The 222,454-nt window shown below is 69.8% G+C and carries 208 protein-coding genes, 23 pseudogenes and 1 riboswitch (1 of these 232 cut by a window edge); of the genes and pseudogenes, 111 read left to right on the top strand and 120 right to left on the bottom strand.

Translation table 11 applies throughout. The features are described from left to right. Positions 1–106: 106 nt before the first annotated feature. From ACFY1J_RS20150 to ACFY1J_RS20160, 3 genes and pseudogenes are all read right to left on the bottom strand, one after another. Positions 107–902: pseudogene (locus ACFY1J_RS20150) on the bottom strand (IS5 family transposase). 64 nt (positions 903–966) lie between these two features. Further along, positions 967–1,170, bottom strand: coding sequence for a hypothetical protein (locus ACFY1J_RS20155; RefSeq protein WP_390707741.1), 204 nt, complete (start codon positions 1,168–1,170; stop codon positions 967–969). A gap of 370 nt (positions 1,171–1,540) precedes the next feature. Further along, complete coding sequence (locus ACFY1J_RS20160; RefSeq protein WP_390707742.1) at positions 1,541–2,470, bottom strand: cupin domain-containing protein; 930 nt, start codon at positions 2,468–2,470, stop codon at positions 1,541–1,543. A gap of 130 nt (positions 2,471–2,600) precedes the next feature. Between ACFY1J_RS20160 and ACFY1J_RS20165 the strand changes: the two genes are divergently transcribed. Then, positions 2,601–3,368 carry an MBL fold metallo-hydrolase gene (locus ACFY1J_RS20165; protein WP_390707743.1) on the top strand — a complete coding sequence of 256 codons (768 nt, stop codon included), beginning with the start codon at positions 2,601–2,603 and terminating at the stop codon, positions 3,366–3,368. 79 nt (positions 3,369–3,447) lie between these two features. Here ACFY1J_RS20165 and ACFY1J_RS20170 read toward each other — a convergent pair. The 11 genes and pseudogenes from ACFY1J_RS20170 to rpmB form a co-directional block, all read right to left on the bottom strand. Next, positions 3,448–3,741 (bottom strand): annotated as a pseudogene (locus ACFY1J_RS20170) (transposase); the annotation flags it as partial. A gap of 129 nt (positions 3,742–3,870) precedes the next feature. Next, positions 3,871–4,587: an SMI1/KNR4 family protein gene (locus ACFY1J_RS20175; RefSeq protein WP_390731604.1), complete on the bottom strand. Its 717-nt coding sequence runs from the start codon at positions 4,585–4,587 to the stop codon at positions 3,871–3,873. A gap of 115 nt (positions 4,588–4,702) precedes the next feature. Further along, positions 4,703–4,921 (bottom strand): annotated as a pseudogene (locus ACFY1J_RS20180) (transposase); the annotation flags it as partial. Positions 4,922–5,152: 231 nt separating this feature from the next. Next, a pseudogene (locus ACFY1J_RS20185) lies at positions 5,153–5,346 on the bottom strand (serine/threonine protein kinase); the annotation flags it as partial. Positions 5,347–5,473: 127 nt separating this feature from the next. Next, complete coding sequence (locus ACFY1J_RS20190; RefSeq protein ID WP_390707745.1) at positions 5,474–6,895, bottom strand: DEAD/DEAH box helicase; 1,422 nt, start codon at positions 6,893–6,895, stop codon at positions 5,474–5,476. Between the two features lie 617 nt (positions 6,896–7,512). After that, positions 7,513–7,947, bottom strand: a complete 435-nt coding sequence (locus tag ACFY1J_RS20195) for a hypothetical protein (RefSeq protein ID WP_390707746.1) — start codon at positions 7,945–7,947, stop codon at positions 7,513–7,515. 696 nt (positions 7,948–8,643) lie between these two features. Beyond that, positions 8,644–8,997 (bottom strand): antibiotic biosynthesis monooxygenase family protein, encoded by a 354-nt coding sequence (locus ACFY1J_RS20200; RefSeq protein WP_390731605.1) that lies wholly within the window; start codon positions 8,995–8,997, stop codon positions 8,644–8,646. 331 nt (positions 8,998–9,328) lie between these two features. Next, positions 9,329–9,811: pseudogene (locus ACFY1J_RS20205) on the bottom strand (GTP-binding protein); the annotation flags it as partial. Further along, positions 9,738–9,908: a 50S ribosomal protein L32 gene (gene rpmF / locus ACFY1J_RS20210; protein WP_390707748.1), complete on the bottom strand. Its 171-nt coding sequence runs from the start codon at positions 9,906–9,908 to the stop codon at positions 9,738–9,740. The pseudogene ACFY1J_RS20205 and the gene rpmF, both read right to left, overlap by 74 nt. Positions 9,909–10,078: 170 nt before the next feature. Then, positions 10,079–10,384, bottom strand: a complete 306-nt coding sequence (gene rpsN / locus ACFY1J_RS20215; protein ID WP_390731606.1) for a 30S ribosomal protein S14 — start codon at positions 10,382–10,384, stop codon at positions 10,079–10,081. Further along, complete coding sequence (gene rpmB, locus ACFY1J_RS20220) at positions 10,384–10,623, bottom strand: 50S ribosomal protein L28 (protein ID WP_390707750.1); 240 nt, start codon at positions 10,621–10,623, stop codon at positions 10,384–10,386. The genes rpsN and rpmB overlap by 1 nt, the downstream gene beginning before the upstream one ends. 80 nt (positions 10,624–10,703) lie before the next feature. On the opposite strand from rpmB, the gene rpmG reads away from it, so the two are divergent. The 3 genes and pseudogenes from rpmG to ACFY1J_RS20235 all read left to right on the top strand — a co-directional run. Then, positions 10,704–10,868, top strand: coding sequence for a 50S ribosomal protein L33 (rpmG, locus tag ACFY1J_RS20225; RefSeq protein ID WP_269856678.1), 165 nt, complete (start codon positions 10,704–10,706; stop codon positions 10,866–10,868). 5 nt (positions 10,869–10,873) lie between these two features. Further along, the gene (locus ACFY1J_RS20230) at positions 10,874–11,131 is read left to right on the top strand and encodes a type B 50S ribosomal protein L31 (protein ID WP_390707751.1); all 258 of its coding nucleotides are present in this window, start codon (positions 10,874–10,876) and stop codon (positions 11,129–11,131) included. Next, positions 11,128–12,114, top strand: a pseudogene (locus tag ACFY1J_RS20235) (GTP-binding protein); the annotation flags it as partial. The gene ACFY1J_RS20230 and the pseudogene ACFY1J_RS20235, both read left to right, overlap by 4 nt. Positions 12,115–12,436: 322 nt before the next feature. On the opposite strand, the gene ACFY1J_RS20240 reads toward ACFY1J_RS20235, so the two are convergent. The 3 genes and pseudogenes from ACFY1J_RS20240 to ACFY1J_RS20250 all read right to left on the bottom strand — a co-directional run bounded on the left by ACFY1J_RS20240 (position 12,437) and on the right by ACFY1J_RS20250 (position 13,973). Further along, positions 12,437–12,775, bottom strand: coding sequence for an iron chaperone (locus ACFY1J_RS20240; protein WP_390707752.1), 339 nt, complete (start codon positions 12,773–12,775; stop codon positions 12,437–12,439). Positions 12,776–12,812: 37 nt separating this feature from the next. Continuing rightward, positions 12,813–13,176 (bottom strand): annotated as a pseudogene (locus ACFY1J_RS20245) (transposase family protein); the annotation flags it as partial. Between the two features lie 200 nt (positions 13,177–13,376). Further along, positions 13,377–13,973: a TetR/AcrR family transcriptional regulator gene (locus tag ACFY1J_RS20250; RefSeq protein WP_390707753.1), complete on the bottom strand. Its 597-nt coding sequence runs from the start codon at positions 13,971–13,973 to the stop codon at positions 13,377–13,379. 78 nt (positions 13,974–14,051) lie between these two features. On the opposite strand from ACFY1J_RS20250, the gene ACFY1J_RS20255 reads away from it, so the two are divergent. The 3 genes from ACFY1J_RS20255 (at position 14,052) to ACFY1J_RS20265 (ending at position 17,828) form a co-directional block, all read left to right on the top strand. Then, positions 14,052–14,954: an SDR family oxidoreductase gene (locus tag ACFY1J_RS20255; RefSeq protein WP_390707754.1), complete on the top strand. Its 903-nt coding sequence runs from the start codon at positions 14,052–14,054 to the stop codon at positions 14,952–14,954. Positions 14,955–15,688: 734 nt separating this feature from the next. Then, positions 15,689–16,879 carry an NAD(P)/FAD-dependent oxidoreductase gene (locus tag ACFY1J_RS20260; RefSeq protein ID WP_390731607.1) on the top strand — a complete coding sequence of 397 codons (1,191 nt, stop codon included), beginning with the start codon at positions 15,689–15,691 and terminating at the stop codon, positions 16,877–16,879. A 10-nt stretch (positions 16,880–16,889) separates the two neighbouring features. After that, on the top strand, positions 16,890–17,828 hold the full coding sequence (locus ACFY1J_RS20265; protein WP_390707756.1) for a sigma-70 family RNA polymerase sigma factor: 939 nt from the start codon (positions 16,890–16,892) through the stop codon (positions 17,826–17,828). A 96-nt stretch (positions 17,829–17,924) separates the two neighbouring features. Here ACFY1J_RS20265 and ACFY1J_RS20270 read toward each other — a convergent pair whose 3' ends face one another. Then, a complete protein-coding gene (locus tag ACFY1J_RS20270) occupies positions 17,925–18,362 on the bottom strand; it encodes a hypothetical protein (RefSeq protein WP_390731608.1) in 438 nt (145 codons plus the stop codon). 84 nt (positions 18,363–18,446) lie between these two features. Between ACFY1J_RS20270 and ACFY1J_RS20275 the strand changes: the two genes are divergently transcribed. Together ACFY1J_RS20275 and folE are read left to right on the top strand one after the other, a co-directional pair. Next, positions 18,447–19,151 (top strand): helix-turn-helix transcriptional regulator, encoded by a 705-nt coding sequence (locus ACFY1J_RS20275; protein WP_390707758.1) that lies wholly within the window; start codon positions 18,447–18,449, stop codon positions 19,149–19,151. Positions 19,152–19,202: 51 nt separating this feature from the next. Then, a complete protein-coding gene (gene folE / locus ACFY1J_RS20280; protein ID WP_390707759.1) occupies positions 19,203–19,886 on the top strand; it encodes a GTP cyclohydrolase I FolE in 684 nt (227 codons plus the stop codon). A gap of 81 nt (positions 19,887–19,967) precedes the next feature. Here the strand turns inward: folE and ACFY1J_RS20285 are convergent, their stop codons facing one another. From ACFY1J_RS20285 to ACFY1J_RS20325, 9 genes are all read right to left on the bottom strand, one after another. Further along, positions 19,968–21,410 (bottom strand): aldehyde dehydrogenase, encoded by a 1,443-nt coding sequence (locus ACFY1J_RS20285; RefSeq protein WP_390731609.1) that lies wholly within the window; start codon positions 21,408–21,410, stop codon positions 19,968–19,970. Then, complete coding sequence (locus ACFY1J_RS20290; protein ID WP_390707761.1) at positions 21,403–21,603, bottom strand: 2-hydroxymuconate tautomerase; 201 nt, start codon at positions 21,601–21,603, stop codon at positions 21,403–21,405. The genes ACFY1J_RS20285 and ACFY1J_RS20290 overlap by 8 nt, the downstream gene beginning before the upstream one ends. Further along, positions 21,603–22,403 carry a 2-keto-4-pentenoate hydratase gene (locus tag ACFY1J_RS20295; RefSeq protein WP_390707762.1) on the bottom strand — a complete coding sequence of 267 codons (801 nt, stop codon included), beginning with the start codon at positions 22,401–22,403 and terminating at the stop codon, positions 21,603–21,605. The genes ACFY1J_RS20290 and ACFY1J_RS20295 overlap by 1 nt, the downstream gene beginning before the upstream one ends. Further along, positions 22,403–23,548 carry a 4-hydroxy-2-oxovalerate aldolase gene (gene dmpG, locus ACFY1J_RS20300; protein WP_390707763.1) on the bottom strand — a complete coding sequence of 382 codons (1,146 nt, stop codon included), beginning with the start codon at positions 23,546–23,548 and terminating at the stop codon, positions 22,403–22,405. The genes ACFY1J_RS20295 and dmpG overlap by 1 nt, the downstream gene beginning before the upstream one ends. Then, positions 23,545–24,420 (bottom strand): acetaldehyde dehydrogenase (acetylating), encoded by an 876-nt coding sequence (locus ACFY1J_RS20305; RefSeq protein ID WP_390731729.1) that lies wholly within the window; start codon positions 24,418–24,420, stop codon positions 23,545–23,547. Before ACFY1J_RS20305 ends, dmpG begins: the two co-directional genes overlap by 4 nt. Before the next feature lie 65 nt (positions 24,421–24,485). Next, entirely contained in the window at positions 24,486–25,280 is a 795-nt protein-coding gene (locus ACFY1J_RS20310; protein WP_390707764.1) for a 2-keto-4-pentenoate hydratase, read from the bottom strand. Between the two features lie 194 nt (positions 25,281–25,474). Further along, positions 25,475–26,461, bottom strand: coding sequence for a PEP/pyruvate-binding domain-containing protein (locus ACFY1J_RS20315; protein WP_390731610.1), 987 nt, complete (start codon positions 26,459–26,461; stop codon positions 25,475–25,477). Continuing rightward, the gene (locus tag ACFY1J_RS20320) at positions 26,458–28,206 is read right to left on the bottom strand and encodes a PEP-utilizing enzyme (RefSeq protein WP_390731611.1); all 1,749 of its coding nucleotides are present in this window, start codon (positions 28,204–28,206) and stop codon (positions 26,458–26,460) included. The genes ACFY1J_RS20315 and ACFY1J_RS20320 overlap by 4 nt, the downstream gene beginning before the upstream one ends. Continuing rightward, a complete protein-coding gene (locus tag ACFY1J_RS20325) occupies positions 28,191–29,021 on the bottom strand; it encodes an IclR family transcriptional regulator (protein ID WP_390707767.1) in 831 nt (276 codons plus the stop codon). The genes ACFY1J_RS20320 and ACFY1J_RS20325 overlap by 16 nt, the downstream gene beginning before the upstream one ends. Before the next feature lie 67 nt (positions 29,022–29,088). Between ACFY1J_RS20325 and ACFY1J_RS20330 the strand changes: the two genes are divergently transcribed. Next, positions 29,089–29,889: an IclR family transcriptional regulator gene (locus ACFY1J_RS20330; protein WP_390707768.1), complete on the top strand. Its 801-nt coding sequence runs from the start codon at positions 29,089–29,091 to the stop codon at positions 29,887–29,889. A gap of 40 nt (positions 29,890–29,929) precedes the next feature. Here ACFY1J_RS20330 and ACFY1J_RS20335 read toward each other — a convergent pair whose 3' ends face one another. From ACFY1J_RS20335 to ACFY1J_RS20385, 11 genes are all read right to left on the bottom strand, one after another. Continuing rightward, positions 29,930–30,376 carry a heme-binding protein gene (locus ACFY1J_RS20335; protein ID WP_390731612.1) on the bottom strand — a complete coding sequence of 149 codons (447 nt, stop codon included), beginning with the start codon at positions 30,374–30,376 and terminating at the stop codon, positions 29,930–29,932. Positions 30,377–30,382: 6 nt separating this feature from the next. After that, positions 30,383–31,453: an NADH:ubiquinone reductase (Na(+)-transporting) subunit F gene (locus ACFY1J_RS20340; protein WP_390731613.1), complete on the bottom strand. Its 1,071-nt coding sequence runs from the start codon at positions 31,451–31,453 to the stop codon at positions 30,383–30,385. Positions 31,454–31,548: 95 nt separating this feature from the next. Continuing rightward, on the bottom strand, positions 31,549–32,463 hold the full coding sequence (locus ACFY1J_RS20345) for a catechol 2,3-dioxygenase (protein ID WP_390707771.1): 915 nt from the start codon (positions 32,461–32,463) through the stop codon (positions 31,549–31,551). Further along, positions 32,460–32,816 (bottom strand): 2Fe-2S iron-sulfur cluster-binding protein, encoded by a 357-nt coding sequence (locus tag ACFY1J_RS20350; RefSeq protein WP_390707772.1) that lies wholly within the window; start codon positions 32,814–32,816, stop codon positions 32,460–32,462. Before ACFY1J_RS20350 ends, ACFY1J_RS20345 begins: the two co-directional genes overlap by 4 nt. Positions 32,817–32,835: 19 nt before the next feature. Further along, positions 32,836–33,156 (bottom strand): phenol hydroxylase subunit P4, encoded by a 321-nt coding sequence (locus tag ACFY1J_RS20355; protein ID WP_390707773.1) that lies wholly within the window; start codon positions 33,154–33,156, stop codon positions 32,836–32,838. Positions 33,157–33,159: 3 nt separating this feature from the next. Then, on the bottom strand, positions 33,160–34,677 hold the full coding sequence (locus tag ACFY1J_RS20360; RefSeq protein ID WP_390707774.1) for a YHS domain-containing protein: 1,518 nt from the start codon (positions 34,675–34,677) through the stop codon (positions 33,160–33,162). A 14-nt stretch (positions 34,678–34,691) separates the two neighbouring features. After that, the gene (locus tag ACFY1J_RS20365; RefSeq protein WP_390707775.1) at positions 34,692–34,991 is read right to left on the bottom strand and encodes an MmoB/DmpM family protein; all 300 of its coding nucleotides are present in this window, start codon (positions 34,989–34,991) and stop codon (positions 34,692–34,694) included. Then, positions 34,988–36,013, bottom strand: coding sequence for a hypothetical protein (locus ACFY1J_RS20370; protein ID WP_390731614.1), 1,026 nt, complete (start codon positions 36,011–36,013; stop codon positions 34,988–34,990). Before ACFY1J_RS20370 ends, ACFY1J_RS20365 begins: the two co-directional genes overlap by 4 nt. 85 nt (positions 36,014–36,098) lie before the next feature. Further along, a complete protein-coding gene (locus tag ACFY1J_RS20375) occupies positions 36,099–36,527 on the bottom strand; it encodes a hypothetical protein (protein WP_390707777.1) in 429 nt (142 codons plus the stop codon). 194 nt (positions 36,528–36,721) lie between these two features. Further along, entirely contained in the window at positions 36,722–37,555 is an 834-nt protein-coding gene (locus ACFY1J_RS20380) for an alpha/beta fold hydrolase (RefSeq protein WP_390707778.1), read from the bottom strand. A 56-nt stretch (positions 37,556–37,611) separates the two neighbouring features. After that, positions 37,612–37,788: a hypothetical protein gene (locus ACFY1J_RS20385; protein ID WP_390731615.1), complete on the bottom strand. Its 177-nt coding sequence runs from the start codon at positions 37,786–37,788 to the stop codon at positions 37,612–37,614. A 617-nt stretch (positions 37,789–38,405) separates the two neighbouring features. On the opposite strand from ACFY1J_RS20385, the gene ACFY1J_RS20390 reads away from it, so the two are divergent. Both ACFY1J_RS20390 and ACFY1J_RS20395 read left to right on the top strand, forming a co-directional pair. After that, positions 38,406–40,454, top strand: coding sequence for a spermidine synthase (locus tag ACFY1J_RS20390; RefSeq protein WP_390707779.1), 2,049 nt, complete (start codon positions 38,406–38,408; stop codon positions 40,452–40,454). Between the two features lie 428 nt (positions 40,455–40,882). Further along, a pseudogene (locus ACFY1J_RS20395) lies at positions 40,883–41,200 on the top strand (GNAT family N-acetyltransferase); the annotation flags it as partial. On the opposite strand, the gene ACFY1J_RS20400 reads toward ACFY1J_RS20395, so the two are convergent. Further along, the gene (locus ACFY1J_RS20400; RefSeq protein WP_390708096.1) at positions 41,147–41,587 is read right to left on the bottom strand and encodes a DDE-type integrase/transposase/recombinase; all 441 of its coding nucleotides are present in this window, start codon (positions 41,585–41,587) and stop codon (positions 41,147–41,149) included. The pseudogene ACFY1J_RS20395 and the gene ACFY1J_RS20400 overlap by 54 nt on opposite strands. Positions 41,588–42,049: 462 nt before the next feature. Between ACFY1J_RS20400 and ACFY1J_RS20405 the strand changes: the two genes are divergently transcribed. The 4 genes and pseudogenes from ACFY1J_RS20405 to ACFY1J_RS20420 all read left to right on the top strand — a co-directional run bounded on the left by ACFY1J_RS20405 (position 42,050) and on the right by ACFY1J_RS20420 (position 44,553). Continuing rightward, complete coding sequence (locus ACFY1J_RS20405) at positions 42,050–42,253, top strand: cold-shock protein (RefSeq protein WP_037751662.1); 204 nt, start codon at positions 42,050–42,052, stop codon at positions 42,251–42,253. 398 nt (positions 42,254–42,651) lie between these two features. Further along, positions 42,652–42,776 (top strand): annotated as a pseudogene (locus ACFY1J_RS20410) (IS5/IS1182 family transposase); the annotation flags it as partial. Positions 42,777–42,974: 198 nt separating this feature from the next. Further along, complete coding sequence (locus ACFY1J_RS20415) at positions 42,975–43,511, top strand: hypothetical protein (protein ID WP_390707780.1); 537 nt, start codon at positions 42,975–42,977, stop codon at positions 43,509–43,511. A gap of 208 nt (positions 43,512–43,719) precedes the next feature. Further along, positions 43,720–44,553 carry a PIG-L family deacetylase gene (locus ACFY1J_RS20420; protein ID WP_390708097.1) on the top strand — a complete coding sequence of 278 codons (834 nt, stop codon included), beginning with the start codon at positions 43,720–43,722 and terminating at the stop codon, positions 44,551–44,553. A gap of 299 nt (positions 44,554–44,852) precedes the next feature. Here the strand turns inward: ACFY1J_RS20420 and ACFY1J_RS20425 are convergent, their stop codons facing one another. The 7 genes from ACFY1J_RS20425 to ACFY1J_RS20455 all read right to left on the bottom strand — a co-directional run bounded on the left by ACFY1J_RS20425 (position 44,853) and on the right by ACFY1J_RS20455 (position 50,998). Then, positions 44,853–45,452, bottom strand: coding sequence for a TIGR03086 family metal-binding protein (locus ACFY1J_RS20425; protein ID WP_390707781.1), 600 nt, complete (start codon positions 45,450–45,452; stop codon positions 44,853–44,855). A 4-nt stretch (positions 45,453–45,456) separates the two neighbouring features. Beyond that, entirely contained in the window at positions 45,457–45,990 is a 534-nt protein-coding gene (locus tag ACFY1J_RS20430) for an SRPBCC family protein (protein WP_390707782.1), read from the bottom strand. After that, the gene (locus ACFY1J_RS20435) at positions 45,987–46,361 is read right to left on the bottom strand and encodes an ArsR/SmtB family transcription factor (protein ID WP_390707783.1); all 375 of its coding nucleotides are present in this window, start codon (positions 46,359–46,361) and stop codon (positions 45,987–45,989) included. Before ACFY1J_RS20435 ends, ACFY1J_RS20430 begins: the two co-directional genes overlap by 4 nt. A 211-nt stretch (positions 46,362–46,572) precedes the next feature. Then, entirely contained in the window at positions 46,573–48,684 is a 2,112-nt protein-coding gene (locus ACFY1J_RS20440) for a PQQ-binding-like beta-propeller repeat protein (protein WP_390731616.1), read from the bottom strand. Positions 48,685–49,102: 418 nt separating this feature from the next. Continuing rightward, complete coding sequence (locus ACFY1J_RS20445) at positions 49,103–50,407, bottom strand: NAD(P)/FAD-dependent oxidoreductase (protein ID WP_390707785.1); 1,305 nt, start codon at positions 50,405–50,407, stop codon at positions 49,103–49,105. A 193-nt stretch (positions 50,408–50,600) separates the two neighbouring features. After that, positions 50,601–50,753, bottom strand: a complete 153-nt coding sequence (locus tag ACFY1J_RS20450; protein ID WP_390708098.1) for an RICIN domain-containing protein — start codon at positions 50,751–50,753, stop codon at positions 50,601–50,603. Further along, positions 50,681–50,998, bottom strand: coding sequence for an RICIN domain-containing protein (locus tag ACFY1J_RS20455; RefSeq protein ID WP_390731617.1), 318 nt, complete (start codon positions 50,996–50,998; stop codon positions 50,681–50,683). Before ACFY1J_RS20455 ends, ACFY1J_RS20450 begins: the two co-directional genes overlap by 73 nt. 239 nt (positions 50,999–51,237) lie before the next feature. Between ACFY1J_RS20455 and ACFY1J_RS20460 the strand changes: the two genes are divergently transcribed. Then, on the top strand, positions 51,238–51,531 hold the full coding sequence (locus ACFY1J_RS20460; RefSeq protein ID WP_390731618.1) for a hypothetical protein: 294 nt from the start codon (positions 51,238–51,240) through the stop codon (positions 51,529–51,531). Positions 51,532–51,850: 319 nt separating this feature from the next. Here ACFY1J_RS20460 and ACFY1J_RS20465 read toward each other — a convergent pair whose 3' ends face one another. Next, positions 51,851–53,302 carry a nitronate monooxygenase gene (locus ACFY1J_RS20465; RefSeq protein WP_390731619.1) on the bottom strand — a complete coding sequence of 484 codons (1,452 nt, stop codon included), beginning with the start codon at positions 53,300–53,302 and terminating at the stop codon, positions 51,851–51,853. Between the two features lie 270 nt (positions 53,303–53,572). Continuing rightward, the gene (cobT, locus tag ACFY1J_RS20470; RefSeq protein ID WP_390731620.1) at positions 53,573–54,703 is read right to left on the bottom strand and encodes a nicotinate-nucleotide--dimethylbenzimidazole phosphoribosyltransferase; all 1,131 of its coding nucleotides are present in this window, start codon (positions 54,701–54,703) and stop codon (positions 53,573–53,575) included. 89 nt (positions 54,704–54,792) lie between these two features. Beyond that, positions 54,793–54,975: riboswitch (cobalamin riboswitch) on the bottom strand. A gap of 248 nt (positions 54,976–55,223) precedes the next feature. On the opposite strand from cobT, the gene ACFY1J_RS20475 reads away from it, so the two are divergent. Both ACFY1J_RS20475 and ACFY1J_RS20480 read left to right on the top strand, forming a co-directional pair. After that, positions 55,224–56,597: an FAD-binding oxidoreductase gene (locus ACFY1J_RS20475; protein WP_390707788.1), complete on the top strand. Its 1,374-nt coding sequence runs from the start codon at positions 55,224–55,226 to the stop codon at positions 56,595–56,597. Positions 56,598–56,656: 59 nt separating this feature from the next. Continuing rightward, positions 56,657–58,234: an acetolactate synthase large subunit gene (locus tag ACFY1J_RS20480; protein ID WP_390731621.1), complete on the top strand. Its 1,578-nt coding sequence runs from the start codon at positions 56,657–56,659 to the stop codon at positions 58,232–58,234. A 66-nt stretch (positions 58,235–58,300) separates the two neighbouring features. On the opposite strand, the gene ACFY1J_RS20485 is transcribed toward ACFY1J_RS20480, so the two are convergent. Then, positions 58,301–58,549 carry a hypothetical protein gene (locus tag ACFY1J_RS20485; RefSeq protein ID WP_390707790.1) on the bottom strand — a complete coding sequence of 83 codons (249 nt, stop codon included), beginning with the start codon at positions 58,547–58,549 and terminating at the stop codon, positions 58,301–58,303. Between the two features lie 197 nt (positions 58,550–58,746). Between ACFY1J_RS20485 and ACFY1J_RS20490 the strand changes: the two are divergent. Further along, positions 58,747–59,531, top strand: a pseudogene (locus ACFY1J_RS20490) (M55 family metallopeptidase); the annotation flags it as partial. A gap of 137 nt (positions 59,532–59,668) precedes the next feature. Next, positions 59,669–60,133 carry a hypothetical protein gene (locus ACFY1J_RS20495; protein ID WP_390708111.1) on the top strand — a complete coding sequence of 155 codons (465 nt, stop codon included), beginning with the start codon at positions 59,669–59,671 and terminating at the stop codon, positions 60,131–60,133. A 94-nt stretch (positions 60,134–60,227) separates the two neighbouring features. Here ACFY1J_RS20495 and ACFY1J_RS20500 read toward each other — a convergent pair whose 3' ends face one another. Then, a complete protein-coding gene (locus ACFY1J_RS20500) occupies positions 60,228–63,113 on the bottom strand; it encodes a hypothetical protein (RefSeq protein ID WP_390731622.1) in 2,886 nt (961 codons plus the stop codon). A gap of 69 nt (positions 63,114–63,182) precedes the next feature. Here ACFY1J_RS20500 and ACFY1J_RS20505 point away from each other — a divergent pair, with 69 nt between their 5' ends. Beyond that, positions 63,183–63,782: a hypothetical protein gene (locus ACFY1J_RS20505; protein ID WP_390707792.1), complete on the top strand. Its 600-nt coding sequence runs from the start codon at positions 63,183–63,185 to the stop codon at positions 63,780–63,782. 159 nt (positions 63,783–63,941) lie between these two features. Continuing rightward, a complete protein-coding gene (locus ACFY1J_RS20510) occupies positions 63,942–64,508 on the top strand; it encodes a hypothetical protein (RefSeq protein WP_390707793.1) in 567 nt (188 codons plus the stop codon). A 301-nt stretch (positions 64,509–64,809) separates the two neighbouring features. On the opposite strand, the gene ACFY1J_RS20515 is transcribed toward ACFY1J_RS20510, so the two are convergent. Next, positions 64,810–65,295: an Lrp/AsnC family transcriptional regulator gene (locus ACFY1J_RS20515; protein ID WP_390707794.1), complete on the bottom strand. Its 486-nt coding sequence runs from the start codon at positions 65,293–65,295 to the stop codon at positions 64,810–64,812. Between the two features lie 175 nt (positions 65,296–65,470). On the opposite strand from ACFY1J_RS20515, the gene ACFY1J_RS20520 reads away from it, so the two are divergent. After that, positions 65,471–66,094 (top strand): YitT family protein, encoded by a 624-nt coding sequence (locus ACFY1J_RS20520; RefSeq protein WP_390707795.1) that lies wholly within the window; start codon positions 65,471–65,473, stop codon positions 66,092–66,094. A gap of 26 nt (positions 66,095–66,120) precedes the next feature. Here the strand turns inward: ACFY1J_RS20520 and ACFY1J_RS20525 are convergent. From ACFY1J_RS20525 to ACFY1J_RS20540, 4 genes and pseudogenes are all read right to left on the bottom strand, one after another. Next, a pseudogene (locus ACFY1J_RS20525) lies at positions 66,121–66,210 on the bottom strand (IS5/IS1182 family transposase); the annotation flags it as partial. Positions 66,211–66,223: 13 nt separating this feature from the next. Continuing rightward, positions 66,224–66,736, bottom strand: a pseudogene (locus ACFY1J_RS20530) (DUF488 family protein); the annotation flags it as partial. Between the two features lie 165 nt (positions 66,737–66,901). Continuing rightward, the gene (locus tag ACFY1J_RS20535) at positions 66,902–67,264 is read right to left on the bottom strand and encodes a DUF488 domain-containing protein (RefSeq protein WP_390707796.1); all 363 of its coding nucleotides are present in this window, start codon (positions 67,262–67,264) and stop codon (positions 66,902–66,904) included. Positions 67,265–67,808: 544 nt separating this feature from the next. After that, positions 67,809–68,282 (bottom strand): hemerythrin domain-containing protein, encoded by a 474-nt coding sequence (locus ACFY1J_RS20540; RefSeq protein ID WP_390707797.1) that lies wholly within the window; start codon positions 68,280–68,282, stop codon positions 67,809–67,811. Between the two features lie 280 nt (positions 68,283–68,562). Between ACFY1J_RS20540 and ACFY1J_RS20545 the strand changes: the two genes are divergently transcribed. Further along, entirely contained in the window at positions 68,563–69,021 is a 459-nt protein-coding gene (locus ACFY1J_RS20545) for a DUF2249 domain-containing protein (protein WP_390731623.1), read from the top strand. A gap of 166 nt (positions 69,022–69,187) precedes the next feature. On the opposite strand, the gene ACFY1J_RS20550 is transcribed toward ACFY1J_RS20545, so the two are convergent. From ACFY1J_RS20550 to tal, 3 genes and pseudogenes are all read right to left on the bottom strand, one after another. Then, the gene (locus ACFY1J_RS20550; protein ID WP_390731624.1) at positions 69,188–69,607 is read right to left on the bottom strand and encodes an STAS domain-containing protein; all 420 of its coding nucleotides are present in this window, start codon (positions 69,605–69,607) and stop codon (positions 69,188–69,190) included. 29 nt (positions 69,608–69,636) lie between these two features. Continuing rightward, positions 69,637–70,872: an NAD(P)/FAD-dependent oxidoreductase gene (locus tag ACFY1J_RS20555; protein ID WP_390731625.1), complete on the bottom strand. Its 1,236-nt coding sequence runs from the start codon at positions 70,870–70,872 to the stop codon at positions 69,637–69,639. A 41-nt stretch (positions 70,873–70,913) separates the two neighbouring features. Further along, positions 70,914–71,917: pseudogene (tal, locus tag ACFY1J_RS20560) on the bottom strand (transaldolase). A 376-nt stretch (positions 71,918–72,293) separates the two neighbouring features. On the opposite strand from tal, the gene ACFY1J_RS20565 reads away from it, so the two are divergent. Together ACFY1J_RS20565 and ACFY1J_RS20570 are read left to right on the top strand one after the other, a co-directional pair. Then, on the top strand, positions 72,294–73,226 hold the full coding sequence (locus ACFY1J_RS20565; RefSeq protein ID WP_390731626.1) for an acyl-ACP desaturase: 933 nt from the start codon (positions 72,294–72,296) through the stop codon (positions 73,224–73,226). A 467-nt stretch (positions 73,227–73,693) separates the two neighbouring features. Further along, complete coding sequence (locus tag ACFY1J_RS20570; protein ID WP_390731627.1) at positions 73,694–73,987, top strand: hypothetical protein; 294 nt, start codon at positions 73,694–73,696, stop codon at positions 73,985–73,987. A 75-nt stretch (positions 73,988–74,062) separates the two neighbouring features. On the opposite strand, the gene ACFY1J_RS20575 is transcribed toward ACFY1J_RS20570, so the two are convergent. Both ACFY1J_RS20575 and ctaD read right to left on the bottom strand, forming a co-directional pair. Then, positions 74,063–74,413, bottom strand: coding sequence for a hypothetical protein (locus ACFY1J_RS20575; protein ID WP_363297652.1), 351 nt, complete (start codon positions 74,411–74,413; stop codon positions 74,063–74,065). Next, complete coding sequence (gene ctaD / locus ACFY1J_RS20580; RefSeq protein WP_390707801.1) at positions 74,410–76,143, bottom strand: cytochrome c oxidase subunit I; 1,734 nt, start codon at positions 76,141–76,143, stop codon at positions 74,410–74,412. The genes ACFY1J_RS20575 and ctaD overlap by 4 nt, the downstream gene beginning before the upstream one ends. Before the next feature lie 323 nt (positions 76,144–76,466). Between ctaD and ACFY1J_RS20585 the strand changes: the two genes are divergently transcribed. From ACFY1J_RS20585 to ACFY1J_RS20620, 8 genes are all read left to right on the top strand, one after another. Continuing rightward, positions 76,467–77,171 carry a response regulator transcription factor gene (locus ACFY1J_RS20585; RefSeq protein ID WP_390707802.1) on the top strand — a complete coding sequence of 235 codons (705 nt, stop codon included), beginning with the start codon at positions 76,467–76,469 and terminating at the stop codon, positions 77,169–77,171. Further along, the gene (locus ACFY1J_RS20590) at positions 77,168–78,568 is read left to right on the top strand and encodes a sensor histidine kinase (RefSeq protein ID WP_390707803.1); all 1,401 of its coding nucleotides are present in this window, start codon (positions 77,168–77,170) and stop codon (positions 78,566–78,568) included. The genes ACFY1J_RS20585 and ACFY1J_RS20590 overlap by 4 nt, the downstream gene beginning before the upstream one ends. 81 nt (positions 78,569–78,649) lie before the next feature. After that, entirely contained in the window at positions 78,650–79,048 is a 399-nt protein-coding gene (locus ACFY1J_RS20595; RefSeq protein ID WP_390707804.1) for a hypothetical protein, read from the top strand. Continuing rightward, on the top strand, positions 79,045–80,034 hold the full coding sequence (locus ACFY1J_RS20600; RefSeq protein ID WP_390707805.1) for an FAD:protein FMN transferase: 990 nt from the start codon (positions 79,045–79,047) through the stop codon (positions 80,032–80,034). The genes ACFY1J_RS20595 and ACFY1J_RS20600 overlap by 4 nt, the downstream gene beginning before the upstream one ends. Continuing rightward, positions 80,031–80,717 carry a ferric reductase-like transmembrane domain-containing protein gene (locus tag ACFY1J_RS20605; RefSeq protein WP_390707806.1) on the top strand — a complete coding sequence of 229 codons (687 nt, stop codon included), beginning with the start codon at positions 80,031–80,033 and terminating at the stop codon, positions 80,715–80,717. The genes ACFY1J_RS20600 and ACFY1J_RS20605 overlap by 4 nt, the downstream gene beginning before the upstream one ends. Further along, on the top strand, positions 80,714–82,060 hold the full coding sequence (locus ACFY1J_RS20610; RefSeq protein WP_390707807.1) for an NADH-ubiquinone oxidoreductase-F iron-sulfur binding region domain-containing protein: 1,347 nt from the start codon (positions 80,714–80,716) through the stop codon (positions 82,058–82,060). The genes ACFY1J_RS20605 and ACFY1J_RS20610 overlap by 4 nt, the downstream gene beginning before the upstream one ends. After that, positions 82,057–82,302 carry a ferredoxin gene (locus ACFY1J_RS20615; RefSeq protein WP_390707808.1) on the top strand — a complete coding sequence of 82 codons (246 nt, stop codon included), beginning with the start codon at positions 82,057–82,059 and terminating at the stop codon, positions 82,300–82,302. Before ACFY1J_RS20610 ends, ACFY1J_RS20615 begins: the two co-directional genes overlap by 4 nt. A gap of 40 nt (positions 82,303–82,342) precedes the next feature. Continuing rightward, the gene (locus tag ACFY1J_RS20620) at positions 82,343–82,999 is read left to right on the top strand and encodes a CBS domain-containing protein (protein WP_390731628.1); all 657 of its coding nucleotides are present in this window, start codon (positions 82,343–82,345) and stop codon (positions 82,997–82,999) included. A gap of 122 nt (positions 83,000–83,121) precedes the next feature. Here the strand turns inward: ACFY1J_RS20620 and ACFY1J_RS20625 are convergent, their stop codons facing one another. Further along, positions 83,122–83,994 carry a CBS domain-containing protein gene (locus tag ACFY1J_RS20625; protein ID WP_390707810.1) on the bottom strand — a complete coding sequence of 291 codons (873 nt, stop codon included), beginning with the start codon at positions 83,992–83,994 and terminating at the stop codon, positions 83,122–83,124. Positions 83,995–84,161: 167 nt separating this feature from the next. Here ACFY1J_RS20625 and ACFY1J_RS20630 point away from each other — a divergent pair, with 167 nt between their 5' ends. The 9 genes from ACFY1J_RS20630 to ACFY1J_RS20670 are packed head-to-tail and all read left to right on the top strand — an operon-like array spanning position 84,162 to position 91,880. Further along, the gene (locus ACFY1J_RS20630) at positions 84,162–84,599 is read left to right on the top strand and encodes a hypothetical protein (RefSeq protein WP_390707811.1); all 438 of its coding nucleotides are present in this window, start codon (positions 84,162–84,164) and stop codon (positions 84,597–84,599) included. Further along, positions 84,596–85,525, top strand: coding sequence for a hypothetical protein (locus tag ACFY1J_RS20635; protein WP_390707812.1), 930 nt, complete (start codon positions 84,596–84,598; stop codon positions 85,523–85,525). The genes ACFY1J_RS20630 and ACFY1J_RS20635 overlap by 4 nt, the downstream gene beginning before the upstream one ends. Next, positions 85,512–86,954, top strand: a complete 1,443-nt coding sequence (locus tag ACFY1J_RS20640) for a V-type ATPase 116kDa subunit family protein (protein ID WP_390707813.1) — start codon at positions 85,512–85,514, stop codon at positions 86,952–86,954. Before ACFY1J_RS20635 ends, ACFY1J_RS20640 begins: the two co-directional genes overlap by 14 nt. Beyond that, on the top strand, positions 86,939–87,352 hold the full coding sequence (locus tag ACFY1J_RS20645; RefSeq protein WP_390707814.1) for an ATP synthase subunit C: 414 nt from the start codon (positions 86,939–86,941) through the stop codon (positions 87,350–87,352). The genes ACFY1J_RS20640 and ACFY1J_RS20645 overlap by 16 nt, the downstream gene beginning before the upstream one ends. Beyond that, positions 87,349–87,582 (top strand): V-type ATP synthase subunit F, encoded by a 234-nt coding sequence (locus ACFY1J_RS20650; RefSeq protein WP_390707815.1) that lies wholly within the window; start codon positions 87,349–87,351, stop codon positions 87,580–87,582. The genes ACFY1J_RS20645 and ACFY1J_RS20650 overlap by 4 nt, the downstream gene beginning before the upstream one ends. Continuing rightward, the gene (locus ACFY1J_RS20655; RefSeq protein ID WP_390707816.1) at positions 87,579–88,088 is read left to right on the top strand and encodes a hypothetical protein; all 510 of its coding nucleotides are present in this window, start codon (positions 87,579–87,581) and stop codon (positions 88,086–88,088) included. Before ACFY1J_RS20650 ends, ACFY1J_RS20655 begins: the two co-directional genes overlap by 4 nt. Then, positions 88,085–89,872 carry a V-type ATP synthase subunit A gene (locus ACFY1J_RS20660; RefSeq protein WP_390731629.1) on the top strand — a complete coding sequence of 596 codons (1,788 nt, stop codon included), beginning with the start codon at positions 88,085–88,087 and terminating at the stop codon, positions 89,870–89,872. The genes ACFY1J_RS20655 and ACFY1J_RS20660 overlap by 4 nt, the downstream gene beginning before the upstream one ends. Next, positions 89,869–91,263, top strand: coding sequence for a V-type ATP synthase subunit B (locus ACFY1J_RS20665; protein ID WP_390731630.1), 1,395 nt, complete (start codon positions 89,869–89,871; stop codon positions 91,261–91,263). The genes ACFY1J_RS20660 and ACFY1J_RS20665 overlap by 4 nt, the downstream gene beginning before the upstream one ends. Next, positions 91,260–91,880, top strand: coding sequence for a V-type ATP synthase subunit D (locus ACFY1J_RS20670; RefSeq protein ID WP_390731631.1), 621 nt, complete (start codon positions 91,260–91,262; stop codon positions 91,878–91,880). Before ACFY1J_RS20665 ends, ACFY1J_RS20670 begins: the two co-directional genes overlap by 4 nt. Before the next feature lie 109 nt (positions 91,881–91,989). Here the strand turns inward: ACFY1J_RS20670 and ACFY1J_RS20675 are convergent, their stop codons facing one another. Continuing rightward, positions 91,990–92,412, bottom strand: a complete 423-nt coding sequence (locus tag ACFY1J_RS20675; protein WP_390707820.1) for an Hsp20/alpha crystallin family protein — start codon at positions 92,410–92,412, stop codon at positions 91,990–91,992. Positions 92,413–92,640: 228 nt separating this feature from the next. Here ACFY1J_RS20675 and ACFY1J_RS20680 point away from each other — a divergent pair, with 228 nt between their 5' ends. The 8 genes and pseudogenes from ACFY1J_RS20680 (at position 92,641) to ACFY1J_RS20715 (ending at position 98,522) form a co-directional block, all read left to right on the top strand. Continuing rightward, the gene (locus ACFY1J_RS20680) at positions 92,641–92,988 is read left to right on the top strand and encodes a DUF1918 domain-containing protein (protein WP_390731632.1); all 348 of its coding nucleotides are present in this window, start codon (positions 92,641–92,643) and stop codon (positions 92,986–92,988) included. Then, on the top strand, positions 92,972–93,850 hold the full coding sequence (locus ACFY1J_RS20685; RefSeq protein ID WP_390731633.1) for a universal stress protein: 879 nt from the start codon (positions 92,972–92,974) through the stop codon (positions 93,848–93,850). Before ACFY1J_RS20680 ends, ACFY1J_RS20685 begins: the two co-directional genes overlap by 17 nt. 53 nt (positions 93,851–93,903) lie before the next feature. Further along, a pseudogene (locus ACFY1J_RS20690) lies at positions 93,904–94,032 on the top strand (CBS domain-containing protein); the annotation flags it as partial. Positions 94,033–94,045: 13 nt separating this feature from the next. Then, a pseudogene (locus ACFY1J_RS20695) lies at positions 94,046–94,096 on the top strand (hypothetical protein); the annotation flags it as partial. After that, positions 94,096–94,344, top strand: a pseudogene (locus ACFY1J_RS20700) (CBS domain-containing protein); the annotation flags it as partial. The pseudogenes ACFY1J_RS20695 and ACFY1J_RS20700, both read left to right, overlap by 1 nt. Next, positions 94,334–97,213, top strand: coding sequence for a cation-translocating P-type ATPase (locus ACFY1J_RS20705; RefSeq protein ID WP_390731634.1), 2,880 nt, complete (start codon positions 94,334–94,336; stop codon positions 97,211–97,213). The pseudogene ACFY1J_RS20700 and the gene ACFY1J_RS20705, both read left to right, overlap by 11 nt. Then, positions 97,210–97,869 carry a potassium channel family protein gene (locus tag ACFY1J_RS20710; protein WP_390707824.1) on the top strand — a complete coding sequence of 220 codons (660 nt, stop codon included), beginning with the start codon at positions 97,210–97,212 and terminating at the stop codon, positions 97,867–97,869. The genes ACFY1J_RS20705 and ACFY1J_RS20710 overlap by 4 nt, the downstream gene beginning before the upstream one ends. Next, entirely contained in the window at positions 97,866–98,522 is a 657-nt protein-coding gene (locus tag ACFY1J_RS20715; protein ID WP_390707825.1) for a potassium channel family protein, read from the top strand. The genes ACFY1J_RS20710 and ACFY1J_RS20715 overlap by 4 nt, the downstream gene beginning before the upstream one ends. Positions 98,523–98,554: 32 nt before the next feature. Here ACFY1J_RS20715 and ACFY1J_RS20720 read toward each other — a convergent pair whose 3' ends face one another. Further along, positions 98,555–98,998: a universal stress protein gene (locus tag ACFY1J_RS20720; protein WP_390707826.1), complete on the bottom strand. Its 444-nt coding sequence runs from the start codon at positions 98,996–98,998 to the stop codon at positions 98,555–98,557. 270 nt (positions 98,999–99,268) lie between these two features. Here ACFY1J_RS20720 and ACFY1J_RS20725 point away from each other — a divergent pair, with 270 nt between their 5' ends. Continuing rightward, positions 99,269–101,725: a SpoIIE family protein phosphatase gene (locus tag ACFY1J_RS20725; protein ID WP_390731635.1), complete on the top strand. Its 2,457-nt coding sequence runs from the start codon at positions 99,269–99,271 to the stop codon at positions 101,723–101,725. A 15-nt stretch (positions 101,726–101,740) separates the two neighbouring features. On the opposite strand, the gene ACFY1J_RS20730 is transcribed toward ACFY1J_RS20725, so the two are convergent. Genes ACFY1J_RS20730 through ACFY1J_RS20755 form a run of 6 tightly spaced genes read right to left on the bottom strand, consistent with a single transcriptional unit; the run spans position 101,741 to position 106,915 of the window. After that, the gene (locus ACFY1J_RS20730; protein WP_390707828.1) at positions 101,741–102,247 is read right to left on the bottom strand and encodes a hydrogenase maturation protease; all 507 of its coding nucleotides are present in this window, start codon (positions 102,245–102,247) and stop codon (positions 101,741–101,743) included. Beyond that, positions 102,244–103,590: a Ni/Fe hydrogenase subunit alpha gene (locus ACFY1J_RS20735; protein WP_390731636.1), complete on the bottom strand. Its 1,347-nt coding sequence runs from the start codon at positions 103,588–103,590 to the stop codon at positions 102,244–102,246. The genes ACFY1J_RS20730 and ACFY1J_RS20735 overlap by 4 nt, the downstream gene beginning before the upstream one ends. Then, positions 103,587–104,468 (bottom strand): oxidoreductase, encoded by an 882-nt coding sequence (locus ACFY1J_RS20740; protein WP_390707830.1) that lies wholly within the window; start codon positions 104,466–104,468, stop codon positions 103,587–103,589. The genes ACFY1J_RS20735 and ACFY1J_RS20740 overlap by 4 nt, the downstream gene beginning before the upstream one ends. 1 nt (position 104,469) lies before the next feature. Then, positions 104,470–105,288 carry an FAD/NAD(P)-binding protein gene (locus ACFY1J_RS20745; protein WP_390731637.1) on the bottom strand — a complete coding sequence of 273 codons (819 nt, stop codon included), beginning with the start codon at positions 105,286–105,288 and terminating at the stop codon, positions 104,470–104,472. Beyond that, a complete protein-coding gene (locus tag ACFY1J_RS20750) occupies positions 105,285–105,743 on the bottom strand; it encodes a Crp/Fnr family transcriptional regulator (protein ID WP_390707832.1) in 459 nt (152 codons plus the stop codon). The genes ACFY1J_RS20745 and ACFY1J_RS20750 overlap by 4 nt, the downstream gene beginning before the upstream one ends. Beyond that, entirely contained in the window at positions 105,740–106,915 is a 1,176-nt protein-coding gene (locus ACFY1J_RS20755; RefSeq protein ID WP_390707833.1) for a 4Fe-4S dicluster domain-containing protein, read from the bottom strand. Before ACFY1J_RS20755 ends, ACFY1J_RS20750 begins: the two co-directional genes overlap by 4 nt. Before the next feature lie 281 nt (positions 106,916–107,196). On the opposite strand from ACFY1J_RS20755, the gene acsA reads away from it, so the two are divergent. From acsA to ACFY1J_RS20780, 5 genes are read left to right on the top strand one after another with little or no spacing between them, the layout of a single operon-like run. Next, the gene (gene acsA / locus ACFY1J_RS20760; RefSeq protein ID WP_390731638.1) at positions 107,197–109,020 is read left to right on the top strand and encodes an acetate--CoA ligase; all 1,824 of its coding nucleotides are present in this window, start codon (positions 107,197–107,199) and stop codon (positions 109,018–109,020) included. Then, positions 109,017–110,051, top strand: a complete 1,035-nt coding sequence (pdhA, locus tag ACFY1J_RS20765; RefSeq protein WP_390731639.1) for a pyruvate dehydrogenase (acetyl-transferring) E1 component subunit alpha — start codon at positions 109,017–109,019, stop codon at positions 110,049–110,051. The genes acsA and pdhA overlap by 4 nt, the downstream gene beginning before the upstream one ends. Next, positions 110,048–111,118 (top strand): alpha-ketoacid dehydrogenase subunit beta, encoded by a 1,071-nt coding sequence (locus ACFY1J_RS20770; RefSeq protein ID WP_390707836.1) that lies wholly within the window; start codon positions 110,048–110,050, stop codon positions 111,116–111,118. Before pdhA ends, ACFY1J_RS20770 begins: the two co-directional genes overlap by 4 nt. Before the next feature lies 1 nt (position 111,119). Beyond that, positions 111,120–112,508 carry a 2-oxo acid dehydrogenase subunit E2 gene (locus tag ACFY1J_RS20775; protein ID WP_390731640.1) on the top strand — a complete coding sequence of 463 codons (1,389 nt, stop codon included), beginning with the start codon at positions 111,120–111,122 and terminating at the stop codon, positions 112,506–112,508. A 5-nt stretch (positions 112,509–112,513) separates the two neighbouring features. Then, entirely contained in the window at positions 112,514–112,789 is a 276-nt protein-coding gene (locus tag ACFY1J_RS20780; protein ID WP_390707838.1) for an acyl carrier protein, read from the top strand. A 21-nt stretch (positions 112,790–112,810) separates the two neighbouring features. Here ACFY1J_RS20780 and ACFY1J_RS20785 read toward each other — a convergent pair whose 3' ends face one another. Both ACFY1J_RS20785 and ACFY1J_RS20790 read right to left on the bottom strand, forming a co-directional pair. Next, positions 112,811–114,301, bottom strand: a complete 1,491-nt coding sequence (locus ACFY1J_RS20785) for an AAA family ATPase (protein WP_390731641.1) — start codon at positions 114,299–114,301, stop codon at positions 112,811–112,813. Between the two features lie 88 nt (positions 114,302–114,389). Next, entirely contained in the window at positions 114,390–115,259 is an 870-nt protein-coding gene (locus ACFY1J_RS20790) for a universal stress protein (protein WP_390731642.1), read from the bottom strand. 262 nt (positions 115,260–115,521) lie between these two features. Here ACFY1J_RS20790 and ACFY1J_RS20795 point away from each other — a divergent pair, with 262 nt between their 5' ends. Then, positions 115,522–116,127 carry a hypothetical protein gene (locus ACFY1J_RS20795; protein WP_390707841.1) on the top strand — a complete coding sequence of 202 codons (606 nt, stop codon included), beginning with the start codon at positions 115,522–115,524 and terminating at the stop codon, positions 116,125–116,127. A gap of 28 nt (positions 116,128–116,155) precedes the next feature. Next, positions 116,156–116,443, top strand: coding sequence for a DUF1876 domain-containing protein (locus ACFY1J_RS20800; protein WP_390707842.1), 288 nt, complete (start codon positions 116,156–116,158; stop codon positions 116,441–116,443). Positions 116,444–116,455: 12 nt separating this feature from the next. Here ACFY1J_RS20800 and ACFY1J_RS20805 read toward each other — a convergent pair whose 3' ends face one another. Continuing rightward, a complete protein-coding gene (locus ACFY1J_RS20805; protein ID WP_390707843.1) occupies positions 116,456–117,130 on the bottom strand; it encodes a CBS domain-containing protein in 675 nt (224 codons plus the stop codon). A 117-nt stretch (positions 117,131–117,247) separates the two neighbouring features. On the opposite strand from ACFY1J_RS20805, the gene ACFY1J_RS20810 reads away from it, so the two are divergent. Continuing rightward, positions 117,248–117,397, top strand: a complete 150-nt coding sequence (locus ACFY1J_RS20810) for a hypothetical protein (protein WP_390731643.1) — start codon at positions 117,248–117,250, stop codon at positions 117,395–117,397. On the opposite strand, the gene ACFY1J_RS20815 is transcribed toward ACFY1J_RS20810, so the two are convergent. Continuing rightward, on the bottom strand, positions 117,394–118,074 hold the full coding sequence (locus tag ACFY1J_RS20815; protein ID WP_390707844.1) for a CBS domain-containing protein: 681 nt from the start codon (positions 118,072–118,074) through the stop codon (positions 117,394–117,396). The genes ACFY1J_RS20810 and ACFY1J_RS20815 overlap by 4 nt on opposite strands. Before the next feature lie 77 nt (positions 118,075–118,151). Further along, positions 118,152–118,649 (bottom strand): hypothetical protein, encoded by a 498-nt coding sequence (locus tag ACFY1J_RS20820; protein ID WP_390707845.1) that lies wholly within the window; start codon positions 118,647–118,649, stop codon positions 118,152–118,154. Between the two features lie 418 nt (positions 118,650–119,067). Between ACFY1J_RS20820 and ACFY1J_RS20825 the strand changes: the two genes are divergently transcribed. From ACFY1J_RS20825 to ACFY1J_RS20840, 4 genes are all read left to right on the top strand, one after another. Continuing rightward, positions 119,068–120,660 carry an oleate hydratase gene (locus tag ACFY1J_RS20825; protein WP_390707846.1) on the top strand — a complete coding sequence of 531 codons (1,593 nt, stop codon included), beginning with the start codon at positions 119,068–119,070 and terminating at the stop codon, positions 120,658–120,660. Positions 120,661–120,803: 143 nt separating this feature from the next. Beyond that, positions 120,804–121,724 carry a hypothetical protein gene (locus ACFY1J_RS20830; RefSeq protein ID WP_390707847.1) on the top strand — a complete coding sequence of 307 codons (921 nt, stop codon included), beginning with the start codon at positions 120,804–120,806 and terminating at the stop codon, positions 121,722–121,724. Positions 121,725–121,829: 105 nt separating this feature from the next. Continuing rightward, positions 121,830–122,405 carry a hypothetical protein gene (locus tag ACFY1J_RS20835; RefSeq protein WP_390731644.1) on the top strand — a complete coding sequence of 192 codons (576 nt, stop codon included), beginning with the start codon at positions 121,830–121,832 and terminating at the stop codon, positions 122,403–122,405. Positions 122,406–122,796: 391 nt separating this feature from the next. Then, positions 122,797–123,594: a hypothetical protein gene (locus tag ACFY1J_RS20840; protein WP_390731645.1), complete on the top strand. Its 798-nt coding sequence runs from the start codon at positions 122,797–122,799 to the stop codon at positions 123,592–123,594. Between the two features lie 64 nt (positions 123,595–123,658). Here ACFY1J_RS20840 and ACFY1J_RS20845 read toward each other — a convergent pair whose 3' ends face one another. Next, on the bottom strand, positions 123,659–124,234 hold the full coding sequence (locus ACFY1J_RS20845; RefSeq protein ID WP_390731646.1) for a TIGR03086 family metal-binding protein: 576 nt from the start codon (positions 124,232–124,234) through the stop codon (positions 123,659–123,661). A 73-nt stretch (positions 124,235–124,307) separates the two neighbouring features. On the opposite strand from ACFY1J_RS20845, the gene ACFY1J_RS20850 reads away from it, so the two are divergent. Further along, entirely contained in the window at positions 124,308–124,763 is a 456-nt protein-coding gene (locus tag ACFY1J_RS20850) for a MarR family winged helix-turn-helix transcriptional regulator (protein WP_390707851.1), read from the top strand. Between the two features lie 44 nt (positions 124,764–124,807). On the opposite strand, the gene ACFY1J_RS20855 is transcribed toward ACFY1J_RS20850, so the two are convergent. Next, a complete protein-coding gene (locus tag ACFY1J_RS20855; protein WP_390707852.1) occupies positions 124,808–125,203 on the bottom strand; it encodes a hypothetical protein in 396 nt (131 codons plus the stop codon). A gap of 328 nt (positions 125,204–125,531) precedes the next feature. Here ACFY1J_RS20855 and ACFY1J_RS20860 point away from each other — a divergent pair, with 328 nt between their 5' ends. Beyond that, a complete protein-coding gene (locus ACFY1J_RS20860; protein WP_390707853.1) occupies positions 125,532–126,422 on the top strand; it encodes a glycoside hydrolase family 19 protein in 891 nt (296 codons plus the stop codon). Between the two features lie 165 nt (positions 126,423–126,587). On the opposite strand, the gene ACFY1J_RS20865 is transcribed toward ACFY1J_RS20860, so the two are convergent. Beyond that, positions 126,588–127,583 carry a hypothetical protein gene (locus ACFY1J_RS20865; protein ID WP_390707854.1) on the bottom strand — a complete coding sequence of 332 codons (996 nt, stop codon included), beginning with the start codon at positions 127,581–127,583 and terminating at the stop codon, positions 126,588–126,590. 183 nt (positions 127,584–127,766) lie between these two features. Here ACFY1J_RS20865 and ACFY1J_RS20870 point away from each other — a divergent pair. Both ACFY1J_RS20870 and ACFY1J_RS20875 read left to right on the top strand, forming a co-directional pair. Next, positions 127,767–128,808 (top strand): annotated as a pseudogene (locus tag ACFY1J_RS20870) (vWA domain-containing protein). A 56-nt stretch (positions 128,809–128,864) separates the two neighbouring features. Then, a complete protein-coding gene (locus tag ACFY1J_RS20875) occupies positions 128,865–129,323 on the top strand; it encodes a ricin-type beta-trefoil lectin domain protein (protein WP_390731647.1) in 459 nt (152 codons plus the stop codon). A 221-nt stretch (positions 129,324–129,544) separates the two neighbouring features. On the opposite strand, the gene ACFY1J_RS20880 is transcribed toward ACFY1J_RS20875, so the two are convergent. Beyond that, complete coding sequence (locus tag ACFY1J_RS20880; RefSeq protein ID WP_390731648.1) at positions 129,545–129,943, bottom strand: hypothetical protein; 399 nt, start codon at positions 129,941–129,943, stop codon at positions 129,545–129,547. Positions 129,944–130,202: 259 nt separating this feature from the next. Here ACFY1J_RS20880 and ACFY1J_RS20885 point away from each other — a divergent pair. The 8 genes and pseudogenes from ACFY1J_RS20885 to ACFY1J_RS20920 form a co-directional block, all read left to right on the top strand. Next, positions 130,203–130,796: pseudogene (locus ACFY1J_RS20885) on the top strand (LuxR C-terminal-related transcriptional regulator); the annotation flags it as partial. A gap of 154 nt (positions 130,797–130,950) precedes the next feature. Continuing rightward, positions 130,951–132,030, top strand: coding sequence for a GlxA family transcriptional regulator (locus ACFY1J_RS20890; RefSeq protein ID WP_390707857.1), 1,080 nt, complete (start codon positions 130,951–130,953; stop codon positions 132,028–132,030). Further along, positions 132,027–133,796 carry a thiamine pyrophosphate-binding protein gene (locus ACFY1J_RS20895; protein WP_390707858.1) on the top strand — a complete coding sequence of 590 codons (1,770 nt, stop codon included), beginning with the start codon at positions 132,027–132,029 and terminating at the stop codon, positions 133,794–133,796. Before ACFY1J_RS20890 ends, ACFY1J_RS20895 begins: the two co-directional genes overlap by 4 nt. After that, positions 133,768–134,421, top strand: coding sequence for an SRPBCC family protein (locus ACFY1J_RS20900; protein WP_390707859.1), 654 nt, complete (start codon positions 133,768–133,770; stop codon positions 134,419–134,421). The genes ACFY1J_RS20895 and ACFY1J_RS20900 overlap by 29 nt, the downstream gene beginning before the upstream one ends. Continuing rightward, positions 134,418–135,437, top strand: coding sequence for a 3-oxoacyl-ACP synthase III family protein (locus ACFY1J_RS20905; protein WP_390707860.1), 1,020 nt, complete (start codon positions 134,418–134,420; stop codon positions 135,435–135,437). Before ACFY1J_RS20900 ends, ACFY1J_RS20905 begins: the two co-directional genes overlap by 4 nt. A gap of 3 nt (positions 135,438–135,440) precedes the next feature. After that, positions 135,441–136,463, top strand: a complete 1,023-nt coding sequence (locus ACFY1J_RS20910) for a histidinol-phosphate transaminase (RefSeq protein WP_390707861.1) — start codon at positions 135,441–135,443, stop codon at positions 136,461–136,463. 137 nt (positions 136,464–136,600) lie between these two features. After that, the gene (locus ACFY1J_RS20915) at positions 136,601–137,806 is read left to right on the top strand and encodes a hypothetical protein (RefSeq protein ID WP_390707862.1); all 1,206 of its coding nucleotides are present in this window, start codon (positions 136,601–136,603) and stop codon (positions 137,804–137,806) included. A gap of 342 nt (positions 137,807–138,148) precedes the next feature. Then, complete coding sequence (locus ACFY1J_RS20920; protein ID WP_390731649.1) at positions 138,149–138,508, top strand: hypothetical protein; 360 nt, start codon at positions 138,149–138,151, stop codon at positions 138,506–138,508. A 24-nt stretch (positions 138,509–138,532) separates the two neighbouring features. On the opposite strand, the gene ACFY1J_RS20925 is transcribed toward ACFY1J_RS20920, so the two are convergent. Continuing rightward, positions 138,533–140,089 carry a M4 family metallopeptidase gene (locus ACFY1J_RS20925; RefSeq protein ID WP_390707864.1) on the bottom strand — a complete coding sequence of 519 codons (1,557 nt, stop codon included), beginning with the start codon at positions 140,087–140,089 and terminating at the stop codon, positions 138,533–138,535. A gap of 537 nt (positions 140,090–140,626) precedes the next feature. Between ACFY1J_RS20925 and ACFY1J_RS20930 the strand changes: the two genes are divergently transcribed. Next, positions 140,627–141,811, top strand: a complete 1,185-nt coding sequence (locus ACFY1J_RS20930; protein WP_390707865.1) for a DUF2993 domain-containing protein — start codon at positions 140,627–140,629, stop codon at positions 141,809–141,811. A 46-nt stretch (positions 141,812–141,857) separates the two neighbouring features. Here the strand turns inward: ACFY1J_RS20930 and ACFY1J_RS20935 are convergent. Continuing rightward, positions 141,858–142,028: pseudogene (locus ACFY1J_RS20935) on the bottom strand (helix-turn-helix transcriptional regulator); the annotation flags it as partial. Positions 142,029–142,416: 388 nt separating this feature from the next. On the opposite strand from ACFY1J_RS20935, the gene ACFY1J_RS20940 reads away from it, so the two are divergent. Both ACFY1J_RS20940 and ACFY1J_RS20945 read left to right on the top strand, forming a co-directional pair. Continuing rightward, positions 142,417–143,208: a rhomboid-like protein gene (locus tag ACFY1J_RS20940; protein ID WP_390707866.1), complete on the top strand. Its 792-nt coding sequence runs from the start codon at positions 142,417–142,419 to the stop codon at positions 143,206–143,208. Positions 143,209–143,327: 119 nt separating this feature from the next. After that, a complete protein-coding gene (locus tag ACFY1J_RS20945; RefSeq protein ID WP_390707867.1) occupies positions 143,328–145,649 on the top strand; it encodes a GH92 family glycosyl hydrolase in 2,322 nt (773 codons plus the stop codon). Positions 145,650–145,674: 25 nt separating this feature from the next. On the opposite strand, the gene ACFY1J_RS20950 is transcribed toward ACFY1J_RS20945, so the two are convergent. Then, positions 145,675–146,127 (bottom strand): SRPBCC family protein, encoded by a 453-nt coding sequence (locus ACFY1J_RS20950; protein WP_390707868.1) that lies wholly within the window; start codon positions 146,125–146,127, stop codon positions 145,675–145,677. A 46-nt stretch (positions 146,128–146,173) separates the two neighbouring features. Here ACFY1J_RS20950 and ACFY1J_RS20955 point away from each other — a divergent pair, with 46 nt between their 5' ends. Both ACFY1J_RS20955 and ACFY1J_RS20960 read left to right on the top strand, forming a co-directional pair. Next, on the top strand, positions 146,174–146,788 hold the full coding sequence (locus ACFY1J_RS20955) for a TetR/AcrR family transcriptional regulator (protein ID WP_390707869.1): 615 nt from the start codon (positions 146,174–146,176) through the stop codon (positions 146,786–146,788). A gap of 113 nt (positions 146,789–146,901) precedes the next feature. Next, a pseudogene (locus tag ACFY1J_RS20960) lies at positions 146,902–147,472 on the top strand (GNAT family N-acetyltransferase); the annotation flags it as partial. A gap of 141 nt (positions 147,473–147,613) precedes the next feature. Here the strand turns inward: ACFY1J_RS20960 and ACFY1J_RS20965 are convergent. The 9 genes from ACFY1J_RS20965 to ACFY1J_RS21005 all read right to left on the bottom strand — a co-directional run bounded on the left by ACFY1J_RS20965 (position 147,614) and on the right by ACFY1J_RS21005 (position 156,850). Further along, entirely contained in the window at positions 147,614–149,215 is a 1,602-nt protein-coding gene (locus ACFY1J_RS20965) for a M4 family metallopeptidase (RefSeq protein ID WP_390731650.1), read from the bottom strand. Between the two features lie 145 nt (positions 149,216–149,360). Next, entirely contained in the window at positions 149,361–150,341 is a 981-nt protein-coding gene (locus ACFY1J_RS20970) for a LysR family transcriptional regulator (protein ID WP_390707871.1), read from the bottom strand. 191 nt (positions 150,342–150,532) lie between these two features. After that, on the bottom strand, positions 150,533–151,645 hold the full coding sequence (locus ACFY1J_RS20975; RefSeq protein WP_390707872.1) for a S8 family peptidase: 1,113 nt from the start codon (positions 151,643–151,645) through the stop codon (positions 150,533–150,535). Between the two features lie 157 nt (positions 151,646–151,802). Next, the gene (locus ACFY1J_RS20980; RefSeq protein WP_390731651.1) at positions 151,803–152,648 is read right to left on the bottom strand and encodes an alpha/beta fold hydrolase; all 846 of its coding nucleotides are present in this window, start codon (positions 152,646–152,648) and stop codon (positions 151,803–151,805) included. A gap of 146 nt (positions 152,649–152,794) precedes the next feature. Continuing rightward, positions 152,795–154,360: an alpha/beta fold hydrolase gene (locus tag ACFY1J_RS20985; protein WP_390731652.1), complete on the bottom strand. Its 1,566-nt coding sequence runs from the start codon at positions 154,358–154,360 to the stop codon at positions 152,795–152,797. Between the two features lie 89 nt (positions 154,361–154,449). Continuing rightward, on the bottom strand, positions 154,450–154,788 hold the full coding sequence (locus tag ACFY1J_RS20990) for a hypothetical protein (RefSeq protein ID WP_390731653.1): 339 nt from the start codon (positions 154,786–154,788) through the stop codon (positions 154,450–154,452). Positions 154,789–154,935: 147 nt separating this feature from the next. Continuing rightward, a complete protein-coding gene (locus ACFY1J_RS20995; RefSeq protein ID WP_390707876.1) occupies positions 154,936–155,163 on the bottom strand; it encodes a DUF6434 domain-containing protein in 228 nt (75 codons plus the stop codon). Then, positions 155,160–155,432 (bottom strand): hypothetical protein, encoded by a 273-nt coding sequence (locus ACFY1J_RS21000; protein ID WP_390707877.1) that lies wholly within the window; start codon positions 155,430–155,432, stop codon positions 155,160–155,162. Before ACFY1J_RS21000 ends, ACFY1J_RS20995 begins: the two co-directional genes overlap by 4 nt. Positions 155,433–155,437: 5 nt before the next feature. Beyond that, on the bottom strand, positions 155,438–156,850 hold the full coding sequence (locus ACFY1J_RS21005; RefSeq protein ID WP_390707878.1) for a S28 family serine protease: 1,413 nt from the start codon (positions 156,848–156,850) through the stop codon (positions 155,438–155,440). A 288-nt stretch (positions 156,851–157,138) separates the two neighbouring features. Between ACFY1J_RS21005 and ACFY1J_RS21010 the strand changes: the two are divergent. Further along, positions 157,139–157,399, top strand: a pseudogene (locus tag ACFY1J_RS21010) (HAD family phosphatase); the annotation flags it as partial. 73 nt (positions 157,400–157,472) lie between these two features. Here the strand turns inward: ACFY1J_RS21010 and ACFY1J_RS21015 are convergent. From ACFY1J_RS21015 to ACFY1J_RS21025, 3 genes are read right to left on the bottom strand one after another with little or no spacing between them, the layout of a single operon-like run. Further along, a complete protein-coding gene (locus ACFY1J_RS21015) occupies positions 157,473–158,501 on the bottom strand; it encodes a hypothetical protein (RefSeq protein WP_390707879.1) in 1,029 nt (342 codons plus the stop codon). Further along, positions 158,498–159,769, bottom strand: a complete 1,272-nt coding sequence (locus ACFY1J_RS21020; protein WP_390731654.1) for a CHAT domain-containing protein — start codon at positions 159,767–159,769, stop codon at positions 158,498–158,500. The genes ACFY1J_RS21015 and ACFY1J_RS21020 overlap by 4 nt, the downstream gene beginning before the upstream one ends. Positions 159,770–159,785: 16 nt before the next feature. Beyond that, positions 159,786–160,907: an RNA polymerase sigma factor gene (locus ACFY1J_RS21025; protein WP_390731655.1), complete on the bottom strand. Its 1,122-nt coding sequence runs from the start codon at positions 160,905–160,907 to the stop codon at positions 159,786–159,788. Positions 160,908–161,289: 382 nt separating this feature from the next. Here ACFY1J_RS21025 and ACFY1J_RS21030 point away from each other — a divergent pair, with 382 nt between their 5' ends. Further along, entirely contained in the window at positions 161,290–162,177 is an 888-nt protein-coding gene (locus ACFY1J_RS21030) for a hypothetical protein (protein ID WP_390707882.1), read from the top strand. 84 nt (positions 162,178–162,261) lie between these two features. Here ACFY1J_RS21030 and ACFY1J_RS21035 read toward each other — a convergent pair whose 3' ends face one another. Next, entirely contained in the window at positions 162,262–162,876 is a 615-nt protein-coding gene (locus ACFY1J_RS21035) for a TetR/AcrR family transcriptional regulator (protein ID WP_390707883.1), read from the bottom strand. A gap of 88 nt (positions 162,877–162,964) precedes the next feature. On the opposite strand from ACFY1J_RS21035, the gene ACFY1J_RS21040 reads away from it, so the two are divergent. Then, complete coding sequence (locus ACFY1J_RS21040) at positions 162,965–163,768, top strand: SDR family NAD(P)-dependent oxidoreductase (RefSeq protein WP_390707884.1); 804 nt, start codon at positions 162,965–162,967, stop codon at positions 163,766–163,768. A gap of 166 nt (positions 163,769–163,934) precedes the next feature. Further along, a complete protein-coding gene (locus ACFY1J_RS21045; RefSeq protein WP_390707885.1) occupies positions 163,935–164,228 on the top strand; it encodes a hypothetical protein in 294 nt (97 codons plus the stop codon). Between the two features lie 127 nt (positions 164,229–164,355). Here ACFY1J_RS21045 and ACFY1J_RS21050 read toward each other — a convergent pair whose 3' ends face one another. Both ACFY1J_RS21050 and ACFY1J_RS21055 read right to left on the bottom strand, forming a co-directional pair. Continuing rightward, positions 164,356–164,754, bottom strand: coding sequence for a hypothetical protein (locus ACFY1J_RS21050; RefSeq protein WP_390707886.1), 399 nt, complete (start codon positions 164,752–164,754; stop codon positions 164,356–164,358). Positions 164,755–164,817: 63 nt separating this feature from the next. Further along, a complete protein-coding gene (locus ACFY1J_RS21055) occupies positions 164,818–165,759 on the bottom strand; it encodes an ADP-ribosylglycohydrolase family protein (RefSeq protein ID WP_390707887.1) in 942 nt (313 codons plus the stop codon). 189 nt (positions 165,760–165,948) lie between these two features. Here ACFY1J_RS21055 and ACFY1J_RS21060 point away from each other — a divergent pair, with 189 nt between their 5' ends. After that, on the top strand, positions 165,949–166,521 hold the full coding sequence (locus tag ACFY1J_RS21060) for a dihydrofolate reductase family protein (protein ID WP_390707888.1): 573 nt from the start codon (positions 165,949–165,951) through the stop codon (positions 166,519–166,521). Between the two features lie 46 nt (positions 166,522–166,567). On the opposite strand, the gene ACFY1J_RS21065 is transcribed toward ACFY1J_RS21060, so the two are convergent. The 6 genes from ACFY1J_RS21065 to ACFY1J_RS21090 form a co-directional block, all read right to left on the bottom strand. Continuing rightward, positions 166,568–168,700, bottom strand: a complete 2,133-nt coding sequence (locus tag ACFY1J_RS21065; RefSeq protein ID WP_390731656.1) for a protein kinase — start codon at positions 168,698–168,700, stop codon at positions 166,568–166,570. Between the two features lie 132 nt (positions 168,701–168,832). Next, positions 168,833–169,411, bottom strand: a complete 579-nt coding sequence (locus tag ACFY1J_RS21070; RefSeq protein ID WP_390707890.1) for a hypothetical protein — start codon at positions 169,409–169,411, stop codon at positions 168,833–168,835. Positions 169,412–169,509: 98 nt separating this feature from the next. Next, positions 169,510–169,947 (bottom strand): DUF1153 domain-containing protein, encoded by a 438-nt coding sequence (locus ACFY1J_RS21075; RefSeq protein WP_390707891.1) that lies wholly within the window; start codon positions 169,945–169,947, stop codon positions 169,510–169,512. A gap of 126 nt (positions 169,948–170,073) precedes the next feature. Next, positions 170,074–170,667, bottom strand: coding sequence for a hypothetical protein (locus tag ACFY1J_RS21080; RefSeq protein ID WP_390707892.1), 594 nt, complete (start codon positions 170,665–170,667; stop codon positions 170,074–170,076). Between the two features lie 563 nt (positions 170,668–171,230). After that, on the bottom strand, positions 171,231–171,485 hold the full coding sequence (locus ACFY1J_RS21085; protein WP_390707893.1) for a hypothetical protein: 255 nt from the start codon (positions 171,483–171,485) through the stop codon (positions 171,231–171,233). Between the two features lie 105 nt (positions 171,486–171,590). Next, positions 171,591–172,613, bottom strand: a complete 1,023-nt coding sequence (locus tag ACFY1J_RS21090; protein WP_390707894.1) for a glycoside hydrolase family 3 N-terminal domain-containing protein — start codon at positions 172,611–172,613, stop codon at positions 171,591–171,593. Between the two features lie 965 nt (positions 172,614–173,578). Here ACFY1J_RS21090 and ACFY1J_RS21095 point away from each other — a divergent pair. Beyond that, positions 173,579–173,749, top strand: coding sequence for a hypothetical protein (locus ACFY1J_RS21095; RefSeq protein ID WP_363297705.1), 171 nt, complete (start codon positions 173,579–173,581; stop codon positions 173,747–173,749). A 3-nt stretch (positions 173,750–173,752) separates the two neighbouring features. Here the strand turns inward: ACFY1J_RS21095 and ACFY1J_RS21100 are convergent. Beyond that, positions 173,753–174,218: pseudogene (locus ACFY1J_RS21100) on the bottom strand (SDR family oxidoreductase); the annotation flags it as partial. Between the two features lie 287 nt (positions 174,219–174,505). Between ACFY1J_RS21100 and ACFY1J_RS21105 the strand changes: the two are divergent. The 10 genes and pseudogenes from ACFY1J_RS21105 to ACFY1J_RS21150 all read left to right on the top strand — a co-directional run. Next, positions 174,506–174,598, top strand: a pseudogene (locus tag ACFY1J_RS21105) (sugar phosphate nucleotidyltransferase); the annotation flags it as partial. Positions 174,599–174,643: 45 nt separating this feature from the next. Continuing rightward, a complete protein-coding gene (locus tag ACFY1J_RS21110; protein WP_390708099.1) occupies positions 174,644–175,243 on the top strand; it encodes an acyltransferase in 600 nt (199 codons plus the stop codon). Positions 175,244–175,504: 261 nt separating this feature from the next. Further along, positions 175,505–176,677 (top strand): hypothetical protein, encoded by a 1,173-nt coding sequence (locus ACFY1J_RS21115; protein ID WP_390707895.1) that lies wholly within the window; start codon positions 175,505–175,507, stop codon positions 176,675–176,677. Further along, positions 176,674–177,444, top strand: a complete 771-nt coding sequence (locus tag ACFY1J_RS21120) for a WecB/TagA/CpsF family glycosyltransferase (RefSeq protein WP_390707896.1) — start codon at positions 176,674–176,676, stop codon at positions 177,442–177,444. The genes ACFY1J_RS21115 and ACFY1J_RS21120 overlap by 4 nt, the downstream gene beginning before the upstream one ends. After that, positions 177,444–178,703 carry a nucleotide sugar dehydrogenase gene (locus ACFY1J_RS21125; RefSeq protein ID WP_390707897.1) on the top strand — a complete coding sequence of 420 codons (1,260 nt, stop codon included), beginning with the start codon at positions 177,444–177,446 and terminating at the stop codon, positions 178,701–178,703. The genes ACFY1J_RS21120 and ACFY1J_RS21125 overlap by 1 nt, the downstream gene beginning before the upstream one ends. A gap of 3 nt (positions 178,704–178,706) precedes the next feature. Then, positions 178,707–179,822: a non-hydrolyzing UDP-N-acetylglucosamine 2-epimerase gene (gene wecB / locus ACFY1J_RS21130; RefSeq protein WP_390731657.1), complete on the top strand. Its 1,116-nt coding sequence runs from the start codon at positions 178,707–178,709 to the stop codon at positions 179,820–179,822. A gap of 50 nt (positions 179,823–179,872) precedes the next feature. Beyond that, positions 179,873–180,718, top strand: a complete 846-nt coding sequence (locus ACFY1J_RS21135) for a chain length determinant protein (protein ID WP_390707899.1) — start codon at positions 179,873–179,875, stop codon at positions 180,716–180,718. Then, positions 180,681–182,168: an oligosaccharide flippase family protein gene (locus tag ACFY1J_RS21140; RefSeq protein WP_390707900.1), complete on the top strand. Its 1,488-nt coding sequence runs from the start codon at positions 180,681–180,683 to the stop codon at positions 182,166–182,168. The genes ACFY1J_RS21135 and ACFY1J_RS21140 overlap by 38 nt, the downstream gene beginning before the upstream one ends. Continuing rightward, positions 182,165–183,118, top strand: coding sequence for a hypothetical protein (locus ACFY1J_RS21145; protein WP_390707901.1), 954 nt, complete (start codon positions 182,165–182,167; stop codon positions 183,116–183,118). The genes ACFY1J_RS21140 and ACFY1J_RS21145 overlap by 4 nt, the downstream gene beginning before the upstream one ends. An 11-nt stretch (positions 183,119–183,129) precedes the next feature. Next, complete coding sequence (locus tag ACFY1J_RS21150) at positions 183,130–183,927, top strand: glycosyltransferase family 2 protein (RefSeq protein WP_390731658.1); 798 nt, start codon at positions 183,130–183,132, stop codon at positions 183,925–183,927. 27 nt (positions 183,928–183,954) lie between these two features. Here ACFY1J_RS21150 and ACFY1J_RS21155 read toward each other — a convergent pair whose 3' ends face one another. Together ACFY1J_RS21155 and ACFY1J_RS21160 are read right to left on the bottom strand one after the other, a co-directional pair. Next, positions 183,955–184,866 carry a glycosyltransferase family 2 protein gene (locus ACFY1J_RS21155; protein WP_390707903.1) on the bottom strand — a complete coding sequence of 304 codons (912 nt, stop codon included), beginning with the start codon at positions 184,864–184,866 and terminating at the stop codon, positions 183,955–183,957. Beyond that, the gene (locus tag ACFY1J_RS21160) at positions 184,863–186,887 is read right to left on the bottom strand and encodes an O-antigen ligase family protein (RefSeq protein WP_390707904.1); all 2,025 of its coding nucleotides are present in this window, start codon (positions 186,885–186,887) and stop codon (positions 184,863–184,865) included. The genes ACFY1J_RS21155 and ACFY1J_RS21160 overlap by 4 nt, the downstream gene beginning before the upstream one ends. A gap of 71 nt (positions 186,888–186,958) precedes the next feature. Between ACFY1J_RS21160 and ACFY1J_RS21165 the strand changes: the two genes are divergently transcribed. Next, positions 186,959–187,621: a hypothetical protein gene (locus ACFY1J_RS21165; RefSeq protein ID WP_390707905.1), complete on the top strand. Its 663-nt coding sequence runs from the start codon at positions 186,959–186,961 to the stop codon at positions 187,619–187,621. 17 nt (positions 187,622–187,638) lie between these two features. Here the strand turns inward: ACFY1J_RS21165 and ACFY1J_RS21170 are convergent, their stop codons facing one another. From ACFY1J_RS21170 to ACFY1J_RS21205, 8 genes are all read right to left on the bottom strand, one after another. Then, positions 187,639–188,685, bottom strand: a complete 1,047-nt coding sequence (locus tag ACFY1J_RS21170; RefSeq protein WP_390707906.1) for a glycosyltransferase family 2 protein — start codon at positions 188,683–188,685, stop codon at positions 187,639–187,641. 75 nt (positions 188,686–188,760) lie between these two features. Further along, positions 188,761–192,366, bottom strand: a complete 3,606-nt coding sequence (locus tag ACFY1J_RS21175) for a DUF4082 domain-containing protein (protein WP_390707907.1) — start codon at positions 192,364–192,366, stop codon at positions 188,761–188,763. Between the two features lie 71 nt (positions 192,367–192,437). Next, positions 192,438–193,556, bottom strand: a complete 1,119-nt coding sequence (locus tag ACFY1J_RS21180; protein WP_390707908.1) for a DegT/DnrJ/EryC1/StrS family aminotransferase — start codon at positions 193,554–193,556, stop codon at positions 192,438–192,440. Further along, positions 193,553–194,242: an acetyltransferase gene (locus ACFY1J_RS21185; protein WP_390707909.1), complete on the bottom strand. Its 690-nt coding sequence runs from the start codon at positions 194,240–194,242 to the stop codon at positions 193,553–193,555. The genes ACFY1J_RS21180 and ACFY1J_RS21185 overlap by 4 nt, the downstream gene beginning before the upstream one ends. Beyond that, positions 194,239–195,378: a DegT/DnrJ/EryC1/StrS family aminotransferase gene (locus tag ACFY1J_RS21190; RefSeq protein ID WP_390707910.1), complete on the bottom strand. Its 1,140-nt coding sequence runs from the start codon at positions 195,376–195,378 to the stop codon at positions 194,239–194,241. The genes ACFY1J_RS21185 and ACFY1J_RS21190 overlap by 4 nt, the downstream gene beginning before the upstream one ends. Continuing rightward, positions 195,375–196,367, bottom strand: a complete 993-nt coding sequence (locus ACFY1J_RS21195; protein WP_390707911.1) for an NAD-dependent epimerase/dehydratase family protein — start codon at positions 196,365–196,367, stop codon at positions 195,375–195,377. Before ACFY1J_RS21195 ends, ACFY1J_RS21190 begins: the two co-directional genes overlap by 4 nt. 30 nt (positions 196,368–196,397) lie before the next feature. Beyond that, positions 196,398–197,453, bottom strand: coding sequence for a Gfo/Idh/MocA family oxidoreductase (locus ACFY1J_RS21200; protein ID WP_363297724.1), 1,056 nt, complete (start codon positions 197,451–197,453; stop codon positions 196,398–196,400). 23 nt (positions 197,454–197,476) lie between these two features. Next, positions 197,477–198,916 carry a sugar transferase gene (locus ACFY1J_RS21205; protein WP_390707912.1) on the bottom strand — a complete coding sequence of 480 codons (1,440 nt, stop codon included), beginning with the start codon at positions 198,914–198,916 and terminating at the stop codon, positions 197,477–197,479. 283 nt (positions 198,917–199,199) lie between these two features. On the opposite strand from ACFY1J_RS21205, the gene ACFY1J_RS21210 reads away from it, so the two are divergent. Genes ACFY1J_RS21210 through ACFY1J_RS21220 form a run of 3 tightly spaced genes read left to right on the top strand, consistent with a single transcriptional unit; the run spans position 199,200 to position 202,406 of the window. After that, on the top strand, positions 199,200–200,063 hold the full coding sequence (locus ACFY1J_RS21210; protein ID WP_390731659.1) for a glycosyltransferase: 864 nt from the start codon (positions 199,200–199,202) through the stop codon (positions 200,061–200,063). 25 nt (positions 200,064–200,088) lie between these two features. Then, the gene (locus ACFY1J_RS21215; RefSeq protein WP_390731660.1) at positions 200,089–201,360 is read left to right on the top strand and encodes an MFS transporter; all 1,272 of its coding nucleotides are present in this window, start codon (positions 200,089–200,091) and stop codon (positions 201,358–201,360) included. Beyond that, positions 201,357–202,406, top strand: coding sequence for a TolB-like translocation protein (locus ACFY1J_RS21220; RefSeq protein WP_390707915.1), 1,050 nt, complete (start codon positions 201,357–201,359; stop codon positions 202,404–202,406). Before ACFY1J_RS21215 ends, ACFY1J_RS21220 begins: the two co-directional genes overlap by 4 nt. Before the next feature lie 122 nt (positions 202,407–202,528). Here the strand turns inward: ACFY1J_RS21220 and ACFY1J_RS21225 are convergent, their stop codons facing one another. Beyond that, positions 202,529–203,203, bottom strand: coding sequence for a hypothetical protein (locus ACFY1J_RS21225; protein ID WP_390707916.1), 675 nt, complete (start codon positions 203,201–203,203; stop codon positions 202,529–202,531). Positions 203,204–203,558: 355 nt separating this feature from the next. On the opposite strand from ACFY1J_RS21225, the gene ACFY1J_RS21230 reads away from it, so the two are divergent. Next, on the top strand, positions 203,559–204,017 hold the full coding sequence (locus ACFY1J_RS21230; RefSeq protein ID WP_390707917.1) for an ankyrin repeat domain-containing protein: 459 nt from the start codon (positions 203,559–203,561) through the stop codon (positions 204,015–204,017). A gap of 54 nt (positions 204,018–204,071) precedes the next feature. On the opposite strand, the gene ACFY1J_RS21235 is transcribed toward ACFY1J_RS21230, so the two are convergent. Continuing rightward, the gene (locus ACFY1J_RS21235; RefSeq protein WP_390731661.1) at positions 204,072–204,602 is read right to left on the bottom strand and encodes a hypothetical protein; all 531 of its coding nucleotides are present in this window, start codon (positions 204,600–204,602) and stop codon (positions 204,072–204,074) included. 354 nt (positions 204,603–204,956) lie between these two features. Between ACFY1J_RS21235 and ACFY1J_RS21240 the strand changes: the two genes are divergently transcribed. Both ACFY1J_RS21240 and ACFY1J_RS21245 read left to right on the top strand, forming a co-directional pair. Beyond that, positions 204,957–205,103, top strand: a complete 147-nt coding sequence (locus ACFY1J_RS21240) for a hypothetical protein (RefSeq protein ID WP_390707919.1) — start codon at positions 204,957–204,959, stop codon at positions 205,101–205,103. Between the two features lie 7 nt (positions 205,104–205,110). Then, positions 205,111–206,112 carry a peptidoglycan-binding protein gene (locus ACFY1J_RS21245; RefSeq protein ID WP_390731662.1) on the top strand — a complete coding sequence of 334 codons (1,002 nt, stop codon included), beginning with the start codon at positions 205,111–205,113 and terminating at the stop codon, positions 206,110–206,112. Positions 206,113–206,186: 74 nt separating this feature from the next. Here the strand turns inward: ACFY1J_RS21245 and ACFY1J_RS21250 are convergent, their stop codons facing one another. Both ACFY1J_RS21250 and ACFY1J_RS21255 read right to left on the bottom strand, forming a co-directional pair. After that, positions 206,187–207,305 (bottom strand): hypothetical protein, encoded by a 1,119-nt coding sequence (locus tag ACFY1J_RS21250; protein WP_390707921.1) that lies wholly within the window; start codon positions 207,303–207,305, stop codon positions 206,187–206,189. A gap of 217 nt (positions 207,306–207,522) precedes the next feature. Then, the gene (locus tag ACFY1J_RS21255; protein ID WP_390707922.1) at positions 207,523–207,987 is read right to left on the bottom strand and encodes an ATP-binding protein; all 465 of its coding nucleotides are present in this window, start codon (positions 207,985–207,987) and stop codon (positions 207,523–207,525) included. Between the two features lie 1,090 nt (positions 207,988–209,077). Between ACFY1J_RS21255 and ACFY1J_RS21260 the strand changes: the two genes are divergently transcribed. The 4 genes from ACFY1J_RS21260 (at position 209,078) to ACFY1J_RS21275 (ending at position 218,037) form a co-directional block, all read left to right on the top strand. Then, entirely contained in the window at positions 209,078–209,482 is a 405-nt protein-coding gene (locus ACFY1J_RS21260; protein ID WP_390707923.1) for a hypothetical protein, read from the top strand. Between the two features lie 406 nt (positions 209,483–209,888). Then, the gene (locus tag ACFY1J_RS21265) at positions 209,889–210,149 is read left to right on the top strand and encodes a DUF5988 family protein (protein WP_363299331.1); all 261 of its coding nucleotides are present in this window, start codon (positions 209,889–209,891) and stop codon (positions 210,147–210,149) included. A 97-nt stretch (positions 210,150–210,246) separates the two neighbouring features. Beyond that, complete coding sequence (locus ACFY1J_RS21270) at positions 210,247–211,527, top strand: beta-ketoacyl synthase N-terminal-like domain-containing protein (protein WP_390708100.1); 1,281 nt, start codon at positions 210,247–210,249, stop codon at positions 211,525–211,527. A 180-nt stretch (positions 211,528–211,707) separates the two neighbouring features. Next, positions 211,708–218,037 carry an SDR family NAD(P)-dependent oxidoreductase gene (locus ACFY1J_RS21275; protein ID WP_390731663.1) on the top strand — a complete coding sequence of 2,110 codons (6,330 nt, stop codon included), beginning with the start codon at positions 211,708–211,710 and terminating at the stop codon, positions 218,035–218,037. Between the two features lie 93 nt (positions 218,038–218,130). Here the strand turns inward: ACFY1J_RS21275 and ACFY1J_RS21280 are convergent, their stop codons facing one another. Continuing rightward, positions 218,131–218,796 carry a TetR/AcrR family transcriptional regulator gene (locus tag ACFY1J_RS21280; RefSeq protein ID WP_390731664.1) on the bottom strand — a complete coding sequence of 222 codons (666 nt, stop codon included), beginning with the start codon at positions 218,794–218,796 and terminating at the stop codon, positions 218,131–218,133. A gap of 110 nt (positions 218,797–218,906) precedes the next feature. On the opposite strand from ACFY1J_RS21280, the gene ACFY1J_RS21285 reads away from it, so the two are divergent. Further along, positions 218,907–219,905 carry an NAD(P)-dependent alcohol dehydrogenase gene (locus ACFY1J_RS21285; RefSeq protein ID WP_390707926.1) on the top strand — a complete coding sequence of 333 codons (999 nt, stop codon included), beginning with the start codon at positions 218,907–218,909 and terminating at the stop codon, positions 219,903–219,905. A gap of 33 nt (positions 219,906–219,938) precedes the next feature. On the opposite strand, the gene ACFY1J_RS21290 is transcribed toward ACFY1J_RS21285, so the two are convergent. Then, the gene (locus tag ACFY1J_RS21290) at positions 219,939–220,352 is read right to left on the bottom strand and encodes a VOC family protein (RefSeq protein WP_390707927.1); all 414 of its coding nucleotides are present in this window, start codon (positions 220,350–220,352) and stop codon (positions 219,939–219,941) included. A gap of 270 nt (positions 220,353–220,622) precedes the next feature. Between ACFY1J_RS21290 and ACFY1J_RS21295 the strand changes: the two genes are divergently transcribed. Continuing rightward, on the top strand, positions 220,623–221,615 hold the full coding sequence (locus tag ACFY1J_RS21295; protein WP_390731665.1) for a phospholipase D-like domain-containing protein: 993 nt from the start codon (positions 220,623–220,625) through the stop codon (positions 221,613–221,615). A 58-nt stretch (positions 221,616–221,673) separates the two neighbouring features. Here ACFY1J_RS21295 and htpG read toward each other — a convergent pair whose 3' ends face one another. Beyond that, a protein-coding gene (htpG, locus tag ACFY1J_RS21300; RefSeq protein ID WP_390707929.1) for a molecular chaperone HtpG crosses the window boundary here: on the bottom strand, positions 221,674–222,454 show its end. It continues 1,118 nt past the right edge of the window; the window shows 781 of its 1,899 coding nt (coding positions 1,119–1,899); its start codon lies beyond the right edge, outside the window; it ends in the stop codon at positions 221,674–221,676.

Raw genomic sequence — 222,454 nt, forward strand, 5'->3', positions numbered from 1 at the left:
CCGTCCGCTGCCTGCCCCTACCCCAGGGCGATCATGCCCCGCACACGAAGAAGCCCCTGCTCATCGAACAGGGACTCCCTTTGCCACAACGCACTTACTGATCATTTCAGAATGACATGCGGAGCCGTCGAAGGCAGATGATGCTGCAGGCGAGTTCGAGTAGTCCCTGGTGGAGGTCGGCTCGTTGCTCATAGCGGACACGGAGTCGCTTGAACTGATGGAGCCAGGCGGGACCCAGCGGGTGCGGCCGAGGCCGGAGCCGTGGGCAACGCCGCGTCGGGCGATCAGGGGTCTGACGCCGCGTTTCCGTAGCAGGTGGCGGTACTTGTCGTAGTCGTAGCCCCGGTCGGCGAAGAGCCGTTTGGGTCGGTTGCGGGGACGTCCGCGCACCCCTCGGATGCGGGGTATCGCGTCCAGCAAGGGGATCAACTGTGTGATGTCGTGCCGGTTCCCGCCGGTCAGGGAGACGGCCAGAGGCGTGCCGTGGCGGTCGACGATCACATGGTCCTTGGAGCCGGGGCGGCCGCGGTCGACGGGTGAAGGGCCGACGTGAGCCCCCCTTTGAGGGCCCTGATGTGGGAGCTGTCGATGGCCGCATCGTCCATGTCCAGCAGGCCGGTTGCCCGCAGCTCGGCTAGGAGTGCCTCATGAAGGCGAGGCCAGACGCCAGCCTCGGTCCAGTCCCGCAGCCGACGTCAGGCGGTCACCCCCGAGTAGCCGACGACCTGGACTGGGACGTCGCACCAGGCCACTCCCTTGCGCAGCACGTACACGATGCCCGCCAGCGCAACCCGGTCCGGCACCGGCAGCCGTCCGGGATGACGGTGACGTCGGGGCGGCCGCTCTGGCAGCAGTGGAGCTATTCGCTCCCACAGGTCGTCGGAGACAAGATCGATAGACACCAGCCGGACCCTGCCCAGAAGGACCTTCAACCACCAGCCGACACGCCGATCTCACCTGAAGTGCTCATCGGCCCTCTTCCGGCGCTGACCGCCGGTCGGCGAGGCGATCCTGGTCGGCGGCGTTACCGGCACGAGCCTCGGTGCGGTGACCACGTGACAGGTAGTCCCGGACGATCAACTCGACAGCGTCCTGCGGGCTCCTGGTGCCGGCCAGCAGCATGACCTCGATGGCCAAATCGCTGTCCAGGCTGATGGTGACCTTCGCCATGACACCTCCTGAAGGGTTCCCGCGGAGCCTATCCAAGCGGCTAACGATCGGCGATGGGTAGGTTGCCGCACCCGGGAAAGCAGATCGAACCTGCCGTTGACGATCACATCCAGCGGCATTTCGGCTTCAGGAGCCAAGTCGCGCAATTCGCTCAGGACCGTAGTTCCGGCCTGGCGGTCCGGTGAGTCGAAGACCACGACCTCCGGCGGAGCCTCTCCGAAGTCTGGGTCGAGGTCAATGTGCCCGAATCCTTTGCGCTTCAGTTCGCCGAAGAGTTCAGTGATCTTGCGGTCGCCACACACAGGCGGGCGGGTCCGGCGTGGCGGGCGCTGCGTGGGTGATGTCCGGCGTGGTGGTGGCCGTTGGTTGGTCATGGCAGGTGATGGTCGGTGCGGTGGCGGCTCGGTGGTGTTCCCCATTGACGCGTGAAGGCCCGGGAGAACGCCGATACCGAGGTGTAGCCGACGCTTCTGGCCACGGCCGGCAGCGCGTCGGCGGTGTCACGCAGGCGCCGGCCGGCCAGTTCCAGGCGCCAGCTGGTGAGGTAGGCCAGTGGTGGCTCGCCGACGAGGCCCGTGAAGCGCCGAGAGAGTGTGGCGCGGGAGACACCGACCCGGTGTGCCAGTTCTTCGACGGTCCAGGGCCGGGCCGGGTCCTCGTGCAGGAGTGAGATCGCGGCAGCGACCTCCGGGTCACGCAGGCCCAGGACCCAGGAGGTGCCGTGCTCGCCCTGATCTGCGGTCCACCGGCGCAGGATGTGGACGAACAGCACGTCGGTAAGCCGGTCGATGACCGTCTGGGAACCGGGCCGGGGTTCGGCGAGTTCGGCTGTGAGCATCCGGAGGGTGTCGGCGAGCTCGCTGCGCTCGGGCGCTTCGCCGTCGGCAGTGGGCAGCACCAGCACCGGTGGGAGGGTGAGCAGCGGGCGGGAGACGCGTCCGTCGAAGCGGTAGCCGCCGCAGATGATCCGGGTTCGGGGCCCCGGGCCCGCGATGTGGACCTCCGACTCCTGGTGTCCGGGGCGCGTGGCCACGAGGTCGTCATAGGGGGTCGCCGGGCCGCTTGGGGCGCCGGACATCACGTGGCCGGTGCCGACGGGCAACAGGACCAGGTCGCCGGTGGCGAGCCGGATCGGCTCGGCCCCTGGGCGGCGCAGCCAGCAGGAACCGTTGATGACGGTGTGGAAGACCGCGATCGGCAGCTTCGGGAACTCGATGCCCCAGGGCGCTGCCACGTCGACCCGGGCGAGCACGGTGCCGCCGACCTTGGCTGCGGTGAGGACATCCGCGAGCGCGTCCATGCCGGCAGCGTAGTCGAACGCATGAGACGAGCAGCAATGAATATGCGCGCCACGAGCATGGATCGGCTCAATCGGTGTTCGTAGCGTCGAGGTGTGTGTCCGAACCTGTTCACTCTGAACGGAGTACTCCGTGCCCGGCGCGAAGGTCATCCCCCTCCCGGTCCTCGGGAAGCGAAACGTCAACGCCTATCTGCTCCTCGGCCGCCGACCGGTCGTCATCGACTGCGGTGTCCCCGGCAGCGGCCACAAGATCTATGACCGCGTCGCCGAGCAAGGGGTGGACCCGAACGACATATCCATGATCGTCGTCACCCACGGACACATCGACCACTTCGGTGGTGCCGCCGAACTGAGCCGTCTGACCGGGGCGCCGATCGCCGCGCACGTGGGCGATCTTCGGCAGTACACCAGCGGCCGGGTGCGCGAGCCCTACCTGCCGACCGGGAGGCTGGGCAGGCTTCTGGCCCCGCTGCCGCCTTTCCATGTCCGGGCCGAGCCGTTCACACCGCAGGTCCTCGTCCGCGGGGAGACGCCGCTTGCGGACTACGGCATCGACGCACGCATCGTCCCCACCCCGGGCCACACCGCCGGGTCGGTGTCAGTCCTCACCGAGGCGGGCGACCTCGTCGCGGGAGACCTGATCGCGACACCGCTGCTGGGACTGCTGCCCCGCCGGCCCTGGAACCCACCGTTCCACGACGACCCGCTCGCCAACCTGGCCAGTCTCCGGCGCATGCTCGACCTGGAACCCGAGCGGCTGCACGCAGGCCACGGCGGCATGCTGGACCCCGACCGGGTACGGCGGTGGGTGGTGAAGGAGCAACGACGACTTAAGCGGCTGGAGGCGAAAGGACGGCTGCGGGTACGCGTGGATGACGACGTTTCCAGCGACGCCTGAGAGCCCGTCACCGCCCGCGTCCTCCACCGCACTTGAAGATCTCCGGACCGGCACGGTGCTCTGCGGGTCTGCTGGAGCGTCAGGACCCGTGGCATTCCAGGGCTGCCGCCCCTGCGCTCGGGACCCGTCGAGGCGGGCGGCCGCGGGTGGGCGCAGGGGCGAGTGTCAGCGGCTCGGGTGGCGGGGCAGGTCTGCGACGACATGGCCGACGAGTGCCACGGCCGGTGAGGATCTTGAGGTCGAGCATGGTCTCGTCGTCGGAACGTATGGGCTGCAGGTCCCGTCTGACGCGGGCCTGGTCGGCGATGTCCGCAGCATCTTTGGCATCGGTCTTGCCCTCGCGCGGTAGCTCTCGGAAACGCGGTGGATGGCCCGGCCGGAGATGTAGTGCACGGGCTGGTCGTGGTTGAGGAGGATCGCGATGGCCAGGGCGGCTCCGCCGTCGGCCAGGTCAATGCCCCAGGCCACCCGATCACCCAAGGCCAGGACATCGGCCAGGAGATCAAGCAAGCAGTTCCGTCTCGTCGTTGGCGACGCGTCGTGACAGCAGCCGGCGGCCGCTCCCGAGTGCCTGAGCCCAGACGTCGCCGCCTTCCGCCCAGGTCCACAGCCATTGCCGTAGCGACGCGGTCGCGTGTCGGAGACCGTCATGGGGATCCTCGCCCCAAGTGGGCTCCCATCCGTCCGCATCGAAGAGAAGCACCGAGTTGTCGGCTGCGAGCAACGAGACGTACCACTCCATCGTGCAGCCACCTGGCACGAGGTACAGCCAGGAGGTTGGCAGGCCCGCCGTACGGTTGCGTTCGTGCATGCGGACCGAGGAGGGCCAGTCGGCCAGGTGCCCCCGTGCTCGTTGGCCTGCGGTCAGGGAGGCGATGCCGGCATCAGGTCCGAAGCCGCCGTTGCCAACCTCGGTGTAGATCCGTCGGAGCAGCTCCGGCAGGGTGCGCCCGATGATGCCCTCCGCGGCATCGACCTCCTGCTGCGTGATCGGTGGGAACAGTGGTCCGCGCGGAGCTGCCTCGAAGTAGCCGGCGACTTCCTGGGCCTGGGCGTCGAGAGTGACCTTCCCGGAGCTGCTGGAGGAGATGATCCTGCCCCGGACTTGCTCCAGTCCCTCGTTGCCGAAGTGCTCTTCAATCCAGATGAGTGGGACTTCGGCTCTGTCGAACCGCAGACCCGGATCCCAAGCACGCGCGCGCAGCTTCTCGATCAGCACGTCGTCGGTCCCCTGGTCAGCGCCTGGCCCAGAGTGATCTGCTTCGGGGCGGGCCGGGGGATGGTCCTGCCGAGGGGGTTTCATGTGTCGGGAGCCTACTGCCCGGGTGGGACAGCCTTCGGACAAGCCGCAGGCAGATGATCGAGCAAGCGAGTTCAAGCAATCCCTGGTGGATCTCGGCACGTCGCTCGTACGGGATGCGGAGCCGTTTGAACCGATGCAGCCAGGCAAACGCGCGCTCCACCACCCAACGCACCTTCCCCAGCCCCGAGCCGTGGGCGACGCCACGTCGGGCGATCACCGGTCTGATGCCGCGCTTCCACAGCGACCGGCGAACCTCGACCCGAGCAGTGTGCTGACCCTCCTGGACGTGGCTTTCTCCCACCGGACCTCCCTCGTCGCCAACGCCCTCGGTCCCCCGCCGCCCGAAATCGTCGAACGCGGCGAGAAGGCCGGTGCGGTCGTCGCCTCGCTGGTCAGCAAGCCCGAACACGCCCGACCGGCGTGTGGTGCGGGTAGGTGTGGCTGTCCAGCACGAAGGACGTCGCGATCGACGCGGTCTGCTGGCAGCCTCGACCTCCGCACGGAACCGTTCACGAAAATGCGGGTCGGCCGTCAGATCGGGCCGGGCCACCTTGACCGCCACGGCTCGCCCGCCCGTGACCGGGCGAGACAGACCGTCCCCAGGCCGCCCGCGCCCAGCCTTCGCTCGACGGCGTGGGCACCGATCCGCCGTGGCAGGTCCGCGCCGTTCCCCATCGCCTGCACGCCTCCCCCAGCGCACGGTCACCCGTACAGACGCCGTCCGGCACACCCCGGCCGAGCTCCGGTCCCACGCACCCAGCAACGTAGACGAAGCCACCACCCGGCAGTCCGGGAAGCCGGCTCAGCCGCCGCGCCGTACCCGGGCCGCCTTACGGGCCTCCGCGAGCTTGCCGGCCTCGCTGCTCCTGCGGGACGGCCTGCCACCGGAGCCGCCCTTCGGGTCCTTGGTACTGCCCAGGCCGCGGAACGGGGCGTTGTGGTTCTTGGGGCGCGGTACGGCCGGCCCGCCGTCGACAGGCTTTCCCGAGGGGGCCTTGGCGCCGGTGATCCGGCTCAGCTCCGCCTCGCCGGACCGCACTTTGGTGACCTTGGGGGCGACGTCTGCGTCCGCGATGACCTGGCTCGTCTCGCGACGCTGTCCCGACAGGGCGAGTGTCACGACGGTGCCGGAGCGGCCGGCCCGGGCCGTGCGGCCCGCGCGGTGCAGGTAGTCCTTCGGGTCGGTGGCCGGGTCGACGTTGACCACGAGGTCGAGGTCATCGACGTGCAGGCCGCGTGCGGCGACGTTCGTGGCCACCAGGGCAGTGACCTGCCCGTTCTTGAACTGGGCCAGGGTCCGGGTGCGCTGCGGCTGGGACTTCCCGCTGTGCAGGGCGGCGGCGGCCACGCCGCTGGCCCGCAGATGCCGCGTGAGCTGGTCGACGCCGTGCTTGGTGTCCAGGAACAGCAGGACGCGGCCGTCCCGGGCGGCGATCTCCGTGGTCACGGCGTACCGGTCCGGGCCGTGCACGACGAAGACGTGGTGCTCGATCGCGGAGACCGCGCTGGAGGAGGGGTCCACGGAGTGGACGGCGGGGTCGCGCAGGTAGCGCTGCACCAGCTGGTCGACGTCGCGGTCGAGGGTGGCGGAGAACAACATCCGCTGCCCGTCGGAACGCACCTGGTCCAGGATCTCGGTGACCTGCGGCAGGAACCCCATGTCACACATCTGGTCGGCCTCGTCCAGGACCGTGATGCGCACCCGTCCCAGTCGGCAGCCCTTGCGGTCGATGAGGTCGTGCAGCCGACCGGGCGTGGCGACGACGATCTCGGCGCCGTCCCGCAGCACCGCGGCCTGCTGTCCGATGGACACTCCGCCCACCACGGTCGCGAGCCGCAGCCGCAGCGCCTCGGCATACGGGGTGAGCGCCTCACCAACCTGCTGCGCCAGCTCCCTGGTGGGCACCAGAACGAGCGCCAGCGGCTCCTTGGGCTGTGCGCGCCGCCCGGCCGTCCGGGCGAGCATCCCCAGGCCGAAGGCGAGCGTCTTGCCGGATCCTGTGCGGCCCCGGCCCAGGACGTCCCGTCCCGCGAGCGCGTTGGGCAGTGCCGCCGCCTGGATGGGGAAGGGCACCGTCACATCGTGCTCGCCGAGCACCCGCAGAACCTCGGCCGGCAGCCCCAGTTCGGCGAAGGACGCCACCGTGGGCAGCGCCGCAGTGGCGCCCGACGCCTCGGACACATGGTCCTGCTGCCGGGCATCGGCACGTGCTGATTCGCTCACAGAAAGCCTTCCTCCGAAGGGACCGTACCGAGGAAGGCGCGGCGGGACGCGGCCACCGGCCAGGGACCGCGAACCGGGCACCGACACAGCGACGCTGCAAACGCCCCACGTTAGCACGGGGCACACCGCCCGGGCCTCCCGTGGCCGCGCCGCTCAGCCGAGGAGCGACAGTCGGACCTGCCTGTACGGAGTGTCTCGACGCGCTGAACCGCAAGGCCTCTGTCTGCGAAAGCGGCCCCCGCCCACCAAGATCCGGGCCAGGAGCGGAGCAACTTCGCCTCTCATCCGGCGATTTCACTCATTTCTGCAGGCCAGGAGCGGATGAGGCCGTGTGCCGCAAGCAGACCAAGAAACTGCCGGTAGCCGCCCCTCGGCCCTCGGCTTCGGCAGCCCCTCGGGCGCCTTGGCGTCATGACGTCTGATCATGCGGTTGACCTGCAACAACCCACCCAAAGCGGCGAAAAAGGAGGATTCGCCCCCGGCCCCCTCCCGTCACTGCAACGATCAACCTCGATCGGCAGCTGCGCTCAATCCACGGCCGCAGCCCGTGGAGACGGACGATTTCTGCGGCACGCCCTCTGACCGCCTGCCTCTGACCAATACCAGTCAGCGGGTGGTCAGTACGAGAGATACAGGGTCAGGTCGCCGCCCGCCTGGGCGGTGTGGGCGATGCGGGCAAAGCCACGTGCTGCTGCGTACAGGCCGGTGCCGCCGGTGATGGCGACGCAGAAGTTCTCAGGCGGCGTGCCGACAGGGGTGGTCTGCATGTGCTGCCACGTCAGCTGGCCTTGGGGAAGCGCGAAGGTACCCACACAGTGGGTGGTGTCCGCCGCCACACGCGTGCATACCGCCGCCTCGGTCCCGTATGCAAGACCATCACGGAAGAGGTCCGCAGTGATGATGATCTGATCACCGATGCTCGTGTCGCCACTTCCGACGGCGACCCGACTCATGCCGGTGCTCTTCGAGGTCAGGCTGATGACGTCGGTGAACTCTCTCCCTTGTTCCGAGACGACGGGGTCGTCCTCGGCAGGGGCAGGAATCGAAGGCATGCACCACTACTTCCGTGTCCGGGCTCCTCCACAGGTGAGCCATCCTTGGCATGAAGACTCAGCTCTGACGCTCCCCGCTCACCACCATTGGTCCATTCGGGTCTGTGCATCACTGGGGACGGCACACGTTTCGCTGCGGCCGTCCTTCCCACCACCATCACGCCGCACGAGGCACGATGCCACCCGGCGAACGCACAAGAGGGACGGCCACTCGAGGGTCATTGGTACGGACGGAGCAGGGCCCGCCCGCAGCCGTCCCGGGACACAGCCCTGTCCCGGAACAGCGAGGAGGCCGCAACTGACACCGAACGAGGCAGCCATGGCCGCATCTGACGGTCGAGCTCACCCGCAAACCAGAACCCCGATGCCCAGAACCCGGACGAGACCGTCCAGGCTCCCGACACCAAAACCCCGACCGAGAGCACCGTCCCCCGCAGACCCGCAGCAGGCGCTTGCCCGCGTCGTCATCGATCCCGCGGACGCGGGCTCGTTCTGCCACCCGGACAGCCTGGCGTGACGGCGCTTGCCGGACCACCATCCGAACGGTGGTGTCACGTCACAACAGGACGAAGGTTCTCTGATGCGGCGCTCTATCGGGCTCTCGAGGGGCACGCTGGCCCGTTCGATGCGAGCTTGTGGCGGGACGGTCGCTGAGGTGGCTTCGGTTGGTCAGCCTGCTGTCGGGCTCTGCGGGACCTACGCTCGCATGAACCCGTGGCTCCGCTCCACTTTCGCCACATGCAGCGTGTAGCTCTGGTACCACTCGGCCTGCCCGCGCTTTTGCGCCGCGCGGTGCTCGGCGTTGCACCGCCACTGGGTGAGGGCGTCGGCGTCGCGGAAGTACCCGACGGTGATGCCCAGCCCGCCAGGAGTCTGCGCATGGTCCATCCCCAGGAACCCAGGCACGTCCTCAACCAGCTCTTCCATGCGTGCGTTGGTCTCGCTGTAGCCGCTCTGGTCCTGGGTTCGCACCGTAGTGAAGACAGCCACGTAGTAGGGGGGTTCATACGCCTCGACGGGCGCGACAGGCGCTTCCGAGTGATTGCTCATGGCGCCACCGTAAGGCGGGATGCGCCCAACGATCCAGCGCCTTTGCTGAACGGGATACATAAGGGATCCTGCCCTTGGCCATAGATGTCCGAGCTCTCCTCCAGCTCCCGGAAACGGCCACGAGCCCACCGGCTCACACAACGGCGCGAGGGACGGGGAACACCAGGGCGAACGTTGGCTGATGCGGCACCAGTTCGTCGCGCTGAGGCCCGTTTTACGCAGGTCTCGGGGACCTGGTCGGCTTGAACCGCACGCCAGATGCTGCCGTCGCCCCCGCACTCGTGGTAGGCGGGCCGCGCTCGGTCCGTGCGATGGCGACGACGTAGGACTTCACGTGGTTGGTATTGAGCTCCATGACCCAGCCGGGGCCTGCTGAGCACGCTCAAGGTCGAACAGCCGGGTGGCTGGCACCTTCTCGACCTGCACACGTCCGTGGACGTCGGTGAACTCGGTCTGATCCATCAGCCGGTCGCTGACGGTGCCTTCGTCACCCCCGTACTGGTCAAAGCCGCAGTCGACGACCGTGACCATGGCGTCCAGACGGGCGAGATCGCCGAGGACGGCGTCCGCGGGCCAGCCGGTCCACCTCCACCAGCAGGTCGTCGCGCAGCGTGCAGCGGATGCACCCGTTGGTCATCTCGACCAGGCGCTCTTCGGTACGCGACAGCGCCGCATCGCCGCCACACACGAGCACCGCGTCGATGTCCCCGGCAGCCGGTCGTGCGCCGTCCCCGTGCCTCTCAGTCTGCGGGGCGCAGTAGCCCGCGCTCGTAAGCCCTGACGAGGTGCTGCGGCACGAGGTGGCGTATGCCATCGATCGTGACCGGCACGAGCGTGGGCGTGGTGGCCTTCCACTGGGCGCGACGGTGACGGGTGTTGCTGCGGGATGTCTTCCGCTTGGGGACAGCCATGTTTCTCCTTCTCGGTTGGTCGGCCGCCATATGAGGGTGGATCCCATTACCGATGGCGAGCGTCGCGGATATCCAGGTGCAGGTGCCGGACGTGACGCACGCTCCGGTCGAGGAGCTGACCGGCGTGGTCCTCGTGAGGCTGTAGGCAGGGGACGCGGATCGGGCTCGGGTCACCAACTGCTCTTGGTCACGCCCGGGAGCTCGCCCACGTGGGCCATCTCGCGTACGCGGATGCGGGACAGGCCGAAGGCGCGCAGGTGGCCGCGGGGGCGGCCGTCCACGCAGTCGCGGTTGCGCAGGCGGGTGGCGCTGGCGTCACGGGGCTGTCGGCGCAGTTCCCGCTGGGCGGCGGCGCGGTCCTCGGCGGAGCTTCCGGGGGACGCGATGATCGCTTTCAGCGCGGCACGGCGCGCGGCGTAGAGGGCCACGACGAGGCGCCTCTGTTCGTTCTTCGCGATCTTGCTCTTCTTCGCCATCAGACCTTCCCTCCCCGGGAGCGGACGCGGGCCACGGCGGCCTCGATGCCGATCGTGTCGACCGTCTTGATGCCCTTGGCGGAGAGCGCGAGCCGGACATGACGGCCTTCGCTCGGCAGCCAGTAGCGCTTGCTCTGGATGTTCGGGTCGAAGCGGCGCTTGCTGCGCCGGTGGGAGTGGGAGATGCGATGGCCGAAGCCGGGCTGTCGTCCGGTGAGTTGGCAGTGGGCGGCGGACATGGTTCCTCCTTGGTGGCGGCGACGGCAGCACACTAGCAGCTTCATGAAAATGAAAACCACTCTCATGTATGGTGCTGTGCATGGCCCGTAACGAACTGCGCCCGATCATCAAACTGAGGTCCACCGCCGGCACCGGCTACACCTACGTGACCCGCAAGAACCGCCGGAACAACCCCGACCGGCTGACCCTGCGCAAGTACGACCCCGTCGTCGGCCGCCACGTCGACTTCCGTGAGGAGCGCTGAGCGCCGTGAAGCCCGGAATCCACCCCGCCTATCGCCCGGTCGTCTTCCGTGACCGAGCCGCCGACTTCGCCTTCCTCACCAGGTCCACGGCCACGAGCGCCAAGACCGTCGACTGGGAGGACGGCAACACCTACCCCGTCATCGACGTCGAGATCTCCTCGGCGAGCCACCCGTTCTACACCGGCACCCAGCGGGTCCTGGACACCGCGGGCCGGGTCGAGCGCTTCGAGCGGCGCTACGGACGCGGACGGAGCACACAGTGAGCGACGACCAGGCGCGGCTGCCGGTCGCGATCGTCGCCGGGTTGCACGGCAACGCCCGCCGGGCCGCTGTCGAGGAGATCCTGCGAACGATTCCCGGCTCGGTCGCGCTGCACCACGACCTGCCCTCAGCCGCCGACAGCGCAGTGCACCGGACCGTACGAGACGCCGACGGCCTGCTGAGCAGCGGCGACACACCCCTGGTGAACGACTGCGCCTGCTGCGCGCTGCGCGAGGACCTCGTCCCCGAACTGCAACGGCTCGCGGTGGACGGCACGTACCGGCTGGCCGTTGTGGAACTGTGGGACTCCGTCGAACCCCAGGCAATGGCCCGGGTCATAGCCGCCGCAGGCGCACCGCTGGCACTGACCGGGGTCGCCACCGCGGTCGAGCCGGCGCTCGTCCTGCCTTACCTGTCCAACGGCGACGACCTGGCCGATGCCGGCCTGGCCGCGGCCCCGACCGACCAGCGGACGGTGGCCGACACCTTCGCCCGGCAGTTGGAGTAACCCACGGTGATCGCTCTCGTGGAGAGCGGTTGGTGCGAAGACAGCGGCGAGGCCGCCGATGAAACCGACCATGCGCTGCTCGCCCAGCTCACGCCAGGCGCACGAAAGGTACGCGCGGGCAGTGGCGCGCTGGGGACTGCTCTGCCGGCGGGCTTCGACGTGGCGGCGGCCGCGGCGCGCGTGCATCCTGCCTGCGCGCTGCTGCCGCAGGCGTGCGACTGGCACGGCGTGAGTACCTTCGTCTGGCGACGCGAACGGCCCTTCCATCCGCAGCGCCTGTACGCGGCGCTGGAGGACCTGACGTGCGCGGCCGCCCGCAGCCGTGGGCGGTTCTGGCTTGCGGACCGCCCCGACACGCTGCTGTCCTGGGACGCCGCGGGCGGCGCGCTGCGCGTGGAGTCGGCCGGCCCCTGGCTGGCCGCCCTGCCCGATGCCGCCTGGGAGATGGTGCCTGCCGAGCGCCGCCTCGCCGCCTCCGCTTCACCGCCGAGATCACCCACACCGGACACCGAGGGCCTCGTGCTCTGGCGACTCAACACCGTGACCCCGCACGACGTGGACGGATGCAAGGACGACATCAAGGGGTGCGAGAGCTGGCAGACGCACCATCGGCGCCCTACTGGTTCAGGACTCGCACTCCCTGGGGGGCGCACGTGGACGGCTCTGCGGTGCACAGCATATGGGTCCGTAAAGTTAACGGTGGTTCTGGAGTTGTTAGAGATTGAGCCGTTGCCAACCTGATGGCTTGTCTGGTGCGGAGGGCGGGTGTGTCGGTACGAGCTGCTGAGCGGGCGCTGATTCAGGGTTCAAAGGCGGCTCGCGCCAGGTCACGGAATTCATCATCCGGGATGGAAGCGGCGTCCTCTGGCCGTAGCCGGATGGTCGACTTGCCCGAGATGAGCGCGGGGTGGCGTGAAGCGAAACCGGCGTCGCGACCATGTTGCCCGTAGAGCGACACCCCGTGTTTCCACGCGCCGATGTGGAGCCTGCGTTTACCGACCCGATAGGTCGGCATCTTGTAGGAGATGATCACGACCGCTTCAGGCTGGGCCTCCAGGATCAGCCGGTGCAGCCGGTCGAACAGCGGGCGGTGCTCGGCGGGAATGGCGTCGATGTAGTCCCTGACTTCCTTGTCCACCCTCACAGTGTGGCGCACCACTGTGCTGTTTCCCACTTCACGCTGATGCGCGGTGAAGGGTGAGGACGGCCTTGACGATGTCGGTGATCCGAGTTGTGCTGCAGCGCAGCGCCAGCCTTTGAGCGTGGCCATGGCCTGCTCGCCGACGGCAGGGATGCCTGCTTGCCAGCGGACAGATTCCGGTGCTTGCCGCGGAAGGGGACGACCACGATGCCACCCGCCCCCCTGGTACCCCTTGACTGCAAAGCACTTGATATCCGCCTCCGCCAGAGCGTCGATGGCCTGGTGGGTGCGGGCGGGGGTGATGTCGTGGGTGGCGCCAGCAGGGCGGGCGAGGACCAGATCAGCTTGCCGAAGGGGTCAGTGATCACCTGCACGTTCATGCCATGCTTCTTGTGTTTGAACCCGCGTTGCTCCTGAACCAGGACTACACCGCACTGCACTTGGCCCTGGTCGCCCACACCGACAACCAACTCAGGACAAGGAGAGGGAAAAGGGTTGTGACGACGCCGGGCGCGAGCGGATTCGTTGCGGCCGCGGCGCCGCGCATGTGTGGCCTCGGGGCGGGCATAGCCCCCGCGGCCGGGTTGCTTCACAGCGGCTACGTCGGCGCGCGGTCCGCGAGGACCTCGTGCAGTTGCGCCAGTGACGAGCGGAAGAGCCGCGGCAGATCCTGCTCGCCTGTCCTGCCCGTCTTGCCGGGCTCGGCGGCGACCCAGCGGGCGTAGGCGACCTTGAAGGCGGCGATGCCTGCCTCGGCGGCCAGGCCGGCGGCCGGCTCCGGAGTGCCGCGTTCGCGCAGTGCGCCGGCCATCGCCGAGGTGAAGGCATCCAGCTTGACCAGCTCGCGTTCGCGTAGCTCGATGCTGGCGGAGACGACCGCGTCCCGCCGCCGGACCCGCTCCGGGTCCTCCTGGAAGAAGGCCCCGAAGGAATCCAGCGCTGCGCCCACCGCGTCCATCGGGGACGCCGAGGCCGGTGCCTGCGCGATGGCCTGGGTGAGCATGTCCAACGCCATCTCAGTTCCGTAGAACAGCACTTCGCGCTTGTCGGCGAAGTGCCGGAAGAAGGTCCGCTCGGTCAGTCCCGCCGCTTCGGCGATCTCGGTGACCGTGGTCCGCTCGAAACCCTGCTCTGCATAGAGCTTCAGCGCCGCCTCCGCCAGTCGCCCTCGGGCGTTTGGCTCCCATCTACCCATGGCGCGATCCTACGCGATGACAGCGCCTGTCATCACCGTGCTACGCTGATGACAGTTCCTGACATCAAGGAGGTTTCCATGCGGGTATTCGTCACGGGTGCATCCGGCTGGGTCGGCTCGGCCGTCATCCCCGAGCTCATCGGCGCGGGGCACCAGGTCCTCGGGCTCGCCAGGTCGGACTCCTCGGCCGAGGCCGTCGCCGCCAGGGGGGCGGAGGTGCTCCGGGGCAGCCTCGACAACCTGGACGCCCTGCGCGCCGGCGCAGCCGAGTGCGACGGCGTTGTCCACCTCGCATTCGGCCACGACTTCTCGCGGTTCGACGCCTCGGTGCAGACCGATGCGCGCGCCATCGATGCCTTCGGCGAGGCACTGGAGGGCTCCGGCAAGCCGCTGGTCATCGCCTCCGGTACGCCCGCGATCCCGGGCAAGGTGGCGACCGAGCGCGACCGTCCCGAGTTCCCGCCCGGCTCCCCCATGGCGGGCCGGGCCGCGAACGCCCAGGCGACTCTCGACCTGGCGTCACGCGGCGTCCGCTCGTCCGTCGTGGGACTGCCACGCACCGTGCACGGCGAAGGGGATCAGGGTTTCGTCTCCTGGCTGATCGCCGACGCCCGGGAAAAGGGGGCGGCAGGCTACGTCGGCGACGGCTCCAACCGCTGGCCCGCAGTGCATGTGGCGGACGCCGGCCGACTGTTCCGGCTCGCCGTGGAGCAGGCCCCGGCGGGATCGATGCTGCACGCGGTCGGCGACGAGGGGGTCCCGATCCGCGACATCGCCGAGGTCATCGGCCGTCACCTCGACCTGCCGACAGCTTCCCGCCCGGCCGAGAACTTCGGCTTCCTGGGCATGGTCCTGTCCATCGACCAGTCGGCGTCCAGTGCGCTGACCAGCGAACTGCTCGGCTGGCGCCCGGTCGGCCCCGGCCTCCTGGAGGACCTGGACAAGGGCCACTACTTCAACGCCGACTCCCGCTCCGCCTGACCCCTTATCCGCACGCAGTAGCGTATCCACGAGCTGAAACGAGGCGTCGAGCCCCTCGGTCGCCGAGGGGCTCCCAGCCCCTGGCCGAGCGCGACCAGCTCAGACGTTTGAGAGGCCGTTGTGCGTCGGAGAACTTCGCCAGAAATTCGTGGCATCACAGGAGGACTGACTGGCACTGCGGACTGACCCGTGTCCACCATCAGCGTGCCAGGGCGCGCCCCGGACCACCGCTCGTGCCCTCTCACAGTGCAGGGGTGGTGGCCACTTGACCCCGCGGGTGCATTCGCTCGTACTCGCCCGGGTCGGGTGCGCTCCGGCGGGTGCGCCACTTCGGCTTCTCGATGCCGTCGGTGTCCTTCATCTTCGCTTGTAGAACCGCATGTACTTGTCGGATGTCGCGGCGATGAGGCGGCGTCCTCGGTGCAGTGGTCGGCTTCGATGAACCGCAGCGGCACCCCGGTCGCCGGGAGCGCGACCTCGGTGGCGTAGGGGGTGATGGTGCCGATCCCCTCGGGTGCGTCGACATCGCCCCGGGTACGGCCGCCGTCGACGGACAGGCCGTGCCTGCGCAGATCGTTCACTGCGCCACGGCGGGAGGCGGTGCGTTCTTCCAAGCGCCTGGCGGAGGCTCAGCCGCTCGTCTCAGTTCGGTGACCCGCGTCACACCCGAATCCTGTCAGCAATCGAGGCGCCGTCTCGTTCAAGGGGCACGCGAACGAGACAGGAGCAATGCCATGCAGCACCGCATCGTCGTACTCGGCGCTGGATACGCCGGGGCCTTCGCCGCCGGAAACCTGGCCCGCCGGCTCTCCCCCGCCGACACCGTGATCACCGTCGTCAACGCCGTGCCCGACTTCGTCGAGCGGATGCGGCTCCACCAGCTTGCGATCGGCCAGGACCTCGCGTTCCGCAAGCTCGCCGACATATTCGCGGGCACCGGCGTGCGGCTGCGCCTGGCGCGCGTCACCGGCGTCGACCCCGAGCGCAGGACCGTCGCCGTGACCGGTGAGGACGGCGACGGCGAGCTCGCGTACGACACGCTGCTCTACACGCTCGGCAGCTCCGTGGCCCAGCATGGCGTCCCCGGCGTGGCCGAGTACGCCTTCGACGTGACCGGCCGGTCCTCGGCGCTGCGTCTGCGCGAGCGCCTGGCCGGCCTGGGCGAGGGCGGCACCGTGCTGGTCGTCGGTGAGGGGCTGACCGGCATCGAGACCGCCACCGAGTTCGCCGAGTCCCGGCCCGACCTCTCGGTCGCGCTCGCCGCCCGCGGCGAACTGGGCGCCTGGCTCTCCCCGAAGGCCCGCCGTCACCTGCGCCAGGCCTTCGACCGGCTCGGCATCACCGTCCACGAGCACACCGGCATCGAAGCCGTCGAGCCGACACGGGCGATCGCCGCCGACGGTACGTCCGTCCCGGCCGACGTGACCGTGTGGTCGGCCGGGTTCGCCGTACCCTCCATCGCGGCCGCCGGCGGCCTGGCGGTCGCCGAGACCGGCCAGATCGTCGTCGACGGCACCATGCGCTCCGTCTCGCACCCGGACGTCTACGCCGCCGGCGACTGCGCCTACGCGATCGGCGAGAACGGCCGGCCGCTGCCGATGTCCTGCGCCTCGGCCGGCTACACCAACATGCAGGCGACCGCCGCGATCATCGCGCGCCTGACGGGCGGCGAGGTCCCGACCAGCGGGCTGAAGTACTACGGCAACCACATCAGCCTCGGGCGGCGGGACGCGATCTTCCAGATGGTGGACGGGGACGTCCGGTCGAAGTCCTGGTACCTGGGCGGCCGGACCGCCGCGCGCCTCAAGTCGGGTGTGCTCAAGGGGGCCGGGTGGAGCATCGTCCACCCGACCTTCGGCATGCCGAAGCGCAAGCGCCGCCTGGCCACCGCGCCCGACCCGAGCGGTGTGAGGGCCGCCGCCTAGGCTGCTGCGCATGGACAGTGCAGCCATCGATCGGTTCGAGGCCGGCCGGGACCGGCTGGCCTCGCTCGCGTACCGTCTACTCGGCTCGGCGGCCGACGCCGAGGACGCCGTGCAGGACGCGTTCCTGCGCTGGCAGGCCGCGGACCGGGAACGGATCGAGGTGCCCGAGGCGTGGCTGACCAAGGTCGTCACCAATCTCTGCCTCGACCGGCTCCGCTCGGCGCAGGCGCGCCATGAGCGCGCCGTCGGCGACTGGCTGCCCGAGCCACTCCTCGAGGGTGACCCGATGCTCGGCCCTGCCGATACCTTCGAGCAGCGTGAATCGGTGTCCTTGGCCGTACTGACCCTCATGGAGCGCCTCTCGCCGGTCGAGCGGGCCGCTTATGTCCTGCGCGAGGCCTTCTCGTACCCCCACGCCGAGATCGCCGGGATCCTCGACATCACCGAGTCCGCAAGCCAGCAGCATGTCCACCGGGCCCGACGCCGGGTCGTCGCCGAGCGTCGCGGCGGCGACGAGGTGGACCCCGCGTCCGCGCGCCGGATCGTCGAGGAGTTCCTCGCCGCCGCCACGTCGGGGCGCACCGAACGGCTGGTGGCGATGCTCACCGCCGACGCGACCGCGGTCTCGGACGGCGCCGGACTGGCCAGGCGGCTGCTGCGGTGCACGACGCGCGAGCGCGTCGCCTCCTATGTGCGGGCCGGCTTCAAGCCCACTCCGGCGAAGCGGCGGCTGGCCGGTGGCTCCCCCGCGTTCCACATCGCGCTGGTCAACGGCTCCCCGGCCGTCCTCGCCGTGGTCGACGACCGGGTCGTGGGCACCGTGGCGTTCGAAGTCAGCGACGGCAAGGTCGCGTCCCTGCGCGGCATCGCCGCCGCCGACCGGCTCACGCGCCTCAATGGGACCTGGCGACAGCACGAGCCCGACGCGCCGGTCATCAGCGCATGGTGACCAGAGCCACCGGAATCCAGTGATCTGAGTCGGAGCGAGGACGGCGCTCCTTCGGCCCCCGCGCTGCGCAGCAGCACGGGGGGTTGCTGCCTGCTGTCAGTGAGACTGCCGCTTGCCGGGGTAGGCCTGTGCGAGCCGGGCGAGGGCGAGCGCGCCGAGCAGAAGGCCGAAGTCGCGCAGCGCGACGTCATAGTGGCCGGGGATGGTCAGCAGGTTGACGATGATGCCGGCGAGCCATCCGGCCACCAGCCAGCCCCCGAAGCGCGGGGCGAGCGCGACGGCAAGGCCCGCGACGATCTCGATCACTCCCACCGCGTACATGGCCGCCTGGGCGCTGCCCGGAACGACGTCGTTGATCCACGGCGCGAGGTAGGTGGGCCAGTCCACGAGCAGGTTGGCGAACTTGTCCAGCCCGAACAGGATCGGCGCCACGGTGAAGCCGGTGCGCAGGATGACGAACGCCTGGTAGCCGGGGTCGGTGAGCGCGGCCCGCCGAGAGGCGGCGGATGTGGTGGTTGGGGTTGCGGACGACATGACGCCCTTCCTTCTATCGACAACTCTCACTGACGATAGAAGCGCGCAAAGCTTCTTTAGTCAATCGCTATTGGTTTTACACTGGTGTTCGTGGACCACTCGAAGGAAGCACCCCGCTCCGCCGTCTCCGCCGTCGCCGCGCTCGACGAGCCGACCCGCAGGAGGCTGTACGACCACGTCGTACGCCAGCCGGGACCGGTCAGCCGCGACGAAGCCGCCGAGGCCCTCGGCCTTGCGCGGCAGACCGCGGCCTTCCACCTGGACCGGCTGGCTGAGGAATCACTGCTCGACGTCGTCTACGAACGGCGCAGCGGACGCACCGGCCCGGGAGCGGGCCGGCCCGCCAAGCTCTACAAACGCTCCGGCGCGCAGGTCACCGTCAGCCTGCCCGAGCGGCACTACGAGCTGGCCGGACGGCTCCTCGCCCAGGCGCTGGAGGAATCCGAAGCCACCGGTGAACCGGTCCGTTCGGTCCTGCACCGAAAGGCGCACGAGCTGGGCACACAGCTCGCCGGACCGGGCCAGGCAGATGTCTTCGCCGTGCTCGAAGAAAACGGCTTCGAGCCCCGCCGCGACGGTGACGCCATCGTCCTGGGCAACTGCCCCTTCCACGCGCTCGCCCGCGAACACACCCAGACGGTGTGCGGCATGAACCTCCACCTGCTTCGCGGCGTACTGGAAGGGCTCGCCGAGAGCGGCCTCCAGGCGTGCCTGGCGCCCACCCCCGGTCACTGCTGCGTCCGCCTGGAGCCGGCTTCCTCGGCGCCCACCAACGTGCGCCCGTCCTGAGGCACAACACCATCCGCCGCCCGCAGTTCGACATCCCACGAGGAGTACGTCATGGACGCCACCGCACCGATCACGGCCTCGGCACCGGAAACGGCTGGTATTCCCACCCGCTTCGCGGGCATTCCCGGGCCCCAGACGATGCCGTCCATCACCCCGCTGCGCGTCGTCCACGACACCGGCGGCACAGACCTGCCCGGCGCCGAACGCGCCGCCGCCCAGTTCCTCGAAGCGCTCGGCATCCAAACCGACACCGAGAGCCTGCACGGCACCCCCGGCCGCATGGCCCGCGCCTATGCCGAACTGTTCAGCCCACGCCCCTTCGACCTGACGACCTTCCCCAACGACGAGGGCTACGACGAACTGGTGCTGGCGCGTAACATCCCCGTCCGATCGGTGTGCGAGCACCATATGCTGCCCGTCGTCGGCACCGCCCATGTCGGCTACCTACCCGGCCACCGCATCCTCGGCCTGTCCAAACTGGCCCGGGTCGTCGAGCACTTCGCCTGCCGCCCCCAGGTCCAGGAACGCCTGACCAAGCAGGTCGCCGACTGGCTGCACACCCATCTCGAGCCCAAAGGCGTCGGGGTCGTGATCGAAGCGGAACACACCTGCATGACCCTGCGCGGAGTCCAGGCCACCGGCTCCAGTACCCTCACCTCCACCCTGCTCGGCACACTCCGCGACGACGCCCGCTCACGCGCCGAATTCCTCACTCTCACAGGCCTGCCCACCTGAACCCCCACCCGCCGGTACCGGCCCTGCCAACCTTGCGGCCACCTGGGTCGCGGGGAGGATCCGCAGGAGGTCGTGCGCCGGTCAGGCAGGGGTGATCTGCATGACGACGGCCTTGGGTTCGGTGAAGAACTCACGGCTGAAGTCGCCGCCCTCGCGGCCGACGCCGGAGTCGCCGACGCCGCCGAAGGGGGCGCGCAGATCGCGGATGAAGAAGCAGTTCACCCAGACGGTGCCCGCCGTGAGGGCGGCGGAGACGCGGTGGGCCCGGTGCAGGTTCTCGGTGAAGAGCATGGCGTTGAGGCCGTACGGGGTGTCGTTGGCCAGGCATACCGCTTCCGCCTCGGTGTCGAAGGGCTGGACGACGACGACCGGGCCGAAGATCTCCTCGCAGACGTGGCGGGAGTCCGGCGGCAGGTCGACCAGCACGGTCGGTTTGACCACCCAGCCCTCGCCGAGGCCGCCGGTGAGCGTCTTGCCGCCCTGCTCGTCGACCGACTCGACGTAGCCGCGGACCTTCGTGTAGTGCTCCAGGGAGGCCAGCGGGCCGAACTCGGTCCCCTCGTCCCTCGGGTCGCCGATCACCAACGCCTCGGCCGCTGCCGTGAAGCGGGACAGGAACTCGTCGTAGATCTCCCGCTGTACGTAGAGCCTGCTGCCGGCCAGGCAGACCTGGCCCGCGTTGCGGAAGATGGCCTGGATCGACCAGTTCACCGCGTTGTCCAGGTCGGCGTCGGCGAAGACGATGTTGGCGCCCTTGCCGCCGAGTTCCAGGCTGACCGGGGTCAGATTGGCCGCCGCCGCCCGGGCGATGGCGCGGCCGGTGCCGGACTCTCCGGTGAAGGTGATCCGGTCGACGCGGGGGTCCTCGGTCAGGGCCTGTCCGGCCGAGTCGGGGCCGTAGCCGTGGACCACATTGAGCACACCCGGGGGCATCCCCGCCTCCAGGGCCAGTCGCGCCAGGACGGTGGCCGAGGTCGGGGTGTCCTCGGCGGGCTTGAGAACCACGGTGTTGCCCCAGGCCAGGGCCGGGGCGACCTTCCAGGTCTCCAGCATCAGCGGGAAGTTCCACGGCGCGATGGCCGCGACCACTCCGGCGGCCTCGAACCGGGTGTAGCTGTGGTGGCCGGAGTCCATCGGCAGGGCGTCGCCCGTGGCCAACCGGGCGTGGTCGGCGAAGAAGCGGAAGTTGAGCGCCGAGCGGGCCACGTCGTGCCGCGCCTGGGCCAGCGGCTTGCCCATGTCACGGGTGTCGGCCAGCGCCAGTTCGTCGGTGTGCTCCTCCATCAGGTCCGCCAGCCGGTGCAGGATCCGGCCCCGCTCGGCGAACCCCATCCGCGGCCACGGGCCCTCGTCGAAGGCGCGGCGCGCCGCCGTCACCGCACGGTCCGCCTCCGCCGCGCCACCGAGGGGCACCTCGGCCCAGGCTTCGCGGGTCCATGGATCGACGGTGTCGAAGCGGGCGCCGTCGAGCGACTCCACCTCGGCCCCGTCGATCACGTGCCCGAAGAACTCCTTGTCAGCCATGGGTCGACTCTCTTTCTGCGATCGTCACGTCTCCTGCGGCGAAGTGCGTCTTGGGTACTTCGCGCACCACCACTCGGACGTTCTGCTTCGGTGCGCCCACCGCGCTCACCACAGCGGCGGTCAACTCGCTGATCAGCGCGCGCAGTTGCTCGGGGGTACGGCCCTCGGTGAGGGTGACCTCGACCAGTGGCATCAGGCACCGGCCTCCCCGCCACCGCTCAGGAACACCGAGCCCAAGTGCGTGAAGTGGCAGGCGATCGAGGTACCCGGCGGCGCGAACACCGCATCCGTCATCCCGCCGCTCAGCACCACCCACCCGGGTTCGATGGCCAGGCCGCGGCGGCCGAGGTCGTTGGCCGCCAGCGCCAGCGCCTCGGCGGGGTGGCCCTGCACCGCGGCGCCCGTGGCGGAGTCGACGATCCGGCCGTCCACCTCCACCAGGACGGCCTCCATGGCCAGGTCGAGGGCCTGCGCATCCCGCCCGACCGGCCCGGTGACATAGGCGCCGGAGGAGGCGTTGTCGGCCACCACGTCCGGCAGGGTGAACCGGAAGTCCCGGTAGCGGCTGTCGATCACCTCGGCGCCGCCGTGGACCGTACCGACCGCGGCCAGCGCCTGGGCCGCCGTGACGCCCGGGCCGGCCAGCCGGTCCTTCATCACGAAGACGATCTCCGGCTCCACCCGGGGGTGGATCAGCCGGTCCTGCGGTACCGGTTCACCGGCGGGCAGCACCATGGCGTCGGTCAGCCAGGCGGTCAGGGGCGAGTCGACGCCCATCCGCTTCTGCTTGGCCCGGCTGGTCAGGCCCAGTTTCACGCCGACCAGCCGCTCGCCGCGGTCCAGGCGTCGCCGTAGCGTCTCGTCCTGGATCCGGTAGGCGGTGGCCAGGTCGAGCTCCGGCCACTCGTCGGTGATCGGCGGGCGGTCGCTGCGGGCGTCCTCGCAGCCGAGCAGCACCTCGGCGGCCCGGTCGACGTCCCAGGTCGCGGTCATCAGCGCACCCCTTGGGCGGCGAGGTCGCCGAGGTCGCGTTCCTCGGCGAGTTGGAGCGCGATGTCGATGATCATGTCCTCCTGGCCGCCGACGTACCCGGCCCGTCCGACCCGTTCGAGAATCTCGTGCGCGGGCACCCCGTATCGCTGCGAGGCGCGCTCGGCGTGCAGCAGGAAGGAGGAGTAGACCCCGGCGTGGCCCTGCACGATCGCGGAGCGGTCCATCCACGGCAGCCGGGGGATGACCGGTCTGACCACGTCCTGGGCGGCGGACATCACGCCCGGTACATCGATGCCGGCCCAGATGCCCATCCGGTCGAAGGTGGCGGCGAGCACTTCGGTGGGCGCGTTGCCCGCCCCGGCGCCCAGGGCGCACAGTGCGCCGTCGATCTGCCGCGCGCCCGCCTGGTACGCCAGCACGGAGTTGGCCACGCCGAGAGAGAGGTTCTGGTGGCCGTGGAAGCCGACCTGTGCCTGGTCGCCGATCTCGTCGAGCAGCGCCCGCACGCGGGCCTGGGCGTCGGAGAGCACCAGCGCGCCGGCGGAGTCCACCACGTACACGCACTGAGCGCCCGCGTCGACCATGATCCTGGCCTGCTCGGCGAGCGCCTCGGGGCCGATCCGGTGGGAGAGCATCAGGAAGCCGACGGTCTCCATGCCCAGGTCGCGGGCCGCGCCGAAGTGCTGCACGGAGACGTCCGCCTCGGTGCAGTGGGTGGCGATCCGAGCCACCGACGCACCCACCGACCGGGCCCGCTTGAGGTGCTCGACGGTGCCCAGGCCGGGCAGCATCAGCACCGCGATCCGGGCCCGCTCGGCCTCGTCCACGGCCGCCGCGATCAGGTCGAACTCGTCCTCCAGCGAGAAGCCGTAGTTGAAGCTGGATCCGCCGAGGCCGTCGCCGTGCGCGACCTCGATCACCTCGACTCCGCTGGTGTCCAGGGCGTGCACGATGGCCCGTACCTGCCCCTCGGTGAACTGGTGGCTCATCGCATGGGAGCCGTCCCGCAGCGTGGAGTCGGTGATGCGCAGGTCGCGCGGCTTCGCGGCGCAAGCGCCGGTGTTCTCGGGGAAATCGCCGGTGTTCTCGGGCGAACCACCTGCATTCTCGGGAGAGTTGCTCATGTTCTCGGCGGGGGTGCTCATGCCGACGCTCCTTGCTTGGCGAGGCGGGCGGCGGCCAGCAGATCGCCCACGCGGGCGGCGGAGGCCGTGATGATGTCCAGGTTCCCGGCGTAGTCGGGCAGGTAGTCGCCGCGCCCGCGGACCTCCAGGAACACCGCGACCCGGGCCATCCCGCGCCACTGCGCGCGCGCCGGGTCGTACTGCGGCTCGGCGCGCAGCGTGTAGCCGGGCACGTACTCCTGTACGGCGGTGACCATGGCGTGGATGGACTCGGTCACCTTGTCCTGCAGCGCTCCGGGTTCGGCCGCCTCGGCGGGCACCGAGCAGAACACCGTGTCCCGCATGACCATCGGCGGCTCTACCGGGTTGAGGATGATGATCGCCTTGCCGCGCTCGGCGCCTCCGACCTTCTCGATCGCGGTGGAGGTGGTCTCGGTGAACTCGTCGATGTTGGCCCGGGTGCCCGGTCCGGCCGAGCGCGAGGCGATCGAGGCGACGATCTCGGCGTACTCCACCGGCACCACCGAGGACACCGCCGACACGATCGGTACGGTGGCCTGCCCACCGCAGGTGATCATGTTGACGTTCATCGCGTCGAGGTTGAGGTCGAGGTTGACAGGCGGGCAGACGAACGGCCCGACGGCGGCCGGGGTGAGGTCCACGGCCACGATCCCCGCCTCGGCGTAGCGGTGGGCGTTGGCCTTGTGGGCGTAGGCGCTGGTCGCCTCGAAGACGATGTCCGGCAGCGGGTCCTGGCGCAGCAGCCAGTCCACGCCCTCGTGACTGGTCTCAAGGCCCATCCGCCGGGCGCGGGCGAGGCCGTCGGAGGCCGGATCGACGCCAACCATGAACCGTGGCCGAAGAACCTCGCTGTGCCGAATCAGCTTGAACATCAGGTCGGTGCCGATGTTTCCGGGGCCCACGATGGCGGCGGTGGCGCGCCGCTTTCCGTTGCCGCTCACGAGCTCTCCTTCGCGAAGCACGCGGTCACCGAGCCGAGGCCGGCGAATGTCGCGGTGAACGAGTCGCCCGGCGAGACGGCGACCGCCGCGGTCACCGAGCCGGGCAGGATCACATGGCCGCTCTCCAGCACGACACCCCGTGCGCCGACCGTGTTGGCCAGCCACACCAGCGAGTTCAGCGGCGAGCCGAGTACGGCGCCGCCGGCGCCGGTCGCCACCAGTTCGCCGCCCCGGTGCAGCAGGCAGCCGGACAGCCGCAGGTCCACCTGGTGCAGCGGGGTCGGCCGGCTGCCGAGCACCACGCCGCCGGAGGAGGCGTTGTCGGCGATGGTGTCGAGGATGCCGATCTTCCAGTCCCTGATCCGGCTGTCGATGAGTTCCAGGGCGGGGATCACGAAGTCGACGGCGGCGGCCGCCTCGGCCACCGTGACGCCGGGGCCGCTCAGCGGGCGCTTGAGCACGAACGCGATCTCCGGCTCGACGCGCGGCTGGAGATAGTCCGAGGTACGGATCGGCTGGTGCTCCAGATGGAACATGTCGTCCAGCAGATGACCGTAGTCGGGTTGGTCGACACCCATCTGACGCTGCATCGCAAGGGAGGTGAGGCCCACCTTGTGCCCCTTGATCCGTGCCCCGGCGGCCAGCCTGGCGTGGATCTGGAGCAACTGGATCTCGTAGGAGTCCTCCAGGGTCATGCCGTCGTACGTTGCGCTGAGCGGCTCGACGGGCTTGTGCGAGGTGTACGCGTCTGCCAGGAGACCGGCTGCCTCGGCCCGGGACACCACTTCCACCTGAGACCTTCTTCCAGTTCGGCACTCGGATGCGCACCGACGCGGTTGCGGTCGCCACGGCGGTACGTCTGTGAAGTGACGCTAGGCGGGCGCGGCATCCGGCGCCCTTTTCGTTCCGTGGTCCGGAACGCCCGGGAAGGTGGGCCCGACCACAGTCGTGAAGGAAGACCGTCGTAGGTCCTACGGGATACCCGTCACAGGTCGCCGAGGAAGGCGGTCGGGTCCCAGTCTGTGTCGTCGTCCTCCGGGGCGGCGCCGGTCACCGGGCGGGCCTGCAGCAGCCACACCCGGCCCTCGGGGTCGACCGCCCATTCGACGTCCACCGGATGACCGAGCACGTCTTCGACGCGGTACACGGTGTCGACGACGCGGGTGAGGTCCCGGTCCGACAGCAGGGGGCCGGCGCCGGTGGGGGTGCCGGGGTCGCGCCGGAGCACCCGTCCGCCGGCGCGGGCGATCTCCACCCGCTGCGGTACCGGTCCGCCCGCCACGGCACCACCGACGCCGGGAGCGGCCTCGACCACCGTCCGGTCCCGGCGCCCGGTCACCGGATGCATCGAGAAGGCCACCCCGGAGACCCGCGCGGGCACCATGTTCATGACGCCCACCCCCATCGCCAGGGCGTCGACCGGCAGGCCGGCGTGCATCCGGTAGGCAAGGGCACGATGGGTGAACAGGCTTGCCCAGCAGCCCTGGACCGCGGCCACCACGCCTTCGGGATCACGGACACCGAGGAAGCTCTCGAACATCCCGGCGAAGCTGTGGTCCGAACCGTCCTCGGCGACCGCGGAACTGCGGACGGCGACGGGGCCGTTGCAGTGCAGGGAGAAGGCCCGTGCGATCTCGGCGCGCAGCGCCTCGGCCACCGGAGTCTCACGCAGCAGCAGCCGCAGTCCGGCCGCGGCCTCGGCGAGCGCGGCATGGTCCCGTGGATCGGGTACGGCGGCCAGGCGGGCGGGCAGTACGGCGTCCAGTCCGGAGTCTGCCAGATGGCGCCGGAACGCCTCGGCGGTGACCGCGAAGCCGCCGGGCACCCGCACCCCGGTCCGCGCCAGACGCGCCAGACGCGCAAGCTTGACCCCGGCCACAGCCGCCCCGTCGGGCCCGGCCAGGCAGCCCAGCGATACGACGGAACAGCACTCCGCCGTGAGGGGATGCGCGCACCGGCATGCCGTCGTCATCGCTTCAGTACCCGCACGACACCACTCGTGCCGTCGACCTCGACCTCGTCGCCGTCGCGGATGCAGTGGGTGGCCGAGCCGACCGCGGTGACCGTCGGGACGCCGTACTCGCGCCCGACGATGGCCGCGTGGGAGAGGATGCCGCCCGCGTCGCACACGCAGGCGGCGATCACCGCGAAGGCGGGCGTCCAGTTGGGCGAGGTCGACTCGCAGACCAGGACGTCCCCGGGCCGCAGGCGGTGCAGCCCCTCCGCGTCGGTGAGCACCCGTGCCCTCCCACGGGCGGTCCCCCGCGCCGCCGGTACCCCGCTGAGCCGGGTGACGATCTGCGTGGCCGCGGCCCGGATGTTGCCGAGCAGGGTGCGGTCGATGCCGAAAACCTCGGCCAGCACCGGGTCTTGGGCGTCCGCGTCGGACGCCGTGCCCAGCACCTTCGGCAGCGAGGACCGCCGCCCCCGCCACCGCTCGAAGAAGTCACGCCGCTCCCCCACCAGGCCACGCAGCGGCCCATAGGCGGAGCGGCCCTCGGCAATCGCGATCAGCTCCGGCCAGAACAGGAACACGGCGTCGTCACGGCGGTCCGCCCCGGCTCGCTCGGCGATCTCCAGGCTCGCCCGGCGCAGCGGCAGCGCGATCCGCAGATCGATGGAGACATTGTGGTCGTCCTGCCACTTGGGGAAGTTCGCCGCCCGGCAGGAAGCGAGGGCGGAGTCGAAGAGCCGCTGGTCCCTGCCGGTGAGAGAGCCCCGAACCGCGTCGGCGGCGGCGTCGCGCTCCTTCCGGGCCCGGTCCAGCTCGGCGTCGAAGTCGTGTTCGGCGGGCAGTTCCAGGAAGGAGGCGATCCTGCCCAGGGGCGGGGTGGGGTCTTCCAGCCAGCTGGGCAGCGCGACGTCCGAGGTGCCCTCGGCGCGGTGGCCGTACGCCCAAAGGAAGTCGCCGAACGCGGTGGCCCAGCGCGCCCGCGCTCCCCCGGCCGCGGCCAGCTCGGCCAGGACCCGGTCGCCGGGGCCGACGGTCAGCCGGGCAGCGGCCAGCCCCGCGCGCCGGGCGGCTTTCGCCAGCCCCCAGAGCGCCCGGTCGGTGTCCATCACCCTGGTGTGCTCGCCCTGCAGCAGCACACCGACCAGCGCCGGGTCCACACCCAGCGAGTCGCACAGCCGGCGGAAGGCGAGATGGTTGGCGAGGAGGGGGTACATCACCTCGAAGTGGATCTCGAAGGCGCGGCGGTGGAAGCGCCGTGTCTCCGCGAGGTGGTCGGCGAGTTCCGCCGTGTCCAGCCGGGCCGGGTCGATCGAGAGCAGTCGCTGCCACCACTGCTCGATCTCCGCCTCGCGCGCCGCCCAGATCTCGGGGAACTCGTCCAGGAAGCGGTTCAGTCCGCTGCGCAGCCGGTCCATCCGGGCGCTGTGCTCGTGTTCGGAGGGCACGGGGATCGCCGCGGCGTAGGTGTGGGTGCCGATCAGACGCTGGGTGATCCCGCGGCTGCCGGGCAGGGGAAGGCATTCCGCGGCCAGTTGGGAGCCCCAGCCGTAGCCGTCCTGGTTGACGAGCAGGCCGAGCGGGGTCAGACCCCGCGGCCAGTGGAAGTCCAGGAACCACAGGCGGGACTCGTCCTGCTCTCCGTAGGGCCGGAACGGCTCCACCGCATACGCCGACTCGGTGTACTCCGGGCGGAAGCCCGGATAGCACTCCGCGTCGGCCGTCTCCCCCGACTGGGCCATGTGCGTGCTCAGGCCCCCAGACACCGAGCGACCTTGCGGGCGGCGACCGTCACCAGCTGTGCCCGGCGGCCGAGGTCCCCGGCGATCTCGGCAACCGGTCCCATCAGCGAGATGGCGGCCCGGGACCTGCCGGACCGGTCCAGCACCGGGGCGGCGACCGAGGCGGCGCCGTCCTTGGCCTCGCCGAGGTTGGTGGCGAATCCGGTGCGGCGCACCTGGGCCAGCACCCGGTCGAACTCCTCCGCGGTTCGAATGGTGCGCTCGGTGCACACCGGGAACCCGGCCGCCTTGCGGGCCGCCGCCAGCTCGGGGGCGAAGGCCGCGATCACCTTGCCGGAGCTGGTCACGTGCAGCGGCCAGCGGCGGCGGACGTGGGCCATCAGCGGGATCGCGCGGATGCTCTCCAGGCGCTCGATCTGGAGCGCCTCGATTCCGTCGGGGATCGACAGGTGCACGGTGCACCCGCTGACCTCGCGCAGTTCCTCCAGCATCGGGAAGGCGGTCCGGCGCAGTTCCACCCGGCTGTGCGCGATCTGGCCCAGCTCGACCAGGTGCATGCCGAGCCGGTACTGCCTGGTCGTCGGGTCCTTCTCGGTCAGTCCCCGGGCGCACAGGGCGCTCAGCAGCCGGTGCGCGGTGCTCTTGGCCACGCCCAGGCGGCGGGCGACGTCGCTGACGCCCAGCTGCTCCTCCAGCGCGAAACACTCCAGTACGTCGAGGGCCGCGCCCACCGACCTCAGGCCGCCGTCCTTCAGAGCGCCGTCGGGGCCTTCGGGCGGTTCCCCTTCGGTCCGCACCGGGATTCCGGCGGACGGAGCCGGATCGATGATCGCAACCATGGGGACCTCCGCATCGAGCGCCTCGCGTGCCTGGACTGTGGCCCAAATGTCCCCAACAATGCAACTGATGTTTCCCACTGAGCGGGACGGTCCCGCACCCTCCGTACTGGCCCGTGCCCTGTCGATCCTGGATGCCTTCGCGCCGGACGACACGGCGGTGTCCGCCTCCGAGCTGGGACGCCGCACCGGACTGGCCAAGTCGACCGTGCACCGGCTGGCCGGCGAGCTGTGCCGACTCGGTCTCCTGGAGCAGACGCCCCGAGGGCTGAGGCTGGGGCTGCACCTGTTCGAACTCGGCCAGTTGGTGCCCCGCCAGCGCGATCTGCGCGAGGCTGCGCTCCCGCTGATGGAGGACCTGCGCGAGGTCACCCACGCCACGGTGCATCTCGCGGTGCGGGAGGGGGTGGAGGTGGTCTACATCGAGATCCTGGGCGGCAAGGCCCATCCCGGACTGCCCTCACGGGTCGGCGGCCGGATGCCCGCCCATGCCACCGGGGTCGGCAAGGCGATCCTCGCCTTCTCGCCGCCCGAGGTGGCGGCCGAGCGGATCAGGGCGGGTCTGCCGCCGTGCAGCCCGTTCACCATCGTCGCTCCCGGCGCCCTGTTGCGGGAGTTGGAGAACGTCCGCCGGACCGGGGTCGCCTACGACCGGGAAGAGTCGGGCGTCGGCACGGTCTGTGTCGCGGCGCCCGTGCTGGGCGCCGACGGCCTGCCGATCGCGGCGCTGTCGGTGACCGGCCGGAGCAGCCAGCTGGACATCGAGCGGATGGGCCCCGCCGTACGGACCGCCGCGCTGGCCCTCGGACGACAGCTGACGGCCAGGCGCAGAGCCGAAAGGACGCCCGCCGCACGGAGACAGTCCATGTGACAGACGCCCTGGTACGGGGGGTTCGGCGCCTGCGGGTTCGTCATGGCTTCCGCGACGACCGGCCGGTCACCGCCGCGGCGCCCGCCTCCGCGATCGCCCGGTCCTGGTCCGCGGTGCCTCCGGAGACGCCGATCGCACCGAGCAGTTCACCGCCCGCCCGGACCGGCATCCCGCCACCGAAGATCACCAGGCGGTCGGTGTGCACGATGCCGTGCAGCAGGGCCGGCTCGTCGGCGATCATGTCGTACCAGCGGTGCGTCGGCAGACCGTTGAAGGCCATCACGGTGTACGCCTTGTCCTGGGCGATCTTCGCAGACATCAGCGGCGCGCCATCCATCCGGCCGAAGGCCAGCGGGTTGCCGCCGCTGTCGGCGACCGCCATACAGACGGCCACGCCGAGCCGTTCCGCTTCCTCGGCCGCCGCCGGCAGAATGCGCAGCGCGGCCGCGTAGGTCAGCGAGGCCGTGTTCCTGGCATCCGGCACCATGTCACGTCACCTCTTGATCAGGGGCGAGCGGACGGCACCCGCCGCCTTGTCGCCCTCGCTGAAGAAGTCCTCCCGGTAGATGTCCCGGGGGAAGAGCCTCCTGCTCATCAGGGTCTTCAGGGCGGCCTCCACCATCGGCGGCGGACCGCAGACATAGCCCACGTGGCCACGCAGCGAGTCATGGTCGGCGGCCAGGACATCGGTCACCAGTCCGGTCGCGAAGCCCTCGGCCTCTTCTTCGGACAGGCATGGCCGGTAGCGGAAGCGGTCCGAGTGACGCCGCTCCAGGTCGCGGAAGAAGTCCACGTCGTAGAGCCACTGCCGGGTGCGGGCGCCCTGGTAGAGCGTGAGGTGACCGTCGTGGGCGCCGTTCTCCAGGGCATCCAGGATCATGGCCTTGATCGGCGCCAGGCCGGTGCCGCCGGCGACCATCACCGCGGGTTCGTCCCGCGAGGTGCGCAGCACGAAGCGGCCGTACGGTCCGGACAGTTCGATACGGTCGCCGACCCGTAGGCTGCTGAAGATCCAGCCGTCGGTGGCCACCCCGCCGGGCATGCGCCGGACATGGAACTCCAGGGTGCGCGGCCGGGACGGCGGGGTGGCGATCGAGTAGGTACGGTCCGCTCCGCCGTCGGGCACGGTGAACCTGAGGTACTGCCCGGCGTTGAAGGCGAGGTCGCGGTCGAGTTCGACGACCAGCCGCCGGGTGTCCAGGGCGATCTCCTCCAGCACGACGACCGTGGCGGTGAAGTCGGTCACCGGATGGACGGGGATGTCCTCGTCCCCGTCACCCGTATCGAGGTCTGCCTCGATCACCACGTCGGAGCGTGGACGGGCGCAGCAGGTGAGGGCCTTGCCCTCGTCGCGTTCGAAGTCCATCAGGGCGAAGGCGGAGGCCTCGCCGTGATCCACCTCGCCGTCGAGGACCTCCGACTTGCAGGTGGCGCAGGTGCCGTGGGTGCAGGAGTGGGGCAGCCAGACGCCGGCCCGCAGACAGGCGTCCAGGATGGTCTGGTCCTCGCGGCACTCGACTTCGCGTCCGACAGGTTCCACGGTGATGCGATGGGTCTGGGTCATGCGGCGGCTCCGGGCTGGGGTGGGGGCCGTGCGCCCGCGTGTGCGGCGCGGGCGCACGGCCGTGTTCTTCAGGTGGTTCGCTCGGGGTGCCCGGGTCAGGTGAGCACGCTGGTGAAGCGCTCGTTGAGTTCCCGCCCGACGTAGAAGATCCCCTTGGCCAGCTGGTCGGGGGTCCAGGTCACGCAGGGGCGGTCCGGGTAGGCCCGGTAGCCGCCGGCGAAGACCTCGTTGCGGTTGCCCGAGGGGTCGAAGAAGTAGATCGTCTTGCCCCGGGTGATGCCGTGCTGGGTCGGGCCCGTGTCCACGGAGACGTCGTCCATGGCGAACAGGTCACCGGCGTGCAGCACGTCGGCCCAGTCGCCGAGTTCGAAGGCGAAGTGGTGCAGTTTGCCCTGCGGACCCTTGATCACGGCGATGTCGTGGACCTTCTGGCCCGCGCTCATCCAGGTGCCGATGTACTCGGCGTCGTCGTCGAGCGAGGTGGCCACCCGCTCGGTGGTGTAGAAGTCCAGCACCTCCGCGAAGAAGCGGTCCATCAGGTTGACGTCCTCGGCGGTGATCAGCGCATGGTCGATGTTGGGCACGCCGACACCGACCAGATGGCGCGGGAACACGTCGGGGTTGAGGTTGCCGACCTCGGTGCCGACCAGGGTCATGTCGTGGTACAGCTCCAGGACGTGCTCGGAGGGCGTGAAGATCCGGATGCCGTCGCTGACCTCGGGGTTGTCGCCCTTGCTCATCCGCTCCACCCGGCAGCCGAACTGCTGGGCGCGCTTCTCGAAACCGTCGAGGTCTGCCGGGTCGTGGACCTTGTAGCCGAGCTTGTCGAGGCCGACGCCGCCCTCCTCGAGGACGACCGAGTGGTGGTCCCACTCGTCCCAGGCCTTGAGCAGCAGCCGGCCGGGGTCCTCCTGGACGGGGCGCAGACCCAAGGTGTCCACGTAGTGGCTCCTGGCGTCGGTGAGGTCGGTGACGCGCGCGTGGACGTATCCCAGGCGCATGACTGTCATTGCGGCTCCTGATTCTCGATGCCGGTCCCGCCGGCGGGCGTGCTGCTCGGCCGGAACGCCAGCAGTGGGTGAACGGCGCGCAACCGGTCGTTGCGCAGGGTGATGCAGACATCGCCGATGGGAACGGCGCGGCAGGTCAGGCAGGTGCCCGAGCCGCGCTCGGCCGCGGGGAGGACGGTGTCGGCGACGGCCTTGTGGTATTCGACGTCGCCGGCCACCAGATCCACCTTGCAGATCCCGCATCCGCCGCGTCGGCATCCTGTCCGGTAGGCGTAGCCCGCGCGGTGCAGACCCTCCAGGACGGTCTCCCCCGCACGCAGCTGAACGACCACGCCCTCGGGCTGCACGGTCACTGTGGGCACCGCTGGGCTCTCAGCGGTGGAAGGCCAGCAGGCTCTTGTGGCCTACACCGAGGGCTTCGAGCGTCTGGTCATCGGACGGCTCGACGGGCCTGCCGTCGATGCTCCATCGCCAGGCGGCGTCCGCGTCGTAGTCCGGGTCGGCGGACGCCCAGGGGGTGACCACCGCGGAGCGGAACTCGGCCCAGGTCATCGCCCTGGGTGTACGGACACAGGCGGCGGCACCGAACCACATGTTGTCCCGCCACCACAGGTGGACCAACTGGTCGTCGCCGTACAGCTCCTGACGGGAACTGGACGGGAAGTCGTACGGTGCGATCGCGCGGACCGGCATGGCTCAGCTCCCCACCGGAGCGCCGGAGTGCCAGCGCTCCCAGTTCTCGTTGTCGGCGGACCCGGTGTACTCGCCGCCGTCCCCGTCCTGGAGGCCGTACCAGGCGAGGACATCGGGCACCGTGGGGCCGCCGCAGTTGCCCTGGAAGATCTGGTGCACCGGCAGCCAGGCCTGGACGTATTTCTCGGGTTCGCGTTCGAAGACCCACTGGCAGCCGTCCGAACAGAAGTCGAACCGCTCGCCCTTGTACTCGGTGTGCCGCTGGCAGATCGTCGTGGGATCGCCCGGCTCGGTGAACAGCATCGGGATCTGGCACACCTGGCACAGCTGCGGCAGCCCCGGGTAGAAGAAGCGGCCTCCGCCGTCCACCACCCGCTGGGCCTTGTCCCACAGCGGCTTGTAGAACTTCTCGAAGGTGTCCGGGTAGTTGGCCGTCAGCCACTGCTGGTCCTCGGCGCCGGGGACGGTGGTGGTGAACGCCGCGGCGAAGCTGAACTGGTGGAGCACCCAGTACACCTGGTGGCTGAGGATCTCCTTCTCGTCGATCGCCTGCTGTACGTGCTTCGGCGGCCGGATGCCGTAGAACTCCAGGTCCGGGAAGAGGCCGTTCAGCATCTGTTCCTCGAAGTAGAGCTCGAAGGCCTCCTTCCAGCTCATCACCTTGCGCGGCAGCATGTAGTCGAGCATCTGGGCGATCAGCGCGGTGACGCGATAGCCGCGCCAGAACCACTTGTCGATCCACTCCTGCACGATGGGCACATTGGCCTCGTCCTGCTCCAGCAGGAACTTGATGGCCTCCAGACCGAGGGTCATGTGCCGGCTCTCGTCGCTCTGCGCGGAGAAGCCGAACGTCATGGTGGGCAGGTCGCCGTTGAAGCTGGCGCCGGACATGAACGGCACGAACAGCAGGTTCGTCAGCAGGTACTCGAAGGAGAACCCGATCGCGATCAGGAACTCGAACGGCCCTGCGGACAGGGCGTCGTCGAAGTAGGACTTCGGGACGCTGAGGTACCACACCCGGTCGTGCATGGTGTTCCAGGAGTGGAAGCCGCCGTAGTACTTGTTGTACGCCGACAGCGTGTGGATCTCGGTCTGGGCGTGCCGCAGTTCGTCGACCGACTGGCACAGGGCGGCGAAGCGGGGGCCGGGGCCGTTGAGGTGGCGGGCGAGGAAGGCGAAGTTGCGGTGCGCCTGGTACTCCAGCGGCGTGACGCCCTGGAGGAAGAGCTTCATCGCGTTCAGATATCTGGCGTCCGACAGGGACAGGTGGCCCTGGCTCTGCGCGGCGCCGTCGAGCACCGCGTACAGCCGCTTGTCCTTCTCGGCCTGGTACTTGCAGTAGGCGTCGACGGTCAGCCGGAAGGGGTCCTCCCACTTCGACCAGTCGTGGATCTTGATGCCCTCGAAGGTGGTGTACGGGAAGACCTTCTGAGGGTCGACGTACGAGGGCTCCCAGTCCAGGTCACGGGTGAGCGCCGAATAGCGCTGCTTCATCGACAGTTTGCGCGGGGTGGCGGCCATGTTCGTTGGTCTCCTCAGTGGTCCCAGGCGATGACGATCTCGTCGTCGTCCCACTCGGCGAAGTGGCCGGAGTAGGAGACGATGGCGAGCTGGAACTCGTGGGTCTCCCACGGGCGTCCCAGCCGTTCCTCGACGCTCTCCCGGGTGATCACCAGCCGCCCGGGGGACTGGATCTTCACCAGGCCGGGCAGCCGGAGAACCGTGAGTTCGTCGTTGACGGACTCGATCGCCTCGACGAGTGCGCGGGTGTCCTCGTTCTCCTGCAGGTCGACGCCGACGTTGCGGACGGGGCGACCGGCGCGGGTGCTGGTCATGCGCTGTGCTCCTTGATCGGCGCGCCGAGGGCGCTCAGGGTGGTACGGACCGCTGCGGCGGTCTCCTCGACGGTGGCCCGGCAGCCGGCGCCGACCAGGTCGTCCGCGGCGGCGGCCAGTGCGGTGACCGCCTCGATGGCGGCGGGCAGCCGGCGCTCCACCACTGCGGCCAGTGCGGCACCGTTGGCGCCGCCGTGCTCGGGGTCGGCGAGCCATGCCTTGTACAGCGCTTCGAGCCAGCGGCTCTGGTCGGCGAACCAGGCGTTCAGATGCTGGGCCACCAGGCTGTAGCCGCCCGCACCGCCCAGCAGGGCCGCCTCGTCGAGCGTGCGGTACAGGAGGGCGTAGATCAGCCGGTCGGCCAGGTCCTGGCCGATCATCGCGACCGCCCAGTCCTGCTCGACCAGCAGTTCCTCGACGTACCGGCGCAGCGGCTGCAGCGAGGGCTGATCCAGCCAGGCCTGCTTGGCGTCCTGAAGCGGTCCGGCGGTGCCGCCGCCGAGGGCGATCCCGGCCCGGCTGAGGATCTGGGCGTTGCCCACACGGTCGAAGGCGGCGTAGGCGCAGCACTGGGCGATGGTCGCGCCGTAGCAGAAGCGGGCGGCGGCGGTGCCGACCATCTGGGCGCCGGACTCGTAGTGCCGTAGCGGCAGCACCACCTGGGCGATCAGCCGGCGCCACTGCTCGGGCAGCCGGTCCAGCAGGTCCCTGCTCTCCAGGTACTCCAGGGTCCGGGCGAAGGCGTCGTGCAGCGAGGCGCGGGCGGTGACGTAGGGGGCGTAGTAGTACTGACGGGGGTCGGTGAAGGAGTACGGGTCGGTGAGCCGGAAGGTGCTCCAGCTCTCGTCGTAGAGCTCCTTGTCGGGCGCCCACAGCGGCCGGTAGTGGAAGTGCTCGGTGGGCTGGACGTCGATGGTGCCCTCTTCGTACCGGGATGCCGGACGGTCGCCGTAGCGGTCGATGAGGTACTGGAATGTCTTGCGCCTCGGTTCGATGACCTGGGTACGCAGTTCGTACTGCAATGTCGTCTCCTCGGGTGTGTGCGAGGACTGTGGCCCGGGCCACAAGGGGGTGGCCAGTGTCGTTCCGCAGTAGGGAACGGGCTGGTCAGACGGCGGCCGGACGGCGGGGCGCGCCCGACTCGACCAGCAGCATCAACAGCAGGTCGGTCAGTGCCTCGGGGCCGTCCAGCTCCCGGGGCTCGGTGGCGGTCAGGCCGTCACCGACCAGCCGTCCGTAGGCGGTGCCATCGGCGAAGCGGGTGGACACCCGGGCCGTACGACCCCGGTAGTGCACCGAGAACGCCAGCTCGCCGACCGACAGTTCGTCGGTCAGCGCCAGACGGTCGTCCGCCTCGGCCAGTACGGCGTTGGCCTCGCACACCAACTGCTCGGCCAGAGCCCGAACGGCCACCTGCCGGTCGGCTCCGGTTCCGGTCGAGGTCGGCTCACTGGGTCGGGTCCCCGGGACTGGGGGTGCGCCGGCCGCGGGGTCCTGCCCCAGGACCTCGGCGACGCTGAGCATGAATGGGGTCACGTGGATACTCCTCCTGGCCGGTCCTGCCACGGCCTGGAGATGAGGCTGCGCCGGGGCGGCCGGGGGCGCCACCGGCGTTCCTCACGCCGGAACATGGGCTCGGGCCCAGGGGGCTCGGCCCCGGTCGGGGGCCGCTCGGAAGGCCGCCGGGAGGCCGCCCCGGAAGTCGCTCAGGAGGCCGCTCTGAAGGCCTCTCAGGAGGTCAGGAAGTCGCCGACGAGTTCGTTGAACGTGTCGGCCCACTCGATCTGGGTCCAGTGCCCGCAGCGGCCGAAGACATGGAGCTGCGCGGAGGGAATCAGCTCCAGCAGCCGCAGCGAGTTGGCCAGGGGAATCACCTTGTCCTCCCGTCCGTGGACAATCAGGGTCCGGTGCGGCAGGGCACTGATCTCCTCGTCGGGGGTGACCATGGCGTCGGCCCAGCGCTGCCGGGGCGCCGGGAACATCGCCGAGAACGCCTCCTGGAACCCGGGCTGGACACTGGCCCGATAGCGCACCTCGGCCAGTTCGTCGTTCACCAGCTCCCTGGAGTGGGCGAAGATGTCCAGCAGTCGGCGCATGTTCTCGATGGACGGCTCGTAGCCCCAGACAGCGTCCAGTCCCTCCCCCTCGATGAGCCGGAAGGGCACCCCCACGCTGCCCATCAGCACCAGTCGGTCCACCCGCTCCGGATGCCGGGCCGCGGCCCGCAACGCGATGGCGCCGCCAAAGCTGTTGCCCACGATGGATGCGCAGGGCACCTCCAGGGCGTCCAGGAAGCCCACCAACTGGTCGACCCACAGGTCCAGTCCGTAGCGAACCCCCTCCGGGCGCTCGCTGAACCCGAAGCCGGCCATGTCCAGAGCCAGCACCCGCATCCGCTTGCTGAGCGCCGGAATCGTCAGCCGCCAGTTGGCGTACGCGGTCACTCCGGGGCCGGAACCGTGCACCAACACGACCGGATTCCCCGACCCCTCCTCCAGATAGTTGGTGCGGATCCCGCCCGCGACCACCTCCGCGCCGATCTCCGGCCGCTTCTGACTGCCCATGCCCGCTCCCGTCCGAACTCCTGCAATTGCCAACGATCCCAGCGATCGTCCCGCCACTACTCGGCTCCGGCGGCCGAGTGTTCTTCCCTCGGGAACACCACCTGGTCCTTCGCGAAGCAGAGGGCGTGGACGTAGGCGCGCCAGGTGGAGTCGCGGGCGGAGCGGACGCAGGTGTCGGCCCGGCCGGTGTAGCGAGCCAGGCAGTTTCTGTGGGCCCTCGTGGGGGCTGGCAACGCCCCCGCCGTGTTGACGGGGCGCACACCTGGGGTGTCCCCAGCAGTCGGTCATGTGCGTGATGACGTCGCCCTCGCTGTAGTGCTTGAAGCAGGGCCGGACAGGTGCCCGGGTACGCGGCCCACACCGAGCCACGGGGCAGCGGCACCGCCTTCCTCGCGGTCAGCTTCTGTGCCGGGGTCTGCGCCACGGGCGGATCGTGGGGACAACCGCGCGCGACAGCCGTACGCCACGCCGACACGGTGCGGATGCCGACAGCGCACCGGTGCGATGCGCAGTGCACGATACACCGCACTGAGTTGCCGCCAGCTTGAAGTCGCAGGTCAAAAGGCTGACGTGATCAGTTCTCTGAGTGCTCATGCTGGTCGTGGGCGGGAGCCGGCGGAGAAGATCGTCTGTCAGCACAGGTTGGGGCGACGAGAAACGCGATGCAGCAGCGTCGGCGGATGGGCGAGCCTCCCTTTGCCAGACGCCGACCGAGAAGACTCCGTGTCCCAGGTCGGCGGGGTGCTGCTGGTGGCGATGACGCACAAGGCCGACCTGAATCAGGAAATATCGTCACAAAATCGGCAAGTCGCCTCGACTCGCCGCACCGCAGATGGCACCGTAAATGCGCGTGAAACTGATCAGAACCAGACAAACCGACCGCTCGGTGCGCTGGAGGCTACTGCTGGCCAGCGCCACCATGCTCTTCGTCGAGCTGGCGCTGATCAGATGGGCGGGGGCCAACGTCGTCCACCTCAGCTACTTTTCGAACTTCATCCTGCTGGGGTCGTTCCTGGGCATCGGCATCGGGTTCCTGATCCCCGCCGCGCGCGGGCAGTGGCTCAAACGCTGGGCACCGGTCCCGCTCGCGGTTCTCGTGATCCTGGTACGCGAGTTTCCGGTGCAGGTGCGTCAGAGCAGCGACCAGGTCATTTACTTCACCGCCGTAAAGACCACCGGCTTCCCCGAGTGGGTGACGCTGCCGGCCATCTTCCTGCTCACCGCGGTGATCATGACCGCGATCGGAAAGATCACCGCCGATCTCTTCCGCCGGCTTCCCTCGCTCGATGCCTACCGCTACGACCTGCTCGGCAGCATCACCGGCTCGGTGTCCTTCGCCCTGGTCTCCTGGCTCCGCGCTCCGTCGGTCGTATGGGGCGTACTCGCCGCCGTGGCCCTGCTGATCCTTGGGGGACGGAGCAACACCCTGCGGTACGGCGTCCCTCTGACGGCGATGGTCGCTGTGCTGTTCGTGGAGACGACGACGGCCGGCATCTCCTGGTCGCCCTACTACAAGATCCAGCTCACGGCCTCGACGTCCACCACCCGGGGCTACCACATCTCCGCCAACGGCGTCCCGCACCAGAGCATCGCGCCACTCTGGGCGCTGATGCAGAAGAACTCGCCCTATCGGCAACCGTACGACCGGACGCCCGGCAACCCGCACCGGCGCGTGCTGGTCATCGGGGCCGGCAACGGCAATGACGTCGCGGTCGCGCTGGCGCACGGAGCGTGGCGCGTGGACGCGGTCGAGATCGATCCCCGGCTGCAGCAGATCGGCGCACAACTGCACCCCGCAAAGCCGTACGACGACCCCAGGGTGCACGTCCACATCAACGACGGTCGTGCCTTCCTGGAGCGGACGAAGGCCAAGTACGACCTCATCGTCCTGGCGCTGCCGGACTCGCTGACGCTGGTGGCCGGCGCGAGCAATCTGCGGCTGGAGAGCTACCTGTTCACCCAACAGGCGTTCAAGGCCGCGCGCGATCATCTGGCGCCGCATGGCGCGTTCGCCATGTACAACTACTATCGGAAGAGCTGGCTGGTCGACCGCTTCGCCGGCTCCCTCGATGATCTCTACGGCCACGCCCCCTGTATGACGACGTTCAGCAAGAACGCGGCCGTGCTGGTGGCCGGGATGACGACCGCCGACCAGTCGTGTCAGCAGATCTGGCAGCCCAGCGGCACGGTCCCGGAGGCCGCAACCGACGACCATCCTTTCCCGTATCTGCTCCACCGGGACATTCCCACGCTCTACCTGGGCGCACTGGGCGCCATCCTGCTGGTGACGCTCCTGGCGGTGCGCCTGACCGGGGTTCGCATCCGAAGCACGGTCCGTTACACCGACATGTTCTTGATGGGCGCAGCCTTCATGTTGCTCGAAACGAAGAACGTGATCGGTTTCGCGCTCTACTTCGGCACGACCTGGCTGGTCAACGCCCTGGTCTTCATCGGCGTCCTGCTCGCCGTCCTCGCGGCGGTCGAGGTCCGGCGCCGACTGCGGCGGGTCAGCCAACTGCCGCTTCAGCTCCTGCTCTTCGGCACCCTCGCGGTAGCCTGGCTCGTCCCGGCGCACGCCGTGCTCTCGCTGCCCTTCGCCGGACGGCTCGCCGCCGCCATCGCCTTGGCCTTCGCCCCCATCTTCTGCGCCAACCTCATCTTCTCGGACCGCCTCGCACTCGCCCCGGACCCGACATCCGCGTTCGGCGCGAATCTGCTGGGCGCGCTGACCGGGGGCGCACTCGAATATCTGGCCCTACTGACGGGCTATCAGACGCTCCTGCTGGGCGTCGCCCTGCTGTACCTGGGGGCGTGCATCGCCATGCGGTTCGCCGGGCCCGGGCCCGGCGCGCAGTCGCCATCGGTACCGGACGAGACGGTGGCCCTCAACAGCCCGTAGAGCTCGCAAGGAGGAGACGGACCACAGCCCTGCCGAACGGCACACTCACCGAGTACGCCTGGGGTCATCGACGAGTCCCACGCCACCACCAGCGCCCTGGGTATTGCCTGGGTCGCCATCCCCGGCCAGACCCGCATCCCCGCCAACTTCCGCCTCGACCTGACCGTCCAATTACCCATTTTCGGGGCTCCACAATGGAGCCTCCGGCCTTCGGGTCCGTCATGACTGCCCCTTCTGTTGAGCACCGGCTTCACCCGAGCCGGAAGGGCTCTCCGTAACGTGGATGTGGCAGCTCGATGCCCTGGCAAGGCCGGACGGGAGCGTGAGCGGAGGGGTCTGCACCGGATCGACACCGGCGACATCGACGTCTGCCTCTCGAACCCCAGCCGTCGGCCGCAGTCACCTGACCAGCGGCTCTGCGATGAGGAGCGGCCGGATTGCCGTACGCGGATGCCCGGTGTCTGGTCGCGTACGACGACCAGGGCAACGCGGTGGCGGCGGTGACGGTGTGGTCGGCCGGTCCGGGCAAGCCCGGGCGGCTCGAGCCGATGGGCGTGCACCCGGAGCATCGCGGTCACGGCTACGGCAAGGCGATCACCGTCGCCGCGGCGGCCGCACTCCAGGAGCTGGGCTCGTCGAGCGCGATCGTCTGCACCCCGAGCTCCGATGTCGGCGCGGTCGCCACCTATGAGTCAGCCGGCTTCCAGCAACGCCCTGAGATCCGGGACCGACGCCGGGACGCCTAGGCCGCACCAGGGTTGGGCCGGACAGTCACGCGAGCGACGGCCATCGATCGGCCGCCCACTCCCCCGACCACCGCGAAGGCGCCCCCAAATGCCCGATCCCTTGTTGATGCCCCCGCACCACAAGGCCATCTCCGGGGTATCCAGGGGAAGATCGGTGCGCATGTGGGGCGCGAACTGCCATCCCCCGATCATCCGCGAGTAGACGTCGAGGACGAACGCGACGTAGACCCAGCCGGAACAGGTCCGAACATGGGTCAGGTCCGCGACCTGCGGCTGGTTGGGCCGCGTCGCGGTGAAGTGCCGGTTGACCAGCTCCGGCGGGCGAGGAGCGGCGGGCTCGGGACCGTGGTCCGGCAGCGTCGGGCCGCGGATGACGTCGGCCGCAATGACTCCGAGGCGATCATGTCTGGCTTCAGGGCCGCTACAAAATCCGGTTCAGCTCATGGACCAGCGAGACGAGGATTCGGCCACAGCCACGACGAAGGTCAGAATCTGGGCCTCTTCGGTATTCCGACGTTGAGCATCCACCATGGCAGCGGTGACGTCTTCCTTCGCATCCGGACGACGCGGACAACGCGTAACCGGTCGGCCCCCGCGACAGTCCCCGGGAGGCTCCGGGCGAGCACGTACCAGCCCCCGTCGACCCAAGCCGTAACACTGCCTGGCCCGCTGGGGGCTTACTCACTGGTAACGGGTGGGGTCGCAGTGTAACGTCGCTGTCAGATGTCGTGGTTCGCAGTACCTGCCCGCGCCGTGGTGCGGGCGTTTTGCTGTGCAGTGCCCGAGGACCAGGACGACCACCTCCGGGTCCGCGCGGTGCGGACCCGCCATCGAATGGAAGGCACAGACATGGCCAGCGGCACCGTCAAGTGGTTCAACGCCGAAAAGGGCTTCGGCTTCATCGCGCAGGACGGGGGCGGCCCCGACGTCTTCGCGCACTACTCCAACATCAACGCGAGCGGCTTCCGCGAGCTCCAGGAGGGCCAGGCCGTCACCTTCGACATCACCCAGGGCCAGAAGGGCCCGCAGGCGGAGAACATCACCCCCGCCTGACCGGATGCCAAAGACGATGCACGGTGCCCCCAAGCGCTCGCCGCACCAACGGCACCGTGCATCGCGGCACAGCAGCCGACTGGGCTCAGCCGAATCCGAGGCTGCTCAGGGCAGCGGTCCAGCCGGTGACAATGGCACGCTGCGCGGCCACGAGAGTGACCTTGCCGGAACAGACCGCGGTGTGCAGCCTCGTCGCCACCCGGTCCTCCTTGTTACTGACCCACCGCCCGTCCTGTGGCCCGCGTCCGACGGCTCCACCCACAGGTTGCGGAGATCATTGGAGTCGCTGCCGCACTGCAGGCCGATCAGGTGGTCGAACTCGGCATCCCCCATCCGGCCTGTGCAGCCGCGGCAGGCGGCAGATCGTCGACGCCAGGTTCGCCTGAGCAACGGCAGGGGACCACCAGGTCGTCATTGATGCCGACACCCGGCTCGTCGTCCTGGTCGGCCGGCCCCTGGCCGCAACGACTGCAAGGCATGGACGGAATCTGGTGCGCGGGACGCCGTAGGTACGGCTACGACGAACTCTGGGCGACGGCGTCTACTACGCCATGCCCGGAACAGCCCTTGTGCGGTATTCGGTCCGTTCCAGTTCGACCGTCACCATTACGATGACGCCTTGTGGGCCCTGAGCTCGGCGATCGGCTCTGACGTCGACGACATGCGCGCATGAGCGCTGCCGGGGCGCGGCCTGCTGGGCTGAAGGACGGGGAAGCGGCTCATGGAAAGGTTCGAGATAGAAAGCCTGGCGCTCATGCCTGGCCAGAAGGTTCAGGCCAAGGTCCTGAGCCATCACCCATGGGGTGTGCTCGTTGAGCTCGTCGGTTACGAATACGTCGGCCTGTCCGTCTCCATCGACATGATCGAGCAGTTCTCCCGGACCACGAGCAGCCATGACGAACTACTCACGCTCTTTCCACCCATCGGTTCACAGATCGATGCGGTGATCGAGCAGATCCATCGCTGGCATCCGCCGGTATCAGTGCGGCTCAGCATCCGACCTGCTGACCTGGAATCACTCACCTGGCACTGCGACTTCTGTGGTGAACCGATCACGCTCAGCCCAGGTGGAGACGCTCTCATCCTGGACTCGCGGAGCAATGACGGTCCAGGAAGCCACACCATCATCTCCCACCGGCACTGCCTGGCCGAGCGCATCCGCCCGGAGAACACTGGAGAGCGGGCGCGAGCATTGAAGATCGGGAAGATGTGCGGAGAGTCGCACGGTGCGCGCCCGACTGCCCACCGGCACGGCTGAGCTCGACAGCGCATTCGGCGGGCACCAACTGGCAGTTCAGACCAGCCCACGTCCGCTGCCCGATGCTCCGCATCGCCCCAGCAGCAGCGCCGGCGCCTGGAACAGATCATCCGCAACCACGGTGATCGCATCGAGGAAACCGGGCGACCCCTTGTACGCCTTTGCCGCAGACTCGGACCGAGGCCTTTTAACTCAGGAGGAATGCTTCATGAATGACCGGCACTTGACGCTCATGGCGGTGCACGCCCACCCCGACGATGAGGCCACTGGAACGGGAGGTGTCCTCGCACGATACGCGGCGGAAGGCATCCGCACGGTCCTCGTGACGTGCACCGACGGTGGTTGCGGAGACGGACCGGGCGGCGTCAAGCCGGGCGAGCCCGGGCACGATCCGGCAGCTGTGGCCTTGATGCGGCGTGAAGAACTTGAGGCAAGCTGCGACATCCTGAAGGTCAGTCATCTGGAGATGCTGGACTACGCCGACTCCGGGATGATGGGCTGGCCGACCAACGACGCCCCCGGATCCTTCTGGCAGACACCCGTGGAAGAGGGCGCTGCCCGACTCGCGGAACTCTTGCGCCGCTACCAACCCGATGTGGTCGTCACCTACGACGAGAACGGCTTCTACGGCCACCCCGACCACATCCAGGCGAATCGCATCACGATGGCGGCGCTGGCGATGACGGAGCCGACGCCGAAGGTGTACTGGACGACGGCGCCCCGCTCAATGATGCAGCGGTTCGGGGAGACCATGCGCGAGTTCGGCGCGGACTGGCAGGAGCCGGATCCAGCCGAGGCAGCCGCGATGGCCGAGATCGGACTCCCCGACGAGGAGATCACCACCTGGGTGGACACCAGCGCGTTCGGCCCTCAGAAGTTTGATGCCCTGGCCGCGCACGCCAGCCAGGGCGAAAACATCTTCTTCCTCAAGATGGGCCAGAAAAGGTTCACCGAGTTGATGGGCGTCGAGACCTTCGTACGGGTCCTGGACACCACCAGCGCCGCCGTGCCCGAGAACGACCTCTTCGCCGGACTGCGCTAGTAGTGCTTCGCTACGTCAAGTAATCTCGCCTGGTGGTGGGCATCTTCGTGGTGTGAAGCCGGGGGAAGTGGAACGGCTCCGGGATGAGTTGGCGGAGTTCGTTGCCGCGGGCAAGCACTTTGACCTGCCCAGGTTCGAGGCCGATAGCGCGGTCCGGTTCCTCGCCCGGCATTTTGACCGGAAGGTCACCTCACCGGCCAGAAGGTGAGCGGTAGCGGCGTCCGGTCTGCCCATCGGGCGCCGCTACCGCGGCACGGGTTGAGGCTGCGTATCCCGGATCTTGTTGATGCGCTGGGCCTTCAATGACCTGCGCCGACCCCGCCACGGTGCCTTCCGGCTCGGAAGGGTGTGCGGCCGATGAAGGCGAGCAAGCGAGTCTGGACGTCGGCGCTTTCGGGCACCTCGACCCGCGGTCCGTACTGCCCGCTCGCACGGAGCACGTCGTCCAGCGGCAGCATCCCGTCGAGCAACTGGGCGCATTTGACAGGATCGAGGTGTTCGTCCTGGCCGGTGGCCCGTGACAGGTCCCAGGTGTGCATGAAGACATCGGCGGTGTAGAACCGGTCGACCGCCTGGTCCAGTGGGATCTCTCCGATGTGCGGGTTCGACAGCAGCTTGTGTGCGGTGGCCGGATCGTCGAGGAGGGCCTGCACGCCATCGCGGTGCATCTCCCAGGCGGCCACCGGGTCCTCGTCCACCGAGGGCCCTTTCGGCAGTTCGACTCCGGCGCCGGCTTTGAGGAAGTCGGGGAGCCACTCGACGAGGTGACGTACGACGTCCCGGGCGACCCAACCCTCGCACGGCGCCGGGTTGTCCCATGCCTTTGGATCCGCGCCGCGTACGCGGTCGGTGAATACGCGTGCGACGATGCGGTGCTCATCGGCTGCTGATCTCGTCATGAGCTCAGGACTCCGTCTCGGTGCGTCGGTCGGCGTTGCCGGTCTGCCGGCGGTCGAGCAGCTCGTCGAGCCGCTCGTAGCCCTCGCGGACGCCGCGTTCCATACCACTCTTGATCATCGAATCGCGGGCTTCGACGGAGTCCATGAGTGACTTTCCGGTGACCCGGGTGCGACCACCGAGGTCCTCGAAGACGGCCGTCTCCAGGCTGACACCGTCCGGGAAACCCTCGTAGGTGAAGGTCTGCACGATGCGCTCGTTGGGGCGCACCTCGTGGAACACGCCGTGGAAGCCGTAGTCGGTCCCGTCCTCGTCGCGATGCACATAGCGGTACGACCCACCGTTGCGCGCGTCGTACTGGTCGATGAGCATCGTGAGCCCACGCGGGCCGAGCCACTGGACGACCAGTTCGGGGTCGGTGTACGCCCGGAACACGCGCTCCGGTGGCGCGTCGAACTCGCGGGTGATCACGATGGTGGGCTGAGTCGGGTCGGCCACGATCTGCGTCTCATTGCGGTGATGCGTGTGGGTGCTGCTCATGATGCCGCTGCCTCCGTCGGATCCGTCGGGGTGCCTGTCGCCGGTTGCTCGTCGTCCATCTGCTCCAGGAGGGCATCGAGACGGCGATAACGGTCCTCCGCCTCGCGCCGATAACGCTCGATCCACTTCGTCATCAGGTCGAAGACCTCTGCCTCGAGGTGGCAGGGCCGCCGCTGGGCGTCTCTGCTGCGACTGACCAGACCGGCGTCTTCCAGGACCTTGATGTGCTTGGACACGGCCTGCACCGTGACGTCGTACGGCTCGGCCAGTTCGTTGACGGTCGCGTCCCCGGCGGCGAGCCGGGCCACGATGTCACGTCGCGTGGGGTCGGCCAGTGCGGAGAACACCACCGAGAGCCGGTCGTCGGTCACCTGGCACCTCTCATATTCAACCGATTGGTTAAATACCCTACGAGCAGGGCTCCAGCTTGTCAACCAATCGGTTTAATAGCGGCGTGCTGTGCGCAGGTGCGCGGCGGAGCCATCCCAAACCGGCACGGAACCTGGCCCGACTCGGCGACTGCAGTCGCTCGCGGAGTGCGGACATCTGAACAGCAACCAGGCCACTGCCCACTGGAGGGAGTTATGCCGAGCTGCCCTCGATGGTGACATCCAGGGCGTACACGTTGTGGTCCTGACTGCCGACGTACACGAATCCGTCGGCCACCGCCGGCGACGATCGGACCCTGCCTCCGGTGGCGTAGGACCATTTCTTGTTCCCGGTGACCGCGTCCAAGGCGTACACGTTGTGGTCAGAGCAGCCGATGTATACGACGCCGTCGGCCACCGTCGGTGCCCCTTCGACCCTGCCGCCGGTGTCGAAGGCCCATCTCTTGCGCCCAGTAGCCGCATCCAAGGCGTACATCCTCTTGCTGCATCCCACGTACACGACCTTGTCGGCCACCGTCGGTGCCCCTTCGACCGTGCCGCCGGTGTCGAAGGCCCATCTCTTGCGCCCGGTGGCCGCGTCCAGGGCGTACGTCCTCTTGCTGCTGCCGACATACATCACCCCGTCGGCCACCGTCGGCGACGTGAAGCGCCAGTCCTCCGGCGTGTTGTCCCACCCGTTCTTTTTGCTGTAGCCCCAGTTGCTTGCGCCACGTGCCCATTTCACTTTCCCGGTGGTCTCCTCCAGGGCGGTCACGGAGTTGTAGCCGGCGATATACACCACTCCCTGGGTCGCCGCCGGCACCTCAAGGGCGGAATCGCACGAGACGGTCCATTTCTCGTTCCCAGTGGCCGCGTCCAGGGCGGTCACGGAGTTGTAGCCGGCGATGTACACCACCGCCTCGACCACCGCCGGCGCCGCTTCGAACTTGCCGCCGGTGGCATAGGCCCACTTCCTCTCCCCCGTAGCGGCGTCCAGGGCGTACACGCTCCCGTCGGCGCTGCCGCTGTACACCACCCCGTCCACCACCGTCGGCGTCCCTTCGACCTTGCCGCCGGTGGCGTAGGCCCACTTCTTCTTCCCGGTCGTCGCGTCCAGGGCGTACAAGCTTCCATCGGTGCTGCCGATGTATACGACCCCGTCCGCCACCGTCGGCGACGACGTGACCACATCGCCGGTGGCGTATCGCCACCGGCGCCGTGGGTCGCGGCTCTTGGAAGCGACCTCGGGGGGCTTGTGGTCGGTGGTGTTGTGGTCGAACAGGTCGACGGCGACGGCGACACTGGTACCGAGGGCGGCGGTGATACCGGCGCCGATGCCGAGCCGCAGCGCGGTGCGACGGTTGAGGCGCCCCGCCTGCATCGGCGTGCCTGCGGCCGGTCCAGGCACGGGCACCGGCGTTCGGGCTGCGCCGGGACCGGCACCGGTGAGCGGGGCGGTGACGGTCTTCGTGTCCGCGCCGGACAGGTCGACTCCGGTACCGGGTGCCGGGGTTGCGGCGGAAAGTTCGCGGAGGCGATCGCGGATCTCGGCCGCTGATGAGGGGCGGTCGCCGGGATCCTTGGCGAGGAGGGCCATGACCAGGTCGTCCAGGGCGGCGGGCACACCGGGTCGAGCCCGGCCCGGTGGCTCCGGGGTTGTGTTCAGGTGGGCGGCCATCATCGCAACCGGCTCTGTGGCCTTGAAGGGGGTGCTTCCGGTGAGGAGTTCGTGGAGCACGCAGCCCAGGGAGTACAGGTCGGAGCGGGGTTCGGCAGGGAGATCGCCGAAACGCTCGGGGGGCATGTAGGCAAGCGTGCCGATGACCTTGCTCGACTTGTGTGTGGACGCTACGTATCGGGCGATCCCGAAGTCGAGGATCTTGATCCGACCGTCCGGGGTGAGCATGAGGTTCGCCGGTTTCAGGTCCCGGTGCACTATCCCGGCCGCATGGGCGGCCTGCAGAGCCTCGGCGGTTTGTGCCGCCCACTCCACAGCAGTTGCCACCTGGGGAGCGCCGTCCTCGCGGAGCACCGTGTCCAAGTCCCGCCCGGTAAGGAACTCCATCACCAGGTAGAGGGTGCCGTCATCGGGGTCCTGACCCAGGTCGAAGACCGTCACCACGCCCGCGTGGCTCAGCCCGCCGGCGGTTCGAGCCTCGCGTAAGAAGAGCTCCGCGCCGGAGGCGTCCCGCCGGTCGTGCGGCAGCAGCTTGACCGCGACCCGGCGCTCGATCACACGATCGCGCCCCTCCCAGACCTCCCCCATACCGCCTCGGCTGACGAACGCGACCAACTCGTAACGGCCGCCCACAACTCGCAAAGCCACCCACACCCCCGTCCGGACGCCTGCCAAGTCCTACGCGTCACACCGGACCCGCCCCGGCGAAACCACACCGACGATCCCACACCCACCACCTGCCCACCGGCAGCACGAGAGGTTCATCTCCCTTCGGTTCCCTCGATCTCCCCTCCAGAAATCCGCAAACCCTCCGGCTTGGAGGCGCGCCGAGTTCGACCAGGAACGCCATGGCAATGTCCCTTTCTCCTCATTACCAGGCCGCCGGGCTTCGCCGGGAGGCCTCCCCGACGACGTCGATCCCACCCTCCTGCTGGGGAGCCCTGTCGAGTCGGGGCATCAAACTTGCCTGCATGCAAGGCCAGTTGCCCAGCCGGACGAGGTCCGTATCACCCAAGCGCCTGACCCTCAGCGGTCCCCGTCACCTGCAGTCGACCTGAACCGGTGCCTATCCCAACACTGTTCCGGAGGAGGCGGTGTTGACCTCGCGCTTGCGGGAGAAGACTCCGAGGTTGACGTCGTGACCGGTGTGCGGGCAGGTGTAGTGGACGGGTTCGGTGTCGTGGTCGTGCCCGTTCTCGACGGCGTCGATGATCCGGTCCAGGAGGGAGCCGATGATCGGAGCGTTCTTGAACTGGTTGCCGCTGGTGCCGATGCCGACATAGAACCCCGGCAGCGCCGTCCTGTCGTAGATCGGCGTCCAGTCGTCGGCGACGTCGTAGACGCCGGCGATGCCCTTGGGCCGGTTCGGGACGGTCAGGTCGGGGAAGCGCCGGGCGGCGCGGGTGACCTGGGCCTCGAACCGCTCCACGGTGGGGTTGAGGTTGACGGCGTCGGGATCCTCGATCCACTCCAACGGGTCGCACTCCGGCTCGGTGCCTCCGACGAGCATGTTCCCGCCGGATTCCGGTCGCAGATACGTGCCCAGGTCGAGGTCGCCGATCACGGGGAAGTGGGCGTCCGGCGCGAGCAGAGGTGCCGGGGCCGCCACATGGTGCACCTCCTGGCGCATGGGGGCGACACCGATCGTGAAGTCCGCTGTGGCGCCCGCCATCTTGTTGACGGTGCTGGACCAGGGCCCGGCGGCGTTCACCACGATCGGGGCTTCGACGGGTTCCTGACCGTCGATCTCCACGCGCCACACCTCGCCCACACGGGTGATGGACGTGACCTGTCGCCGGTAGGCGAAGCGGGCGCCCCGGTGCGCGGCCGCGGCCGCGAGGTTGGCGGCGGCGAGGCGCGGGTCGTCCACATACCCGGCGTCGGGCGTGTAGATGGCTCCCAGGCTGCCGTGCGGGTCGTCGAAGAACTCCTCGGAATCCACTCGCTTGGGCGGGTAAAAAGCTCCGGTGTCGATGCCGCGCACCCGACTCGCGAGCGTCTGGGCGTCCCACTCCTCGTACGGGACGCCCGCACGGTCGAAGAGGGCTGCCTGCGTCTTTCGTGGAAGAAGCGGGACGTCGAGCAGGACCTTGCCGCAGCGGTGGAACCGGGCCAGGCCGTTGGGGTCCCGGTAACCCAGGTACTCCTCCCATGCCTCCCATCGGAACTTCGACTCCCAGGCGACGGCGACCCCGTCCCAGGTCGAGAAGTTGAATCGGATGACGGCGCTGGAGGCGCTGGTGGATCCCATTCCGGCACCACCGGCCTTGTCGACGACCAGCACGTCCAGGCCACGTCGTGACAGCTCCAAGGCCGTGCCGGAGCCGACGATTCCTGCCCCGATGACAAGGACATCCGCTGTGGTAGCCACTGAGTACTCCGTTCGCTGATGAGGTACTCATGCTCCCCGGCAGCGGGACCCACTCCTAGCGACAAGCGGCGGAACATCGCCCGCCCGTTTTCATGCATCCGTATCGCGTTTTCATGCATCCGTATCGCGCGCCGCCAACGCGAGGGCCCCGCGGCGGCCTGTGCCTGCCGGCGGGGCCCCTGGGATGGGCGGCTCAGCGCGACGTGAGCTTCCAGAGGTGGTCGGCGGTGGCGTTGTCGGTCCACTGGAGAACCTGGGCGCCGGAGGAGGTGCTCATCCGGTCGACGCCGAGGAGGCGGCCGCTGTTGTAGTTGGCGATCTTGTAGAAGCCGTCGCGGGCCGGGATGACCTGCCAGAGGTGGTGGTGCCGTTGTCACCCCAGATCAGGGCGGTGCCGCCGTCGGCCGTACTCATGTTGTTGATGCCGAGCACCAGCCCGCTCTTCTGGTTGACGATCTTGTACAGGATGCCGGCGTTCGCGGTGTCGAGGGCGAGACCGCTGTTCTTGTTGGTGATCTGGTAGCGGCCGGCGAGCGAGGTGGAGGTGCCGGTGGGGGTGATCACCAGGTGGTAGCCGTCGGTGGCGTTCATGGTGATGGGCACGGTGATCGAGCCGTTGGAGACGGTGTAGTCGGTGTCGGAGATGGTGATCGGTCCGGACGAGGCGGTGGTGCGGCCGGTGTTCGGGCTGTACTCCAGCTTGACGTGGACGGTGCTGCCGAAGGCCGAGGGAAAAGAGCCCGTTGACGGTCACGGCGCAGGAGCCGTTGCAGCCGCCGGCGATGACGCTGATCCGGTTGCCGGCGCCGTTGAGGGAGGCGAGACCATCGATGCCGGTCTGGGCGGGCGGCGTGGTGGGCTCGGCCATGGGCGGCAACCGTCTCACGCTCACCGTGCTCGGGCACCACTTCGGCCTGTGCCTGCCCAAAAGCAGCGTGCTGCGCGCACCGCTGCCCGCCTACACGGTCCGCGGCCCGCTCAGCCTGGGCCCGGACCCCGATGTCGACATCATCCGCACCTGGGCCGCTGAGCACGGCTACTCCCTGAGCTGGGGCCGCAGCGGCCACGTACCGGCCTCGCTCCGCGCCGCGTATGCACACACCACCGGTACGCGCTCAAGCTGAGGCCGGAACAGGGGTGGTGGGTTGGGCCGGGGCAGAGTCGTCTTGGGCGGCCGTCTTGAGAAGTCGCACAACGCCTGCCGCTGCCTGGAGAACCCTGCCGCCTACACACCCAGAAGGCACGCGAACGCCTCCGTCCCCCACCCGACCAGCACAACGACAAACTCCAGCCCTGACCGACGATCTCACCGCAGACGAGCCGCACCCAGCTCCAACTCGCCATCGTCGACCGGCACATGGTCAAGGACGAGCCTGTCCGCCGACGCACGGCGTCAGGTGCGGCAGCGCCCTGGCCTGCTGTCAGGCCACCCTGTTCGGCCGCTCACACGGATACCTCCGCCAGGCCCGCGGACAGCCATCGCACCACCGACTCCGCGCTGTACGGCTGTCCTTGGGGGGCGATCTGCGGCAGGAAGCCGAGGTCCTGGCCGATGGTGACGATGGGGGGCTCCACCATGCCGTGCGGACGGCGCTGCCCGAGCCCGACGGCGGCCAGCAGCCCGTTGCACAGGCACTGCCGTCCTTCGGTCTGCTCGGCGGCACCGCCCTTGCGGACGTACATCGCGCCGGGCTCCGCCGGGCAGCGATAGCCGATGGCGCCGTGCTCGGTGCGGTAGGGGGTGCGCAGATAGCCGAGGTCGCAGACGCGGGGGCGCGCCGAGCTCACGCGGGGGTCGGCCAACGTGCCCGGCAGGTCGGCGACCTTGAACGGAAAAGTGGTCGGAGAGGCCGCAGGATCGTTGCGCACGGTCAGTGCGGAGCGAAGCTCGCGCTCGACCAGCTCCCGCCGCAACTGCGGATCAAGGCCGGACTCTTCGCAGAGCGCGAAGACACTGCCGAGTTGGACGCCGGCCGCGCCCGCTTCCCTCGCCTGGCGAAGCTGGTCCGGTCCGCACTGGCCGCCCGCGATCCAGAAGGGCAGGCCGAGGGCGGCCATCTTCGCGAAATCAGGGGTGTCCCGGGGGCCGTAGAGGGGATCGCCCTGCTCGTCCAGGCGCATCGGCCCGCGCGGCGGCGCGCTGTGCCCGCCGGCGCGGTGACCTTCGACGACGAAGCCGTCCGGGGTGGTCTCCGGGGAACGGTTCAGATACGACGCCAGGGCCGGCAGCGAGACGATGGCCAGGACGTCGGGACGGCGCAGGGGCCCCGGCTGTGCTCCGCACAGCACTGCGGCCGGGTCGAAGCGCAGTTCCACGGGCTTGTCGTCACCGTCGACGTCCAATCGCGCGGTGACGGGCTGCAGTTGGGCGAGCCGGGTCGCGATGCCCGGGATCTGTGCGGGAATGCCCGCACCGACCAGCACATAGTCCACGCCGGCCAGGATCGCGCCGAACATGGCGGGGACCGTGGCGAGTTGGACCTTCTCCAGGTAGTTGACGCCGACCGGCCCTTCGTGGCCTTCCCGGGCGAGCCACACCTCGCAGAAGTTGGCCACGACAGTCAGTGACCGGGCCGGGCACGCTTCGTCAGCCGTCAGCCGGGGTGTGGCCGCGAACCGCTCGCCGGCGCCGATCCCGCCCTCGACGAAGTAGCGCTCCCGAATGGAATCGGCAAGCTCCGGTACGGGGAAGGCGGCCAGCGCCCGCCTCAGGTGGCCGCCCGGGTCACCGCTCTGCAGCACCCGGATGAGCAGGGTGTCCAGGGCGGTACCGGAGACGACACCCAACTGCCCGGTACGCGCGACGGCACGAGCCAGGCGCCAGCCGGACACCCCCACCCCCATTCCACCTTGGATCAGCCAGGGGAGGTCGGCCCTCGTCCGGGGTGTGCTCATGGGTCCTCGCAAGGATGGTAGCCGGGTCCGGAACACGTACTTACGGTTCCGTAACCTACGATACCGTAACCATACTTCGCGCCCTCCACCCCCAGGTCCGGTGCAATTCGCCCCAGTGTGGGACCCGCCACCGTGCGTGGTGCGTGACTGGGGTGACGCGGTCGGCCACACGCAGCCGGGTGGTGTGGTCAGCTGATCGGCTGACCGCACCACCCGGCAGAACAGGCGGCCCGACGGGACCCAGGCGGCGCCCGAGTCCCGCAGGCTGATTCAGCTGTGCTTGTTCGAGACCTCCGCGGAGTCGAATGTGGCCATGTCGCGCAAGGCACGCACCCCCGCCTGTACGAGCGGCAGGGCCAACACGGCACCGGTGCCCTCACCGAGCCGCAGCCCCAGGTCGACCAGCGGATGCAGGCCGAGGTGCCGCAGGGCGATGGTGTGACCGGGCTCGACCGAGCGGTGTCCGGCCACACAGGCGGCCAGGGCATCAGGGGACAGCGCGGCCGCGACCAGAGCCGCCGACGAGGCGATCACGCCGTCCAGGATCACCGGGACCCGGTGCACGGCGGCACCCAGCACGAACCCGGCGATCGCCGCGTGTTCCAGGCCGCCGACCGCCGCCACCGCCCCGACCGGGTCCTGCGGGTCCGGCCGGTGCAGCTCCAGAGCCCTGCGCACCACCCCCACCTTGTGCCGTCGAGCCGTGTCGTCGATTCCCGCTCCGTGACCGGTCACGTCTTCCGGGTCCGCACCGGTGAACGCAGCGATCAGTGCCGCGGACGCGGTCGTGTTGGCGATGCCCATGTCGCCGGTGAGCAGGCAGCGGCAGCCGTCGTCGACGAGTTCCGCGGCCACGGCGATACCGACCTCGATGGCGTGGATGGCCTCCTGACGGGTCATGGCCGGAGCGCGGGTCATGTCCGCGGTTCCCGCGCGGACCCGGCGGCGCAGCAGCATGCCCGGGGTCGTGTCCGAGGCCGGCACCGGAGTTGCGACGCCCACGTCCACCACGACCACCCTGGCTCCGGTCTGAGCGGCCAGGGCGTTCACTGCGGCGCCGGAGGCCAGGAAGTTGGCGACCATCTGAGTCGTCACCTCCTGCGGCCAGACGCTGACGCCCTGGGCGTGGACACCGTGGTCGGCGGCGAAGACGGCCACCGCGGCCGGCTCCGGCATCGGCGGCGGGCAGCTGCCCGCCAGGCCCGCGAGTTGGACCGACACGTCCTCCAGCAGGCCCAGCGAGCCGGGCGGCTTGGTCAGGTGGTTCTGGCGGTCACGGGCCGCGGTGCGGGCGCCGGAGTCCGCAGGAGTGATGGCGGCCAGGGTGCGCTCCAGCAACAGGCCGACGGCGGGGTCGGCAACAGGCCGACGGGTTGGATCGGAGCCGGACGAGGGCACCATGAAGGAAGTTCCTTCCGCTGTCGGCGGTTCTCCACGCCGCCGTGAACGGGCCGCGCCCGGGCGGGTAGTGCCTGGCTGCGGGACGGCCGGAATATCCTGGCTCCCGGATCTCGGCGCCCGGCTTGTACAGCACGGGCACCGGCGCCGACTCCCGGCCTTCCCAGCGGCCGGCTCGCACCGGCTGCCAGTGGCCATCTGCGGGAGGCGGCTCCCCGGTCACAGTGGCGGGCCCGCCCCGGACTTGGGCCATCGGGCCCGCACCGGAGTTCCTCCGCACCGTCGCCCGCATCCTGCCACACTCCGCCGTCGGCAAGCAGCCGCCCGACGGGATGTCCTGCCGGGCCGGTGCAGGTCGGCGCACGGCCGAACGCAAGGGACGTGCGGGCTGCGCCGCCGTGTCAGGACCGGCTCGGAAGGCATGCCGGTCCATATGGCCCTGGGTAAGGGCCGGACGGCCCCCTCCGGTGGGGTGGGTGCGCGGCCAGGATCGGCTGGAGCGGGGGGCCGACGAGGGGGTGCGATGGCGGACACCGAGGCGCTGCTGGCCGACGCCGTGGGGGCACGGCACGTTCTGGCCGGGGCAAAGATCCCCCCTGAGTACGCCGGTGACGAGTCACTGACCGCCGTACCGCAGACGCCCGCGTACCTGGTCCGGCCCGCCGCGGCCGCCGAGGTGGCGGACGTGCTCAGGATCGCCGGCGAGGCCGGGATCCCGGTGACCGCCCGCGGCTCGGGAACCGGCATGTCGGGGGGATGCGTGCCCCGGCCGGGCGGGATCACGGTCTCGTTCGAGCGAATGAACCGCATCCTGGAAGTGGACGCCGTCAATCACGTGGCCGTCGTGCAGCCCGGCGTCACCCTGGAGCAACTGGACCACGAGGCCGCCAAGTCCGGCCTTCACTATCCCGTGCGGCTCGGCGCGCCCACCGCCAGCATCGGCGGCACCATCGCCACCAACGCCGGCGGGATGCACGCCGTACGGCACGGGGTCACCCGCCACCATGTGCTCGCCGTCGAAGCCGTCCTGGCGTCCGGCGAGATCGTGCGCGGCGGCGGCAAGTACGTCAAGACGTCCACCGGCTACGACCTGGCCCAGCTCCTGGTCGGTTCCGAGGGCACGCTCGCCCTGGTCACGGAGGCGACGCTCCGGCTGCGGCCACGAGCCCGGCACTCCACGACCGTACTGGCGGCGTTCGCCTCGGCCGAGGACGTCTTCCGGTCGGTCCCGACGCTGGCGGGCGGGGGCCTGGAGCCGGCCGCGCTGGAGTACGTGGACCTGCTGGCCATGGCGGCGATCGCGGATGACCAGAAGACCGGGCTGGGCGTTCCCGCGTCCGTGCGCCTGACCGCGCTCGGCTATCTGCTCGTCGTGCTGGAGAGCCGCTCCGTGACGCGGCTCCAGGAGGATGTCGAGGCGGTCGGCGAGCAATTGCTCGAACACGGCGCGGTGGACGTCTTCGTGCTGCCCGCGGCCACGGCAAGGAGGCTGGTCGAGGCCCGTGAGCGAGCCTTCTGGACGGCGAAGGCGGCCGGTGCCGACGACATCGTGGACGTGGTCGTGCCGCGCAGCGAGTTGCACGGGCTGCTGGCCGCCGCCCAGGCAGCCGCCGAGGACACCGGGTCGCTGGTCACCGGCTGCGGCCACGCCGGCGACGGCAACGTGCATCTGTCGGTCTTCCAGCCGGACCCCGTCCGCCGCGACGAGGTGCTGCGGCGGCTGTTCCGGGCGGGCCTGGAGCGAGGCGGCGCCGTCTCCGGCGAGCACGGGATCGGCAGGGCGAAGAAGTCGTACTTCCTGGAGTTGGAGGACCCGGCCAGGGTAGAGCTGATGCACCGGATCAAGCACGCTTTCGACCCGGGCGGAATCCTCAATCCCGGTGTGCTCCTCGACTGAAGCCGCCGGCTCCTAATCCCCACGGGCATGACCATCACCAGGCGAGGACGGGACGAGACGTGAACGGTGCGGAAGCGGTCGTGGCGACCCTGCGGGCGTGCGGCGTGGAGGTGTACTTCGCCAACCCGGGCACATCCGAGATGCACCTGGTCGCCGCGCTGGACGAGGAACCGGCGCTCAGAGCCGTGCCCTGCCTGTTCGAAGGCGTCGCGACCGGGGCGGCCGACGGCTACGGCCGGATGACCGGCCGACCCGCCGCCACCCTGCTGCATCTCGGACCGGGCCTCGGCAACGGCCTGGCCAACCTTCACAACGCGCGGCGCGCGGCCACCCCGCTGGTCAACCTCGTCGGCGACCACGCCACGCACCACAAACCGCTGGACGCCCCACTCGAGTCGGACATCGACGCGCTCGCCGGGACCGTCTCCGGCTGGGTGCGCCGCTGCAGCGACGCACCGGCCGCCGGTCTCCACGCGGCTGCCGCCGTGGCCGCCGCCACGGCACCCCCCGGCCAGGTGGCCACGCTGATCCTGCCCGCCGACATCTCCTGGTCGCCGGGGGCCTCCCCGGCCCCGCCGCTGCCGTTGCAGCCGCCGGCACCCGTGCCGGACGACACGGTGACCGCCGTCGCCGCCGCACTGCGCTCCGGTGAACCGACCGCGATCCTGCTCGGTGGCCCGGCCACCCGCGCGCCGGCGCTGCGCGCGGCGGCCCGCGTCGCCGCCACCGGAGCCCGGCTGCTGTGCGAGACCTTTCCGGCACGCCTGGAGCGCGGCGCGGGCCTGCCCACCGTCGAGCGCCTCGGCTACCTGCCCGAGGGCGCTCGCGCCCAACTCCACGGCCTACGGCACCTGGTGCTGGTCGGCGCCCGCGCCCCGGTGTCCTTCTTCGCCTATCCGGAGACACCCGGTCTCCTCGTCCCTCGCGACTGCCACGTCCATACCCTGGCCGGCCCGGGCGACGACGCCGTACAGGCCCTTGCGCACCTGGCGGACCTGCTGCCGCACGCGACTGCGGCCACGGCGGCCCGGGCCAGGCCGGAGCCACCCGCGGGCGATCTGACCGGTGAGTCGGTCGCCACCGCTGTGGGAGCGCTGCTGCCGGAGGGGGCGATCGTGGTGGACGAGGCCAACACGTCCGGCCTGTGGCTGCCCGCGGCCACCGCCGGTGCCCCGCACCATGACTGGCTGACCCTCACCGGCGGTGCCATCGGCCAGGGCCTGCCGCTGGCCGTGGGCGCCGCGATCGCCTGCCCCGACCGGCCGGTGGTGTGCCTGGAGGCCGACGGCAGCGCCATGTACACCCCCCAGGCGCTGTGGACGATGGCCCGCGAGGGCTTGGACGTCACCATCGTCGTCTACGCCAACCAGTCGTACTCCGTCCTGGAGATGGAGTACGACCGCCTGGTACCGACCCGGGACGGCCGGGCTCGCGGGCGGGCCGCCCGGGACCTGCTGGACCTGTCCCGCCCGGACCTGGACTTCGCCGGACTCGCCCAGGCAATGGGAGTGCCCGCCGCCCGTGCCACCACCGCCGAGGAGTTCACCGCCCAGCTGGCCAAGGCCCTCAACGAGCCCGGCCCCCACGTCATCGAGGCCCGCGTGCCCCCGCTCTTCGGCCCAAGCCACGCGTCATGACGGCATGGCCGGACCAGGTGGGTGAAGGTCTGTGCCGCGAAGGCCGGTGACCCACCGATCACAAAATCAATTGTCCGACAAGGTGGCGTTCCGACGGTCCACGGCCTCAGCGAAGCAGAGCCAGCCGTCCACTTCGAAGTTCGTTTCAGCCGGCCGGAGCTCCAGGGCAGGTGCTGCGGCATCCAGCAGGCGCCGGACCGTCCCCGGCTCGTAGAGGTTGAGCCGGCTCTGGTCCTGAAGCCGTACCACTGTCCCCGACTCGAAGTAGCAGTTGGAAATGACTTCGGTCGGGGTTGGGGCGAAGACCAGGGACAATCGGCGCCCAGGACCTCTCAAGGTTCCCTCTGTGAACAAGGAGAGCGTCACGCGACAGTCGGCATAAGCAGGTCTCACTCGCTGCCGTACGGTCCAACACCAGGTGGCGTCGTCCGTGACGAGGCGACGAACGCGTCGATCCTTCTTCACCGGCCCACCTTAGAACACAGGCCCACCCGCGTTGAGGAGACTGCGCAATGCGGATCTACATCAGTGCGGACATGGAAGGCGTCACTGGGCTGGTGGATGCCGACGATGTCCAGCCCGGCGGCCGGGACTACGAGCGTGGACGGCTGATGATGGCCGAGGACGTCAACGCCGCCATCCGCGGCGCCGTCGCAGCGGGTGCCGACGACATCACCGTCAACGACGCGCACGGCCCGATGCGCAACTCGTGCCCGAGTCACTGCACCCGGCGGCGCGCCTCATCCGCGGCAAGCCCAAGCAGATGCTCATGCTCGAAGGACTCGGTCCCGAGCACGATGCCGCGGTCTTCGTCGGCCACCACTCACGGGCCGGTGCGCTCGGCGTACCGAGCCACAGCTTCATGGGGCACGAGATCGAAGACATGTGGCTGGACGGCCGGCCTGTGGGTGAGATCGGTCTGGCCCACGCCACCCGGCAAACCCTCGACGCCGGCATTGCAGCCGCCCAGGTGGGAAGTCGCCTCGGTGACAGCTCCCACGCCATCGACACCGTCGCCCGCAAGGCCGGCTGCGGCATGCCCGCCGACTTCGGCGGCCACGGCATCGGCCGCCGCATGCACGAAGACCCCCATGTCCCCAACCGCGGCCGCCCCGGCCGTGGTTTCCCCCTCCGCCACGGCCTGGTCCTAGCCCTCGAACCCATGCTCATGGCCGGCGGGCAGAACACCTACCGCACCGATATCGACGGCTGGACCCTGCGCACGACCGACGGCAGCAGGGCCGCCCACATCGAGCACACCGTCGCCATCACCGACCAGGGCCCCCGCATCCTGACCTGCGGTGGACACGCTTCGCACCCGTCCAACTGCTCAACGTGCAAACAGGCGAAGGCACTTCTAGAGTTGCTGTGCCTCGGCACGGCACGGCAATCGGGCTTCGTACGCCGAGGCCGCATCCGGGAGGAGAGATCATCATGCTGCGTTTCCGACGCCCTCGACGCTTACGTACACCCCACGGCGCGGTCATCGCCGGGCTCCTCGCCTGCCTGGCACTCTTCCTCACGCAGGGCACGGCCACCGCGTCGGCCACGGCCGAACCGTGGTCGGCGTCGTACGGCCCGGCCTCCACGGCGGGCACGTGGTGGTACCAATACGTGGACGGATCGTCGCCGGACAGGTGGGACGTAGTCTTCGACGGTCAACTGACGAACACCGACAGCGAGTGCTACTCCACCTGGTTCGCGGTGGTGTACGACATGAGCCCGCCGGTCTACACGAAGGCCGGCACTCGGTGCGGCGCGGGGACAGCGCCGGTGCACTACAGCTTCCCGAGCTACGGGTGGAGTTGGACCACCAACGTGTACGTGACCGTCTGCAAGGGAACCACGACTCACACCGACTGCGCGCCCCTGAAGTGGATTTCCACGGTCTGGACCTGATCATGTGCGGACGCCCGGTCCGGATACCGGACGATGACGTAGGTGACCGCCGCGGTGCTGCCTTGTATGCGATGCGACGACCAATAGGGGTGGCTCACCACGGTGGCGACAGCGTCCCGTCGGGTTCAAGTCCGTACCACCAGGGCCCCTTGCCCATGAACGCCTTCCCTCCGGGTCGGACGATGGGCTCGCGGCCTGCCTCGTCGAGCACTCTGTGGTACGCGATGTCAAAGTCGTCGTAGGGTCTGCTCTGCATCCGTGAAGTGGCCAGGGCGAAGAGAGCCCGGGGGTCACCCGCGTCAGCGGCCAGTCGAGCAAAGCGTTCTGCGCCTTCCTTGTCGCCGGCTGCCTCGCGCATTCGGGTCACATCCAGCAGGCCTCGGAGATCTCCGGCCTCGGCTGCGCGTACGGCGAAGGCCTCGGCCCCTTCCCTGTCGCCTCGCCGTTCCCGGATGTACGCCAGAGTTGCCAGCGCCTCCGCATGGCCCGTTTCCGCCGCGCACCGGGCCAGCCTTTCAGCGCCTTCCATGTCCCCGACGTCCTGCCGCATCCACGCCAGGTTGAGTAGCGCGAAGGGCTCGCCGATCTGCTGGGCGAGGAGTTCGGCCCCCTGGTCTTCTCCAGCCTCCATACGCAGTTGGATGACTGAGACGAACGCGCGGTTGTCACCCCTGTCTGCGGCCTGCCGGGCGACGACCTCGGCGTCAGGCCACCGGCGGGCCTTCCCCCACATCTGGGCGAGGAAGACCAAGGCGTCGGACTCTCCTGCCTCAAAGGCCCGCCGATAGGCGGTCTCGGCACCGTCGAGATCCCCTGCGACATCACGCAGCCGCGCCAGATCCAGCAGCGCCTGGGTGTTGCCGAGATCTGCCGCCTGTTCGGCAAGGGATTCGGCGTCCGCCAGGCGTCCTTTCTTCGCTCGTACCTGGGCCAGGTAGGCCGGAGCGTGGCTGTCGCCCGCGGCAGCCGCGATGCGGCAGGTCTCTTCAGCTCCCTCTTCGTCGCCGGCCTCCGATCGCTTCCGGGTGAGGTAGACCAACGCCCGAGTGTCACCGGCGTCGGCCGCCTGGCGGGCCAGCCGATCAGCCTCGCCCCGGTCTCCGGCCTTCTCTCGTATCCGGGTGAGGGCACACAACGCCTCGGTGTCGCCGGCTGCGGCTGCCTGCCGGTACGCCGCTTCGGCACCGTTGAGGTCTCCGGATTCTTCTCGTCTGCGCGCCAGGAAGAGCAGAACTTGGCAGTCGGAGGCATCGAGGGCCAGCTGTGCAAGTGCTTCTGCCTTCATCCGGTCCCCGCCCGCTTCCCGCATCCAGGCGAGGTCACGAAGAGCGCGGGTGTCACCGAACTCGGCAGCCTGCCGGGCGAGTGATTCGGCGCTATCCCCATCGTCGGCCGCTTCCCGTATGCGGGCAAGGTCGCGAAGAGCCCGGGTGTCACCGTACTTGGCAGCCTGCCGATAAGCGGCATCCGCTGCGACGCTGTGCCCTGCGGCATACCGTTTCCTGGCCAGGTGGAGCAGGGGGCGGGTGTCGCCGCCGTCGGCAGCCTGCCGGGCGAACGCTTCGGCAGCGCCCGGCTCTCCCGTCTCCTCGCGCTGAAGGGTCAGGTGAAGAAGGGCCTGTGAGCTGCCGGCCTCGGCTGCCTGCCGGTATGCCGCTTCCGCGCCGTCGGTGTCTCCGGCTGTCTCTCGCCTCCTGGCCAGGGCGAGCAGGGCCCGTGCGTCACCGGTGTTGGCGGCTTTGAGCCACAGATGGTGGGCCCATTGCATGCGGTAGCGCGCGTCAGCCGCAGCCGCCAGGTTGGCGAGGTCGTCGGAGCGGGCGAGGTGAGTATGAGCTGCTTGCCAGAAGGAAGCAGGGGGGCACAGTAGGCGCCGGGTTTCGCGTCCGTGCTGTTCGAGGTAGTCCGCCAGCCGGTACAGGGTCCCTGTGACCGGCCAGGATTCCGGGCTGGGGGCGGAGCTGCCGGGCGGTCGGCGTGGAGGGCGGGGGTTGGCGCGGCGTAGAGCTGCTTGCTTGCCGTGGACAGGGCGGGCGAGTTCGGCGTACGCCTGCTCGGCCCAGTCCTCGGCAAGCAGGTCGTAGTCGTGGTCGCTCAGGTAGTCGGTGGCGGCATCCGTGAGGAAGGCCTGGGGCAGGGCAAGTCCGACACCGAGGCGCCGAGCGTCCATCGCCGCTTCGAGCATGCCCCGGGCGGGCGGGGTTGCGGTGTGGTAGCGGGTCAGAAGTTCTGGCGCTCCGGCCAGGTCCTGGGCGAGGCGCCCGTGATCGCGGGCGCGGGTGAGTGCGTCGGCCAAGAGCTGGTCGCCGTCTTCTGCCAGAGCGGCCGCGGCTTCAAGAGCCTGGGCACTGAAGGTGTCAGGCACGGTGATGGTGCGGCCGGCCAGAAGTTCCCTCGTCCGGCTGTGCGGGTCGGGTTCGCCGGGGTTGGGCACTTCGAAGTACTGGTGGGCGTACTCGGGCCACAACGTGCCCAGCACCAGCACCGGCCCCCGTTCCGGGCGAGTGAGCAGGTCGTGGAGCTGAGCTGCGACATGCTCCCCTGTCCGGGAATCCCCCAGGTAGTGCTGGGCTTCGTTCAACCACACCACGGTCTTGGCACCTACACGGTGCAGACCTTCGAGCGCGGCTTGGGCCCGCGTGGGATCGAAGGGGTGCCACAGCTGCCAACCGTGATCGGCGAGGGGCTGCACGGCCTCCCAACAAGCTCTCGTCTTACCGGTCGACGATGCGCCGACCAGGACCACCGCCCGACTGCGTCCCTCGGCGGCGTCGTGCACGGCTTCAGCCAGGAGACGATCATGCTCGCGAGGCACATAGCCGGGGAGCGTACGACGCACCGCAACGCGTGCCCCGTCAGCGCTGGTTGACGTAGCAGCGCCGGCGGGATGCACCTCCAGATCGTGCGGATCCCACTGTCCGATGGGCCGTCCCAGTCGTACGCCGCCATCGGCACCGGAGTGTGGCGATTGCTCCCCCATGACGACCATAGTGGCCCATGCTGGGGACGCTGCACAGGGACAACAGAACGTCCGGTGACGGGGGGCAACGTGGACAGCGAAACCGCGACGGCACTGATCGCTGCGGGAGCAGCGGTCGGCGGCGGTTTGGTGACCGGGTGGTTCACCTTCCTGGCGGCCAAACACCAGGTTCGGGGGGCGTTGGACGCCGCGGCCCGCCAGGCGGATGCGGCCTGGGCGGCCGGGCAGCGTCAGGCAGACGCCGCATGGGAGGCAGGCCGGCAGCAGGCAGCTGCCGCCTGGGAGGCGGGCAGGCTCCAGGCCGACGCCCAACTCAGCGTGGCCGGCCAGACCCTGAACGCGCAGGCACTCGCCGCACAACGCGAAGTCCGACGCGCTGCCTACGTCACCTTTCTGGGCCGCGCCGACACTGCACGCCATCTGCGGAATGCCTGGCAGACCGCACTGGGCACGGCGGACGCAACGCCCCGCCGACGGGAATACAACACAGCGATGGCAGCAGCCCTGGAAGCGCTCAACGTGGTTCGCCTCGAAGGCCCCGACGCGGTGACGATCGCCGCTGAAGCCTTGCATCGCGCCCTTGATGCCGGCGCCGCAGCCCCTGACGCCCAAGCCGCGCACAGCGCCTTCCTTACTGCCGCACGCACTGCGCTGACCGCGTCACCCTGATGGCGCGCCTTTCCGACCTGGAACTCCTAACAGAATGGCATCGTCCCGGGCGACATCGCGTGGTGTCGATGTCCGCCCGAGGGATGGGAATCGGTCAGGTTCTCGGTCACAGTGGACGTACTCGGTCGAGGGGAAGCCGTGGCGGGGGAAGGAAGACCGATGACGGAACCCGGTCTGTTCGAGCTGGAAGCCGTCGTGGTGGGGCAGCCGAAGCGTTCACGGTGGCGCAGATACCTGGGCCCCGCCATGTCCGTGTCCACAGTGAAGGGGACCCCACTCGCCTGGGTCACGTACACCGACGACACGTACGCCGTCCTCACGGAGACGTCCGGCGAGTTCATTCTCCGTATCGAGCAGTTCGGGCCGGTGGAGTTCCGTTTCACCGACGCCGCGGACCGGGAGGTCGGCACCGCTGGTGCCCGTGGACTCATCAAGACCCGGCAGCTGGGCCTCCAGACGGAGCAGGGACGCCAACTCCTCCTCACGCGGCCGGGTCTCCTGTACGCCGAATGGGATCTCACGGAGACCGATCCGGAAGGGGGCCCGGCGGCGGAGATTCTCGGCCGGGTCACGGTGAGAACCATCGACTCGTGGATCGGGTTGCAGCAGTACGTTGTCGAAATGGACCCTCGCCTGGATGCCTCCGAACGGCGGACCGTCGTCGCCTCGGTCGTCTGTCTGCACCGGCTCCGCCGGCCTCCGGGTGGCAGCGCCGCGCCGGCGTGAGAGGCGCCCTGGTGCTGTGCCACGGTCGGCTCACCGGGTCGTGTTGGGTGTCAGCGCGGGTTGCCGCAGGAAGCAGCAGCGCGAAGCTGACGGCCTCGATCAAGGGCATGAGCTGGGTGACGTCATTGCGCTTTCTCGCTCCTTCGCATGCACCGGTCGACAACCTGACGGACCGGCACATTCCAAGGCCATGAAGGCCTCCCATCGGACGCGTAGGCGGCGAAAGCCATGTAGCGAGGCGAGATGGCACGGCGGCGGCACTTATGTCACCGCCGTGAGACCCCCTCAGGGGGTCCGGAGGTCAGGAGCCGGAGCGCGCGACCGACTCGAGCAAGGCGCGGGTCCGGTTGGGCATCGCCTGCCAGAGTGATACGGCGGTGCTTGAGCGGACCACCCCGTCGATGCGGAGGATGGTCTGGTTGATGCGGTGCAGATCCGCCGTGTCCCGCGCGACGACCTTGGCGAGCAGATCGGCCTCGCCGGTGGTCGCGTGGACCTCGATCACCTCCGGAATGTTCTCGAGCAGGCTCATCGCGCTGGCCCCCTCGCTCTGGCTGATCGCGAGCGACACGAACGCGACAAGGGTGTAGCCCATGGACGCCGGTGACACGCGCTGGCTGAAGCCGAGCAGCAGGCCGGCGCGCTCCATCCGCTGAAGACGTGCGTGCACGGTGTTGCGGGACACCCCGAGAACCTTCGCCAACTGCAAGATCGTCGCGCTCGGGTGATCGTCGAGGGCCAGCAGGATTCGGGCATCAAGCGGGTCAATCGTCGTCACGCTTGTCATTCTGCCCTGAATTCGTCATTCGGTTATGCATCCGTCCCACCCCAAAGCCCGGAGCTTGTGAATCCATCCGGTTCGCTTCGAGCATGGTCGCCATGACCGATCCAGCCACGCCCACGACGCCGCCCATACCCCGCGATGCCGTGTCCGTGCTGCTGCCCCACGCCGGAGACGAGCAGTGACCGGTACAAGTACCACCACCATCGGCCGGACGAAGCACGGTCTGATCGAGGACGTTCTGGGGATCTTCACCGGAACCTTCATCGCATCGCTCGGACTTTTCCTCCTGCGGACCAGTGGCACCGTCACAGGCGGCACCGCCGGCCTCGCACTCCTGCTCAGCTACGCAGTCGATGTTCCGTTCGGGGCGATCTTCCTCGCGGTCAACCTGCCCTTCTTCGCACTCGCTGTCCGGAAGAAGGGGTGGGATTTCACGATCCGCACCGCGCTGTCGGTCGGCCTCGTCTCCCTGATGGCCTCTCTCCACCCCGCCGAGATCACCCAGATCGACATCGACCCGGTCTATGCCGCGCTCGTCGGCAACCTGCTCGCCGGCGTGGGGCTGCTCGTCCTGTTCCGGCACCGGTCCAGCCTCGGCGGCTTCAACATCCTCGCCCTGATCATGCAGGAGCGCTTCGGTCTGCGCGCCGGATATGTCCAGATGATCCTCGACGTCATCGTCGTGGCCGCGTCCCTCGCGGTCGTCTCCCCCCTCAAGGTCCTCCTCTCCGCCGCCGGCGCCATCGCCCTCAACATCGTCCTCGCCCTCAACCACCGGCCGGGGCGCTACACCGGGTCATGACAAAGGCGTTGGACGTGTCGGTGGGGGATTCCGTACAGGGCCTGGCGGTCAAGAACCCGCGGTCGCCCCGCCACCAGCTTCGGTGCCGGGACCGGCAGCAACGGCTCGACCAGCAGCCAGAGTTCGTCCGGCTCCGGCCGTCGGACGGTGCTCGGTAAGCCGACCGTCGTGGGCCAGGTGCAACACGCGGGTATGGCGTGCGAGGACGGCGAAGTCGGCGATGATCCGCCGGTGGCAGCGCCACCACACGGTCTCGGCGCACATCACGGCGGTACGGACGTCGGCCGCCTGCCGCAGCAACTCGTCCATGGCCGCCAGGAAGTCCGGGTGGCGGGTGTAGCCCGCATATCCCCGGAAGGAGGCGTTCTTCCAGAAGACGTCGGGCGAGTTGGGGGCCACTTTCCGAAAGCCGCCCAGCCGCTGTTCCCACCGGTAGTCGATCCCCTCCCCCGGCAGCCACCGCCGCAGTGCTTCACGCCCCGTGTCCGGGTTGTGGCGGCTGCCGGGCGCGGGCTGTACATCGACGACGCCCTGCACAGCGGTGCCGTGCAGCAGCGTGGCCAGTTGTTCGTGTCCCGCAGTGCCGTGCCCGAACGTCAGCAACGCCTCCGAGTCCGTGCCCGGCGACTTACGGTGCATCATCGCGCGGTTCGGGTTCCGCGCTTGGTGGCCACCGAGGCGGCGAGGGTGAGCTCCTCATGGCTGTGTTCGATGGCCTGATGGTGGCCGCGATGTGCAAGCCAGGCCGGTCTGGAACCCGATCCCGTTCTCGGCCGGCCCCGGGATCGGCGCCCCGGAGACCCAGCCTCACTGCTTCTTGGCCAGCCATTCGGCCAGGACTGCGGCTTGGCTGTGGTCCACGTCCCGGGTGGCGGTCAGCAGCGTGAGCCTGTTGTGCGCGGCGATGTCCCGCAGATGCTCCGCGGCCTGCCGGTGTCCGGCATCGCGCAGCTCCGCCAGATAGCGGCGGCGGAACTCGGTGAAACGGCTGGGCTCGTGGCCGTACCACTTGCGCAGATCGCTGGACGGGGCCACCTCGCGCAGCCACTCGTCCAGGTGCGCTTCCTCCTTGCGCATGCCCCGCGGCCAGAGTCGATCGACCAGGACACGCTTGCCGTCGGCAGGAGAGCTCTCTTCGTAGACTCGCCGGTAGGTGATCTGCTTGACCATGACGGCACCCTCCGAACCGGATCGGCCGCCCCGGCCCGGAACCGGTGGACGGCTCACGCTGCGTAGGGGTGTGTCTTGCTGTGCCCAGTCTATCGGCGGACCCCCGCACGAGCCGATCGGACAGCCGCCTGGAGCACCCGGCCACCGCCCGGGTACGACCATGACGAGGAGGAGGCCGAGCATGCGCAGCAGCCGCCGGCGGACGCACGGCCGGCCATCGTCCGTCCGGCGCCGGCCGCGCACGGCGGCAACCGCACCGGGCCACATCCTCACTGGCGACCCGTCCGGCGACGCACTGTACGCCGCCCTGTACGACATCGGGCCGGCTTTTCAGCCCACCGCCACCCAACGCGGCGACCGACTGGAACTGTACGGGGTGCGGATCTCGCAAGAGGCGATTGGCCGCCGCGGTCGATGGAGTCGACAGGCGAGGCCGGGCCGGGTTGGTGGGTCATGGTCGTTCCACGAAGCCGCCCTCGCCGGGCTGCACGTTGCTGAACTCACCGATGCCCAGGCACGGCGTGCCCGGTCTGCATGGGCAGTGTCACGACCGGAGCGCCTCGCACACCCATCCCTCGGGGGTTCGCCCCACTTCGAGCAGCTCTCGCAGTTCGGCCTTGGCCTCCACAGTCAGCGCCTGCTCGGTCTGCGGGTAGAGGATCTGCTCCTCTTTCACGTTGTGGGCCTCCAGTTGTTCCTGGAGGCCGCGCAGAAGGTCCGCGGCGGATGCCCGAACGGCCCCGTCGCGTAGTTCGTCGTCGAGCGCGTCCAGGATCTCCCACATCTGCCCGTGCTCACGCACCATCACGAACACGGGCATGACCAGACCTGCCGCCCGCAATGGCGGGAAGAGGAACTCCTCCTCCAGGTAGATGTGCCGGCGCAAGGCCGCCACCGCGCGGGCGAGCGGCTGCGGGTCGGGCTCGCCACCGGTGAGCGTGGCGGCGAAGGTCTCGATGCCCTCATCGATCTCGCGATGCTCACGCTCCAGCGCCTCGGCCACTGTCTCGACGCCCATCAAGTTCTCCTGTCCATGGGCCGTCCCACCCAGGTGCGATCGGCCGTGCCTCGACTTCAATTGAGGGCCTTACGCCAATCGTCGACGTCTCCCTTCGCGGGTGGTCAGCCAGCACCACCCCACCCATTTTTAAACAAGTGGTATTGTAAAAACAAGTTGGAGCTGTGTCAGCCTAGGAGGAGCCGACGATGGCTGGACCCGACATCCCCGTCCAGCGCGACGCGAACTCCGTGACCAGCGGCGACGCAAGCCCAGGGGGAGCAGGAGCACGGACGCGGAGATGGCGGCAGTGGTCGATCTGCTGGTGCGCGCCCTGCGCGCTCTCGGCGGCACCGGACATACCGAACTGGCCAGCCGGATCGCCGGCCGAGCCTGGGCGGTACTGCACGCCCACCATCCACGGGCCGCCGACCGGATCAACGGCCTGCTCCACTACCTCGCCCGCCTACCGGCCGGCGAAACCCCGTCCACCCCCACCTCATCAAGCAAGGAGAGGACCATGACCACAGCCAGTACCGAACTGGACGTCCGCCAGGAGATCCCCGCGCGCAGGCACGAACTCATCTTTGCCACCTACGGCGCGCTCGCCGCCGGCGAGCACTTCGTCCTCGTCAACGACCACGACCCGAAGCCGCTGTACTACCAGCTCGCCGCCGAGCACACCGACCAGTTCACCTGGGAGTACCTGGAGCAGGGACCGGAGGTGTGGAGGGTCCGCATCGGAAGGGTCGGCGGCTGACCGGCAGTCGGCAGGGTCATCCGCCGACTCGAGGGCTCAGGCCGCCTCGGGCACGGCGGCGCCCGCCCTGCGCGGACGGCCCGGCTGATGCCGGTCCTCACTGTACCCCTCGGCCCAGCCCCAATTTAACCGAACCAATTAGTAAAAACCAAGGCGGATGGGGTCCTTACGGTGCGTCGGTCCCCTCGATGGGATGCGGCCAGTGCGCGAGGCTGCCGGGCGAGGGAACCGACTGCGTCGCCTCCTGCGATGACGGGCAGATCTCGTAGCTCTGGCGCATGCCGCTGATGTCGAAGATCCTCAGCATCCGGCCGGAGAGGGACGCGATACGCAGCGAGCCTTCGTGTTCACGGATGCATTTCGTGATCGCCACGATCACGCCCAGCCCCATCGAGTCCATGAAGGTGACGAAGCCCAGGTCCAGGACGAAGTGGCGGTGTCCCTCGTCGACAAGCTTGATCACCGCTTCGCGGATCATGGGGGCGGTGTGGGCGTCCACCTCACCGTCGACCTCGACAACGGTCCACCCATTGACCACGTCATAGCTCACCATCATGCTCTCGTGCCGGATGATGTTCGTTCGCATGGCCATCTCTCCTGACCCCTGCCGCCCGGTCAGGCGGGGATCAGCTGGTCGAGTGGCACGTCGGGGTCGGCGAGCGCGGCGCGCTCGACCGTGCCGCCGGACCGGACGATGCGCTGGATGGCATCGTTGACATCCCAGATGTTGACGTTCATCCCGGCCAGCACACGCCCATTGGCGAGCCAGAAGGCGATGAACTCCCGGCTCTCCAGGTCGCCGCGGATGACCACGTCGTCGTAGCTGCCGGGTTCGGCATGGCCCGCGTACTCCATGCCGAGGTCGTACTGGTCGGTGAAGAAGTACGGCACCCGGTCGTAGGAGGCGTGCTCGCCCAGCATCGAGCGTGCGGCCACCTCGGGCTGGTGGAGGGCATTGGCCCAGTGCTCCACGCGGATGTGCTTGCCCAGCAGTGGATGAAACGCGCTGGCCACGTCGCCGGCCGCGTAGATGTCCGGTTGGGAGGTGCGCAGGGCTGCGTCCACGACGACGCCGATGTCCACCTGGAGCCCGGCGTCGGCGGCCAGGGCGGTGTTTGCGGCGGCACCGATGCCGACCACCACCGCGTCGGCCTCGATGACCGAGCCGTCCGCAAGCCTCACCCCAGCCGCCTTCCCGCCCCCTCCGTCGAGAATCTCGCTGACGTGTGCCGACACCCGCACATCCACACCGTGCTCTCGGTGCAGGTCGGCGAAGACCTGCGCGATCTGCGGGCCCAGCACCCGACACAGCGGCAACTCGCCCCTTTCCAGGACGGTCGACTCAACACCTGCCTCGCGGGCCGCGGCGGCCACTTCCAGGCCGATCCAGCCCCCGCCCACGAACGCGATGCGGGAAGCGTGCTGAAAGGTGTCCTTGATACGTTCACTGTCCTGCACGCTGCGCAGGTAGAGCACGCCGTCCAGGTCGGCGCCGGGGACTGGAAGGCGGCGCGGGCTCGCGCCGGTCGCCAGCAGCAGTTTGTCGTAGCCGACCGTCTCTCCGGTGGAGACGGTGACCGTCTTGCCACTGGGGTCGAGGGCAGTGGCCGTGATGCCCAGGCGCAGGTCGATCGCGTTGTCGGTGTACCACTGCGATGGGTGCACGAAGATCGTCTCGCGGTCCTGCTTGCCCATCAGGTAACCCTTGGACAGAGGCGGCCGCTCGTACGGCGCCTCCTGTTCCTGTCCCAGGAGCACGATCCGGCCGTCGAAGCCGCCCGCGCGCAGTGCCTCGGCGGCCTTGGCTCCGGCCAGGCTCGCCCCGACGATGAGATACGTGGGTTGTGCCATCGCGCCTGCCTACCTTTCCGTGTGCTCGCTGACCGGCTCGTTCAGGGCGGCCGTGAGTTTCCCGGCCAGCTCTTGTCGAACTTCGCCACGCCCTCTTCCTCCAGCACTCGCACGACGTCGGGACGGTGCCATGGTCGGCGACGGCGTTCAGCGTCGCCTCCGGCATGGTGTTGACCACGTCGGGGGCGATCAGGTCCGTCACGTACCGGGTGTCGTCGTAGGCCGGGTCCGTCACGCTCGTGGACGCCCACAGCAGTCGCTGCCTTTGGGCACCTGCCTCCTCCAGTCGCAGCCACCGCTCGGAGGTGAAGAACCGCTCGTAGTGTTCGTGAGCGATCCTGGCGTTGGCGATCGCAGCCCGGCCGCGCAGTGCGGCGGCCTTCTCACCGCTCACCTGGTCCAGCCTGCAGTCGATCTCGGTGTCCACCCGGGAGACGAAGAAGGAGGCCACGGACGCGATGTCGGCCAGGTCGCGTCCAGCGTCCCGGGCGCCCTCCATTCCGGTCAGGAACACCTCCACCACCTGGTCGTAGCGGTCGAGTGAGAACAGCAGGGTGACGTTGATGCTGATGCCCTCGGCCAGGCAGGCGCTGATCGCCTTCGGGCCCTGCCGGGCGGCGGGGATCTTCACGAACAGGTTCGGCCGGTCCACCAGCCACCACAGCGCCCGCGCTTCGGCGACCGTGCGCGCCGTGTCGTGCGCCAGCCGCGGGTCCGCTTCGATCGACACCCGCCCATCCATACCACCGGATGCCTCGTACACGGGCCGCAGCACGTCGCACGCCCAGCGGACGTCGAAGGTGGTGAGTGCCCGCAGCGCCTCCTCCACCCCGACACGGCGCAGTGCGAGGTCGGCGATCTGGTCGTCGTAGGAGTCGCTGCCCTCGAAGGCGTGCGCGAAGATCGTCGGGTTGGTCGTCACCCCGACGACATGCCGGTCGCGCACAAGCCGGGAGAGGCTGCCGTCCACCAGCCGTCGGCGGCTCAGATCGTCCAGCCAGATCGACACCCCCGCCTCGCAGAGCCGGGCAAGAACATCGCTCATGATGTCCTCCCAGGGAGCGCAGGCCTGAGCAGGGGGTTCCGGCTCAAATCCATGGTCATGGATCAAGCGACCCACCGCATGCCGGGTGGCACGCCGGCGATCCGGCCCGGTCCCTCATCCACCGGTGCGGGTGGCCACCAACGGAGCGGGTCAAACCTCGCCGAACCCACCCGCTACGACCGGCTCCACCGGCCGCTGAGCATCTCCGTCACCATCCCGGATACCGAGGCCGGCGAGCGGCGTGGCCTGCCTGGAAAACGGGTCTTTCGGCCCCAGGTGTGTCCGTGCGGGCGCACCTACGGTGGCGTCACCTACGGAACCGTAGGTTTGGACGACGTGCCCGAAAGTTGGAAGCCCTGTGCGCACCACCCGCCCGATGCGATCCGATGCCGAGTTGCTGAAGGACCTGGAGGAGGTGGTCGAGCGGGAGCTCAACCGCCACCTGCGGGTCTTCCGGGAGTGGATGCCGCATGAGTACGTGCCCTGGAGCCGGGGCCGGGACTTCGACGGGCCGCTGGGCGGGCAGCCGTGGTCGCCGGAGCAGTCGCCGCTGACCGAGGTGGGCCGGGTGTCGCTCGTGGTCAACCTGCTGACGGAGGACAACCTGCCCAGTTACCACCACGAGATCGCCACCCTGTTCGGCCGGGACGGCGCGTGGGGCACCTGGGTGCACCAGTGGACGGCCGAGGAGGCCCGCCACTCCATGGTGCTGCGCGACTATCTGCTGGCCTCGCGCGCGGTGGACCCGGTGGCGCTGGAACGTGCGCGGATGACCCACATGTGCGGCGGGTTCGTCTCCGACAACCGGCACTCCCCGCTGCACACGGTGGCCTACGTCGCCTTCCAGGAACTGGCCACCCGGATCTCCCACCGCAACACCGGCCGGTCCTCCGGCGACCCGGTCTGCGACCGGATGCTGGCGCAGGTCGCCAACGACGAGAACCTGCACATGGTCTTCTACCGCAATCTGCTCGGCGCCGCCCTCGAACTGGCCCCGGACCAGGCCATGCAGGCGATCAACGAGGTGGTGTGCGGCTTCCGCATGCCCGGCCACGGCATGCCCGGCTTCGAGCGCGCCGCGGTCGAGATCGCGCTCGGCGGCGTCTACAACCTCCGCGTCCACCACGACGACGTACTGCTGCCGGTGCTGCGCCACCTGAAGGTGATGGAGCGCGGCGGCCTGGGCCCCGACGGACTCAAGGCACAGGAGGAACTCGGAGTCCACTTGGCCGAGTTGGACGCCCAGGCCACCCGGTTCGACGAACGGCGGGCGGCCGTCCTCGCCCGCCGCGCCGCGACGAAGGGCTGAACCGCCCGGCGCGGGCGTCTGGTTGAGGGGGGCAGTCCCGAAAGTACAGGGTGGCGGCGCCGACTCGCTGTCGTACTCGGGCATGATCGCGATGTCGAGGCCACGGTCGGCGCGGGTCCGTCGGGCAGCAAGTGGGTGCGCCGCACCGCCGGATGGCGGGCCGCCCAGCATGCGAGGGCGCCGAAGAGGCCCGTGGTGCGTACCGAATGCGCCGGTCAGTCTCCATCCCGGACGGGGGAACGAGGAGCCGCAGAGGCCGACGCATCCGGCCGCTGTGCCAGCCAACCACCAAGCACGGCGGGGCGTACAGGAGCCGTTCGGCCCTGTACGCCAGGGCCGGACGGCGGCTGCACCGTGATGCGATAGTTGCGTGTCTCCCGGCCTCCGCCGTACCGCCGTGGTCGCGCTGCCACGGGTGGGTGAGCGGTGGGTGTGCCCGTACCCGCCCCGTGAAGAGGAGCCGCCAGATGCCCCGTCTCGCGTTCTACGCCGCCGTCGTCTCCGTACTGTCCGCGACCGCCGCCGCACTGTCCTTTGCCCGGGGCGCGTGGGCAGTGGCCATCGTCTGGATCCTGCTGACCGGGCTCACCTCCAACATGGCCTGGTACTGGCACCGGCGTCCGGCCAGGGGCAGGATTCTCCGCGCGGCAGGTCCGGGCGGACTGCGGGGTTGCGATGAACCGGGCCTCGTGCCGGATGCGGCACTTGCGGGGTGCACGGGCGCCGGGGCGTGCGGTGTCTGCGTGAAGAGGATCTGCTGACGGTCCGCCGGTGCCTCCCCCGCTCCGGGGCACCGCGCGGACCGACCCATCATGACCCCGCTTCGGTGAGCCGGTTCAGCGCATCAGCAGCAGCGAAGCGACGGATACAGTGGCCGCTTGCAGGGCCAGGGCAGTAGCGAAGCCCCGGCGTCTGAGGCAGTCATAGCGATGCTGGTACTCCTGGCGGAGCTGCAGTGCGCGTTGAGCCGTGCGGGTGATGGCTGCCCGGGAAAGGTCGAGCTGGCGACGGGTGAAGAGGTCGACCACGACTTCCCTCTGCGCGGTTGTCAGCCAATCCAGTTCATCAGCAAAGGATTCTGCTTCCGTGCGGGCTCGCTCGACCTCGCCCTGCCACAGCAGGTAACCCTCCACCCTGGCGATGCCGGCCTGGACCGCATCGTCGTCCGCCGCCATCTCGGCACTCACGGCAGGTCCCTCACCTCTGTGGTCCCGCCGGGACCCTTGTACCACTCCGCCTCCTGCATCGCGATGTTGGGGTGGTGCAGGTCGAACGCCGGGGATTCACTGCGGATCCGCGGCATGGTGACGAAGTTGTGCCGCGGCGGCGGGCAGGAGGTCGCCCACTCAAGGGAACGGCCATAGCCCCAGGGGTCGTCGACGCCGACCGGCTTGCCGTACTTGGACGTCTTCCAGACGTTGTAGAAGAACGGCAGGAGCGACAGGCCGAGCAGGAACGAGCTGATCGACGAGATCGTGTTCAGGGTGGTGAAGCCGTCCGACGCCAGGTAGTCGGCGTAGCGGCGCGGCATGCCCTCGACACCCAGCCAGTGCTGGACCAGGAAGGTGCCGTGGAAGCCGACGAACAGCGTCCAGAAGGTCATCTTGCCGAGCCGCTCGTCCAGCATCTTGCCGGTGAACTTCGGCCACCAGAAGTGGAATCCGGCGAACATCGCGAAGACCACCGTGCCGAAGATCACGTAGTGGAAGTGCGCCACCACGAAGTACGAGTCCGAGACGTGGAAGTCCATCGGCGGCGAGGCCAGGATGACACCGGTCAGCCCACCGAAGAGGAAAGTGACCAGGAAGCCGGTCGTCCAGAGCATGGGCGTTTCGAAGGACAGGCTTCCCTTCCACATCGTGCCGATCCAGTTGAAGAACTTCACGCCGGTCGGTACCGCGATCAGGAAGGTCATGAAGGAGAAGAACGGGAGCAGCACACCGCCGGTGACGTACATGTGGTGGGCCCACACGGTCGCGGACAGACCGGCGATGGCAATGGTCGCGGCGATCAGGCCCATGTAGCCGAACATCGGCTTGCGGGCGAAGACCGGGATGATCTCAGAAATGATGCCGAAGAACGGCAGCGCGATGATGTACACCTCTGGGTGGCCGAAGAACCAGAAGAGGTGCTGCCACAACAGGGCGCCTCCGTTGGCCGGGTCAAAGATGTGCGATCCGAACTTCCGGTCGCATTCGAGGGCGAAGAGAGCGGCCGCGAGGACCGGGAAGACCAGCAGGACCAGCACTGCCGTCAGCAGCACATTCCAGCAGAAGATCGGCATGCGGAACATGGTCATGCCCGGGGCGCGCATGCAGATGATCGTGGTGATGAAGTTGACGGAGCCGAGGATGGTGCCGAAGCCGGAGAACGCCAGTCCCATGATGCCCATGTCGGCGCCGATGCCCGGCGAGTGGATCGCGTCCGACAGGGGTGCGTACATGAACCAGCCGAAGTCGGGGGCACCCTGCGGGGTGAGGAAGCTGGCTGCGGCGATGAGCGACCCGAAGAGGTACATCCAGTAGGCGAACATGTTCAGCCGCGGGAACGCCACGTCGGGTGCACCGATCTGCAGCGGCATGATCCAGTTCGTGAAGCCGGCGAACAGCGGCGTCGCGAACATCAGCAGCATGATCAGGCCGTGCATCGTGAAAGCCTGGTTGAACTGCTCGTTCGAAAGGATCTGCAGGCCCGGACGAGCCAGCTCGGCACGCATGAACAACGCCAGGACGCCGCCGACGCAGAAGAACGCGAACGACGTGATCAGATACAGCGTTCCGATCGTCTTGTGGTCCGTGGTGGTCAACCACTTCACGGCCACGTTGCCCGGCTGGCTGCGCCGTAGCGGCAATTCGTTCTCGTACACCTCCTCCGCTGTTGCAGCGGCGGCGCCCTGAGATCCGTTGGAGATACTCACAGTCTGTTCGTCTCCGAGTTTCCGAAAAGCAGTGACCGACAACGCAGCCGAGAGAGCGGCGTCGTTCCGGCGCGACGGTACTGACACCCGCGCCGGTATCAATCAGGCTCGCTGAACTTCGCCATCAGCCACCACTGGAACTCATCCTTTCGGCGCAGGCGGCATCGCGTACCGGCGGGGTGATGAGGCGATACCGACCACGAGGCGTCCGTGCCGTTCGCGTCGACGGGGGACGGTTGGCCCATACCGTCGGCGCGGGGCGCTGACGCAGCCTGGGAGAGTCGGCGCAGTGGACACCCTCACCCGAGAGGCGGGCAGCGCGTATGAACGCCCAGACCAGGGGCGATGCCGAGGAGACGCGGGTGCTGGTCGTGGAGGACGACCGCGGCATCGCGGAGTCCTTGGTGCGCGGTCTGCGGCAGGCCGGATACGGAGCCGAGGGCGTCCGGACCGGGCGGGCGGCGCTGTCGGCACCCACCCCCGACGTCGTCCTGCTGGATCTGGGGCTGCCGGACATCGACGGCGTCGAGGTGTGCCGGCGGCTGCGGGCCCGGTCGGACGCCGCGATCATCGCGGTGACCGCGCGGGGTGAGGAGGCGGATCGGGTGGTGGCCCTGGACGAGGGCGCCGACGACTACTTGGTCAAGCCGTTCGGGCTGGCCGAGCTGCTGGCGCGGATCCGGGCCGTGCTGCGCCGTCGGCGCCCGGCGGAGCCGGAGACCCTGCGGCACGGGCCGCTGGCGCTGGACCTGCGCACCCGGCAGGTCTCGGTCGGCGGACGCGCGGTGGCGCTGACGCCGAAGGAGTTCAGCATTCTGGAGTGTCTGGCCGCGGACCCGGGACGGGTGGTGACCCGGCAGCAGATCCTGGAGCGGGCGTGGGACGCCCACTGGTACGGGCCGACGAAGGTGCTGGACGTGCATGTGGCGGCGCTGCGCCGCAAGCTCGGCGTGCCGGGGCTGATCGAGACGGTCTACGGGCAGGGGTTCCGGCTCGGGGCGGCCGAGGAGTCGCGGGAGCTGTCGTGACTCGTCGGATCACCTGGACGCTGCTGGTTCTGACGTCCGTACTGCTCGTGCTGGCGGTCGTACCGCTGGCGGTGTCGATGACGGCGCGTGAGCGCGTCGCCTACCGCGACAGCCAGCGGGCGGCCACGCGCGTGATCGCCGCGGCGGCCGAGGAGCACCTCTCCGACAACAAGCCGCCGACCATCATGCGTCAGGAGCTGGATGCCGCGGCCCGGGCGGGCGACTGCGCCGCGGTGTACGACGCTGCCGGGCGCGTGGTGGCCAGTACGCCCTGCGGGGCGGCCCAAGGCGAGGAGGCGGAGGAACTGGTCGAGGAGGTGTTGGCCGGGCATGAGCCGGAGCCGCCGGAGAACGAGGGACGGCTGTTGGCCGCGGAACCGGCCGGTGAGGTGCACAGGCCCGCCGGAGCCGTCGTTCTGGCCCGCTCCGCCGGCCCGCTGGACGCCCGGACCGCGGCGATCTGGGGCTGGTCCGCCGTGATCGGTGCCGCCGGGATCGCCGCGTCCGCTCTGCTGTCCGTGCGTCTGGCCCGCTGGGTCAGCCGTCCGTTGTCGACGCTGGATGCCAGCGCCCGGAGGCTCGGTGAGGGCGTCCTCGACGAGCGGGCCGACGTGGGGCCCGGTCCGCCGGAGGTGCGCCGGCTGGCCGCCACCTTCAACACCATGGCGGCCCGGACGGAGGCCCTGGTGCACGGCCACCGGGCGGTGATCGCGGATGTTTCCCATCAGCTGCGCACCCCGCTGGCCGCGCTGCGACTGCGGCTCGATGTGCTGGCCGCCGGTGCCGAGGATGACACCGCTGTGGAGCTGGCCGCCGCGCAGGAGGAGATCGCACGGCTGTCCCGGATGGTCGACGGGCTGCTGGCGGTCGCGCGAGCCGAGCAGGCGACGCCGCGTCCGGCCGCGGTGCGGGTCGGCGAGGTGGTGGCCGAGCGAGTGGCCGCCTGGTCACCCGTCGCCGAGGAACGAGGCGTCCGGCTGACCGCCGTTTCCGAGGTGCCGGAACCGACCGCCGCACTGGGCGCCGGTCATCTGGAGCAGATCCTGGACAACCTGATCGCCAACGCCGTGGATGCCGTGCCCGAAGGCGGAGGCATCATTGTCGACCGGCGCAGGACGGGGGACACGGCCCGGGTGATGGTGCGGGACGACGGTCCCGGGATGACGGACGAGGCGAAGGCCGTCGCCTTCCGCCGGTTCGGCAACCCCGAGGCCCGTGGCACGGGCCTGGGGCTGGCCATCGTGCACCGGCTGGTCACCGTCAACGGCGGTACGACACGGCTGGAGGACACACCCGGTGGCGGGCTGACCGTCGTACTGGAACTGCCCCTGTGGCCGGAGGGCGCGCAGGAACCGGGCGGGGCGTCGAGATCTTTACCGGTTCTGAAGGAGACGTGAGCGAGTTCCTGGGAGTCGTGAGCACAGCCTGGAGGTGCACGCAGCCGATCCGGGCCGCCGCGATTCTCCAGGAGCGCTGCCATGGCACCCTCGCCCGACGACTTCCCCCCGACACCCGCCCCCGCCTTCTCCTCGCACGCGCGCGACCGCGGTCTGCGCCGCAGCCGCCGCACCACGCTGTGGATCGCGGTCACGGCCGCGGCCGGCGCGGCGGCCCTGGGCGGCTTCTACACGCATCTGCTGCCGGGCGGTTCGGCCGCCCCGGCGCCCGCGAACGCACCGCTGCAGAACCCCGCGGCGTCGACTGCCGCCACGGCGGGGAAGGACGACGAGGGGCGCGAGGAACCGAGCGGTCACGAGAACGACGAGGATGACGACGACGAGGGCGCGGCTGCGGTTGCGCAACCGGCTCCGCAGCCCCCGGCCCAGCCGCCCGCCGCGACCCAGCAGCAACCGCAGACCACGACGGGGGCGTCATGACCACGCACACCCCGGCCCCCGCTCCCTGTCAGGTCGTCTTTCCGGCCCTCGGCACGACGGCCGCCCTGCTCGTCACCGACTCGGTCGCCCTGCCCGCCGCGGAAGCGGAGCTGCGCGCCGAGCTGGCCGTCGTCGACCGCACCTGCAGCCGCTTCCGGCCCGACTCCGAGCTGACGCGTGTGAATGTGAGCGCGGGTGTCCCGACGACGGTCAGCGAATACTTCGCCGAGGCCCTGCAGGCCGCGCTGCGTGCCGCCCGTCTCACCGACGGCGCCGTGGACCCGACCGTGGGCAGCGCGGTGATCGCGCTCGGCTACGACCGCACCTTCGCCTCCCTCTCGCCGGAGGACGCCCGCCCGGTGCCCGTGGCCCGACCGGCGCCCGGCTGGCGGCGGATCGCCTTCGACCCGCGTACCCGTCGGCTGCGCCTGCCCCCGGGCACCCGCCTCGACCTGGGCGCCACCGCCAAGGCCCTGGCCGCCGACCGTGCCGCCCGGCAGGCCGCCGCAGTGACCGGCTGCGGGGTCCTGGTCGGTCTTGGCGGCGACCTGGCGACAGCCGGGCCGGGACCCGAGGGCGGCTGGCGGATCGCCCTCGCCGACGACCACGCCCGGCCCGCCCCGGAAGGCGGTGCCGCTGTGGCGGTAACCGGCGGGGCGCTGGCGACCTCGGGCATCCGGGTGCGCGTCTGGCGGCGCGGCGGACGGGTCCTGCACCACATCGTCGACCCGGCCACGGGAGAGCCCGCCGTACCCGTGTGGCGCACGGTCACCGTCGCGGCCGCGACCTGCGTGGACGCCAATGCCGTCAGCACGGCGGCGATCGTGCTCGGCGACCGGGCCCTGGACTGGCTACGCGGCACTGCCCTTCCTGCCCGGCTGACCGGCCTCGACGGCACTGTCGTACGCCTCGGCGGCTGGCCGCCCGACTCCCACGCTCCCGCCCCCGCGGGCTCCCTGGGCACGGCCCCCGGAGGCACGCGATGACGACACTGGCCCTGACCGGCAGCCCCCTGTGGTATGCCGCCCGCGCGGGCGGCACCCTCGCCCTGATCCTGCTCACCGCCACCGTGGTGCTCGGCATCGCCTCCGGCGGACGGACCGCGCCCCGCCGAATCGGCCGCTTCGAGGTCGGGCTGCTGCACCGCAACCTGTCCCTGCTCACCCTGGTGTTCCTCGCCGTCCACGTGGCGACCGCGGTCCTCGACCCGTTCGTGCACCTGAGCTGGGCGGTGTCCGTGGTGCCGTTCGGGGCGTCCTACCGGCCGCTGTGGCTCGGGCTGGGCACGGCCGCGCTCGACCTGCTGCTCGCGGTGCTGGTCACCAGCGCGCTGCGGCTGCGGCTGGGGGTGCGCCGCTGGAAGGCGGTGCACTGGCTGGCCTACGCCGCCTGGCCGCTCGCCCTCTTCCACAGCGTCGGGACCGGCACCGACACCCGGCTCCCCCTCCAGCTGTGGCTCTATGCCGCCTGCCTCACCTCGGTGGTCGGAGCCGTGTGGTGGCGACTGGCGAAGGCCGGACCGGGGCGGGTCATCGGACGCTTGGTGGCCGCTGTGGCCTCGACGGCCGTACCCGTGGTGCCGGCCGCGTTCCTCGCTGCGGGGCCGCTGCAGCCGGGCTGGGCCCAGCGTGCCGCCGCGGCGACGATCCTGCTCGGAGGCGGACAATGAACTCCTCGGCCGCGGCGCACCTCGCGCCCCAGCACCGCGCGCCCCGGCCGGATGGCCCCGCCGTAGCGCGGCTGCTGTCAGGCTGGTACGCCACCGGGACGTCGGCCACCCTTGCCGATCACCTCCGCCGCCACGGACCTGCGCCCGTCGCCACGGCTCTCGGCAGCCGTACGTCGATGTCCCTGGTGGAGGCCGTCGAGGCGGCCGGGCTCACCGGGCGTGGCGGCGCTGGCTTCCCCACCGCGCGCAAGCTGCGGGCCGTGGCGGAACGTGGTGGCCGGACGGTGGTCGTCGTCAATGCCATGGAGAGCGAACCCGCCAGCCGCAAGGACCAGTTCCTGCTGGCCGTCGGGCCCCACCTCGTCCTCGACGGCGCCGTCCTGGCCGCGATCGCGGTCGGCGCCGACACCGTTCACGTCTGCCTGCCGCGCACCCGCACCGCCCAGTACCGCCAGCTGAGCGCGGCCCTGGACGAACGACGGCGTGCCCGTCTCGACCCGGTGCAACTTCACGTGCACGCCCTTCCGCACGCCTACGTCTCCAGTGAGTCGACCTCGCTGGTGCGCTGGCTCAACGGGGGCCCTGCCCGCCCGCAGGGCAGTCCGCCACGCACCCATGAACGCGGCGTCGCCCGCCGCCCCACCCTCGTCCACAACGTCGAGACCCTCGCCCACCTCGCCCTCATAGCCCGCCACGGCCCCGGCTGGTTCCGACAGGCGGGAACCCCGGACGAGCCCGGCACCACACTCGTCACCGTCTCCGGTGCCGTCGCCACCCGGGGCGTCCTGGAGGTCGCGCTCGGCACACCCCTCACCGCGATCCTCGACCGCGCCGGCGGTCCCACGGAACCCCTGCGGGCGGTCCTGCTCGGGGGCTTCGCCGGCACCTGGCTCCCGGCGGAACACGTACACACCCCCCTCACCCGGCGCGACCTGGCACCGCTGGGCGCCGCACCCGGGGCGGGCGTGCTCGCCGTCCTTCCCCACTCGGCCTGCGGGCTGACCGAGACGGCTCGGATCCTCGCCTACCTGGCCGCCCACGGTGCCCGCCAGTGCGGCCCGTGCCGCCTCGGCCTGCCCGCCGTCGCCGAGGACTTCGCCGCGCTGGCCGCCGGACGGGCCGACCCCGACCTGCTGTCGCGGCTGTACCGGAGGACCGGTCTGCTGCCGGACCGTGGCGCCTGTCGCCACCCCGACGGCGCCGCCCGTCTCGCCGCCTCGGCTTTGCGCGCCTTCGCCGACGACGTCGACCGACACCTCACCCATGGCACCTGCCCCGCCGCCGGCCACCGGTCGCCCCTCATCCCCGTACCGCCCGCCATTGCTCCGGAGACCTGGCGATGACCCCCGAGACCCTGCGCGTCGACCGCATCGCCTGCACCGGGCAGGGCATGTGCGGCGAACTGCTGCCCGAGCTGATCGACCTCGACGAATGGGGCTACCCCATCATCAAGGACCGGTCCGTCCCCGACGACCTGCGCGGCCACGCCCGCCGGGCCGCCGCAGCCTGCCCCCTGCTGGCCCTCCACCTCGACGCCGGTGCGAGCGGCCCCTTTTGCCACCCCTCCCGTACCGGCACACGCTGAAAGCAGCAGGACCGCCCGCCGAGAACCCCAGGGGGTCAGCATGTTCGGCACTCCGAGCATCGTCAGCGATGTCATGACCCAAACGGTCGCCTCCGTCGGCCGGTCGGCCTCGTTCAAGGTGATCGTGGAGATGATGCAGGACTGGGGGGTCAGTGCCCTGCCCGTACTCGAAGGCGAGGAACGGGTCGTCGGCGTGGTGTCCGAGGCCGACCTGCTGCCCACGGAGGAACTCCGCGACAGCCCCGAGGAGGGCTACGCACTGCTGCGCCGGCCCGCCGACGTGGCGAAGGCCGGTGCGCTCACCGCAGGCGACCTCATGTCCTCGCCCGCGATCACCGTCCGGGCGAGCGCCACTCTGGCCGAGGCCGCGCGGATCATGGCCCGCGAGAAGGTCAAGCGGCTGCCAGTGGTCGATGAATCCGGTCTGCTGGTGGGTGTGGTCAGCCGTGCCGACCTGCTCAAGGTCTTCCTGCGCGACGACCAGGACATCGCCGAGGAGATCCGTCGTGACATCGTGTCGCACCTCTTCCCGCTGACGTCGTCGGCCCTGCGGGTGGACGTGCACGACGGAGTCGTCACACTGTCGGGCACGGTCCGCGACACCGCCCTGGTCCCCGTGGCCGCGCGTCTCGTGCGGGCGGTCGAGGGAGTGGTGGACGTGGAGTTCGACCTCACCCGGGGAGCGGATGTCCGGTAGGCGGTGCGGGCCGGCGGGCCGGGCCGGCGGGCCGGGCCTGCGCCCGCACGCCACCGTGCTCTGCGTACGCCCCTCGGCCGGCGGCGCCCTCTCGGTCTGCCGGGGCTTTCCGACATGTCCGGTCAGGTGGTGGTGAGCAGGTTCTTCACCTCCACGACGTCGGCGATGTTCTCCACCTCCGCCACCAGCCGGGCCGTGGTGACCGACGGCATCCGTCCCGTCAGTTCCACGATGCCGTCATGAACGGCCACCTCCAGCGCGGCGCGGTCTCCCTGCGCGCAACAGGCATCGATCCTGGCCTCGACCTCCGCCTGTATCGCCGCGTCATCCCTGATGAGGGCTTGGAGCAGCGCGTTGCGGCGCACGACCCCGACCAGGCGGCCCGCGCCATCGGTGACGGGTAGCCGCTTGAGCCGGGACAGTGTGGCCAGCCAGGCGGCCTCGGCGACGGTCGCGCCCGGGAGCACCGTGATCGCGGGGCTTGTCATCAGGTCGGCGGCCGTCTCACCGCGAGCCTTGCTGTGCATGCGTCGTTCCCGCAGCCTTCCGACGCGTCCGGGCCGGTGGCCGGAAGCCTCGAAAGCCACTTTCGCCAGCAGATCGGACTCCGAGACGACACCGACCACGTGGTCCTCGGCGTCCACGACCGGGAGGGCGCCGACCTGCTCGCGCGCCAGCAGGCGGGCGATGTCCCGGTACGGCAGGTCGTCGCGCAGGGAGGCGGCGGGCACGTCCATCACGTCGCGCACCAGCGGGACGCGGGGTCCGGGTGGCGAGGGTTCTTGCGTGGGTGCGGCGGCCGCCGACGGCGCCTCGGCAGTGCCGGGTGCGGGGGCCTGCTCTTCGGTGCGTGCGTGTTCGGCCGCAGCCGTGGCCACGGCTCCCAGGTAGCGGATCAGTATGTCCTGCCGATCCGTCTCGCGGGGGCTCCAGGGTCGGGAGGGCAGGCCCTGCCGGGCCTCGGTCCCCGTGGAGAAGTTCTCGTGGTGGTTCACGGTGGCCTCCGGAGTCCGTCGAGTTGCCTACCGTCCCAGTCTTCCGCTCTGGCCGTCGTCGCCAAGGGCCGAACGGCCCTGGTGGAACATCGCGGCGGCCCTATCCGGTGCGGAGCGGGAGCGGAACGGTGAGACTGAAAGAGCAGTCGACCGGCAGGAGGCCGCCGATGACCCTGCGGGACTTCCTGGAACGGTTCCGTCCGGTGGGGACGCCGGGAGCGTCCGCCACCGGCGTGCCCGCCGACCGTACGGCGGAGCGGACAGCGGAACTGGAACCCGCCCTCGCACAGCTGACGGATGTACAGCAGGAGGCGGCAGCCATCCGGGCCGCGGCGGACGAGGCGGCCGATGTCATCCGACACGACGCCGCGCGGGAGGCGGAGCGCCTCGTGGCGGCCGCCCGTGAGCGTGCCCCCGAGATACGCCGGCAAGCCGCGGAACCCATCCTCCGGGAGGCTCGGCAGGAGGCCGACGCCCTTCGCGCCGCCGGAGACGCCGCCGCCTCGGCGGTCCGGGAGCGGGCCGGAGAGCGCATGCCGGATCTGGTGGAGCGTGCGGTGGCCGACGCAGTGCGCCTGGCAGTCGGGCCGGGCGAAGCGCCATGAGCGCCGGCTGGGTGGCCGGGGCGGTGCGGGCCAAGGCCCTCGCCAACCGGTACCCGGGCGCCGACGGGGCGCGGGAGATCGCGGCCTGTGCCACGCTCGACGACGCCCTGCGGTCCTTGGCGGCGACCCCGTACTCCAGGTACGTGCGGACAGCGGTCGGTCTGCCCCAGGCCCAGCGGGCGGTGACCGCGACCCTGCTGTGGCATCTGCGCGTACTGGCCGGCTGGCTGCCCCGGGGCGGTGCTCGCCTCCTCGTTCCGCTCGCCGCGGGGTTCGAGATCGCCAACGTGGCCTCCCGGCTGCTCGCCCAGGACGGTCGCCGTACGGAGGCTGCGGAGCCGTACCGGCTCGGGGCGCTCGAAACGGCCTGGCGGAGTCTGGAGCGTGCCGGGACACCCGCGGAGCTGCGGGCCACACTCGCCACCTCGCCGTGGGGCGATCCGGGCGGCGACACGCCCTGGGCGCTGGTCACCGGAATGCGGATGGCCGCCGCTCGGCGCACCGCCGTCGTCGTACCGCACGCGCGCCCGTGGGCCGAGGGGCGCGCCGCCCTGCTGATCGCCCGCGAACTGTTCGTGCACCGGCGCACGGTGTCGACGACCGTGCGACGTGACGCCGCGCGGCTGCTCGGGGCACGGGCGCTGTCCGCCGACACCTACCAGGAGTTCCGCGAGGGCCTGCCCGCGGCGACCCGCTGGGTCGTGGCGGACGTGGCGGAGCCGGGCGGGCTGTGGCGGGCCGAGGCGGGCTGGTGGCGGAGAGTGCACAACGACGGCGCGGTGATGCTGCGCGACGCCCGGCACGGGCCGGGCGTGGTCGTGGGCGCGGTCGCGGTGCTGTCCGTGGACGCGTGGCGGGTGCGCGCGGCGCTGGAATCGGCGGCGCGTGGCGGACGGCCCGGGGAGGTGTTCGATGCCCTGGCCTGACACGCTGACGCCGGTCCGGATGCGCCGTGTGGCGGTGATCGTGCCGCAGGTGGCCCTGCGGGACGCGCTGGTGCGGATCGCCGAGGCGGGATGCGTCGAACTGGACCGCGCCGAGGAAGCGGCTCCGGGAGCGGCGGCGGCGCGGCTTCAGCGGCTGTGGGGGCGTGCCACGACGACCGGGCCCGAGGGAGCGGTCTCGGCCGTCCTGGCCGCCGAGATGCCCGACCTCGACCTCCTCGAAGCGCGGCGCAGCGTCGAATTGCTGGCGGGTGAAGCCCAGTTGGAGGAGCACGCCGAAGGCGCGGTACGACGCGGGGAGGTGGCCGCGCTGGCCGGATGGTGCCCGGCCGGCGAGGTGCCCCGGGTGGCGGGCCGGCTGGCGGCCGCGGGCGGCGCACTGGTACCACTGCCGTCCCCTCGCGGCACCGATCCGCCGACGCTGCTTCGACCGGGCAGGCCTGTGTCGTTCACGCCGCTGGTGACGACGTACGGGACGCCGGCCTACGCGGATCTCGACCCCTCGTGGCCGGCAGGCCTGGCCTATGTCGCGATGTTCGGGATCATGTTCGGTGACGTGGGGCATGGAGCGCTGCTGCTGTTCGGCGCGCTCGCGCTGCGCCTCGGGCGGCCCCGTCGGCTCGCCCGGTTCAGCCGTCTTTGGCCGTTCCTCGCGGGTGCCGGAGTCGCCGCCATGCTCGCGGGCGCCGCTTACGGGGAGTTCTTCGGTCCGACCGGGCTGCTGCCGGTGCTGTGGCTGAGTCCTTTGGACAGTCCTGCCCGCTTGCTGGCAGCCGCCGTGGTCTTCGGCGCGGGACTGCTTGCCGTCGCGCACGCCGCCGGCGCGGTCAACCGCGTACGCGAGAGCGGCTGGGCCACGGCGTTGTACGCGCCGTCCGGCTGCGCCGGCCTGCTGTTCTACCTGGGGCTGGCACTGGCCGCGACAGGTCTGCTCCTGCACCGGCCGGCCGCGGCCGTCACCGGGGCCACGCTCGCTGTCATCGGGCTGGCACTGATGGCCCTCGGGCTGTTCCGGGCCACAGCGGGCGGTGGCGCCGGATGCGCCGAAACGGTTGTACGGCTGTTCGACGTTGTCGTGCGTACGGGCACCAACACCCTGTCCTTCGCCCGGCTCGCGGCCTTCGGCCTCACGCACGCCGCGCTCGCCGACCTGGTGTGGCGCGGCACCACGGGCCTGGCCGGGCACGGTGCGGCCGGAGTCGCGGGGGCGGCGCTGCTGTTCGCCACGGGCACGGCCCTCTCGTTCGGTCTGGAGGCACTGGTGGCCGGTGTGCAGGCCCTGCGGCTGGAGTTCTACGAACTCTTCTCCCGGCTCTTCGAGGCGGAGGGCCGCCCGTTCCGTCCGTGGCACGTTCCCCAGGCGGAACCTGCCGACAGTTCTACGAAGGTGATCCCATGCTCACCTGGCTGATCGTCCTGCCGGTCCTGGCCGCGGTATTCGGCGTCGTAGGGCTGCTGCGGCGGCGCCGGGCCGGACACGCCTTCCGGTGGCTGCTGGTCACGAACCTCGCCCTGTTGGGCAGCGCCTGTGTCGTTCTGGCCACCGCGCTCGTGCACCCTGCCGAGGCGTCGGCCCAGGCCGCGGACTCCGGCGCAGTCAACGGGACGGCGCTGATCGCCGCGGCCGTCGCGGTGGCCGGGGCGTCGATCGGGGCCGCGATCGCGGTCGCCTACACAGGAGCGGCTGCTCTGGCCGCGCTGAGCGAGCGACCGGAAATCTTCGGCCGGGCAATGGTGATCGTCGGTCTGGCGGAGGGCATCGCCGTCTACGGACTGGTGGTCGCGATCCTGCTGATCGGAAAGGCATGACGATGGGCACCGTGGCCGCCATCGGCGCACGCACCAGCATGTGCGGTCTGGCCCTGGCCGGAGTGGACGTACTGGTTGCGGAAGATCCGGACGCCGTCCGCCGCACCTGGCAGACGCTCCCGGGCACGGTCGGCCTCGTGATCCTCACGTCCGAGGCCGCCGAAGCGCTGGGGGCTGAGGCGATGGCGCCGGCCCCCTCCCGGCCGCTGACCGTGGTGATGCCCCGATGACCACGTCCGTTGACGCGCTGGCTCCTGTGCGCGCCGAGTTGCTGCGGTCGGCACGGGCCTCGGCCGACGCGGTACGGGAACGAGCGCGGGCCGACGCGGAGGAAACCCTGCGCGCAGCACGCAGCACTGCCGACGAGGTGCTCGCGCGGGCCCAGGACCTCGGCGAGGCCGACGGCGCCGCCGGAGCGGCCCGGGAACGTGTGCGAGCGGTGCAGGACGCCTGGGCGAAGGAACTCGCGGCTCGTTCCGAGGTCTACGGCGCACTCGGGGCCGCGATCCGCGAGGGCGTGCGCGGAGCGCTGGCGGAGGGTGCCGTACCGCGGGCTCGACTCGCCGCTGCGGCGCGGGCGCTGCTCGGATCGCAGGCACGGGTCACCGCTGCCGCAGGGGGCGGAGTGACGGCCGAGGTGGTGGACCGGCGGGTCGATCTGTCGGCGGACGCTCTCGCCGAGCGTGCCCTGGAACGGTTGGGCGTGCAGGCCGAGTTGCTGTGGAGGCCGCCGTGACCCCGCCCAGCAGCCCGGGGGCAGGCTCGCGGGCCACGCGCGCCGGTCCGGCACCGCTCCGGGGGAACGACACCACCCGTCCGCGGATCCTCCGGGTCGCCGGCCCCTTGGTGGAGATCGTCTGCCCCGCTTCGGTCGCCATGCACGACTTGGTCGTGCTCGGCGCCGCCCGGCTGCCGGGCGAGGTGGTCGCCATTCATGGCGAGACGGCCACTGTCCAGGCGTACGAGTACACGGGTGGACTGGCCCCCGGGCATTTGGCGGAGCCCCAGGGCCACCCGCTGTCGGTGCGCCTGGCCCCGGATCTGCTCGGCGGTGTGTACGACGGCCTCTTGCGCCCGCTGCTCGGTGCCGGTGACCTTCTCATGGCTGGCAAGCCGAGCGCAGCACCGGAACTGCGCCATTGGGCGTTCACACCGCAGGTGGCCGACGGAGCGCGGGTCACCGCCGGGGACGTCCTCGGGGAGATCGGAGCGAGCGTGCCGTTGCGGCTGCTGGTGCCTCCGGGCCACTCGGGCGAGGTGACCCGGGTCGCGGCGGCGGGTGAGCACTCCGTGGACGCCGTGCTCGCCGTGGTGGCCGGTCACGAGGTGCGGATGGCGCAGTCCTGGCCGGTGCGGAGGGTGCGGCCGGTCGCGGAGCGGTTGCCGGCGGACCTCCCGCTGAACACCGGGCAGCGGGCCGTCGATCTGCTCTTCCCGGTGGCCCGCGGGAGCACGGTCGCGGTGCCGGGCGGTTTCGGCACCGGCAAGACCATGCTGTTGCAGCAGATCGCCAAGTGGTGCGATGCCGACGTGATCGTCTACGTCGGCTGCGGCGAGCGCGGCAACGAGATGGCGGACGTCATCGAAGAGCTGACCGAGCTGACCGATCCGCGTACCGGTGGGAGCCTGGCGGATCGGACCGTGACGATCGCGAACACCTCCAACATGCCGATGATGGCCCGCGAGGCGAGCGTGCACACGGGGGCGACGGTCGCGGAGTACTTCCGCGACATGGGCCTGGACGTCGTATTGATCGCCGACTCGACCTCCCGCTGGGCGGAGGCGCTGCGCGAGTTCGCCTCCCGCATGGGTGAACTCCCCGCCGAGGAGGGGTATCCGGCGGGTCTCGCCTCGCAGCTGGCCGCCTTCTACGAGCGGGCCGCCGCGGTGCGCACCCTCGGCGGCGCGACCGGCTCCGTCACGGTGATCGGCGCCGTGTCCCCGCCGGGCGGCGACCGCACGGAGCCGGTGACCGCGCACACCGAACGCTTCGTACGGTGCCTGTGGAGCCTGGACCGCGATCTCGCCTACGCACGGCACTATCCGGCCGTTTCCTGGGCGGAGTCCTTTTCGCGGGACGCCGCCGCGCTGGCCATCGCGCACGCCCGGGCCGGTGACCCCGAGTGGGCCGTGCGGCGGAGACGGGTGGCGCTGCTGCTCGCCGAGGCAGACAGGCTGGCCGACCTCGTCGAGCTGGTCGGTATCACGGCCCTGCCGTCCCGGGAGCGGGTCAGCGTGCTCGCGGGACGGTTGCTGCGCGAGTCCCTGATCCAGCAGAACGCCCTGTCGCCGGCCGATGCCTACAGCGCCCCCGAGAAGACCGCGGCCCTCGTGGAGGCCGTGCTGACAGTGATCGACCGGTGTCTGGAACTGGTGGACAGCGGCGCCCAGGCGGACGCCGTCGAGGCGGTCGACTTCACCCCGCTGCTCCGAGCGCGCGAAGCGGCGGGCCCAGGGGAGACCGCTCCCGTGGCGGCGGCGCGGGACACCGTGCTGGCCCGGCTCAAGGAGGCGGCATGAGCGGCCTCGCCAACGTCGAGTACACGGGCGTACGGGAACTGCGTGGCCCGCTCGTGGTCGTCGAAGGCGTGAGCGGGGTCGGCTGGGACGAGTTCGCCACGATCGTCCTCGGCTCCGGTGAACGACGGCACGGGCTGGTCCTGGAGGTGGACCGGGATCTTGCGGTGGTGCAGGTCCTGGAGGACACGGCGGGCATGGACCGGATCGGCACCCGCGTCGCGTTCTCGGGTACGCCGCTGCGGATCCCGGTCGGCAACGGATGGCTGGGGCGGGTGTGCAACGGGCGGGGCGAACCCGCAGACGGCGGGCCGCCGGTGCTGGGCGGGTCGTACGCGGCGGTGGGCGGGGCGCCGATCAACCCGGCTCGGCGGGAGACGCCGGACGAGCCGGTCCTGACCGGCGTGGGCGCCGTGGACGTGCTCACCACGCTGGTGCGGGGCCAGAAATTGCCGGTGTTCTCGGCGGCCGGGCTGCCGCATCTGGAGCTGGCGGTGCAGATCGCGGCTCAGGCGACGTGCGGCGGGGAGGCGTTCGCCGTCGTGTTCGCCGGCATGGGGCTCACGCACGCCGACGCGGCGTTCGTCCGTGACGGGCTGGCCGCCCGCTCCGCCGCACGGGAACTGGTCCTCGTCGTCAACACGGCCGACGACCCGGTGATCGAACGGTTGCTCACCCCCCGTCTCGCACTGACCGTCGCCGAACACCTGGCGTTCGTCGAGGGCCGTCACGTCCTGGTGGTGATGACGGACATGACGGCCTATGCGGAGGCGCTGCGCGAGGTGTCCGCCGCACGGGGCGAGATCCCGGCCCGCCGGGCGTACCCGGGCTACCTCTACAGCGACCTCGCGTCCCTTTACGAGCGCTGCGGGAAGATCAAGGGCCGTCCGGGGTCGGTGACCGTGCTGCCGGTGCTCACCATGCCTGCGGGCGACATCACCCACCCCGTTCCGGACCTCACCGGGTACATCACGGAGGGCCAGATCGTGCTGTCCGCCGAAGTGCACGCGGCCGGCACATATCCGCCCGTCGACCCGCTGGCCTCGCTGTCGCGCCTCATGCGCAAGGGAGCCGGACCGGGCCGTACCCGAGCGGACCATCCGGCCGTCGCCGCACAGTTGATCGCCGCACTGGCCCGGTCCCGGCAGGTGCGGGAACTCGCCGACCTGATCGGTCGGTCGGCACTCAGCCCGACCGACCTGCGCCACCTCGACCTGGAGGACGCCTTCCGGAACCGGTTCCTCGCCCAGGAAACGGACGAGAACCGGTCACTGGAAGAGTCCCTGGACCGGGCCTGGGAAGTGCTGCTGACCCTGCCCCGCAGCCAGCTCGGCATGATCCCGGCCGACCTGCTCGACACCCACGCCCCACCGCAGGACGGGGAGCCGCCGTGAGCACGCGCGGGCGCCGAGTACCCCCGGGACGGGCCGGGCGGCTGCGGCTTCGCCGCAACCTCGCCACCGCGCTGCGCGGAGCCGACCTGCTGGAACGCAAACTCCGGCTGTTGCTGGACCGGGAGCGCGCGCAACGGCGGGCGGCCGAGGACGCGGGCTCGGCATGGCGGGACGCACTCGCCGAGGCCGACACCTGGCTGGTGCGCGGGGTGCTGCTCGGCGGTGAACAGGCGCTGGCCCAGGCGGCGCCCGCGGACCGGGCCCGCGTCGGTGTCGAGTGGACCGTGCTGATGGGCGTACGCCATCCCGCAGGCGTGACCTGGACAGCGCCCGTCCGCTCCCCGACGGAGCCCACACCGCCCAACACCGCGCTCGCGCACGCCGAGACGGCCTACCGTGCCGCGGTCCGCGCCGCCGCTGAGTACGCCGCTCACCAGGCGGCCGCCGAGTTGCTCGCCGCCGAAGCCGGACGGACCCGGCAGCGGGTTCGCGCCCTGCGCCGGCACTGGATCCCCCGGCTGCAGCGTGAACTGGCCTCCCTGGAGCTGGCATTGGAGGAGACCGAACACGAGGAAGCGGTACGACGCCGCTGGGCCGCTTCCCACGGGGCCCGGTGAGGGCGGCGCGAGGCCGGTGAGGGCGGCGCGAGGCCGGTGAGGGCGGCGCGAGAAGCGCAGGACGATGGCGGGCCCCTGCCCGAGCCCGCCACCTCGCCGGCAACTGTCGTCAGTTGCCCTGCTGGATCTCGATGTGCTTGGCCTCCGCCTTCTCGGCGCCCAGGCCGACGCTGACAGTGAGCATGCCGTCGGTGTAGTCGGCCTTGACGTCGTCCTCGTCGGCGCCCGGTGGCAGCGTCACGCTGCGGCTCATCGTGCCATACCGGATCTCGTTGTGGGTTTTCGTGACTTCCTTCTCGGTGCGTTCGGCCTGAACGGTCAGGACGCCGTCACTGATGAAGACGTCGAGGTCCCCGGGGGCCATGCCCGGAAGCTCCGCTCGCATCACGTAGCGGTCGTTCTCGATGAAGTCCTCGATGCGAATCGTGTACAGGTCACCCATCGTGGGCATCGCGAACCGGGCCGGAAGGTTCTCGAACCAGTCCGGCAACTCCGGGAACGCGAACTTCTGCCTGCGTGCCAGTGTGGCCATCGCCTTACCTCCTCGGCGGTTGTCCAGCCTGCCGACACCTCCAGTCCAGCACGGACAGGCCCGTACCGCTAAGTCCGAACAGCCCATGGCACGGTCCCTGAAGTCCCCCCATGATGGGCCGACAGGGACGGGACGAGGACCAATGGCCCCTGGAAACCCTCACCACGCCAGGTCTTGTATGAGATCAGCGGCACTGCTTCGCGCCACCGCAGGGAGGAGGCGAGCGAGATGTCCGCTCCCGCACCGACAAGAAGGAACGACCGGGCCGCGCCGAGGACCGCTGCCGAGACCGGCGCCTCGATGCGTGCCCGCGTGGGTGACGAGATCGTCGTGCGCGGCACCGCGGCCGGGGTCGTCGCACGGGACGGCGAGATCGTGGGGCTCCACCATCCGGACGGCAGCCCGCCGTACGACGTCCGCTGGGCCGAGGACGGTCGGGTGACCCTCTACTTCCCAGGACCCGACGCCTACGTCAGGCATCTGACGCCCGAGCCGCACCCGGAAAGCGCGTCCGCGCACGCGTCGCCGGCTCCCGACCAGTCCCCGGCCGGAGGCCGCCATGTCGTGGCCCGGTGATCGCCGGCCGATCGTGGTGGGCGTCGATCCCGACCCCGGCCGGCAGATGGCGCTGGCCTGGGCGGCCGACGAGGCCGCCCGCCGTCGGCTGCCGTTGCGTCCGGTCCACGTCGGAGGCGTGCCGACCAGGGGCTATCGGTTGCGCGAAATGCCGACCTGGAAAGAATGGGACGAGGCGCTGCACAAGGCCGGAAGGCAGGTGCTCGAAAAAGCCGTGGACTTCGTCAGGGCGCGGCACCCGCTGGTCGAGGTGGACGCTGTGCTCGCCGAGGGCGACGCCGTGCGGGCGCTGTGTGAGCAGAGCCGCGGCGCAACGGCTGTCGTGCTGGGCTCGCGACATCTGAGCCGGGTCCAAGAAGTGTTCGGCTCCGCCTCGGTCGCCCTGCCGGTCATGGCCCACGCGCAGTGCCCCGTGGTCGTCGTACCCGAGCCGGAGCACATCACCCAGCAGCCCGCGTACTTCGTCGTCGGCGTCGACGGCAGCGAACACTCGGCCGCCGCGGTCGACGTGGCATTCGAGGAGGCGGCCCTGCGTGGCGCCGAGCTGCGCGCCCTGTACGTCTGGGAGGCAGGTCCCCTGAGGGTCTTCGACGAGTACGCACCGCAGCAGGAAGCACGCCGACTGCTCCACGAGACGGTGGCCGGCCGCCACGCCCGCTACCCGGAGGTGAACCTCCACCACGAACTGGTCGTCGGGCATCCCGTGCAGGTGCTCACCGACGCCTCCGCCCACGCGCTGGGCCTGGTGGTGGGGACCCGCGGCCACGGAGGCTTCACCGGCATGCTGCTGGGCTCGGTCAGCCAAGGAGTGCTGCACCACGCCCGCTGCCCCGTCATCGCCGTTCCGTCGAAGCCGACGTGAGGCCGAGGCCGGCCCGCCTCGGAGGGAAGGGACGCATGAAGGTCTCCGAGGTCATGACTGCCCCTGCGGTGTCCGTCACGCCTCACGTCTCCCTGCTCGAGGTGACCCGGCGGATGACCGAGTCCGCCGTCGGCTCCGTTCTCGTCGTCGAGGGCGGAACGCTGCGCGGCATCGTCACCGACCGCGACCTCGCCGTACGCGGCCTGGGTGGTGGCCTGGGCCGGGAGGCGCCGGTGGATGCGGTGATGACGGCCGAGGTGGCCACGGTCGACGCGGACGACGACCTTCAGGTGGCCTACAGGATGTTCCGCCGCACCGGCGTGCGCCGCCTGCCGGTCCTCGACGGCGGCAGGGTGGTGGGGGTGCTGACGATCGACGACCTGTTCCTGGACGTGTTCCGGCGGCTGGTCGATCTGCTCGGACCGGTCGCCTGGAGCGTGCTCCAGGAGCCACCCGGGCCACCCTCGGCGGCGGGGGCCCGCCATGAGCCCTGAACCGGCCGGGCGGGGAGCGATCTCGCATCGCGTGCCCGGGACGACGGCGCTGCACTCCGGTGGCCCGCCGACAGGCGCCGCGGCCTCGGCCGCCGGCCCACCCCGGGACCGGCCCGGCGCCCCCGGCCCGTCCATCCCGTCTCTGCCCGTCCCGGACGTCTACACCGCTCTGGACGGTTCCCCGCGCGGGCTCACGGCGGCCGAGGCCGCCGTGCGGCTGGACCGCTACGGCCCCAACGAGCTGCCCGGCGTGGGCCGTCGGCATCTGTGGAGGCAGCTGCTCGCACAGTTCACCGACCTCTTCGCGGTGGTGCTGCTCGTCTCCTCGGCGATCACCTTCCTCGCCTACGCACTGGAGCGGCCCAGGGATCCGGCAACACTTCAGCTGGCCCTGGCGATCCTCGGCGTGGTTCTCCTGAACGCGGGCATCGGTTTCGCGCAGGAGTACTCCGCCGAGCGCACGGCCGAGTCGTTGCAGGCGATGGTGCCGCACATCTGCCGGGTGCTGCGGGACGGGGAGCCACGGGAACGGCCCGCTCGGGATCTGGTTCCCGGGGATGTCGTGCTTCTGGAGGCCGGAGACGCGGTGTCGGCCGACTGCCGACTGGTCGAGGCGCACGACGTCGCTGTCAACAACGCGGCACTGACCGGCGAGAGCGATGCCGTCGCACGGGTCGCCGCACCGGTGCCTGCGGGGCCGCCGCTGGAGGCGCGCAACTGCGTGTTCATGGGCACCGACGTGGTCGCGGGCACAGGCAAGGCGGTCGTGTCGGCCACCGGGACGGCCACCGAGTTCGGGAGGATCTTCCGCCTCACCGCGGCGGCACCGCGACAGAAGACCCCATTGCAGCGCCAGGTCGCGGCCATGGCCCGCCGCGTGGCCGGTGTCGCGCTGGCGACCGGGGCCGCCCTGTTCGCGGTGCGCATACCCAGCGGGCAGCCGTTCGTCGACACGTTCGTGTTCTCGCTCGGGGTCATGGTCGCCCTCGTTCCGGAGGGTCTGCCGGCAACGCTCTCGGTGTCGCTGGCGATCGGTGTGCGCCGTATGGCCCGTCGGCACGCGCTGGTCAAGCAGCTGCTGGCGGTGGAGGCACTCGGCTCGACGAGCGTGGTGTGCACCGACAAGACGGGAACCCTCACGCAGGCCGAGATGACCGTCGTACGCGTGTGGGCGAACGACGTGTCGCACGCTGTGGCGGGGGTGGGGTATGCGCCGGTCGGTGAGGTCGCCGAGGCACGGTCCGTGCGGGAGCTGCTGCGGACGGCGGCTCTGTGCAGCAACGCCCGGCTGGTGCCGCCCACCGGACACGACGGCTGGCGGGTGCTCGGCGACACCACTGAGGGCGCACTTCTGGTGGCCGCCATGAAGGCAGGCCTGGATCCGGCGGTGGAGGAGGCCCGGACACCGCGCGTGGCGGAGTATCCCTTCGACTCCGACCGCAAGCTGATGAGCACCGTGCACCGCGACGAGGACGGCACGTACGACGCGTGTGTCAAGGGCGCGCCCCTGGAACTGCTCGCCCGTTGCGACGCCATCGACCGGGACGGCATACGGACGCCGCTCACGGAAGCCGCCCGCGCCGAGGTGGTCGCGGCCGCGGACGACATGGCCGGGCAGGGCCTGCGCGTGCTGGCGGTCGCCCGACGGAGGGTGACGAGTCCTCGCCCGGCGCTCGGAGACGTCGAATCCAAGCTCACCCTGCTGGGCCTCGCCGGGATGTACGACCCGCCACGCCCGGAGGTGCGGGACGCGGTGGACGCGTGCCGACGGGCCGGGATCCGCATCGTCATGGTCACCGGCGACCATCCTCTGACCGCGGAGGCCGTCGCCCGCCGCGTCGGCATCGTCCGGGGACCGGCCCCGTCCGTGGTGACGGGCGCGCAGGTGGACGCACTGGACGACGGCGGTCTGGACGCGCTGCTGACGGGCTCGACAGAACTGCTCCTGTGCCGGGTCAGTCCCGAGCACAAGATGCGCGTGGTCACCGCGCTGCAGCGGCGCGGTGAGGTCGTCGCCGTCACCGGGGACGGCGCCAACGACGCGCCCGCCCTGAAACACGCGGACATCGGCGTCGCCATGGGCGCCTCGGGCACGGACGTCGCCCGTGAGGCGGCTGTGATGGTGCTGCTCGACGACTCCTTCGCCTCCATCACCACCGCGGTGGGGCTGGGCCGTTCCGTCTACCGCAACATCCGCAAGTTCCTGATCTACCTGTTCAGCCACAACATCGCCGAACTGGTGCCGATCCTGGCGGCGACCTTCGCCGGGTTCCCGCTGGTGCCGATCACGGCCGTGCAGATTCTCGCCATCGACCTGGGTTCCGACGTACTGCCCGCGCTCGCGCTGGGTGCCGAGCCGATGGAAGCCGACGTCATGGACAGCCCGCCGCGACCGCGCCGGGAACGGCTCTTCTCGACCGCCGTCATGGGCCGGATCCTCTTCCTCGGCGGTATCCAGGCCCTCGGCGTGTGTGCCGTGTTCTTCTGGCACATCCACGCCTCCGGCATCCCGTACACGGACTTCACCAGGGACGATCCCGTCTACCGGGAAGCGATCACCATGGTCCAGGCCGGCATCGTTGTCAGTCAGTTCTTCAACGCCCTCGCGGTACGCACCGACCGGCAGAGCGTATTGCGGGCAGGTCTGCTGTCCAACCCCTGGCTGATCGGCGCCGGTTGCGTGGGTATCGCGCTGATGGCCGCCATCAGTTACGCGCCGCCGCTGCAGGAGATCTTCAATACCGCGCCGCTGGCACCCGCCGACTGGGCGGTTCTCGCCGGGCTCGGGGCACTGTTGCTGGCCGCCGAGGAAGCCCGTAAGTGGGTGCTCCGGCACCGAAGGACATCCCCGAAGGGAGGGACACGATGAGAGTGGTCATCGTGGGCTGCGGCCGGGTCGGTTCCACCCTCGCAGCGCAGCTTGTGACCGAGGGCCATGACGTGCGTGTCGTCGACCGGCAGCCCAAGGCGGGCAGGCTGCTGCCACCGAGCTTCCCCGGCACCTTCCACGTGGGCAACGGCTTCAGCCGCTCTGTGCTGGAAGCAGCCGGAATCGTCCACGCGGACGCGTGCGTCGCGGTCACCTCGGGAGACAACAGCAACATCGTCAGCGCCCGCACCGCCAAGGAGACGTACCGGGTTCCGGTCGTCCTCGCCCGCATCCACGACCCGAGCCGCGCCGACATCTACCGTGACCTGGGCATCCCGACGATCTCCAGCGTCCGCTGGGCCGTCGGCCGCATTCACCAGATGCTGCTGCACCGGCACCTCACGCCGGAACTCTCCTTCGGGAACGGCGAGACCCTTCTGGTTCGCTCCCAGCTACCGGCCTATCTCACCGGACGCCGGCCGACCGAGTTCGACGTCGACGGGGAGATCCGCGTCGTGGAGATCACCCGCGGCGGACGCTCACTGCTGCCCGCCCATGGTGTCCTCGTCGAGCCCGGCGACCTGGTCACCTTCGCCGTCGCCGCGACCGCGCTCAGCCGTCTGCGCGGCTTCCTCGACAAGGAGCTGGGAACGTGAAGGTCCTGATCGCGGGCGCGGGCCGCCTCGGAACTCAGTTCGCCCAGGTTCTCTCCGCCGCACGCAACGACGTCACCCTCATCGAGCACGACGAGGGCCGCTTCGACGAACTGGCAGGCATGCCATCGGTCGACCTCGTGGCCGGGGACGCCTGCGAGCCCGCGCTCCTGGCGCGTGCGGGTGCGCTGACCTGCGACCTCGTCGTGGCCGCCACCGGGCGGGACGAGGACAACCTCGTCATCAGCCTGCTCGCCAAGCGCCAGTTCGGTGTGGGACGAGTGGCGGCGCGCGTCAACGACGCGGAGAACGCCTGGCTCTTCGGCCCGCAGTGGGGCGTGGACGTACCCGTGCCCGCGGCCACCCCGCTGATCTCACTCGTCGAGGAGGCCACCGGTGCCACCGACACGGTGGCACTGCTGCGGCTGAGCAAGGCGGGCGTCGAAGTCATCGAGACAGCGATCACCGAGGACTCCCGAGCCGCGGGGCGCCTGCTGGGTGAGATCACGCTGCCCGCCGGAACCGTGGTCGCCACCGTCGTCCGCGACGGACGTCCCACGGTGCCGAGCCCCGATGAGCGGCTCCTGCCGGGGGACGAAGTCCTGCTCGTCTCGCACGAGGCCACCGAGCAGGAGATCCATGCGGTCTTCCAGTGACCGGTCCGTGCCGTCCCGCGCCCCGGCCGAGGTCACGACGTCTCGCCGCGCACGATCACGACCGGGCAGGGGGCGTGGTGCGACACGTGCCGGCTGACGGAACCGAGCAGGGCGCGGGTGAACCCGCCTCTCCCTCGGCTGCCCACCACCAGGACCTCCGCTCCCTCCGCGGCCCGCAGCAGGACGTCGGCGGCGTTGCCGTGCACCAGGTGAGTCTTGACCTGCCCGGCCGCGTCCGCGCCCAGCACTTCGCTGAGTTCTTGCTGCATCCGCTGCCGGGCATCGTCCACGTCCGCGTCCAGGTCGACGGCGGGTGCCGACCAGCCGTACAGGCCCGGCAGCTCCCATACGGAGACCGCGTGCACGGTGCCGCCCACGAGCCCCGCGTAGCGAACGGCCCAGCGCAGGGCCGCGTACGAGGACCCCGATCCGTCGACACCGACCACGACCCTCGTCTCGGTGGCATCGTTGTCCATCTGTCCCACCTCTCCCACGGCCCTCGCGCCGCCCGGCCGGTCGCCCTTCGTCTCGACGCTGTGCTCGTCTCCACGCTGTGCTCGTCTCCACGCTGTGCGAGGCATCGCCGAACCGCGAGAGATGCGCCTCCGGGCGCATGACGGGGACTCGAGATGCCGAGCGGCCCCGTCGCCTGCCACCCTGAAGGAGTGACACCGGCCCGGCGTGGTCCCGGTGGGGCGGTGCCTACCCAGGCGTCGCCGCGGACCCCCGGCGACGGGAGGTCTGCCATGACCACTTCAGGCAAGAGGCCGGGCGGTGACGCACCGGCCGCATCGCCGGCCAGGGTTCTCCTGGACACCGACGGGGTGATCACCGAGTGGACCGGGGAAGCCGAGACGTTGCTCGGTCATCGGCGCGAGGAGATGGTGGGCCGACCGCTGTCGTCGCTCTTCGTCCGGCCGGACAAGGACAGCGAGGGAGACGTTCCGCCGACGCCGCCGGTCAGCGGCGGCTGCCGGGTGCGCCTGCGGGACCGGTCCGGTCTGCCGCTCGACATCGAGTGGTGGATGTCGCCGCACATCGGCCCCGAGGGCCCGGTGACCTGGGCGGTGTTCCTCGCCGCCACGCGCGGTACGGATCCCGGCGACTTCGACCGGGCGGTGCTGGACGCACTGGTGACCGAGTCACCGATCGGACTGCACGTCCTCGACACCGAACTGCGTCTGGTGCGGTTCAACACCGCCTCGCCCGGAATGCGCGACGTACGCGCCGAGGACGTCATCGGAAGACCGGCACGCGAGGTCGCCCCCACCTTGGTGACCGACACCGCCGAGCATTTGCTGCGGCACGTCCTGAGCACGGGAGAGCCGGTCATCGACTTCGTCCAGCCGGGGTATCCGCCCGCCGATCCGCACAGGGAACACCTGTTCTCCCTGTCGGCGTTCCGGCTGAGCAATCGCGCCGGAGAACCCCTGGGTGTGGCGAGCCTGGCCATAGACGTCACCGAACGCTATCGGTACCGAGCGCGCCTCGAACTCCTCAACGACGCCAGCATGCGCATCGGCACGACCCTGGACCTCGCCCGTACCGCGGAGGAGCTGGCCGAGACCGTGGCGGGCCGCGTGGCCGACGCCGTCAGCGTGGACGTGCTCGACTCCGTCTACCGGGGTGAGGCGCCCGAGCCCGGGCCGGTGCCCTCCGAGGTCACGTTCCGGCGCACCGCGTTCCGCGCGATCGAGGCCTCCGGCCTTCAGCCCGCCTACGCCACCGGCGAGAAGGCCTCCTACGGCTTCCCGACACCGCTCACCCAATGCCTGGCCGATCTGCGGCCCCGCCTGATCGGGAAGGTCGGCGCCGACGACACATGGCTGGCGCACGATCCGCTCCGGGCGGACCGCATCCGCGCCGCGCGAGTGCACTCGATGATGGTCGTGCCGCTGGCCGCCCGCGGCGTCGTGCTCGGGGTCGCCAGCTTCTACCGCTCCGTGACGTCCGAGCCCTTCGACGAGGACGACCTGACGATCTGCGCCGAACTCGCCGCGCACACTGCCCTGGGCCTGGACAACGCCCGCCGCTACACACGCGAGCACACTGCCGCCCTCGTCCTGCAGAACAGTCTGCTGCCGGGCCGGCTGCCCGAGCAGAACGCCGTCGAGGCGGCGTTCAGCTATCTGCCGGGGCACGCCGCAGGCCCGTGGTACGACGTCCCGTGGTACGACGTCATCCCGCTGTCCGGCGCACGCATCGCACTGGTGGTGGGGGACGTGGCGGGGCACGGCATGCGTGCCGTGGCCACCATGGGCCGGCTGCGCGCCGCGACTCACAGCCTGGCCGCCCTGGACCTGTCGCCCGACGAGGTGCTGGCGCACCTGGACGACCTGATGGTCCGGCTCGCCGAGGAGGGCCGTTCGGCCGCCGCCAACGACCCGCTGGACGTTCAACCCACCACCGCCACCTGTGCGTACGCGGTCTACGACCCCGTGAGCCGGCATCTCGTCGTGGCCCGCGCCGGGCATCCCGCCCCGCTCCTCGCCCACCCCGACGGGCACGTGGCGTCGGTCGACGCGCCCGCCGGACCGCCGCTGGGCGGCGACGGGCTGCCCTTCGAGACCTGGGAGACAGACCTGTCGCAAGGAACTCTGATCGCCCTCTACACCGAAGGACTCGTGCGCCGGTCGCCGGGCGACGACGCAGGTGTCGCACGGCTGCGGCGCGTCCTGGCCCAGCAGCATGCGTGTATGCGGGAGGCGTGCGACGCGGTGATCTACTCGCAGCTGTCCGGCCGAGCCGCGGAGGACGTCGTGCTCCTGCTCGCCCGGACCTGCGTCCTGCGGGACGACCAGGTCGCCTCGTGGACCTTCCCCAGCGACCCCGCGATCGTGGCCACCGCCCGCACCCTGGCCGACCGTCAGCTCACCAGCTGGGGGCTGTCCGAGCTCGCGTTCACCACGGAGCTGATAGTCAGCGAGCTGGTCACCAACGCCATCCGGTACGCCCCGGGCACCATCCAGGTACGGCTCATCCGGGACCGCACACTGATCTGCGAGGTCACCGACGGCAGCAGCGCCGCCCCCCATCTGCGCCACCCGCGGACCACCGACGAGGGCGGCCGCGGACTCCTGCTCGTCGCCCAACTCACCGACCGCTGGGGCACTCGCCACACCGGCCGCGGCAAGACCATCTGGGCCGAACAGCAACTGCCCGCGCCTTCGGACGAAGCCGTGGCTGTCGCCCCGGACATCTGATCAACGCGGCGATCCTCACGGCAGGGGTGCACCGCCGGATGCCGGCCGTTGGTGCTTGCCTTCGCCGGCCCGTCGTACGGAAGCACCCACGCGCTCGATCAATTCGGGGAGGGCCGTCCTCACCGGGTCGCTCAGCCCCGTGCCGAGTTCGACGTCGGCCACCTCCACGGCGTGCACGACGACCTTCGGCGGGAGCAGGTCGAGGGCTTCCGCCAGGGCGAGACACTCCCCCAGCCCCAGGGCGTGCGTACTTGCCGTGCCCCTCGCGCGCCCGGCCGCCTCCGCGGCTGTCAGGGTGTGCAGTTCACCCGGCCTGGCCGGATGCAGACGGAGGGCTTCCACCACGACCGCGGTGTCGGCGCCGCGCCACAGTTCGAGCATCCGCCCGGGTTCGCCGTCACTGACCGCCAGCACGATGTCGTCGGGAACACGGCCGCGCAGGGCCTCCACCACCGCCGGACCTGCCCCGTCGTCACCGCGGAGGGGGTTGCCCACGCCGATCACCACGACCCGTCCGGTCATGCGCGTTCCACGGTCAGGTCGAGGAAGTGGGCGGCGCAGGAGATGCAGGGATCGTGGTTGCGGATGGCCCGCTCGCACAGGCGGGTGAGTTCCTCGTCGTCGGCTGCGGGTCCGAGCCGGTCCAGGCACGTCTGGACGGCCCGGCGGACGTCTGCCTCGATCGCCGTCTGGTTCTGGGCCGTGGGCGGAATGATGCGGGCCGCGGTGAGCGTGCCGTCCTCGGCGAGGGCGTAGCGGTGGTACAGCAGTCCGCGGGGCGCCTCGGTCGCTCCGGCGCCCACTGCCTTCCGGGGGCGGACGTCGAGGGCCGGCCGCGGCGGTTGTTCGTACTCCTGGATGATCCTCAGGGCTTCCTCGACGGCCTGCACCACCTCCACGGCGCGTACGACGATGCTTCGGAAGGGGTTGTCACAGACGTCCCCGGCCACGGGATCGCCCAGCCCGGCGTCCCGGGCTGCCTCGGCCGCCACCGGGTGGAGCCACCGACCGTTGATCGCGTAGCGGGCCAGTGGGCCGGTCAGGTAGCGGCGGCCATCGAGCGCGGCGGTCAGAGCGGTGCTGTGCGGCACCTGCTCTTCGTGTACGTGCTGTTCGAGGTCGGGCACGGGAAACTCGCGCCGCGTCGGCGTTCGGTCATGGGGGGCGATGGCCGTCGGTGTGCCGGAGTCGATGGCGTAGCGGCCCGGGTCGCACAGCGCGAGCAGGTCATGGTCGCTCGCCGCGTCGGGGAAGTCGAACGCCGCCACCCAGCGGACGGTCTCCAGTGCGTCGTCGCGGGCCTGCCGCAGCCGTTCGGCAAGCGGGCGCAGTTCATCGGGCGCCGGTGTGCGGTAGAAGCCGCCGACACGGACGTTGACCGGGTGGATGGGGCGTCCACCCAGTTGTTCGAGGATCACGTTGCCGGTCTGTTTGATCCGCAGGCCGCGCTCGACGGCCGCCCGCTGGTCGCGGGCGAGTTCGACGGCATCGGCCCGGCCCAGGAAGTCCGGGGCGTGCAGGAGGTGGATGTGCAGGGCGTGGCTCTCGATCCATTCGCCGCAGTACAGCAGGCGGCGCAGCTCGGCGAGAGGCCCGTCCACGGTGACGCCGCAGGCGTTCTCGATCGCCTGGCAGGCGCTCATCTGGTAGGCGACCGGGCAGATGCCGCAGATACGGGCGGTGATGTCGGGCGGCTCGGTGTGGGCGCGGCCGATCAGGAAGGCTTCGAAGAAGCGGGGCGGTTCGTAGATGCGCAGCCGCGCCTCGGTGACCGTCTCCTCCTGGACGCGCAGGTGCAGGGCGGCTTCGCCTTCCACCCGGGCCAGTGCGTCCAGCCGCAGGACGCGGGTTCCGCGATGGCTCATGCGGGCCTTTCCGGGTCGGTTTCCGTTCCTGCCCGAGGGGTGTCCTGCTCCCCGGCCGCGAGATCGGCTACGGGGACATACTCCGGCGACGCGGCGTTGAAGGTGCGGAAGACACGCAGGATGTCCGCCTCGCTCATGCCGTCGCGGCGCAGCTGCGCGATCATGGACCGCAGGTTGGGGCGGGCGGTCGGTCCGAAGCAGCCGTAGCAGCCGCGTCCGTAGGCGGGGCAGATGGCACCGCACCCGGCGTGGGTGACGGGGCCCAGGCAGGGGGTGCCGTGGGCCACCGTGATGCAGGTGGTGCCGCGCCTCTTGCACTCGAAGCAGACGCTGTGGCCGGGGATCTGGGGTTTGCGTCCGGCCAGGTGGGCGGTGATGACTTCGAGGAGCTGGCGGCGGTCGATGGGACAGCCCCTGAGTTCGAAGTCGACCGGTACGTGTGCCGAGATCGGGGTCGACGTCTCCAGGGTGGCGATGTAGTCCGGGCGGGCGTAGACCGCGGCGCGGAACTCGTCGACGTCCCCGAAGTTGCGCAGCGCCTGGATGCCGCCCGCGGTGGCGCAGGCGCCGATGGTCACCAGGCGCCGGGAGATGCGCCGGATGTGCTGGATTCGCTCGGCGTCCTCGGCCGTGGTGATCGAGCCCTCGACCAGGGAGAGGTCGTACGGTCCGCGGCCGGCCAGCTTCGCGCGCTCCCCTCCGGGGCCCTCGGCGCCCGACATCTCCAGGAAGTGCTCGACGCGCACTTGCTCGGTGAGGCCGAGCAGTTCGTCCTCGCAGTCGAGCAGGGTCAGCTGGCAGCCGTCGCAGGAGGCGAACTTCCATACGGCGAGCGTGGGCAGGGGCCGGATGTCCGCCGCTCCTCGGTCGGTCTCCATCTCACAGCTCCCGTACGGCCAGCAGGCGTTCCACGCGGTCGTAGCCGACGACCGGTCCGTCACGGCACAGCAGCAGGGGGCCGAGCTGGCAGTGGCCGCAGTGGCCGGTGGCGCAGCGCATGTTGCGTTCCAGCGACACCTGAACGCGGTGCGCGGCGAGGCCTCGGCCCATCAGTGTGCGGGCGGTGTGGCGCATCATCACCTCGGGCCCGCACACCAGCGCGTGAGTCCGGTCCGGCCGGAGCGCGAAGGCGTCGAGCAGGGTGGTGACGACCCCCACCGAGCCGTGCCAGCCCGGACCGGGGCGGTCGACGGTCACCCCCACCTCGGCTCTGTCGCGCCAGCGCTCGATGTCCTCTTGGTAGATCAGGTCGCCAGGGGTACGGGTGCCCACCAGGATCCCCGGCCGGCCGTAGAGGTCCGGCCGGTCAAGGACCGCATGCACCACCGGCCGCAGTGGCGCCAGTCCGATACCGCCGGCGATCACCAGCACGTCCTGGCCGACTGCCGCGTCCAGGTCCCAGCCGGTGCCGAACGGCCCGCGCAGCCCAACGGTCTCGCCCGGCCGCAGGTCGTACAGGGCGGCGGAGACCGCACCCACCGCGCGCACGGTGTGCACGAGGCCGCCGTGCGGGCCGCGCAGAGCACTGACCGAGATCGGGACCTCACCGATTCCGAAGGCGTAGAGCATCGCGAACTGGCCCGGCTGGAAGGGCGGGAGTTCCCTGCCGGCAGGAACCAGTTCCAGCGAACGGGTGTCGGCGGTCTCCGCGCGGGTCTCGGCGACCCGGTACGGCAGCGGCGGCATCACGGTGCTCATGGCGGGCCACCGGCGTGGGGTGCGTAGAGGTCCAGCAGCCTGATGCGCGTGGCCTGCAGGCGCTCGGCGACCACCCCGGTGAAGCGGCGCATGAGGGCGTATCCGAGTTCCGGGTCGGCCGCGCAGAGGGCGAGGACGTCGGTGGCGGGAAACTCCGTGGCCTGAACCGCGGTCACCGCCCGGGCACCGAGGTGCCAGCGGTACGGCGGACAGATCCACGACCAGCCCAGCAGCTGACCCGCGCCCAGCGTTTCCATGACCGCCTCCGACTGTCCGCCGGGAACGCAGATGTCGAGGGCGACCTCGCCCCGGCGCAGCAGCCAGAAGCGGTCGGCCTCCCCGCCCTCGTCGAACAGGCGCGCGCCGGCCGGGAACGACACGTCGTACCCGACGGCCCGCAACCGCTCGCGCTGTACGAGCGGGAGGAAGTCCAAGGGCGCCGGTGGCTGGGTCACGCCGCCTCCCCCGATGCTCCGGACCGCGTCCAGTCGTGCAGGGCGGCGGCCTCCTCGGTGATGTCGATGCCCACCGGGCACCACACGATGCAGCGGCCGCAGCCGACACAGCCGGACGAGCCGAACTGGTCGTACCAGGTGCCGAGTTTGTGGGTCATCCACTGACGGTAGCGACTGCGCGGGGATGTACGAACGGGGCCACCGTGCAGTTGGGAGAAGTCCAGGTCGAAGCAGGAGTCCCACAGGCGCCACCGCTCCGCGTGGTCACCGGTGAGGTCGGTGACGTCCTCGGTCGTGGTGCAGAAGCAGGTGGGACACACCATGGTGCAATTGCCGCACGTCAGGCAGCGCCCGGCAACGTCGTCCCAGCGGGGGGCGTCGAGCGTGCCGGCCATCAGCTCGCGCAGGTCGGCCTCGGGCATGGTCCTTCCCATCCGGTCCGCGGCGGCGGCGACACCGGCGCGAGCCGTCGCACAGGTGGCGGGGTCGGCCGGCCGGACGGGCAGTTCGGCCAGGATCTCATCGCCTTCCTGGGTGCCACTGCGGATCCAGAAGCGGTGACCGTCGTCATCGACCACCTCGGTGATCACCAGGTCACAGCCGGGAGGGGCGGCGGGTCCCGTGCCCATCGAGACACAGAAGCAGGTGTCGCCGGGCTCCGTGCACTCGACCGCGATGAGCAGCGCTCCGGTTCGTCGCCCTTCGTACACGGGGTCGCGGTGGGCCCCACCGGTGAGCACCCGGTCCTGGATGGCGATGGCCCGCGCGTCACAAGGACGCACCCCGAGGAAGGCGTACCGCGGAGGTGAGGTCTCCTCGGCAGTGAACACCGTCTCCTCGCCCACCCGGTCGGCGCGCCACTGCCGCACTTTCGCCGGGTGCAGGAACTGCTTCCACGACTGGGGGCCCGCCGCGTTCGCGAAGGCGGCGCCGTCGGCCCGCTCCCGCAGCCGGTACCGCCCGGCTTCGAGTTCCACGCCCCAGCCGTACGGCAGGTCGTCGGCCGACTCCAGCTCCGCGAGCACGATGGCACCGTCGCGCACGGTGGGGCCGACCACGGTGAACCCGCGCCCGGCCAACACCTCGACCAGCGCGACCATGCCGTCCTTGTCCATCACCGACCCGCTGGACGCGGGTGGCGACGCGTCGTTCGGATCGGGGCGTGCATTCATGGCCGTTCTCCTTCAGCACCGCGTCGGGCAGGTCGGGCATCGCCGCTGCCTCACGCAGTCCACGAACGCAGGATTTCCCGTCCGGCACCACACGGGTAGGGCCATGCGGGCCACATGTCCAGGTCGTTTCCTCTCCGGCCACCCCCGAAAGGCCGACGCCCCCGCCTCGGCCGTCCGGAGTCGCATAGGGCTTGCCGGCCACACGCGGGGGCCGTTCGGCCCAGTGCGTGCGGGGCACGCTGGACAGATGGTCGAAGAGGGGCCGCAGGAAGGTGGCTGCCATGCGATGGGAGACGATCCGGAAGACCTCACCACCGCGCGTCGAGCCGAATCTGGGCGACTACGAGAAGGTGCGTGCCGGCTTCACCTGGCAGGAGGCGCGCGCCGCCCTGCAGGGACTGCCCGGTGGACGGGGACTGAACATCGCACACGAGGCCGTGGACCGGCACGCGGCTACGGACCATGCCACGGCCGTCGCGCTGCGCTGTGTCGGGCGGGACGACTCCGTGACCTGTGTGACGTACGGGGAGCTGGCCCGTTCCACTGCACGGTTCGCCAACGTGCTCCGCACCCTCGGCATCGGCCACGGTGACCGGGTGGTGACACTGCTGGGCCGTTGTCCCGAGCTGTACACCGTGGTCCTCGGCACGCTCAAGAACACCAGCGTCCTGTGTCCCCTGTTCTCCGCCTTCGGACCGGACCCGGTCGCTCAGCGACTGACGCTGAGCGACGCGCAGGTCCTGGTCACCACGGCGGAGCTGTACCGCAGGAAGATCGCCGGGCAACGCGAGAGACTTGCCGCCCTGCGCCATGTGCTGATCGTCGGCGAGGGCGCGGACGAACTGCCCGGTACCGTTTCGCTCGCCGCGCTGATGAGCGAGGCGTCCGACACCTTCACCATTCCGCCGACCTCGCCCCACGACATGGCCCTGCTGCACTTCACGAGCGGCACCACGGGCACCCCCAAGGGCGCCGTGCACGTGCACGAGGCGGCCTTCGCCCACTATGTGACCGCGCTGTACGCCCTGGATCTCCACGAGGACGACGTGTTCTGGTGTACGGCCGATCCGGGCTGGGTCACGGGCATGTCCTACGGGATCGTCGCGCCGCTCATGCACGGGGTCACGGTCGTGGTGGACGAGGGTGACTACGATGCCCGCCGCTGGTACCGGATCCTCGCCGACCAGCGGGTCAGTGTCTGGTACACGGCGCCGACGGCACTGCGGATGCTGATGCGGACGACGCCGCGCTCAGGGCCGTACGATCTGCCCCGCTCGTTCGACCTCGGCGCACTGCGGTTCATCGCCTCCGTCGGTGAGCCGCTCAATCCGGAGGCCGTGGTCTGGGGACAGGACGTCCTCGGGCTGCCGGTGCACGACAACTGGTGGCAGACCGAGACCGGCGCCATCATGATCGCGAACTTCGCCTCCTGCGAGATCCGCCCCGGGTCGATGGGGCGTCCGCTCCCGGGCGTGGAGGCAGCGGTGTTGCGACGCGGCGAGGACGGCCGGGCGGAGCGGACCGAGGGCGGCGTCACGGTACTGGAGGAGCCCGGGGTGGAGGGCGAGCTGGCGCTCCGGATCGGCTGGCCGTCCATGTTCCGCGGCTATCTGCACGACGAGCCGCGCACCGCGGACGCCTTCGCGGGCAGCTGGTACCTCACCGGTGACCTGGTACGACGCGACGCGGACGGCTGGTTCTGGTTCGTCGGGCGCGCCGACGACGTGATCAAGTCGGCGGGGCACCTCATCGGGCCGTTTGAGGTCGAGAGCGCCTTGATGGAGCACCCGGCGGTCGCCGAGGCCGGGGTGATCGGCCGGCCCGATCCCGTTGCCGGGAACATCGTCAAGGCGTTCGTCACCCTGCGGCCGGGCTTCGACGCAACGATTCGGACCCGGCAGGAGCTGCTGGCCTTCGCCAGGCGCCGGCTCGGCCCGGCCGTGGCACCACGAGAGATCGCCTTCGACGAGCACCTGCCCCACACTCGTAGTGGAAAGGTCATGCGCCGCCTGTTGCGAGCGCGCGAGCTGGGCCTGCCCGAGGGCGACACCTCCACCCTGGAGAGGGATGTCACCTCCCAGGTCACCACGGAGGCCTCCGCATGAGCACCACCCGCACCACCCGCACCCCACGCAAACCCCGGCCCTCGGCCCGGTCGGATACGCAGGCCGCGCACCGCCTGGCTCTGCTGGAGTCGATGCTGCGCGTCCGTCGGTTCGAGGAGCGCTGCGTGGAGTTGTACAGCGCGGCCCGCATCCGCGGTTTCATGCACCTCTACATCGGTGAGGAGGCCGTGGCCGTCGGTGTCAACGAGGCTCTCACGGGCGACGACGCGGTCGTGTCGACGTACCGCGAACACGGCCATGCGCTCGCCCGCGGGGTGCCGGCCGAGGCGATCATGGCGGAGATGTTCGGCAAGGCCACCGGGTGCAGCCGTGGCCGTGGCGGCTCCATGCACCTCTTCGACGCCGGCCGGCGCTTCTACGGCGGCAACGCGATCGTCGGCGGGGGGCTGCCACTCGCGGCCGGCCTTGCCCTCGCCGACCGCATGACCGGCCGCAACCGGGTCACCTGCTGCTTCTTCGGCGACGGTGCCTTCGCGGAGGGCGAGTTCCACGAGACGGCCAATCTGGCCGCTCTCTGGGGACTGCCCCTGTTGCTGATCTGCGAGAACAACCTGTACGCGATGGGCACGGCCCTGGCCCGTCACCAGGCCCAGACCGACCTCGCGCTGCGTGCCGCCGCGTATGGCATGGTCTCCTGGCCCGTCGACGGCATGGATGTTCTCGCCGTGGAGGACGCTGCCCGGCGGGCGGCCGAAGGCGTGCGTTCCGGTGGCGGACCGCACTTCCTGGAGATGCGCACCTACCGCTTCCGCGCCCACTCGATGTACGACTCCGACCGATACCGCGACAAGGCCGAGATCGAACGCTGGAAGGAGCGCGACCCGGTCGAAGGGCTCGCACGGCAGCTGCGGGAGGCCAAGGAGCTGACCGACAAAGCCCGCACCGCCCTGGAGGACCGTCTGGCCGCCGAGATCGACGGCGCCGTGGAGGCCGCCGAGCGGGCTCCCGAAGAGCCCGTCGAGGATCTGCTGAAGTACGTCACCAGCCCGGTGGAGGCGATCCGGCCATGACCGCGACCCACACCCGCACCGCCCGGCCCGCCGCGCCCTCCGGCGAGAAGACGACCTACCGGGAGGCGATGCGGGAGGCCCTGCGCGAGGCCCTGCGGACCGACGAGCGGGTGTTCCTGATGGGTGAGGACGTGGGCCGCTACGGCGGCTGCTTCGGCGTCAGCCTCGGCCTGCTGGAGGAGTTCGGGCCCGAACGGATCCGCGACGCCCCCTTGTCGGAGTCCGCCTTCGTCGGCGCCGGCATCGGTGCGGCTCTGGCGGGCATGCGGCCCATCGTCGAGATCATGACGGTCAACTTCAGCCTGCTGGCCCTGGACCAGATTCTCAACAACGCGGCGACCTTGCTGCACATGTCGGGCGGGCAACTGCCGGTCCCGATCGTCATCCGGATGACCACGGGCGCCGGACGGCAGCTCGCCGCGCAGCACTCGCACAGTCTGGAGGGCTGGTACGCGCACATCCCGGGCCTGCGCGTGCTTGCCCCGGCGACCGTCACGGACGCTCGCCACATGCTCGCCCCGGCGCTGGCCGACCCCGACCCCGTGCTGATCTTCGAGCACGGCAGCCTGTACAACGCCTCGGGCGAGCTGTCCGCCCACTCGGACCCGGTCGACATCGACCGCGCCGCCATTCGCCGACCCGGTACGGACGTCTCGTTGATCACCTACGGCGGCTCGCTGCCCAAGGCGCTGGCCGCCGCCGACGACCTGGCGAGCATCGGCATCAGCGCGGAGGTCGTGGATCTGCGCACCCTGCGCCCCCTGGACGACGCCACCATCGGCGACTCGGTCGCGCGCACGCACCGCGCCGTCGTCGTCGACGAAGGGTGGCGCAGCGGCAGTCTCGCCGCGGAGATCTCCGCGCGCCTCACCGAACAGCACTTCTACGACCTTGATGCCCCCATCGAACGGGTGTGCAGCGTCGAAGTACCCATGCCCTACGCGCGCAGGCTGGAGGAGGCCGCGCTGCCGCAGCCCGCCGGAATCGTCACGGCCGCGCGCCGAGCGGTCGGCGAACCCGTACCGCTGAGTGCGGACGAGGGGGCGGACGCCGGGAGGTCGAGCTGAGATGGCCGAGTTCACCATGCCCTCGCTCGGCGCGGACATGGACGAGGGCCTGCTGCAGGAATGGCTCGTGGGTCCCGGGGACCGGGTGCACAAGGGCGACGTCGTCGCCGTCGTGGAAACCGACAAGGCGGCCATCGAGGTGGAGTGCTTCGAGTCCGGCACCGTGGGACAGCTGCTCGTCCAGGCGGGGACTCGGGTGCCGGTGGGGACACCACTCGCGGTGATCGAGGGGGCAACGCCTGAGCCGAGGCCCGCCCGGAAGCCCGTAGCCACGGGATCAAGGGACAAGCACACAAGGCACGCCGTGCGCACCTCGGGCTCCCCCACACCACTACCGCCGAAGCCGGCCGCAGAGGCCACCTCAGCGATCGGCGCCGGACCGCTGGTACGGCACCTCGCGCTACAACGGGGCGTCGATCTGACCGCCGTGCACGGCACCGGACCCGGTGGACGGATCACCCGTGCCGACGTGGAGCGCGCCGCGCCCGCCTCTGGGCCGAGGGTGCGGGCCACCCCGTACGCCCGGCGGCTCGCCCGGGACCTCGGCATCGACCTGGCGACGGTCCGGGGCACCGGGGACGGCGGAGCCGTGCGCGCGGCGGACGTGCACACGGCCACACGTGCACGCGTCGAACGGCCGGAACCGGAGCGGGCCGGTGCACGCGGGCCAGAACGCGAGCAGCAAGGGCCTGTGGCCGTGCCGACCGACAGCGCGAGGGAACACCGTACGGACGCCATGCGCCGTGCCATCGCCGACCTCATGAGCCGCTCCAAGCGAGAGGTCCCGCACTACTACCTGTCCACCACGATCGACTTCTCGGCGTCCGGGGAGTGGCTGCGGCGGTTCAACCGGGGCCGTCCGCTCAGCGACCGCCTCGTGCCCGCGGCCCTGTTGTTGAAGGCCGCCGCCACGGCGGCACGTGAGGTGCCGAGCCTCAACGGGTACTGGCAGAACGACCAGTTCGTCGCCGGCTCCGCCGTCAACCTGGGTGTCGCCGTGTCGCTCCGGCAGGGCGGACTGCTCGCGCCGGTCATCCGCGACGCCGACACACTGTCACCCGACATCCTCATGGCCACCCTCAAGGACCTGGTCCAACGCGCCCGCCGGGGCCGCCTGCGGGGCAGTGAAATGTCCGGCGCCACCCTGACCGTCACGAATCTCGGCGATCAGGGCGTGGAGACCGTGTTCGGTGTCATCCATCCGCCGCAGGTCGCCCTGGTCGGCTTCGGCGCGGTGGTCGAGCGGCCCTGGGCCGTGGGCGGCATGCTCGGTGTCCGTCCGGTGGTGACCGCGACCCTGGCCGCCGACCACCGGGCCACGGACGGTGCCGTAGGGGCGCGCTATCTGACGGCGGTCGGCCGACTGCTGCAGAAACCGGAGGAGTTGTGAGTCGGATGAAACCCCTGGACGAGGCGGAAGCCATGTCGGTGGTCAAGGAGTCCATCACCCTGATCGTCCCCGACGCGGACTTCACACGGGTGGAACCGGACGACAAGTTCCGTGATGTGCTCGAACTCGATTCCCTCGACTTCCTCAGCCTGGTGGAACTGCTCTCCGAACGCACCGGAATCCGTATCGACGAGGAGGACTACCCCGAACTGACCACGCTGTCCGACACCGTACGGTTCCTGGTCGGCAGGTCGAAGGATCGAACCGGCCCCACGCCATGAGTTCACGGCCACATGTGCGCCTCAGTCCGCCTCCATGTAGGGGCGGCGGAAGACCGGGGCCTGGCTGATACCCCATGGGCGTACGGTTGCCAGCGCGCGGGCGACCGCGGACTCCAATGGGCCGCTGGTGTCGACTGCCACGGCCTCGGGCCACGGCGGTTCCCTGGCCGCCATGGCCGCGGCGATGTCGGGGCCGGCATCGGAGGGGCCGGTGGCGCGCGTGTTCAGGCGGGCCACCGACACCTCATCCGGCACATGGCAGTGCAGGGCCACCAGGTCGGCGCTGGTGCGTTCGGCCACGCGCAGCGCCGCCTCACGCTGTCCGGCATCGGACCAGGTGGCGTCCAGGACGACGGACTCGCCGCAGGACATCAGCGCGGCTGCGCGATCGAGCAGGGTGGCATAGGTCTTGGCCGTCCACTCGGGTGTGTACAGGCCCTCGCCGTAGCCGGCCGCCGCGGGCTGCTCCGCGGGGATACCGGCAAGCTCCTTGCGAAGGCGGTCGCTGCTGAGCAAGGTGACCCCCAGCCGGTCGGCCAACGCTCCGGAAAGGGTGGACTTTCCGCTGCCGGGCAGCCCGCCGACGAGGATGAGCGAGACGGCAGACGCGCGCAGGTGGCGCTGAGCCACCGAGGCCAGCCGCCGCGACGCCGCCTCGGTGCCGGGCGCGCCCTGCCGGGCCTGGATCAGGGAGACCTTGGCACGGACGAAGGCGCGGTAGGCGACGTAGTGGTGCCACAGGGAAGGGGGCGCGGGATCGCCGGAGTACTCGCCGTACTGGGCGAGGAAGTACGCCGCGGCCTCCGGGGCACCGAGCTGTTCCAGATCCATGGCGAGGAAGGCGGCGTCGTCCAGGCCGTCGACGTAGCGGAGACGGTCGTCGAACTCCAGACAGTCCAGGACGCGAGGGCCGTCGTCGAGGCAGAAGATGTCTTCGGCGAGGAGGTCGCCGTGGCCGTCGACCACCCGCCCCTGCTCGATGCGGGAGTCGAACAGCGGCTTGCGGCCGTCGAGATAGCGCCGGACCAGTCGCTCGGTCTCCCCCACGGCGTCGGGCCCGAAGCCGTCGGCGGCGAGCGTGCGGACCTGTGCGAAGCCGGCCTCCCAGCGCGACAACAGCGCGTCTCGCGTGCCTTGTTCGTCCACGTCGCGGCCGCGGGGCGCGTCCGCGTGCCAGGCGGCGAGGTGCCGGGCGACGGCCCGAAGGGCTTCGTCGACGGCGGCTCCTTCTCGTATCAGGTGGGAGAGCCGGCGGTCGGCCGGCATGCGGCGCATCACCACGACTGGTTCGTGCGCCTTCGCGTCAGGGCTGCGGAACTCGCCGAGGCCCAAGTAGACGTCGGGGGCGAAGCGGCGGTTGAGAGTGACCTCGCGCTCGCATGCGGCCCGGCGAGCCGCCACCGTGGTGTAGTCCAAGAACTCCAGATCGACCGGCTTTTTGACCTTGTAGGCGCGGTCACCGGCGAAGAGCACGATCGCGGTGTGGGTCTCGACCACTGTTGCGCGCGACATCGGCTGACCCTCGTGGCAGGCACCGGACCGGAGCGCGGACGCATCGCTCCGAGGTACCGGCCGCGCCGACTGCCCGCGCGGGCCGGGCTCAGTCATGAGGGACGACGGCGACGGGGCAGCGCCCGTGATGAACGGCGGCCTGCGCCACGGGACCCAGGTGGGGCGCCAGACCATGACGATGCCGGCGTCGGCCCACGACCAGCAGCGCGGCTCCTTCGGCAGCCTGTACGACGACCTTGGCGGGGCTTGCGAGACGAACGCTGTCGGCCACGTCCACCCGCGGGTACTTCTCTCTCCACAGGTGGAGCGCCTCGCCCAGCTGCCTCTGCGCATCCCGCGTCATCTCTTCGGTGACTTCGTGGTCCACGCCCCAGGGCACCCGTGCGTGGAGCGGCACGCTTCGGCCGTGGACGGCCAGGAGAGGAAGACCTCTGGCCGCAGCGGTGTGGAGGGCGAAGTCGAGCAGGGCGTCGGAGGAACCGTGCAGTTTCAGTGCCACGACGACACGGCTCGCGGGTGCCGGGGACGGCCCCTGTTCCCGGGGTGCGGCGCGGACCAGCACCACCGGCCCCTCCGCCCGTGCCGCGACGGGCATGCTGACATCACCCAGGAAGTAGCTCTCCACGGGCTCCAGACCACGCGAACCCAGCACCGTCATCTCCGACTCCGACGCCGCTTGGAGCAGGGCGTTCTGAGCGTCGTCGGCCACCAGATTCCCGACGATGGACAGGCCTGGGTGGCGCGCCTGGAGCTCGGCTCGCGCGGTGTGGACCAGACGCTTCGCCCAGTAGTTCTGATCGACTTCCGCGGGGACGCGGGCCGGTTCCGGCGCCAGCAGCGGCCACGCGTGCAGCAGGCGCAGCGTGAGCTTGCGCTTCTCGGCCTCGTCCGCGGCCCAGCGGGCAGCGGCAAGGCTCTCGGGCGAGCCGTCGAGGCCCACGGTGACGGCTGGTTGCATGGCGGCGGCCTCCGTCTCGTAAGAAGCTGGGAATGACGGTGGACGACTCCGTTCGAGTGGCCGGCCCGGACATCGCCCCTGTGCCGAACGCGGTGCGTTCTCTCATTCGAGCATCACCCCGATCCCCTCCGCGGCGCATGTGGACAGGGCCCTCGGGGCCGGACGCCGGTCCACAGGGACCTTCGGCCCGGTGACCGGAGCCCACTGCTGTTCGACTGTGGACGAGGGGGGAACGGACCAGCAACGTGCTGGAGGCCGCATCATGAGCACACACGGCTCGCCGTCCGCATCCGGTCCGCCCCGGCCCCACAAGGGGGACGCACCCCATGGGACGAACCCGCTGAGGCGTACGTCCGACAGGTTCGAATCCTGGTTCGGCCGGTTGCTGATGCTCGTCCTCGTCCTCGGAGTGCCGGCGGCCGCGCTCGGTGCGGGGCTGACGGCGTACGAGTCATCCCTGCGCACCGTGCACGCCCAGGTTGCGGAGCGACACGAGGTTGCCGCCCGAGTGATGTCCGACGTGCCGGGCGATGACTCCGTGTCGAGGCAACCGACGCGGATCCGCTGGACCGAGCCGAATGGCATCGCCCGGACGGGAGCCACTTTCGTCGAACCGGGAACGCCCAAGGGTGCCACGGTGCGGGTGTGGGTGAACCGGGACGGAGACATTACCGGTGCACCGATGAACGCGGTCACCGCGAAGGCCAACGGCTGGTTCGTGGGTGTCATGGCGGCGCTCGGAGCGGTCGCCGGGGTCTACGCCGTACGGGCAGCCCTGCGCCTGGCGCTGAACCGGAGAAGGTACGCGCAGTGGGACACCGAATGGGACCTGGTGGAGCCGCTGTGGTCCGCGCGCTTCCGCCGGTGACCGATGGGCCGGAGTGAGGAGGAAGGCCATGTCGCACACGGCTGAATGGAAAGTTCGTCTCCACCTTTTCGAAGACGACGACGGAACGACCAAGGCACATGTGGTGCTCGACACCGGTGCCGCGGCGCTCACCGGCCACGGAACCGCGCACTGTCATCCGGCGGACACGAACGTGCCGGAGATCGGTGACGAACTGGCGGCCGGCCGGGCCATGCACGACCTCGCCAACCAGTTGCTGAACGTCGCCGGACACGACATCCAGGCCATGGGTGCGTCGCGGCCGAGCACCCGTGAGCCCGCTGGATGGCCCATGTGAAACCCGGCGGACTCAAGAAGTGTCGGGGGAACGGTCGGCGTCGTCCGTCCTGTAGTCGATGTGGCCGCCGACCGACACAACGCCGTCGACACCACGGCACAGGTGCTCAATGACGGGGATAAGGCTCCGGAACTCCACGGAGCCGCCCAGCTCGACCCGCCCCTCGCGCACCTCGACCGTCACCTCCGAGGGATCGAGCCCCATCGTGCGCCGCAGCACGTCCGCGGTGATCTCGTCGCGGATGGCGTCGTCACGGCGCAGGAAGATCCGCAGCAGATCGCCACGGCTGACGATGCCCAGGAGCCGGTCCGCCTCGTCCACCACGGGCAGCCGCTTGACGTGCTGGGCCTCCATGAGGCGCGCGGCCTCCACCACGTTCCACTCCGGACGTGCGCACACCGCGGGAGCCGACATCAGTTCCTCGGCGCGGGAACCCTCGGCCTTGGCCCGCTCCCAGGCCTCCAGGTTCGGGACCGGAACCCTGCCCGACGGATCGGCCTGGTCGGCGCTCTTGCGCAGCAGGTCGGCCTCGGACACCACGCCCATGGGGCGCTCCAGATCGTCCACCACGGGCACGGCGGTGACGTCGTTGTCCGCCAGCAGCCTGACGAGCTCCTTGAACGGCATGTCACGCCGCGCCCGGACGACGTCCCGGGTCATGAGCTCCTCGACCGTTCGGTGGTGCATGTCGCCTCCCGGATACGGGCCGCCCGCCTCGCGGACACGGACCTCTCGTCCCCCTACGGCCGTGTGACCCGCGGGGCAGGGTGGATACAGCACCATTCTGAGGAGAGGGCCGCGATCATGCGAGCTCACCTCGGCGACCGACTCGTCATCGAAGGGTCCGACGCGCACATCCGCCGTCCCGAGCGCGACGAACGCCGCACGCGCAACGTTGGCGGGCAGCTCGACGCGCTGTGTCCGGCGATCCACCAGCGACACCATGGTCGCTAATCACCGCATGGTTCCCGCCCGGCCAGGGCGGCATCCTGGCCGCTGAGCCGTGCCTCGACACCCACCACGCCCTCCAGAGCACGGACGAGGCGCTCGGCGACCCAGATGAGCGAGGTGTCGTGGACGCGGCCGCGGAGCGTGACGACCCCGTCCCTCACGGACACATGAATGGCGTGACCGACCGTGGGGAACAGGTAGGACACCACCGTGCGGCGGACTTCCTCCTCGATGTCCTCGTCCGACCGCAGGAAGACCTTCAACAGGTCGCCTCGGCTGACGATGCCCGAAAGCCGGCCCTCGTCGTCGACCACGGGCAGTCGCTTGACGTGCTCCGTGGCCATGATCCGGGCTGCCTGGGCCAAGGTGACGTCGGGGCGGACCGTGACAGCGGGCGTGCTCATGAGCTCCTCGGCCGTCAGCGCCTGAGCCTTGGCCAGGGCGGACCGGCGACGGATCCGGAAGTGCCGGGTGACCCCGTGGTCCCGGAGCTCCTCCTTGGGCAGCAAGTCGGCCTCGGAGACGACACCGACCACCCGTCCCTCGCCCTCCACGACCGGCACGGCACTGACCTGCCGCTGCTCCATGACCCGCACGATGTCCTTGAACCGCGCGTCACGCCCGACGGCCACGACGGGCAGGGTCATCACATCGCTCACGATATGCGGAGCGTCAGTCATGTCCTGGTCCTTCATGGGCATGTCCTGGTCCTTCATGGGCGTGCGCGAGGTACTGATTCGGCCGTATGCCTCCAGCATCACCGCGACCTGGCATGCCGCAATCCGGCCGAAGGCCGCCCAGTCGGGTCAGGCGCGGGTATACGGCCATCGGCTGACGCCGTCGCCGCGGCGGCCTCCCTCACGCCGCCGGCGAGCACCGCTGCCGTGAACACAATCAACGGGACCTTCCAGGCCCATGGGGCGAATGTGATCACCGGTACAAGGAACAGGGCATGGACAGAAGACACGGCGAACGCCGCTCGTGCCCAGCCTCCGCCGGCTGCCGAATGATGAGCGGACGCCCGGTGGCGCCACCACAATCCGGCTGACACCGCCGCAACGGCGGCCATCACGGCAGCGCACAGCCGCGCCAGATCAGCATCCGTCACGCCGGAGTCGAGCGGGGCCGGATCAGCGGTGCGCACGCTCAACAGAACCGCGGTCCAACCGACGGCCGCGCCGGCCAGCAGCAGGGCCAGAACGTCCGCCCGCCGTCCAGCCCAAGACGCCGGGCGAGTTGTGATGTTCGATTCCATGCTTCACTCCATGCCTCGTCCTGACCGCCGTTCGGAGCCGGGACACGCGATCAGCCAACGCCTGCAGAATATATCGGTAGCCGGTATATGGTTATTGCCTGAACATACACCGGGCATCGCGGTCTCGTTGGGATCCCGACCAACCGGTCGACGACCTTCGCCATGGACATCGGCCTGCGCCGGAAAGCGACCGCCCGGCCCGGGCCCCTCGGCACGCGGGCAGGGACGACCGGCCCCTGCCGACGTGATCACCCCACGAGTTGACTGAGTACTACCAGCGCCTCGCCGCGATCGGCCTGAGCACAGCGGAGACGCGCTGTGCACCGCACTGCCCGCAGCACGGCGGACGGTGTGGTGCACAGGATTGTGACCACAGTCGGCCGCCCGTATCACGGGTCGGCAGAAACGGAGGGACGTCATGACCGACGCTCCGCACCCATCCCACGCCTACCTGGTCGGCGGCGGCATCGCCTCCCTCGCGGCGGCGGCCTTCCTGATCCGCGACGGCGGCCTGCCGGGCGAGAACATCCACATCCTGGAGGAACTCCCGGTCGCCGGCGGCTCGATGGACGGTCGCGAGGAGCCCGGCGGATACGTCACCCGCGGCGGCCGGATGCTGGAGGAGGAGGCGTACACGTGCCTGTGGAACCTCCTGGAGACGATCCCCACCCTGACCGACGAGTCGGTATCGGTGCGCAAGGAGATCACCGAGTTCAACGCCAAGTGGCCCACCGACGCCAAGGCCCGCCTGATCGGCAAGGGTGCCGTGATTCTCGACGCCGCCGACTACGGTCTCGACGCGCGTGACCAGCTGGAACTCACGCGTCTGCTGGTGCTGCCCGAGTCGGTGATCGGGGCCCGCCGGATCGAGGACTTCTTCTCCCCGCACTTCTTCGCCACCAACTTCTGGACGATGTGGCGCACCACCTTCGCCTTCCAGAACTGGCACAGCGCCATCGAACTCAAGCGCTATCTGCTCCGGTTCATGCAGGAGTTCCCCCGCATGCACACCCTGGCGGGGGTGCGCCGCACCCGCCTCAACCAGTACGACTCGATCATCCGCCCGATACGGGTCTGGCTGGAGGAGCGCGGCGTGCGCTTCGAGCACGGAGTGCGCGTCACCGACGTCGACTTCACCACCGAGGACGACGGCACCCGCCGGGCCACCCGCCTGCACCTCGACCGGGCCGGACAGGGCGACTCCTACGAACTCGGCGCCGACGACTACGCGTTCCTCACCCTCGGCTCGATGACCGCCGACGCGGCCTACGGCAGCGACACGACCGCACCCGAACTGGTGCGCGACAAGCGCGACGGGGACTGGCGGCTGTGGGAGGCCATCGCAGGCAAGGCCGACGACTTCGGCCGGCCCACGGCGTTCAACGGCAACGTGGACGAGGCCAAGTGGGAGTCCTTCACGCTCACCATGCGCAGCCCGCTGCTGCTGCACCGCATCGAGGAGCTGTCCGGCAACCTGCCCGGCACCGGCGCGCTGATGACGTTCAAAGACTCCAACTGGCTGATGTCGATCGTCGTGCCGCATGCCCCGCACTTCGAGGGCCAGCCGGAGGACGTGTACACGGTGTGGGGCTACGGCCTGTTCGTCGACCGCGAGGGCGACTTCGTCGGCAAGCCGATGGCCGAGGCCACCGGCCGGGAGATCCTCACCGAACTGCTGGGCCACCTGGGCCTGTCGGACATCGAGGAGCAGGTCGCGGCGACCACCACGGTGATCCCGGTGATGATGCCCTACATCACCAGCCAATTCGCCCCACGCACCACACACGACCGGCCGCTGGTCATCCCGCGCGGCGCGGCGAACTTCGCCTTCCTGGGCCAGTTCACGGAGATCCCGGAGGACGTGGTCTTCACCGTCGAGTACTCGGTGCGCGGCGCCATGCACGCCGTCTACGGCCTGCTCGGCCTCGACGACCATGAGATTCCCGGCATCTACCACGCCCTGGCGGATCCGCGGACCGCCTTCGATGTGCTCGCAGCCGCCCTGGCCTGAGCACGCAGGGCCGCTTTTACCTGCGTGGTTCCCACGTGGGCCAGTCCCTTCCGTCCGGTCGGCGGGCGGAAGGGACTCGGGGTCGTCAAACCCTGCCCGGCGGCCTGGCCGGCTGCCTGACGTGAGAGGACACGGGGTGTGCGATGAGCGACCTACCCATCCGGCACAGGACGTACGAAACGCCGTACACGCGAACCAGGGCGCACACGCTCGCCCGGCTGCTCGGCGGTGGGCTGCTGGTCCTCGCGGCGTTGCTCGTGGCCGGCACGCTGCTCGGTCCCGTCGGCTTCGCGGCGATCCACTACCCGATCCCCGGCCATGGGGCGCTGATGAGCCAGCTCGTGGCCCTGGACGTCTTCTCGGTCGCGGTCGTCGCTCCCGTGGCCGTGTGCGCCGCCGTCCTCGTACTGCGCCGGCACCCGCTGGGCGGCGTGCTGGCCCTCGCACCCGGCGTGTATACGGCGTACATGGTTCCGCAGTACGTGCTGGGACCGCAGTACCTGCACTACGACGGCAACAGCGAGGCGTTCTTCCCGCTGCAGCTGGCGCTGTTCGTCCTCGGCTGGACCACGGCCCTTCTCGCCTGGCAGCAGATCGACCCGGCAGCCTGGACGCCGCCCGGCCGACGGGAACGCCTCACCGGCGGCATGCTGATCCCGCTCCTGGCGATCGTGACCTTCACGCGGTACGTGCCGGCCATCCTCGACGCCGCCGGCACACACCCGTCGGCCGCCGACTACCAGGAGGGCCCCGGCTACTTCTGGACCATCGCCCTGCTCGACCTCGGCGTGGGCTTGCCTGCCGCCATCGCCGCCATCGCCGGGATGCGCCACGGCAGCCCATGGGCCCGCAAGGTCGCCCTGGCGCTGTCGGGCTGGCTGGCCCTGATCGGCCCGGCCGTCGCAGCCATGGCGATCAGTGCATGGCTGCGCGACGTCCCCGACGCGTCCGTCGGGCAGGCCGCCACGATGACGGCGCTCGGTCTGGTCTTCGCCGCGCTCGCTCTCACCCTGCTCACCACGGTGCGGCCGGCTGCGTCGCGGGCACGGCACAAGGAGGTGTGAGAACCGATGACGGCCCGGCTTCTCAACCAATTCACAGCCTCGTGCGGTTGGTGCGAATCCGGCGAGGTCGTTCCCTGTCACGGTGCGGCCTTCTAATCTCGGTGCATGGACTGGTTAATGGCCGCGTGGGTGGGGGTGGCCGGTGGCGCCACCATGGAGGCCGTCGACGTCATCAAGTCCGTCAAGTGGCACCGCAAGATGCCGTGGAATGTAGAGCCGGACACGATCGAACCGCCTCGGCGCCAGCCCGATGTACGGCCGGGCGAGGAGCAGTTGCCCGCACCCGGCTGGCGGGGTCATTGCGTGGCCACAGTGCTGCGGTTGTTCGTGAGCGGAGCCCCGACAGGCGTCCTCGCCGCGACGTACCCGCTCAGTGTGAACCCGCTCGTGGCCTACATGGTCGGCCTGGGGGCGCTGTCAGTGGTTCAACAACTCGCCACGCTGGTACCGCTGGCGGTCAGGAGCGCGGGTCGTGCCGCGCTGGGCGGTGTGGCTGAGGAGGCGCAGCAACAGGCGGTTGAGTGGCGGGTGCAGCAGCCGAACGGTCTCGGCCAGACCAATGGCCTTCCCGACATGACACGATCAGGCGGTAGTCCCCCGCATATTCCGCAGCCAGACACGGGCATCACCGCACAGCAGGGACCGTCGGACCCAGGGGGCAGGCATGACGCTGGCTGCTGAATCCTTCTCCGGCCGTGTCCTGGCCGTGCTCTCTCGCCGGTCTCCAGGCTTTCGGCCGCCCGCTGCACCGTCCAGGCCTACCGTCACTGGCGCGCAAACCGCCAGTCGGCCGGCTCCCTCACCCTCTGATGCTCCCGAACCACCCCAGGAGCCGCCGAGCGGCACAGAGCACGCCGAGGCAAGGGCAAGTGACGTTGCCAACCCGCGCCGGTCCATTCTCGGGCGCCGTCCGCCCACTTCAGCCCTGCGCGCCTGGATGCACCTGGCGATAGCGCGCAAGGCATCCGCGCGGAATGAGGCAGGAGTAAAGGCGACGGCACGGCACCCCGATGCCACGAGCAGCTCCACCGCGCCGCAACGTCTGCCGGGCGAGAACCGCCAGGCAGACGACATGCGGCGGGAGCGGTCGGCTGATCAGCACTTGCTGAACGAGGACCGCCAGGACTACGAGCGGTTCCTCGATGAGGCGCTGCGCTCCGCACCACACCGCCCGGAACTGGCCGCTGTGGGACAGCGGCTGAACATCGAACAACTGCGCACCATGGCGCTGAACGCCACCACACTCATCACGGCGGCCGCGGCGACCGAGTACCAGCACTATGTGATAGTCCGGGACGAACTGCGCCAACCGGTGCCGTCCATCCCGTCGTCCACGCCGTCGTCCAGTGGTGAATCCGGCTCCGGTGAGCCGGGCGTCGCGGGCGCGATGGGGCTCGCCACCACCCTCGGCGAGGCCGCCGAGACCACCGGCGCGGGCGCCGTCGCCGTCGTCGCGGTCCTCGCCCCCGTCCTCGCCGGAACCGCCGCGGCGATATTCCTGATCATCGGCTACATCCTGAAGATACTGAACCCCGAGCCGGCATTCGCTCAGACCATGCTGACGGCGGGATGGGTGTTCGGTGCCGTCGCCGCGGCCGCGATCCTCGTCGCCGCGCTCGGGCTGCTGCTCACCGCCCTGCGCGACAGCTCCTCGCTGGACGCCGGAGCCTACGGCGAGGCGAACGGAGAGGTGGCCCGGGCCAGGGAAGCCTGGCGAGAAGCCCTCCTGGAACGCGGCATCCTCCCCTTCCTGGAGCAAGCCCTCGCCAACCCCGCAACCGCGTCCGGCCTGCGCCGGACACCCACTCCGGCACCGCACCCAAGGTGGTCGAGCCCGGACTTCGGAGGCCCGGAACACCAACCGGAATGACCCAGGCCGGAGATGAACGGCCCCCTGCCAGCCCTTCTCGACCTTCGCTGCGTGCCCGCCATGCCTAGGACGGGGAGCGGCCCAGGTGCAAGAGGATCCGGGTCAGAGCGTCGGAGTCGGCGGGTTCTAGGAGGCTCGGGGCGAAGGCGGCGTCCGGCCGCATGCGGTGGGCACCGTTGGGGACGGCCAGCGCGATGGGGAGCGCGGCATCCAAGATGTCGGGGTCCGGGGTGAAGGGCAGATCGAGGGCACGGGCGACGTCCCAGGCGTGGACGACGTAGTCGATGAAGTGGAAGCCGATGGCCCGGATCGCCGGGAAGGTTGCGCCCGCACCGAATTCGGGGAGGGCGAACTCCTGTTCCTCCACGCCGACTTCGGCGAATGCGGTCAGGACGGCTTCTGCGGCGGCAAGGTATCGCGCGACGGCATCCGGCCCGGGCGCCTCGGCCTTCCAGTGGGCCAGGTCACCGCCGTCGGCTCGCGCCGCCGCCGCGAACCCCCGATGCTGGGCCGCCATGTGCGCGAGCAGCTCGCCCAGATTCCAAGGCGAGCAGGGGGTCGGACGACTGAGGTCCTTCACACTCACCCGGCGGACCACGGTGCTGCTCTCGCGCACCGCACGGTCGTTGAAAGCCTTCATGACACTTAAGTTCATACGCATACGCTTACGATAAGCAGGTACCTACTATGCGTCAACGAGTATCTTCTTCCCCATGGCTGGGAACACCACATCCAAAGGGCGCCCTGACCTGGCGGCGATGATCGTCCCGCTGGGCCGCGCGCTGGTGGCCGCCGAGTTGCCGGTACTGCGCCGGCACGGGCTGGCCATGTGGGCGTACGCGGTGCTGCTCAGGCTCGACGACCCACCAGTACGGACGCAGGCCGCGTTGGCGCGAGACATCGGTGCGGACAAGACGCGGATCATCGGCGTCCTTGACGACTTGGAGGAACGTGGGCTGATCCACCGGCAGCCCGATCCGGCGGACCGGCGGGCGCGCCTCCTCTCACTCACCCCGGCGGGACGCCAACTGCGCGACGCGGTCCAGGCGGCGATCCAGCAGCACGAGGAGCGACTGCTGGCGCGCCTGCCGGAGGAGGATCGGCGCGGCTTTCTGAACGCGCTGCAGGCCCTCGCCGCGCTGTCTCCCTCCGAGATCAGCGGGCACTGAGAACTGACGAAAACGCTGACGGATCCGGAGCCCGCCACCATCGGCTACCGTCCCGTCAGGCGCCGGTGCCACCAGCCGACCCCGAGCCCGACAGGCGCCATCGGATCCGGCAGCGTCCGCCGCTCGAATTCCTCGTCGAGTCGCGCCACGATCTGCCGAAGCTCACGGCGGGCACGTAACGGCAAGGCATTCAGGATCGCTTCCACGTTGTCCCGGCCGGCCAGCGGATCGTGGCACGGACAGTCCGCGAGCGGCACATAGAGCCGGCGCCCGGGGCACCGTAGGAACCGCTCGAACTGGTCGAGGGAATCGCGCAGGCAACCGGGCCAGAACCGGTCAGCCTCCAGGCGCCGGACAGCAGCCTGAGCACTGCGCCCAAGCCCCGAAATCCGACTGAACTGCCGGGAATCACCCCGGACCAACTGCATCTGGGCGCGCAACGCGCCGGGCGACCTACGCGGCATCGGCCTTTCGGATCAAAGTCACGTCGCCATCATGCCACGCGGGCAGCTGCTGCCCGACTCCATTACGTAGTCGCCCTCCCGGGGGCATGCACAGGAGGCAGCGGGGAACGAGCCTCCTCCCGTGGAGCGAGTTGACTGGTCTACACCCTTGACTGGTACAGACCAAAGCGGTTGAGTGTGCTTCCACACCCCCCACCACGGTCGCACCCACGCCATGGCCGGTTCGACCGGCACCTGCGCACAAGGCCCGGATTCGCGCTGCCCTTGTCCGGGTGCGGCCGTGCTCCGCAAAGGAGTTGATCCTGTGTCGAGACGCCGCATCTCCGCCGTGGTCACCGCACTCGTCCTCGGAAGTACCGTGCCGGTCCTGCTGCCGGCCGCCAACGCATCCGCCGCCGCGTGTTCGAGCTACCCGAGCTGGGTCGCCGGAAGGTCGTACGCCACCGGCGACATCGTGCGTTACACCGACGGCAAGGCCTACATCGCCGAACACGACAACCCGGGCTACGACCCGACCATCAGCACCTGGTACTGGGACCCTTATGCCTGCGACGACGGCTCCGGGACCCCCGTCGGCACCTTCGTGGTCAGCGAGGCACAGTTCAACCAGATGTTCCCGAACCGGAATTCCTTCTACACGTACAGCGGCCTCACCGCCGCTCTCAGCGCCTACCCCGCCTTCGCGAACACCGGCAGCGACACGGTCAGGAAGCAGGAGGCCGCGGCCTTCCTCGCCAACGTCAGCCATGAGACCGGCGGTCTGGTGTACGTGGTCGAGCAGAACACCGCCAACTACCCGCACTACTGCGACTGGAGCCAGCCGTACGGCTGTCCGGCCGGGCAGGCGGCCTACTACGGGCGCGGCCCCATCCAGCTCAGCTGGAACTTCAACTACAAGGCCGCGGGCGACGCGCTCGGCATCGACCTCCTCAACAACCCGTGGCTGGTGCAGAACGACGCCGCCGTGGCCTGGAAGACGGCCCTTTGGTACTGGAACACCCAGACCGGGCCCGGCAGCATGACGCCCCACAACGCCATGGTCAACAGCGCCGGCTTCGGCCAGACGATCCGCAGCATCAACGGCTCCCTCGAGTGCGACGGCAAGAACCCGGCACAGGTGCAGAGCCGCGTGGACGCCTACCAGCGGTTCACGCAGATCCTCGGAACGTCACCCGGCGGCAATCTCTACTGCTGACCGCCGTAGACGAGTTCGTGAAGTGAGTATGGCGGCTCACCAGGCGTGTGCCGCGGGCACCTGGAACTCGGCGACCCGCCCCTCCACCGCATCGGCTCCGACGCGATGCGGTGGACGGGCAGCGCCGCTTCCATGCCGGCAGCGCAGTGGTGCCGCCGCTCCGGCTCAGCCCCGGACGGTGACTCCGAAGCGGGTGCGCAGGCGCCGCAGCTCCCACGCCGAGACCGCGGTCACCGACAGCGGCCCGCCGAGCAGTGAGCAGAACTGGGCCACCGGCGGGCCCGCCGGCATGCCGTTGCCGATCAGGTTGAAGAAGGCGAGCACCCATACCAGGACACCGGTGACCACGGGCGGCAGCATCGGGTGGACATGGGCGGTGTTGAAGGCGCTGCGTGCGGAGTACAAAGACGCCAGGAAGAGGAAGGGCAGCCCCCAGAAGATGGCAACCATCACGATCAGGGCGAACGGCAGCACCTGCCAGCCGTGCAGGTGGTCCTTGAGAATGGTGCCGCCCGCGAGGTAGATGGTCGTGGCGAGGACGACCAGGGTCAGCACGTACCAGCCGACCGCCTTGAGCGGGGCGCTCAGCCGGGAACGCAGGTGCGGTCGCAGATGCGGGGGCGCGTAGAGGATGAATCCCAGGATGACCAGCGGCCCGGTGACGATCAGCACGAGCGGCGTGGCCAACGCGTTGGCGAGGCCGTCTTCCGCCGCGTTCCCCCAGCGGTCCTTCTCCACGCCGTAGACCAGGATCAGCGCGAGGGTGGCCAGCACACCGAGCACCGTGCGGACCACCTGGACACGGTCCACGGTCCGGTCCACGATCCGGTCCCCGCTCTCGTGCACGAAGAGCTTGGTGGCCACGCGGTGTGCGGAGCGGAGGATGGCGACCACGAGGAAGACGGGCGAGACGTACCACAGGCAACTGCGGCGGCGTGCGACCGGAACGGGCGCGCCGGGCTGCGGGCCGTAGGGGTACGGGTACGGGTTCGCGTTCGGATACGGGTTCTGGTTCGGGTACGGGCCCGGGGCGGGCGGACCGTAGGGGTTGTTGGGGCCGTTGGGCGTCGGCCCGTACGGAGCGCCCCAGCCCCGACCACCCGGTCCGTTGCCGCCCGGTTGCCCCGTGCCGGGTCCCGGACCCCATCCCCCCGATGCCATGGCCTCTCCCACCGTTCTTTTCCGGCCAGTTGCTGTGTCGCCTCGCGGCTTCGCGGCAGTGTAGCCACTCCCGCTCCCCTCGTCGGCCTGACTCCTCATCCAGGCTGTGAGCCAAGATCGATTGTCAGTGGTGCGTGAGACGGTAGGAGCATCGAGTCGGGAAGACAAAGAGGGGGAGCTGCCATGTCCGGAAGCCAGAACTACATCAATCACGTTGCTCTCGTGCTGGATGCCAGTTCGTCCATGTCGCATCTGAGCCGCAAGGTCGTTGAGGTCGCCGACCAGCAGATTGCCTATCTTGCCCGCCGGTCGAGGGAACTGGACCAGGAAACCACGCGTCACCGTGTACGTCTTCGCGGACAAGGTGGAGTGCGTCATTTACGACAAGGACGTGCTGCGCATGCCGTCGCTGAAGCAGCTGTACCGGGTCGGTGGCATGACGGCTCTGCTGGCGGCCGCGCTGAAGTCACAGCGGGAGCTCGCGCAGACGGCTCAACTGTACGGCGACCACAGCTTCCTGACGTTCGTACTCACCGACGGGCAGGAGAACGCAAGCCATCGCTGCCCGGATGCACCTGCCAGGGATCCGCGTGAACTGGTCGAGGCTGTGGCCGAGATGAGCAAGACTCAGGAGGACAACTGGACGCTGGCCGTTCTTGTGCCGGACCAGATGGGCAAGCGCGAGGCCATGCAGTGCGGTTTCCCGAAGGACAACATCGCCATCTGGGACGCCACGAGCACACAGGGTCTGGAGGAGGCCGGGCAGGTCATCCGTCAGGCGACCGAAAAGTTCATGGTGGGCCGCACCAAGGGCATCCGGGGATCGCGGGCGGTGTTCTCCACGGGTGCTGAGGCGGTCAACAAGGACACCATCAAGGCGGCCGGCCTCACCCCGGTGGATCCGTCGCAGTACGAGCTGATCCCGGTGTCTCGTGACGCGTCGATCCGGGACTGGGTCATCGAATGCGGGCACACCTACCGTACCGGTGGTGCGTACTACGAGCTGAGCAAGTCGGAGAAGGTCCAAGCACGGAAGCAGATCGCGGTGCTCGAGAAGAAGACCGACCGGGTGTACACGGGGCCCGAGGCCCGAGCTCTGCTCGGCCTGCCGGACGTGGAGGTTCGCGTCAAGCCGGACCACAACGACGACTTCACGATCTTTGTGCAGAGCACCAGTGTGAACCGGAAGCTCGTCTCGAACACGCGGCTCCTGCTCATACTCTGACGCCTGGAAACTGTCGGTACCATCCCGGCGGAATGCGTCGAGCAGAGGAGGAACTCGTGGTTCTGAAAAGGCTGGCCGCCGTGGGGGCGGTCGTCGGGCTCGCGGTGGGCCTGAGCAGTACACCGGCGAGCGCGGCACCGGTGACCACCGCCTTCCAGAACTCAGCCGGAAGCAAGGCGTGCCTGGACTTCCGGGCCGACTACGGCCCGTACGTCTTCTCATGCAATCTGGGCGCCTACCAGAAGTGGCACTGGGACGACGACTACGAGTACACGGCACTCCGGCAGGTGGCAACGAAGCTGTGCCTCACGCTGCGCAACGATCAGCTGACCATGAAACCCTGTGCCGCTGCCGACAAGGCAGCACTGTGGCAGATCAGCAGCTCGACACCGGCCGGTAGGACGATTCAGAACAGCGTCAGCCACAAGTGCCTCGCTCGGACGGCGAACGACCGGGTCTCCACCGCGGCATGCACCGGGGGCACCTCGCAACGCTGGATCGTCCGCTTCGTCTGAGGGCGCCGCATTGCGAACGCGCCGGGGCGCTTGGTTGCCTCTGTTCCGGAACGCCCTGTCCCGCAGCCGGCCGCGACGTGGATGCGTTCCTCCTCGCACAGGTATCTCGACACGCGAGAAGCCGGTTCCCCCTCAACCGCCCCATCGGGCTGCTGCCCGAGGACCGGATGGATCGGGGGAACCGGCTGGTGGGGCGCTCTTATCGTGCCGGAGCGCTCTTCTCACATGGGAGGCAGCCGACCGTCAGCAAGTACCGCGCCCCAGCCGAGCCAGCGTGTGCCGTCGAAGGGGTTGGCCCACACGGTGCTACCCGCCCAGACCGCGACGCAGCGGACATTGTCGTACCGGGACCAGCCCCAGAAGGTGTCCCCGCAACCGTCGCCCGGCAGCTCTTTCCAGCCGCCGAACCGGGCCCAGATGTGCCAGATCTCCCGGTTGGGCGCGATGACGAATGACTCGTCGAGTGAACCGTTCCGGTCCCAGTCGACGTCCAGGACTCGACCACTGCCGCAGGCTCGGTATCCGGTGTAGTTGAACCTAGTGATGGCCGTGCGGCAGGGCGCGGCAGCGTCACTGTCGGTTGGCGACGAGCCCCGCCTTTTGTATGCCTGACATCTCATTCCCCCTGGAGAGAGTTGTGCGGTGCGGTCAGCACAAGAAGGTGGGCGCGGCCTTGTCGATGCACATCCCGAGGAGGGTCGACACCTCGGTAAACCCCAGGGCCGATACAGGAAATCGAACGTGGTAGCCGCCCGCTTCCTCCAACTTCCGTGGTACCGCGGAAGGTTGACGCCCAGCCGTCGGGCCGGAGTTACGCTGCCACGGTGCGGATCCGCCCCCTCGCCCTCGACACGCTGATCGCGGCGGCGTTGACCAGGTGCCGCACCCGGCATCGAGGTGGTCGGCGAGGCGAGCGACGGCGCGGAGGCCGTGGCGCTCGCCGCCGCGACAGCCCCCAAGGTGATTCTGATGGACATCCGGATGCCCGGCATGAACGGCATCGACGCCACCAGGACCATTCTCGCCACGGCCGCCGACCCCGCACCCCGGATCCTTGTGCCGACCACCTTCGACCTCGACGAGTACGTGTACGTGTACGGGGCACTGCGCGCCGGAGTCTCCGGGTTTGCGCTCAAGGACTCCGGGCCAAAACGGCTGCTCGCCGCGGTGGCCGCGGTCAGCGGTGGCGATGCGCTCTTCGCTCCCAGCGTCACCCGTCGCCTGGTCGAGGCGTACGCCCGTCAGTCCGCCTGCGAACAGCCTGCGGATCTTGATGCGTTGACCTCCCGCGAGCTCGAGGTCCTGAGACTGATCGCACGCGGCCTGTCCAACCTGGAGATCGCTGAACGCCTCTGCATCAGCGAGGCGACCGTCGAGACCCACCTCAACCGCACGATGACCAAGCTGGACCTGGACAGCAGGGCACAGGCGGTGGTGGTGGCGTACGAATCGGGGCTCGTGACTCCGGGCGGACAGCGCCCGCCCGGCCTGTCTTCACCCCATGCTCCTCGCCGGCGTCCCGAGGCCGCCCAACAACCAACGTCCTGTGAGCTGTCTCACCCAGTGCTGCCTGCTCAACGCACGAACTGCCTTGCCAGCGCAGTTCCTGACCGTTCCGCACCGCTTGTTGGCCGGATACGTCAGTAATCTGGCATTGCAGCCAGTACGGCATTCGATACAGGCTGTGACCGTGTTGGAGCGACGTGTTGTTGTGGTGGTGTACGCGGGCTCGATGGCCCTGGACATCACCGGACCGATTGAAGTGTTCGATACCGCGAACCGGCTCCTGGGCCCCTCGGGAACGCCCTACCGGACCGACTTCGTATCCGCCGACGCACCACTGGTGCGCACGAGTTCAGGGGTGGTGATCGAGGCCTCGCCGCTGGAAGCGGGGCAGGGCCCGATCGACACGCTCCTCGTGCCGGGCGGATGGAGTCTCCACAACGCGCTCCGGGACCGGGCGCTCGTGTCCTGGATCGGCCGGGCAGCGGCCCGGTCGCGCAGAGTCGCCTCGGTATGCGGCGGATCCTTCCTGCTGGCCGAGGCGGGCCTCCTCGACGGCAGACGCGCCACCACCCACTGGGCGTACAGCGAGATGATGGCGTGCCGCTATCCGGATGTGACGGTGGACGCCGAGCCGATCTTCGTCTGGGACGGGCCCTTCGTGACCTCCGCGGGCGTGTCGACGGGCATCGACATGGCACTGGCCCTGGTGGAGGCGGATCATGGTGCGGCGCTCGCGCTGGAGACGGCACGGTTTCTGGTGCTGTTCCTCAAGCGGCACGGAGGGCAGTCCCAGTACAGCGCCGTCCTCGACGCCCAGTTGGCCGACCATCCGCCGATCCGGGCAGCACAGGAGTGGATTCTCGACAACCTGGACAACCCGCTGCCCGTGGCCGAGATCGCGCGGCAGGCCAACATGAGTCAGCGCAACTTCGCCCGGGTTTTCCGGCGCGTGGTGGGCACGACACCCGGCCAGTACGTCGAACGGACGCGTATCGCCCGCGCACGCGAACTGCTGGAAACGACGGACCTGACGATCAGCCAGATAGCCGGCCGCTGCGGATTCGCCGCCACCGAGACGTTCTTCCGCTCCTTCGGACGAACCCTGGGACTCACCCCCAAGGAATACCGGCACCGCTTTCAGGTCATCTCGCCATCCGGCCTCATCGACCGGCACCACGAGAGGGAGAGCAGCCCCGTATGACCACCTCGACCTCGGAATTACGCGAGGCAGAAACCGTACGTCTGGTCGACCATCTGGCAGGGGAACTCGCCAGGGCCGGCATCACCCACATGTTCGGCGTCGGCGGCGCGAACATCGAGGACCTGTATGACGCCGTGCACCGCGGCGGCGCCATTCGCGGCATCGTCGCCAAGCACGAGTTCTCCGCCGTCACCATGGCCGACGGATACGCACGCACGACCGGGCGCCTCGGCGTCGTTGCCGCCACCTCGGGCGGTGGGGCGATGAATCTCGTACCGGGCCTGGCGGAGGCGTACGCCTCCCGGGTGCCCGTGCTGGCCCTGGTGGGTCAGCCGCCGACCGGCCAGGAAGGCCACGGGGCGTTCCAGGACTCCAGCGGCAGGGCGGGCTCCTTCGATGCACGGGAGGTCTTCGCGCCCGTCTCCCGGTTCTGCGCCCGGGTCGATGACGCGGACTCGCTCACGGAGTTGCTGCCCCTGGCGGTTGCGGCGGCACAGGCCGATCCACGCGGGCCGGCCGTGCTGTTGCTGCCCAAGGACGTGCAGCAGGCGCGGATCCAGGTGCCCGCCCGCGGCGCGACACCGACACCGGGCGGCCCTGCGACAGCATCCGCTGCGCGGCTCGACACCGCTGCCGTCAGCGCCGTGTCGGACGCCCTTCGCGGGGCCGCCCGCGTCCTCGTGATCGCCGGTGAGGAGGTTGCCGCCGCGGACGCGCGTGCGGATCTGGCCGAACTGGCCCAGCGCCTCGGGGCATGGGTGGCGGTCACCCCGGACGCCAAGGACGTCTTCGACAACCGTGATCCCCGATTCGCCGGCGTGGCCGGGGTGATGGGCCACGCCAACGTCGAAGACTGTCTGCGGCGGGCCGACCTGTGCCTGCTGGCCGGTACCCGACTGCCGCTCATGGCACGCGGTGGCCTCGACCGCGCCCTGGCGGCCACCGACGTCGTCTGTCTCGGCCCCGAACCGCCGTTCGTGGCAGGCATCGCACTGGGTGGGAATCTCCGCGACGCGCTGCGCGCGGTGACCGCCCGCCTGCCGCCCCGCCCCCGTCCCTGTCCGCCGCACGCCGGCCCCCGTCCCACTCCCATGCCGGGCCCGCCCTCTGAGACCCGTGGACGAGCCGTCCCCCACAGCCAGGCGGTCGCCGCGGTGGAGGCGGCACTCCCCCAGGACGCACACGTCTTCGTGGACGCCGGCAACGCGGGGGCCAGCGCGATCCACCTCCTCCCCGCACCGCGCCACGGCCGCTTCGTGGTGGCGGTCGGCATGGGCGGCATGGGCTACACCTTCGGTGCCGGGATCGGCGCCGCGCTCGCCACCGGCCGACGCACCTACGTCCTCGCCGGCGACGGGGCCTTCTTCATGCACGGGATGGAAGTGCACACCGCCGTGGAGTACGACGCACCCGTGACGTTCGTGATCTTCAACAACAACGCCCACGCCATGTGCGCGCTGCGCGAGGAGTTCCTCCAGGGCGGCGTCCGCAGCGACGACCTGTTCGCCCGGACCGACCTCGCCGCCGGAGTGGCCGCCGCCTTCCCGTCGCTGGAGGCCACGGGAGCCGACGACGCGGCGCAGCTGCGCACCGCGCTGCTGCGCAGCAATGCAAGCGGCGGCCCGGCGTTCGTCGCGGTGGACTGCGACCCGCGGGAGATCCCGCCGTTCCTTCCGTTCCAGTCCTTCACCGAAATCACCGAAATCACCAACCGCACCGAGAGCAAGGAGAGTTCGGATGAGCGAGGCTTCGTCGACGTTGGCTGACATCCCCGGCCTGATCCGGATCGAGAACGCCGGCAAGGAGGAACTGACCGCCCACTGCATGGAGCTCACCCACGCGGTCTACCCCCACCATCAGGTCTACGGGCAGTACTGCACCATCCACGAGTACGTCGACTGCCCACCGGAGGCGGCCTACGACTACCTGCGCCAGGGACACCACTTGGAGGAGTGGACCTGCAGCCTGCGGGGCTTCGCGCCCACCGGCACACCGGGGCTGTGGGTCGGTCACGACCGGCTGGAGGACGACACCAGGATCTACTGCAAGGTGGTCGCCAACCCCGAGGCCATGACCGTGGACTACCACTGTTCGTGGGACCAGGGCGAGCAGCTGTGGATGATCTACCTGATGCGTGTCGTCCCAGCCCGACTCGTACTCGACAAGCCGGGTTCGGTGATCACCTGGACCAACTGCCGGCACCCCCACTACGACACCAACCCCCACCCCGAGAAGGCGCCGCGCCCGGACCGGCCCTGGGTGGGCGACTACTGGGACCTCTTCTACGCAGGCCACACCGTGGAGATGAACAACCTCAAGGCCATCCTGGAACACCGCCACCGCAACGGCCTGCCGGTCAACGTGGCTCCGGCGAAGGCGGTGGCGCGGTGACGACGGTCAGCCTCACCGACGTGGCCGGCTACCTCCCCGGCGAGCCGGTCCCCGCGGAGTTCTACACCGAGTACCCCGGAGCCGAGGACAAGCTCCGCAACCACCCCATGTTCAAGGTCCCGCCGTTACGGCACCACGTGGCCGCGGACGAGACCAACGCGGACATGATCGAACGGGCCGTACATTCTCTGATCGAACGGCACGGCAGGGAAGAGATCCAAGGCGTCGATGTGCTGCTGGTGCACAGCCAGCTGCCGGACCTGCCGTTCGTGGGCGCCGGCACCGAGGTGGCCCGGCGGCTCGGGCTGAACCCGGAGTGGCTCGTCGACGTGGCCAACGCGGGCTGCGCCTCTTTCGTGTACATGCTGAAGATGGCCCGGCAGATCCTCACCTCCACCGATGCGAAGACCGCACTGATCTGCAACGCGCAAAGCGCCGCAGGGCAATGCTTCACCCAGTCCGAGGTGCGCAAACTCGCCCAGGCTGCGATCCCGGGCGACGGGTGCGGTGTGGCGTATGTGACGACATCGGCAGACTCGCCCGTCCTCGACGTGGAGACCCGGCACATCGGCGAGTACGCCGGTGACATGACCGTGGCGCTCGAAGACGGCCGCAAGTACTGGGAGCCGGGAGAGTCCCAGCTGCGGATCGGGTTCACCGACGCAAGCGTCGCCAAGGTCCTGGCACGCGGGAACCGCCTCGTCCCCGAGGTGGTCATGGACCTGTGCCGGCGGCTCGGCGTGGCGAGCACCGACATCGACGTCCTCATCACCAACCAGCCCAACCGTACTTTCCTGCGGAACTGGCGAGAGGCGCTGCAACTGCCGGCCGAACGGCACCTGAACACCTTCGACCAGTACGGGAATCTGTTCGGGGCGGCGATCCCGATCACCCTGGACCGCGCGATCCGCTCCCGGCAGGTCGAGGACGGCGACCTGGTGGTGCTCGGGGGATTTGCCCACGCGGGCGACTTCGCCGGTGCCGTCGCTGTCCGCTGGCACGGGGGACGGGACTGAGCGATGGACATCCCCGTACTGCACCGGCTTGCCCTGAACGAGAGCCCGTATCCCCCACTGCCCTCGGTGCGCGAGGCGATGCAACGGGCCGTGGCACAGGCCCACCGCTACCCGCAGTTCCACCCCGAGGACCTCACCGAGCAGATCGCCGCATGGTGCCAAGTGACCTCCGACCGCGTCGCGGTCGGCAGCGGATCGGTCGGCGTGGCCCTGCAGTTGCTCCAGGCGCTCGTCCAGCCCGGCGACGCAGTGGTCTACGGCTGGCGCACATTCGACGCCTACCCCCTCCTGGCCACGATGGCCGGCGCGCACCCGGTCGCCGTACCCCTGTCGCCGGACGGACACCAGGATCTGGACGCCATGCTCGCGGCGCTCGACCACCGCACCCGCGTCGTGGTGCTGTGCAATCCGCACAACCCCACCGGAAGTCTCGTCACCGCAGGTGCGCTGTCGGCGTTCCTACGGCAGGTGCCCCGGCACGTCACCGTGCTCCTCGACGAGGCGTACGTGGAGTTCGCCCGCCACGCCAACCTGCCGGACACGCCCGCGCTCCTGACCGCACACCCCAACCTGCTCGTCCTGCGCACCTTCTCCAAGGCCTACGGCCTGGCCGCCCTGCGGGTCGGCTACGGACTCGGCTCCCCCGACCTGGTGGAGCGGATCCGCCGACAACAACTGCCCTTCGGAATCAACGCGGTGGCAACAGCGGCGGTCAAGGCCTCACTACGTGCCGAAAACGACCTGCGCCTGCGCGTGGACACGATCGTCGCCGAACGCGAACGGCTCCGGCACGAACTCCTCGGCCTCGGCTGGCGGGTGCACCCGAGCCATGCCAACTCCCTCTGGCTCGCCCCGCCCGATCCGATCGATGAGGGCGCCGCAGCACTCATCGACGCCGGTGTCCAGGCGCGCCACTACCCCGGCGAGGGACTCCGGCTCACCATCGGCAACCGGAATGCCAACGACACTGTGCTGACGACGCTGGCGGGAAAGTTCGCTTGCTCGTCATCTCCAGGCCGCCATTGATGCCATGTCGCGCTTCCTGAGGGTCCAGTTCACTGGAGCGCCCCCCTCAACCGGACCTGAAAGAGGGACGCATGTCGAGACGCATGCCAAAGCGCGGGCTTGTCACGCTCGTCGCCGTCGGCCTTGCTTCTTCCGTAATGTCGACCGCCACGGCCTCGACGGCCGACAGCCCACTGACGCTGGCCGTGTACGGCGACTCGCCGTACGGCATGTCGGCGTACGCGCCCGCGGGCCAGAGTGCCGACACGTCGCAGTTCCAGAAGACCCCGGCGTTCATCGGCACCGTCAACAGTGACCCGACGATCAGCGACGTCATCCACGTGGGCGACATCCACTCGGGCAAGGAGTTCTGCACCGAGGGCTACGATGCCTCGATCGCGTCCGCCTGGCGCTCCTTCACCAAGCCGCTCGTCTACATGCCGGGCGACAACGAGTGGGCCGACTGCCACAAGGCGTCGAGCCTCACCTCGCCCGGTCAAGGCGGGGGCTTCTACGACTCGGCCTCCGGCGCGATCAACTACGTCGGCACGAGCGGCCTGTCGACCAGTACGGCGGACTGCGTCAGCTACCACTGTGGCAATCCGCTCGACAACCTCGCCACCATCCGGCGGGACTTCTTCGCCCAGCCGGGCCACACCCTCGGCAGCGGGACGCTGAACGTGGTCTCCCAGGCCACCGCCTACGACCGGAGCCACCCGGACGACTCTCAGTACGTCGAGAACGTGAGGTGGGCGCAGAACGACATCGTCTTCGTGACCATCAACGTGCCGGGTGGCTCGAACAACGACACCGACCCCTGGTACAAGGTGCCGACCGCGACTCAGGCACAGACCGAAGAGCGGAACAGCCGGACCGCGGCCGACGTCCGCTGGCTCGATGCCGCCTTCACCGACGCGCGCGCCAAGCACGCCAAGGCGGTGGTGATCACGGCACAGGCCGACATGTGGGACCTCGACGGCAAGACCACCAAGCACCTGACGAACTACGAGCCGATCATCAGCGAGGTCGCGGCGAAGACGACCGAGTTCGGCCGCCCGGTGCTGATGCTCAACGGTGACTCGCACCTGTACCGCTCGGACAACCCGCTCTCGCCGACGGCGACTTGCACCGGCGAGACGGACCCGGCCACCGGCGCCGGCGTCTGCGCCCATGACCCGGGTGACAACGCGTGGAACGAGCACCCGTACTACAACGTCTCGAACTTCCACCGGATCGTCGTGCACGGCAGCACCACCCCGTTGGAATGGCTGAAGCTGACAGCAGACCCCAACGCCAACTACGCGGCCACCGACACAACCTTCGGCCCGTTCAGCTGGAAACGGATGCCGCAGCCACAGCTGTAGACCGCCGAGCGCACACGACCGGCCAGGGTGTCCCATGGGGACTCCTGGCCGGTCGCGTCCCCCGGGAGCGTTGTTGCTGCGCGCTATTGCCTGGGCGATGACCTTCCCCGAATATTCACGGCAGCCCTTGGGCGGTGCACACTTTGGGTCGAGCTGTGGCCCATGGCCGCACAACTCCGGGGGCGGGCGCGATGAACGATCAGGTAGTGACGGCGTTGATCTCTGGCCTGGTTGCACTGCTGGTGGCCGGCGTCAGCGGGCTGCTGACACTGGTGCAGATTCGCGTCCTACCCTGATGCCTTCGCCGTTCTCCGGCGTCTGTCGCATGGCGGTGCCGAAGCGGTGACGCCGCAGGTTGCCGCCAGGGTCGCGGCCGAGCTGAACGACTGGTTGTACTCCACGGGCGGCATGTGCGCCGATGCCGCCACCCGGGGTGCGCTTCTGGCACTGCGTCAGCGCTGCCGCAGATGGGCCAAAAGCGGCGGCCAACGCCCTGACGACCTCTACACCTGGCGCAATCCGGCGCTCGCACTCCTCCGGCGCGATCTCGACATCCTGGGGCTCGAAACCTACGAGTCCGACCCAGACGCCACCATGCTGAAACAGCTGCAGCAGGAGCTGGAAGCCTCATTGAGGTCCGATACACGCTCCATGCGTCGGCGATGGGGTTCCGAATCACCTGGAGTGATTCGGAACCCCTGAGTGAAGGCAGAGCCCTCGGTTTGGCTAGGCCACGTTGACCGCGCTCCAGGCGGCGGCCACGGCCTTCGCCTCGGCGCCGTCCGCGCCGTACAGGTCGCCGGCCGCCTTCAGGGTCGCCTCACGGGCGGCCTTGTAGTCGGTCGTCGAGGTCATGTAGGTGGTGAGTGCCTTGTACCAGATCTTGTAGGCCTTGTCCCGGCCGATCCCGGCGACCGTCGAACCGTTCGACGTCGGAGAGTCGTACTCGACACCGTTGATCGTCTTCTTGCCGCTGCCCTCGGACAGCAGGTAGAAGAAGTGGTTCGCGATGCCGGAGGAGTAGTGGACGTCGAGGTCCCCGGCGCCCTGCTTCCAGGCGTCCAGCGAGTTGCCGTCCTTGCTGGGCTTGTCCATGTAGCGCAGAGGCGTGCCGTTGCCGTTGACGTCGAGCTTCTCGCCGATGAGGTAGTCGCCGGCGTCCTCCTTGTTGTTGGCGAAGAACTCGACCGAGGTACCGAAGATGTCGCTGGTCGCCTCGTTGAGCCCGCCCGACTCACCGCTGTACTCCAGCTTGGCGGTGCGCGAGGTCAGACCGTGGCTCATCTCGTGACCGGCCACATCGAGAGAGGTCAGGGGCTTCTTGTTCCCCTCACCGTCGCCGTACGTCATGCAGAAGCAGCCGTCGTCCCAGAACGCGTTGACGTACGAGTTGCTGTAGTGGACCCGGGAGTACGCGGCCTTGCCGTCGCCGCCGATGCCGTCGCGGCCGAGCTCCTTCTTGTAGAAGTCCCAGGTCATCGCGGCGCCGTAGGCGGCGTCCACGGCAGCGGTCTGCGGGTCGTCGCTCTTGCCGTTGCCCCACTTGTCGTCGTCGTCCTTGACGATGTCGCCGGTACCGCTCTCGCCCTGGTGCAGGTCGTAGGTCTTGTGGCCGCCGCGGTCGGCGTCGGTGAGCTCGAAGCCCGAACCCGTCTTGGTGCTGGAGAGCGGGACCTCGCCGCTGTACTGGCTGGTGCCGGTGCCGGTCTCGATGGCCTGGTAGCGGTACAGCTTCTTGCCTGTGGTGGCGTCGGTGACGATGTGCAGCCGGCTGGGGGTGCCGTCCTTCTGGACACCCGTCTTGACCGTCTCGAAGGCGAGCACGGGATTGCCCTTGCCTCCGGCCCAGATCACCTTTCGGGCGCCGGCCGCCGCCTTGAGCGTGGCGGTGGTCGTCGCCACCGATATGCGGGCGTTGCTGGCTTTGGTGACGCCCTTGAGCTTGCCGTCCTTGGCGGTGTGGGTGACGAGGTCACCGCCGAGTACGGGCAGTCCGGCGTACGTGCGGTCGTACCGGGTGTGCACCGTGCCGTCGGCGTCCTTGATGACGTCACGCACGATCAGCTTTTCCTCGGCGCCCAGTCCGAGAGTTCGGGCGGCCGACGCCGCTTCGGACTGCGCGGCCTTGACGGCCGCGACACGGTCGAACGTCCCGTGGCCCTGGGTGGTGGCCTCGGCTCGTTCGGGGGTGGCCTGCGCCGCACCGGTCTGTGCCGCGATCACGGCTGCGGCAGCCAGGGCCACAAGGGCGGCGGTAGGCCGGGTGTTTGCATGGAGGGTCATGCGGTCTCCATCGATCGTTCCTGTGGGGGGATGCGAAGAGCGTGACACCCGATGGGAGAAGTTGACAGGACACGGACACACACCTCACAACTCCTCGACGTTTTCCGTCCGCTTATGGCGATGGAGTGTTCGATAGTCGGCCCAGTCTGACGCGGCATCAGCCGAGCCCAGGGGAGTTCAGATGTACGGAGCGTGAACTCAGCCGGGCCTTTCCAGCTCCACATACACCCTTGGATCTACGGGTCCGGCCGATCACGGGACGTGGGGAGCTATGGACGTGCGATACGGCTGGGGTCAGCTGGTCGTGGCCTTCGCGCTGTGCTGGCAGATGGCCTTCGGGTTGTTGATCAGCGATGCGGACGCTCGCCCGTCGGCAACGCTGATCGGCAGCGCGATTCTCCTGGCCGGCCTCACTCTTTTGACTCGTTTTCAGATGCGACTTGCGAACCAGGTGCCACTATGTGATCAAATGAACCGATGCGTACCCCCCACATAAAGACGCATCATCCCGACCGGTGCGACGGACCTCCTCCCGAGATGGTTCCGCGCGGCCGCAATCCGTACGACGAACTGGCTTCGCTGGCGGACCATCCATGGGACGACTCGCTCACCGAAGGCAGCACGGCGACCCAACAGGACGAGGACGCCGACGAACCCTGGGCACCGCCCAACCACAGGCGCGGCAGCCGGCGCCGTAACCGCGCCACCGGCCTGCCCACCGTGGCGCGAGTCCTGGCCTGGGTGCTCACCCTGGCCTGCCTCGTCACGCTGGCCGACCGCTGGGCGGTGCTCTACGCCGAGCACAAGGCCTCCGAACGACTCAAGGACGAACTGGGTCTCGCCGCCGCCCCCGAGGTACGGATCGGCGGCTTTCCCTTCCTCACACAACTGGCCGCACGGCACCTGGACTCGGTCCAGGTCACCCTTCCCGACATCCCAGCCGACCGGGTCACCCTCACGCAAGTCACCGCAGCGGCGGACGACATACGCATCGACGGCGACGGTCCCACCACGATCCGCGGCGCACTCATTCGGCAGATGCACGGCCAGGTACTGCTGTCCTTCGCTGACATGAACCGTGAACTCGGCGCCTCGCAGGTGGCTTTCACGGCCCGCGGCCCCGGCCGCGTCCGAGCCGACGGCGCCCTGCGCGTCGCGGGCCGCGAGCTGCACGTTCGGGCCGAAGCGCACGTCCGGCGTGACGGGGACCGCGGCATCGCGACTTCTGTCGACGGCATCCGGCTGGACATCGACGGTCTTGCCACATACCAGCCCGGAACCGGGCCCGCCGATGGCCTCCACCTGACCCGCGCCTCAGCGCGCCGTCTCACCCGGGAGGCCGGGAAGATCCGAGCCCTGTTGGCGGTTCCGGAGATCGTGCACCGCCTGGGCGTACCCGACAGTGCGGTACGTGCCGCGCTCCACGACGAGGACGAGCTCCATCAACTCACCGGCGCGCCGCGCTTCCTGCGGAAACTGACCGGCGTCAACCTCGTGGACGCGGCACTCGCCCACCCAAGGCCGCTCGAACGGCTCGGTCTCGACCTGTCCCTGTTCAGCGCACTGACGAAGCTCACCCGCCCTCAGATCGCCGACCGCTTCTCCTTCGCCTTCCAGCTGCCGAAGCCGCCTGCGGGCTCCCTGCACCTGCAGCGTGTGACAGTGGCCAAGGACGGCATCCGCGCCGATGTGTCGGGAACGGGCCTGGTCCTGAGCCGCTGACCGCGCCTTTGCCGAGGCGGCTGGCGGCTGGCGGCTGACGGATGTCGGGCAGGTCTCGCAGTTGCCTGCGTGAGGTGAGGCCGAGCTTGCGGAAGATGTTGCGCAGGTGCGCGTCGACCGTCCGCGGGCTGAGGAACAGCTTCGCCGCCACCTCCTTGGAGGTGGCGCCGTCGGCGACCAGGCGTGCGATGTGCACCTCCTGCATCGTCAGCCGGTCCGATTCCTTCGACGTGCGGCTCCACCATCTCCGCCGTCGACGCACCGCACCGCATCCTGTGGGGCGGTCCCGCGCACGGCATCACCGGGGTGCACGAGTGGACTTTCACCAAGGACGTTGACGGCGTCGTGGTCCGCACCCGGGAATCCTGGGCGGGCGCGCCGGTCGACGCCGACCGGGACGGCTCGCCACCGCGCTGGACGACTCGCTCGGCACCTGGCCCGACGCCCTGAAGAAGGCGGCGGAGCAGCGGCCGAGCGGCGCTTGCTCGTCCATCTGACACTGGCCTTCGTGCCGGCGATCAACGGCAGCCTGCCGGGCCGCCGGGCCACAATCCCTGCCGGCCCCTACGCTCCTCAGCCTCGATCAACCGGGACAATCTCCCAGCATGAACTCTCAGTCCCCGTCGGGCCACTTGGGCGGCATGCTCCGTACCGCGCGGACGTACCCGCGCCGTGCACCGCTGACAGTCACCTACGTCTGCCTACTCCTCGTCAGCCACGCCTGGGTCGGCTACGGGCTGTCCGCCGAGCGGGCGGCCACCCTGCTGGGCCACCTCGGCACCAACCTGGACAATCTGCACGATCATCCGGTGACCGCCCTGCTTGGCAGCGTGCTGTTCTTCGACGGTTCGCTCACGGATGTCACCTCAATTGAATTCGTGGGGACCTTCATCACCCTGGGCCTCGGCGTCTGCTGCTTCCTGGCCTGGGTGGAGCGCCGGTGGGGGAAACCGCGCGCCGTGGCCGTGTTTCTCGGCGGGCATGTCGCAGCCACCCTGCTCACCGCCGGCGTCGTCACCGTCGCACTTCGGCACGGCTGGTATCCGGCTGCCGTCCGGCAGGCTTCGGACTACGGGGTCAGTTACGGTGCCCAGACCGTGATGGCGGTCGGCACACTCGCCCTGCCCCGGCGTGGCCGCCTCCCCTGGGCGGTCTTCGTGCTCGCCTGGCCCCTCGGCGGTGCCGAGTGGCCTGGGCCGCTGCCGGACTTCACCACCGTCGGCCACCTGCTCGCGGCGGTCCTTGGTTTCGGGCTGGTGACCGTCCCGGCATTCAGGCGGCGACGGGGCCAGGCTGCCGGGGTGCCCTCCACTGCGCGTGGCTGCGGGCCGGTTCCAGACCTCGCCTCGACATCGACTTCACCGGCAGTGGAAGCGGAGACGTCCTCGGCGGACTGAGCCCCGGTGACCCGGAATTCCAACTTCCCTTTAAAATCTCCCTCTTGACGATCCCTCATGCGGCCTGAAAGATGAGCGACCGCTATGACAACGTTGTCCAAGTGAGGAGGCTGACGCCCATGAGATGGACTCAGCGCATACGCAGTGCGGTCGCGGCATTCGCAGTCCTCGGAGCTGCCTTCATCGCGCCCGCGGCATCCCCGGCGGCCGCGGCCGAGGACGGCGAACTCACCGATCTCGTCAACCCGTTCATCGGAACCGAGAACGAGGGAAACACCTACCCCGGCGCAGCGGTGCCTTTCGGGATGGTGCAGTTCTCGCCGGACACCGGACACAACACCGGTTACGACTACTCCCAGAACCACATCCGGGGCTTCTCCCTCGTACATCTCTCCGGTGTCGGCTGCGGCCTGGGCGGCGACCTGCCGGTGCTGCCGACGACCGGCGACGTCACAGAGACGGATTACGCCAAGTACGAGGCCGAGTTCAGTCATGACACGGAAAAGGCAAGCCCCGGCTACTACAAGGTCGGGTTGAAGATCGGCATCACCGCAGAACTGACCGCCACCGCGCGCACCGGCGTCCAGCGCTACACCTTCCCCGCCACCGAGAAGGCCAACGTCCTGCTGAACGCCGGGCAGTCACTGCATCGAAGCGTCTCCAGCAAGGTCGAGGTGCTCGACAACCGGACCGTGCGCACCACGATCACCGGAAGCGGCTTCTGCCAGGACACCAAGCCGTACACCGTCTACACCGTCACCCGCTTCGACCGTCCGTTCATCGCCCACGGCACGTGGAACGGCTCCACGGTCACCGACGGTTCGAGGACCGGCCGGGACGGCGCCTACGTCCGCTTCGACACGACCAAGGACCGCACCGTCGAGGCGACGACGGCTCTCTCGTACGTCGACGCGCACGGCGCTGCCGTCAACCTCCGCACCGAGGGCGGCCGTTCCTTCGACCAGGTCCGCGACACCGCGCGGCGCACCTGGGAGGGCCGGCTCGACACCGTACGCGCACGGGGTGGCAGCGACACCCTGCGTCGTACCTTCTACTCGTCCCTGTACCGGTCCTTCCTGGCGCCCAACATCGGCAGCGACGCCGACGGCCGTTACACCGGTTGGGATCAAAGCATCCACCGCGCCCGGGACTTCACGTACTACCAGAACTGGTCCCTGTGGGACACGTACCGCACCCAGACCCAGCTCCTGTCCCTGCTCGCGCCGGACGAGGCCCGGGACATGGCAATCTCCGTCATCAGGATCGACGAGGAGAGCGGCTGGCTGCCGAAGTGGGGCTACGGCACGGTCGAGACGAACATCATGACGGGTGATCCGGTCACCCCGTTCCTCACCAACGCCTACCAGCAGGGCCTCCTCAAGGGCTACGAGGAACGGGCCTACCGCGCGCTGAAGAAGAACGCGGACGGAGCGCCGCCCGCCGATTCGCCGGCAGTGGGCCGCGAGGCCAACAAGGAGTACATCGCGGACGGCTTCGCGCCCTACATCAAGGGCCGCCCGCACGTGAAGCCCGGTGACTCCGACTACGACCACGGGGCGTCGGCGACGCTGGAGTATGCGCTGTCGGACGCCATGCTCGCCCAGATGGCGCGCGAACTCGGCCACGCCGACGACGCGGCACGCTACGCCGCCCGGTCCCAGAGCTACCGGAAGATCTTTGACCCCTCGACCGGCTTCTTCCGCGCGCGCGACGCCTCCGGCGCGTTCACCGGCCCGGCGGACCCGGCGCGGAGCGAGGGATTCCATGAGGGCACGGCCTGGCAGTACCAGTGGCTCGTACCGCAGGACCTGCCCGGGATGGTCGGTCTGATCGGCGGCAAGCAGGCGGCCAACGACCGGCTGGACTCGTTCTTCGCCTACGACCGGCTGGTGCGGGACCCCGCGAAGACAGCTCGCGAGGTGTGGGTGAACGGCCCGTACGACTACTACAACGCGGACAAGTACAACCCGCAGAACGAGCCCGACCTCATCGCCCCGTACACCTACCTCTCGACCGGCCAGCCGTGGAAGACCACCGACGTCGTACACGCCGCGCTGACCCTCTTCACGGACGCCCCGACCGGCATGACGGGCAACGACGACCTCGGCACCATGTCCGCCTGGAACGTGCTGTCCTCGATCGGCATCTTCCCGGTGCAGCCCGGCCATGACACCTGGGGCCTGTCCACGCCCGCCTTCGAACGCGTCGACCTGCGTCTGGACCGCCACTACTACCCCCGCGGGGCGCTCACGGTGACGGCACCCGGCACCTCGGACGCCCACCGCTACATCCAGTCGGCGCGGGTCGACAACGCGTCGTACGGCCGAACGTATCTGACGACGGATACGCTGCGGCACATACGATCCCTGGCATTCACGGTGGGCACCAACCCGTCCGGCTGGGGAACGGGGACCGAGGACGGCCCGCCCCCGCTGCACTGAAACCAGGCGTGATCCGGTTCGTGTGTCATTGTTCTCGGCGAGCCAACTCGGTGGCCATGCGTTGCATGACCGTGCGGTTGGCGCGCCGCATCGTGGTCCGTACGACCGGGGCGAGCAGCCGGTCGGCGAGAGGAGCGCGCACCCAGGCGTACGTGAACGCGACGTGGCTCCCTCCGGTTTGCAGCGGTTCGATGGTGTAAGTGCCGTGGGCCAGGCGTCGGCCGGCCGCGCTGACGTTGCGTTCGACGATGCGCCGCGGCGCGTCGGCCTCGACGACCTCGACGGTGACGTCGGTCTTCGTACCGCCCAGCGCGGCGGTGACCGTGGCGCACGATCCGATGCCGCGGCCGGGGCCGCTGAAGCTCCAGTCGGTCAGATAGTGGTCGGTGAATCGCTCGTGGTGAGCCATGACATCGAGGAAGTCGTAGACCTGCTCGGGCGTCTGCGGAACGTCGATCGACACGGTGACAGGCTTCATGTACCACACGGTACATGCGGCATGTACCAATTGGTACACTCACGTTGTGGTGAATACGGACGACTCGCATTCCGAGGTCGAGACCGAGACCGGGCAGGAATCGGACGGGGGCCGGCGCGCGCAACTGGTAGACGCGGCTGTCGACCACGTCGTGGCGCACGGCATCGGGGACCTCAGCCTGCGCCGTCTGGGTGCCGCGATCGGCGTCAGTCACCGCATGCTGATCCACTACTTCGGTTCCAAGGAGCAGCTGCTCGTCGAGATCGTCCGGACGTCGGAGCGACGCCAGCGCGAGCTGCTGTCCCGGCTCCGCCTGGAACCCGGTCTCTCACCCGCCGATGTCGCGCGGCAGCTGTGGCAGCAGCTGACGGACCCTCGGCTGGCCGGTCAGGAACGGCTGTTCTTCGAAATCTGCGGGCAGGCGCTGCGGGGCCGCCCAGAGGCCGTCCCGGTCCTGGAAGGGCTCGTGACGGACTGGCTGGAACCACTCGTGGCCGCCGAGGTCGACGCGGGCGCGGAACCTGCCGCGGCCCGCAACCGCGCCCGGCTGGGACTCGCCACCGTCCGCGGTCTGCTGCTCGACCTGCTCGCCACCGGTGACCGCGCCGGCGTCGACGCGGCGATGGAGGAGTTCCTCCGGCTGTACTACGGCTCGGAGTGACGAAGTCGCCTCTTCGTCGAAGCCGAAACAACGAGTTCTACCGTCTGATCAGCACGGCCTACGCTTCCGTGATCGATGACGCCGTATATCCAACGTAACGGGGGGCTTGACGTGTGATCGGCGCGAATGCCATGGCCTCCGAGCAGGAGGCAACGGCGCTACTGCTCGAAACCGGATACCGGCGTGTCTTCAGCCTGGTGGAGCTGGAGCTGTCCGATCTCCAACAGCTCCCCGACGAAAAGCCGTTGCCGGCCGGCATCCGAATCGGTGCGGTCGAACCGGCCAACCACCACGCGGCCTGGAAGACGGTCGTCGATTCGTATGCAGATGCCGCCTTCACCCAGAGGTGGACGTTCGAGCTTCCTCGCCACTGCCGACCCGACCTGCTGGCGGGCTGCTTGGGAGGGGGAAAATGTGGCCGGGGTCGCCCTGTGCTCCCTCCGTCGCCACGACCCAACCGTGGGCGAAGTCGAAGAACTGAGCGTCCGGGCACAGTCAAGGCGTCTGGGCCTCGGACGGGCTCTGCTGCTGGACGGCTTGCGATGTCTTCGCGAGCACGGCGCGAAGACCGCCAGGTTGTACACCGGGACCGCGAATCCGCACCGATCTTACGACCTCTACGAAAGCGTAGGCTTCCGGCGCCAGAACGAGTACGTCCGTTACCGCAAGCCGGTCGCCGACTGATCCGACAGAGGTGGCTCCGCACCACCTTGACGTGTCGAGGTGGACGGCGTCGCCGGAAACGCCGGGGCCCGGGCGACGGCTGTGGGGTCGTCGTCCGGGCCGGCTCCGATGGATCAGGCGGTGCGTCAGTGCGTCAGTGCGTCAGGAGACCTTGACCGCGCTCCAGGCCGCGGCCACGGCGGCGTACTCGGGGCTGGTGGCGCCGTAGAGGTCCTTCGCCGCGTTCAGAGTCGCGGTGCGGGCGCCCTTGTAGTCCGTGGTGGAGGTCATGTAGACGGTCAGCGCCCGGTACCAGATGGCGGAGGCCTTCTGGTTGCCGATGCCTGTGACGGTGGAGCTGTTGCAGGTGGGGCTGTTGTAGGAGACGCCGTTGATGGTCTTGGCGCCGCTGCCCTCGCTCGCGAGGTAGAACCAGTGGTTGCCGACGCCCGAGGAGTAGTGCACGTCGAGGCGGCCGACCGACTTCGACCAGCAGTCGGCGGAGCGGCCGTCCAGGGAGGGCTTGTCGAAGCGGCGCAGCCACGGCGGGGTGGACTGGTCGCTGAAAAGGTAGTCGGGGGTGTCGACCGGGTTGTTGGCGTACCACTCGACCATGGTGCCGAGGATGTCGCTGGTGGCCTCGTTCAGGCCGCCGGACTCACCGCTGTAGCGCAGGTTGGCGGTGGCCGAGGTGACACCGTGTGTCATCTCGTGGCCCATGGTGTCGAGGTCGACCTGCTCGGGGTCGGTGCTGCCGTTGCCGTCGCCGGTCATCATGCAGAAGCAGGAGTCCGACCACTGGGCGTTGTCCCAGTTGGTGCCGACGTGGACGAAGACGGTGGCGCCGCGGCCGTCGTTCTTGATGCCGTTGCGGCCGAAGGTCGTCTTGTAGTAGTCGAACGTCTCCGCGGTGTTGGCGTGTGCGTCGACGGCGGCGGTGGCGCGGTCGGTGGAGAACTTCCTGCCGTCGCCCCAGATGTTGTCGGCGTCGGTGAACAGGGTGCCGGAGGTGCTTTTCAGGGACGAGGACGACAGATTGTGCGCGTCCTTGGTGATGTGGCCGCGCACCGGGTCGACCAGGGCGAAGGTGCCGTCGGCCTGCTGGGTGGTGTCGATGCTGACGTCACCGGTGTACTCGGAGTGGCCGGTGCCGGTCGCCTCGTGCTCGACGTCGTAGTTCTCGATCGCCGCGCCGGTGGTGGCGTCGGTGACGAAGACCTCGCCGTGCGGCTGGCCCTTGTCGCCCACGCCCTGAACGGTGGTGCGCCAGGCCAGGCGCGGGGAACCGTAAGCAGCCCATACGATCAGCTCGGGGGTGGACTTGGCGTTGCGCACCAACCCGTGCGAGCGCTTCAGGGCGCCGGCCGCGGTGCCCTTGGCGTCGACGGCGGGAGCCACGGACTTGAGCGCCACTTTGTGGGCCTTGGCGCGGGCAGATCCCTTGAACGAGCCGTCGGCGTTCTGGTGGACGACGAAGTCGCCGCCGACGACGGGAAGGCCGCGGTAGGTCCGCTCGAAGCGGACGTGCTGGGTGCCGTCGGCGTCGATCACGACGTCCTTGACCTGGAGCGACTGACCCGCGCCGAACCCGAAGGTGTCGGCGTGCCGGGTCACGTTCGCCTTGGCCTGGGATATCGCCGTGTCGCGGACGGAGGATCCGCGCTGCACTGCGTTGGTCTGCGAGTGCGCAGGTATGGCCATTGCACCCGTGGTGATGACGCCGGCGGCGACCATCGCGGAAAGGGCAAGAAAAGGACGGGACATGACGGGGTGATTCCTTCGCTCGTCGTGGGGTGACGACGTCCTTGGACGTTGACGCGAAGTGTTCAGCAGGTGACATGTCCCTGACGTGACTTCATCTGGGATATAGCTGCGGAGCTATAGGGCTTGGGGACCGTGACCGAGCCGGTCACCCGCCCTCGCCGAGGGCGAACCCCCCGCCCCCGTCCTCCCACCAGGCCAGATACTGCGGCCGCTGCTGCACCAGCGACAGATAGGCGGTCAGCAGACGCTCACAGGCCGCGTCGGCGAGCTCGGGCGGAACCGATTCCGTATTCCAGGCCAGCAGCAGCCGCCGGTGGAACGGGACGTCCACGAGCGGCCGCTGCACGGTACCCCGCGCGGACACATCGGCGGTCGGCCACACCCCGCAGACGGCACGCCGGCCGGCGACCAGGATCTGCGCCACGGACAGGTCCGACGTCACATGGGCGATGCGCGGAGTGAATCCCGCCGACTGGCAAGTGAGATGAAGGTATGCGTGCACACCGCTCTCGTCGGCCTCCGGCATGACCCAGTCCTCACCCGCCAGCTCATGGAGACCGACCATCTCCCGGCGCGCCAGCGGGTGGTCCTCGGCGAGCAGGACGAAGACCGGCTCACGGAGCAGTGTGCGTGTCGCCACCGACTCACCGACCGAAAGGGGGAAGCCCGGGAATTCGCCGAACACCGCGATGTCGCATTTCGACAGGCTCAGCGATTTCACCAGGGTATGCACGGAGCGGCGGGCATCTATGGTGAGCCTTCGTTCCGGGACGAGTTCGAAGAGGGCGGAGACCAGCAGGGACACCAGAGCGCCGGCGGTTCCGCCCGCCCTCAGCGGGGCGGTGGCCTGTCTGTCCGCCTCGGCCGCCGAGCGCGCGTGCTCGCGAAGCCGGTCGAAGCCGACGACGAGGTCACGGGCGCAGCGCAGGACGTACTGTCCGTTCTCGTTCGGCTTCACCCCATCGGCACTGCGGATGAAGAGCGGGCCGCCCAACTCGTGTTCGATCCGCTTCAGCTGAGCACTCATGGCGGGCTGAGAAAGCTGCAGCCGTGCGGCGGCCTTGCGGATGCTGCCGGCCTCGGCGACAGTCAGCAGGACACGGAGGTGCCGGAACTCGAGGTGCATGAACATTCCCCGCTCAACGCGGAGGGATCCATCCACCCCCCGTGACCAGCAGAACCAGTTGCCCGACGGCATGGTGACCAAGAATCCGACGGACCCGTGGGGGCGGCAACCACGGGACGGTAAAACCTACATGCGAAATCAGCGGCAGCGGCGTGGACGCAGCCGCCCTCATCCGGAGCGGCCGGCGCAGGTCAGAGGCCGCCGGTGTTGAGCAGGCGGTTGGGAGTGTCGGAGCGGACGCCGCGCACGACACCGCGGGTGGCCGTGTGGTCGAGCCAGACGTGGACCTGGTTGGCCGTGGCGTGCGGGTGTGCCGACAGGTACAGCGCGATCACGCCGGTCGCATGCGGCGCGGCCCAGGACGTCGCGCCGTCGTTCTCCGTGGTCGTACCGCCGCCGGAGAGTGCGGCGGTCACCTTCTGGCCGGGGGCGTACAGGTCCACGCACCGTCCGTAGCCCGATCCGTAGGAGCCGCCGTCGCTCCACACGCGGTCGTTCGAGGTGGAGGCCGCCACGACGATCGTGCCGGGGACGCCGGCCGGGGAGTGCTTGCAGGCGTCGTCATGGAAGTTGCCGGCCGACACCACCGTCGGGATCCCCGCGTCGACCATCTTCTTCACGGCGGACTCCAGGGCCGCCGACCGGTGGTCGAGGTTGAGCGACATGTTCACCACCGCAGGCTTCTGCGCGTGCGCGGTGACCCACTTGACCGACTTCACCAGCGCCGCCTCGGCCGCCGCCGGGGAACCACCGCCCTCGCTCTCGCACAGGATGCCCTGGACCCGTACGAGTTCCGCCTTGGGCGCCACACCGTACCTCGCCCCGCCGATGATGCCCGCGACGAACGTTCCATGGCCGGTTCCCGCCTCGCTGAAGCAGTCACCGGAGTCCTTCGGGCCCACGAAGTCGGCGCCGAGGTGGGCGCGTCCGCCGAACTCCTTGTGGGCGATGTCCATCCCGGTGTCGATCACGTAGACATGAACGCCCTTGCCCGTGGCGGTGGTGGTGAGCTTCCCGTTCAGCGGCCGCGACCGCTGGTCCAGAATGTCCAGGTTCCAGGGTACGTGCCGGGTGATGGGCGACGCCGCGGCCTGGGCGATCCCGGACAGCTTCCCCACGGCGCCGGGAGATGTCGGCGACGAGCCGGACGACGCCCCGTCCCCGGAGGGCGCCACGGACTCCCCCTTCCCGTGCGCGGGAAGCTTCCCGCCGCTCCCTCCGGCCGCCGCGCCGGCTTCCCCGCCGCAGGCCGAGGCCCCGAGCACCGTCGCCATGGCCACCACCATGAGACCGACCTTCGTCACTTTCCGTGTCACAACGCCCCCCGCGTTCCTGTTTTGTGCACAGTCAGCGCACAAGACGACCACAGGAGGCGGGCGGTTCCAGCCAGGTGTGCGAGTGGGTAGATGGATGGGTCGGTCGGTCCGTGGGTTCACGCCCTCGGCGTACTGCAGCCCGGATCTATTCTGCGGCCGTGTGTTCCAGAGTTGCGGAGACGATCGTCGTCCAGTCGGCTCGCTCGACCCCGTGACCGGCGTCCTTGAGAGTCAATAGCCTTGCCTCGGGGATCTGTTCCGCGAGTGCCTCACCGTGCCGGAGCGGGAACATCGGATCGGCGGTCCCGTGAATCACCAGCGTGGGCACGGCGATCGAGGACAAGGGCGCTTGCGAGAGCTCGCCGTCCGCAAGTGAGTCGTAGTTGCGCACCGCGGTGAAATCGTGCGCGCGATCGACGTCGCGACGGACAAGGCTGCGCGCGGCAGTCTCATCGAACGGGCGTTGACCGCCCGCGAGCACGCGCGCGTAGGCCACCTGGTAATCGATCACCGAGTCGGTATCCGACCGATCGACGTGCGCGTCCGAGACGAACCGCGTGAACTCCTCGGTCGGCGGAGGAAGCTCGCGGTCGCCGGGCACAGCGGAGGATGTACTGATCAGGATGAGTGAGAGGACGTAATCGGCGTAGTCGAGCGCGAGCCGCTGCGCGAGTGCCCCTCCGGCCGAGACACCCACGACGTGCGCTGCCGTGATCTCATGGGCGGCGAGGACACGGGCGGCGTCACCGACCAGGTCGGCGCCGGTGTATCCCGGACGGCCCGGCTCGTACGTGACCGATCGGCCGGTGTCGCGGTGGTCGTAACGGATCACGAAGCGCCCGCCCCCGGCGAGCATCCGGCAAAAGCCCTCCTCCCACCAGAGCATCGAAGCCCCGATGCCCATGATCAGCAGAATGGTCGGATCCGACGGGTCGCCGAAGGACTCGGTGCACAGCTCGATGCCATCCGCCTCGATGACGCGCTCGGCCATCGCTGCTTCTCCTCTCTCTTCCCCCCTTCCCCGCTCCCCCATAGTGCCCATGTGCCGAGGCAGCGGTCAGGCGGAAGCCCCAGCAGAAGAGTCCGTGCCGTCGCTGATTCGTCTGACTGGAGCGTTCCACGCAGTAGATCCGTGTGTCAGAAGCGGGGGACTTCCGGTGTGTGCTGTGGCGTCGGGACGATGCGCTGGTTCACGCCGGGGCTCTGGCGTCCGGACGTCGTGCAGGTGATGTCCTGTGCCGGGAGCTTTCCGTTGCTCAGGTAGGCGTTGATGGTGCGGTTGGCGCAGGAGCGCGGGTCTTCGGAGTAGACGCCGTGGCCCTCGCCGCCCTTGACGTACACCATGCGCGAGCCCTTCAGGGCGTGGTGCATGCCGAGGCCGCTGGTCAGGGGGGTCTGGGAGTCCCACTGGTTCTGGACGGTGAGCAGGCCGACGTTGTTGTCCACCGCGGTGACCGGCTCGGCCGGCCTGTCCCAGAACGCGCAGGGTGTGATGTTGGAGCCGAAGTCGCCGTAGAGCGGGTACTTGGCCTTGTCCCGGATCGCGTCGCGCCGGTACTGCTCGGGGTCACGCGGCCAGGCTGCGGTGTCGCCGCAGACAACGGTCCAGAAGACGGCGGAGCCGTTGTCGGCCGGCGGCTGGGCGGCGCGAGCCGCGGACCGGCGCGGTCCCTGCCGGTCGTCCGGCGCGGAGGAACGATGGGAGGGGGCATGGCCGTCGGCGGCCCTCTTTAGGTCGACGACCGCTTCGGCGGCAGACTTGGGCGTGAAGAACTCGGCGCGCAGGCCGGCGCGGATGTCGTCCCCGGTGCGCTTTTCGCCACCGACGTCGATGGGAGTGCGGTCGGCTCGGGCGATCAGGTCCCAGAACGTCTTCTTCACCTTGGCCGGGGTGTTGCCGAGTCGGTAGGTGCGGTGGCGCTGTGCGGTCCACTTCGTCCAGCGGGTGAATGCCGGCTCGGTGCCCTCCGCCCAGACCTGGATCATGCCGCGCCAGACCCGTGCGGGGTCTACCGCGCTGTCAAGGACGAAGCGATCGGTCCGCTCGGGGAACATCTGCGCATAGACGGCGCCCAGGTACGTGCCGTAGGAGTAGCCCAGGTAAGAGATCTTCTTCTCGCCCAGAACGGCGCGAATGACGTCCATGTCGCGGACGGTGTTACGGGTGGTGAAGTACGGCAGCTTGTCGCCGTTCTTGGCACGGCACTTGTCGGCCACGGTCCGGGCCCACTTGACGTCGCGGCTGAACGTTGCCGACCTGTAGGGGTGTTCGATGTTCTGCTGCGTGGCTGTGAGACCGCATGTGAGCGGGCTGCTGCGGCCGACGCCGCGTGGGTCGAACCCGATGAGGTCGTACTGCTCGCGGACCTTCTTGGGCATCGTGTCCTTCATCATGGCCGGCATGTCCAGGCCTTCGCCGCCCGGACCGCCGGGGTTGAAGAGGATCGCACCGTGCCGCTTGCCGGGGACACTGGTCTTCATACGGGAGATGGCCAGTTCGATCGTCTTGGAGTCGGGGCGGCTGTAGTCGAGCGGGACCTTGATCGTCGCGCACTGGAATGCAGCGGGCAGTGATGCGTCGCATCGGTGCCAGGCGGGCTTCTGGTTCTCGAATCTCTGCAGCGGTTCCGCCGCGGATGCCTGCGCCGGGGCGAGGGCGGGGATGAGAGTTGCCGTGACCCCCACGGCGAGCAAGGGCGCCATGCGTCCTATCCGCACGATGGCCGTACCTTTCTATCAACTTCTGTGACGGTACGACGATTTCGTGTCGGCGGTGGCCAGCGAATCCATCTTCAGGGCGGTCTTGCTCCGACTCCCGGCGTACTCAGAAACAGACGTGCGGATGAGAACCCAGACGGGCTGATTGCCATCCGCACCGTCCAACCCCCCCGGGTGCGGTTGCTCCGACTCTCGCCGCGGTCGCGTTTGACCACACGGCCGGCGACGAGAACCGTGTCGACCAGGCCGGGATGGCCGGCGGCGACGATCGTGCCGGCCGGGTTGTTGGCCGGGAACACGGTCAGGTCGTCGGCGCGCAGCAGGATCAGGTCGGCGTCCATGCCGGGCGTGGTGCCCGTTCGGGCGGCGAGCACGCACGCCCGAGCACCGTCGACGGTGGCGAACTCCAGCACGTCCCGGGACCGCAGTGCCGCCGTCCAGGCCACGCTGCACCACGTAGGCGGTGCGCATGGTGGCGAACATGTCGCCGCCGGCCGACGGACAGTCGCTGCCCGCGTCGGCGCAACGCCGAACTCGCCGCCCGGGTCGGCCTGTCGCCATCACCCTGCCTGCGGCGCGCGGTTGAACTCGAACTGCTCCTCGATCTCGCGGGGCCGGGCCGCGTCCAGGCGGGTGGCGTGCCAGTGGGCAACCGCGTCCGCCAGGGTCCGACCAGGATTCTGAGCGATGAACTTGCGCATGAAGGCGTCGAAGTGGAAGCCGGGGCCGATCACCTCGACGAAGTACCTGCGCAGAACCTGGTTGCACCGCTGACCGACCGGGATCACGGTGTCGCCGTCGACGGGCTCGGCCAACTGCGCGGTCGCCGGGTGACGGCGGGCCGGGGCGGCCGGCAGCGGCAGGTCGTCCAGGGCCGCGGCGAGCCGGCGGTGAGCGCTGCCTTGCCGCCGTGCCGCGCGACGCCCATCGTGCGCGCGAGACCGGTGAGCTCGTCCAGCGTCCAGTACCAGCGCAGCAGCTCGGCGCCGGTGAGGTCGGCCGTCAGGAGCGGCCTGAACTCGACAGCTGCAGTACTGGTGTTCGCTTTCTCTTCCACGGTCGTCATTCTGCCGTGTCTCGACGTCCCCCTCCAGGACGACCTGACACCCTCACCGCTCGCATCGACCGGGCCAGTTGCGGGCTCTCTGCCCAGCGGGTGAGCATGCCGACGGCCTCTGCACGGTCGGCGGGGGACAGCTCGGCGATCGCGGTGCTGTGGTTGGCGTCTGGGGCCCACAGGATGCGGGAGTCGCGGGTGCCGGGCCGGAAGGGCTCGGCGACGGAGGGGTCCTGGGCACCGTTGACGAAGAGAAGACGGCTGCCGTGACGGCGGACCCAGCGGTCGATGTCCGGCATGGCGTCGCGGTCGAAGCGCATCGGGATGTCGCGCGGGACGAACGTACGAGGCTCGACGGCGTTCGGATATCGCAGGAGGTCGGACAGATGCCGGGTGGGGAAGGCGAGGTACCCGAGCTGGGTGCCGAGTTGGTAGAAGTACGGGACGTAGTGCTGCAGGGCAGCGTCGGCATAGAGGGGCAGGCCCGTGATGTCGTCCAGCCACGCGTACAGCTCGTCGGTGTCGGCGTCCGGGCCGGGGATGGAGGCGAGGTCCGCGGCGGTGTTGCGCTGCCAGAACATGAACGGGGTGCGCAGGACGGCGATTTCGAGGGCCTTGTCGGCGCTGCCGACGATGCGGAACGCGGTGTTGCCGGCGGCGGCCCAGGCCTCGTAGCGGGCGACCAACTCGGTGCGGCGCAGCAGGGCCTGTCGCTGCACGGTCCGCAGAGCCTCGCGGCAATCGGCGGTACCCACCCTCTCCAGGAACCGCAGGTACGCGGTGTTGTCACGGTCGTCGACATTGTTCGGGGCGGAGTAGGCCACCGTGCCGTCCACGTCGTGGGGGTGGAAGCGGCGGTGGTAGACGCTGGTCATACCGCCCTTGCTGCTGCCGGTGGAGATCCACGCACCGCGGTAGAGCCGGCGGAAGAGGCGGACGACGCGGTGGTGGTCGTCGGCTGCCTGGCGGATGGTCAGCAGGGAGTGGTCGGCGTTCGCCGGGCGTGAGGTGCCGAAGAAGCGGTGCTCGACCTGGAGCTGGTTACCGCCCAGCAGCACGGTCGGTTCGGCCCGCCGGGGCGTGAGTACCGCCTCGTAGCCCGTGCTGAACAGGACGGTGGGGCGGTCGACGGAGGTGTGCAGCAGGGTCAGGCGCTGCTCGAACGTCCCGGCCTCGGGGTTCATGTGGTCGGCCGGCTGGCGCAGGCCGAGGACGAAGAAGCGGTACCCGGGCTCGGCGCCCTGCCGTTCCTCGATCACCCGCAGCCCGGGCAGGGCCTGCAGAGCCGTCAGAATGTCGTCGTCGCCGAGGCGGGTCCGGTGCCCCGTTACGGCCGCCGCGGGTGCGGCGGCCGTGACGGCGAGGCCCGCCGTTACGGCCGCCGAGGTCAGCAGGCGCCGTCTCGTCCACATGTGCATCGTGATTCCTCCCGAGCCACGACCACCGCGACGGCACCGGACCCGGAGCGGCGCAGCGGTCTCTTCCCTGACTGGCTGACCGTTCCAGTACAGCCGTCGGGCGCCGCGGCAAGATCCCGCGCCCGGGGGGACGGTCTCCCCCGGGCGGGGGAGATCGTCCCCCACGATCACTCCTCCGTCCGACACGGGCCGGCGACGCCGACAGGCAGGCCTCGTAACGGAACTGATGGAATGGGACTCCCCCGAAGTCCAGTCCCACGGGTAATGCTCGTGCCGAGCCGACCGGCAGCAGCACGCTCGGGACTCGACGCGCCCAAGGTCGAGGCGTTCATGTCTGATCTGTGGGCGGACCATCTGGGGACGTCGAACGAGGAACTCATCGCCTACGTGCGAGGACTGCAAGGAAGCTGTCGGCTGGGCATCCTGAGCAACAGCTCCCAGGCAGCGGGCATGCAGGGGCACCTGTTCGAGAACAACGCCCACACCCTCACGCGGATCGCAGCCCATCTGGATGCCGGGCCCCGAACTGAAGGGCGTCTCCCGCTGTGATGACGTCGACTGCTCGGCATTCATACCAGGGAGCGGCACAACTGCAGGAGCGTGCGCTGCTGACCGGCGCCGGTCAGCGCGAGTAGTCCGCGAGGGTGAGCAGCAGGTGGGCCGACTCCGCGCGCACGTGGTCGGAGTGAGCCCCCGCCGGATTGAGGCGGCGACCACGGACGTACACGTCGGAGGCGTCGACGTTGACGAAGCGGTGGTCGAGCGCCGTGAGCGGGTACCGCTCGTCGGGCGGCAGCAGACGTGTGGCGAAGACAGGCGTGGGTGCCGGACCAATCCCTGAATGTCCGATGCCGGCCTGGCGCTCGGCGCGCAGATGCCAGAACCCCGTCGCCCGGTCGTGACGGGAGTACGTGGCGACAACGGGGCCCCTCAGAGGAGCTCCGTCGTGCCCCTCACTCGGCAGGATGTACCGGAAAAGTGAGAGGAACGCGTCGCGCCCTGCGGCCATCTGGAACAACAGCATGCTGTCCGCAGTGAACGGGCGGGAAGGCAAGTGGCTCGCCGCGCTCCAATCGAGTGTGTCGTCGAGCCGAGCGTCCGCCGCCCACTGCACCGCCTCGCACAGGAACCGGCAACCGAAGGAGTGCCCGACAAGGTGGAGGTACTGCCCGTCGCGGTTGGCCAGCACGGGCGCCTCCTCAGGATCGGCGCGCTCGGCGTTCAGATAGCCGAGGAGTCCGCCCAGGACGTGCGCGGCATGTCCTCCCCCGTCGCGTGCGCCCATTGCGTGCGCCCGGTCCCGGATTCTGCGGTAGCCGGCAGGGGTGAGCGGGCTGGACGATGGCCAGCGCACCGCGACGCACCATGGGCTGAAGCCCTCGGCCGACAGGGCCGGATACCGGGCCGGGGCCGCCGCCAGGTTGCTGCGCGCCAAGGTCAACAGCCGTTCGACGGTGCGGCGGGCAGAGCGGGGTGAGGTCTGCCAGCCGTGGACGTAGACCAGGATGTCCGTCGCCCAGCCGGGCGGGGCGAGACGCTCCGCGAAGTACTCGCGCAGCCGGTGCTCGGGTACTGGCTCACCGGAACCCGCGTCGAGCAGCCAGCCGGTCTCGTCCAGGTCGACGGTCTCGACCTCGGCGACACGGCTCATGTCTCACCTCCGCTCGTCCGTTCCAGACTGGCGTCCATGCCGCAATGCAGTGCGTAGGCGAAACCAAGAGGGTTGCGGTACCGGGCGGCGAAGTGCCGGGCCAGTTCGTATGCGATTTGGCCGGCGGTCGCCTCGCCACGCAGGTATCGCGTAATGAACTCAAGTGCATACTCGGCGGCAAACGCCTGCGGCATCGAGATCTGAGGCCCGATCACACCCTGCGCACCGTGCTCGACAAGCATGCGTCCGAGGAACGCGCGGTCCGTGCTCGCCCCGGAGACTCCGGCATGACAGGCATTCAGTAGAACAAGCGGCCGGAAACAGCCGTGCCGATGGTCTGCCCGCAGTTCGCGTACGGTGTGGCCGTCAAAAGGGATACCGTCCGTGAGCCTGATTGCCAGGATGTGGGGTTCGGGCGCGTTGCCGATGAACTCGCCATGGCACCAGAAGTACATCAACTGCTCGTCCAGATCCGGGGTCCCGAAGTCGCGGACCAGATCCTCGTAGGTCGTCCGCACGATGCATGTCGTGCCCTCCGTCAATGCCTTCGCGACCTCGTCCGCCCGGGTGGTGCGGCCCACCCGGACATCATGGTTCAGGCTGACCGTGGGCCGCTGCGATGCCGTACGGGGCGGCCCGATCCACGCATACGCGTCGCCCGTGTGCTCGATCTGATGCCGATGGCCGAGGAAGCGGGCGAACAGAACGTTCAAAGGCGCCGCGGACGTGGTGGAGTCATCGGCCACACAGAGCATGGGCCAGGGCAGATGCAGATCGGAGTCGAACCTCACCCTTAATCCCTCGCGGGACAGGGCCGACCGCAGACACGTGCGGAACGTCTCGGTGCATGCGTCGTCTCCCCGCAGCAGAACGTCGAACAGCAGAGATTCCCCGCCGCGGGCCAGATGGGCCACTGCCCGGCGCAGTTCGTCCTCTGGTTCGGCACTGAGGTCGGCGACTGTTGCGTACGGGCGCCGCCGGTCCCGCAACGTCCGGCCTTGATCGTCGACCGGTTGGAAATCAACGAACATCTCCTTCCAGCGGGCGCACAGTCGAGCCGCCGCGCTGTGGACCTCATCGGGCCGGACACTCAGGTCGGTCTTGTGCTCGGTGCCCTGGAGCGCCGGAACGGACGCGCCCGACATCCGGGCCCGAATCCGCCCGCCGCCGAGGAGGTCGAAGCTGACACGGAGATCGGGCGGCTTCGTCTCCAGGTGCGGCAGGAAGCGAAAACCGTCGCTGGGGTCCTGGACGACCCGGGTGGTCAAAGTGCGGGGCACTGGGTCAGGACCTCCCCCTGCGCGGCCTCAACCATGGCTTCCCCGACCCAGTGGGTTCACGAGGCGCGATGTCGAGGTCCGTTTCCACCTGCTGCAGGACGATACCCGTGTCGTGGTGCAGAAAGGTGAACCGGATCCGGTGCGTGCCGGATTCCGCAGCCGTGACACGGAACTGCACGGAATCAACGGTCCCAGAGCCGTACGACATCGTGGCCGGCACAACCTCCGCAGCGCTCATCGGCTTAGCCACGACGTCCAGTGTGGGTCGGGCACCCGGGCGGGCCCAGGGATGCGCGGCCTCGGCCACGAGTTGCACAGCCAGGCGCACGGATGCCCCGGCACGGGCAACCTCATCCAGGAGCGTCAGGTGAACCTGACAGCCCGGCAGGGCCGACGGATCGGCAAACACCCCGTCGCCATCTGTGACCGGAGAGGGATGGGCTGTGCCACCCGTCATGACGTCAATCGGGTCCTGGGTCACCGTCTCAGGGCCATGCGGACAGCCACTGGGACGCGCAGACTGTCCGGAATCGACAGCGCCACTGCCGCCATTGCGGCCGGCAACGCTGTCCCACCGCGCATCGACGCGGGCTCGAAGGCGGCGTAGACACCGCTGACGCATCGGCCCGATGCTGCCCACCGCGAGGCCTGTCGCGGCGGACACTTCCGCGTAGCTGGGCGGCGGGGAGGTCATCAGAATGCGCAGCAACTGCCTGCACCGCGGCTCGAGTTGCTCGAACTCCTCCCACAGGGTCCTGATGCGATCAGCCTCGGCAGCACTTGATGCCGAACCGGGCCGCGCTTCCTCAGGGACGCGATCCCCGGTCTTGTGGTCACGCAACCTCGGATCGTCACGCCTTGGGCTCTTCAGCGCTTCCAGGGATTCTTGGCGCGCGGTGCCCGCGAACCAGACCCCGGCCTCCTCCGGTTCGGGGAAGTCCTTCAAAGTCACGACGAAGCGGAACCAGACCTCCAGGTAGACCTCCTCGCAGTCGGCGTCCGAGAGCCCATGCCCGCGTACGACGGCCCACACCAGCGGGCTGAACTCCTTCACGAGCGCGTCCCACGCCGCCTTGTCACCATCGGCGGCGGCCTCGACCAACACCCCGACAGCTGCACGGTCCATGGGCCCCACCCCTCCGTGTACGGTCAGTAATCGTACGCCCAGCATGGGGGCAGTTCAGCTCCGCACGCCAGAATCAGATGAACTCCCGACTCGCGCAGTTGATGACGCCGCGGAGAAGTTCGCGCGTCCGCACCGCATCACATGTGACAGCGAGGTACGGAACATGTCACAGGGCTCGTACCGACAGGTGCCGTCGCTTCCCTGGGAGCCCCACCGGATGGGATCTTTACCGGCCGAAGCGGCCCTCAGCGGGTCGCCGGGAGAAAACGGGGTGGACACCTTGACGCGCCAACAGCACAGCACCGAAAACGGCAGAACCGCCGGAAGCGCTCGGAGAATTCGCAGGACCGGCGCATTCGGCACAACGCGGCGCAGGGCGGCGGTGAGCGCCACGGCGCTCGCCATGGCCGTGCCGCTGACCCTCGGGGCCGCAGGAGACGCGGGGGCGGCCGGGGACCATCCGATCGTCTTCGCGCGCTACACCGCAACAGCGCTCATCGAAGACCTCTACGCGATCTCCCCCAGTGGCGGCACGCCCGTCCAGCTCACCCACACCTCCACCATCAGCGATGTGATGCCCAGTTGGTCTCCGGACGGCAAGCGGGTGGCCTTCGTCCGCTACGGATCCGGTGGCGCCATCGACGGCATCTGGACGATGAAGAGCGCCGGCGGCGACCTGAAGGCCGTCCCCGGCACCAAGGGCGCCTCCGACCCGGCGTGGTCCCCGGACGGCAAGCGGATCGCCTACGCCAAGCCCGTCGGCACCCAGCGCGAGATCTATGTGGCCGACGTCGACGGCACCCCGGCCACCCGGCTCACCCACACCGCCGCGGACGACCTCCATCCGACCTGGTCCCCGGACGGCAAGTACCTGGCCTTCAACCGCGCGGACGCGGCCGGGCACAGCAGGGTGATGCGGATCCGGCTGTCCACCCTGGCGCAGAAGGCCATCACCGGCGCCGCCTCCCACGACTGGACGCCCGACTGGTCGCACAGCAACCGGATCGCCTTCAGCCGCGTGGACTCCTCGGGCTTCGCCCGCCTCTACCTCGTCCGCCCCGACGGCACCGGACTGCACCGCATCACCGCCGCCCGCCTCAACGACAAGAACCCCTCCTGGTCCCCCGACGGCAGCCGACTCGTCTTCACCAGAGGCGGGGCCGACGACGGGGACCCCGAACACCTCTACCTGGTACGGGCCGACGGCACCGGACTGACCCAGCTCACCAAGACCGACTCCCATGACCTGGAGGCGGACTGGCGCCCGTAAGACGGCAGTCGGCGACCGGTCTCGTCCTCATCCCGTACGGACTCACCGACCCCCTCCCCGCAAGCAAGCAAGCGGATGCGCGCCTCAGCCGCTGTCCCGCACCGCCGCGAGGCATTGGTCGTAGAGATCCGCGAGGTCGAGGCGTCCGTCGTGCTCGGCCCAGAGCTCGGTGGCCGTGTCGACGCAGGCGAAGACGGTCGCGACGATCGCCTTGGCGCGTGGGTCGACGGCCGGTCCACGCGCCCCGCCGGCCGTCTGGTCGGGGCCGGGACCGGGGCCCAGGCGGGCCTGGACGACCGGGACGAGGTCGGCCTGCCAGCGCAGTCGCTTCTCGACGTAGCGGGCGCGCAGCGAGGGGGTCGCGAAGATCAGGCGGGACAGCTCCAGCACCCGTTCCGGGGTGTGGTTGGCCGTGAGGACGACCTCGAATCCGGCCCGCAGGGCATCCCAGGGGGACACCTTCGCCGGCTGTCGCTCCACCGTCTGCTTCAGCAGCTCGCCCAGCGCCTCCTGGTCCCCGCAGACCAGGTCCTCCTTGGTCCCGAAGTAGCGGAACAGGGAGCGCTGCGAGATCCCCGCCTCCCGCGCGATCTGCGCGATCGTCGTCTGCTCGTAGCCCTGCTCGGCGAACAGCCGCAGCGCCGTGTCCAGGATCGCCTGGACAGCGGCCTGCCGCGTTCGGTCCCACAAGGTCGTCATGAGGCCCAAGGCTACCGCCCCTCTGGACAGCAGCCGCCTACTTGGCATTAACTGCCAGGTGGGCAGTGACTGCAATGAGGAGAGGGTCATGACAGCGGTCGACTACGCAGGCCAGACCACCCTGATCACCGGTGCCAGCGCAGGCCTCGGCGCCGAGTTCGCCCGCCAACTTGCCGCCCGCGGCTCCGACCTGGTGCTGGTCGCCCGCCGCAAGGAGCGCTTGGAGGAGCTGGCCGCCGAGTTGCGCGCGCGTTACGGGATCCAGGTGCATGTACTGGCGATGGACCTCGCCACCGGCAACCCCGGGCAGGTGCTGGCCGAGCAGCTGGGGCGGCTCGGCCTGCCTGTCACCAGCGTGATCAACAACGCCGGGTTCGCCGGGTTCGGCCCCTTCCACGAGGCACATCCGGACCGGCTGCGCCGCGAGATCGCCGTCGATGTGACCGCGGTGGCGGACATCAGCCGCGCCTTCATCGGGCAGCTGCGGACGGCGGGCCGCGGGGTGCTGGTCAACGTGGCGAGCATGGCCGCCTACCAGCCCAACCCCCGCATGGCGCTCTACGGGGCGACCAAGGCGTTCGTGCTGAGCCTCACCGAGGCGTTGTGGGAGGAGTCCCGCGGCACCGGTCTGCGGGTGCTGGCCCTGTCCCCCGGCGCCACCCGGACCGAGTTCTTCGACGTCGTCGGCACCGAACGGGCCGCCGGCGGGACCAGGATCGCCTCGCCCGTCGATGTCGTCCGCACCGCCTTGGCCGCCCTCGACCGCAGGAACCCGCCGCCCAGCGTCATCGCGGGACGCATGAACCGGCTGATGGCCTTCCTCGCCCGCCGGCTGGCCACCCGACGACAGGTCATCCGGGCCGTCGGCCGCCTCACCGCCGAGGGGACGTGACGCGGGCGTACGCCCTCGGACGCGCGCATGCGGACGTCGGGAGCGACCGTGTCGCCACCCTGTCCTAGTGAGCCGGCCGACGAGCGGTGGCCGCTTCTCATGCCGCTCGGTCGTGGGCGTCGATCCGATACGGCGCACGACGCTCTTGAGTGACACGATCGGTGCTATGGGCACCGAGACGGACTGGGCGTACCGGGTGTTCGAGCCGCACGGCTCGGAGGGATGGCGCCCCTACGGCAGCGAACCCGAACGGTGGCAGGGCACCATCACCGCCGACGATTCGAGCGAGGGCCCTCAGTACGCTCTCTCGCTCGTCGTCGCCGACCTGATGAGCGAGTGGAAGGCGCGCGGCCTTCACCGAGCGAAGCACGTGCGGGTCTGCCTCTGGCGCGACGAGGTGGGCGAGGTGGAGGACGCCGACGCCATCGTCGAGGTCCGGCCGAACATCGACGGCGAGTGACCGGCGGGCCTCTGATTCCGCAACGAGGGGCTGCCGCACACGCACCATGCACTACTTCGGCACCGATCGCCCCACGCCGGGCCAGTTCGAGGAGTTGCTCGCCCGGGCTCATGCGGCAGGCGGTGGATCAGCCGTTGGTCCGGTACGGCTGCAGGAGGGTCCACAGCAGCCGTTGGGCCGCGGCAACCGCATGGTCGGCGTCGGCTCCGTCCATGCCCAGGACCGGATCCAGGCCCTGCACGTGCGGCGCGAGCGCCAGGTGAAGGAGCAGAAGCAGCATCAGTGAGAGCAGGGCCTCGGTGTCGGCGCCGTCGTCGAGCCGCCCTGCCGCGGCTCCTTTGTCGAAGAGGGAGCGCACGACCGCGAGGTAATGGCGGCTGACCGCCGCGCGGACGGCGGCGCGCGCGGTCGGGTCGGGTTCGAGGTTGGCCGCTGCGGTCAGGGCGCGTTCACGCGGATGCTCGTAGAAGTAGCGCACCCAGAACTCGATCAGCGAGTCGAGCGCCCCTGCCCAGATCGGACTCACACCCGTCTGACCCAGCGCCCAGCGCCCAGCGCTCCTCGCGCACCGCCTCCGGCCCGCCTCACCTCATCCCGCTGAGCCCGTTCCGCGTTCCACGCTGCCGACCCAATCGGGCAGTGGTTCGCGACGCTCCAGCCACGTCCGGGGGATCCCGGCCAGGCCGGTTCGTGCTGCGACCGTGCCGCCCGTGATGGCGCAGGTGGTGTCGACGTCACCGAACCCTTCCGCGGTGGTCCACAACGCGTCGACGAGACTGTCGAGGTGCCGGGCGGCGGACCACAGCGCGAACGGTACGGTGTCGCTCGCCCGGATCCGCTGACCGTTGCCCAGGATGTCGGCGGCCCGCCACGGGGGCGTGGCCGCGGGCACGCCGACCGCCTCCTGCAGGCCGTCGCGGACCGGCCCCGCGGGCGTGCGCTTAGCGACCTGCCGCAGCAGCTCCGGCCCCTGCGGTGCAGGCTGCTTCCGGCTGCGCGCGGCCAGGGCGGACGCCACTGCCACGGCCACCGCGCCCGCGACACCCTCCGGGTGGGCGTGTGTGACCTCGGCGGAGAACGCGGCCTGCTCGGCCACTTCCTCCAGGTCGTCGCAGAACCACGCGCCCAACGGCGCCACCCGCATCGCCGCCCCGTTGCCGAGACTGCCCTGGCCGCCGAAGAGGCCGCGCGTGTGGACACGCCAACTCGACGGCCGTTCACCAAGCTTGGGCAGCAGTTCATGCATGCCGTATCCGTAGCCGCGGGCGGCGTCGGCGAGGTAGGTCGCGGCGAACGTCGCTGCCAGGTCGTCCTGGTGAACCGCGCCGTGCGTCTCCAGGACTCGGCAGACCGAGAGCGCCATTGCCGTGTCGTCGGTCCAGTGCCACGCCGACTCCTCTGGCGTCCGGCGCTCCTGGATCGCTTCGAAAGCCTCCGGAGCGGGACGGAAGCGCGGAAACCAGCGCTCCCCGAAAGCGTCCCCGAGGGCCAGGCCCTCCAGGGAATCACGGGCGGCATCGGAAAAGATCATGGCTGCATGCTGCCAGCGCGCCCCGCCCCCGTGCACCCGGATTCCCGACCATCCGACAACTCAGTTTTCCTTGACAAATTTTTTTGTCGGAAGGATGCTGGGAGCGTGCCGCAGGCACCGCCCGGTCATCGGACTGCACCAGAAAATCCGGACACAAGACATCGGACACAAGACATCAAGGAAGCCAGGATGCGTACTCTGATCAGCACTGCCTTCATCTCGCTCGACGGCGTCGTCGAGGCGCCGGGCGGCGAACCCGGTTACCGGAACGCCGGATGGACCTTCAAGGACGTCGAGTTCCTCCCCGAGGCGTTCGAAATCAAGGGGCGGGAACAGAAGGAAGCCACCGCGATCCTGCTGGGCCGGGTCAGCTACCAGGCGTTCAGCCCGGTGTGGCCGGACATGGAGGAATTCGCCGACTACAAGACGATGCCGAAGTACGTCGTCTCCACCACCCTGACCGACGCCGACCTGGTCTCGAACTGGGGCGAGACCACGATCCTGCGCTCGATCGACCAGGTCGCCGCCCTGAAGGAGACCGACGGAGGCCCGATCATCGTCCACGGCAGCGCCTCCCTGAACCACAGTCTCTCGGACGCGGGCCTGATCGACCGCTACCACCTGCTGGTCTTCCCGCTGCTGCTCGGCGCGGGCAAGCGTCTGTTCAGCACCACGGACAAGGACACCCAGAAGCTGAAGCTGGTCGAGCACGACACCTACGCCAACGGCCTGCAGAAGCAGGTCTTCGACGTCGTTCACTGACAGTCCTGCCCTGACAAGCGCCGGCGCCCGTGACCGTGCCCGTGGCTCAGCGCCAGGAAGGGTGGCCCTCCGGCGTGCTGCCGGTGGTGAGCTTGCGGTCGCCCGTACCGTCGGTGCGGATGGCCCAGACGGCCGGTTGGTCGAAGGGCCCCCGGACGAAGGCCACCCACTTGCCGTCCGGTGACCAGACCGGGTCCATCTCCTGGGCGGAGGTCTCCACCAGTGCCCTGTCCCCCGTGCCGTCGGTCCTGATGATGTGGATGTCTCCCCCTGTCCCCACGCCGGGCGCCCCAGCGGTGTAGGCGAAGTACTTGCCGTCCGGGGACCAGACGGGGTCGAGCGCCCGCCGGGACTGGTGGGTCACCTGCCGGGGTTCGCCGCCCGGCTGCGACGGATCGACGAGGTGGATCTGCCAGCCGGACGTCTTCTGCAGACAGACGGCGATGTGCTTGCCGTCGGGGGACCACGCCGGGTCCTCAACCTTCCCGGTGCCGGTGGTCAGTTGCTGGGCGGAGCCGTCCGAGACGTTCACGACGAACAACTGCTGTACGCCGTCCTGCCGACGTAGAACGGCCAGTTGTCTGCCGTCCGGGGACCAGGACACCCGGCCGCCCGAGATGGCGGCAATGCGGCGGACGCCGGTGCCGTCCGCGTTCGCCGTCCAGACAGCCGATTCCTGCCCGGTCTTGCGTGTGAACGCGATCGACTTGTGGTCGGGGGACCACTGCGGGAGGACGTCGCATGTGCCGTCGATCAGTTGTTTGGGGTTGTCCGTGGTGGAATCGCGGCGACCGATCACGCTGTGGCATGTCGACGTCGACGATCCGGGGGCCGTGTCCAGCCGGACGAGCAGCGGGGCGTCGGGAAACGCCGCGGGGGTCGCTCGCCGGGGCGACGAGCCACCCTTGGCATGGTCGCCGGTCTTGCCGGAACCGGCCCAGGGCTGCCACACGAGCAGTCCCGCGGTGGCCGCCGCGGCCAGCAGCGCCGCCACGGCGACGACCGCCCCGCGACGGCCGCGCCGCTCCTCGGCACCGCCCACCGGGCCGGGGCCACCGGACGGGAAGGAGCCGCCGGACGGGAAGGAGCCGCCGGACGGGAAGGAGCCGCCGGACGGGACGGGGCCGCCGGTCGGCGGTGCAGGGGCAGGTCTGAAGGTGGGCGCGGGCCCGAAGCCGGGGCCGGGCGGTGGCTGGACGGTCCGGGGGTGGGAGGCCACGGCCGTCCCCTCGGCAACCGTCGGTGGGGCAGCCATGGTCGTGCGCGGGTCGGTGGGCGCGGTTGTTGGGCGCTCCGGCGTTGCGACGTAAGCCGCCGGGACCTGGCCCCGTACGAGCGCGGTCGCCTCCGCGGGCAGCCAGACACCGTCCGACGGATGGTGGACCGTCAGGTGATTCAGGAACTCCGCCGGACTGGGCCGCTCCCGCGGGTCCTTGGCCAGGCAGGCCGCGACGAGTCCGCGCAGTTGGCCGGGGACGCCCGTGAGGTCCGGTTGTTCGTGGACGACGCGATAGTGCCGAACCGCCGACGCCCCGTCGCCGAAGGGAGCGGCGCCCGCCGCCTGGCCGAGCACCACACCCAGGGCGAACATGTCCACCGCGGGAGTGAGCGTACCGCCGGTGAGCTGCTCCGGCGCGAAAAAGCCGGGGGTGCCGATCTGGAACCCGGTCTGGGTGAGGGCCGTACCGTCGAGGGCCCGCGCGATGCCGAAGTCGATGACCCGAGGGCCGTCCTCCGCGATGATGATGTTGGCGGGCTTCAGGTCGCGGTGGATGACCCCGGCCTGGTGAATCGCCCCCAAGGCCTCGGCAAGGCCGGCAGCCAGCACGGTGAGCGTGTCCACGGGCAGGGGACCCACCCGGTCGAGCACGGCTTGCAGAGTGGGTCCGGGCACGAAGGCCGTCACCAGCCAGGCCGGCTCGCCCTCCGGGTCGGCGTCCACGACCGGTGCGGTATGAAAGCCGCCGACGCGACGAGCCGCGGCCACTTCGTCGGCGAACCTGCGCCGAAAGCCCGGTTCCGTGCTCAACTCCGGCCGTACGACCTTGACGGCCACCGCCCGGCCCGACCGCGACCGGCCGAAGTAGACGACGCCCATCCCGCCTTGGCCGAGCCGGCCGACCAGCCGGTACCTGCCCTCCCCGACAGAGGCGGGATCACCCGCTTCGAGCGGCCTCATGACTCCCCCATCTCGCTCCTCCGGCGTGGCTTCGGGAACTCCTTGCCCCGCCCCCGGTGCCCGCCGAGCGGCCTGCCATCAGCCGCAAAACTCCCCAATCCCGGCCACCTTGTCGGCCCGTGGCGACGGGTGTCAACCGCTGCCGCCGGTGCCGCCCTTACCGCCTGTGCCGCCGGTCTCGCAGCCGAGGCCGAGGCAGATCCCTCCGGTGCCGCCCTTACCGCCCTTGCCGCCGTCGCCGGTGCCCACCGCGACCCCGCCAGTCCCGCCGGTGCCGCCGTTCGCGCTGCCGCCGCAGATCCCTGCACAGATGCCGCCCTTGCCCCCGATGCCGCCCTCACGGCCCGGTGCGCCGGTCGTGCCGGTGCCGCCGTTGGCGCTGCCCTCGCACAGCCCGGCACAGATACCGCCCGTGCCGCCGTTGCTTGCGTTGACGGTCCCGTTGCAGCTGCCCGCACACACCTGGTCGCCGATGCGAAGGCTGCCGTTGCCCACGGTGACGGAGCCGAACGAACCGCTGCCGAACTGCCCGCCGCCACCCGGCTGGGTGCCTTCGGCCGGAAGCTGCCGGGCGGCAGCCGTCGTGGCCGTAGGACTCTGCGGCATCGGTGCCGCCATCGCGGTCGGCGCCATTGCTCCGGCCGCCAGACCAGCGGTCAGGGCCGTGGAGACGGTGAGTCCAAGACGGGCCTTCCAAGAATGCACACGCATGATGTTTCCCTTTTCCAAGAATTGTTTTCCGTTACGAGAATTCGGGACTCGAGAGGAACGCCCCGACCCGCATCGAGTCGGGGCGTCCGGTATGCCTCTCAGGAGCCGAAGAGGGAATTCAGGTTCAGCAGCGCGGCCCAGTCACCGTCGCGGGCCTGCTTGACCCAGGTGTCGATCTCCTTCTCCGAGATCTTGTACTTCTTGGCGACGTCGGACTTCTTCGCGTGCCCGGACTCCACGATCAGCACGATCCGTAGCTTGTCCACGGCCGTGAGCTCGGACTTGGGTTTGTCGGGCAGGTCGCGGAGCGTGAAGCAGCCGCGCCCGCCGGGCTTGCCCGGCTCCCCCGGCTCACCGGGCGCACCGCCCTTGCCGCCCTTCCCGCCCTCGCCGCAGTGGGCGTGGTCGGCCGAGGCCACCTGGCTGACGCCCGGGGTGACACCCGGCGACGCCTGGGCGGCACACGCGGTGCCGGTGGCGAGGGCCACCGAGGCCACCGCCAGCACGAGCGGGCGCCGCCAGCGAATTCTGGACATGGGGTTCTCCGTTTTCCTTGAGCGAGGATGTGGTTCTGCGGGCGCTGCGTCGGCTTGCCCGACTCCGCTCGCGTTGATCAATGGGGGCGGAGGCCGTACGGGCCCCCGCCCCACCGGGTGGAGCGGTCAGAAGATGCTGCCGCCCCCGGCGCCACCGCCGCCGCCCTGGCCGCCGAACAGAACGCCGAACCCACCGACGCCGCCCTTGCCGCCATTGCCGCCCTGGAAGATGCCGAATCCTCCGTTGCCGCCCTTGCCGCCGTTGCCGCCGATGACACCGTCGCCACCGCCACCACCGCCGCCGCCGTTGCCGCCGAACAGACCGGTGCCGCCGTTGCCCCCCTTACCGCCGTTGCCGCCGATGACACCGTCGCCACCGCCGCCACCGCCGCCGCCACCACCGCCGGCCAGGATGCCGTTGCCGCCATTGCCCCCGTTGCCGCCGTTGCCGCCGACACCCAGGACGCTGCCACCACCGGAGCCACCGGAGCCACCGCCGCCGCCGATCAGGCCGCCGCCCCCGTCACCGCCGGCACCGCCGGCACCGCCGCCGTGGACGAAGCTCACGACGCCCGTGGCGGGCATCGGGGCGGCGGTCGCGGCGGACGCCGGAAGGACGATGCCCCCGGTGATCACCGCGGCCGAGGCGACGAACGCCGCGAGGCGGAAGCCCCGGCGCTTGGGACGGCCGTTGTTCTGCGTGTGAAAAATGCGGGTCATAATTTCTCTCCTACCGATCAAGGCGTTCTTGCCATTCCTTTGCGGATTTCCTTTCCGGATTTCCTCTCCGGTGAGGACCGCACTTCAAGTACGCCCCATCGGCGTCACGCGGTCACGTTCCGATGAGTCGTGACTTGACCGCACGGGATCGATCGGGTAAAAGCCCGCGGCAGCTGGGGTTCGGTCCTGAGTGTCACGAAGCTGCGGAGGAGACCGTGACCGGTGAGGAGTTCTGGCAGTCGCTCTTCCGGCCCGCCCCGCACTTCGAGCGGATGATCCGCAGCGGGCTGCCGATGCCGGAGTTCCTCTACCGACGACCCTGACGGGCTCCTCGACGCGCTGCGCGCGGCGGTGGTCCCGTGGCCCGAGCGGACCGCCGGCGAGCACCACCAGGCGCTGTTCGACCTGCTCTGCGCACGGTTCGGACGGACCGCCATCGTGGAGCGCTCCGGCTACTCGACAGGCTGGGCCCAAGGGCTACGGGCCACGTTCCCGCACGCCAGGTTCGTGCACATGTTCAGAGACGGACCGGACTGCGCACTGTCCATGAGCCGGCACCCTGGTTACGCACGATCTCCCTGCTGCGCGAGATCAAGGCACGAGCCGGCATCGACAGTTTCGCCGACCTGACCGCCGAGCACGTACGCTCCCTGCTCGGCGATCTGTCGCCGCTGCTCGACGAGCGCTTCGATCCCGCGCTCGTACGCGACCGGGACCTCGCCCTGCGGACGTTCGGCGCTCTGTGGTGCAAACTCCTCACCGAGGGAACTGAGTTCCTGAGCCAACTGCCCGTCGGCCGGCGCACCACGCTTGCCCATCCGGCCGCTGAACTCGACGAACTGAGGGAGAGTTGCGCCGCGGGCACCCTCGTTCTACAGGGGCAACGCAGCCGGTGACCGAGCGGCTCTCGGCAACCGCCGCTGTCAGCCGCAGTACAGCAAGCCCGCCTTCTGCTTGGCGGCCAGGATGCGGTGGACGCTCTGGTCAACCTGCGCACGGAAGGTCGCGTCCTTCGCCATCCGGATCTGTACGGCCTTGGCCATGGCCGGGACCAGGTTCGGTTCGACGGTCAGGACCAGGTCTCCGCCGGACGACAGGAAGTTCAGGGCACGGTTGGCCGGGGACACTGCCTTCACCGCCACCGCGTTCCCGAGGTCGTCCGAGATCACCACGCCCTTGAAGCCGAGTGTCTTGCGGAGCAGTCCCTGGATCACCGTCGAGGAGAACACGGCCTGATGCTTCGGGTCGATCTTGCTGTACGTGGCCAGAGAGATCATGACGAAGGGTGCGCCCGCCTTGATTCCCGAGCTGAACGGGGTGATGCTCGAACTCTTGCTCGTCGTCACCGAGTCCACCACGTTCGCCGTGGTGTCGGTGTTGCCGCGGACGTGGCCGAGTCCCGGGAAGTGCTTGAGCGTGGCCAGTACGTTGGCTTGGGCGAAGCCGGCGGCGAACGCGTTGCTGTGGGGGGTCACCGTCGCGGCTGTGTGGCCGAACTCGCGGTCGTACCGGCCGATCGGTGCGTTGTTCCTGCCCAGACTGGCCGGGACGACATCGGCGACGGGCGCGAGGTTCAGATTCACCCCGGCCGACTTGAGCTGCTTCGCCCATGTAGTGGCCTCGCTACGGAGCTTCGAGGTCGACCAGGTTCCCTGCACCAGTGCACTCGGCATGTTCGAGAACCCGGGGCCGGACAGCACTTGCACCTTGCCGCCCTCCTGGTCGGTGGAGACCAGCAGGCCCACGCGGTGCCCCGACACGGTGTCGGCCTTGGCCTGAAGACTGTCGACCAGGGTCTTGGTCGCCTTCGTACCCGCCGTACTCCGTCCGGCCAGGAAGACCGACCCGACGTGGTATTGGCGCAGAACCTGAATCCGGTTCTGGTCGGGGTTCGAGGCGGCGACGGCGCCCATGAAGAGCTGTCCGACTCTTTGCGGCCCGGTCATTGCTCCGAAGACCTTATCGACGCAGGTCGCCGTCGCGGTCGTACTCCTCGTCGGCGAAGCGGGTGCTTCCGATGCGACCGCAACGTGCGAGGGATAACCGCCGCCCAGGCTTGCGCCCGCCAGCGCAAGCGACAGCAGCGGGACAGGCCAGACTGCCCTCTTCCCTCTCGGACCATGGGATGGTGCCTGCCGCGATCTCATGCGGAGCCCCTTCCGGTACGCCGATCACGAACCGGGCGCCCCTTGCCCAGCCGTCGACGGCGGTCACGCAGCCACTACGACTAAACGTACATCCATCCGAGCGCGTTCGCCTCTGCGGTCGCGGACTTGGCGCATGCGGCACAGGGACGCCGCACAGGCCACGTCGGTGCGGGAGCTCCGGTAGTCCGGCTCTGGCCAACTCGGCGTCCAGGCAGTGGAGATCAGGCCGAACAGTGGGTGCCGCACGTCGCGACGGATGCGGTCCAACTTTCAGCGGCGGGACGGCGGGAGCTCCGGCAGATCATCCGATCACCGCCGCAGAGGAACGGCGTTCCGTCTTGCCACGTACGGTGTGATCGGCTCGGGCCACAAGGAGCTGACGCCCCGCCTGGTGACGGATCTCGCCGCCCTGTTGGGGACCGACGCCCTCGAACTGGCCGCCCTGACCGGCGTCTTCCTACCTGCAACGCCGACGTCTCCGACCCCGCAGGCCATGGACGCGGCGGCGCTCCTGCGGGAGGCGCGGCGTCCGGCTGTGGCCCAGGTACGACACGTCTCCGAGCCGGCGCGCTCGACGGCGGCCAGGCGCTTGGCCCCCGCGTGGCCCGCCATCCCGGGACCGGCGGGCCGGCACCTCGCAAGGCGCCGACGCGGGGTAAGCGGAACCTACGCCACCGCCGACCGAAACGGAAGCCCCCTTTCCCCTTGACCCTCAACCTTCGCAGACGCAACCTGAACCCCACGCGTCGCAAGGGAGCCCCCCCATGAGCCGAGCCACCGCCACACACCGCGTCGTCGAATACTGGACGGACACGGACACCCACGTGATCTTTCCCGTCGCACGGAACGAAGAAGTCGACCGCATGAGCGACGAGCAACTGATCTCGAAGTACGGGGACCCCGCAGACGGGGCGGTTGCGCGCATCGTCCGCTAGGCACGCGGCGGACAGCAGGAAGGCGGCACTCCGGCCGGACTCGTCCGGGGTTCCGTAGCGACGCAGAGGGAGCCGGCGGTCGCCCGGGCCCTGGCGGCATCGGGGTCGCCGCTGCGCGCGTCGAGCTCGCGCACCTGGTCGGTTTCGATATGGGCAGGCACGAGGCCGACAACACGTATACCCCTCGGCCCCAGCTCATTCGCCAGATTCTTCGCATAACCGGCCAGGCCCGGCCGCAAGGCATTGGAGTTCGCGAGGCCGGGAATCGGCTCGTACACGGAGTTGGAGAGGACGAGGCCGCCAACTCTGTTCAGCACCCCGTCCAGCCGCTTGAAGGCGTCGCGAGCAGCGCCGATCAGCCGGTCCGGAGTCCCGGTGCCGGCATTGTCCGCCACCACACCGACCACCTGCCCAGCCCGCGGCCGCCACCGGTGACGATGTGCACCCGGTCCTTCAAACCAAAGTCCATGGCTGCCGTCTCCTCTCCGATCGTGCCGACCGAACGACCTGCCCGTCGCGGAGTGTGGTTGGTTCGGTGCCGACGGTGGCGCCTGCCATGGATCCACGGCCCGCGCCGACGGCCTGGCCCAAGGCCAGGAGCGGTCAGCGGAAGTGCCACTGGGCGCCGCACACCATATTTCGCATGAAATTCGTTTGGGTGCACAGTGCACGCAACGCTGCCCGCGGCTGTCCGGAACCGACCGTACGTGCACGGAATCTCTTCGTCCACGAGTCCCCCGTAAGTAGGGTGATCTCGTGAAGGCGCTCCTGTTGTCAGGTGGCTCAGGTACCCGTTTGCGCCCCATCACTCGTACATCGGCGAAACAACTTGTACCGGTCGTGGGCTCCTCCACCTCGATCGCCGACGACTGGCGCGAAGAAAGGTTCAGCCCGATGAGCTTCAGGATCCAGCCGACCGCCCAGGTCGACGAGAGCGCCGCGATCGGTGACGGGACGACGGTCTGGGATCTGGCCCAGATAAGGGAGGACGCCCGCCTCGGCAGCGGATGCATCGTGGGCCGGGGAGCGTATGTCGGCCCGGGGGTGCGGATCGGCGACAACGTGAAGCTCCAGAACTACGCCCTGGTCTACGAACCCGCCGTGCTCGGTGACGGGGTGTTCGTCGGCCCGGCCGCGGTGCTCACCAACGACTACTTCCCCCGCTCGGTGGACCCGCAGGGCCGGCTGAAGCGCGGTGGCGACTGGGAGGCCGTGGCGGTGGAGGTGGCCGAGGGGGCATCGCTGGGGGCCCGTTCGGTATGTGTGGCGCCGGTGCGCGTCGGTCGTTGGGCGCTGGTCGCGGCGGGTGCGGTGGTGACCCGGGACGTGCCGGACTTCGCGCTCGTGGCGGGTGTTCCGGCGCGCCGGATCGGCTGGGTCGGCCGGGCCGGCGCCCGACTGACCGAGCGGGAAGGCGAGTTGGGCGCATGGGAGTGCCCCGAGACGGGCGCGCTGTACGACGAGAAGGACGGCGAACTCGTCGAGCGCGTATGACTCCCTGATTTCTCCCAAAACGCCACTCCTCGAACATCCGCATGCATAACATGTGTGCGAACTGTGCAGACCTAGCACAGTGAGCACGCAAACCGGTCGTGCCCAGGGGGGGTTGCCGGGTGGGGACACCTGTGCCCGAGGCCAGGAGTGACAACCGCTCCGACGCCTGACGTCGACCTTTTGCCGCGCGGCCGTCCACGACGCGGCGATCACAAGCCTGTCCATGTAGAGGACCCACAGGGGGGTTGGTGTGCCCAAGCGATGACCACCACACGTCTGGCGGCGCTCGGTCATGAGGAGCCACCGCTGCTCGCGCTCGCCCAACGACTGCTCACAGTCGCCGAGTCGGGGCTTCCGTCCATGCTGCTCCCCGGCGGCGAGGCCTTCGCCTTCACCATGGCCGGACGGAAGGCGCCCGACGGTTCCTGGACCTCGGAGCGGCGCGGGACCAGCACCCGGTACGCGGCCATCACCGCGCTGGGCGCCCAGTTCCTCCCCGAGGACCGTCAGCGCGCGGTGCTCGGGGGGCGTACGGCCCAGGAGTTCACGGGTCTGCTGGTCGAGTCCTTGCCCGCGGTGACCAACCTCGGTGACGCGGCGCTCATCGCCTGGGCCGCCGCCGAGACCGGGCACCCCAAACTGTCCGACGCCCTGGAGCGGGTGACTGCCCTGGACGAGGAGGGCCGCCCGCAGTACACGGTCGAGGCGGCGTGGGTGCTGTCCGCCCTTGCGGCGGCGCGGGACACGGTCGATGTGGAGAGACGTTTCACCGCGGCCCGCGACCGGCTGCTGCGGGCCCGGATCGGGGACAGCCCGCTGTTCCCGCACGCCACCGGTCCCGGCCTGGTGCCCTGGTACCGGGCGCACGTGAGCTGCTTCGCCGACCAGACGTACCCGATCCAGGCCCTGGCCCGCGCCCACGCGAGCGGCGACAAAGACGGCGATCCGAAGGCGCTGGCCGCGTCCGAGGCGTGCGCGGCGCGCATCTGCGAGCTGCAGGGCGACGGCGGGCAGTGGTGGTGGCACTACGACGCCCGCACCGGCGGGGTTGTGGAGGGCTACCCGGTCTACAGCGTCCACCAGCACGCGATGGCACCGAGCGCCCTGTTCGATCTCGCCGACGCCGGCGGCACCGACTTCGGCCGGTCGATCCGCCGGGGCCTGCGCTGGATGACGGACGTGCCCGAACTGGCCGCCCGCCCGGAGAAGCGGGAGCCGTTGATCCTCGACAAGCTCGGTGCCACCTGGCGCAAGGTCTACCGCGGCGACCCGAAGAAGGCCGTACGGGCCGCCCGAGGGCTCGGCACCCGGCTCGCGCCGAACCTCCGGCTGAAGTCCCTGGACCGGGTATACCGCCCCGTCTTCGTGGACCGCGAGTGCCGGCCGTACGAATTCGGCTGGATGCTCTACGCCTGGCAGGGGGGCCGCATATGAGCGAGCGTCAGTCCCTCTTCGGGGTCGAACTGGACCCCCTGACCATGGACGAGACCGTGGAGCGCTGCCTCGATGCGGTCCGGGACGGCAGGCAGCTCGAGATCGGGGTGGTCAACGCCGCGAAGCTGGTGAACATGCGGCGCGACCCCCGGCTCGCCGAGGCCGTGTCCGGCTGCGATCTCGTCCTCGCCGACGGCCAGGCCGTGGTCTGGGCCAGCCGGTTACTACGTGCCCCACTGCCGGAACGGGTGGCCGGTATCGATCTGTTCCTGCGGCTGCTGGCCGAGGCCGAGTCGGCGGGCGTGTCGGTGTACTTCCTCGGCGCCAAGCAGGACGTGCTGGAGCGCATGGTGGGCCGGGTGGCCGAGCGCTTCCCCGGCCTGAAGGTCGCCGGCAGCCGCAACGGCTACTTCGACGATTCCCAGCAGGAGGCGATCGCCGATGCGATCGCGGACAGCGGTGCCCAGATGCTCTTCCTTGGCATGACCTCGCCGAAGAAGGAGATCTTCACCGCAGCGTACGGCGCACAGACCGGAGCCCGCGTCGTGCACGGGGTCGGCGGCTCGTTCGACATCCTGGCGGGCGTCACCAAGCGGGCTCCCGAGTCCTGGCAGCGGTGGGGCATGGAGTGGTTCTACCGCGCGCTGCAGGAGCCGCGCCGTCTGGGCCGGCGCTATGTCACCACCAATGCTGCCTTCCTCCTCATGACGGTGCGCGAGCTCATCCGGCTCACCCCGTCGCCCGCCTCCGCGAACAGGAGTCACTGATGCGCGTCGTCGTGGTCGGACAGGGATACGTCGGCCTGCCACTGGCCATCCGCGCCGCGGAGGTCGGACACGAGGTGATCGGCTACGACGTCGACTCCCGGCGGGTCAAGAGCCTTGCCGCCGGTGAGTCCTTCGTCGAGGACGTCTCCTCCGAGCGGATCCGCGCGGCACTGGACCGCGGCACCTATCGCCCGAGCGAAGCGGCCCGCGACTGCGGCGGATTCGACGTCGCCGTCGTGACCGTCCCGACGCCGTTGCACGAGGGCACTCCCGACCTCCGTTACATCCAGGAATCGGCGGTCGCCCTGGCCCGCTATCTGCGCCCGGGAGCCACGGTCGTCCTGGAGTCGACCACCTATCCGGGCACCACCCAGGAGCTGTTCGCCCCGATCCTGGAGGACGGCTCGGGCCTGACTGCGGGCACCGACTTCCACCTGGGCTACAGCCCGGAGCGGATCGACCCCGGAAACACCGTCTGGGGCTTCCAGCAGACCCCGAAGGTCGTGTCCGGCGTCAACGAAGCGTCCCTGAAAGCCGTTCAGGACTTCTACGCGCAACTCGTCGACACCACCGTTGCGGTGCGCTCGCCGAAGGAAGCTGAGCTCGCCAAGCTCCTTGAGAACACCTTCCGGCATGTGAACATCGCGCTGGTCAACGAGATCGCGATGTTCGCCCACCACTTGGACATCGACGTCTGGCAGGCCATCGACGCCGCCTCCACCAAACCCTTCGGCTTCATGAAGTTCACGCCCGGGCCGGGCGTCGGCGGTCACTGCCTGCCGATCGACCCCTCGTACCTGTCCTGGCGGGTGCAGCGCGAACTCGGCCAGAGCTTCCGCTTCGTGGAGCTGGCCAACGACATCAACAGCCATATGCCCGAGTACGTGACGCGCCGCATCAGCGACCTGTTCAACGAAAGACGTCGTTCCGTGAACGGCTCGCGCATCCTGCTGCTCGGCCTGGCGTACAAGAAGAACACCGGCGACGCCCGTGAGTCGCCCGCCCTGCGCATCTCCCAACTGCTGCTCGACATGGGGGCGCAGGTCAGGGCGGCCGATCCGCACGTGGTCGAGACCCTGCCGGTGGACACCCGGCTGGTCCGGGTCGAACCGGCACCGGACGAGCTGGCGGCCGCCGATGTGGTGGTCCTGCTCACCGACCACGACAGCTTCGACTACGAACTCATCGCCGAACAGGCCCCGTTCGTCCTCGACTGCCGTCGGCGGCTGCCGTCCGGACCCACGATCGAGGTGCTCTGAACCATGCCGCGGATCATCTGCGTCGCCGGGGCGCGACCCAACTACATGAAGATCAAACCGGTCATGGACGCCCTGGAGCGCCGGGGCACCGAGGTGGTCCTCGTCCACACCGGCCAGCACTACGACCCGGCCATGAACGACGTGTTCTTCACCGACCTCGGCATCCGTTCGCCCGACCGCTTCCTCGGGGTCGGCTCCGGCACCCACGCCGAGCAGACCGGACGCGTGATGACCGCGTTCGAGCCGCTCCTCGACGAGGTGTCACCGGACATCGTCGTCGTGGTCGGGGACATCAACTCCACCCTGGCCTGCGCCCTGGTCACCGCCAAGGCCGGACCGCTGCTGGCCCATGTCGAGGCCGGTCTGCGCAGCCGTGACTGGAGCATGCCGGAGGAGGTCAACCGCGTCGCCACCGACCGCGTCAGCGACTACCTGCTGGCCCCCTCCCCCGACGCCGCCGAGAACCTGCGCGCGGAAGGGTACCGGGACGACCAAATCCACCTTGTCGGCAACGTCATGATCGACACTCTGCTGGCCAATCTGGCGCGTGCCAGGGCCTCGGACATCCTCAGCCGATACGGCCTGGACAGAGGCGGGTACGGCCTGGTCACCCTGCATCGCCCCGCCAACGTCGACGACCCCGAGGTCCTCGCCGCGCTCCTGAAAGCCCTGGGCGAGATCGCCGGCCGCTGCCCGCTCCTGCTGCCCGTACACCCGCGCGCGGCCGGACGGCTGGCCGACATCGGCGTCCCCGGAGGCATCCGGCTCGTACCGCCCGCCGGATACCTGGACTTCATCGCCCTGCAGGACTCCGCCCGCGTCGTACTGACCGACTCCGGCGGCATACAGGAGGAGACCACCGCGCTGGGCGTGCCGTGTGTGACCCTGCGGGACAACACCGAGCGGCCCATCACCGTCGAGCAGGGCACCAATGTGCTGGCCGGCCGGGACCCGGCACGGATCGTGTCCACCGTCAACCGGGTGCTGGACGAGCCTCCCGCGCCCCGCCGGCCCGAACTGTGGGACGGACGCGCGAGCGAACGCATCGCAGACGTACTGCTGGAGGGAGGCACCGCGAGCACCCGACCGAGACCCACCGACCGAACCTTCCCCGTATGATCCGCTTGCAACATATGCTCGTCGAACGTCTGGTCGCGAGGGGGGCCACCATGGATCTCGCTGAGATCTTCCGGGTCATGCGCAGGCGCTGGTACGTCCTGCTGCCCGGACTGCTGCTGACGGTCGGCCTGACGGTCGCCGTGGCTCTGGTGGTTCCGGTCACCTATCAGTCGCAGAGCACCGTGGTTCTCCTGAACTCCCAGAAGGCCACCGTCGCCTACGACGGCAACCCCTTCCTCAGCACCCAGACCTCGCTCACCGGCATGGCCGACGGTCTGGCCCGCAACCTCAACTCCGATGTCTCCGTCCGGGAACTCAAGTCCCGTGGCGCCACTGGCACGTTCGAGGCCAAACTCGCCGACAACGCGCAGGGGCCGCTCATGTGGCTCACCGTCACCGGCACCGACAAGACCGCCGTCCTGACCTCGGACCGCATCCTGACGACCTATGCCAAGGATCGGCTCGAGCAGTTCCAGCAGCAGCAGTCGGTCGCGCCGAAGGCCATGATCCGCATGACGACCATCGTGCCCCCGCAGAACCCGGTGGCGCAGACCAAGACCCGGCTCGAATACATGGTCATGGCCGGGGTCCTGGGCCTGGTGCTGAGCCTGGTCGCCGTCTTCTACGTGGAGGCGCGCCGCCGCTCACGCGCATCGGCGCAACCGGAAGAACGCGCACAGCCGGACACCGCCCCAGAGACCGCCGCCGGGGAACCCGTCGCGGAACAGACGATGGCCCTCCGGTCACCGCCCAGTTGGTCGCGGTCCGCCGAGAACGGGACCGCCGCACAGGCGAGGGCGGGACGGCCCGCCATGGCCGTGACGTCTGCCGCCGAGCCGCTCGACGAGGAGTCGACTCATGGACAGCGTTCGCACACCGGACAGCGAGACCTCTGAGGCGAACGACGCCCCCGCTCCCGACTCCCTTGGCAGGAAGGTCCGTTCGGCGGCCCGCTGGAGCCTGATCAACACCGTTGTCATGCGCCTCGGCAACTTCGGCACGGGCATCCTGCTGGCACGCTTCGCCCTCGGACCGGCGGAGTGGGGCGTCTACGGCATCGCCCAGACCGTGCTCCTGGTCCTGCTCTCCGCGAACGAACTGGGCGTGGGCCTGGCCATCATCCGCTGGGACGGTGACCCCCGCCGCTTCGCACCGACCGTACTGACCCTCGGCACCGCGTCCAGCGGCCTGCTGTACGCCGCCATCTTCTTCTCGGCACCGACGGTGGCCGGACTGCTCGGCTCACCCGACGCCTCGGGCGTACTGCGCGTGATGTGCCTGTGCCTGGTGCTGGACGGGGTGGCACAGGTCCCCGCCGGCTTCCTGACCCGGGAGTTCGCCCAGGGCAAGCGCATGATCATCGATGCGCTCAACTTCGTGCTCAGCACGGCCGTGACCTTGGTGCTGGCCTTCGCCGGCTGGGGCGCGATGAGCTTCGCCTGCGGCGCGGTCGCGGGCAACATCGCCGCCCTCATAGGCTGCGCGCTGGCCGCCCCCGGCACCCTGCGGTTCGGCTGGGACCCCGAACAGGCCCGCGCGCTGCTGAAGTTCGGGCTCCCTCTGGCCGGCGCGAGCCTCCTCGCGCTCGCCGTCGTCAACGTCGACACCATGGTCGTCGGCTCCTCGCTCGGCCAGGTCGCCCTCGGCTTCTACGTCCTGGCGTTCAACATGTCCGGCTGGCCGGTGCGCATCATCTCCGAGGCGGCTCGGCGCGTCTCCTTCGCCGGGTTCTCCCGCCTCGCCGACTCCCCGCGGGTCCTCGCCCAGGGCTTCAGCCGCGCTCTGGGGGTACTGGTCACCGGCACCGTCCCCCTGTGCGTGCTGCTCGCCGGCCTCGCCGGCCCGGTCGTCCACCTCGTCTACGGGAGCCGATGGCTGCCCGCCGCCGACGCGCTGCCGTGGCTGATGGCCCTCGGCCTGATCCGGATCGGCTGCGAACTCGCCTACGACTGCCTGGTCGCCACCGGACAGCGTCGCGCCCTCGTCCTCGTCCAGGCTCTGTGGGTCGTCGCCCTCATCCCCGTCCTCGTCCTCGGCGCCCGCCTCGGCGGTATCGTCGGCGTCTCCCAGGGCCACGTCCTGGTCGCCGCCGGCCTGGTCGTCCCCGCCTTCCTCTACGCCCTCGGCCGGGCCGGGATCAGCCTCCGCCACATCGCCAGGGCCTGCGCCTGGCCCCTGTTCGGGGGAACGGTGATGACCCTGGTGATCCTCTCCGCGAAATGGCTCCTCGGCGACGGTACCCTCGCCCTGTTCGTCACCGGTACGGCTGCCCTGGCCTGCTATGTGGTGTGCGTACTGCCCAGCCGCCGTTTCCTGCTCGGCTCCCGGACACCGGAGACCGTATGACCAGGCTTCGCCGCCTGCTCGCCGTCCTGGCGCTGGCGTTGGCCACCGCCTGCTCCGGGGGTGCCGACCCCTCCCCTCCCGCCCAGGGCCATGGAGCCCCCACCGGCACCCATGGCACCGCTCACGCCACCACCGCGGCACCCCGGGAAGCCGGATTCCCCGATGCCCGCAGCACCGGCCCCCGCATCTCCCTCACACCGCACGCCACGGGGAACATGAGCGTCAAGACCGACGGGACCGTCATCAAAGGGTGGGACATCACCGGTTCGCTCGACATCTACGCGAACGACGTGACCATCGTCGACACCAGGATCACGTCCACCAACTGGTGGGGCATCAACCTGCGCCCCGGCTACACCGGACTGCGGGTCCTCCACACCACCATCACCGCCGTCCCCGGCAAGGGTCCCGACAACGGCGGCGTGGACTATGCCGTGTCCAACATGGGCACCAGCTCCATCGAGGTCGGCTGGAGCGACATCTCCGTCTTCGGCAACGCCCTGTCCATGGGCCAGGGCCACATCCACGACAACTACGTCCACGACCTCGTGCCCTTCCGCAACACCGGCGGCGAGTGGCAGCACACCGACGCGGTGATCAGCGGCGGCGGCAACAAGGGCAAGCTGATCATCCGTCACAACACCCTGCTCAACCCCGTCGCCGTCGACCGAGGAGCGTCCGCCAGCATCGGCCTGTTCTCCGACACCGGACACGTCTCCGACACCGTCGTCGACGGCAACCTGCTGGCCGGCGGCGCATACGCCCTCTACGGGGGTGGCGACGGCGCCACCGGGATCACGGTCACGAACAACGTCTTCTCCACCCGCTACCACCGCAATGCAGGCCGCTACGGAGCCGTCACCGCCTGGAACCCCGACGGTTCCGGCAACGTCTGGCGCGGCAACCGGTTCTCCGACGGCACCCCGATCACCCCCGAACCTGCCGGCTGAGAAAGAGGATCATGCGACGCATCGCCCGCGCCCCCTGGGAGCTCCTCAAACGCACCTTCGGCTGGCTCGTGCTCTTCGAGCTCCGCAACAAGGTCCGCCTCGCCCCCTCCGCGCTGCGGCTCCGCCGCCTCGAAACCGCCGAGACCCGACGCCTCAAGGCCGCCACCGCCGCCATCCCCGCCGCGCTCGTCGCCACGGTCATCGCCACTCACCGCCGCCCCGACGAGTTGCAGGCCGCCGTCCGGTCGGCCCTGGCCCAGACCGTTCGCGATCAGGTGGTGGTCGTCGTCGACGACGGCGCCGGCCTCCCCGAACTCCCGGACGATCCAAGGCTGTTCGCCGTCTCGCTGGCGCACAACACGGGCGTGGCCGGCGTCGTGCGCAATGTGGGCATCCGCCTCAGTCGCTCGCGGTACGTGGCCTTCCTGGACGACGACAACCTGTGGGAACCCGACCATCTGGAACGGGCGCTGGCGGTCCTGGAGTCTCCTCAAGGACCCGACGGCGTCTACACGGCGCTGCGCCGCGTCCTGCCGGACGGAACCGAACGGGACATCCTGTCCGTGCCGTTCGACCGCCACCGGGCAGCCCGGGAGTCCTTCCTGGACACCAACGCGTTCGTCGCACGGCGCAACGGGGCTCTGCGCTTCAGTCGTCTGCGGCGTACCCCGGACGTGCTGCCGCGTGAGGACTGGGAGCTCGTCCACCGGTACAGCCGTAAACACAGCGTGCGCCACGTGCCGCATGCCACCGTGCGGTATCTGATGAACCCCGAGAGCTTCTACACGACGTGGGACGGCGCCGCCTGAGGACAGGGCCGCCGCCCCCGCCAGGCGTCACGGCCCCGGCGTGGCCCGCAGCGAGCCCGGCCTGAGCAGGGCGGCGGCCGCCGCGCGGCTGGCCTTTCGGCCGAGGAGGGCCCGCGATGTCTCGCGCAACAGCACGGCGCCACGGAAGCAGGCGGTGGCGACGGCCCCGTGGCGCCGCCCGTACAGCCGCACGCGGTTGAGCGTGAGCAGGGTCCATAGGCGGGGCGACACTCGGGAGTCGCCTCCCAGGTGAACGGCCTCGGCGGCCGGCTCCAGTTGCGTGACGTATCCCAGGTCTCGCGCACGCAGGCAGTACTCGGTCTCCTCCGAATAGAGAAAGAAGGACTCGTCCCACGGGCCGCAGGCGGTCAGGCAATTCGCCGAGATGGCCATGAGCGCGCCGGTCGCCCAGTCCGCACGCGTGGGTCGCTGATATGCGGCGGGGTCGGTGACGAGTTCGCTCAGGCGCGGGAAGCGCCCGGCCCGGCGGTTGCCGATGACGGCCTCGCCGAGGGCGCGGGACACGCTCGACTCGCGGCGCAGCGAGAACAGGGGTGCGTCCCGGCCGTCTTCGTACAGGAGCGGTACGGCGATCCCCACTTCGTCGCCGAGCGTGTCGACGAGGCGTTTGGCGCAGCCCTGCCGCATGCGGATGTCGGGGTTGCAGATCACCACGGCCTCGTATCCGCCGTCCCACTCGCCGGCGGCCGCCAGCGCCGCGTTGATGCCGGCCGCGTACCCGGCGTTGCGTCCGGTCTGGACGATGGTGGCATCGGGGGCCAGCGTCCGGAGCACCTCGACGGTGTCGTCGGCGGAGTCGTTGTCGGCGACGACCAGCCGCCAGTCGAGGCCGGCCATGCCGTCCAAAAGCGCGGCGAGGAATCCGGGGAGCACCGGGGCGCTGTTCCAGGTGACGATGACGACGGCGACGGGGCTCATCGGACCTCCACGAGTTGGGGAAACTGGGCCTTGGAGGCCTTGTGCGGGGCCGGGACTGCGGCGGCCGCCGCTCGCCGGACGAAGCCCAGACAGCTGCCCCCCGCTCCCAGCATCAGGAAGAACATGCCGGCGAACATCGGGAAGCTGAGCGAGTCGAAGGTGGCGCTGCTGACAAGGGCGACCAGCGACGAGGCGAAGAACGCCTGGCCCAGTTCGCGGTCGGACTCGGTGCGGGCCAGCCGCCGGACGGCGCCGCCTTGGTGGATTCCGGTGATGAACAGGGCGAGCAGGGCGACGAGCCCGAGCAGACCCATCTCGGCCAGGGACAGCATGTACTGGTTGTCCGTGAAGAAGTACAGATCCGGTGTGAAGGTGCCGAAGCCCCGTCCGAACAGCGGATGCTCCTTCAGATAGGGCACGATCGCGCTGTACTTGACCGTACGTGCCTGTGTGCTGCTGTCGGAGTTGGACAGGAACGACGCGAACAGGCCCGTGATCGTGCCGATCAATCCGGGAACGAGCACCTTGAAGGCGGCGACGGAGGCCGTCATCACGCCGATCGCGGCCCAGCGCCGCGCCGGCTTCCAGCGCGGCACCATCACCAGGGCCACCAGCAGCAAGCCGATGATCGAGGTCCTCGACACGGACAGCGGCAGCGCACCGGCCATCAGCGCCACCGGCCCCCAGCGGCGCGCCACGTGGAGGTGGCGGCGTACGGGATCGACGGCCTGCTGGATCGCGAAGGGCAGGAGGATCGCGAGCATGCCGGCGAACTCCAGCGGCTGGGCCGTGGTGGCCCGGGGCCGGGTGAAGGCGCCGCGGTCCATGACGCTGACCTGGGCCACGCTGGTCTGGAGTCCGGGGATGTGGATGGAGTCGGCGATGTTGGTGGCCGCGACGAAGTCGTAGAAGCCGATCGCGGCGACGACGGACGCCATGATCACCACCCGGCGCATCAGCACGTCCAGCCGGCCGCGCTCCTGTATGCCCGCCGAGGTCAGGACGACCAGCGACACCCACACCAGGAATCCGATGAGCCCGCGGTCGGCGCCGAGGACCTCCTGGTGCGAGCTCTCGCGCATCGCGTCCGACATGTAGGCCGCCAGGACGGCCACCCCGAGCAGGCACATCACGACCCGTACGAGTCTGGTGCCCGGCGCGGGGAGTATGCGCCCGCCGAGCCAGGTCGCGAGGTACCACAACAGCCCCAGCAGGGCGAAGACGTTGGCCGGGGTGCCGACGCCGCCGAGCGCGGGCAGGGCCAGGTTCGACGGGATGAAGAAGGCCAGCACCAGATAGACGGTGAGGATCGCGGTGGCGTCGACCCGTCGGCTCAGCCAGCCGGCCCGTACCCGGTTCGGCGCGCGGGCCTGCTTGGGCTGCGCAGCAACGCTGTTCGCGACGCGCCGCCGGCGGCGGACCACCGCGACGCCCTCCATCAGGATCGACAGTAAGAACGCGCTGACGACGCCCAGGATGACGACGGCAGCGATGTCCTGGTAGCGGCTCTTCGACTTCGCCACCGGGGTCTGCGGCAGTACGACGGGCGCGGTCTGCACGAAGTACGCGGGCGGGACCTTGGCGGCGGCCTGCAGGGCGCTGAGTTGTTCGCCGGCGAAGGTGGTCAGGATGTTGGTCTCCCTGAGCACCTTCGCCCGGTCGGTTCCGGTGACGCTGAGGACGAGCAGCGGGCTCTCGCTGGCCGGCGCGAAGCCGGCGGTGTACGGGTCCGTGACGCCCCGGCCGCTCAACTCCTTGGCGGCGTCGTTCGATTCGAGGGTTCTGATCAGCACGTCGGCCGTGACGATGAGCGAACCGCCCGCGTTCGAGATGGGGTTGCCGAAGGTGGGGGCCAGCCGGGAGACGGCCGAGGAGTCCAGTAGCGCGACCGAGCTCTGCGACTGGTAGGAGACGGGGACGGTCACATACAGATAGGCGCCGCCGAGCAGGCTGAGCAGGGTGAAGGGCACCATGAAATACCAACGTCTGCGCAGGATGGCCCATATCTCACCAAGACTCATGAACCATCCCTCCATTCGGTGGCATCCCACCGCGCATCCTGCCAGTATCGGGGGCGACGGAAGGAACTCGTATGTCGCCCGGGAACGTCGCCGATGCGCTGCTCCGTCGCTGGTACGTCGTGGTGGTCGCGCTGCTGCTGACGGCCGCCGGGGCGTACCACGTGGTGCGGCCCGCTCCCCAGTACGTCGGCTCCGCGGTGGTCGTCCTGAAGCCGCCGGTGACGCAGAACCAGCCCAACCAGCTCACCAATCTGCAGCCGCCGCTCGCCGTGGTCTCCTACGCGGTCGTCCGGCAGCTGGAATCCCCCGCCGGCGCCCGGGAGTTGCGCGCGGCGGGCGTCGACGGCACCTACCACCTCGTCCCCCGCAACAGCGGCACCAGCGCGACACCTCGCTACTTGATCCCGTCCCTGCAGGTGCAGTCGCAGGCGTCCGACCCCGACGCCGCCGTCACGGCGGTACGCCGCATCATCGACATGTACACCCGGCATGTCGACCAGATGCAGACGGCCCAGCACGTGCCGACCGGGGCGCGGATCACCGCCTCGGTCCTGACCTCGCCGAGCGCCGCCGAGGTGCAGGGCGACAAGGCCCGGGGTCTTGCGGGCGCGGCCCTGCTGGGCGGCTCCGCCGGCGTTCTCGGCGCGCTGTGGCTCGACCGGTACGCCATGAAGCGCCGTGGGATGCCGCCGGGCCGCCGTCGGCGGTCCGGTCCGGTTCCCGCGGCCAACTGAGCCGAACCGACTAGCCATCAGATGCCGCGGCGCTTCCACGACTCCCACCAGAGCCACTCGCGCCCGCGCTCGGCCACTGCGGACCACACCAGCGGCTGCAGATACGGCATGGCCTTCGGACCTATCCGTCTGCGCAGCCGCAGCGCGCGGTACTCGGGCAGTGCCGCGTATCCCGGCAGGCACTGCTCGGCGAACGCCACGCATTCATCGACCGGTACGACCCCTGTGCGCCCTCGGTCGTAGGCCCGGTAGGCGCGGCGCAGCGCGAAGCGCGCGAGCCGGGTGTGGACGTCGTCGGCCAGGCGGTCGGCGTGGGGCAGCCGGTCGGCGCACTTGGCGAGCACTGAGTCGAAGGCCACCAGGCGCTGGCGCAGGTCGTCGAGCTGACCGCCGAAGTCGGTCGTGGACATGTTCTTGCCGTGGACGCGGTAGAAGGCCTGGTCGGCGCCGCGTATGTAGCCGACGTCGGCGTGCGCGGCGAGCCGCATCCACATCTCGATGTCGCCGGCATGGGGCAGGGCCGGGTCGTAGCCGCCGACCGTGCGCTGGAGGCTGGTGCGGACGACGACTTCCGGCGAGGTGATGCAGCCGGTGCCCTCGCGGAAGCGCCGCTCCAGCCACCAGTGCCCCGGGTAGACGACCGAACCGGTGCTCCGTGTACGGGCCGTCGGGAGCGGGCCGCCGTGCTGGAAGCGCAGGGGACGTCCGTAGGCGAACCCCGCCTCGGGATGGGCGTCCAGCAGGGTGGCGGCCCGGACCAGGGCGCCCGGGACCAGCCGGTCGTCGGCGGAGAGGAGGGCGACGTAGTCGCCGTCGGCCCATTCCAGGAGGCCTTCGTTGTAGGTGGCGATGTGGCCCTGGTTGGTTTCGTGGACGCGCACTTCGATGCGCGGGTCGGAGGCGGCCAGTTTGTGCGCGGCCTGCGCCGAGTCGTCGGGCGAGGCGTCGTCGATGATGAGTACCCGGACGTCAACGCCGTCCTGCTCGTCCAGGACGCTGCTCACGCAGTCGGCGAGGAAATGGCCGTACTTGTAGCAGGGGATCACAACACTGACGGTGCTCATCGATGAGGAAGCCAATCCCCGGTGGTGGTCTCCGTCGGACTTCGGTGGAGACCACCACCGGTGGGTTCTGGTCGGTCAGTTCTTCTTCTTGCGGACGGTCTTGCTGGTCAGGGTCCAGCTCCGGGACTTCACCGGGTGCCGGTTCTTGTCCTTCGCCGTGACCGTGACCTTGAACCGGGTGCCGTCCGGCAACGGGAAGGACAGATGGACGGACACCTTGTGGGTGGCCCGGTCGTAGGAGGTGACGGCCGTGACGTGGAGCTTGCTGGCGGCGGCCGCGTCGGGGCCCGGCAGGATGGTCACGGTCGCCTTGACGGACGACAGCTTGACGGAAGCGGGCAGGGTCGTGACGAGGGGGCTGCCCGCGTCGGCGGTGTGCGTCACCGTGGACGCGTCCTCGTCCGAGGCGGTGGCCGTCGTCAGCGACGCGCTGGGGTTGTCGGCGGTGAAGACGGGGCCGACCCAGTAGTTCGCGGAGCCGTAGGAACTGTTGGGGAAGGCCGAGTCTGCGCCGTACCGGTAGAGCCCGTTGTGGTGTGCGGTGGTGTCGGCGGTGGCGGTCAGCGGATAGGACTGGTGGGCTGCCGTGAAGTAGCCGCCGTCCACCGCGTAGTTGCCGTTCGGCGCGTGGTAGGAGACGACGTACGGGGTGTCGGCGGTGATGGCCACCGGAGTGGCGAAGGTCAGCTGCTGCCAGCCGGAGGCCGTCTCGCCGGTGAAGGTGCCGGTGGCGAGCAGCGTGCCGGTGTCGGACCACAGGCTGCCGGTGTGGGTGCCGGTGTTGCCGGTGCCCTTGTAGAAGGTGACGCCGGTGACCCAGCCGCCCGTCGAGGTCGTGAACCGGGTACCCAGCTCGACGGAGTTGGTGTCACCGGTCATGTCGGTGGTGGCCGGCACGGTGGAGGAGTTCCACAGCGTGCAGGGACAGGTGACCGCGGGCGGGGTGGAGCTGGTGGTGAAGGTCCATGTCACCGGGTCCGCCATGGCGTTGCCCCACACGTCGGAGGCCTGGACGGACGCGGTGTACGTGGTGTGCAGTTCCAGCTCGGTCGACGGTGTGAAGGTCGCCTTGTTCGACGCGGGGAGTGTCTTGGTGCCCGGTACGGCGGTGCCGTTCGCGTCCTTCAGGGTGAACGTCAGGGTGTCGGCGTCGATGGCGGAACTGAAGACGGCCGACTCCGGTGCCGTGATCGACACGCCGGTGGCCCCGGACGTCGGGGAGGTCGAGGTGACGGTGGGCGGGGTCGTGCTGGCGGCAGAGGTGTCCAGCACCACGTCTACCCAGTAGTTGCTGCCGGAGGACTGCGAGGACGGGAAGGCGCTCGTCGAGGTGTAGCGGTAGACGCCGTTGCCGCCGTCGGTGCCGGACTTCAGGGCCGTGAGCGGGGCCAGGCCCGCGTCGCCGCTGGAGAAGTAGCCGCCGTCGTAGGAGTATCCGCCGTTGGGGGCGAAGTACGAGGCGACATAGGTGGTGTTGGCCTTGACGCTCACCGGGGTGGCGAAGTTCAGCTGCTGCCAGCCGGAGGCCGTCTCGTTGGTGAAGGTGCCGGTGGCCAGGCGGGTGCCGGAGGCGCTCCACAGGCTGCCGGTGTGGGTTCCGGTGTTGGCGGGCGACTTGTAGAAGCGTACGGCGGTGATCGAACCGGCCACTGTGGTACGGAACTTGACGCCGAGCTCCACCGAGCTGCCGTCACCCGCGTTGACGGTGCCGGGAACGGCCGAGGCCGGCCAGACGGTGCAGGGGCAGGCCTGGGGGCCGACGGTGACCGGGATGGTGGTGACGGCGCCGATGTTGACGCTGTCGTCGACCGCGCGGACCTTGATGGACGCCGCGCCCGGGGTCGTCGGGGTCCAGCTGAAGCTCCAGGACGTCAGACCGCCTGCGGGTTTCCAGGTCGTTCCGCCGTCCGTGGACACCTCCACGCGGGACACCACGCCCCCGCCGGAGTCACTGGCGGTGCCGGTGATGGTGACCGGCTTCAGTGCCGGGACGGTCACCCCGGAGGCCGGGCTCGTCACGGTGACGGCCGGGCCGGTGCTGTCGGTGGAGGCCGAGGAGGCGTTGAGATTGCTCTGCAGGGTCAGCGGCTGCACGCCCATGTCGGCGAGGATGTTCACCGTCGCCTGCTGCATGCGGGCGTCCTCGGTGACCACTGTGTCGGCGGGGTTGTATGTGGGGATGTTGGTCAGGCCCCACGACCACTGCACGGTTCCCGCGCCGAACACCAGGGCCCCGGAGTCCTGGTCGCGGAACTCGACGAGATTGTGTGTCGCGGTGCCGTTGCCGTAGGTGTTGCCCCAGTCCAGGCGGTACTTGCCGTCGTTGACGTCCACGGTCGTGGACGACAGGTCGATCGCCCCGGCTGGTCTGGTGCTGTTGGCGAGGTCGCTGTCCCACTCGTAGCCGAGTGTGCCGGCCGGGAAGGTGGCGGTCTGGCTCGACGTGAGGTTCGCGATGGAGGTGTTGCGCCACAGCCGGTTCTTGCCGTACGAGCCGGGGACCGTGATCGCGTCGCTGCGGTAGCCGTTCACCTGGAACATGGAGCCGGTGAGGATGTTCGGCGGCTGGTAGTCCTGCCCGTAGTCGGTGCTGGTCGGGTCCATCCAGGTGCCGGTCCAGACGCCGCTGGGGTCGGCGATGCCGTTGTTCTGGGCCATCTTGGTCATCTTGTAGCAGACCAGGGTCCGGTTCGCGGTGTTCGTGCCGTCGATGCTCGGGGCGAGCCGTGTCTTCCAGAAGACCTCGTTGCCGCTGAAGAAGGCCTCCCTCACACCGGCCTTTCTGGCCGCCAGGACGTTGGAGTACTGGCTCTGCGTCCAGTACTCGTCATGGCCGGAGGACAGGTACACCTTGTGGTTCTTCAGCAGGGTGCCGCCGTTGGCCGACACGTCCACGCCGGACAGATAGCTGACGTCGTAGCCGTTGCGCTCCAGCCAGGACAGCATCATGTACTCGGAGCCGTAGATGCCGTTGTCGCCGCCGATGTCCAGTGGCCGGTTGTAGCTGACCTCGTAGGCGCGGCCGTCCGGCGCGGGCCCCGCGCCGCCGTACAGATCCTGGCCGCCGTAGTCGTTGTACGCCTGCCAGGTCTGGTCGCTGGTCTGTACGACGACGTCGGAGGTGCTGGAGTCCTTGCGGACCACAAACGGGTAAGGCATCAGGCCGTCGCCGTCCGTCTGGGTGATGTTGGCGATGTACAGGCCGGAGACGGCGGTGCTGGGCACCGTCCAGCTCGCGGTCACGGGCCAGTTGCCGCAGTCGACCAGCCCGGTGCCGCTCTTCTTGGTGCAACTGGCCGGGTTCGTGGAGTAGTTGGCCGGATAGGTCACCGCGGCCTGGGCCGCGGTCGACATCTCGCGCGCACCGTCACCGCCGTACCAGCCCAGACGGTAGATCTCGATGCGGTACGAGACCTTCGACTGGACCTTGAACTGGACGGTGTCACCCGCCTGGACGCTCTCCTTGGTGGTGAAACCCTGGATGTCACCGTAGGCGTTGGGTGAGAACCAGTCGGACTTCGGGCTGCCCGGCTTGGAGTTCTCGCAGACGATCGCGTTCGAGCCCGCTCCGCACGGCTCGGATGCCGCGAGCGCGGGCCCGGCCTGCGGGAGCACCGCCCATATCAACGCTGCTACGACGGCGAGGCGGCTGCCCCGGATCCGTCTGCCCCATCTGTTCATGTGTACCTCTCAGCGGTGCTGTGCAGGACCGACCCGTGACGGTCGGGGTGGAGCGTGAAACCGGTGGCCGATCAGCTTCCGAGCGCGTCGGCGAGCGTGTCCACGACGCGTTGCTGCTGGTCGGGGGTGATCTGCGGGTAGAGCGGCAGCGACAGGATCCGGTCGGCCGCCTTCTCGGCGTTGGGGAAGTCGCCCCGGGCGTGGCCGAGATGGCGGTACGCCGGCGTGAGGTGGACCGGGGTGGGATAGTGCACGCCCGCGCCGATGCCCTCGGCGTTGAGCTTGCCCACGATGTCGTCGCGGTCCGCCCCGGCGACCTGGACGACATACAGGTGCCATACGTGGACGTTGCCCGGCGCCGTGGTCGGGAGTACGACCCTGCCTGCGGCCGCCAGATCGGCGAGCAGCGTGTCGTAGCGGGCCGCGGCCGCCCGCCGGGCCGCGTTGCCGTCCGCCAGCCGCGCCAGCTTCGCCCGCAGGACGACGGCCTGCAGTCCGTCCAGCCGGCTGTTGAACCCGGGTACGTCGTGGCGGTACTTGGCGACGCCGCCGTGGTTGGCGATGGCGCGCACCAGGCCGGCCAGTTCCTCGTCGTCGGTCAGCACCGCGCCCGCGTCGCCGTAGGCACCCAGGTTCTTCCCGGGGTAGAAGCTGGTGGCCGCGATCCCGCCGCTGCCCGGCGAGCGGCCGTCTCGGGTGGCGCCCTGGCACTGTGCGGCGTCCTCGACGACCCGTACCCGGTCGGGAAGCCGGCCGGTCAGCTCCGTCACGTCGGCCAACTGCCCGTAGAGGTGCACGGGTACGACCGCGCGGGTGGCCGGGCCGACGGCGTCCAGTGCGGCCTGGGGGTCGAGCAGACCAGTGTCGGGCAGGCAGTCCGCCAGGACCGGTCGCGCCCCGGTTCTGGCCACCGCGCCCGCGGTGGCGATGAAGGTGTTGGCGGGCACGACGACCTCGTCACCGGCCCCGACTCCGCAGGCGCGCAAAGCGAGTTCGACGGCGTCGGTGCCGTTGGCCACACCCACACAGTGCGCGACACCGCCGAAGTCCGCGTACTCGCGCTCGAATCGGCGGACCTCGTCACCTCCGACGAACGCGGTGTGGGCCAGGACCCGTTCGAATCCGGCCCGTACGTCGTCGGCGACTTCCTCGTGGGCCGCCTTGAGGTCCACCAGCGGAATCCGGTTCATGTGACGGGTCCCCCCATTGTTCGCGTCGCAAGTTCGTCGAGCGCCGGGGCGGCCGCCTCGCGCAGCCGCCGGGCCGGGCTCCCCACCCAGACCTCGCCCGGCGGCACATCGCCGAGCACGGTGCTCCCCATGCCGATCAGCGACCAGGCGCCGACCGTCGTGCCTTCCCTGACCAGGGCCCCCGAGCCCACATAAGCCCCCCGCTCCAGCCGTGCGCCCCCGCCCAGGCGGACACCGGAGGCGAGCGTGGCGAAGTCCTCGACCACGTCGTCATGGGTGAGGACGACATGCGGCATCACCGCGACATGCGCGCCCACCCGCACGGCGGCGGTGAGCACACAGTGCGCGAGCAGGACCGAGCCGGGCCCGGCCTGCGAGGTCGCCGACACCGCCGCCGTCGGGTGGATCACGGTGGCGTAGCGGTCCGCGGGCAGGTCGAGCCTGCGGACCAGACGGGCGCGGGCGGCGTAGTCCCTGGGGTTGCCCACACAGATCACCACCCGGGCGTCGGGCAGCTCGTCGACCAGGTCGCAGCCGCCGAGCACGGGCACGCCGTCCACCTCGGTGCCGTGCAGGGCGGCGTTGTCGTCGAGGTGCCCGAGCAGCACGGTGTCGCCCGCGTCCCGTACGGCCTGTGCGGTCTCCCGGGCGAAGCCGCCCGCGCCGATGATCAGGAGCTTGCTCATCTTCGGGCCTGTTCGCGCAGTGCGGCCACGACGCGGTCCTGTTGGGCCTCGGTCATCGTGTGGAACAGCGGCAGGATGAGCGAGTCGCGGCTGATCCGCTCGGTGACCGGCAGCGGGGCGCAGGGGTGGGCCTCGTAGGCGGGTTCGAGGTGCGAGGCCATGATCCCGCGCCGGGCGGAGATACCGGCCTCGGCGAGCGCGGCGAGCAGGTCGTCGCGGCCGACGGGAAAGTCCTCGGCCAACAGCACCCAGTAGGACTGGAAGTTGCTCTGCCCGTGCGCGGGGTCGCGTACGGGGGTGAGGCCTGGGACGTCCTGCAGCAGTGCGTCGTACCGGGCTGCCAGCTCGCGGCGGCGGACGGTCATCGCGTCGAGTTTCTGGAGCTGGACCAGGCCGATGGCGGCCTGGACGTCCGTCATCCGGTAGTTGTAGCCGACCTCGAGGTAGCTCTCCAGGACGGGCTTGCTGCTTGCGTGGCGCTCCGCCGCCGAGACGTTCATCCCGTGCTCGCGCAGCCTGCGCAGGCGTGCCGCCCACTGGGCGTCGTCGGTGGTGACCATGCCGCCCTCGCCGGTGGTGACGACCTTGCGGGGGTGGAAGGACCAGGCGGCGATCAGCGCGCCGTGCCCCACGGACTTGCCGCCGACGGTGGAGCCGATGGCGCAGGCCGCGTCCTCTACCAGGGGAAGGTCCCAGTCGGAGCAGGCGGCGCGCAGGGGGTGTACATCGGCCGGTACGCCACCCTGGTGAACGGCGAGGACGGCCTTGGTACGGGGGGTGCGGACCGCGTCCACGGTGGCCGCGGTCAGATTGCCGGTGGCGAGGTCGACGTCCGCGAACACGGGCTCGGCCCCGACGTAGCGGACGGCGTTGGCGGTGGCGATGAACGACAGCGAGGGCACCACGACCTCGTCGCCGGGACCCAGTCCGAGCGCGACGAGCGACAGGTGCAGCGCGGTGGTGCACGAGCTGACCGCGACGGCGTGCTCGGCGCCCACCCGCTCCGCGAAGGCCCGCTCGAAGGCGGCGACCCGGGGCCCCTGGGCGACCCACCCGGACAGGACCGCGTCGGAGGCGGCCTTGGCCTCCTCCTCGCCGAGCCAGGGGATCATCACGGGGATGCGGTCGGCGCTCATCGCGAGGTCTCCCCGGTGTCGGCGGCGGCGCGCTCCGCACGCCACCACTCCACCAGGTCCCGCAGTCCCGTACGCAGGTCGATCTGCGCGGTGAAGCCGAGCCGTCCGGCGGACTGTGTGGTGTCCGCGAGCCGCCGGGTGACGCCGTTCACGGTGCGGGCGGGCCCGTGCACCGGCGCGAGGTCCGATGCGCCCATCGCCTCCAGCAGGCCCTGGGCGAGTTCGAGCAGCGAAGTCTCCGTGCCGTTGGCGATGTTGAACACCTCGTCGGTGAGATCCGACTCGGCGGCCAGCACATTGGCCCGGGCGATGTCCCGGACGTCGACGAAGTCCATGGTCTGCGTGCCGTCGCCGAGGATCAGCGGCGGCTCGCCCGCCTCGATGCGCTCCATCCAGCGGATCAGCACCTCGGTGTAGAGGCCGTGGATGTCCATCCGGGGGCCGTAGACGTTGAAGTAGCGCAGGGCCACGTAGTCCAGTCCGTACATGGCGTGGAAGCTGCGCAGCATGCCCTCGTTGAAGGCCTTCGCCGCGCCGTAGAACGTGTCGTTGTTGTACGGGTGATGGCGTTCGGTCGTCGGGAAGGTCTCGGCCATGCCGTAGACGGACGCGGAGGACGAGGCGATCACCTTGCCCACCCCGGCCTCGGCCGCCGCCTCCAGGACGTTGAAGGTACCGTCGACCAGGACCTCGTTGGCGAGCCGGGGTTCCTCCGCGCACTGGGTGATGCGTATCGCGGCGAGGTGGAACACCAGGTCGGTGCCCTCGGTGACCTTCCGTACGGTGGCGGCGTCCCGGACGTCGCCCTCGACGACCTCCACGACGCCGCTGGGCAGGGCCTGGGCGAGGTTGGCCCGCCGCCCGCGCACGAAGTTGTCCAGCACCACGATCTCGCGGGCGCCACCCTCGGCCAGGAGGTCGACAAGGTTGGAGCCGATGGTGCCCGCTCCCCCGGTGACCAGGATCTTCTTGCCTCGTACGCTGCTCAACTGCCTTGCCCTCTCAGTGAAATAGGACTGTCAACGCCCGGCACGCAGGCCGACGACCGCACCCCGGAATTCCAGACTCCGGGACGCCGCCTCAAGAATGTCCAGCACCCGCAGGCCCGCCCGGCCGTCGGTCAGTGGCGCCCGCCGCTCCCTGATCGCGTCGGCGAACTCCTCGACCATGCTGCGCAGCGCTTCCTTCTCACCGATCGCCGGGGCGACCATGTCCCCGGAGCGGTACGAGACGAGCATCTCCCTGCGCTCGTCCGCGCCGATCTCCTGCGGCGCGGCCAGGTCCACACCCCGGTCGTAGATCGCCACACGCTGGACGGGGTTGAGGTCGTCCCAGACGAGGGTGCGTTTGGCGCCGCCCACCATGGTGGTCCGCACCTTGGTCGGGGAGAGCCAGTTGACGTGCACGTGGGCGATGGCACCCGTGTTGAGCTGGAGCGTCAGATAGGCCACGCAGGCCTGTCCCGCGCCGATCGGGTCGGCCCCGTGGGCGGCGACGGCGACCGGCTCGACATTGTCGGGGAGGATGAAGTCCAGGATCGACAGATCGTGCGGGGCCAGGTCCCACATGACGTCGATGTCCTTCTGGACGAGCCCGAGGTTGATGCGGACCGAGTCTACGAAGTGGATCTCGCCGAGTTCACCGGAGCGGACCAGTTCCCGGATGCGGCCCACGGCGGGCGTGTAGCAGTAGGTGTGGTCGCACATGAGGGTGAGCCCGCGCTCCTCCGCCTCGGACACCAGGCGCATCCCGTCGGCGTAGGTCGCCGCAAGAGGCTTCTCCACGAGGACGTGCTTGCCGGCGCGCAGGGCGGCCAAGGCGATGTCGAGGTGGGTTCCGGCGGGCGTGGCCACGGCGACGGCGGCCACGGAGGGGTCGGCGAGGACGGCCGCGTAGTCCGAGGTGGCCTGGACGGTCGAGTAGCCGCCGAGGACCCGCTGGGCCCGGTCCACATCGAGGTCGCACAGCCAGCGCAGCCGGAACTGCTCGCCGGCCTGGAAGTTGCGTACGAGGTTGGGTCCCCAGTAGCCGGCCCCGACGACCGCGACCCCCAACGGCTCCGTGGTCTGCGTCACTTGACTCCTCTTCCGTCGGTCCATCAGTACGCCCCCGTTCCGCGCACCACCGCAGACCCGGTGCGCAGCAGGATCGACAGGTCAAGGCCCATCGACCAGTTGTCCACGTATCCGAGATCGAGCCGGACCGCCTCGTCCCAGGGCAGGTCGGAGCGGCCGCTGACCTGCCACAGCCCCGTGAGGCCGGGCTTCACGAGCAACCGGCGCTTGGTGTCCGGCGTGTACTCCTCCACCTCCTCGGGCAGCGGCGGGCGGGGCCCGACGAGCGACATATGGCCCTTGACCACGTTGATGAGCTGCGGCAGTTCGTCCAGCGAGCTGCGCCGCAGGAACGAGCCGACCCGGGTGATCCGTGGGTCTTCCTTCACCTTGAACAGCAGGCCGTCGCTGTTCTGGTTGAGGTGTTCCAGTTCCGCCCTCAGCGCCTCCGAGTCCTGCCGCATCGTGCGGAACTTGAGCATGGTGAAGTGGTCGCCGTACCGGCCCACCCGCTGCTGTCTGAACAGCGCGGGGCCGGAGCTGTCCAGCCGGACGATCAGGGCGATCAGCAGCATGGGCAGCGCGAGGAGGACCAGCAGCGCCCCCGCGAAGGAACGATCCAGCAGTTCCTTGGGCAGCCGGGAGACCCGGGAGAGGTTCGGCGCCTGTATCCGCACCAACGGCACCCCGTTGGTGGGGCGTACCGCGAGCCGGGAGGCGGAGACGTCGGCCAGCACGGGGGCCAGCAGGAAGTCGACTCCCTGCACGGCCGCTGTCCAGGACATCCGGCGCAGGACGGAGGCGTCGTACTCGGGTGCCGGCAGCACCACCACGGTGCTGATGCCCAGGGCTCGGATCACGTCGTTCATGTCGCCGACGCCGCCGAGGACGGGGAGCCCCAACTTGCGGATGTCCCTGGCGTTTTCCGGATCGGTCAGGCACACTCCGGCCGCCTGGAGCTCCTGTACGCCGCCGCGCCGTAACACGGCGACCAGCTCCAGGATGCCGCGCGACGGCCCGACCAGGAGCGTCGCGCTCCTGTCCCGGCCCCGTGCCCAGCGTCTGTGCAGCCGGCGGCGCAGCATGCACCGGACCGGCAGGGCGATCGCGGTGGCCGGCACGGCAGCCATGGTCATGTCATGGAGGAGTCCGGAGTCCTGCGTGAACAGGTAGTACGCACACGCGGCCAGGGCCGGCAGTGCGACACCACCCCGAAGCACCCGTCGGTACTCCTCGGTCCCCATGCCCAGAGCGCTGCGGTCGTAGGAGCGATGGGCGAGCATGGCCGCGATCCACGCCGGGGGCAGCACGAGGGCCACCGCCCAGCGGCCATAGGCCGCGTGGATCAAGAAGGCCGCGGCAGCGGCCGATAATCCGTCCGCGACCAGCAGGACGATCCGGTACTTCTGTTCCCAACGTCTTCGGCGCGCTTCCGGACTCCTGCGCTCCACAACGAGTTGCTCATGCGTGACCTCAATGGTCATGCTCCCCCCACCACATGCGCGGCTACCCCTGACCGAAGTGCCCTTCACTCAGCGGCACCGGAAAGCGAGGAAACATCAGCGGTCCCCAACCGCCTCATGCCCCCAGCATGCTGGTTACTGACTGTTCATAAACGCTCAACAAGCCGAACCGTGACAAGCAGTCAAGACCAGTTCCCCACCCAAACCGGTCCGGCGAACCTCAATCTAGACCACGGGACGCAGCCGCGGGAACAGTTGGACGAAACACACATCGCAATAGCGACACCGGCGGCATACTGCCCAGGTGACGAGCATCGTGATACCGGCCCACAACGAGGCGCGAGTCATCGGACGGCTCCTCGATTCGCTGCTGGCCGATACCTCCGAGGGCGAATCCTCCCGGGACGAGACGGACATCGTGGTCGTATGCAATGGCTGCACGGATGACACCGCGCGGATCGCGGCCGCACGCGGCCCAGGCGTGCGGGTGGTCGAGATCCCCGTCCCCTCCAAGCACACCGCCCTGCGGACCGGAGACGATCACGCGCGTGGCTTCCCCCGCGTCTATGTGGACGCCGACATCGTGATCGCGGGCGCCGACGTACGGGCGCTCACCGCGCCCCTGACCGACGACACCTCGGGCATCCTCGCCACCGCCCCCGAACGGCAGATCCCGCTGGACGCCTGCGTCTGGCGGGTCCGGGCCTACTACCGGGTGTGGCAGCAACTGCCCGCCGTACGCGAGGGTTTGTTCGGCCGAGGGGTCATCGCCGTCTCCAAGGCCGGGCACGACCGGATCGCCGCGCTGCCGCCGCTCATGGCGGACGACCTGGCCGCGTCCCTGGCCTTCGCTCCCAAGGAGCGGCTCGTGGTCGACTCGGCCCGAGTCGTGGTCCACCCGCCGCGCACATGGCGGGATTTGATCAAACGACGGATCCGGGCCACGGTGTCCACCGCCCAGGTCGAACAGCATCAGAGCCCGCAGGAGGCCTCGGCACGCACGAGTACGGCAGATCTCAAAGCGCTGCTCCGCAGGGAGCCGAGGCTCTTCTCGGCTGTCGTGGTCTTCGTCGCGGCGGCGGTCACAGCCCGGCGCGGGGCTCGAAAAGCCATCCGGGCACAGGACTTCGGCACCTGGCTACGGGACGAGAGCAGCCGGCAGAACTGATCGCACCGCACCTGGAGCCTTGATCATGTATCTCACCGACCGCTCCGCGCCGCCGGCGGCCGACTCCGAGCCGGGGCGAAGACGCGGCCTTCGGCCCAAAGTCGCCCCTGTCGTGCTCGTGTTGGGCACGGTCAGCCTGATCACCGACATCTCCTCGGAGATGGTCACCGCCGTCCTGCCGCTCTACCTCGTCACCACCCTCGGCTTCAGCCCGCTGGGGTTCGGCACCCTCGACGGCGTCTACAACGGCGTCAGCGCGCTGGTCCAGCTGACCGGCGGTCATCTCGCCGACCGGGTGCGCAACCACAAGCTGATGGCCGGGCTCGGCTACGGCCTGTCCGCGCTGTGCAAGCCGCTGCTCCTGCTCGCGAGCAGCCTCGGCACGCTGGGCACGGTCCTCGCCCTGGACCGGACCGGCAAGGGCCTGCGCACCGCCCCGCGCGACGCGATGATCTCGCTGTCCACGCCGCCCGAGAACCAGGGCCGGTCCTTCGGCGTACACCGCGCGATGGACACCACCGGCGCAATGCTCGGCCCGCTGGCGGCCTTCCTCATCCTGCGCGCGGCCGCCGACGGCTACGACGCCGTGTTCGGCGTGAGCGCGTGCGTCGCCGTGCTCGGTGTGCTCGTACTGGTGCTGTTCGTACCCGGCAGACGGCAAAGAGCGCAGACGGACGAAGCAGGCGCACCGGACGGCAGACAGCCCGTCCGCCTACGCGAAGCGCTGGCGCTGCTGCGCCTGCCGCGGCTGCGGGCGCTCGCGGGCTGTGCCGCGCTGCTCGGCCTGACCACGGTCAGCGACGCCTTCGTCTATCTGCTCCTGCAACGGCGCGTGGGCATCGGCGAGGAGTGGTTCCCGCTGCTGCCGCTCGGCACCGCCGCGGTGTTCCTGCTGCTGGCCGTGCCCGTCGGCGCACTGGCCGACCGGGTCGGACGGCACAGGGTGTTCCTCGCCGGACATGCAGGTCTGCTCACGGGCTACGCCCTCCTGCTGTGGGCCCCGGCCACACCGGCTCTCCCCTGTCTCGTACTCGCCCTGCACGGCACCTTCTACGCGGCCACCGACGGTGTGCTCCCCGCCGCCCTCGCCGGCCTCGTGCCCGAGCAGCTGCGCGCCAGCGGCCTCGCCATCGTCGGCACCAGTCAGGCACTGGCCCGGTTCTGCTGCTCGCTGGCCTTCGGCGCCGCCTGGACGACGTGGGGAGACGGCCGGGCGCTCGCCGGCGCAGCGGTCGGCCTCCTGTGCTGCGCGGCCGTGGCGGGCATGGTGTTGCGGCCGACGAAAGAAGCCCGATGACCTCCAACGCCACAAGGATCCGGATGACACCGCTGCGCCGCCGCCTTCTCATACTCGTCACGGCGGTGCTGCTCCTCGCGGGACTGGGGACCGGCGTGGTCCTGCACGCCGCCGCCCGCGCGGATCGGGCGGACCAGCCGCAGCCGGGCGGACCCGCCGTCAGCGCAGGCAAGTTGACGCTCAGCCAGAAAGGGCGCCTGGCCTTCCTCAACGCGGCCGCCGGCCCGCACCGCACCGCGGTCGCCTCGGTCCCGTCCGCCGACCCCGGGGGCGGCCGGATCGCCACGAGCCTGAAGTGCGCGCGTTTCTACGCGGCGGCCGGCAGGGGTGTCTGCCTCCAGTCCGTCACCGGTGTCCTCAAGCAGAGCAACCGTGCCCTGCTCCTGGACGCCAACCTCCGCACCCTGCGCACCTTTCCGCTCGCGGGCACACCCAGCCGGGCGCGGGTCTCGCCCAGCGGCCGCTTCGCCGCCTGGACCGTGTTCGTCTCCGGCGAGTCCTACTCGTCGGCCTTCTTCTCCACCCGGACCTCGATCCTGGACACCCGCACGATGCGGCTGACTCCCAGCCTGGAGCGGTTCTCCGTCATCAAGGACGGCAAGCCCTATCACGCCTCGGACATCAACTTCTGGGGCGTCACCTTCGCCTCCGACGACGACACTTTCTACGCCACCCTCAACACCGCCAACCACACGTACCTGGTCCGCGGTTCACTCTCCCGGCATACGGTCACCACACTGATCCAGAACGTGGAGTGCCCGTCACTCTCCCCCGACGAGACCCGTGTCGCCTTCAAGAAACGGGTCCTGTCCGGTACCTCCCTCTGGCACGAGTACGTCCTCGACCTGCGCACTCTCAAAGAGACGGCACTCGCCGAACGCCACAGCGTCGACGACCAGGCCACCTGGCTCGACGACCACACCGTCGCCTATGCCCTCCCCACCAATGGCAAGGTCGGCAGCAGCGACCTGTGGAGCGTGCCCGCGAACGGCACGGGGACTCCTCGCCTGCTGATCGCGGGGGCTTCTTCCCCGGCGCCGTTGTAGACCCGGATCGGCCCACCGCCTGCCGAGCTGGACCGACTGCCCCGGCTGCCCCGCGGGTTTGCGGTCCGCGAGGCAGCCGGGGTGCGACCGGTGGATCGGCCTTGTCGGCTTTGTCAGCCTTGTCAGCCTTGGACGATGAACGTCTTGGCCTTACCGGACCGGCCGGAGCAGGACTGCTTCTCCTTGGCGGTCATCTTCCGGGACTTGACGACCACCGCGTTGCTCTCGCCGTCCGTTCCGTTCGGGGCAGGCCCCGTGATGACGTCGGGGACGAACCAGAAGTAGTGGCCCCACTTCCGGTCGTCGTAGTGGGTCTGCCAGGTGCCGGAGACGGTCTGCATCACCTGCGCACGGGAGATCCAGCCGACTTCACCGGGCTTCACCGTCATGTTGATGGAGCTGGTCTCCGAGTGCGAGCTCGACCAGGTGTGGCTGTAGGTCGCCGTCACACTGACATCGATGATGTCCGCGATCTTGCCGCCGACGGTCACGGACACGCCCGCCGAGTCCGTGGAACCGACCGTGTCGGACCAGGTCATCGACTGGGTGGCCGCCGAGGTGCTGCAGTTGTAGAGCGAGTCGGAGACCCGGTGGAAGTCTCCGAGGTACGCCTCGCCCAACTGGGGTTCGTTGAAGGTGCACTTGCCCACACCCGAGTCGCAGTCGGCTATCAGCTGCGCCCGGGTGGGCTGGTCATCGGCCGAGGCCGGGGCGGCCATCGCCGCGACCACGCCCAGGGCAGCCGCCGAGAGCGCCAGCATCCGTCCGCCGTGGCGCATCATGCGGTTGTTCGCCATACATGTTGCCTTTCGCTGTGCATGAGGGGGGTCGGCGATCACCGGCAAAGCGACAGAACACCCACCGCGATCACCGCCTGTTGCGATCTATGAGGCGCAACAACTGACTTATCTACACCACCAGTTGATGAAATCCCAGCCGTGGACGACCTTCTGCCCGTAAATGATCGGCAGATCCTCATCGCCTCCTGCGATGACGAGCCGCTCTCCCTGGTCGACGAGGCTGCCGGCTGACGCTGTGTTCTGTCGCGAAAGTGGCTCTCGGCCGCGGCTGATCACGCTCTGTGAGGCTTCGTGATCTGACGAATGGATACGACTGGTGCCGCCGCGTCCACGATCGCTAGCCTCGCCAACCATGAAGCAACGGCGGCAAAAGAAGCTCTCGCGTCATCTCTTCGAGGCAACTCTGGGGGCTGACACTGCGCGCGTGAAGGCGCTCCTGCGGGCTGGAGCAAACCCTGAGCGAGGGGACAGCGAGGGCACGACCCCTCTCTATCTGGCGTCTGTGCAGGGAGAAGCCGAGGTCGCACGTTTGCTCATGGAAGCCGGGGCCTCCCCTGACACCGAGAGCAGAGGAGTCGGCTCGGAGGGCACACCGTTGTGCGCGGCCGCGTGCTGGGGACACACCGAGACAGTGCGCGAGCTGTTGGCGCACGGCGCCGACCCGAACCTTCGTGAAGAGTCCGAAACGGGTTGGTCTCCCTTGGACTGGGCGGACAACGGCCCCCACCCCGAGACTTGCGAACTCCTCATCACAGCGGGAGCAAACGATCAGCCACGTGCAGCCGTCACCGTAGGATCCGCGACTTCGTAAGCACTGGCTCCTGCGGAACATCGGAGTTGTCCGACCGGCGTCAGCCAGGGCCGGTCAGCGTCCCCGGCCCTGGGGGAACTGCCCGAGGTGAACCGCACCGTGGACGACCGACGCCAAGCCCCGGATGTCCTCGGTGAAGGCATCGACGCGGATCCGGCGTCCGCTGTGCAGCAGGATCTCGCACCTGGAGCCCATGCCGCGGGCATCGGCGAGCGGCCGGCCGTCACCGCCGGTGGTGCTCACCCGCGCGACGTCCTCCCAGGGGATCACGGTGGCGGTGCCCGCCACCCGGTGGGTGAACCCTCGTTCATGGATGTCGAAGCACTGCTCCCGGGTACGGAACGCCTGCACCAGGCGCCAGATCCCCAGGCCCCACCCCGTCAGGCCGACTCCGAGCAGGAGCCCCGCCAGCTCCGGGGCCCCCTCGGTGGTGCCCACCGATGCGAGCGCCACCGGCACCCCGAAGGCCATGCCCACCGTCCCGGAAATCAGCCACATACCCGCCTGCCGCAGGCGTCGGGCGCCATCGGTACGGTGCTCGCGCACGAACCTTCCCAACTGCCTGGCGGCTTCAGTACGCCTCATCGGGCTCCCTCCCGAGTCGTGGACATCTCAAACCATGCCCCCGCCGCCGGGCGATTCACCCTTTCCCCAGGACGGGTCCCGCGCTCGGATCCGGTGGGCTTTCGGGCCGCCCCGCCATCGACAAGGGCGCCGTCTTTGGTCAGCGGCCGGACGCCGACCCCATGACCTGCGGTGCGGCCATTGATCAGGGTGGCGGAGCCGGCTGCCCATTCAATTCCGGGCCCGCTGAACTCGGTGGTGCAAGACGGTCGCCCCGCCTCCCGGGGCCGGCTTCACCACGAGCAGGTGGTGAAGCCGGGCCGGCCGGAGGCGAGGCGGCCCATCACCCGAGACAGCGACAAGGAGTCAGTGTTCATGAGCGAGAACGAGCAGGCCCCGCCGTACCCGGAGGGCGGCGCCGGCATCTTCGACGTCGACCCCGACCAGTCCGGCATCAGCCAGGACCCCGACCACGAGGTCACCTCCGACCTCGACGCCCTCCCCGACGACATGGAGCTCTGACACCGCCATGGGAACAGCAAAGGGAATGATCACCGCCGCCCGCAAGCTGCTGGGCACCACCGAGCACCCGCCCGGCTCGAACCACAACCTCATCACCTCCTGGTACGGCTTCTCCGGACCGTGGTGCGACATGTCCATCAGCTACGAGGCCGCGCACTCCGACAACCTCAAGGCCGTCATGGGCAAGTTCGCCCTGACCACCGCTCACGCCCGCGCCTTCCAGTCCCACGGCCGCTGGCACTACGGCATCGGCGGCATCCGCCCCGGCGACGTCGTCTTCTTCGACTTCTCCGGCGGCCGCTCCATCAGCTCGATCAAGCACGTCGGCCTGGTCGAGGCCGTCCATTCCAACGGCACCATCACCACCCTGGAGGGCAACACCTCCGACGCGTTCCGCCGCCGGGTCCGGGGCCGCGCCTGCGTGGTCGGCTACGGCCGCCCCGCCTACGACAACGCCGCCCCGATGCCGAGCCACGACGGCATCCTGCGCCTGGGCTCGACCGGCAACGCCGTCAAGTCCCTGCAGAAGAACCTCAACACCGTCCAGAAGGCCGGCCTCACCGTCGACGGCCGGTTCGGGCCCGCCACCGACAAGGCCGTCCGCACCTTCCAGGCCAAGCACAAGCTCACCGTGGACGGTGAGTACGGCCCGCACACCGCCGCCGTCATGAAGGCAGCTCTCGCCGGGCGCACCGGCGTGATCAAGCCGAAGGCGCTGGTCGTCGTGCCCGCACTCCTCGATGTGGACGGCCAGTTCGGGCCGGCCACCTGCGCGGCCCTGCAGCGGGTGCTGAACACCAAGGCGTCCGCTGGACTGGAGGTCGACGGCGCCTTCGGACCGCTGACCGTCAAGGCCCTGCAGACCTATCTGCACGTGACCGCCGACGGCATCACCGGCCCCGCCACCACCACCGCCCTCAACAAGCACCTCGGCCTGACGCCCCAGGACACCTGGGACACCAGCACCACCAGCCAGCTCCAGAAGGCCCTCAACGCGGGCGTCTTCTAACGGCTGACCGACGGCAGCGGTATCGGCGTCCGGCTCACCCGTCGGGCGCCGATACCGTGCCCAAGCCCGGAAGCTCAGCTTGGCGGACTGGCCGCCGTAATCATCCGGTGCATGCTGGCCACGGGGATCGCCGGATTCTGGGACGCCTTGTCGGCACTGCGCTCGTCGAGGAGCAACGTCACGAGCACCGTAGGAGGCAGGGCCGCGTTTTGCCAGGCCTGCTGGTGGACACGGTACTCCGTGTCCCCGGCCAGCCGGACGGCGGATGCGGTGGACAGACGCGGATCAGCGGCAGCGCGGGCGCGCACGTCGGGGTCGGGGTCGTGGCTGAACCGCTCGACCAGTTCGTCGGGCGAGTCGGGATCGTCGAGCGCGAGCAGACGTACGCGCGGCCGCGGGTCGTCCGCGAAGCGGAGCAGATCGTGCCGGGGAAAGTTGGGGTGGTTGCGGGGGCGGCCGGGGAACGAAAAGCTGCCCGACCACCACGTCCACACATCGAGAAGCATCTCCGCCGGAGCGTCGTCGCAGGACTCGGCGAGAAAGAGGTGTACGACGCGGTCCTCGTCACGGGCGAGGATGCTCACCACCTCCTTTGGCAGCCGCGGCGCGCGAGCCACGCTGCGGCGGATCCATCGTTTCGGGGATGCCGCCAACTGCCGCATGGCATCCGGGTTTTCGTACAGGGCGGCGACCCACCACAGCGCGTACGTCCTGTCGTTCTGACCGATATGGGGAACCGCGTCGGCCAGGACGGCGATCTCGCTCGGCGTCGTGGGCGGTTGCGCATCGGGATGCGGCGGGCGCTCGATGCCCCTTCCCACGGTCGTCCATGGGCGGCGTACGGCCTGTTCCGCTGCCATCTCTTCGAGCACCTCGCGCAGTGCCTGGCCGGGTGTGACCGCCAGAAGCCGGTCCCACTGTGCGGGCGAGAGCCGGCCCGACTCGGCGGCCGCCAACCGGATCCTCCTGGCAGGGTGTTCAACGGCTGCGTCCAGGACACCGGGAGGAAGGCCGTCGCAGTACAGGAACCACAGCTGCCCCGCGTCAAGGAGACGGACGAGCACCTCCACAGGCGCCGCCCGATTCAGCCCGAGACCGCTCAGCCATGCTTGCGCCACGCCCTCAGAGGGCCGCGCCCCCTCGGACAACGCGTCCCACTCGTCGCGTTCATCGACGTTCTCGGAAGGATTCATGACGGCGATTCTGAAAGATCCCAATGGCACGGGCAATGCGCGCGAGCTGTGCCTTTGCTCCTACGAAAAGGGGCGCTGACCTGTCATGATGGTGATGGTTCACCCCTTCGGCATGATGATCAGCACGATTTCCCTCGCCCAGACCCCGATCACCGGCCTGGACCTTGGCAGTTCGGCGGTCACATCCAGCCTCGCCGCATGTCGAGTGGGCCGGACCTCATGTGAGGGGGACGGTGGCCCAGATCGATCGGGTGCCGTCGCGTTCTATGCGTGTGCCGAGTGCTCGGGCGGAGCTGGCGACGATGCCCAGGCCGCGGCCGAACCCGGGGGCGTTGTGCCAGTGCTTGGCGGACATTGTCGTCCCTTGGTCACGCACCTGGATCCGTAGGTGATTCTTATTTCGTTGCAGGTTGGCGCTGATGACGGCGCTGCCGGTGTGCACGATGGCATTCGTGGCGAGTTCCGTGGCGATCAGCAGTGCCGTATGGCGAATGTCTTCGTCCGTCAAGTGCTGCTGGTCGAGCCATGAGCGGGTGAGGCTCCGGCAGACCGGGACGGCGCGGTCCACGGCCGGGAGTCGGAAGGTGATGGTGCGCGATCGGGGCCCTGCGTCGGTCAATGCACGAGCCGAAGGCGTATTGGGCCAGCGCTCGATTTCTAATCGGGAAATGGTGATGGGCACGCACGTACGTGCAGTCGTTAACATGACTCTCCTGGTACTCGCGAGGGCACTTCGGTGTGCCGGCGAATTGCGTCGGTTTCGCGCTCCCCTGGGCCGGAGACGGCGAAACCACCGCACCCTGGTGGAGCGGCGGTTTGTCAGACTGATGGTGGGCTGTGAGTACGAGCGCTCACGGAGCTCCTTGTTCTGCAACCTGCTCCTGTCCACCGGGCCCCGGGGCCGTGAGTAGCGCGTCAGCCGACGCCGGCGCCGGCGTCGGCTGACGGATCCAACCCCTCTCATGGGGTGCCCATCGTGGCAACCCGTCCTTCTGCGGCCGACACGAAGCCGACGCGTTCCATGGGTTGGGCAACCACTCCCCCGGAGAGGACAGGCGGCCCACCGTTGGATGTAACCGTTATCCGTCCAGGTGGCATATGGCAGCAACAGGTGACGGTGTTCCAACACCCGAATGGCGTACTTCGTATGATGGAATATTCGTTCATATGTGCCCTGGACTGATGACTGCCTTATATTTTGGGGGAGTTGGGCGTCGAGGCCGTGCCAGGAGTTGCCCGCGAAGGCGCCAAGAGGCCGAGAGTGAATCTCCACTCAGCCGTGACGTTTCAGCAAGTCACAGTAAAGCAGAAGACCGGCCGGGAGTGTGCCCCTCGTACCCTCCCGCCAGACTGCGGACGTTCCGATGGGTTGACTCCAACTTGGCGGTTCAGCAGCCGACTTCAGTCATTCTCTGCACGCCAGGACAATGGCAACCACCAGGCTCAGCACACACTCCTGTTGGAGCCGTGGATGTGGTTTCACGTGGATCGCACGTCGTTCCGTACTCCGATCGAGTGATGCGGGACCGCTCCTCTTGAGGTATCACTCGTTCGTGCTGCATTACTGGATTACGAACCGGCGGGTTGCCCATCCCTTTCCGGGGACGTGACTGCTACCCGTTCCGGTCGTCACTCCCAGCACGCGAAGTGCGCGACGATCAGGTCGAGTTCTCGTTCCCGATGCAGGACGTCCCCTGAAACAAATGGGGTTCCGCTCCCGCCGGCGTCGTTGCCAATGAGCGCGTACGTCATCTTTCCAAGGGAGTGCCATCATGTTTCGTTCTCGTCTTGCCGCCGCCACCGTCACCGCTGTCCTTGCGGCGGGCGCCGTGGTGGGCATTGCCCCCCTGGCCATGGCGGCCCCCGCCGCGGCTGCCTCACCGTGTGTCAACGATCTGGAGGCGGCGCAAGCGTCCAACAACGAGGCCATCGCCGCCGACCAGGTCGGCAACACCGTGACCGCCCGCACCCACAACCTGTCCACCGCCACCTCCCTCGTCGCGGCGATGGGCGACTGTGCCGGCCAGCCGCAGGTCGTGGGGGCCAACATCGTCACGGCTGCCGGGACCAACGCGGGCGCCACCCTCTACAACCTGGTCGGCGCCTCCAGCGCGGCCCTGAGCGCCGAGCGGGCAACCGCTTCCGCGATCGACCAGGCGCTGGCCAACGCGAGCTGACCAGTACATACAGGCGGGTACCTGAGTAGGGACCCCCCTGCCTCGCGCCCCGGCGTACGCCGGGCTCGACACCCCTCGGACCGACACGCCCCCGGTCCGGGGGGCCGTAAAAGCCAGGCATTCACCGTCGCTGCGGCGGCGACGGTGAATGCCCGGCCCAACCGGTGACGAGGGGTCTTCGTCGGCGATGGCTCCATTCTTCACATGGCGAGGTCATCATGCTGGTTGTCGCCTTTCTCAATTCTCTGAGCCGAGCCTGTCTCCGGGCGTCCAGGTTGCTGCTTCCCGCGCGTGCCTGCTCTCCGCCCGCGGCCCAGAGCCCAAAGTCGCGGCATGCGGACGGAGTTGACACAACACCCCGTGACGCAGGGCGCATTCAAGGAAAAGGAAATCGCAGGGATGGCGGGTGAGCATCCGTCCCCTGCCCGTCACACCGATACCGGAGCTGGACGTGTCGAACTCTATTCGGGTCATTCTTTCCGAGGGACCGGAGTGGGTTCCCCTTCCCGCCGTGTGGGAAGTCGAGTCCCTCGAAGCCGAACCCAAAGTGAAAATCCTGTGCGGGAATGCCTATGAACACTTCGAGTTCTCGGGCTCGTACTCCGCACGGGAAGGCGAGCACATGCCCGTCTACCGCTGGTGCCGCCGCACTTATGTGGCCGAATAACCCATCGCGTTCCTTGAAGGAGAAACGCCATGAACAATCCTCTGTCATCTGCGAGTCACTCGTGAGCCGGCGGACCGGGACACGCGCCCGGGACGCCATGGTCACCGGAATCGGGCTGTGTCTTCCAGGGATTGAGTCGGCGGTGTTCACCGCGGACGACCTCTGGCACATCGCCTCCGCCGGAACGTCCTGCCTCGTCAAGAAGGGCGTCTACTACGGCAGCGTCGACCTGCCGAAAGACACGTTCGAAGAACGGGTCCCCGGCGTTCCCGAGTTCTTCTCACGCCACTACACGGACGCCCACCGCTTCGGACTGGTGTCCCTGTCCCAGGCGTGCGCGGATGCCGGCCTCGATGTCCAGCGCGATCTCGAAGAGGCCGCCATCCTGGTGGGCCGCGGTGGGGTGGACGCCAACATCGACAGCTACCTCGCCGTACTGAGAGCCGATCCCGCGACCTATCCCGTCGCCGAGGCACTGGAGATGTTCGTCGCCGCGGAGCAGGCCGTCACCCCCTCGGACGTCGCTCTGGTCCAGGGCGCGCTCACCCGGTCGAAGGGTGCCAACTTCACCGTGTCGTGCGGCTGCGCGTCCTCGGCCCTGCAGATCGGCCTCGCCCAGCGCCTGATCGCCGCCGGCGAGATCGACATCGCCGTGGTGACCGGGGTCGACGTCTTCAGCGTCACGCTCATCCGCAACATCCAGCGCCTGCTGAGCGGAGCCCAGCAGACCTACGACGCCATGCGATCCCAGGACATGCCCAGCCTGCTGCCTTCGTTCGACGCTCTGATGCGGCCCTATGACCGGCGAGCCGACTGCATCAACCACGGGGAAGGGGCCGCGACCGTCATCCTCGAAAGCCGGGAACACGCCTTCGGACGGGATGCACACGTCTACGGTCAGGTCCTGTCGCAGGCCACCACCCGCGACGGGCTCGCCAATCCGCTGGCCTGCGACGAGACCGGGAAGGCGCTGGTGTCCGCCGTGCGTCGCTGCCTCGGTGACACCTGGGACATCACCCAAGTGCCCTACCTCCACGGGGGCAGCGACGGCAACGTGGTGGTCACGACGTTCGAGGCGAACGCGGTCCGTGAGCTGTACGGCCCCGCGTCCCGCGACCTGCTCATGTCCTCGCAGGAGGGCTGTTTCGGCCACAACGGCGCCCCGGCGGGCTGTCTCGGGGTGGCGCTGACCCTGCTGATGATGAACCACGGCCAGGTCTGTCCGACGGCCAACTGCGAGGAGCCGGCGGACTGTCTCACCTTCGATCCGGTGCCGGGAACCGCGCCCCGCCCCCTCGACTTCGACTACGCCCTCAGCTTCAACTACCAGGTCGGGGGCGTCAAAAGCGCGATCCTGCTGGGAAGCCCCGACGTCTGAGCCGACTCCGAGGCTCGGCCCTCTCCCCGCTCCGACGCTCGGCCCTCTCCCCGCTCCGGGGGCGCCCCCCTCACCTCCCCCTGCCCGCCCCGCCTACCGCGCGGCCCGCCACGCGGCACACCTCCTTCTCCCCGAGCAGCACCCATTCCCACCTCTCCCCTGGACGACAAGGAGACTCCCGTGGCCAACGACAACCATCGCCCGCGCCTCCCGCACGCGCCCATCGCCGTCATCGGCATGGGCTGCCGACTCCCCGGAGACGCCGACTCCCCGGCCGCCTTATGGCGCCTGCTGGTCGAGGGCCGGGAAGCGGTGGGCGCTCCGCCTCCCGGCCGCGAGACAACCGACCCCGGAGAGGGCGCGCCGCCCGACGCACTACCCGTCTTCCAAAAGGGCGGGTACCTGAAGGACGTCTCCCGGTTCGACGCCGACTTCTTCGGAGTCTCCGGTCGCGAGGCCGACGTCCTCGACCCCCAGCACCGGCTCCTGCTGGAAGTCGTCTGGGAGGCCCTCGAACATGCCGGGCTGCCTCCCGATCGGCTCGCCGGCTCCCCAACGGGCATCTTCACAGGCCTCAGCTACAACGACTACATGGACCAACTGGCCGGCCACCCACAGGAATACGAAGGCTCAATCCTGACGAACGGTCACTGTGTCGCCGCCGGCCGCGTCTCCTATCTCCTCGGTCTGCACGGCCCCAGCATCGCCCTCGACACCGCGTGCTCGTCCTCCCTGGTCGCCTTCCACCTGGCCTGCTCCGCGCTGCGCCGCGAGGAGTGCGACCTCGCGCTGGCCGCCGGCGTCACGCTCATGCTCGCCCCACGCATCACCCGGTCCTTCGCCAGGATGGGCATGCTGTCCCCGACCGGGCGCTGCCACACCTTCGACGCGGCCGCGGACGGTTTCGTCCGCGGCGAGGGGTGCGGCGTCGTCGTACTCAAGCGCCTGGCCGATGCCCGCAGGGACGGCGACCGCATCCTCGCCGTCGTACGCGGGTCGGCCGTGAACCAGGACGGGCGGTCCGACGGACTCGCCGCCCCGTCCCCCGCCGCCCAGCAGGCTCTCTACCGCACGGCACTCGCCCGGGCCGGGGTCGACCCGGCCCATCTCTCACTGATCGAGGCCCACGGCACCGGCACCCCCGTGGGTGACCCGGTCGAGTTCGCCAGCCTGGCCGCCGTGTACGGCAACGGTCTGTCTCCCTGCGCTCTGGGCTCGGTCAAGACCAACCTCGGCCACCTGGAGCCCGCCGCGGGCATCACCGGGCTGATCAAGACCGTACTGTGTCTTCAGCGCGGGATCATCCCGCCCAACCTCCACTTCATCCACTGGAACCCGGCCATCCACGCGGACGCGACCCGCTTCTTCGTCCCCCTCGAAGCCACGCCATGGCCGAAGAAGCAGCCGGTCAGGCTGGCCGCCGTCTCCTCGTTCGGCTTCTCCGGCACCAACGCCCACGTCATCCTGCAGGAGCCGCCGCAGTCCCGCCGCGCCGGCCTGTCCGCCCCCCGCCGGCCCCGGACGGCTCCACCCGAGGTGGTGTTGGTGGCGGCAGGATCCCACCGGGCCCTGCCGACTGCCGCCCGCCGACTGGCCGACTGGCTGGCAACCGACGGCGGCGACATCCCGCTGCGGGACGTCGCGCACACGCTGGCCCTGCGCCGCAGCGCGGGCCGAGGGCGTCTCGCGGTCATCGCCCGTTCCCGCGGCGAGACGATCGATGCGCTACGGCTGTTCGTGAACGGAACGCCGGATCCGGCCCTCATTGCCGGTACGGCCGATGTCACCGCCCCCCGCAGGCCGGTATTCGTGTTCTCCGGCCAAGGCTCCCAATGGCCCGGCATGGGACGCGAACTCCTCGCCCGGAACGAGGCTTTCGCCAAAGCTCTGTCCGCCGTCGACACGCTCGTCCGCAGCGAAGCCGGCTTCTCCGTCCTGGACCTGATCCGGGCCGGCGAACCCATCTCCGGATGCGCGCAGATCCAGCCGGCGATCTTCTCCCTGCAGATCGCCCTGGCCGCGGCCTGGAAGGCCCACGGCGTCCAACCCGCCGCCGTCATCGGCCACTCCATGGGAGAAGCCGCGGCCGCGGTCGTGGCCGGGGCCCTCACCCTCGCCGACGGTGTCCGCGTCATCTGCCGTCGCTCGGCACTGCTCGAGCGGATCGCCGGGACGGGCGCGATGGCCAGCGTCAGCCTGGACCGGGCCTCGGTGGAGGCCGCCCTGGCCGATGCCGGGACCGACGCCGTGTCCGTCGCCGTCCTGGCCGGACCCGACACCACCATCGTCTCCGGCGACACCGGCCAGCTCACCCAGCTGATCAGCAGCTGGCAACGGCACGGAATCCGCGCCGTTCCCATCGCGGTCGACGTCGCCTCTCACAGCTCCCACGTCGACCCGCTCCTGACCGATCTGCACCAGGCCCTGTCGGGTCTGGCCCCGCGGCCACCGCAGATTCCCTTCTACTCCACCGTGACCGAGGACCCGCGCCGCACACCCCTCCTCGACGCCGCCTACTGGTGCGACAACCTGCGCCACCCCGTGCGCTTCCACCCCACCGTGGCCGCGGCCGCCCAGGACCGGCACCAGATCTACATCGAGGTCTCACCCCACCCGGTGGTCACCCAGTCGCTCGCCGAAAGCCTGGCCCAACTGGCCCCCGACGCCGTGGTCCTGCCCACCCTGCGTCGCGCACAGGAGGAAGTCACCGTCTTCCGCACTCAGCTCGCCACCCTCCACTGCAACGGCGGCACCGTCGACTGGACCCCCCTGTACGGCGACGGGGGCCTGACCGACGCTCCCACCATCACATTCGACCGAGCGCGCCACTGGGCCGCCGGGCGGGCACCGGCCACCAACACGGGCGCCCTGCCCGGCCGGCACACCGAAGTTCCCGGTGACCAGACCCGCCACACCTGGCGCGCCACCGCTCCGGCCCGCCACCTTCCCTGGCTCAAGGACCATCGCGTCCACGACACCTGCGTCCTGCCCGGCGCCGGCTTCTGCGCCCTGCTCCACACCACGGCCCGCACCGCGCTCGGCGGTGGCCCCGCCCCACACGTCCACCTGAGCGGCATCACCTTCCACGACCTGCTTCGGCTGAATGACGACACCGACCTGAGCACCACCGTCACCCTCGCCACCGGCGAGCAGGCCACCTGCGAGATCCACTCCCGCAACCCGGACGGCTCCTGGCAGTTGCACGCCTCGGCCGTCGCCCGCCACGACCTCTCGACCCACATCACCCGCGCCGCATCCGTCCCCGACCTCGACCGCAAGCACCCCGTCCCCCTCACCCCTGCCGAGCTGTACGCCAGGCTGCGCGCCTGCGGACTCGAACACGGCCCGGCCTTCACCGGCATCACCACCCTGCACACCACGAAGCGGCAGGACAGCTTCTGGGCCCGCATCCAGGTGCCGCCCACCGCCCGCACCCCCGAACCCGGCCTGAGTATCCATCCCGTCCTCCTCGACCTGTGTCTGCAACTGCTGGTCGCAGGAGCCGGCCACGAGACCCCGCCCGCACCCATCCTGCCGGTCCAGGTCCGCGGCCTGCGGATTCTCGGCGACCCCGCGCAGGCGGCACACGCCCACGCGCGGATCACCGAGAACGGCGAGACGACGCTCGCCGGCGACGTCCGCGTCCTGGACGCCCACGGGCGGCCGGTCATCGCCCTCGACGGCGTGCGTTTCATCCGCCGCGCGCCTGCCGAGGGCACGCCCGTCGATCAGTGGTTCATGGAACACGGCTGGCACCGCGTCCCGCGTCCCCGCGGCGGACCGGCCGCCGCGCCCGGCAACTGGCTCGTCGTGGGCGAGGGCGACGGCGAGGCCGACCGGCTGGCCGGACTCCTGCGCGACGCAGGCGCCCGGGTCGAGGCGCGGGAACTCCCCCTGAGCGCGGACGGGCTCGCCTCACTGGCCGACACCTACCGCCAGTACCTGGCCGCCGGAGCAGACTCCTGGCGCGGCGTCGTCCTGCTGTGCGGCACGCCCTCGGCCCACGACACCGACCCCACCCACGGCGCACAGCAACGGGCCCGGCGGCTGCTCGCCTTCGCGCAGGCCGCCGACGAACACTGCGGAACCTGGCGTCTGTACGCCGCCACGCGGCACGCGTACGCCGTCACCACGAACGAGCCCGGACACCCCGCCCAAGGCACCGTGCGCGGCGTGGCACGTGTCATGGCCGTCGAGCAGCCGCGCATGCGCCCCACTCTGGTCGACACCGACCCCAACGAAAGGGGGTTGCGCGCCCTGGCCGCCGAACTCCTCGCCGACGCACCCGAGGACGAGGTCGCACTGCGTGGTGGCACTCGCTACGTCGCCCGCATCGACCGCGCTCCCGTCTCGCTCGCCGAACGCACCGCCCGCACCACCCGAACGGTCCGGTTCGGGCAGGACGGATTCCGACTGCGCGTGGGAAAGCTCGGGGATATCGACAGCCTCGAACTGGCCGCGACCGAGCGTCGCCGGCCCCGCAAGGACGAGGTCCAAGTTCGCGTCCAGGCCGCCGGCCTCAATTTCCGTGACGTCCTGACCTCGCTCGGCATGCTCGGTTCGCAGCCGCTCACCCCCTACCGCATCGGCTTCGAGTGCGCGGGCGTGGTGAGTGACGTAGGACCCGGCGTGGACCATGTCCGCCCCGGGGACACCGTGCTCGCCGTTCAGCTCGAAGGCGGCTCCTTCGCCTCCTTCATCACTGTCCCCGCGAGCGCTGTCGCCCGCGTGCCGCGAGCCTTCGCGCCCGCCACGGCGGCGGGACTGCCCACGGCGTATCTCACCGCGTGGTACGCCTTGCGGCGCGTCGCACGGCTCGCTCCCGGTGAACGGGTACTGATCCACTCCGCCACCGGCGCCACCGGTCGCGCCGCGATCGCGGTCGCCCGCCTCCTGGGCGCGGACGTCCTGGCGACTGCCGGTACGCGGGAGAAACGGCGCCACCTGCGCGGTATGGGCATCCGCTGCGTCATGGACTCCCGCACGCTGGACTTCGCCGAACAGACCCGCCAGGCCACCGATGGCCAAGGAGTCGACGTCGTCCTCAACTCCCTGGCCGGCCCCGCCGTCCGGGCCGGGCTCGAAAGCCTGCGCCCGTTCGGCCGCTTCGTCGAACTCGGCGTACGCGACATCATGGCCGACGCCGCCCTCAGGCTCGCCCCGCTGCGCCACAACATCACCTTCAGCACCGTCGACCTCATCGAACTGCAGCAGCAGCGCCCGGAGTTGTTCGCCGCGGTGCTGCGCGAGGTCATGACCCACATTGCCGCCGGACGGCTCAAACCGCTTCTGTGCACCGAGTATCCGCTGGAGCGCGCGGCCGACGCCTTTCATCTGATGGCTCGTGCCGGTCACAACGGCAAGATCGTGCTGACCGTCCCCGACCGGGGAGAGACCACGGCTGTCCTGCCCGACGGCCCGTCCGTCGTACGCCCCGACGGCGCGTACATCATCACCGGAGGCCTGGGAGGGCTGGGACTGGCCACCGCTCGCTGGCTGGCTCAGCAGGGAGCCGGCCGCATCGTGCTCAATGGCCGCCGAGCCCCCTCGGTCGATACCGCGCGTGCCGTCAACGACCTGAACACCGACACCAAGGTCGTTCTCGGCGACATCTCCCGGGACGGCACCGCCGAACAGCTCGTCGAGGCCGCCACCGCGGGCGGTGTCCCGTTGCGCGGGATCCTGCACTGCGCCATGGTCCTCGACGACGCCGCACTGACCACCACCCGGGACGACCAGCTCGACCGGGTGTGGGCCCCCAAGGTCACCGGTGCCTGGAACCTTCATCGGGCCACGGCGCATCAATCACTGGACTGGTTCGTGCTGTACTCCTCGATGAGTTCGCTGCTGGGCAACGCCGGACAGGGAACGTACGCGGCGGCCAACGCCTGGCTCGACGCATTCGCCACCTGGCGCACCCGCAACGGCCTGCCCACACTGGCCGTCGACTGGGGTCCCTGGGGTGAAACGGGGCAGGCCGTCGACTTCGCCGATCGCGGCTACGAGACCATTCCCACCCGCAAGGGCCTGGCGGCGCTTCACTCCCTCCTCACCCACCGACGGGTCCAGACCGGTGTGATTCCGGGCCCGCCCCACACCTGGATCCCCCGCGCGGCCGCGGCTTCCAGCCTGTTCGCCCGCCTCGCGCCGGACGGCGCCGAAGCCAAGGAGGAGTCCAAGACCAGCGGCTCGGACATCCATGCCCGCCTCGAAGCGCTCCCGTTGGGCATGGCCCGCCAGACCGCTCTGGAGAGCTACCTCGCCGACCACATCCGCGCGATCCTGCGCACCGGCAGCACCACCCTGGACCCGCACACCCCGCTGAAATCCCTCGGGTTCGACTCACTGCTGGCCACCGAACTGCGCATCCGCCTCGACACCGACCTCGCGGTCCGCCTGGCAAGCAACTTCATCTGGCAACACCCCACCGTGGCCACCCTCGCCACGGCCCTGATGGCTCATATGGGCCTGGCACCGCAGGAAGACCCGTCGCCTTCCGACAGCCAGTAGTGCCCGGTCAGGCGTGAGCGTCAAGCACTGGACCGACATCGCGCAGCAGTACGGCCTCGCCCGGGTGTGGGCGGGGCTGTCTGCTGGGCAGCTTCACCTGGCCCTCTCCAGCCCGTCGAGGATCAGGTCGAGTCCGAAGGCGAACTCGTCGCCGTAGTCGTAGCCGGGGCGCAGCACATGCTCGGCTGTCAGCTCGGCCAGGTGCGGGTACTGGTCGGCGGCCGCTTGCGACAAGATGGACCGCGCCAACTGCGCGGTCTCGTCCGGGGTGTCGAAGGGCAGGCTGCGTTCTTGCAGGGCGAAGCCGTAGATGTAGCTGTCGAGGGCCGAGTAGGCGTGCGCGGTCAGCGCAACGGAGAACCCGGCCCTGCGGAGGCACCCGAGGACGGCGTCGTGGTGCCGCAGGGATGCCGGACCCGGTGAGGTCCGTGACTCCATCAGACCGATCGCCCAGCGATGGCGGGACAGGACCTGGCGAACCGAGATCGCCCGCTGACGCAACGCCGTCTTCCAGTCGTCCTCGTCGGACGGGAGATCGATCTCGCTGAACACCAGGTCGATCATGCCGTCGAGGAGATCTTCCTTGTTGGCCACGTGGGTGTAGAGCGACATCGCCTCGACCCCGACGGCCTCGCCGAGCTTGCGCATGGTGAGCGCATCGAGTCCGCTCTCATCGGCGAGGGCGATGGCTGCATGCAGCACCCTTTGGCGGCTGAGCGGGATGCGGGGCGTTCGGTCGCGCGCGGTCTTCGGGGGCATCGGTCTCCTTTCGTCGCGGGTGTTGACAACCTTACGAGGTAAGGGCGAACCTTACGTCGTAAGGAACGCCTTACGACGTAAGGACCGATGCGGCCCCCGAGGGGAAGACCATGAAGTCGATCGTCCAGGACCGCTACGGCGCTGCCCCCGAGGACGTTCTCCGGCTCGCGGAGACAGACAGGCCCACGATTCAGCGTGACGAGGTCCTGGTGAAGGTGTACGCGGCCAGCGTGGACCGGGGCACCTGGCATGTGATGGCCGGACTTCCCTATCCCGTCCGAGCGGCGGGGTTCGGCCTGCGCCGGCCGAAGTACGCCAACCCGGGCCGCGCTCTGGCTGGAACGGTCGAGGCCGTCGGCGCCGATGTGACCGGCGTCAAGCCGGGAGACGAGGTGTTCGGCATCGGCAGCAGCTCGTTCGCCGAGTACGCGCGCGCCCGCGCCGACAAGCTCGCCCCCAAGCCGGCAAACCTCTCCTTCGCCCAGGCGGCCGCGGTACCCGTCTCCGGACTCACCGCCCTGCAGGCCGTTCGCGACCAGGGACGAGTGGGGCCGGGCCAGAAGGTGCTGATCGTGGGAGCGTCGGGCGGCGTGGGTACGTTCGCCGTGCAGATCGCCAAGGCATACGGAGCCGAAGTGACGGCTGTGTGCAGCACCGCGAAGACCGCCCTGGTCAGCGCCCTCGGCGCAGACCACGTCATCGACTACACCCGAGCCGACGTCGCTGACGGCACCGTCCGTTACGACGTGATCCTGGACATCGCAGGCAACCGCCGGCTGTCACATCTCCGCCGCGCCCTCGCCCCGAGGGGCCGGCTCGTGATCGTCGGCAGCGAGACCGACGGACGTTGGCTCGGCGGCACGGACCGCCAGCTCCGGGCTCAGCTGCTGTCCCCGTTCATCGGCCAGAGCCTGGGCACCTTCATCACGTCGGAGAACGGCCAGGACCTGATCGCCATCCGCGAGCTCATCGAGTCCGGCAAGGTCACACCCGCCGTCGACCGGACCTACCCGATCGACGATGTCGCCGCGGCCGTCCGCCACATGCTGGACGGGCGGGCCCACGGCAAGCTCGTCATCGGCGTCCAGGCGCCGACGGGAGGAGTCTGATGTACGGCACGGCCTGGTGGCGTGCGCCCGCGGTCAGTTCTCGGACCCGCCGATGTTGACCATCCAGGGAACCCCGAAGCGGTCCTTGCACATGCCGAACACATCGCCCCACATCTGCTTCTCCAGCGGAACGGACACGGAGCCGCCCGCGGACAGCTTCTCCCAGTAGCCGCGCAGCTCGGCGTCGTCGTCACCGCTCAGGCTCACCGCGAAGTTGTCGCCGATGGTGCGCTCCATACCCGGCGGGGTGTCGGCACCCATCAGGGTGAAGCCGCTCGGGGTCTCCAGCATGCCGTGCATGATCTTGTCGGCAAAGGGAGCGTCCTGCTGGCCGAAATCACCGAAGACGTTCAGGTCCAGGGTGCCGCCGAAGACCTCCTTGTAGAACTCCATCGCCTGGCGGGCGTCGCCGTCGAAGCTGAGATAGGGGTTGAGCCGCGAGGTCATGAGTACCTCCCTGAGCGGGACAAATGGCCTGATACGGACAGGCTAGCGCGGGCGCGGGTCTGTGGCCCGCTGCCGGCTACGAAGTTTTTGCGATCCCTCGGGAAGCGCATTAACCACCTCCCACCTGCGTGAAGTCCGTTTTGCTCGCCCGCGCGGCCACCCGGTAACGCCGAGTTCACCTGCTTCCCTTCCTCGACGTTCTACGCGCGTGCTGTCATGCACGCGCTCGCCATTCCCCGAGGTGAGCATCAACTCGCCTAGGAGTCAAGCATGTTGTGGAAGGTCCTCGGCCGCGCAGCTACCGCCCTCACTGCCGGGGCAGCCGTACTCGCCACCGCCGTCCCCGCGGACGCCGCCGTCTACTCCGCCTTCGCGTTTTCGCGGAGCGGCGGGCAGCCCACCATCTACGACTTCGTCAACTCGGCCACGACCTCCCTCGACATGACCATGTACGAGCTGGAGGACACCACGGCCGTCAACGACCTCATAGCCCTGAAGAACAAGGGCGTCACCGTGCGGGTGATCCTGGACCGCCAGCACCAGTCAGCCAACGGCGCGGCGTACACAGCCCTGACGAACGCGGGCGTGGGCGTGAAGTGGTCGTCCTCCCGCTTCGTCTACACCCATCAGAAGACCATCACCGTGGACGGCGTCAAGTCGCTGATTCTCACCGGCAACCTCACCTCCCAGTACTACGCGACCAGCCGTGACTACGGCGTGTCCGACAACGACACCCGAGACGTCGCCTCGATCGAGAAGGTCTTCAACGCGGACTATGCCGACTCCGCGATCACCCCGACCGACGGCGACCATCTGCTCTGGTCCCCCACGGACTCCCGCAACCGGCTGCTGTCCTTCATCAACGCCGCCACCGCCTCGCTCGACGTCGAGGAGCTGGAGCTGAGCGACAGCGCCGTGGTCGACGCGATCGTGGCGAGGGCGAGGGCCGGCGTCGCCGTGCGGGTCGTCCTGGAGAACCCCGCCGGCTACGCCAGTGAGGTGTCCGCGATCAAGGCCGCCGGTGGCACCGTCGTCGGATACTCCGACCCCAACGGCTTCTACATCCACGGCAAGGCGATGGTCGCCGACTACGGCCGGGCCACCCAGCAGGTGGAGGCCGGTTCCATGAACATCAGCAGCAACTCGCTGAACAACAACCGTGAACTGGGCCTCATCCTCACCGGCACCGGCGTCGCCAACCCCGTGGCCATCACCATCGAGACCACCTTCAACAGCGACTACGCAGGCGGCACCGCCGCCTAGGACCGTACGGCGACGGAGCCCCCGGGCACCTCTTTCCAGGTGCCCGGGGACCACCCCGCTAGAGCGTGCGCTCCATTCGCTCAGCCACCAGCTTCACGAAACGGGCGGGCTCCTTCGGCTGGCCGCCCTCCGCGAGCAGTGCCAGACCGTGCAACAGCACGGCGGTTTCCACGAGTTCGGCGTGATCCTCGCGCTCCTTGTACGCCTGGTTCAGGCCCTGCACGAGCAGGTGACCGGGGTTCAGCTCCAGGATCCGCTTCGCGGTCGGCACATCCTGGCCCATCGCCCGGTACATGTTCTCCAGCGCCGGAGTGAGGTCGTGGGAGTCGGAGACGACACAGGCCGGGGAGACGGTGAGCCGCGTCGAGAGGCGCACGTCCTTCACGTCCTCCCCCAGCTGCTCCTTCATCCAGCCGAGCAGACCGGCGTACGCCTCGGCCTGCTTCTCCCGCTCGCCGTCGGCCTGTTCGCCGTCCTGCGCGTCGAGATCGATCTCGCCCTTGGCGACGGACCGCAGCCCCTTGCCCTCGAACTCCCCCACCGCATCGACCCATACCTCGTCGACGGGGTCGGTGAGCAGCAGGACCTCGACGCCCCGGGCCCGGAACGCCTCCATGTGCGGGGAGTTCTCGATGCTCTGCCGGGACTCGCCGGTCATGTAGTAGATGTCGTCCTGGCCGTCCTTCATCCGCTCCACGTACTGCTGGAGCGTGGTCGCCTCGTCCTGCGCGTGCGTACTCGCGAAGGACGCGACGGCGAGCAGTGCGTCACGGTTGTCCGGGTCGCCGAGCAGCCCCTCCTTCAGGACCGGGCCGAACTCCCGCCAGAACGTTGTGTAC

The organism is Streptomyces sp. NPDC001406 (assembly GCF_042895285.1).
GTDB lineage: Bacteria > Actinomycetota > Actinomycetes > Streptomycetales > Streptomycetaceae > Streptomyces.

Coding starts and splice junctions, on each gene's coding strand:
- ACFY1J_RS20845 (WP_390731646.1), bottom strand. CDS start 124,234: ATGAAGGCTTTCAACGACCGTGCGGTGCGCGAGAGCAGCACCGTGGTC.
- ACFY1J_RS20900 (WP_390707859.1), top strand. CDS start 133,768: ATGAGCGAGGCTTCGTCGACGTTGGCTGACATCCCCGGCCTGATCCGG.
- ACFY1J_RS21145 (WP_390707901.1), top strand. CDS start 182,165: ATGACCAGGCTTCGCCGCCTGCTCGCCGTCCTGGCGCTGGCGTTGGCC.
- ACFY1J_RS20680 (WP_390731632.1), top strand. CDS start 92,641: ATGTCCGCTCCCGCACCGACAAGAAGGAACGACCGGGCCGCGCCGAGG.
- ACFY1J_RS20945 (WP_390707867.1), top strand. CDS start 143,328: ATGAGATGGACTCAGCGCATACGCAGTGCGGTCGCGGCATTCGCAGTC.
- ACFY1J_RS20620 (WP_390731628.1), top strand. CDS start 82,343: ATGTTCGGCACTCCGAGCATCGTCAGCGATGTCATGACCCAAACGGTC.
- ACFY1J_RS21120 (WP_390707896.1), top strand. CDS start 176,674: ATGAGCGAGCGTCAGTCCCTCTTCGGGGTCGAACTGGACCCCCTGACC.
- ACFY1J_RS20460 (WP_390731618.1), top strand. CDS start 51,238: ATGCCGGTCTGGGCGGGCGGCGTGGTGGGCTCGGCCATGGGCGGCAAC.
- ACFY1J_RS21285 (WP_390707926.1), top strand. CDS start 218,907: ATGAAGTCGATCGTCCAGGACCGCTACGGCGCTGCCCCCGAGGACGTT.
- ACFY1J_RS20610 (WP_390707807.1), top strand. CDS start 80,714: ATGAACTCCTCGGCCGCGGCGCACCTCGCGCCCCAGCACCGCGCGCCC.
- ACFY1J_RS20755 (WP_390707833.1), bottom strand. CDS start 106,915: ATGAATGCACGCCCCGATCCGAACGACGCGTCGCCACCCGCGTCCAGC.
- ACFY1J_RS20815 (WP_390707844.1), bottom strand. CDS start 118,074: ATGACTGACGCTCCGCATATCGTGAGCGATGTGATGACCCTGCCCGTC.
- ACFY1J_RS20820 (WP_390707845.1), bottom strand. CDS start 118,649: ATGGAATCGAACATCACAACTCGCCCGGCGTCTTGGGCTGGACGGCGG.
- ACFY1J_RS20455 (WP_390731617.1), bottom strand. CDS start 50,998: ATGAACGCCACCGACGGCTACCACCTGGTGATCACCCCCACCGGCACC.
- ACFY1J_RS20605 (WP_390707806.1), top strand. CDS start 80,031: ATGACGACACTGGCCCTGACCGGCAGCCCCCTGTGGTATGCCGCCCGC.
- ACFY1J_RS20195 (WP_390707746.1), bottom strand. CDS start 7,947: ATGCCTTCGATTCCTGCCCCTGCCGAGGACGACCCCGTCGTCTCGGAA.
- ACFY1J_RS20910 (WP_390707861.1), top strand. CDS start 135,441: ATGGACATCCCCGTACTGCACCGGCTTGCCCTGAACGAGAGCCCGTAT.
- cobT (WP_390731620.1), bottom strand. CDS start 54,703: ATGGTGCCCTCGTCCGGCTCCGATCCAACCCGTCGGCCTGTTGCCGAC.
- rpmF (WP_390707748.1), bottom strand. CDS start 9,908: ATGGCTGTCCCCAAGCGGAAGACATCCCGCAGCAACACCCGTCACCGT.
- ACFY1J_RS20940 (WP_390707866.1), top strand. CDS start 142,417: ATGAACTCTCAGTCCCCGTCGGGCCACTTGGGCGGCATGCTCCGTACC.
- ACFY1J_RS20805 (WP_390707843.1), bottom strand. CDS start 117,130: ATGCACCACCGAACGGTCGAGGAGCTCATGACCCGGGACGTCGTCCGG.
- ACFY1J_RS20325 (WP_390707767.1), bottom strand. CDS start 29,021: ATGGTTGCGATCATCGATCCGGCTCCGTCCGCCGGAATCCCGGTGCGG.
- ACFY1J_RS20895 (WP_390707858.1), top strand. CDS start 132,027: ATGACCACCTCGACCTCGGAATTACGCGAGGCAGAAACCGTACGTCTG.
- ACFY1J_RS20730 (WP_390707828.1), bottom strand. CDS start 102,247: ATGACCGGACGGGTCGTGGTGATCGGCGTGGGCAACCCCCTCCGCGGT.
- ACFY1J_RS20665 (WP_390731630.1), top strand. CDS start 89,869: ATGAGCGGCCTCGCCAACGTCGAGTACACGGGCGTACGGGAACTGCGT.
- ACFY1J_RS21060 (WP_390707888.1), top strand. CDS start 165,949: ATGCGTACTCTGATCAGCACTGCCTTCATCTCGCTCGACGGCGTCGTC.
- acsA (WP_390731638.1), top strand. CDS start 107,197: ATGCGATGGGAGACGATCCGGAAGACCTCACCACCGCGCGTCGAGCCG.
- ACFY1J_RS21230 (WP_390707917.1), top strand. CDS start 203,559: ATGAAGCAACGGCGGCAAAAGAAGCTCTCGCGTCATCTCTTCGAGGCA.
- ACFY1J_RS20630 (WP_390707811.1), top strand. CDS start 84,162: ATGACCCTGCGGGACTTCCTGGAACGGTTCCGTCCGGTGGGGACGCCG.
- ACFY1J_RS20635 (WP_390707812.1), top strand. CDS start 84,596: ATGAGCGCCGGCTGGGTGGCCGGGGCGGTGCGGGCCAAGGCCCTCGCC.
- ACFY1J_RS21125 (WP_390707897.1), top strand. CDS start 177,444: ATGCGCGTCGTCGTGGTCGGACAGGGATACGTCGGCCTGCCACTGGCC.
- ACFY1J_RS20340 (WP_390731613.1), bottom strand. CDS start 31,453: ATGACCCAGACCCATCGCATCACCGTGGAACCTGTCGGACGCGAAGTC.
- wecB (WP_390731657.1), top strand. CDS start 178,707: ATGCCGCGGATCATCTGCGTCGCCGGGGCGCGACCCAACTACATGAAG.
- ACFY1J_RS21170 (WP_390707906.1), bottom strand. CDS start 188,685: ATGAGCACCGTCAGTGTTGTGATCCCCTGCTACAAGTACGGCCATTTC.
- ACFY1J_RS20495 (WP_390708111.1), top strand. CDS start 59,669: ATGCTGCGTTTCCGACGCCCTCGACGCTTACGTACACCCCACGGCGCG.
- ACFY1J_RS20565 (WP_390731626.1), top strand. CDS start 72,294: ATGCGATCCGATGCCGAGTTGCTGAAGGACCTGGAGGAGGTGGTCGAG.
- ACFY1J_RS20425 (WP_390707781.1), bottom strand. CDS start 45,452: ATGACGAGATCAGCAGCCGATGAGCACCGCATCGTCGCACGCGTATTC.
- ACFY1J_RS21290 (WP_390707927.1), bottom strand. CDS start 220,352: ATGACCTCGCGGCTCAACCCCTATCTCAGCTTCGACGGCGACGCCCGC.
- ACFY1J_RS20645 (WP_390707814.1), top strand. CDS start 86,939: ATGCTCACCTGGCTGATCGTCCTGCCGGTCCTGGCCGCGGTATTCGGC.
- ACFY1J_RS21045 (WP_390707885.1), top strand. CDS start 163,935: ATGGGCACCGAGACGGACTGGGCGTACCGGGTGTTCGAGCCGCACGGC.
- ACFY1J_RS21155 (WP_390707903.1), bottom strand. CDS start 184,866: ATGAGCCCCGTCGCCGTCGTCATCGTCACCTGGAACAGCGCCCCGGTG.
- ACFY1J_RS21225 (WP_390707916.1), bottom strand. CDS start 203,203: ATGGCGAACAACCGCATGATGCGCCACGGCGGACGGATGCTGGCGCTC.
- ACFY1J_RS21205 (WP_390707912.1), bottom strand. CDS start 198,916: ATGACCATTGAGGTCACGCATGAGCAACTCGTTGTGGAGCGCAGGAGT.
- ACFY1J_RS20465 (WP_390731619.1), bottom strand. CDS start 53,302: ATGAGCACACCCCGGACGAGGGCCGACCTCCCCTGGCTGATCCAAGGT.
- ACFY1J_RS20285 (WP_390731609.1), bottom strand. CDS start 21,410: ATGGCTGACAAGGAGTTCTTCGGGCACGTGATCGACGGGGCCGAGGTG.
- ACFY1J_RS20430 (WP_390707782.1), bottom strand. CDS start 45,990: ATGAGCAGCACCCACACGCATCACCGCAATGAGACGCAGATCGTGGCC.
- ACFY1J_RS20420 (WP_390708097.1), top strand. CDS start 43,720: ATGAATGACCGGCACTTGACGCTCATGGCGGTGCACGCCCACCCCGAC.
- ACFY1J_RS21135 (WP_390707899.1), top strand. CDS start 179,873: ATGGATCTCGCTGAGATCTTCCGGGTCATGCGCAGGCGCTGGTACGTC.
- ACFY1J_RS20915 (WP_390707862.1), top strand. CDS start 136,601: ATGTCGACCGCCACGGCCTCGACGGCCGACAGCCCACTGACGCTGGCC.
- ACFY1J_RS20295 (WP_390707762.1), bottom strand. CDS start 22,403: ATGACCGCGACCTGGGACGTCGACCGGGCCGCCGAGGTGCTGCTCGGC.
- ACFY1J_RS20380 (WP_390707778.1), bottom strand. CDS start 37,555: ATGGGCAGTCAGAAGCGGCCGGAGATCGGCGCGGAGGTGGTCGCGGGC.
- ACFY1J_RS20775 (WP_390731640.1), top strand. CDS start 111,120: ATGGCCGAGTTCACCATGCCCTCGCTCGGCGCGGACATGGACGAGGGC.
- ACFY1J_RS20850 (WP_390707851.1), top strand. CDS start 124,308: ATGGCTGGGAACACCACATCCAAAGGGCGCCCTGACCTGGCGGCGATG.
- ACFY1J_RS20745 (WP_390731637.1), bottom strand. CDS start 105,288: ATGAGCACCGTGATGCCGCCGCTGCCGTACCGGGTCGCCGAGACCCGC.
- rpsN (WP_390731606.1), bottom strand. CDS start 10,384: ATGGCGAAGAAGAGCAAGATCGCGAAGAACGAACAGAGGCGCCTCGTC.
- ACFY1J_RS20985 (WP_390731652.1), bottom strand. CDS start 154,360: ATGGCGCCCTTGCTCGCCGTGGGGGTCACGGCAACTCTCATCCCCGCC.
- ACFY1J_RS20950 (WP_390707868.1), bottom strand. CDS start 146,127: ATGAAGCCTGTCACCGTGTCGATCGACGTTCCGCAGACGCCCGAGCAG.
- ACFY1J_RS20930 (WP_390707865.1), top strand. CDS start 140,627: ATGGTTCCGCGCGGCCGCAATCCGTACGACGAACTGGCTTCGCTGGCG.
- ACFY1J_RS21140 (WP_390707900.1), top strand. CDS start 180,681: ATGGACAGCGTTCGCACACCGGACAGCGAGACCTCTGAGGCGAACGAC.
- ACFY1J_RS21115 (WP_390707895.1), top strand. CDS start 175,505: ATGACCACCACACGTCTGGCGGCGCTCGGTCATGAGGAGCCACCGCTG.
- ACFY1J_RS20710 (WP_390707824.1), top strand. CDS start 97,210: ATGAGAGTGGTCATCGTGGGCTGCGGCCGGGTCGGTTCCACCCTCGCA.
- ACFY1J_RS21065 (WP_390731656.1), bottom strand. CDS start 168,700: ATGAGGCCGCTCGAAGCGGGTGATCCCGCCTCTGTCGGGGAGGGCAGG.
- ACFY1J_RS20270 (WP_390731608.1), bottom strand. CDS start 18,362: ATGTCGTCCGCAACCCCAACCACCACATCCGCCGCCTCTCGGCGGGCC.
- ACFY1J_RS21240 (WP_390707919.1), top strand. CDS start 204,957: ATGAGCGAGAACGAGCAGGCCCCGCCGTACCCGGAGGGCGGCGCCGGC.
- folE (WP_390707759.1), top strand. CDS start 19,203: ATGGACGCCACCGCACCGATCACGGCCTCGGCACCGGAAACGGCTGGT.
- ACFY1J_RS20365 (WP_390707775.1), bottom strand. CDS start 34,991: ATGACCAGCACCCGCGCCGGTCGCCCCGTCCGCAACGTCGGCGTCGAC.
- ACFY1J_RS21250 (WP_390707921.1), bottom strand. CDS start 207,305: ATGAATCCTTCCGAGAACGTCGATGAACGCGACGAGTGGGACGCGTTG.
- ACFY1J_RS20790 (WP_390731642.1), bottom strand. CDS start 115,259: ATGCAACCAGCCGTCACCGTGGGCCTCGACGGCTCGCCCGAGAGCCTT.
- ACFY1J_RS20595 (WP_390707804.1), top strand. CDS start 78,650: ATGGCACCCTCGCCCGACGACTTCCCCCCGACACCCGCCCCCGCCTTC.
- ACFY1J_RS20265 (WP_390707756.1), top strand. CDS start 16,890: ATGGACAGTGCAGCCATCGATCGGTTCGAGGCCGGCCGGGACCGGCTG.
- ACFY1J_RS20510 (WP_390707793.1), top strand. CDS start 63,942: ATGACGGAACCCGGTCTGTTCGAGCTGGAAGCCGTCGTGGTGGGGCAG.
- ACFY1J_RS20255 (WP_390707754.1), top strand. CDS start 14,052: ATGCGGGTATTCGTCACGGGTGCATCCGGCTGGGTCGGCTCGGCCGTC.
- ACFY1J_RS20655 (WP_390707816.1), top strand. CDS start 87,579: ATGACCACGTCCGTTGACGCGCTGGCTCCTGTGCGCGCCGAGTTGCTG.
- ACFY1J_RS20290 (WP_390707761.1), bottom strand. CDS start 21,603: ATGCCACTGGTCGAGGTCACCCTCACCGAGGGCCGTACCCCCGAGCAA.
- ACFY1J_RS21110 (WP_390708099.1), top strand. CDS start 174,644: ATGAGCTTCAGGATCCAGCCGACCGCCCAGGTCGACGAGAGCGCCGCG.
- ACFY1J_RS20785 (WP_390731641.1), bottom strand. CDS start 114,301: ATGTCGCGCGCAACAGTGGTCGAGACCCACACCGCGATCGTGCTCTTC.
- ACFY1J_RS20735 (WP_390731636.1), bottom strand. CDS start 103,590: ATGAGCCATCGCGGAACCCGCGTCCTGCGGCTGGACGCACTGGCCCGG.
- ACFY1J_RS20970 (WP_390707871.1), bottom strand. CDS start 150,341: ATGCACCTCGAGTTCCGGCACCTCCGTGTCCTGCTGACTGTCGCCGAG.
- ACFY1J_RS21080 (WP_390707892.1), bottom strand. CDS start 170,667: ATGACCCGCATTTTTCACACGCAGAACAACGGCCGTCCCAAGCGCCGG.
- ACFY1J_RS21185 (WP_390707909.1), bottom strand. CDS start 194,242: ATGAGCAAGCTCCTGATCATCGGCGCGGGCGGCTTCGCCCGGGAGACC.
- ACFY1J_RS20515 (WP_390707794.1), bottom strand. CDS start 65,295: ATGACAAGCGTGACGACGATTGACCCGCTTGATGCCCGAATCCTGCTG.
- ACFY1J_RS20705 (WP_390731634.1), top strand. CDS start 94,334: ATGAGCCCTGAACCGGCCGGGCGGGGAGCGATCTCGCATCGCGTGCCC.
- ACFY1J_RS20640 (WP_390707813.1), top strand. CDS start 85,512: ATGCCCTGGCCTGACACGCTGACGCCGGTCCGGATGCGCCGTGTGGCG.
- ACFY1J_RS20675 (WP_390707820.1), bottom strand. CDS start 92,412: ATGGCCACACTGGCACGCAGGCAGAAGTTCGCGTTCCCGGAGTTGCCG.
- ACFY1J_RS20980 (WP_390731651.1), bottom strand. CDS start 152,648: ATGGCCGAGCGCGTCATCGAGGCGGATGGCATCGAGCTGTGCACCGAG.
- ACFY1J_RS20330 (WP_390707768.1), top strand. CDS start 29,089: ATGTTTCCCACTGAGCGGGACGGTCCCGCACCCTCCGTACTGGCCCGT.
- ACFY1J_RS20780 (WP_390707838.1), top strand. CDS start 112,514: ATGAAACCCCTGGACGAGGCGGAAGCCATGTCGGTGGTCAAGGAGTCC.
- ACFY1J_RS20360 (WP_390707774.1), bottom strand. CDS start 34,677: ATGGCCGCCACCCCGCGCAAACTGTCGATGAAGCAGCGCTATTCGGCG.
- ACFY1J_RS20535 (WP_390707796.1), bottom strand. CDS start 67,264: ATGGTCAAGCAGATCACCTACCGGCGAGTCTACGAAGAGAGCTCTCCT.
- ACFY1J_RS21090 (WP_390707894.1), bottom strand. CDS start 172,613: ATGACCGGGCCGCAAAGAGTCGGACAGCTCTTCATGGGCGCCGTCGCC.
- ACFY1J_RS20260 (WP_390731607.1), top strand. CDS start 15,689: ATGCAGCACCGCATCGTCGTACTCGGCGCTGGATACGCCGGGGCCTTC.
- ACFY1J_RS20835 (WP_390731644.1), top strand. CDS start 121,830: ATGGACTGGTTAATGGCCGCGTGGGTGGGGGTGGCCGGTGGCGCCACC.
- ACFY1J_RS21015 (WP_390707879.1), bottom strand. CDS start 158,501: ATGAGCCGTGTCGCCGAGGTCGAGACCGTCGACCTGGACGAGACCGGC.
- ACFY1J_RS20545 (WP_390731623.1), top strand. CDS start 68,563: ATGGCGGCAGTGGTCGATCTGCTGGTGCGCGCCCTGCGCGCTCTCGGC.
- ACFY1J_RS20880 (WP_390731648.1), bottom strand. CDS start 129,943: ATGAGATGTCAGGCATACAAAAGGCGGGGCTCGTCGCCAACCGACAGT.
- ACFY1J_RS20355 (WP_390707773.1), bottom strand. CDS start 33,156: ATGCCGGTCCGCGCGATCGCACCGTACGACTTCCCGTCCAGTTCCCGT.
- ACFY1J_RS20800 (WP_390707842.1), top strand. CDS start 116,156: ATGTCGCACACGGCTGAATGGAAAGTTCGTCTCCACCTTTTCGAAGAC.
- ACFY1J_RS20585 (WP_390707802.1), top strand. CDS start 76,467: ATGAACGCCCAGACCAGGGGCGATGCCGAGGAGACGCGGGTGCTGGTC.
- ACFY1J_RS21270 (WP_390708100.1), top strand. CDS start 210,247: ATGGTCACCGGAATCGGGCTGTGTCTTCCAGGGATTGAGTCGGCGGTG.
- ACFY1J_RS20155 (WP_390707741.1), bottom strand. CDS start 1,170: ATGGCGAAGGTCACCATCAGCCTGGACAGCGATTTGGCCATCGAGGTC.
- ACFY1J_RS20500 (WP_390731622.1), bottom strand. CDS start 63,113: ATGGGGGAGCAATCGCCACACTCCGGTGCCGATGGCGGCGTACGACTG.
- ACFY1J_RS20810 (WP_390731643.1), top strand. CDS start 117,248: ATGCGAGCTCACCTCGGCGACCGACTCGTCATCGAAGGGTCCGACGCG.
- pdhA (WP_390731639.1), top strand. CDS start 109,017: ATGAGCACCACCCGCACCACCCGCACCCCACGCAAACCCCGGCCCTCG.
- ACFY1J_RS21035 (WP_390707883.1), bottom strand. CDS start 162,876: ATGACGACCTTGTGGGACCGAACGCGGCAGGCCGCTGTCCAGGCGATC.
- ACFY1J_RS20540 (WP_390707797.1), bottom strand. CDS start 68,282: ATGGGCGTCGAGACAGTGGCCGAGGCGCTGGAGCGTGAGCATCGCGAG.
- ACFY1J_RS20570 (WP_390731627.1), top strand. CDS start 73,694: ATGCCCCGTCTCGCGTTCTACGCCGCCGTCGTCTCCGTACTGTCCGCG.
- ACFY1J_RS20475 (WP_390707788.1), top strand. CDS start 55,224: ATGGCGGACACCGAGGCGCTGCTGGCCGACGCCGTGGGGGCACGGCAC.
- ACFY1J_RS20770 (WP_390707836.1), top strand. CDS start 110,048: ATGACCGCGACCCACACCCGCACCGCCCGGCCCGCCGCGCCCTCCGGC.
- ACFY1J_RS21175 (WP_390707907.1), bottom strand. CDS start 192,366: ATGAACAGATGGGGCAGACGGATCCGGGGCAGCCGCCTCGCCGTCGTA.
- ACFY1J_RS21180 (WP_390707908.1), bottom strand. CDS start 193,556: ATGAACCGGATTCCGCTGGTGGACCTCAAGGCGGCCCACGAGGAAGTC.
- ACFY1J_RS21025 (WP_390731655.1), bottom strand. CDS start 160,907: ATGGACCGTGCAGCTGTCGGGGTGTTGGTCGAGGCCGCCGCCGATGGT.
- ACFY1J_RS20825 (WP_390707846.1), top strand. CDS start 119,068: ATGACCGACGCTCCGCACCCATCCCACGCCTACCTGGTCGGCGGCGGC.
- ACFY1J_RS21280 (WP_390731664.1), bottom strand. CDS start 218,796: ATGCCCCCGAAGACCGCGCGCGACCGAACGCCCCGCATCCCGCTCAGC.
- ACFY1J_RS21085 (WP_390707893.1), bottom strand. CDS start 171,485: ATGGGCAAGCGTGGTGCGCCGGCCGACGGGCAGTTGGCTCAGGAACTC.
- ACFY1J_RS20555 (WP_390731625.1), bottom strand. CDS start 70,872: ATGGCACAACCCACGTATCTCATCGTCGGGGCGAGCCTGGCCGGAGCC.
- ACFY1J_RS20345 (WP_390707771.1), bottom strand. CDS start 32,463: ATGACAGTCATGCGCCTGGGATACGTCCACGCGCGCGTCACCGACCTC.
- ACFY1J_RS20600 (WP_390707805.1), top strand. CDS start 79,045: ATGACCACGCACACCCCGGCCCCCGCTCCCTGTCAGGTCGTCTTTCCG.
- ACFY1J_RS21160 (WP_390707904.1), bottom strand. CDS start 186,887: ATGAGTCTTGGTGAGATATGGGCCATCCTGCGCAGACGTTGGTATTTC.
- ACFY1J_RS20550 (WP_390731624.1), bottom strand. CDS start 69,607: ATGCGAACGAACATCATCCGGCACGAGAGCATGATGGTGAGCTATGAC.
- ACFY1J_RS20925 (WP_390707864.1), bottom strand. CDS start 140,089: ATGACCCTCCATGCAAACACCCGGCCTACCGCCGCCCTTGTGGCCCTG.
- ACFY1J_RS20305 (WP_390731729.1), bottom strand. CDS start 24,420: ATGTTCAAGCTGATTCGGCACAGCGAGGTTCTTCGGCCACGGTTCATG.
- ACFY1J_RS20840 (WP_390731645.1), top strand. CDS start 122,797: ATGCGGCGGGAGCGGTCGGCTGATCAGCACTTGCTGAACGAGGACCGC.
- ACFY1J_RS21055 (WP_390707887.1), bottom strand. CDS start 165,759: ATGATCTTTTCCGATGCCGCCCGTGATTCCCTGGAGGGCCTGGCCCTC.
- ACFY1J_RS21095 (WP_363297705.1), top strand. CDS start 173,579: ATGAGCCGAGCCACCGCCACACACCGCGTCGTCGAATACTGGACGGAC.
- ACFY1J_RS20830 (WP_390707847.1), top strand. CDS start 120,804: ATGAGCGACCTACCCATCCGGCACAGGACGTACGAAACGCCGTACACG.
- ACFY1J_RS21165 (WP_390707905.1), top strand. CDS start 186,959: ATGTCGCCCGGGAACGTCGCCGATGCGCTGCTCCGTCGCTGGTACGTC.
- ACFY1J_RS20200 (WP_390731605.1), bottom strand. CDS start 8,997: ATGAGCAATCACTCGGAAGCGCCTGTCGCGCCCGTCGAGGCGTATGAA.
- ACFY1J_RS20615 (WP_390707808.1), top strand. CDS start 82,057: ATGACCCCCGAGACCCTGCGCGTCGACCGCATCGCCTGCACCGGGCAG.
- ACFY1J_RS20720 (WP_390707826.1), bottom strand. CDS start 98,998: ATGGACAACGATGCCACCGAGACGAGGGTCGTGGTCGGTGTCGACGGA.
- ACFY1J_RS21215 (WP_390731660.1), top strand. CDS start 200,089: ATGTATCTCACCGACCGCTCCGCGCCGCCGGCGGCCGACTCCGAGCCG.
- ACFY1J_RS21075 (WP_390707891.1), bottom strand. CDS start 169,947: ATGTCCAGAATTCGCTGGCGGCGCCCGCTCGTGCTGGCGGTGGCCTCG.
- ACFY1J_RS20415 (WP_390707780.1), top strand. CDS start 42,975: ATGGAAAGGTTCGAGATAGAAAGCCTGGCGCTCATGCCTGGCCAGAAG.
- ACFY1J_RS21235 (WP_390731661.1), bottom strand. CDS start 204,602: ATGAGGCGTACTGAAGCCGCCAGGCAGTTGGGAAGGTTCGTGCGCGAG.
- ACFY1J_RS21005 (WP_390707878.1), bottom strand. CDS start 156,850: ATGCACATGTGGACGAGACGGCGCCTGCTGACCTCGGCGGCCGTAACG.
- rpmB (WP_390707750.1), bottom strand. CDS start 10,623: ATGTCCGCCGCCCACTGCCAACTCACCGGACGACAGCCCGGCTTCGGC.
- ACFY1J_RS20405 (WP_037751662.1), top strand. CDS start 42,050: ATGGCCAGCGGCACCGTCAAGTGGTTCAACGCCGAAAAGGGCTTCGGC.
- ACFY1J_RS21040 (WP_390707884.1), top strand. CDS start 162,965: ATGACAGCGGTCGACTACGCAGGCCAGACCACCCTGATCACCGGTGCC.
- ACFY1J_RS20650 (WP_390707815.1), top strand. CDS start 87,349: ATGACGATGGGCACCGTGGCCGCCATCGGCGCACGCACCAGCATGTGC.
- ACFY1J_RS20795 (WP_390707841.1), top strand. CDS start 115,522: ATGAGCACACACGGCTCGCCGTCCGCATCCGGTCCGCCCCGGCCCCAC.
- ACFY1J_RS20685 (WP_390731633.1), top strand. CDS start 92,972: ATGTCGTGGCCCGGTGATCGCCGGCCGATCGTGGTGGGCGTCGATCCC.
- ACFY1J_RS20160 (WP_390707742.1), bottom strand. CDS start 2,470: ATGGACGCGCTCGCGGATGTCCTCACCGCAGCCAAGGTCGGCGGCACC.
- ACFY1J_RS21245 (WP_390731662.1), top strand. CDS start 205,111: ATGGGAACAGCAAAGGGAATGATCACCGCCGCCCGCAAGCTGCTGGGC.
- ACFY1J_RS20315 (WP_390731610.1), bottom strand. CDS start 26,461: ATGACGACGGCATGCCGGTGCGCGCATCCCCTCACGGCGGAGTGCTGT.
- ACFY1J_RS20335 (WP_390731612.1), bottom strand. CDS start 30,376: ATGGTGCCGGATGCCAGGAACACGGCCTCGCTGACCTACGCGGCCGCG.
- ACFY1J_RS20965 (WP_390731650.1), bottom strand. CDS start 149,215: ATGTCCCGTCCTTTTCTTGCCCTTTCCGCGATGGTCGCCGCCGGCGTC.
- ACFY1J_RS20865 (WP_390707854.1), bottom strand. CDS start 127,583: ATGGCATCGGGGGGATGGGGTCCGGGACCCGGCACGGGGCAACCGGGC.
- ACFY1J_RS20725 (WP_390731635.1), top strand. CDS start 99,269: ATGACCACTTCAGGCAAGAGGCCGGGCGGTGACGCACCGGCCGCATCG.
- dmpG (WP_390707763.1), bottom strand. CDS start 23,548: ATGAGCACCCCCGCCGAGAACATGAGCAACTCTCCCGAGAATGCAGGT.
- ACFY1J_RS21070 (WP_390707890.1), bottom strand. CDS start 169,411: ATGCGTGTGCATTCTTGGAAGGCCCGTCTTGGACTCACCGTCTCCACG.
- ACFY1J_RS20740 (WP_390707830.1), bottom strand. CDS start 104,468: ATGGAGACCGACCGAGGAGCGGCGGACATCCGGCCCCTGCCCACGCTC.
- ACFY1J_RS20250 (WP_390707753.1), bottom strand. CDS start 13,973: ATGGGTAGATGGGAGCCAAACGCCCGAGGGCGACTGGCGGAGGCGGCG.
- ACFY1J_RS21150 (WP_390731658.1), top strand. CDS start 183,130: ATGCGACGCATCGCCCGCGCCCCCTGGGAGCTCCTCAAACGCACCTTC.
- ACFY1J_RS21220 (WP_390707915.1), top strand. CDS start 201,357: ATGACCTCCAACGCCACAAGGATCCGGATGACACCGCTGCGCCGCCGC.
- ACFY1J_RS21190 (WP_390707910.1), bottom strand. CDS start 195,378: ATGAGCGCCGACCGCATCCCCGTGATGATCCCCTGGCTCGGCGAGGAG.
- rpmG (WP_269856678.1), top strand. CDS start 10,704: ATGGCCCGTAACGAACTGCGCCCGATCATCAAACTGAGGTCCACCGCC.
- ACFY1J_RS21260 (WP_390707923.1), top strand. CDS start 209,078: ATGTTTCGTTCTCGTCTTGCCGCCGCCACCGTCACCGCTGTCCTTGCG.
- ACFY1J_RS21295 (WP_390731665.1), top strand. CDS start 220,623: ATGTTGTGGAAGGTCCTCGGCCGCGCAGCTACCGCCCTCACTGCCGGG.